Source organism: Burkholderia sp. BCC0506, assembly GCF_902833145.1.
GTDB lineage: Bacteria > Pseudomonadota > Gammaproteobacteria > Burkholderiales > Burkholderiaceae > Burkholderia.
The window spans coordinates 171,052-401,737 of sequence record NZ_CADFEN010000002.1; the positions used below are offsets into that span (position 1 = coordinate 171,052).

General features: G+C 64.3%; 195 protein-coding genes, 4 pseudogenes and 2 riboswitches (2 of these 201 running past the window's edge). Of the genes and pseudogenes, 122 read left to right on the forward strand and 77 right to left on the reverse strand.

What is annotated here, in order from left to right:
- From arsN2 to HWX62_RS04815, 4 genes and pseudogenes are all read left to right on the forward strand, one after another.
- Window positions 1-333 carry the 3' portion of an arsenic resistance N-acetyltransferase ArsN2 gene (gene arsN2, locus HWX62_RS04800; protein ID WP_175930300.1) on the forward strand. Its footprint begins 120 nt before the window's first position, so 333 of the gene's 453 nt are visible here — the last part of the coding sequence; its start codon lies off the left edge, out of view; its stop codon occupies window positions 331-333.
- Window positions 334-483: 150 nt separating this feature from the next.
- Window positions 484-1,155, forward strand: coding sequence for a MarC family protein (locus HWX62_RS04805; RefSeq protein WP_175930299.1), 672 nt, complete (start codon window positions 484-486; stop codon window positions 1,153-1,155).
- 107 nt (window positions 1,156-1,262) lie between these two features.
- Window positions 1,263-1,469: a type II toxin-antitoxin system VapB family antitoxin gene (locus tag HWX62_RS04810; protein WP_175930298.1), complete on the forward strand. Its 207-nt coding sequence runs from the start codon at window positions 1,263-1,265 to the stop codon at window positions 1,467-1,469.
- Window positions 1,466-1,842 (forward strand): annotated as a pseudogene (locus tag HWX62_RS04815) (PIN domain-containing protein). Before HWX62_RS04810 ends, HWX62_RS04815 begins: the two are co-directional and overlap by 4 nt.
- 58 nt (window positions 1,843-1,900) lie before the next feature.
- Here the strand turns inward: HWX62_RS04815 and HWX62_RS04820 are convergent.
- Entirely contained in the window at window positions 1,901-2,737 is an 837-nt protein-coding gene (locus tag HWX62_RS04820; RefSeq protein WP_175930297.1) for an ion transporter, read from the reverse strand.
- A 1,116-nt stretch (window positions 2,738-3,853) separates the two neighbouring features.
- On the opposite strand from HWX62_RS04820, the gene HWX62_RS04825 reads away from it, so the two are divergent.
- From HWX62_RS04825 to HWX62_RS33185, 5 genes are all read left to right on the forward strand, one after another.
- Window positions 3,854-4,114: a hypothetical protein gene (locus tag HWX62_RS04825; RefSeq protein WP_175930296.1), complete on the forward strand. Its 261-nt coding sequence runs from the start codon at window positions 3,854-3,856 to the stop codon at window positions 4,112-4,114.
- Window positions 4,115-4,391: 277 nt separating this feature from the next.
- Entirely contained in the window at window positions 4,392-5,651 is a 1,260-nt protein-coding gene (locus HWX62_RS04830) for an HlyD family efflux transporter periplasmic adaptor subunit (protein ID WP_175930295.1), read from the forward strand.
- 16 nt (window positions 5,652-5,667) lie between these two features.
- Window positions 5,668-7,890, forward strand: coding sequence for a peptidase domain-containing ABC transporter (locus tag HWX62_RS04835; RefSeq protein ID WP_175930294.1), 2,223 nt, complete (start codon window positions 5,668-5,670; stop codon window positions 7,888-7,890).
- Window positions 7,887-9,311, forward strand: coding sequence for a TolC family protein (locus HWX62_RS04840; RefSeq protein ID WP_175930293.1), 1,425 nt, complete (start codon window positions 7,887-7,889; stop codon window positions 9,309-9,311). Before HWX62_RS04835 ends, HWX62_RS04840 begins: the two co-directional genes overlap by 4 nt.
- Window positions 9,312-9,381: 70 nt before the next feature.
- Window positions 9,382-9,513, forward strand: coding sequence for a hypothetical protein (locus tag HWX62_RS33185; protein ID WP_279610457.1), 132 nt, complete (start codon window positions 9,382-9,384; stop codon window positions 9,511-9,513).
- A gap of 34 nt (window positions 9,514-9,547) precedes the next feature.
- Here the strand turns inward: HWX62_RS33185 and HWX62_RS04845 are convergent, their stop codons facing one another.
- Window positions 9,548-10,357 carry a TlpA disulfide reductase family protein gene (locus HWX62_RS04845; protein WP_175930292.1) on the reverse strand — a complete coding sequence of 270 codons (810 nt, stop codon included), beginning with the start codon at window positions 10,355-10,357 and terminating at the stop codon, window positions 9,548-9,550.
- A gap of 538 nt (window positions 10,358-10,895) precedes the next feature.
- A complete protein-coding gene (locus tag HWX62_RS04850; RefSeq protein ID WP_175930291.1) occupies window positions 10,896-11,897 on the reverse strand; it encodes a hypothetical protein in 1,002 nt (333 codons plus the stop codon).
- A gap of 193 nt (window positions 11,898-12,090) precedes the next feature.
- On the opposite strand from HWX62_RS04850, the pseudogene HWX62_RS04855 reads away from it, so the two are divergent.
- A pseudogene (locus HWX62_RS04855) lies at window positions 12,091-12,405 on the forward strand (methyltransferase domain-containing protein); the annotation flags it as partial.
- Window positions 12,406-12,445: 40 nt separating this feature from the next.
- Here HWX62_RS04855 and HWX62_RS04860 read toward each other — a convergent pair.
- Window positions 12,446-13,789 carry a type II toxin-antitoxin system HipA family toxin gene (locus HWX62_RS04860; RefSeq protein ID WP_175930290.1) on the reverse strand — a complete coding sequence of 448 codons (1,344 nt, stop codon included), beginning with the start codon at window positions 13,787-13,789 and terminating at the stop codon, window positions 12,446-12,448.
- A 2-nt stretch (window positions 13,790-13,791) separates the two neighbouring features.
- On the reverse strand, window positions 13,792-14,055 hold the full coding sequence (locus tag HWX62_RS04865; RefSeq protein WP_175930289.1) for a helix-turn-helix transcriptional regulator: 264 nt from the start codon (window positions 14,053-14,055) through the stop codon (window positions 13,792-13,794).
- A 221-nt stretch (window positions 14,056-14,276) separates the two neighbouring features.
- On the opposite strand from HWX62_RS04865, the gene HWX62_RS04870 reads away from it, so the two are divergent.
- On the forward strand, window positions 14,277-15,941 hold the full coding sequence (locus HWX62_RS04870; RefSeq protein WP_175930288.1) for an ABC transporter ATP-binding protein: 1,665 nt from the start codon (window positions 14,277-14,279) through the stop codon (window positions 15,939-15,941).
- Window positions 15,942-15,959: 18 nt separating this feature from the next.
- Here the strand turns inward: HWX62_RS04870 and HWX62_RS04875 are convergent, their stop codons facing one another.
- Entirely contained in the window at window positions 15,960-16,997 is a 1,038-nt protein-coding gene (locus tag HWX62_RS04875) for an aldo/keto reductase (protein ID WP_175930287.1), read from the reverse strand.
- Between the two features lie 127 nt (window positions 16,998-17,124).
- Here HWX62_RS04875 and HWX62_RS04880 point away from each other — a divergent pair, with 127 nt between their 5' ends.
- The 5 genes from HWX62_RS04880 to HWX62_RS04900 all read left to right on the forward strand — a co-directional run bounded on the left by HWX62_RS04880 (window position 17,125) and on the right by HWX62_RS04900 (window position 21,450).
- Complete coding sequence (locus HWX62_RS04880; RefSeq protein ID WP_175930286.1) at window positions 17,125-18,006, forward strand: LysR family transcriptional regulator; 882 nt, start codon at window positions 17,125-17,127, stop codon at window positions 18,004-18,006.
- A gap of 176 nt (window positions 18,007-18,182) precedes the next feature.
- Window positions 18,183-18,482 carry a helix-turn-helix domain-containing protein gene (locus tag HWX62_RS04885; RefSeq protein ID WP_175930285.1) on the forward strand — a complete coding sequence of 100 codons (300 nt, stop codon included), beginning with the start codon at window positions 18,183-18,185 and terminating at the stop codon, window positions 18,480-18,482.
- A 21-nt stretch (window positions 18,483-18,503) separates the two neighbouring features.
- Window positions 18,504-19,856, forward strand: coding sequence for a pyridoxal-dependent decarboxylase (locus tag HWX62_RS04890; RefSeq protein ID WP_175930284.1), 1,353 nt, complete (start codon window positions 18,504-18,506; stop codon window positions 19,854-19,856).
- A 181-nt stretch (window positions 19,857-20,037) separates the two neighbouring features.
- Window positions 20,038-20,505: a cupin domain-containing protein gene (locus tag HWX62_RS04895; RefSeq protein ID WP_175930283.1), complete on the forward strand. Its 468-nt coding sequence runs from the start codon at window positions 20,038-20,040 to the stop codon at window positions 20,503-20,505.
- Window positions 20,506-20,628: 123 nt separating this feature from the next.
- Window positions 20,629-21,450 (forward strand): SDR family oxidoreductase, encoded by an 822-nt coding sequence (locus HWX62_RS04900; protein ID WP_175930282.1) that lies wholly within the window; start codon window positions 20,629-20,631, stop codon window positions 21,448-21,450.
- A gap of 69 nt (window positions 21,451-21,519) precedes the next feature.
- On the opposite strand, the gene surE is transcribed toward HWX62_RS04900, so the two are convergent.
- From surE to HWX62_RS04915, 3 genes are all read right to left on the reverse strand, one after another.
- Window positions 21,520-22,299, reverse strand: coding sequence for a 5'/3'-nucleotidase SurE (gene surE, locus HWX62_RS04905; protein ID WP_175930281.1), 780 nt, complete (start codon window positions 22,297-22,299; stop codon window positions 21,520-21,522).
- 191 nt (window positions 22,300-22,490) lie between these two features.
- Complete coding sequence (locus HWX62_RS04910) at window positions 22,491-22,799, reverse strand: AzlD family protein (protein ID WP_175930280.1); 309 nt, start codon at window positions 22,797-22,799, stop codon at window positions 22,491-22,493.
- Entirely contained in the window at window positions 22,792-23,526 is a 735-nt protein-coding gene (locus HWX62_RS04915; RefSeq protein WP_175930279.1) for an AzlC family ABC transporter permease, read from the reverse strand. The genes HWX62_RS04910 and HWX62_RS04915 overlap by 8 nt, the downstream gene beginning before the upstream one ends.
- A 125-nt stretch (window positions 23,527-23,651) precedes the next feature.
- On the opposite strand from HWX62_RS04915, the gene HWX62_RS04920 reads away from it, so the two are divergent.
- Both HWX62_RS04920 and HWX62_RS04925 read left to right on the forward strand, forming a co-directional pair.
- A complete protein-coding gene (locus HWX62_RS04920) occupies window positions 23,652-24,110 on the forward strand; it encodes an Lrp/AsnC family transcriptional regulator (RefSeq protein WP_039322714.1) in 459 nt (152 codons plus the stop codon).
- A 225-nt stretch (window positions 24,111-24,335) separates the two neighbouring features.
- Window positions 24,336-24,905 carry a hypothetical protein gene (locus HWX62_RS04925; RefSeq protein WP_175930278.1) on the forward strand — a complete coding sequence of 190 codons (570 nt, stop codon included), beginning with the start codon at window positions 24,336-24,338 and terminating at the stop codon, window positions 24,903-24,905.
- A gap of 195 nt (window positions 24,906-25,100) precedes the next feature.
- Here the strand turns inward: HWX62_RS04925 and HWX62_RS04930 are convergent, their stop codons facing one another.
- From HWX62_RS04930 to HWX62_RS04945, 4 genes are all read right to left on the reverse strand, one after another.
- On the reverse strand, window positions 25,101-25,733 hold the full coding sequence (locus tag HWX62_RS04930) for a LysE family translocator (protein WP_175930277.1): 633 nt from the start codon (window positions 25,731-25,733) through the stop codon (window positions 25,101-25,103).
- Between the two features lie 122 nt (window positions 25,734-25,855).
- On the reverse strand, window positions 25,856-26,725 hold the full coding sequence (locus tag HWX62_RS04935) for a PASTA domain-containing protein (RefSeq protein WP_175930276.1): 870 nt from the start codon (window positions 26,723-26,725) through the stop codon (window positions 25,856-25,858).
- 108 nt (window positions 26,726-26,833) lie between these two features.
- On the reverse strand, window positions 26,834-27,166 hold the full coding sequence (locus HWX62_RS04940) for a DUF2322 family protein (RefSeq protein WP_175930275.1): 333 nt from the start codon (window positions 27,164-27,166) through the stop codon (window positions 26,834-26,836).
- 263 nt (window positions 27,167-27,429) lie between these two features.
- On the reverse strand, window positions 27,430-28,131 hold the full coding sequence (locus HWX62_RS04945) for a flavin reductase family protein (RefSeq protein WP_175930274.1): 702 nt from the start codon (window positions 28,129-28,131) through the stop codon (window positions 27,430-27,432).
- Between the two features lie 231 nt (window positions 28,132-28,362).
- On the opposite strand from HWX62_RS04945, the gene HWX62_RS04950 reads away from it, so the two are divergent.
- Both HWX62_RS04950 and HWX62_RS04955 read left to right on the forward strand, forming a co-directional pair.
- A complete protein-coding gene (locus tag HWX62_RS04950; RefSeq protein WP_175930273.1) occupies window positions 28,363-28,689 on the forward strand; it encodes a thioredoxin family protein in 327 nt (108 codons plus the stop codon).
- A gap of 10 nt (window positions 28,690-28,699) precedes the next feature.
- Entirely contained in the window at window positions 28,700-29,119 is a 420-nt protein-coding gene (locus HWX62_RS04955) for a secondary thiamine-phosphate synthase enzyme YjbQ (RefSeq protein WP_175930272.1), read from the forward strand.
- Window positions 29,120-29,170: 51 nt separating this feature from the next.
- Here the strand turns inward: HWX62_RS04955 and atsR are convergent, their stop codons facing one another.
- The 3 genes from atsR to HWX62_RS04970 are packed head-to-tail and all read right to left on the reverse strand — an operon-like array spanning window position 29,171 to window position 32,415.
- Window positions 29,171-30,991, reverse strand: coding sequence for a hybrid sensor histidine kinase/response regulator AtsR (gene atsR / locus HWX62_RS04960; RefSeq protein ID WP_175930271.1), 1,821 nt, complete (start codon window positions 30,989-30,991; stop codon window positions 29,171-29,173).
- A gap of 1 nt (window position 30,992) precedes the next feature.
- Entirely contained in the window at window positions 30,993-31,496 is a 504-nt protein-coding gene (locus HWX62_RS04965; RefSeq protein ID WP_175930270.1) for a molybdopterin-dependent oxidoreductase, read from the reverse strand.
- 46 nt (window positions 31,497-31,542) lie between these two features.
- A complete protein-coding gene (locus tag HWX62_RS04970) occupies window positions 31,543-32,415 on the reverse strand; it encodes a helix-turn-helix domain-containing protein (protein WP_175930269.1) in 873 nt (290 codons plus the stop codon).
- Between the two features lie 363 nt (window positions 32,416-32,778).
- On the opposite strand from HWX62_RS04970, the gene HWX62_RS04975 reads away from it, so the two are divergent.
- From HWX62_RS04975 to HWX62_RS04990, 4 genes are all read left to right on the forward strand, one after another.
- A complete protein-coding gene (locus HWX62_RS04975) occupies window positions 32,779-33,366 on the forward strand; it encodes an SEL1-like repeat protein (RefSeq protein WP_175930268.1) in 588 nt (195 codons plus the stop codon).
- 121 nt (window positions 33,367-33,487) lie between these two features.
- Window positions 33,488-34,315, forward strand: coding sequence for a hypothetical protein (locus HWX62_RS04980; protein WP_175930267.1), 828 nt, complete (start codon window positions 33,488-33,490; stop codon window positions 34,313-34,315).
- Between the two features lie 664 nt (window positions 34,316-34,979).
- Window positions 34,980-36,611, forward strand: coding sequence for a sulfatase (locus HWX62_RS04985; RefSeq protein WP_175930266.1), 1,632 nt, complete (start codon window positions 34,980-34,982; stop codon window positions 36,609-36,611).
- 50 nt (window positions 36,612-36,661) lie between these two features.
- Window positions 36,662-37,684, forward strand: a complete 1,023-nt coding sequence (locus tag HWX62_RS04990) for a formylglycine-generating enzyme family protein (protein WP_279610458.1) — start codon at window positions 36,662-36,664, stop codon at window positions 37,682-37,684.
- Between the two features lie 67 nt (window positions 37,685-37,751).
- Here HWX62_RS04990 and HWX62_RS04995 read toward each other — a convergent pair whose 3' ends face one another.
- Window positions 37,752-38,366: a TetR family transcriptional regulator gene (locus tag HWX62_RS04995; RefSeq protein WP_175930264.1), complete on the reverse strand. Its 615-nt coding sequence runs from the start codon at window positions 38,364-38,366 to the stop codon at window positions 37,752-37,754.
- A gap of 349 nt (window positions 38,367-38,715) precedes the next feature.
- Between HWX62_RS04995 and HWX62_RS05000 the strand changes: the two genes are divergently transcribed.
- The 8 genes from HWX62_RS05000 (at window position 38,716) to HWX62_RS05035 (ending at window position 50,191) form a co-directional block, all read left to right on the forward strand.
- A complete protein-coding gene (locus HWX62_RS05000; RefSeq protein ID WP_175930435.1) occupies window positions 38,716-40,854 on the forward strand; it encodes a glycoside hydrolase family 3 protein in 2,139 nt (712 codons plus the stop codon).
- 160 nt (window positions 40,855-41,014) lie between these two features.
- Window positions 41,015-42,262: an MFS transporter gene (locus HWX62_RS05005; RefSeq protein WP_175930263.1), complete on the forward strand. Its 1,248-nt coding sequence runs from the start codon at window positions 41,015-41,017 to the stop codon at window positions 42,260-42,262.
- 30 nt (window positions 42,263-42,292) lie between these two features.
- On the forward strand, window positions 42,293-43,777 hold the full coding sequence (locus HWX62_RS05010; protein WP_175930262.1) for a sulfatase-like hydrolase/transferase: 1,485 nt from the start codon (window positions 42,293-42,295) through the stop codon (window positions 43,775-43,777).
- Between the two features lie 114 nt (window positions 43,778-43,891).
- Window positions 43,892-44,950 (forward strand): porin, encoded by a 1,059-nt coding sequence (locus HWX62_RS05015; RefSeq protein ID WP_175930261.1) that lies wholly within the window; start codon window positions 43,892-43,894, stop codon window positions 44,948-44,950.
- A gap of 28 nt (window positions 44,951-44,978) precedes the next feature.
- Window positions 44,979-45,401 carry a BON domain-containing protein gene (locus HWX62_RS05020; protein ID WP_244135968.1) on the forward strand — a complete coding sequence of 141 codons (423 nt, stop codon included), beginning with the start codon at window positions 44,979-44,981 and terminating at the stop codon, window positions 45,399-45,401.
- A gap of 280 nt (window positions 45,402-45,681) precedes the next feature.
- Window positions 45,682-48,834 carry an ATP-binding protein gene (locus tag HWX62_RS05025; RefSeq protein WP_175930260.1) on the forward strand — a complete coding sequence of 1,051 codons (3,153 nt, stop codon included), beginning with the start codon at window positions 45,682-45,684 and terminating at the stop codon, window positions 48,832-48,834.
- Between the two features lie 25 nt (window positions 48,835-48,859).
- Window positions 48,860-49,048: a hypothetical protein gene (locus HWX62_RS05030; RefSeq protein ID WP_175930259.1), complete on the forward strand. Its 189-nt coding sequence runs from the start codon at window positions 48,860-48,862 to the stop codon at window positions 49,046-49,048.
- 483 nt (window positions 49,049-49,531) lie between these two features.
- Window positions 49,532-50,191, forward strand: a complete 660-nt coding sequence (locus HWX62_RS05035; protein ID WP_175930433.1) for a response regulator — start codon at window positions 49,532-49,534, stop codon at window positions 50,189-50,191.
- Window positions 50,192-50,382: 191 nt separating this feature from the next.
- Here the strand turns inward: HWX62_RS05035 and HWX62_RS05040 are convergent, their stop codons facing one another.
- Window positions 50,383-50,718, reverse strand: a complete 336-nt coding sequence (locus tag HWX62_RS05040; RefSeq protein ID WP_175930258.1) for a hypothetical protein — start codon at window positions 50,716-50,718, stop codon at window positions 50,383-50,385.
- Window positions 50,719-50,882: 164 nt separating this feature from the next.
- On the opposite strand from HWX62_RS05040, the gene HWX62_RS05045 reads away from it, so the two are divergent.
- A complete protein-coding gene (locus tag HWX62_RS05045) occupies window positions 50,883-53,903 on the forward strand; it encodes a hybrid sensor histidine kinase/response regulator (protein WP_175930257.1) in 3,021 nt (1,006 codons plus the stop codon).
- Between the two features lie 62 nt (window positions 53,904-53,965).
- Here HWX62_RS05045 and HWX62_RS05050 read toward each other — a convergent pair whose 3' ends face one another.
- The 4 genes from HWX62_RS05050 to HWX62_RS05065 form a co-directional block, all read right to left on the reverse strand.
- Window positions 53,966-56,899 (reverse strand): GLUG motif-containing protein, encoded by a 2,934-nt coding sequence (locus HWX62_RS05050; RefSeq protein ID WP_175930256.1) that lies wholly within the window; start codon window positions 56,897-56,899, stop codon window positions 53,966-53,968.
- 153 nt (window positions 56,900-57,052) lie between these two features.
- On the reverse strand, window positions 57,053-60,499 hold the full coding sequence (locus HWX62_RS05055) for a GLUG motif-containing protein (RefSeq protein ID WP_175985097.1): 3,447 nt from the start codon (window positions 60,497-60,499) through the stop codon (window positions 57,053-57,055).
- 171 nt (window positions 60,500-60,670) lie between these two features.
- Window positions 60,671-64,126 carry a GLUG motif-containing protein gene (locus tag HWX62_RS05060; protein ID WP_175930254.1) on the reverse strand — a complete coding sequence of 1,152 codons (3,456 nt, stop codon included), beginning with the start codon at window positions 64,124-64,126 and terminating at the stop codon, window positions 60,671-60,673.
- A 176-nt stretch (window positions 64,127-64,302) separates the two neighbouring features.
- The gene (locus tag HWX62_RS05065; RefSeq protein WP_175930253.1) at window positions 64,303-65,964 is read right to left on the reverse strand and encodes a ShlB/FhaC/HecB family hemolysin secretion/activation protein; all 1,662 of its coding nucleotides are present in this window, start codon (window positions 65,962-65,964) and stop codon (window positions 64,303-64,305) included.
- Between the two features lie 1,049 nt (window positions 65,965-67,013).
- Here HWX62_RS05065 and HWX62_RS05070 point away from each other — a divergent pair.
- The 11 genes from HWX62_RS05070 (at window position 67,014) to HWX62_RS05120 (ending at window position 79,895) form a co-directional block, all read left to right on the forward strand.
- Window positions 67,014-68,342: an undecaprenyl-phosphate glucose phosphotransferase gene (locus HWX62_RS05070; RefSeq protein WP_244135969.1), complete on the forward strand. Its 1,329-nt coding sequence runs from the start codon at window positions 67,014-67,016 to the stop codon at window positions 68,340-68,342.
- Window positions 68,343-68,437: 95 nt separating this feature from the next.
- Window positions 68,438-69,610 carry a polysaccharide biosynthesis/export family protein gene (locus HWX62_RS05075; protein WP_175930432.1) on the forward strand — a complete coding sequence of 391 codons (1,173 nt, stop codon included), beginning with the start codon at window positions 68,438-68,440 and terminating at the stop codon, window positions 69,608-69,610.
- A complete protein-coding gene (locus HWX62_RS05080; RefSeq protein WP_175930251.1) occupies window positions 69,607-70,098 on the forward strand; it encodes a low molecular weight protein-tyrosine-phosphatase in 492 nt (163 codons plus the stop codon). Before HWX62_RS05075 ends, HWX62_RS05080 begins: the two co-directional genes overlap by 4 nt.
- A 7-nt stretch (window positions 70,099-70,105) precedes the next feature.
- Window positions 70,106-72,358, forward strand: a complete 2,253-nt coding sequence (locus HWX62_RS05085) for a polysaccharide biosynthesis tyrosine autokinase (RefSeq protein ID WP_175930250.1) — start codon at window positions 70,106-70,108, stop codon at window positions 72,356-72,358.
- A 19-nt stretch (window positions 72,359-72,377) separates the two neighbouring features.
- The gene (gene wecB, locus HWX62_RS05090) at window positions 72,378-73,556 is read left to right on the forward strand and encodes a UDP-N-acetylglucosamine 2-epimerase (non-hydrolyzing) (RefSeq protein ID WP_175930249.1); all 1,179 of its coding nucleotides are present in this window, start codon (window positions 72,378-72,380) and stop codon (window positions 73,554-73,556) included.
- A gap of 28 nt (window positions 73,557-73,584) precedes the next feature.
- Window positions 73,585-74,829, forward strand: a complete 1,245-nt coding sequence (wecC, locus tag HWX62_RS05095) for a UDP-N-acetyl-D-mannosamine dehydrogenase (protein ID WP_175930248.1) — start codon at window positions 73,585-73,587, stop codon at window positions 74,827-74,829.
- A gap of 19 nt (window positions 74,830-74,848) precedes the next feature.
- A complete protein-coding gene (locus HWX62_RS05100) occupies window positions 74,849-76,117 on the forward strand; it encodes a hypothetical protein (protein ID WP_175930247.1) in 1,269 nt (422 codons plus the stop codon).
- Between the two features lie 23 nt (window positions 76,118-76,140).
- Entirely contained in the window at window positions 76,141-77,361 is a 1,221-nt protein-coding gene (locus HWX62_RS05105) for a hypothetical protein (RefSeq protein WP_175930246.1), read from the forward strand.
- On the forward strand, window positions 77,358-78,374 hold the full coding sequence (locus HWX62_RS05110; protein WP_175985099.1) for a glycosyltransferase family 4 protein: 1,017 nt from the start codon (window positions 77,358-77,360) through the stop codon (window positions 78,372-78,374). Before HWX62_RS05105 ends, HWX62_RS05110 begins: the two co-directional genes overlap by 4 nt.
- A complete protein-coding gene (locus HWX62_RS05115; protein ID WP_175930244.1) occupies window positions 78,371-79,135 on the forward strand; it encodes a WecB/TagA/CpsF family glycosyltransferase in 765 nt (254 codons plus the stop codon). The genes HWX62_RS05110 and HWX62_RS05115 overlap by 4 nt, the downstream gene beginning before the upstream one ends.
- On the forward strand, window positions 79,125-79,895 hold the full coding sequence (locus HWX62_RS05120; RefSeq protein ID WP_175985100.1) for a heparin lyase I family protein: 771 nt from the start codon (window positions 79,125-79,127) through the stop codon (window positions 79,893-79,895). Before HWX62_RS05115 ends, HWX62_RS05120 begins: the two co-directional genes overlap by 11 nt.
- Window positions 79,896-79,939: 44 nt before the next feature.
- Here HWX62_RS05120 and HWX62_RS05125 read toward each other — a convergent pair whose 3' ends face one another.
- Window positions 79,940-80,956, reverse strand: a complete 1,017-nt coding sequence (locus tag HWX62_RS05125) for a 1-aminocyclopropane-1-carboxylate deaminase (protein WP_175930242.1) — start codon at window positions 80,954-80,956, stop codon at window positions 79,940-79,942.
- Between the two features lie 196 nt (window positions 80,957-81,152).
- On the opposite strand from HWX62_RS05125, the gene HWX62_RS05130 reads away from it, so the two are divergent.
- Together HWX62_RS05130 and poxB are read left to right on the forward strand one after the other, a co-directional pair.
- Complete coding sequence (locus HWX62_RS05130) at window positions 81,153-81,653, forward strand: Lrp/AsnC ligand binding domain-containing protein (protein ID WP_175930241.1); 501 nt, start codon at window positions 81,153-81,155, stop codon at window positions 81,651-81,653.
- Window positions 81,654-81,885: 232 nt separating this feature from the next.
- Complete coding sequence (gene poxB, locus HWX62_RS05135) at window positions 81,886-83,607, forward strand: ubiquinone-dependent pyruvate dehydrogenase (RefSeq protein WP_175930240.1); 1,722 nt, start codon at window positions 81,886-81,888, stop codon at window positions 83,605-83,607.
- A 39-nt stretch (window positions 83,608-83,646) separates the two neighbouring features.
- On the opposite strand, the gene HWX62_RS05140 is transcribed toward poxB, so the two are convergent.
- On the reverse strand, window positions 83,647-83,931 hold the full coding sequence (locus HWX62_RS05140; protein WP_175930239.1) for a hypothetical protein: 285 nt from the start codon (window positions 83,929-83,931) through the stop codon (window positions 83,647-83,649).
- A 173-nt stretch (window positions 83,932-84,104) separates the two neighbouring features.
- Between HWX62_RS05140 and HWX62_RS05145 the strand changes: the two genes are divergently transcribed.
- Window positions 84,105-84,695: a methyltransferase domain-containing protein gene (locus HWX62_RS05145; protein WP_175930238.1), complete on the forward strand. Its 591-nt coding sequence runs from the start codon at window positions 84,105-84,107 to the stop codon at window positions 84,693-84,695.
- 58 nt (window positions 84,696-84,753) lie between these two features.
- Here HWX62_RS05145 and HWX62_RS33000 read toward each other — a convergent pair.
- Window positions 84,754-85,004 (reverse strand): annotated as a pseudogene (locus HWX62_RS33000) (acyltransferase); the annotation flags it as partial.
- Window positions 85,005-85,363: 359 nt separating this feature from the next.
- Between HWX62_RS33000 and HWX62_RS05150 the strand changes: the two are divergent.
- Both HWX62_RS05150 and HWX62_RS05155 read left to right on the forward strand, forming a co-directional pair.
- Window positions 85,364-85,714 (forward strand): hypothetical protein, encoded by a 351-nt coding sequence (locus tag HWX62_RS05150; protein WP_175930237.1) that lies wholly within the window; start codon window positions 85,364-85,366, stop codon window positions 85,712-85,714.
- A 128-nt stretch (window positions 85,715-85,842) separates the two neighbouring features.
- Window positions 85,843-86,409, forward strand: coding sequence for a hypothetical protein (locus tag HWX62_RS05155; protein ID WP_175930236.1), 567 nt, complete (start codon window positions 85,843-85,845; stop codon window positions 86,407-86,409).
- A 23-nt stretch (window positions 86,410-86,432) separates the two neighbouring features.
- Here the strand turns inward: HWX62_RS05155 and HWX62_RS05160 are convergent, their stop codons facing one another.
- Window positions 86,433-87,308 (reverse strand): LysR family transcriptional regulator, encoded by an 876-nt coding sequence (locus HWX62_RS05160; RefSeq protein ID WP_006479882.1) that lies wholly within the window; start codon window positions 87,306-87,308, stop codon window positions 86,433-86,435.
- A gap of 161 nt (window positions 87,309-87,469) precedes the next feature.
- Here HWX62_RS05160 and HWX62_RS05165 point away from each other — a divergent pair, with 161 nt between their 5' ends.
- The 3 genes from HWX62_RS05165 (at window position 87,470) to HWX62_RS05175 (ending at window position 89,567) form a co-directional block, all read left to right on the forward strand.
- Entirely contained in the window at window positions 87,470-88,789 is a 1,320-nt protein-coding gene (locus tag HWX62_RS05165; RefSeq protein ID WP_175930235.1) for a DUF3422 domain-containing protein, read from the forward strand.
- A gap of 34 nt (window positions 88,790-88,823) precedes the next feature.
- Window positions 88,824-89,024, forward strand: coding sequence for a hypothetical protein (locus tag HWX62_RS05170; protein WP_175930431.1), 201 nt, complete (start codon window positions 88,824-88,826; stop codon window positions 89,022-89,024).
- Window positions 89,025-89,132: 108 nt separating this feature from the next.
- The gene (locus tag HWX62_RS05175) at window positions 89,133-89,567 is read left to right on the forward strand and encodes a GNAT family N-acetyltransferase (RefSeq protein WP_175930234.1); all 435 of its coding nucleotides are present in this window, start codon (window positions 89,133-89,135) and stop codon (window positions 89,565-89,567) included.
- Between the two features lie 61 nt (window positions 89,568-89,628).
- Here HWX62_RS05175 and HWX62_RS05180 read toward each other — a convergent pair whose 3' ends face one another.
- Complete coding sequence (locus HWX62_RS05180) at window positions 89,629-90,525, reverse strand: LysR family transcriptional regulator (protein ID WP_175930233.1); 897 nt, start codon at window positions 90,523-90,525, stop codon at window positions 89,629-89,631.
- Window positions 90,526-90,662: 137 nt separating this feature from the next.
- On the opposite strand from HWX62_RS05180, the gene tam reads away from it, so the two are divergent.
- Complete coding sequence (gene tam, locus HWX62_RS05185; RefSeq protein ID WP_175930232.1) at window positions 90,663-91,448, forward strand: trans-aconitate 2-methyltransferase; 786 nt, start codon at window positions 90,663-90,665, stop codon at window positions 91,446-91,448.
- A 41-nt stretch (window positions 91,449-91,489) separates the two neighbouring features.
- Here tam and HWX62_RS05190 read toward each other — a convergent pair whose 3' ends face one another.
- The 6 genes from HWX62_RS05190 to HWX62_RS05215 form a co-directional block, all read right to left on the reverse strand.
- The gene (locus HWX62_RS05190; RefSeq protein ID WP_175930231.1) at window positions 91,490-92,080 is read right to left on the reverse strand and encodes a GNAT family N-acetyltransferase; all 591 of its coding nucleotides are present in this window, start codon (window positions 92,078-92,080) and stop codon (window positions 91,490-91,492) included.
- Window positions 92,081-92,114: 34 nt separating this feature from the next.
- Window positions 92,115-92,981: a helix-turn-helix transcriptional regulator gene (locus HWX62_RS05195; RefSeq protein ID WP_175930230.1), complete on the reverse strand. Its 867-nt coding sequence runs from the start codon at window positions 92,979-92,981 to the stop codon at window positions 92,115-92,117.
- Window positions 92,982-93,223: 242 nt separating this feature from the next.
- The gene (locus HWX62_RS05200) at window positions 93,224-94,615 is read right to left on the reverse strand and encodes an MFS transporter (RefSeq protein ID WP_175930229.1); all 1,392 of its coding nucleotides are present in this window, start codon (window positions 94,613-94,615) and stop codon (window positions 93,224-93,226) included.
- Between the two features lie 183 nt (window positions 94,616-94,798).
- A complete protein-coding gene (locus HWX62_RS05205) occupies window positions 94,799-95,662 on the reverse strand; it encodes an SH3 domain-containing protein (RefSeq protein ID WP_175930228.1) in 864 nt (287 codons plus the stop codon).
- Between the two features lie 40 nt (window positions 95,663-95,702).
- Window positions 95,703-96,071: a hypothetical protein gene (locus tag HWX62_RS05210; RefSeq protein WP_175930227.1), complete on the reverse strand. Its 369-nt coding sequence runs from the start codon at window positions 96,069-96,071 to the stop codon at window positions 95,703-95,705.
- Window positions 96,072-96,093: 22 nt separating this feature from the next.
- The gene (locus tag HWX62_RS05215) at window positions 96,094-96,474 is read right to left on the reverse strand and encodes a helix-turn-helix domain-containing protein (RefSeq protein WP_175930226.1); all 381 of its coding nucleotides are present in this window, start codon (window positions 96,472-96,474) and stop codon (window positions 96,094-96,096) included.
- Window positions 96,475-96,610: 136 nt separating this feature from the next.
- Here HWX62_RS05215 and gstA point away from each other — a divergent pair, with 136 nt between their 5' ends.
- The gene (gstA, locus tag HWX62_RS05220; protein ID WP_175930225.1) at window positions 96,611-97,249 is read left to right on the forward strand and encodes a glutathione transferase GstA; all 639 of its coding nucleotides are present in this window, start codon (window positions 96,611-96,613) and stop codon (window positions 97,247-97,249) included.
- Between the two features lie 5 nt (window positions 97,250-97,254).
- Here gstA and HWX62_RS05225 read toward each other — a convergent pair whose 3' ends face one another.
- The gene (locus HWX62_RS05225) at window positions 97,255-98,265 is read right to left on the reverse strand and encodes a sodium:calcium antiporter (protein ID WP_175930224.1); all 1,011 of its coding nucleotides are present in this window, start codon (window positions 98,263-98,265) and stop codon (window positions 97,255-97,257) included.
- Between the two features lie 69 nt (window positions 98,266-98,334).
- Window positions 98,335-98,503: riboswitch (yybP-ykoY riboswitch) on the reverse strand.
- Window positions 98,504-98,617: 114 nt separating this feature from the next.
- Here HWX62_RS05225 and HWX62_RS05230 point away from each other — a divergent pair.
- The 8 genes and pseudogenes from HWX62_RS05230 to HWX62_RS05265 all read left to right on the forward strand — a co-directional run bounded on the left by HWX62_RS05230 (window position 98,618) and on the right by HWX62_RS05265 (window position 106,646).
- Window positions 98,618-98,893, forward strand: a complete 276-nt coding sequence (locus tag HWX62_RS05230) for a metal/formaldehyde-sensitive transcriptional repressor (RefSeq protein WP_175930223.1) — start codon at window positions 98,618-98,620, stop codon at window positions 98,891-98,893.
- Between the two features lie 12 nt (window positions 98,894-98,905).
- Window positions 98,906-99,928 (forward strand): CDF family Co(II)/Ni(II) efflux transporter DmeF, encoded by a 1,023-nt coding sequence (dmeF, locus tag HWX62_RS05235; protein WP_175930222.1) that lies wholly within the window; start codon window positions 98,906-98,908, stop codon window positions 99,926-99,928.
- A gap of 2 nt (window positions 99,929-99,930) precedes the next feature.
- Window positions 99,931-100,116, forward strand: coding sequence for a DUF1289 domain-containing protein (locus HWX62_RS05240; protein ID WP_175930221.1), 186 nt, complete (start codon window positions 99,931-99,933; stop codon window positions 100,114-100,116).
- Window positions 100,117-100,208: 92 nt separating this feature from the next.
- Window positions 100,209-101,417, forward strand: coding sequence for an MFS transporter (locus HWX62_RS05245; protein ID WP_175930220.1), 1,209 nt, complete (start codon window positions 100,209-100,211; stop codon window positions 101,415-101,417).
- Between the two features lie 112 nt (window positions 101,418-101,529).
- A pseudogene (locus tag HWX62_RS05250) lies at window positions 101,530-101,637 on the forward strand (copper resistance protein CopD); the annotation flags it as partial.
- Window positions 101,638-101,807: 170 nt separating this feature from the next.
- The gene (locus HWX62_RS05255; protein ID WP_175930219.1) at window positions 101,808-103,622 is read left to right on the forward strand and encodes an ExeM/NucH family extracellular endonuclease; all 1,815 of its coding nucleotides are present in this window, start codon (window positions 101,808-101,810) and stop codon (window positions 103,620-103,622) included.
- 701 nt (window positions 103,623-104,323) lie between these two features.
- Window positions 104,324-106,171 carry a peptidase S10 gene (locus HWX62_RS05260; RefSeq protein ID WP_175930218.1) on the forward strand — a complete coding sequence of 616 codons (1,848 nt, stop codon included), beginning with the start codon at window positions 104,324-104,326 and terminating at the stop codon, window positions 106,169-106,171.
- 82 nt (window positions 106,172-106,253) lie between these two features.
- Complete coding sequence (locus HWX62_RS05265; RefSeq protein WP_244135970.1) at window positions 106,254-106,646, forward strand: 2-oxoglutarate dehydrogenase; 393 nt, start codon at window positions 106,254-106,256, stop codon at window positions 106,644-106,646.
- 178 nt (window positions 106,647-106,824) lie between these two features.
- Here HWX62_RS05265 and HWX62_RS05270 read toward each other — a convergent pair whose 3' ends face one another.
- Window positions 106,825-107,904 (reverse strand): zinc-binding alcohol dehydrogenase family protein, encoded by a 1,080-nt coding sequence (locus HWX62_RS05270; RefSeq protein ID WP_175930216.1) that lies wholly within the window; start codon window positions 107,902-107,904, stop codon window positions 106,825-106,827.
- Between the two features lie 110 nt (window positions 107,905-108,014).
- Here HWX62_RS05270 and HWX62_RS05275 point away from each other — a divergent pair, with 110 nt between their 5' ends.
- Complete coding sequence (locus tag HWX62_RS05275; protein ID WP_175930215.1) at window positions 108,015-108,806, forward strand: helix-turn-helix transcriptional regulator; 792 nt, start codon at window positions 108,015-108,017, stop codon at window positions 108,804-108,806.
- A 93-nt stretch (window positions 108,807-108,899) separates the two neighbouring features.
- On the opposite strand, the gene HWX62_RS05280 is transcribed toward HWX62_RS05275, so the two are convergent.
- The 6 genes from HWX62_RS05280 to HWX62_RS05305 all read right to left on the reverse strand — a co-directional run bounded on the left by HWX62_RS05280 (window position 108,900) and on the right by HWX62_RS05305 (window position 117,781).
- A complete protein-coding gene (locus HWX62_RS05280; protein WP_175930214.1) occupies window positions 108,900-110,378 on the reverse strand; it encodes an aminotransferase class V-fold PLP-dependent enzyme in 1,479 nt (492 codons plus the stop codon).
- 167 nt (window positions 110,379-110,545) lie between these two features.
- Window positions 110,546-110,860, reverse strand: coding sequence for a TrfB-related DNA-binding protein (locus HWX62_RS05285; RefSeq protein WP_244135971.1), 315 nt, complete (start codon window positions 110,858-110,860; stop codon window positions 110,546-110,548).
- An 18-nt stretch (window positions 110,861-110,878) separates the two neighbouring features.
- Window positions 110,879-111,136: a PAAR domain-containing protein gene (locus tag HWX62_RS05290; RefSeq protein WP_175930212.1), complete on the reverse strand. Its 258-nt coding sequence runs from the start codon at window positions 111,134-111,136 to the stop codon at window positions 110,879-110,881.
- Window positions 111,137-111,208: 72 nt separating this feature from the next.
- Complete coding sequence (locus HWX62_RS05295; RefSeq protein ID WP_244135972.1) at window positions 111,209-112,690, reverse strand: virulence factor; 1,482 nt, start codon at window positions 112,688-112,690, stop codon at window positions 111,209-111,211.
- The gene (locus tag HWX62_RS05300; protein WP_175930211.1) at window positions 112,687-114,999 is read right to left on the reverse strand and encodes a DUF3274 domain-containing protein; all 2,313 of its coding nucleotides are present in this window, start codon (window positions 114,997-114,999) and stop codon (window positions 112,687-112,689) included. Before HWX62_RS05300 ends, HWX62_RS05295 begins: the two co-directional genes overlap by 4 nt.
- A 19-nt stretch (window positions 115,000-115,018) precedes the next feature.
- Window positions 115,019-117,781, reverse strand: a complete 2,763-nt coding sequence (locus HWX62_RS05305; RefSeq protein ID WP_175930210.1) for a type VI secretion system Vgr family protein — start codon at window positions 117,779-117,781, stop codon at window positions 115,019-115,021.
- A 698-nt stretch (window positions 117,782-118,479) separates the two neighbouring features.
- Here HWX62_RS05305 and HWX62_RS05310 point away from each other — a divergent pair.
- The 6 genes from HWX62_RS05310 to HWX62_RS05335 all read left to right on the forward strand — a co-directional run bounded on the left by HWX62_RS05310 (window position 118,480) and on the right by HWX62_RS05335 (window position 123,695).
- The gene (locus HWX62_RS05310) at window positions 118,480-119,232 is read left to right on the forward strand and encodes a hypothetical protein (RefSeq protein WP_347879934.1); all 753 of its coding nucleotides are present in this window, start codon (window positions 118,480-118,482) and stop codon (window positions 119,230-119,232) included.
- Between the two features lie 388 nt (window positions 119,233-119,620).
- The gene (locus tag HWX62_RS05315; RefSeq protein ID WP_244135973.1) at window positions 119,621-120,274 is read left to right on the forward strand and encodes a MipA/OmpV family protein; all 654 of its coding nucleotides are present in this window, start codon (window positions 119,621-119,623) and stop codon (window positions 120,272-120,274) included.
- A gap of 8 nt (window positions 120,275-120,282) precedes the next feature.
- Complete coding sequence (locus tag HWX62_RS05320; protein ID WP_175930207.1) at window positions 120,283-120,957, forward strand: response regulator transcription factor; 675 nt, start codon at window positions 120,283-120,285, stop codon at window positions 120,955-120,957.
- A 50-nt stretch (window positions 120,958-121,007) separates the two neighbouring features.
- Window positions 121,008-122,360, forward strand: coding sequence for an ATP-binding protein (locus HWX62_RS05325; RefSeq protein WP_175930206.1), 1,353 nt, complete (start codon window positions 121,008-121,010; stop codon window positions 122,358-122,360).
- Window positions 122,361-122,516: 156 nt separating this feature from the next.
- Window positions 122,517-122,620, forward strand: a riboswitch (SAM-I-IV-variant riboswitch).
- A 42-nt stretch (window positions 122,621-122,662) separates the two neighbouring features.
- Window positions 122,663-123,016, forward strand: a complete 354-nt coding sequence (locus HWX62_RS05330; protein WP_175930205.1) for a hypothetical protein — start codon at window positions 122,663-122,665, stop codon at window positions 123,014-123,016.
- Window positions 123,017-123,203: 187 nt separating this feature from the next.
- Window positions 123,204-123,695, forward strand: a complete 492-nt coding sequence (locus HWX62_RS05335) for a GNAT family N-acetyltransferase (protein WP_175930204.1) — start codon at window positions 123,204-123,206, stop codon at window positions 123,693-123,695.
- 653 nt (window positions 123,696-124,348) lie between these two features.
- Here the strand turns inward: HWX62_RS05335 and HWX62_RS05340 are convergent.
- The 3 genes from HWX62_RS05340 to HWX62_RS05350 all read right to left on the reverse strand — a co-directional run bounded on the left by HWX62_RS05340 (window position 124,349) and on the right by HWX62_RS05350 (window position 127,393).
- Window positions 124,349-125,347 (reverse strand): hypothetical protein, encoded by a 999-nt coding sequence (locus HWX62_RS05340; RefSeq protein WP_175930203.1) that lies wholly within the window; start codon window positions 125,345-125,347, stop codon window positions 124,349-124,351.
- Window positions 125,348-125,459: 112 nt separating this feature from the next.
- Entirely contained in the window at window positions 125,460-126,287 is an 828-nt protein-coding gene (locus tag HWX62_RS05345; protein ID WP_244135974.1) for a Sir2 family NAD-dependent protein deacetylase, read from the reverse strand.
- 41 nt (window positions 126,288-126,328) lie between these two features.
- Window positions 126,329-127,393, reverse strand: coding sequence for a WYL domain-containing protein (locus HWX62_RS05350; RefSeq protein ID WP_175930202.1), 1,065 nt, complete (start codon window positions 127,391-127,393; stop codon window positions 126,329-126,331).
- A gap of 124 nt (window positions 127,394-127,517) precedes the next feature.
- Here HWX62_RS05350 and HWX62_RS05355 point away from each other — a divergent pair, with 124 nt between their 5' ends.
- From HWX62_RS05355 to HWX62_RS05385, 7 genes are all read left to right on the forward strand, one after another.
- Window positions 127,518-128,426 (forward strand): 5'-nucleotidase, encoded by a 909-nt coding sequence (locus tag HWX62_RS05355; protein ID WP_175930201.1) that lies wholly within the window; start codon window positions 127,518-127,520, stop codon window positions 128,424-128,426.
- Window positions 128,427-128,439: 13 nt separating this feature from the next.
- Window positions 128,440-128,826 carry a hypothetical protein gene (locus HWX62_RS05360; RefSeq protein WP_175930200.1) on the forward strand — a complete coding sequence of 129 codons (387 nt, stop codon included), beginning with the start codon at window positions 128,440-128,442 and terminating at the stop codon, window positions 128,824-128,826.
- A gap of 45 nt (window positions 128,827-128,871) precedes the next feature.
- On the forward strand, window positions 128,872-129,279 hold the full coding sequence (locus tag HWX62_RS33005; RefSeq protein ID WP_226211346.1) for a hypothetical protein: 408 nt from the start codon (window positions 128,872-128,874) through the stop codon (window positions 129,277-129,279).
- A 752-nt stretch (window positions 129,280-130,031) separates the two neighbouring features.
- Window positions 130,032-130,778 carry a Sir2 family NAD-dependent protein deacetylase gene (locus tag HWX62_RS05370; RefSeq protein WP_175930199.1) on the forward strand — a complete coding sequence of 249 codons (747 nt, stop codon included), beginning with the start codon at window positions 130,032-130,034 and terminating at the stop codon, window positions 130,776-130,778.
- A 40-nt stretch (window positions 130,779-130,818) separates the two neighbouring features.
- On the forward strand, window positions 130,819-133,437 hold the full coding sequence (locus tag HWX62_RS05375) for a PD-(D/E)XK nuclease family protein (protein ID WP_175930198.1): 2,619 nt from the start codon (window positions 130,819-130,821) through the stop codon (window positions 133,435-133,437).
- Window positions 133,434-136,610: a UvrD-helicase domain-containing protein gene (locus HWX62_RS05380; RefSeq protein ID WP_175930197.1), complete on the forward strand. Its 3,177-nt coding sequence runs from the start codon at window positions 133,434-133,436 to the stop codon at window positions 136,608-136,610. Before HWX62_RS05375 ends, HWX62_RS05380 begins: the two co-directional genes overlap by 4 nt.
- A 247-nt stretch (window positions 136,611-136,857) precedes the next feature.
- Window positions 136,858-138,945 carry a DUF262 domain-containing protein gene (locus HWX62_RS05385; protein WP_175930196.1) on the forward strand — a complete coding sequence of 696 codons (2,088 nt, stop codon included), beginning with the start codon at window positions 136,858-136,860 and terminating at the stop codon, window positions 138,943-138,945.
- Between the two features lie 295 nt (window positions 138,946-139,240).
- On the opposite strand, the gene HWX62_RS05390 is transcribed toward HWX62_RS05385, so the two are convergent.
- The 7 genes from HWX62_RS05390 to HWX62_RS05420 form a co-directional block, all read right to left on the reverse strand.
- A complete protein-coding gene (locus HWX62_RS05390) occupies window positions 139,241-140,770 on the reverse strand; it encodes a hypothetical protein (RefSeq protein ID WP_175930195.1) in 1,530 nt (509 codons plus the stop codon).
- A complete protein-coding gene (locus HWX62_RS05395) occupies window positions 140,767-141,687 on the reverse strand; it encodes a hypothetical protein (protein WP_175930194.1) in 921 nt (306 codons plus the stop codon). The genes HWX62_RS05390 and HWX62_RS05395 overlap by 4 nt, the downstream gene beginning before the upstream one ends.
- A complete protein-coding gene (locus tag HWX62_RS05400; protein ID WP_175930193.1) occupies window positions 141,684-142,646 on the reverse strand; it encodes a hypothetical protein in 963 nt (320 codons plus the stop codon). The genes HWX62_RS05395 and HWX62_RS05400 overlap by 4 nt, the downstream gene beginning before the upstream one ends.
- 334 nt (window positions 142,647-142,980) lie before the next feature.
- Window positions 142,981-144,855, reverse strand: coding sequence for a peptidoglycan-binding domain-containing protein (locus tag HWX62_RS05405; protein ID WP_175930192.1), 1,875 nt, complete (start codon window positions 144,853-144,855; stop codon window positions 142,981-142,983).
- 28 nt (window positions 144,856-144,883) lie between these two features.
- Window positions 144,884-145,192 (reverse strand): hypothetical protein, encoded by a 309-nt coding sequence (locus HWX62_RS05410; RefSeq protein ID WP_175930191.1) that lies wholly within the window; start codon window positions 145,190-145,192, stop codon window positions 144,884-144,886.
- 505 nt (window positions 145,193-145,697) lie between these two features.
- Entirely contained in the window at window positions 145,698-145,898 is a 201-nt protein-coding gene (locus HWX62_RS05415; protein WP_175930190.1) for a BPSL0761 family protein, read from the reverse strand.
- Window positions 145,882-146,217 carry a hypothetical protein gene (locus HWX62_RS05420; RefSeq protein ID WP_175930189.1) on the reverse strand — a complete coding sequence of 112 codons (336 nt, stop codon included), beginning with the start codon at window positions 146,215-146,217 and terminating at the stop codon, window positions 145,882-145,884. Before HWX62_RS05420 ends, HWX62_RS05415 begins: the two co-directional genes overlap by 17 nt.
- A gap of 1,835 nt (window positions 146,218-148,052) precedes the next feature.
- Here HWX62_RS05420 and HWX62_RS05425 point away from each other — a divergent pair.
- The 6 genes from HWX62_RS05425 (at window position 148,053) to HWX62_RS05450 (ending at window position 156,398) form a co-directional block, all read left to right on the forward strand.
- Entirely contained in the window at window positions 148,053-149,384 is a 1,332-nt protein-coding gene (locus tag HWX62_RS05425) for a hypothetical protein (protein ID WP_175930188.1), read from the forward strand.
- A gap of 370 nt (window positions 149,385-149,754) precedes the next feature.
- The gene (locus HWX62_RS05430; RefSeq protein WP_175930187.1) at window positions 149,755-150,819 is read left to right on the forward strand and encodes a TnsD family Tn7-like transposition protein; all 1,065 of its coding nucleotides are present in this window, start codon (window positions 149,755-149,757) and stop codon (window positions 150,817-150,819) included.
- Between the two features lie 556 nt (window positions 150,820-151,375).
- Entirely contained in the window at window positions 151,376-152,350 is a 975-nt protein-coding gene (locus HWX62_RS33010) for a hypothetical protein (protein WP_244135975.1), read from the forward strand.
- Window positions 152,347-153,282, forward strand: a complete 936-nt coding sequence (locus tag HWX62_RS05440) for a hypothetical protein (RefSeq protein WP_175930185.1) — start codon at window positions 152,347-152,349, stop codon at window positions 153,280-153,282. Before HWX62_RS33010 ends, HWX62_RS05440 begins: the two co-directional genes overlap by 4 nt.
- 128 nt (window positions 153,283-153,410) lie before the next feature.
- Window positions 153,411-155,759, forward strand: a complete 2,349-nt coding sequence (locus tag HWX62_RS05445) for a hypothetical protein (RefSeq protein WP_175930184.1) — start codon at window positions 153,411-153,413, stop codon at window positions 155,757-155,759.
- Between the two features lie 102 nt (window positions 155,760-155,861).
- Window positions 155,862-156,398 (forward strand): hypothetical protein, encoded by a 537-nt coding sequence (locus tag HWX62_RS05450; protein ID WP_175930183.1) that lies wholly within the window; start codon window positions 155,862-155,864, stop codon window positions 156,396-156,398.
- A 225-nt stretch (window positions 156,399-156,623) separates the two neighbouring features.
- Here HWX62_RS05450 and HWX62_RS05455 read toward each other — a convergent pair whose 3' ends face one another.
- The 3 genes from HWX62_RS05455 to HWX62_RS05465 all read right to left on the reverse strand — a co-directional run bounded on the left by HWX62_RS05455 (window position 156,624) and on the right by HWX62_RS05465 (window position 161,024).
- Window positions 156,624-158,360 (reverse strand): hypothetical protein, encoded by a 1,737-nt coding sequence (locus HWX62_RS05455; RefSeq protein WP_175930182.1) that lies wholly within the window; start codon window positions 158,358-158,360, stop codon window positions 156,624-156,626.
- On the reverse strand, window positions 158,357-159,493 hold the full coding sequence (locus HWX62_RS05460) for a dsDNA nuclease domain-containing protein (RefSeq protein ID WP_208458644.1): 1,137 nt from the start codon (window positions 159,491-159,493) through the stop codon (window positions 158,357-158,359). Before HWX62_RS05460 ends, HWX62_RS05455 begins: the two co-directional genes overlap by 4 nt.
- Before the next feature lie 250 nt (window positions 159,494-159,743).
- Window positions 159,744-161,024 carry an RES family NAD+ phosphorylase gene (locus HWX62_RS05465; RefSeq protein ID WP_175930180.1) on the reverse strand — a complete coding sequence of 427 codons (1,281 nt, stop codon included), beginning with the start codon at window positions 161,022-161,024 and terminating at the stop codon, window positions 159,744-159,746.
- A 128-nt stretch (window positions 161,025-161,152) separates the two neighbouring features.
- On the opposite strand from HWX62_RS05465, the gene HWX62_RS05470 reads away from it, so the two are divergent.
- The gene (locus HWX62_RS05470) at window positions 161,153-162,592 is read left to right on the forward strand and encodes a hypothetical protein (RefSeq protein ID WP_175930179.1); all 1,440 of its coding nucleotides are present in this window, start codon (window positions 161,153-161,155) and stop codon (window positions 162,590-162,592) included.
- 285 nt (window positions 162,593-162,877) lie between these two features.
- Here the strand turns inward: HWX62_RS05470 and glmS are convergent, their stop codons facing one another.
- Window positions 162,878-164,707 carry a glutamine--fructose-6-phosphate transaminase (isomerizing) gene (gene glmS / locus HWX62_RS05475; RefSeq protein ID WP_175985102.1) on the reverse strand — a complete coding sequence of 610 codons (1,830 nt, stop codon included), beginning with the start codon at window positions 164,705-164,707 and terminating at the stop codon, window positions 162,878-162,880.
- A 156-nt stretch (window positions 164,708-164,863) separates the two neighbouring features.
- Between glmS and HWX62_RS05480 the strand changes: the two genes are divergently transcribed.
- Window positions 164,864-165,355 (forward strand): Lrp/AsnC family transcriptional regulator, encoded by a 492-nt coding sequence (locus HWX62_RS05480; protein WP_175932936.1) that lies wholly within the window; start codon window positions 164,864-164,866, stop codon window positions 165,353-165,355.
- A gap of 161 nt (window positions 165,356-165,516) precedes the next feature.
- Here HWX62_RS05480 and HWX62_RS05485 read toward each other — a convergent pair whose 3' ends face one another.
- Together HWX62_RS05485 and HWX62_RS05490 are read right to left on the reverse strand one after the other, a co-directional pair.
- Window positions 165,517-166,053, reverse strand: a complete 537-nt coding sequence (locus HWX62_RS05485) for a methylated-DNA--[protein]-cysteine S-methyltransferase (protein ID WP_175932935.1) — start codon at window positions 166,051-166,053, stop codon at window positions 165,517-165,519.
- Window positions 166,050-167,519, reverse strand: coding sequence for an AlkA N-terminal domain-containing protein (locus HWX62_RS05490; RefSeq protein WP_175932934.1), 1,470 nt, complete (start codon window positions 167,517-167,519; stop codon window positions 166,050-166,052). Before HWX62_RS05490 ends, HWX62_RS05485 begins: the two co-directional genes overlap by 4 nt.
- Window positions 167,520-167,842: 323 nt before the next feature.
- Between HWX62_RS05490 and HWX62_RS05495 the strand changes: the two genes are divergently transcribed.
- On the forward strand, window positions 167,843-169,135 hold the full coding sequence (locus HWX62_RS05495) for an MFS transporter (protein WP_175932933.1): 1,293 nt from the start codon (window positions 167,843-167,845) through the stop codon (window positions 169,133-169,135).
- Window positions 169,136-169,209: 74 nt separating this feature from the next.
- Here HWX62_RS05495 and HWX62_RS05500 read toward each other — a convergent pair whose 3' ends face one another.
- Window positions 169,210-170,313: a LacI family DNA-binding transcriptional regulator gene (locus HWX62_RS05500; RefSeq protein ID WP_175932932.1), complete on the reverse strand. Its 1,104-nt coding sequence runs from the start codon at window positions 170,311-170,313 to the stop codon at window positions 169,210-169,212.
- Between the two features lie 71 nt (window positions 170,314-170,384).
- On the opposite strand from HWX62_RS05500, the gene HWX62_RS05505 reads away from it, so the two are divergent.
- Window positions 170,385-171,221, forward strand: coding sequence for an NAD(P)-dependent oxidoreductase (locus HWX62_RS05505; RefSeq protein WP_175932931.1), 837 nt, complete (start codon window positions 170,385-170,387; stop codon window positions 171,219-171,221).
- Window positions 171,222-171,249: 28 nt separating this feature from the next.
- On the opposite strand, the gene HWX62_RS05510 is transcribed toward HWX62_RS05505, so the two are convergent.
- Together HWX62_RS05510 and HWX62_RS05515 are read right to left on the reverse strand one after the other, a co-directional pair.
- Complete coding sequence (locus HWX62_RS05510) at window positions 171,250-171,570, reverse strand: DUF1330 domain-containing protein (protein WP_175932930.1); 321 nt, start codon at window positions 171,568-171,570, stop codon at window positions 171,250-171,252.
- Window positions 171,571-171,759: 189 nt separating this feature from the next.
- A complete protein-coding gene (locus HWX62_RS05515; protein WP_175932929.1) occupies window positions 171,760-172,218 on the reverse strand; it encodes a MerR family transcriptional regulator in 459 nt (152 codons plus the stop codon).
- A 78-nt stretch (window positions 172,219-172,296) separates the two neighbouring features.
- Here HWX62_RS05515 and HWX62_RS05520 point away from each other — a divergent pair, with 78 nt between their 5' ends.
- Window positions 172,297-173,541, forward strand: a complete 1,245-nt coding sequence (locus HWX62_RS05520; protein ID WP_175932928.1) for an NADH:flavin oxidoreductase/NADH oxidase family protein — start codon at window positions 172,297-172,299, stop codon at window positions 173,539-173,541.
- A gap of 68 nt (window positions 173,542-173,609) precedes the next feature.
- Here the strand turns inward: HWX62_RS05520 and HWX62_RS05525 are convergent, their stop codons facing one another.
- From HWX62_RS05525 to HWX62_RS05540, 4 genes are all read right to left on the reverse strand, one after another.
- The gene (locus HWX62_RS05525; protein WP_175932927.1) at window positions 173,610-175,733 is read right to left on the reverse strand and encodes a TonB-dependent receptor; all 2,124 of its coding nucleotides are present in this window, start codon (window positions 175,731-175,733) and stop codon (window positions 173,610-173,612) included.
- A gap of 38 nt (window positions 175,734-175,771) precedes the next feature.
- Complete coding sequence (locus HWX62_RS05530; protein WP_175932926.1) at window positions 175,772-177,241, reverse strand: PepSY domain-containing protein; 1,470 nt, start codon at window positions 177,239-177,241, stop codon at window positions 175,772-175,774.
- Between the two features lie 243 nt (window positions 177,242-177,484).
- The gene (locus HWX62_RS05535) at window positions 177,485-177,970 is read right to left on the reverse strand and encodes a hypothetical protein (protein ID WP_175932925.1); all 486 of its coding nucleotides are present in this window, start codon (window positions 177,968-177,970) and stop codon (window positions 177,485-177,487) included.
- 77 nt (window positions 177,971-178,047) lie between these two features.
- Window positions 178,048-178,371 carry a DNA-binding protein gene (locus HWX62_RS05540; RefSeq protein ID WP_175932924.1) on the reverse strand — a complete coding sequence of 108 codons (324 nt, stop codon included), beginning with the start codon at window positions 178,369-178,371 and terminating at the stop codon, window positions 178,048-178,050.
- A gap of 146 nt (window positions 178,372-178,517) precedes the next feature.
- Between HWX62_RS05540 and HWX62_RS05545 the strand changes: the two genes are divergently transcribed.
- Together HWX62_RS05545 and HWX62_RS05550 are read left to right on the forward strand one after the other, a co-directional pair.
- Window positions 178,518-178,667: a hypothetical protein gene (locus HWX62_RS05545; protein WP_175932923.1), complete on the forward strand. Its 150-nt coding sequence runs from the start codon at window positions 178,518-178,520 to the stop codon at window positions 178,665-178,667.
- Between the two features lie 296 nt (window positions 178,668-178,963).
- The gene (locus HWX62_RS05550) at window positions 178,964-179,596 is read left to right on the forward strand and encodes a LysE family translocator (protein WP_175932922.1); all 633 of its coding nucleotides are present in this window, start codon (window positions 178,964-178,966) and stop codon (window positions 179,594-179,596) included.
- 73 nt (window positions 179,597-179,669) lie between these two features.
- Here the strand turns inward: HWX62_RS05550 and HWX62_RS05555 are convergent, their stop codons facing one another.
- Entirely contained in the window at window positions 179,670-181,298 is a 1,629-nt protein-coding gene (locus HWX62_RS05555; RefSeq protein ID WP_175932921.1) for an NADP-dependent glyceraldehyde-3-phosphate dehydrogenase, read from the reverse strand.
- Between the two features lie 248 nt (window positions 181,299-181,546).
- Here HWX62_RS05555 and HWX62_RS05560 point away from each other — a divergent pair, with 248 nt between their 5' ends.
- Window positions 181,547-181,894 carry a hypothetical protein gene (locus HWX62_RS05560; RefSeq protein ID WP_175932920.1) on the forward strand — a complete coding sequence of 116 codons (348 nt, stop codon included), beginning with the start codon at window positions 181,547-181,549 and terminating at the stop codon, window positions 181,892-181,894.
- Window positions 181,895-182,106: 212 nt separating this feature from the next.
- The gene (locus HWX62_RS05565) at window positions 182,107-184,236 is read left to right on the forward strand and encodes a TonB-dependent siderophore receptor (RefSeq protein ID WP_175932919.1); all 2,130 of its coding nucleotides are present in this window, start codon (window positions 182,107-182,109) and stop codon (window positions 184,234-184,236) included.
- Window positions 184,237-184,333: 97 nt separating this feature from the next.
- Here HWX62_RS05565 and HWX62_RS05570 read toward each other — a convergent pair whose 3' ends face one another.
- On the reverse strand, window positions 184,334-185,281 hold the full coding sequence (locus HWX62_RS05570) for a LysR family transcriptional regulator (RefSeq protein ID WP_175932918.1): 948 nt from the start codon (window positions 185,279-185,281) through the stop codon (window positions 184,334-184,336).
- A 225-nt stretch (window positions 185,282-185,506) separates the two neighbouring features.
- Between HWX62_RS05570 and HWX62_RS05575 the strand changes: the two genes are divergently transcribed.
- Window positions 185,507-186,535 (forward strand): DUF1338 domain-containing protein, encoded by a 1,029-nt coding sequence (locus HWX62_RS05575; RefSeq protein WP_175932917.1) that lies wholly within the window; start codon window positions 185,507-185,509, stop codon window positions 186,533-186,535.
- Between the two features lie 239 nt (window positions 186,536-186,774).
- Here HWX62_RS05575 and HWX62_RS05580 read toward each other — a convergent pair whose 3' ends face one another.
- The 3 genes from HWX62_RS05580 to HWX62_RS05590 form a co-directional block, all read right to left on the reverse strand.
- A complete protein-coding gene (locus HWX62_RS05580; RefSeq protein ID WP_175932916.1) occupies window positions 186,775-186,972 on the reverse strand; it encodes a CsbD family protein in 198 nt (65 codons plus the stop codon).
- Window positions 186,973-187,025: 53 nt separating this feature from the next.
- Window positions 187,026-187,376 carry a BON domain-containing protein gene (locus HWX62_RS05585; protein ID WP_074804383.1) on the reverse strand — a complete coding sequence of 117 codons (351 nt, stop codon included), beginning with the start codon at window positions 187,374-187,376 and terminating at the stop codon, window positions 187,026-187,028.
- A gap of 89 nt (window positions 187,377-187,465) precedes the next feature.
- Entirely contained in the window at window positions 187,466-187,630 is a 165-nt protein-coding gene (locus HWX62_RS05590) for a hypothetical protein (protein ID WP_006484627.1), read from the reverse strand.
- A 400-nt stretch (window positions 187,631-188,030) separates the two neighbouring features.
- On the opposite strand from HWX62_RS05590, the gene HWX62_RS05595 reads away from it, so the two are divergent.
- The 4 genes from HWX62_RS05595 to HWX62_RS05610 all read left to right on the forward strand — a co-directional run bounded on the left by HWX62_RS05595 (window position 188,031) and on the right by HWX62_RS05610 (window position 192,804).
- Window positions 188,031-189,563, forward strand: a complete 1,533-nt coding sequence (locus tag HWX62_RS05595) for a helix-turn-helix transcriptional regulator (protein WP_175932915.1) — start codon at window positions 188,031-188,033, stop codon at window positions 189,561-189,563.
- A gap of 140 nt (window positions 189,564-189,703) precedes the next feature.
- Window positions 189,704-189,895 carry a CsbD family protein gene (locus tag HWX62_RS05600; protein WP_175932914.1) on the forward strand — a complete coding sequence of 64 codons (192 nt, stop codon included), beginning with the start codon at window positions 189,704-189,706 and terminating at the stop codon, window positions 189,893-189,895.
- Window positions 189,896-190,318: 423 nt separating this feature from the next.
- Window positions 190,319-191,470: a branched-chain amino acid ABC transporter substrate-binding protein gene (locus tag HWX62_RS05605; RefSeq protein ID WP_175932913.1), complete on the forward strand. Its 1,152-nt coding sequence runs from the start codon at window positions 190,319-190,321 to the stop codon at window positions 191,468-191,470.
- A 161-nt stretch (window positions 191,471-191,631) separates the two neighbouring features.
- Window positions 191,632-192,804: an FAD-binding oxidoreductase gene (locus HWX62_RS05610; protein WP_175932912.1), complete on the forward strand. Its 1,173-nt coding sequence runs from the start codon at window positions 191,632-191,634 to the stop codon at window positions 192,802-192,804.
- A gap of 94 nt (window positions 192,805-192,898) precedes the next feature.
- Here the strand turns inward: HWX62_RS05610 and HWX62_RS05615 are convergent, their stop codons facing one another.
- Window positions 192,899-194,080 (reverse strand): serine hydrolase domain-containing protein, encoded by a 1,182-nt coding sequence (locus HWX62_RS05615; RefSeq protein WP_175932911.1) that lies wholly within the window; start codon window positions 194,078-194,080, stop codon window positions 192,899-192,901.
- A 277-nt stretch (window positions 194,081-194,357) separates the two neighbouring features.
- Here HWX62_RS05615 and HWX62_RS05620 point away from each other — a divergent pair, with 277 nt between their 5' ends.
- Together HWX62_RS05620 and HWX62_RS05625 are read left to right on the forward strand one after the other, a co-directional pair.
- Window positions 194,358-195,485 (forward strand): aminotransferase class V-fold PLP-dependent enzyme, encoded by a 1,128-nt coding sequence (locus HWX62_RS05620; protein WP_175932910.1) that lies wholly within the window; start codon window positions 194,358-194,360, stop codon window positions 195,483-195,485.
- 91 nt (window positions 195,486-195,576) lie between these two features.
- Complete coding sequence (locus HWX62_RS05625) at window positions 195,577-196,146, forward strand: YdeI/OmpD-associated family protein (RefSeq protein WP_175932909.1); 570 nt, start codon at window positions 195,577-195,579, stop codon at window positions 196,144-196,146.
- A 92-nt stretch (window positions 196,147-196,238) separates the two neighbouring features.
- Here the strand turns inward: HWX62_RS05625 and HWX62_RS05630 are convergent, their stop codons facing one another.
- On the reverse strand, window positions 196,239-196,814 hold the full coding sequence (locus HWX62_RS05630) for a TetR/AcrR family transcriptional regulator (protein ID WP_175932908.1): 576 nt from the start codon (window positions 196,812-196,814) through the stop codon (window positions 196,239-196,241).
- Between the two features lie 145 nt (window positions 196,815-196,959).
- Between HWX62_RS05630 and HWX62_RS05635 the strand changes: the two genes are divergently transcribed.
- Window positions 196,960-197,652, forward strand: a complete 693-nt coding sequence (locus HWX62_RS05635) for a glutathione S-transferase (protein WP_175932907.1) — start codon at window positions 196,960-196,962, stop codon at window positions 197,650-197,652.
- A 58-nt stretch (window positions 197,653-197,710) separates the two neighbouring features.
- Here HWX62_RS05635 and HWX62_RS05640 read toward each other — a convergent pair whose 3' ends face one another.
- Window positions 197,711-198,169 carry a GNAT family N-acetyltransferase gene (locus tag HWX62_RS05640; protein ID WP_175932906.1) on the reverse strand — a complete coding sequence of 153 codons (459 nt, stop codon included), beginning with the start codon at window positions 198,167-198,169 and terminating at the stop codon, window positions 197,711-197,713.
- A gap of 250 nt (window positions 198,170-198,419) precedes the next feature.
- Complete coding sequence (locus tag HWX62_RS05645) at window positions 198,420-198,995, reverse strand: hypothetical protein (protein WP_244135976.1); 576 nt, start codon at window positions 198,993-198,995, stop codon at window positions 198,420-198,422.
- A gap of 252 nt (window positions 198,996-199,247) precedes the next feature.
- On the opposite strand from HWX62_RS05645, the gene HWX62_RS05650 reads away from it, so the two are divergent.
- From HWX62_RS05650 to HWX62_RS05660, 3 genes are all read left to right on the forward strand, one after another.
- Window positions 199,248-199,787, forward strand: a complete 540-nt coding sequence (locus tag HWX62_RS05650; protein WP_244135977.1) for a hypothetical protein — start codon at window positions 199,248-199,250, stop codon at window positions 199,785-199,787.
- A gap of 152 nt (window positions 199,788-199,939) precedes the next feature.
- Window positions 199,940-200,314 (forward strand): VOC family protein, encoded by a 375-nt coding sequence (locus HWX62_RS05655; RefSeq protein ID WP_175932904.1) that lies wholly within the window; start codon window positions 199,940-199,942, stop codon window positions 200,312-200,314.
- A complete protein-coding gene (locus HWX62_RS05660) occupies window positions 200,314-200,991 on the forward strand; it encodes a hypothetical protein (RefSeq protein WP_175932903.1) in 678 nt (225 codons plus the stop codon). The genes HWX62_RS05655 and HWX62_RS05660 overlap by 1 nt, the downstream gene beginning before the upstream one ends.
- Window positions 200,992-200,995: 4 nt before the next feature.
- On the opposite strand, the gene HWX62_RS05665 is transcribed toward HWX62_RS05660, so the two are convergent.
- Window positions 200,996-201,967, reverse strand: a complete 972-nt coding sequence (locus tag HWX62_RS05665) for a LysR substrate-binding domain-containing protein (protein WP_175932902.1) — start codon at window positions 201,965-201,967, stop codon at window positions 200,996-200,998.
- A gap of 135 nt (window positions 201,968-202,102) precedes the next feature.
- Here HWX62_RS05665 and HWX62_RS05670 point away from each other — a divergent pair, with 135 nt between their 5' ends.
- The 3 genes from HWX62_RS05670 (at window position 202,103) to HWX62_RS05680 (ending at window position 206,060) form a co-directional block, all read left to right on the forward strand.
- Complete coding sequence (locus HWX62_RS05670) at window positions 202,103-204,403, forward strand: NADP-dependent malic enzyme (RefSeq protein ID WP_175932901.1); 2,301 nt, start codon at window positions 202,103-202,105, stop codon at window positions 204,401-204,403.
- 617 nt (window positions 204,404-205,020) lie between these two features.
- A complete protein-coding gene (locus tag HWX62_RS05675) occupies window positions 205,021-205,494 on the forward strand; it encodes a GNAT family N-acetyltransferase (RefSeq protein ID WP_175932900.1) in 474 nt (157 codons plus the stop codon).
- 62 nt (window positions 205,495-205,556) lie between these two features.
- Entirely contained in the window at window positions 205,557-206,060 is a 504-nt protein-coding gene (locus HWX62_RS05680) for an SRPBCC domain-containing protein (protein WP_175932899.1), read from the forward strand.
- Window positions 206,061-206,165: 105 nt separating this feature from the next.
- Here the strand turns inward: HWX62_RS05680 and HWX62_RS05685 are convergent, their stop codons facing one another.
- Window positions 206,166-206,576, reverse strand: coding sequence for a GNAT family N-acetyltransferase (locus HWX62_RS05685; RefSeq protein ID WP_175932898.1), 411 nt, complete (start codon window positions 206,574-206,576; stop codon window positions 206,166-206,168).
- Between the two features lie 68 nt (window positions 206,577-206,644).
- Window positions 206,645-206,899: a hypothetical protein gene (locus HWX62_RS05690; RefSeq protein WP_208458645.1), complete on the reverse strand. Its 255-nt coding sequence runs from the start codon at window positions 206,897-206,899 to the stop codon at window positions 206,645-206,647.
- A gap of 70 nt (window positions 206,900-206,969) precedes the next feature.
- On the opposite strand from HWX62_RS05690, the gene HWX62_RS05695 reads away from it, so the two are divergent.
- The 4 genes from HWX62_RS05695 to HWX62_RS05710 all read left to right on the forward strand — a co-directional run bounded on the left by HWX62_RS05695 (window position 206,970) and on the right by HWX62_RS05710 (window position 209,603).
- A complete protein-coding gene (locus tag HWX62_RS05695; protein ID WP_175932896.1) occupies window positions 206,970-207,293 on the forward strand; it encodes a hypothetical protein in 324 nt (107 codons plus the stop codon).
- Between the two features lie 222 nt (window positions 207,294-207,515).
- Window positions 207,516-208,715: a PLP-dependent aminotransferase family protein gene (locus tag HWX62_RS05700; RefSeq protein WP_175932895.1), complete on the forward strand. Its 1,200-nt coding sequence runs from the start codon at window positions 207,516-207,518 to the stop codon at window positions 208,713-208,715.
- 12 nt (window positions 208,716-208,727) lie between these two features.
- Entirely contained in the window at window positions 208,728-208,919 is a 192-nt protein-coding gene (locus tag HWX62_RS05705) for a hypothetical protein (RefSeq protein WP_175932894.1), read from the forward strand.
- A 96-nt stretch (window positions 208,920-209,015) separates the two neighbouring features.
- Window positions 209,016-209,603 (forward strand): pyridoxamine 5'-phosphate oxidase family protein, encoded by a 588-nt coding sequence (locus HWX62_RS05710; protein ID WP_175932893.1) that lies wholly within the window; start codon window positions 209,016-209,018, stop codon window positions 209,601-209,603.
- A 25-nt stretch (window positions 209,604-209,628) separates the two neighbouring features.
- Here the strand turns inward: HWX62_RS05710 and gcvA are convergent, their stop codons facing one another.
- Complete coding sequence (gene gcvA, locus HWX62_RS05715) at window positions 209,629-210,519, reverse strand: transcriptional regulator GcvA (protein ID WP_175932892.1); 891 nt, start codon at window positions 210,517-210,519, stop codon at window positions 209,629-209,631.
- A gap of 134 nt (window positions 210,520-210,653) precedes the next feature.
- Here gcvA and HWX62_RS05720 point away from each other — a divergent pair, with 134 nt between their 5' ends.
- The 13 genes from HWX62_RS05720 to HWX62_RS05785 all read left to right on the forward strand — a co-directional run.
- Complete coding sequence (locus HWX62_RS05720) at window positions 210,654-211,358, forward strand: SDR family oxidoreductase (protein WP_043205077.1); 705 nt, start codon at window positions 210,654-210,656, stop codon at window positions 211,356-211,358.
- A gap of 203 nt (window positions 211,359-211,561) precedes the next feature.
- A complete protein-coding gene (locus HWX62_RS05725) occupies window positions 211,562-212,839 on the forward strand; it encodes an epoxide hydrolase (RefSeq protein ID WP_175985104.1) in 1,278 nt (425 codons plus the stop codon).
- 390 nt (window positions 212,840-213,229) lie between these two features.
- Window positions 213,230-214,273: an alpha/beta hydrolase gene (locus HWX62_RS05730; protein ID WP_175932890.1), complete on the forward strand. Its 1,044-nt coding sequence runs from the start codon at window positions 213,230-213,232 to the stop codon at window positions 214,271-214,273.
- Window positions 214,273-214,815, forward strand: coding sequence for a cytochrome P460 family protein (locus HWX62_RS05735; protein ID WP_175932889.1), 543 nt, complete (start codon window positions 214,273-214,275; stop codon window positions 214,813-214,815). Before HWX62_RS05730 ends, HWX62_RS05735 begins: the two co-directional genes overlap by 1 nt.
- Window positions 214,816-215,133: 318 nt before the next feature.
- Window positions 215,134-215,481 carry a DUF4148 domain-containing protein gene (locus HWX62_RS05740; RefSeq protein WP_175932888.1) on the forward strand — a complete coding sequence of 116 codons (348 nt, stop codon included), beginning with the start codon at window positions 215,134-215,136 and terminating at the stop codon, window positions 215,479-215,481.
- Between the two features lie 84 nt (window positions 215,482-215,565).
- Window positions 215,566-216,357, forward strand: coding sequence for an alpha/beta hydrolase (locus tag HWX62_RS05745; protein ID WP_175932887.1), 792 nt, complete (start codon window positions 215,566-215,568; stop codon window positions 216,355-216,357).
- A 76-nt stretch (window positions 216,358-216,433) separates the two neighbouring features.
- The gene (locus HWX62_RS05750) at window positions 216,434-217,834 is read left to right on the forward strand and encodes an amidase family protein (RefSeq protein WP_175932886.1); all 1,401 of its coding nucleotides are present in this window, start codon (window positions 216,434-216,436) and stop codon (window positions 217,832-217,834) included.
- Window positions 217,835-218,392: 558 nt separating this feature from the next.
- Window positions 218,393-227,776: a hemagglutinin repeat-containing protein gene (locus tag HWX62_RS05755; protein ID WP_244135978.1), complete on the forward strand. Its 9,384-nt coding sequence runs from the start codon at window positions 218,393-218,395 to the stop codon at window positions 227,774-227,776.
- Entirely contained in the window at window positions 227,773-228,174 is a 402-nt protein-coding gene (locus tag HWX62_RS05760) for a hypothetical protein (RefSeq protein WP_175932829.1), read from the forward strand. The genes HWX62_RS05755 and HWX62_RS05760 overlap by 4 nt, the downstream gene beginning before the upstream one ends.
- A gap of 664 nt (window positions 228,175-228,838) precedes the next feature.
- Window positions 228,839-229,168 carry a toxin-immunity protein system imunity protein CdiI gene (gene cdiI / locus HWX62_RS05770; protein WP_175932885.1) on the forward strand — a complete coding sequence of 110 codons (330 nt, stop codon included), beginning with the start codon at window positions 228,839-228,841 and terminating at the stop codon, window positions 229,166-229,168.
- Window positions 229,169-229,226: 58 nt separating this feature from the next.
- Window positions 229,227-229,589, forward strand: a complete 363-nt coding sequence (locus HWX62_RS05775; RefSeq protein ID WP_175932830.1) for an immunity 8 family protein — start codon at window positions 229,227-229,229, stop codon at window positions 229,587-229,589.
- 105 nt (window positions 229,590-229,694) lie between these two features.
- Window positions 229,695-230,150: a hypothetical protein gene (locus HWX62_RS05780; protein WP_175932831.1), complete on the forward strand. Its 456-nt coding sequence runs from the start codon at window positions 229,695-229,697 to the stop codon at window positions 230,148-230,150.
- Window positions 230,147-230,686: the 5' end (the start) of a ShlB/FhaC/HecB family hemolysin secretion/activation protein gene (locus tag HWX62_RS05785; protein WP_175932832.1), read on the forward strand. 1,218 nt of this gene lie beyond the right edge of the window; only the first 540 of its 1,758 coding nucleotides appear in the window; it begins with the start codon at window positions 230,147-230,149; its stop codon lies off the right edge, out of view. Before HWX62_RS05780 ends, HWX62_RS05785 begins: the two co-directional genes overlap by 4 nt.

The following is a 230,686-nucleotide window of genomic DNA, read 5'->3' on the forward strand; positions in this document are numbered from 1 at the left end:
GCGGCATCTGGCATCGTCGGATGTGGCGGAATCGAGTTCCACGGATGTCATGCGCTCATTCGTTCGATCGCTGTCGTCGAACACGCGCGTCGTGCCGGCGTCGGGCGGATGCTGGTGGCCCGTTTGCTCGCGGCATGCCGCGAGCGTGCCGTCCGGTCGGTCGGGTTGCTGACCACGACGGCGGAAGATTACTTCGCCGGGCAGGGTTTCGTCCGTATTGCCCGCGAAGATGTACCGGCACCGTTGTTGGCGTCCAGCCAGTTTCAGGGCGTCTGTCCGGGGTCGGCCGTCGCGATGCTGATGACGTGCGACGGCAAAATCAGACTCGACTGATTCCCTTCCCGATTCACATTCCCGACAATTCAGTTTCTGCGGCCCGGCATACCCCTGTGTGCCGGATCATGGAGATATCTCCTCTTCGCGGCCGGTCGTCTCGACTGGCCGCTTTTTTATTCCCGTTCGTTACCGGAGAGCACGATCGCGATGCAGCTCGACCGCCTGATCCCTGAAATCCTGTTCGGCTTCACGGGCCTGATCGGCATCATCAACCCGTTCGGCATGGCGTTCGTGTTTCTCGAACGCACGCAGTCGCTGAGCGAAGCCGAGCGCGCGATCCTGTCGAAGCAGCTCGCGACGAACGTGTTCTTCACGCTGCTCGTGATCTTCTTCGTCGGCGCGCCGGTGCTGAACTTCTTCGGGATCTCGATGGAGGCGCTGCGGATCGGCGGCGGCTTCGCGGTCGCGGTGGCCGGCTGGTCGATGCTGAATGCGCCGGACGTCCCGGCCGGCGGCGACGTGGCCGCGCACGGCGACGACTTGCAGAAGCTGATGTCGCGCGCGTTCTTTCCGCTGACGGTGCCGCTGACGATCGGCCCAGGCTCGATCGCGGCCGGCATCGCGCTGCATGCCAATCGCGCGCATACCGCGAGCGATTACCTGCTGTCGGGCGTCGTGTCGGTGGCGGTCGCGGCGCTCGTCGCGTTCGCGATCTGGCAGATCTACAGCCGCGCGACGACGCTCGCGCGTTATCTCGGCAGCGAAGGGACGAAGGTCGCGATGCGCGTGTCCGCATTCCTGCTGCTGTGCGTGGGCGTGCAGATCATGCTGACCGGGTTGGCCGCGTTCGTGCAGATGCTGGGCGGGCAGGCGGGGTGACGGATGGCATAGGCGCCGACCGTTCGTGCATGAAGTGTTTGCTCGTCTACAACTGAGTAAGGTGATAAAAGTGGTGCGTTATTGCATCAATTTTGATGGGGGAGACAATGCGAACCACGGTCACTATCGACGACGATCTCTACACGAAGGCCCTCCAAATGGCCGAGCCCGGAATGGATAAGGCGGACTTGTTCAGGGAGACAATCAAGACGTTCGTACGTGTCCAGGCCGCCAAACGCCTGGCAGCACTGGGCGGATCCATGCCCGGCATGGCAGATATTCCGCGACGTCGCCAGGAACCGGAATCGCAATGAATGTGTTGATTGACACGTCAGTCTGGGTTGATCACTTTCGAAACAGAAATCGGACACTTTTCGAGTTGCTTGCGCTGGATGCCGTGCTGATGCATCCGATGGTGCTGGGTGAACTCGCTTGCGGGACGGCGCCGGCGCCACGACTGCGAACGCTGAACGACCTCGGATTGCTTCAGGAATGCAATCAGGCCAGCGTGCCTGAGGTAATGGCATTCGTGGAGCGCGAGAAGCTCTACGGGATGGGGGGCTCGCCGATCTGACCTTGTTGGCGTCCATGTTGATCACGCCGGGGGCGCGCTTCTGGACCCTGGATCGTCGTCTTGCAGCGTTGGCGGATCGTTTCTCGGTCGAATTCCGTTCGACTTCAAAGTGAGCTAAGGACGGCATGCGCCGGCGTCGGCCGCAGGAAAGGAATCGGAATAGAACAGGGCCTACTCCGGTCGTCGTGGCGCAGCAGCGTCAATTGGCTCGGGCGGCGGAACCGCCGCGCCGCAGTTCGGGCAGCAGCGTGTATCCGTATCAGCATTCGGGCGCTTGCGCTCCATCGCCGATGCAACCAGCTCAGCGCCCATGATCCCGGTCGGAAACGCGATGATCCCGTAGCCGAGCAGGATCGCGCACGACGTGATCAGCCGGCCGAGCGGCGTGACGGGCGTCAGGTCGCCATAGCCGGTCGTGCTCATCGTCACGGCCGCCCAGTAGACGCCCACCGGAATGCTCGTGATCCCGTGCTCCGGCCCTTCGACGAGAAAGATCACGGTGCCGAGAATCACGACGAGCACGAACATCCCGCCGATGAACACGAAGATCTTGCGTCGCGCGCGCGTGAGCGCCCGGATCAGCATCTGCCCTTCCTCGAGATAGATCGACAGCCCGAGGATGCGGAACACGCGCAGCAGCCGCAGCAGCCGCACGTCGATCAGCGCGTGCAGGCCGGGGAAGAAGAACGCGAGATAGGTCGGCAGCACCGACACGAGATCGACGATGCCGAAGAAGCTGCGCGCATACGCGGCCGGTTTCTTCGCGGTGCAGAGGCGCAGCAGGTACTCGGCGGAAAACAGCAGCGTGAACGCCCATTCGGCCGCGTAGAGCGCGTGACCGTATTGCGCGTGCAGTTCCTGCACGCTGTCGGCCATCACGACGAGCACGCTCGCGACGATGAGCGCGAGCACCGCGATGTCGAGCTTGCGCAGGAACGACGGGCGGCGCGCGACATGCGTGACGGCATCGCGCGCCGCATCGAGGGAGGACTGGATCGGCGAAATCATGGGCCCGAGTGTACGGACGGCGTCTGGCCGAGCCAATCGGACCTGTCCGATATGAGGTTTTTCGGGCGTCTACGACGAACCTGCCTGCGATGAGCGTTGGTTCCCTGGCGAGCGTGACGAGCGCGTTGGCTTCGCGGATTTCCACGGAAAGTCGTTACCGCTTTGCCGTTGCTCCCTGCGTTTTCTCACTTCAACTGCTCTCGCAAATTCGCGAGTCAAAGCCGTAATACACCGGACGTGGATCCATTAAGCCAGATTATGAAAAAAGCGTGTACCTGAGAATTCCACGCTTTCCCTTTCATGAGAATTGTGGCGATCGTATTAAATACAAAATCTACGTCTCGCATACGGTTTTTTCAACGAATACGAAAGATTGTTGAGTTTTGCGAAGAATTGGTTGGAGGGGATGGCAAACGTTTGCGACTCGGGCCTATATTTGATTCAAGATCGTTGAGAGAGGCGGTCGGATCGAACGGCGGAAGTTGATGGGCAATAACGGGCAATCGCCGACTGGTTATTTTACTGGAATGAATTATGCGTTCGTTTACATGACCCAAGGCGCAGCCACAAGCGGGAATCCGTATATACGGCAGTTTGAAATGCATGGGCAGGCACACGACGGGAAACAGTCGACAGGGAGGATTCCGGAATCGTCTGAAACACATCAACTTCTCGGTGGAAAATTTACCGGGTAGTGGGGGAGGGGGTAAAAGTAAAATATGCCGATTCAATAATCGTTGTCGATTGATTCTTGTTTGTTTTTAATTCGATCGCTCTCTTCCGACGGGTGACGGGGGCGGTGCATTTTAAAAAATTCACCGAATCGTATTCCAGTATTTGCCCTCGGCATTTTGAATGCGTCGAGGAATGGCTGACCTCGGATTGTCCAGTGGTGTTTAGATCGGCGGCAGCATCGGCGCCCCCATGCTGTACGGCAATCCGTGTGGAAGTTCCGAGGGTATGAGATCGGTCGAGATATCGAGTGCGTAACGAATTTTTAATCTCCGTGTTTCGGCGATATACGAGATTGGCGCGCGACCGTCATGATGGTCCGGGCCGATAACCCTGCCAGATGGGGCATCTGGTGTGCATGTAACAATGACAGGAAGGTCGATCATGCAAGAGCTCAACATGCAGGAAGTGAATGCCGTGTCCGGTGCGGGCCTCGAAGGCGCGCTCCTCGGCTTGGTCAATGGTGCCGCGTACGGCTCGACGACCACCGCTGCAGAAGGTGGCTGGGTGACCGGCATGTACGGTAGCGCCGGTCTCGGCGCACCCGCGGCGTCGCTGGCCGGTGCCGTTCTCGGCTACCTTGCCGGTGGCGTCGTAGGAGGCGTTGCCGGCGCCGTCAACGGCTTCTTCGCACCTGGGGTGTAATTGCGGCGGTAAAAATGCCGCAGTAACGGGTCGCCCGGACAGCGCGCGCGTTGTCCGGTTCCACGCCTGCTCCGGCACATACGTTCCGGCCCGCGTCGTCCGTCAACTTCCTTCGAATTTCGTCGTGGGGATGAATTTGCGATGTCGTCGTCGGTTCGTTGGCCGCCCGCGAATTTTTCCTGCCACGGCGGGAGACGCTGGATATGTCGGCCGATAACTGGCGCGGAATGCTTTACTTGTCTGTTATCGAAAGACATTTACCGGAAAGCGGGATCTTATGGCGAGGGATGATCTTTTTCGCCCGGAAGCCCGGGATGCGCAACGCACGTCGACGCTGGGCGAGATCGTGCTGGTGCGCCCGGTGTCGTTCACGTTCCTCACGGCCGCGGCCGTTTGCATGGCGCTTGGCGTGGCATTGTTGTTCGGCTTCGGCAGCTATACGCGCCGCACGACGGTCGACGGCGTGATCGTGCCGGACACGGGGCTTGTCAAGGTGTACCCGCAGCAGCCCGGCATCGTGTTGCGCAAGACGGTGATCGAGGGGCAGCACGTGACGCGCGGGATGGTGCTCTACAGCGTGTCCTCCGATCTGCAGAGCGCCACCGAAGGCCGCACGCAGGCCGCGCTGATCGAGCAGGCGCGCCAGCGCAAGTCGTCGCTGCTGCAGGAGATCGGCAAGACGCGGCAGTTGCAGCAGGACGAGCGCGGCACGCTGCAGGCCAAGCTCGCCAGCCAGCGCGCCGAACTCGCGCGCCTCGACGATCAGCTCGCCAGCCAGCGAGCGCGCACGTCGATTGCCGCCAATGGCGTCGCGCGCTACCAGCGCCTGCTCAAGCAGGACTACATCTCGACCGACCAGTTCCAGCAGCGCGAGGCCGATCTGCTCGACCAGCAATCGAAGCTGATGGGCCTGCAGCGCGAGCGTGCGAATGCGGCGCAGGCGGTGACCGAGACCGCGAACGCACTCGAGAGCCTGGCGCTCAAGCAACAGAACCAGATTTCGCAGATTGAACGCAACGTGATCGACGTCGACCGGGCTCTGGTCGAGAGCGAGGCGAAGCGCGAACTCGTCGTCACGGCGCCGGAGACCGGCGTGGCGACGGCCGTGATCGCCGAGCCGGGACAGATGATCGACGCGACCCACCCGGTCGTGAGCATCGTGCCGGACGGCACGCACTGGCAGGCGCACCTGTTCGTGCCGAGCGCGGCGGTCGGCTTCGTGCATGCCGGCGACGCGGTGCTCGTGCGGTATCTGGCTTATCCGTACCAGAAGTTCGGCCAATACCGCGCCCGCGTGACGTCGATCGCGCGCACCGCGCTGTCGGCCGCTGAATTGTCGACGAGCGGCGTGCCCGCGGCGCGCGACGGCGCGTTTTACCGGATCACCGTCGCGCTCGACGCCCAGCACGTGACGGCCTACGGCAAGCCGCAGCCGCTGCAGGCCGGAATGGCGCTGCAAGCCAGCATCCTGCAGGAGCGCCGGCACCTGTTCGAATGGGTGCTCGAGCCGCTTTACAGCCTCACCGGCAAACTCTGAACGCACCGCACCGATCATGCCCCTTCTCGACCGTCTCTCGTTCGGGCTCGGCAACAAGCTGCCGATGCTCCTGCAGACCGAAGCGACCGAATGCGGGCTCGCGTGCCTCGCGATGATCGCCGGCTACCACGGCCACCACGTGGACGTCGCGACGCTGCGCGGCCGTTTCCCGGTGTCCCTCAAGGGCGCCGGCCTGGCGCGCGTGATCGAAATCGCGCAGCGGCTCGATCTCGGCACCCGCGCGCTGAAGCTTGATCTCGATCAGCTCGGCCAGTTGCGGATGCCGTGCATCCTGCACTGGAATTTCAACCACTTCGTCGTATTGAAGGAAGTGAGCGGCAAGAGCGCGGTGATCCACGATCCCGCGCAGGGCATCCGCAAGGTGCCGCTCGACGTGCTGTCGCGCTCGTTTACCGGCGTCGCATTGGAGTTGTGGCCAACCAGCGGCTTCGAGCCGCGCGAAGCGGCGCCCGCGGTCAAGCTGCGCGCGCTGCTCGGCCCGGTGTCCGGGCTGTCGCGTTCGCTTGTCCAGGTGCTGGTGCTCGCGATCGCACTCGAGGTGTTCACGCTGGTGCAGCCGTTTTTTCTGCAGTGGGTGATCGACGAGGTGATCGTCAGCGCCGACCGCGACCTGCTCACCGTGCTCGCGCTCGGCTTCGGCCTGCTGGTGCTGATGCAGCAGGCGACGAGCGCGATCCGCGGGTGGACGCTGATGTATTTCGGCACGATGCTCAATGTGCAGTGGCGGGCAAACGTGTTTTCGCATCTGCTCGGTCTGCCCGTGCGTTATTTCGAGCAGCGTCATCTCGGCGACGTCGTGTCGCGCTTCGGTTCGATCGACGCGATCCAGCAGACGTTGACCACGTCGTTCCTCAGTGCGGTGATCGACGGCCTGATGACGATCGTCACGCTCGCGATGATGTTCGTCTACAGCCGTGTGCTCGGCTGCGTCGCGCTCGTCGCGATAGGGTTGTACGCGCTGCTGCGCTGGCTCTGGTACCGGCCGCTGCGCCGCGCCACCGAAGAGCAGATCGTGCGGGCCGCGAAGCAGCAGAGCCATTTTCTCGAGACCGTGCGCGGCGTCAAGACGATCAAGCTGTTCAACCGGCAGGACGAGCGCCGCGCGAGCTGGCTGTCCCTGCTGGTCGAGCAGGTCAATGCCGGGTTGCACGTGCAGAAGCTGCAATTGCTCTACCAGCAGCTCAACGGGCTGCTGTTCGGCCTCGAGGGCGTCCTCGTCATCTGGCTCGGCGCGCGGATGGTGATGGACGGCCAGTTCACGGTAGGCGTGCTGATGGCGTTCAACGCGTACAGAGGGCAGTTCGACAGCCGCGTCGGCAGCCTGATCGACAAGTATTTCGAGGTCAAGATGCTGCAACTGCAGGGCGAACGGCTCGCGGACATCGTGTTCGAACGGCCGGAACCCGACGTGGCGCTGCGCCACGTGCCGGGCGAGGCGGACGATCTGTCTGCGAGCATCGAGGTCGACGCGATCGGTTTTCGTTATGCGGACGGCGAGCCGACGGTGCTCGACGGCGTGTCGTTCGCGATCAAGCCCGGCGAATCGGTTGCGCTCGTCGGGCCGTCCGGTTGCGGCAAGACCACGCTCGTCAACGTGCTGCTCGGCGTGCTGGCGCCGACGGCGGGCAAGGTGCGGATCGGCGGGGTCGACCTCGACAGGCTCGGGCTCGACCGGATGCGCTCGCTCGTCGGCACCGTACTGCAGGACGACGTGCTGTTTGCCGGGTCCATCGGCGAGAACATCAGCTTTTTCGATCCGGATGCCGACCCGACATGGATCGCAGAGTGTGCGCAGCTCGCCGCGGTGCATGCGGACATCGCGGCGATGCCGATGGGCTACAACACGCTGGTCGGCGACATGGGAACCGTGCTGTCCGGCGGGCAGAAACAACGTGTGCTGCTTGCTCGCGCGCTCTACAAGCGACCGAAGATTCTCGTGCTCGACGAGGCGACGAGCCACCTCGACCTGCAGCGGGAACAGCAGGTCAACGCCGCCGTGAGTGCGCTGCGGATGACGCGCGTGATCGTCGCGCACCGGCCGGAGACGATCGCGTCTGCCGATCGCGTCGTGATGCTGAACGGCGGTCGAATCGTGCTCGACCGGCCGACGGCTACGCTTGCTCAGGCTGCGACTGCGACTTCGACTCCGACTCCGACTTCAGTCAACGCCCGGACCTCGACCCCATCGCCGACCGTCGCAGGGCAGGTTGGCCGATGAAGCGCATTTTCCTGCTCGCCGCGCTTTTGTGGGTAACCGCCGCCGACGCGGAGACGTTGGACGTGTTTCGCACCGGCGACGACGTGCCGGCCAGTCCATCCGCGCCGATGGTGCGCGACGCATCATGCCGGCCGACGCCGGACGATCGCCCGCTCGAACTCGACGACGCGATCCTGGAAGCGATCTGCGCTCACCCGAGTGCGCGTCGGGCATGGGCGGACGCGCGCGCGCAAGCCGCGGCCGTCGGCATCGCGGAGGCCGCCTACTTGCCGACGCTGAATGCGACAGCCGGCATTCAGCGCAATACGCTGTCGACGACTTACGACTACAGTGCGATCGGTCTCGGCTCGCAAAGTCAGTCGCAGAATTCGAGCAGCAAGTACGGCATGCTCAACCTGAGCTGGGTGCTGTTCGATTTCGGCAAGCGCAGTGCGGGCTTGCGTCAGGCGCGCGCGCTGCTCGCGGCGGCCAACGCGGAGCATGGCGGCGCGCTGCAGACGGTGTTCTTCGACGCCGCGCAGGCGTACTACGCGATGCATAGCGCCCAGGCTTCCGTCGATGCGGCGAAGCAGGCGGAACGCATCGCGCGCGATAGTCTTGCCGCGGCAAGCGCGAAGCATGCCGCAGGCGCCGGTACGCTGAGCGATCAGTTGCAGGCGCAAACGCTGTATAGCCGTGCCGTGCTGGATCGCGTCGGCGCCGAAGGCGACCTGCGCGCGGCAACCGGCGTGCTCGCGGTTGCGATGGGGCGGGAGGCGAACATGCCGGTGCGGATCGCCGCGGAAAAACCTGTCCCGAACGATGCGGCCATCACGCAAGGCGTCGATCAACTGATCACGGAAGCGGCAGCCCGCAATCCGAGGCTTTTGGCGGCACGGGCGAAACTCGACGCGGCGCGCGCGAATGTCGATGCGGCACGCGCACAGCGCCGGCCGACGGTTTCTCTGCTCGGCAGCTATACGCGCAACAATCCGTCGTACCAGCAGCAGCCTGAATCGTTTCCGATCACGCACAGCCATGGCAGCACGATCGGCGTCCAGGTGACCATTCCGTTGTTCGAGGGTTTCGCGTCCGGCTACCGGGTCGAACAGGCGCAGGCGCAAGCCGACGCGCAGGAGGCGGCGCTGCGCGACACCGAGCTTCAGGTGTCGCTCGACGTGTGGAAGTGCTATCAATCGCTGCTGGCCGACACGTCGAATCTGCAGACTTCCAGTGCACTGCTGAGCGACGCGCAGCGCTCGCTCGAGATCGCACGCGGGCGTTACAAGGAAGGCGTTGGCAGCTTCACGGAGTTGCTGAATGCGCAAACCGCGTTCGTCGATGCGCAAAAACAGCGCGTGCTTGCCGTTTCGAAATGGCACACCGAGCGACTCAAGCTTGCGGCCAGTCTCGGAAAGCTGGGGATATGGGCCGAGCAATAGCGTGACTGGATCGTTTTCGCTCATGCCACGACGCCTTCCTTTCACCGGTCGCGCCGCATACGCATACGGCGTGACGGCTTCCGTCTCCTGGCCGATGCGCACGCCGTCGCGCGAGTCGAACACGATCGCGCTGACGCCTTCGACGAGGCCTGTCGGGGAAGTGTTCGTGTACAGGCCGGTCGCGCTCGACGCGCCGATGTAACCCGGCGTCGCCGCTTCCCGTCGGCCGCCGGCCGTTACTGGCCGAAGCGCTGTGTCACGGCGTCCTTCAGCCGCGCGGCGCTCAGCTCGCCCATGTGCGATTCGACGAGTTCGCCTTTCGCGTTGAAGAACAACGTGGTCGGCAGCCCGCGCGAACCATACGCGTGCATCGCGTGCAGCGACGGATCGAGCAGCACGTGATCGAAGCGCAGGCCCTGCTGTTCGAGGAACGCGCGCACGGCTTGCGCATTCTCGCCCTGGTTGAGCATCAGCACCGTGATGCCCGGATGGTCGCGCTGCGCCTGCTCGAGGATCGGCATCTCGCGGCGGCACGGCGCGCACCACGTCGCCCACAGGTTCACGATGACGGGCTTGCCGACGAAGCCCGCCGGCAACACGGGCGTCGCATCGAGCGCCTGGAGCGGCATCGCGGCAAGCGGCGGCGCGCCACGCTGCAACGTCGCCAACGTGCCTTGCGCGATACCCCACGCACCGAGGCCCGCGACGATACCGGCCAGCACCGGCCGACGCAGCGCGGGCAAACGGCGCAAGCGCCAGCCGGCGAACGCCAGCGCGGCCGCGATACCGATGCGCGCATCGAAGCCGCCATCGCCGAGCGCGACGATCGCGCGCGGCGACGCCGCATAGTCGGGCCACCATTGCGCGACATAGCCGACCCGTGCGGCAATCAATCCGAACAGCAGCACGTCGAGGATCAGGCTCGACGCGCTCTTGTGATGCCCGTCCGGCGGACGGCGCTGGATGAAGCGCGCGACGAGCCACGCCAGCAGCGCGGCGACGGCTACCGCGACGACGCGGATCGAGAAGGGACCGATGCTCAGCATGAGATTGGCGGAATGGATTGTGATCGAGCGGGGCAGGAGAGTGAATGGTCCGCCGCGGCGATCGGGCCGTCGACGGTCGTGCGGCGTTTCGACCGGTTGCCGCGTATGGGGGTTCCCGCCGGGAACGTAACGGCGTGTTGCGGATCGCGACAGGCGCACGGGCAACCCAGGCGCGCGTGATGTTCGCGCCAGCGGGCAGCGAATCAGACCGGTCTGATGGTCAGCGGCATCCCGTTCATCAACAATATGCAGGCCGGTCTGGTGTGGTGTCCGCCGGTATCCCGTCCAGGGATCTCTCCTTGACGGCCGCTCCGCTCGCGAGCGGCCGCTTTTTATCGTCATGCGTGCGCGCGTGAATGCCTTGTGGCGGTCGGTGGGCGCGGCCGCGCTCCGATGCATATCGGCCGGTTTAACGGAATAGGAACGCTGCCAGATGCGAGCACAGGGCATTCACTCGCGTGCAACATGAATGACGCGGTAGACGGCGCTGTCGCGTCGTGCGCTCGCCGTTCGTTTGATTCGCTCGCGAGGTGCTTCGTTACCGCACGTTGTCCGCCCCCGCTTCGCCGAGCCGATAGGCGGTAAAGAACTCGTACCACGGCGAGCCTTGCGCGACCGGCACGCCGAGCGCAGCCGTGCGCCGTTTCAGCGCGCCGAATACATCGTTGATGAGCGCGTTCAGCGTTGGGTCGCGGAATGGAACCGGTTGCGTCCGCCCGGCGGCGAATGCGCCGTACGCGATGGCCAGCAGACGTGCGCGGTCATCGGTGTCCGCGATGGCCTTGACGATCGTTTCGACGAAGCGCGGCCGGTCTTCCTCGCGCGCGGCGGACAGGCACAGGAACACGATGGCCGACAGTTCATGCCGGTCTTTCGTTCGCAGCAGCGCAGGCAGCCGTGCAACGATGCGTTCCGCCGGTTCCTCGCGCAGCGCGTCGCCGAAGTCGAGCACGGCGGTCATCGGGTTCGTGTCGGTATTCAGCCGGTCGAGCGCTGGCTGTGAGGAGGACGCGCCATCGGGTATCGAAGGCGGCGCGGCTCGCAACGCATCGGCCACCTGCTGCGCCCATTCCGGAAAGATCATCCGCACGTTGCCGAACTGCTCGCCGCCTTCCGCGGCCGGATTCCATCGATAGACGATCGTGCCGCCGCGAATGAACGGCGAATACAGGTGCTCGGGCGTTTGAGGCAACGGCCGCCGGTTGATCGGCACCCACGTGAGCGTGAGCCAGTCGTAGCGGCCCGTTGCGGGCACGGTGGGGCTCGAGCTCGCGACGACTTGCCACGTACCGCGATTCGCATAGCGGCGGCGCGCGTCGGGTACCGGGACGGTCCGGCCTTTCGCGGTGTCGAAATACGTATCGCCCGTGACGCTCTTGCCGCTGTCGGCGGCCGGCGTGAGGGTCGAGATGACCCACGACGCGCCGTCGGCCGAGCGGTAGTCGGACAGCTTCAGCGTCGCCACGTCGTGCACCATGCGCGTTTCCGCCGCGACGGGGCTGGGCTGGGCATCGGCGAGCGCGGCGAAGATACCTGGCATGAGCTTTCCTCGGATTCGGGTGCGCATCGCCGAACGAGGCGATGCGCAGTGGCACGGGTGGCTGTGTCGTAACTGTAGAACGTCGCGACCGGAAACGGAAACTGGCCAAACGGGGTAGTCGGTACACGCCGCTCGCCGCTTCGGCTTACCATGCGCATCCTGAGCCAACGACGCATACCGGGCGGGAGTACGCATGACCGACACGAAAGCCATGACCGACCACTGGACGCGGGTGGCCGACCAATGGATCGGCTGGGCCGGCAAGCCGGGCCACGATGCGTTCTGGAAATATCGCGCGGGGCTCGCGGCCTGCATCGGTCGCGGCACCGGCGTCGCGCTGGAGATCGGCTGCGGCGAGGGCCGCGTGAGCCGCGAGCTGAAGGCGCTCGGCTACGACGTGACCGCGAGCGACGCGGTGCCCGCGATGCTCCACGCCGCGCGTCACGCGGATTCCGCGCATCGCTATCGGCTGGCCGATGCAGCCGCGCTGCCGTTCGACGCGGCCAGCTGAGTGCGGCCGGGGCTTGGCGGATTGAATTGAGCGGACGTCAGTGTTTCTTGTCGTGGTTTGCCAGCAATTCCGAGCGGCCAATGATCGCTTTCTTGTTATCGGCCTGATCGGCGTCTGAAAAACCGGCGGCCTCAATGACTGGCGTGAGCGCTTTGAGTGCGACCTGCGGTTTGGCGCTGCGGAGCGATCCCATTCCTGCGTTCCATGCGTGCAGCATCTGCTTGGCGATCCAATGCCATCGCGTCTCGTTTTTTGCTGCTTCGACGATATCTTTTCCCGTCGATACGGCGGAGTCGCACAGTGCTTCGACCATCTCACGGTATTGCTTCGGCGGGATGCCCAGACGCGTGTTGAAAAAACGTTCCAGCGTCTTCCCGGGAGCCCACGTTTTTCGGCCGTCGATGCTCAGCCCCGGCGGATTGTTTGCAAAGCGCGGATAAGCCTCCGTGGTGACAATGTCATAGGCGGGCGTGTAGACGACGTCGCCGATGTTCGAGTAGACGAGCGCGATGTTCTTCGCGTGACAGTCCGCGTTGCGCACGACATAGTTGGTGATGAGTTGCCAACCGAGTTGCTCGGCCTCTCGCCGCCAATTGGCAGGACCGATGTAGGGCTTGGTTGCGTTGAGAACCTGTTCGGTCGACGGACGGTACTTCTCATGCGGCGGCAAGCCAAGCAGGCTGCAAGCGTCTTCCAGGCCAAACGCCGGTTTGCCTTGGTCGTCGATGTCGAACCGATCAACGACGAGGACACGGCCGTCGTCCGACATCGTGGTCTTTGCAACTCGCGCGATGCCGAGCCTTGCCAGCACCTGCATCGAGTAATGCTCGTTGAAACCGAGATAGGGTGTTTGCTCGTCGGACCCCTTGATGATGTGTCGGCTCGTGCGTAGTGTTTGCTTGCCCGGCGTTGCCTGAACTGACGGGGACTCCGGCGCGAGGAATTTGGGGACGGCGCCAGAAATTGCCGCGCGCGCGTAGTACCGAACAAGGTCCGCGAAGCGGGCGGTCGTTATGTCTTCGTGCAGCAAGCTTTTCAGGTCGAGCGGATCGAGTTCGCCGCCTGGCGTACCGCCTTCGGGTGTGACGGTGACACGGCCGATTCCGGAGCCGCCGATGATGGCCAGGAGCGAAAGATCGGTTCCGTCGAGATAAGGCCCGAACTCCTCGCGGATCACTTGAAAGAGAAATCCTTCCGGCAGGTTCTGCCGGAAGAAGGGATGCAGGTCGCGAGGCCAAATCCAGGCATCATCGCGAACGGGCATGGTCAAACTGGCAAAATCGGCGTCGAGGGCGTCTGCGGTGTAGCGCAATGCATAGTCGTCCGCCTGGCGATAGAGATGAGCAACGAGTTTGCCCTTGACGTACACGTGAAGCCGCATGATCACGCGTCTCCCATCGTGCGCTGTTCGGCCAGCACGTCGTCCAGCGTGCGACTGTGTCCGCGCTTTACGACGCGCAGGTCGTAGCCGGCAGCTTCGAGAAGACGAACGAGCGCTGATACGCTCATGTCGCCTCGCGCGAGCGTCTCCATGCGTGCAAGCGTCGTACGTGCGACACCGGCGTGCTCGGCTAGTTCTTTCTGTGAAAGTCCCGCGGAATGGCGAACCTCTCTCAGCATTTCTCCTACATCTGCCAATGTCGTCATTTGTAGCCCCTGGGCATCATAAATTGCCAAATTGACTAATATTGTAGCCCTCGTGCCACAAATTCGCATGTTGAAAATTGTGTCCTATGGGCTACAAACCAGGGCCGACAGGCCGCTTTTGTGCCCTTTGGGCTACTGTGCGATGCCTCAACCAGCACCCTTTCACTCTGCTAGACTTTTCGGCCGTCTGTCGCCATCCGGCCGCGCCGGTTTTTCGCGCCATGAACGAACACCACGCACCGAATCCGATCACCGAGGTGCTGCGCGCCTACTGGAAGGCCGATCGCTGGATGTTGCTGACGGTCGCGGCCGTCGTCGTCCTGTCGAGCGCCACCGCCGTTGCCGCGCCCTACCTGTTCTCGCGTCTGATCGACGCGCTGTCGCATCGCGGCGCGCTGCCCGCGCTCATGGCGGGTTTCGTGCTCTACGCGGTGTTGCTGGGCCTGTCCAGCGCGCTGCAACGCGTCGTGCAGTACCTGGCTTTCATGACTTCCGGGAATTTGGGATTCATCACCAGCACGCGCTTTTTCGAGCGCATCCTGAAGAAGACCACGGCGTTCTTCGTCGAGCACAATCCGGCGGAAATCCAGAGCGCGAATACGCGCGGCAGCCGCGCGCTGTCGGTGCTGGTGCAGCTTGCGCTGATGGATTTGATCCCCGGCACGCTGCAGATCGTCTTCACGCTCGTCACGCTCGGCGCACTGATCAACCTCGAAGTGGCGGCCATCACCGCGGCCTATGGCGCGATCGCGGTGACGATCGCGATCGTTTCGGCCCGGCGCTCGCGGGTGTACCTCGATCGCGCGATTGAGGCCGGGCAGGAGAATGCGCGGTTCGTCGGCGGCGCGATCAACGCGATGGAAACGCTCCGGCATTTCGGCAGCCACCGCTGGATGAGCGAGCGTTTCGCGGACAAGGCGCGCGCCGAGCGCGACAACTGGCGCGCCTACGTGATGCAGCATGTAGGCTTCCTTGCGCTGCTGGGGCTCGGCCTCGCGATTCAGTTCTCGGTGACGTTCTGGCTGCTGCTGCCGCGTCATGCTGCCGGCGCGCTGTCGCTCGGCGACCTCGTGCTGTTCAACACGCTGCTGCTGCAACTGAACCTGCCGTTCGACATGCTCGCGCGCTCGATCGACGAGAGTGTGCGCTCGCGCGCGGCGCTCGTGCCGTTCACTGCGCTGTGGACGGCGCCCGAGGAGCGGCAGGTGTCGCACGCGTCGGCGTTCGTGCCGCGCGAAGGGCGCATCGTGTTCGAGCGCGTCGGCTATGCGTACGGCAACGGACGCGGCGTGCGCGACATCGACTTCGTGGCCGAGCGCGGCGGCATCACGTTCATCGTCGGCGAAACCGGCGCGGGGAAGTCGACCGTCTTCAAGCTCGTGCTGAAATCGATCGAGCCGGCCGACGGACGCATTCTGGTCGACGGCATCGATCTCGCGACGATCGACCGCGCCGACTGGTACGGCGCGGTGGCCGTCGTGCCGCAGGACGTCGTGCTGCTGAACGAAAGCCTGGAGGACAACATCCTGCTCGGCCGCCCGCGCGATGCGCAGCGCCTGCGCGACGCGGCCGCGAAGGCCACGATCCTGCCGTTCATCGACGGCTTGCCGGACGGGTTCCGCACGACGGTCGGCGAGCGCGGACTCAAACTGTCTGGCGGCGAGCGTCAGCGTATCGCGATCGCCCGCGCGCTGTACGGCAATCCGACCGTGCTGTTTCTCGACGAGGCGAGTTCCGCGCTCGACGAAGCCACCGAGCGCGACATCATGGAGCACGTGCGGCTGCTGGCCCGCGACGTCACGGTGATCGCGATCACGCACCGGCGCTCGGTCATCGTGCCGACCGACAAGGTCGTGCGGCTCGGCCAGGCACGCCTGCCGGCCTGATGCCGGTACCTGGGCGGCTTACCCGCGCATCGGCGGGTTGAGCCGCGCGAACGCCGCCTGCCGGCGATACGGGAAGTACGGATACGGCGCTTCCACCGCGCTCGCGGCGTCGAGCTTCGCGACCTGCGCATCCGTCAGCGCCCAGCCGACCGCACCGAGGTTCTGCCGCAACTGTTCCTCGTTGCGCGCGCCGACGATCACCGACGACACGGTCGGCCGCTGCAGCAGCCAGTTCAGCGCGATCTGCGGCACCGTCTTGCCGGTTTCCTCCGCGATCGCGTCGAGCGCATCGACCACGTCGTACAGGCGTTCGTCGTCGACCGGCGGTCCGTAGCTGGCCGTTTCATGCAGGCGGCTGCCTTCGGGCAGCGGCGCATTGCGCCGGATCTTGCCGGTGAGCCGGCCCCAGCCGAGCGGGCTCCACACGAGCGCGCCGAGGCCCTGGTCGGCGCCGAGCGGCATCAGATCCCATTCATAGTCGCGGCCGACGAGCGAGTAGTACACCTGGTTCGCCACGTAGCGCGACCAGCCGTGCCGGTCGGCCGCCGCGAGCGACTTCATGATTTGCCAGCCGGCGAAGTTCGACACGCCGATGTAGCGCAGCTTGCCCGCGCGCACGAGATCGTCGAGCGTCGACATCACTTCCTCGACCGGCGTGCCCGCATCGAACGCGTGCAGTTGCAGCAGGTCGATGTAGTCGGTGTCGAGGCGGCGCAGCGCGTCGTCGACGGCGCGCACCAGCCGTGCGCGCGACGTGCCCGCGTCGTTCGGGCCGTCGCCGGTCGGCAGGCCCGTCTTGGTGGAGATCAGCACCTGGTCGCGGCGCCCCTTGAGCGCGGCGCCGAGCACGCGTTCGGACGCGCCGTCGGAATACACGTCGGCCGTGTCGAACAGGTTGACGCCGGCTTCGACGCAGATGTCGATCAGGCGGCGCGCTTCGTCGACGCCGGTATGGCCCCATGCGCCGAACAGCGGCCCGGTGCCGCCGAAGGTGCCGGCGCCGAAGCTCAGGACGGGGACCTTGAGGCCGGAGCGGCCGAGCGTACGGTATTCCATGTGCATTTCCTTTCGTCGTATGGGCGCGGCGCGGCCGCGCGTCGATCGTCAGGCGACCACTGTATCGTTTGCGCCTTGCCCGGATAATCCCGAAGATGACGAAAATATCCTTCGGAAGGAGCGAATAATGCTGCTCGACAACCTTGCGCTGTTCCTGCGCATCGTGGAGAAAGGCGGGCTGGCCGCGGCGGGCCGCGAGGTCGGCCTGTCGCCGGCCACGGTGTCCGAGCGGCTGACGGCGCTCGAGCGTCACTACGGCGCGGCGCTGCTCACGCGCACGACGCGCGCGATCAGCCTGACCGACGAGGGGCGCACGCTCGTCGACGGCGCACGCCGCCTGCTGGCCGAGGCCGACGAACTCGAAAGCCGCGTGCGGCTGGGCGTGCAGACGCTGTCGGGGCCGGTGCGGCTGAGCGCGCCGGCCGATCTCGGGCGCGAGCGCGTCGTGCCCGTCGTCGACGCGTTCCTCGCCGATCATCCGGGCGTGACGGTCGACCTGCATCTCGGCGACGGGTATGTCGACCTCGTCGGGCAGGGGCTCGATTTCGCGATCCGCCGCGGCACGCTGGCCGACAGTTCGCTGCGCAGCCGTTCGCTCGGCCGTGCGCGGCGCGTGGTGTGCGCGTCGCCCGCGTATCTCGCTGCGCATGGCACGCCCGCGCATCCGGACGAGTTGGCTTCGCACGACTGCATCGTGATGCGCTTCGGCCAGGAGCTGTACGCCGAATGGCCGTTCAGCATCGATGGCGCATTGAAGCGCGTGGTGGTGCGCGGCCGGCGCGTCGCCAACGACGGCGCGCTCGTGCGCGCGTGGTGCGTCGCGGGGCACGGCATCGCGCTGAAGTCGCTCGTCGACGTCGAGCGGGATCTGGCGTCGGGCGCGCTCGTCGAGGTGCTCGGCGCGTTCTCGCCGGGCGACGTGGATCTGCAGATCGTTTATCCGGGCAGTGTCGCGCAGCCGCGGCGTGTGCGGGCGTTGATCGACCGGCTGGCGCAGGCGCTGGCGTAAAGGCACGTTGTTTGCGCGGGCTGCGAGCGGTTGAAGCGGCGATCTCGCCGCGATCGCGTCGAATGCCGGCAGCGCATACCGGCGAACGTCATCGCGCATGAAAATCGCTGTTCAAACCGTTTGCCCACATTTCGTCATTTAGCTAATATTCAAAACGTCAAACGAATCCGAACCCCATGGACGACGTCACCCGCCTCAGCGCGCTGGCCAACGAAAGCCGTCTCGCCGTGATGCGCTGGCTCAGGCAGCCGCGCAAGCATTTCCCGCCGCAGCCGCACGGCGATGTCGACGCGCTCGGCGTGTGCTGCACGTACATCACCGAGAAGCTCGGCATCGCGCCGGCCACGACCACGCGCCACATGCGCATCCTCGCGGATGCCGGGCTCGTGCAGGCGACCCGCGTCGGCAAGTTCACGTACTACAAGCGGATCGACGGCGCGCTGCAGCAGCTCGGCCGCGATCTCTCGCAACTCTGACTCTGACCCGAGGCAACCGACATGGACGAACTGGCACTGCTGGCCGACGCCGACCGGCGCGCGCACGCGTATCTGGCTGCAACGAACGAGCGGCGCGCGTTTCCCGATGCGGCGGCGCTCGCCGGCCTCGCGGCGTTCGACGAACCGCTGCCCGATACGGGCCGCCCGGCCGACGACGTGCTGCGCCTGCTCGATGAACACGGCACGCCCGCGACGGTCGCGTCGAACGGCCCGAACTACTTCGGCTTCGTGATCGGCGCGACGCTGCCGGCCGCGGCGGCGGCCGAGCGGCTGATGCTCGCGTGGGACCAGTGCGCGTCGTCGTATGCGAATTCGCCGGTGGCCGCGACGCTCGAGCGCCAGGCCGCACGCTGGGTCGTCGATGCGCTCGGGCTGCCCGAAGGCAGCGCGGTCGGCTTCGGCACGAGCGCGACGGCCTGCACGCTCGTCGCGCTGGTGGCCGCGCGGCGCGCGCTGCTCGCGCGCAAGGGCTGGGATATCGACGAGGATGGGCTGATCGGCGCACCCGAGGTGAAGGTCGTGATCTCCGCGCTCGCGCACATCACGGTGAAGAAGGCGCTGCGCGTGCTCGGCTTCGGGATGAAGCGCATCGTCGTCGCGCCGGTCGACACGTACGGCCGGATCGACCCGGCGCAGTTGCCGCCGCTCGACGACATGACGATCTTCTGCGTGCAGGCCGGCGAAGTGAATACCGGCGAATTCGATCCGTTTGCCGCACTGATTCCGCCCGCGAAGGCGGCGGGCGCGTGGGTGCACGTGGACGGCGCGTTCGGCCTGTGGGCGCGGGCGTCGTCGAAGCGCGCGCTGACGGACGGCATCGACGGCGCGGACAGCTGGACGACCGACGGCCACAAATGGCTCAACACGCCATACGACGGCGCGATGGTGATCTGCCGCGACGCGGCCGCGCTCGCCACCGCGATGAACAGCGACGCCGTCTACCTGAGCGGCGCGCAGGATGCGCAGAAGAACCTGAACCTCGAATTCTCGCGACGCGCACGCGGCATTCCCGTATGGGCCGCGCTGCGTTCGCTCGGCCGCGCCGGCGTGGCCACGATGGTCGAGCGGCATTGCGCGCAGGCGGCGCGCGTCGCCGATGGCCTGCGTGCGGCCGGCTACGACGTGCTGAACCGCGTCGTGCTGAACCAGGTGCTCGTGCGCGCCGGCACCGACGAGGAAACGGCGGCGATCCTCGAAGCGGCGCAAGCGTCGGGCGACGTGTGGTTCGGTGCGACCGTATGGCAGGGGCGGCCGGCGTTCCGGATCAGCGTGTCGTCGTGGCGCACCGAGGATGCGCACATCGATCGACTCGTCGCGTTGCTGACGAAGCTGCGCGGCGTACACGTGGGTTGAGCGTCGCGCGTTGCCCGTGGCCGTAACGGTTGCGCGCGCAACTTTCTGGCGTTCCATGAAGTGAGACGCGGCCTGCGGGGCATGCGGCACGCCTGCACGCGTGAAAATGTCGGACAATAGTCGTCGCGCGGGCCGCACCGGCGTCGCGTCCAACAGCAACATTCACGCTTGCGAGATCCCCATGTCGACTCCCTTTCCCCGGGAACTGCTGAAGGCCGCCGATATCGCGAAGATGGAACCGACGCGCGAGGTGCATTCGCTCAATCCCAATGCCGTTCGTCTGAAGCGGCAGCTCAGCGACCTGACCGGCCTGACGCAATTCGGCGTTCATCGGCTCACGCTGATGCCCGGTCACGAATCGGCCGAGTATCACCGCCATCTTTACGAAGAGGAATTCGTGTACGTGCTGTCCGGCACCGGCACGGTGACGATCGGCGAACGCGCCAGCGAAATCGGTCCCGGCGATTTTCTGGGCTTTCCGCGCGGCGGCGAAGCGCATACGGTGCAGAACACCGGCGATGCGCCGCTGGAGCTGCTCGTCGGCGGGCAGCGGCTCGAACACGACGTGTGCGAATACCCGCGCATCGGCAAGCGGCTTTATATCGCGGGCGAGCTCGAGGGATATGTCGAGCTGCCGAAACAACCGTGACGGCCGATTGCGCGTCATCTCCGGAGAATGCCTGCAGCCAGCGGCTGCCTACATCGATTGCATTTCGATCCTGTACCCCGTCGCGCTTATGATGCGGGAACGCCACCGACAAGGTTCCACGCCATGGACGCGCCGCTTCCGCCGATGTCTGCCCCGATTGCCGAAACGACACCTGAAACCGAAGCCGCCGGCGAGCCGCGCGCGTCGCGCCTGCACCGGCCGGTCGCGCTCGTCACCGGCTCGACGTCGGGGATCGGCGCGGCCGTCGCGCGCCGCCTCGCGGCCGACGGCTACGCGGTGATCCTGCATTCGCGCCGCTCGGCCGACACCGGGCGCGCGATGGCGCGCGAACTCGGTGGCGCCTACGTGCAGGCCGATCTGGCCGACGATGCCGAGCGCGTGCGGCTGATCCGCGACGCACTCGCCGTGCACGGGCGGCTCGACGTGCTCGTCAACAACGCGGGCGTCAGCCGCGTGATTCCGCATGACGACCTCGCGGCGGCCACGCCCGACGTGTGGCGCGAGATGCACGAAATCAACGTGATCGCGCCGTTCCGGCTGGTGGCCGAAGCGGAGGCCGCGCTGCGCGAGGCGGCATCGCACGGGCGGGCCGGATGCGTCGTGAACGTCAGCTCGCATGCGGGCGTGCGGCCGAAGGGTGCGTCGATTCCATATGCGGCGGCGAAGGCCGCGCTCAATCACACGACGCGGCTGCTCGCGCGCACGCTCGCGCCGGCGATTCGCGTCAATGCGGTCGCGCCGGGGCTCGTCGATACGCCGCTGACCGCCGACTGGACCGAAGCGCAGCAGCTCTGGCGCGAGCGCGCGCCGATGCGTCGCGCGGCGACGCCGGACGACATCGCGCAGACGGTCGCGATGCTCGTCGCGTCCGATTACGTGACGGGCGAGATCGTGATGCTCGACGGCGGGTTGAATCTGACGTGATGCGGTGACGCGGCGGCGCGCGGGCATTGCGTATTGCGCATCCGCCGGCGCCGTTCGAAGCGCTTGCGATCAGCCGAGGTTCGATCGCAGCCGCGCGAGCGCCTGATCGTGCGTGCGTTCGAACTTCAGCGGCGTGACCGAGATATACCCTTCGCCCAGTGCGACCGTTTCCGAATCCGCATCGTCGTCGCGCGGTGCGCGCGCGAGCTTCAGCCAGTGATAGTCGATCTCGCGCGGATCGCGTCCCGACACGATTTCGACGCCCTGCAGCGTGCCGGCGCCCTGGTTCGTCACCTTCAGGCCGCGCACGTCGTCGGCCGGCCGCGGCGGGAAATTCACGTTGAGGCACGCGTCGCTGTCCCAGCCGGCGGCGACGAGCCGGCGGATGACGTCCGGCGCATGCGCGAGCGCGGTGCCCCACGGCACCGCGTTGCGATCGGTGAAGGCCTGACTCAGCGCGATGGCCGGCACGCCGACCAGCAGGCTCGTCATCGCGGCGCCGACCGTGCCGGAAAACACCGTTTCGGTGCCGAGGTTCGCGCCGCGATTCACGCCGGACAGCACGACGTCGGGACGCGCGCCCGTCATCAAATGGCTGACCGCGATCGCGACGCAATCGCCGGGCGTGCCGCGCACCGCGAAGCGGCGCTCGCCCTTGCGATGCACGCGCAGCGGCTCGTGCAGGCTCAGCGAATGCGACGTGCCGCTCTGGTCTTCGGCCGGCGCGACGATCCACACTTCGCGGGCGAGTTGCGTGGCGACCTGCTCGAGTATGTCGAGGCCGGGAGCGTCGAATCCGTCGTCGTTGGTGAGCAGGACGCGGTCGAACAGCGGGGTGGTGGCTTGCATCGGAACGATCCTCGCGAAGGGCAATGACAGGGGAGTGCGGTGTGGCGCAAGCCACAAGGCTAGCACTCCGGCACGACGATCGTCGTGTCGCGCCAGCAGAGCCGGTCGGCGCGAACGTGAAAACGGGCGCATCGCGCGCCCGTTCATCGTGTCGTGGCAGGTGCCTGCCGGGTGCGGCGGCCCGGAACCGTTCAGCCGAGCAGGTAGCGCAGCAGGCCGGCCGACGCGACGCCGACGATGACCGTCGGCAGGATCGACAGGCGCGTCGCCGCGGCGAGCGTGATCGCGAGCGCGAGCAGGTCGGCCGGGCGCGTCGACACGAACGCCGGCGCGATCACCGAGATCAGCACGCAGCCCGGCACGTTCTCCATCACCGACGCCATTCGCGGGCTCAGCGTGCGGTTGCGCAGCAGCACGTAGCCGAGGATGCGCGACAGGTAGGTGGTCGACGCCATCAGCACGATCGTCGCGACCGTGCCGAAATCGGGAAGCTCAGGCATCGCGCGGCTCCCACAGCAACGCGGCGATCAGCCCCGCGCACGCGCCGGCCGCGACGTACCACGCGCCGGGCAGCGCGAGATGGGTGGCCGCCGCGACGACGAGGCTCACGAACCACGGGCGGCTCGCGCGCACGCCTTTCCACATCCCGCGCAGCAGCACCAGAAACACGGCCGTGAACGCCATGTCGAAACCGTACCGTTCGACGTTGCCGATCGTCGGGCCGACTGCCGCGCCGAGCGTCGTCATCGAGATCCACGTGAGGTAGAGCCCCATGCAGATGCCCGCGTAATAGGGCACGCTGATGTGCTTGGCCGAGCGCTCGCGCGCGTCGGCGAGCGACATCGCCCAGCTCTCGTCGCACATGAAGAACAGCGCGACGAACGCGCGGCGGCGCGGCAAGCGTCGGATATACGGCTCGAACGCGGCACCCATCAGGATGTGGCGCGAATTCACGAGGAACGACATCGCGACGATCAGCGCGATGTGCGGCGGCGACGTCCACAGATGGATCGCCGCGAATTCGGAGCCGCCGCCGAAGTTCAGGCCCGTCATCATCGGCACCTCGAACAGGCTCAGCCCTTTTTGCGCGGCCTGCGCGCCCAGCACCAGCGCGAACGGCACGAAACCCAGCATGACGGGCAGCGCCGCGCGCAAACCGCGACCCATCTCGGCGACATGGGCGGGCTTGTCGCGAAGCCCGGACGACGTTGAAACGCTACTGCTCATTACTCCTCCTTCGGGGGAGGAATTGTCTGCTTTTTTGACTCGAATCGGGTTGCGTTGTCGCCAGATTTTTCTCAGAATTTGGCATCAAGCGCATGATGCGCGAATTTTTTGGAATCGGATGCCAAATGAAACTTGACGCGATCGACCGCCGGATCCTGAGCGCGCTGCAGCGCGACGGCCGCATGCAGAACGTGGAACTCGCGCAGGAGGTGGGGCTGTCGCCGTCGCCGTGCCTGCGGCGCGTGCGGCTGCTGGAGGAAGCCGGCGTGATCGAGAAATACGTGGCCGTGCTGAACCCGGCGAAGGTCGGCAAGGGACTGACGATCTTCACGCGCGTGTGGCTGAAGGGGCAGGATGCGGAATCGGTGAACCGTTTCGCGGAGGCCGTCCAGCAGATGCCGGAAGTCGTCGAATGCCACCTGATGGCCGGCGACTGCGATTTCCTGCTGCGCGTCGTCGCGGCCGACATCGACGATTACCGGCGCTTCCAGATGGAATACCTGACACGCATCCCGGGCGTGCTCAGCGTGAAGACCGACATTCCGATGCAGAAGGTCAAGCTCACGTCGGCGCTGCCGACCTGACGCAGCGCGGGCCGTGCGGCGATGCGCCGACGAGCGTCATGGCGCGGTGACAATCGCCCGATAAACTGATGGGGTGAGTCGCATCGCATGCTTTGCCTGCGCAGTCATGCGGTGTTCGATGCGCAAGCAACTAACGGTCAATGCCGACGCGCTCGGCCGAGCGGCGCTGCATAGCGCGCCGGGTCACGCGTCAGCGCGGATGCGTTTCTTTCTGTCGAGCCCTACATGCAGCCATTCAATACGCCGTGGAATTCGCTGGAAATCGTCAAGCTCGTGCTCGGCGTGCTGACGCCGTTGTCGGTCGCGTGTCTCGGCTGGCTCGTCGCGCGCCGGCTGAAGCGGCTCGAACTCGTGCAGTGGACCAACCAGCGGCTGATCGAGAAGCGGCTCGCGCTGTACGACACGGTCGCGCCGCAGCTCAACGCGCTGCTGTGCTTCTACACGTGGATCGGCTACTGGAAGGACATTTCGCCGGAGGACGTGATTCGTGCGAAGCGCGACCTCGACCGCACGTTCCACATCTACCGCTACCTGTTCGACGACGACGTGTACGACGCGTATCACACGTTCATCCATGCGCTGTTCGAAATGCATACGGGCCCCGGCCGTGACGCGCGGATCCGCTCGCTGATCCAGGCGCCCGACGGCGACCGCAGCGTGCATGGTTCGTATGAGTGGAAGCCGGTGTGGTCCGAGCGTTTCGCGACCGCGAACGTCGTGTCGAAGGACGACGTGCTGCGGCATTACACGCGGTTGATGGAACGGTTGCGCGTGGCGCTGGGGGCGACGCGCTGAAGGGGGCTGCGTTCGGGCGCCTCGGAAGCGGACACAGGGCAGTTGGTCGGACGTAAGGGGAGTTCGCGACCGTATTGCTTCGGTCGGCGATATCGGTGAGGAAGTGCGGCCCTGAATGTCCTCGGGAAACTCAGGTCCGGAAAGCCGCGTGATTCGGTATCAGCGTACGCCGGGCACGATGGAAGCGCGACGGGGTTAGTTCCGCCCCGCCACCGCGAGCCGCGCCGCCAGCCCCACGAATACCGACCCGAGCAGATACTGCGGCACTTTCGACGGCCGGCGGCGCGCGCCGATCCGCTGGCTGAGCCGGCTCGCGGAGAGGATCACCGCACCGTTCACGACGATCCCGATCAGGTTGAGCACCGTCGCGAGCACGAGGATCTGCACGGCGATCGAGCCATGTTCGGGCCGCACGAACTGCGGGAACAGCGCCAGCACGAACAACGCCATCTTCGGGTTCAGCAGATTCGTCGTCAGCCCTTGGCGGAAGATCGTCGCGGTCGAGCGGCGACGTTGCGACGCGACGGGCGACAGCGCGGTCGCGTCCGAACGGAAGGTCTTCCACGCGAGATACAGCAGATACGCGGCGCCCGCGAAGCGCACCGCGTCGTACGCGAGCGGCACCGCGACGAAGAGCTGCGACAGCCCGAGCGCGGCCGCGAGCGCGTGGCAGTAGGTGCCCGCCTGAATGCCGGCGAGCGTCGCGAAGCCGGCGCGCCGGCCCTGGCTCACGCTGCGGGACGCGATCAGCAACATGTCGGGGCCGGGCGTGGCCGTCAGCGCGAGACACGCGCCGGAGAACAGCGCGAGCGTGGAGAAGTCGATCATGGCAATCCCTTTTGCGGGCGCGGCGTAAAACGGAAGTCAGTTCAGGAGGGGGCGCGAGGCCGGTCAATCGAGCAAACGGACGATGGCCGGACGGCACGGATCGCGTGACGCCTGCACGCCGATCACTGCTTGCGACAGGCAACCTGATAGTCGATCACGGTGTTCTCGGAAGGCCTGTCCGGCTCGCCGCCCACCGTCGTCACGCCGAGCACGCCGGCCGCGTTCCGGTAGCGCAGCGCGCAATACCCGATGCCGGTGCCCGAGCACGCTTCGGCTTCGACGATGCCGTGCTTCGCGAGCGTCGCCGCGCCGTCCATCGCATCCGGCTTCTCGCGCGGACGCAGCGGCTGCCAGCCATGCGCGATCAGGATTTTGCGGGCCGCGTCGAGCGGCTTGCCGTACACGTTCGGTACGACCGCGCGGCCGTCGCAGAACGTGCGCTCGGCGGCAACGCGAGTCAGGCGCAGGCCGCCGTCTGCTTCGTGCAATTCGCCGACGGGCGCGCCGGGGCCGTTGCCGCCCCAGACGAGCAGCGCGCCGTTTTCCATACGATCGACCGAGCCGAGCTGCCAGCCCGCCTTGCGCGCCGTATAGCCGAGCGCGACGAGCGCCGTGCCGTCGAATACGCCGATGTTGCCGTTGCGCGCGAAACACATCGCGCTCGTACCGGCGTTGAATCCGCTCGCGAAGCTCACGACCGTGTAGCGCCCGAGCGGTGCTTCGGACGTCACGATCCACGCACGCTTCGCGACTTCGCGGCCGGCCGCCGTGGTCGTCTTCGCGCGATATTGGGTGCAGAAGGGATCGAGCGAACCGCTTTCGGGCGAGTGCGGCAGCGTGTCGAGCGGCACGAGCGACGCACCGGCGATATCGGAGCCCGTGCGCAGCGGCTCGGCCGATGCCGTGCCGGCGAACGGGGTGCCGGCCAATGCCGCGATCGAAACGATCGAAGCAAGATGGCGGGTGAGCGCTGAGGGAGCGGAAGGAAACACGCAGGCAATCTCCAGGGAAAGCGCGACGGGCGCGGCAATCGCTTTATTCCGCCCGTCTGTCAGGGTCGCGCGCATCGCCCGGCGGCACGCGCGCGTGTCGCCACCGACTCAGCCCTTCGCGACCACGTCGATGCGCAGCGCATCGCCGCCCGCGACGATCGCCAGCAGACGATCGACGTTCGGGTGCGCGCCCGGACGGTTGCGCGCATCGGCCGTATGTTCGGCGAATACCGCGAGGCCGTGCTCGGCCGCTTTCGCGTCGAGCGTGCCGAACGTCTGCTTCAGATAGTGGTACACAGCGAGCGAGCCCTGCTTGCCCGGCTGGTTCTCGATGGTCGCGACCACGTCGCCGTTCGCGCCGACGAGATCGATGCGCGCGATGCCGTCGATGGCCGGCTGTTGCGCGAGGTTGTCCTTGAATACTGAGGTCGGTTGAATCACTGAAAACACTCCGTCGGTTCGGTCATGGGCCAGGGTGCGGCCGGCCGTATCTTATCCGATCGGCTTCGGCGGACCGGCCTGCGTGCCGGTGCCGGTGGCGCGCCACGCGAGTACTGCGCCCGCGAGCTGCGGCGCGCTGCCCCGTCAGGATCGCGACGCGCAGCGCGGTCGCACCGCCGCCGCACGCATCGTCCAGCGCACCCGGCATCGCGACGCCGAATACCGCGCCGATCATCCGCGCCGTGCCGCGGCGTGCGGCGTCATCACCGTCCGGTACCGGTCAACGTGCCCACTTCACGCGAACGCTCGATGTCGGGGCTGCGATACGCGCGCTCCGGAATCTCCGCGAGCCGCGACGCATGCACCTGCCGCGGCGCCAGCCCGTAGAACTTCTGAAAGCTCATGATCAGCGGCGACCACTTGTCCGGATCGATGCGGTCCGGATGACCGTCCATCAGGAGGTCGGGATGCACGTGCACGCGCTGGATGCGCACCTCGAACACGCGGATGCGGCCGCGCAGGTCCGGCATGTCGTCGCCGATTCCGTAGGTGGCCGCGACGACTGCCTCCATATGCACCGGGCATTCGAGTGCGCGCGGCGGCGCGATCGTTTGCGACGCGGCTTCGGTGAGCCCGGCCGTGCCGAACTTGTCCGGTTCGAATACGTAGCCCTTCGCGCGCTTGCCGTCGGGCACCGGATACGTGCCGGTCGTGCGCGCGATCCGGTCGACCGCGTCCGCCTGCGCCGACGACGGCAGGTTCAGCACGCATTCGCCGGTGCGCAGCAGGTTGCGGGTGGTCTGCGAGCTGGCGGCGATGCCGATCACGCCGCGCCAGCCGAGCCAGAACGCGGACGAGATCGGCGCGAGATTGGCCGTGCCGTTTTCGTTCAGCGTGCTGACCAGCACGACGGGCGTGCCGAAGTACAGGATGTTCGGTTCGGTGACGCAATGCGGCGCATTCATGGTCGAGTCCTTCGTTGACGGGAACGGTTCCCATGCTGATCCCGTCGCGGCGGCATGGCGCTCCGAATCTTGTCGTGTCATTCCGAACGGTGCGCACAGGCGTCTCCGGCGCCGCGCCGGACCGAGCCGGCACCGCACGGGCTTTTCCGCTACAGTAAGAAATCGAAGACTGCACCCGCCTGCATCGCGCAGGCGACGCAGCCATGTTCCGCCAACGCACACGAGGGCCCGATGGATACCGAGCAACGCTACACCGCCAACGCGCCGACCCGCGCGGAAGTCGACGCACTGGGCGGCGCAACCGTCATCGAATTCGGCGCGAACTGGTGCGGAATCTGCGCAGGCGCGCAGCCCGCGATCGCGGCGTCGTTCTCCGCGCATCCTGCCGTGCGGCACCTGAAGATCGAGGACGGCCCCGGCCGCCCGCTCGGCCGCTCGTTCGGCGTGAAGTTGTGGCCGACGCTGGTGTTCCTGCGCGACGGGGTCGAAGTCGCACGCGTCGTGCGTCCCGTCGATGCGAAACAGATCGAAGCCGACGGCTTCGCGGCATTGGCCTGAGATCATGGCGATGCAACAGGCCATCACGCACGTCGGCGTCGACACGCGCGGCAGCGGCCTCGTCGAAATCACGCCGCAGGTGCGCGCGTTCGTCGACCAGCAGGCGATCCGCACCGGCCTGCTCACCGTGTTCTGCCGCCATACGTCGGCGTCGCTGCTGATCCAGGAGAACGCGGATCCGTCGGTGCAGCGCGATATCGAACGCTATTTCGCGACGCTCGCGCCGGAAGACGATACGCGCTACGAGCACGACACCGAAGGCGCCGACGACATGCCCGCGCATCTGCGCACGGCGCTCACGCAGGTGCAACTGTCCATTCCGGTCGAGCACGGGCGCATGGTGCTCGGCACGTGGCAGGGGATCTACGTGTTCGAGCATCGCCGCGCGGCGCACCGGCGCGACATCGTGCTGCATCTGATCGGCGAGTAGGCGAGTAGGCGAGTCGCCCGGCAAGCGGGAACGCGCGATGCGGCGCGCGGCTCAGGCGAGCAGCTTGTCGACGAGCGCGCCGAGATCGCGCAGGTGGACGGGCTTCGGCAGGAATGCGTCGAACACCCGCTGGTTCTCGCGCAACGCAGCCGATTCATACGCGCTGACGCCGAGGATCGCCGGATGCCGGCCGTCGTCGTCGGGTTGCGCGACCGCGCGAATGCGCCGCGCGACGTCGAATCCGCTCACGTCCGGCAGTTCGAGATCCAGCACGACGAGATCGTAGCGGCTCGTACCGAAGCGGGCGACGCCCTCCTGCCCGGTGCCGCTCAGATCGGCCTCGATGCCGAGCGCCGCCAGCATCGCGCCGAGCGTTTCGCGCGCGTTGTCGTTGTCGTCGACCACCAGCGCGCGTCGGCCCTGGTGCGCCGGCACGGGCGGCAGCGCGGGCATGTCGCCCGCCGCGGTGCCGGCCGTGTCGACGCCGGGCGCTTCGACCGGCAGCGTCACGACGAACTCGCTGCCTTCGCCGACCACGCTGCGCACGTCCACGTGGCCGCGCAGCGTCGTCACGATTTCGCGCACGACCGCGAGCCCCATCCCGATCCCGTCCACGTGCAGCCCGACCGCGTCGTTCGCGCGATAGAACGGCTCGAAGATCTTCGACAGATGCTGCTTCGCGATGCCGGCGCCGGTATCGCGCACGGCGATCTTCACCTGCTGGCCGGCCGGCGCGTCGGCGAGCGTGATCGCCACGTTGATCGAGCCGCCCAGCGTGTACTTGACCGAGTTCTCGATCAGGTTCGACAGCACCTGCCGCAGTAGCTTGCGATCGGAGCGGATCGCGAGGCCGGGCGGCTCGACGCGCTGCGTGACCGTGATCCGCTTCGCCGCGATCTTCTCGCGCAGCGGTTCGAGCACTTCGGCAAGCAGCGGCGTGACGCCGATGGTATCCAGTTCGGCGACGCGTTTCGTCGAGCGCAGCTTGATGTAGTCGGTAAGGTCCTTGACGAGCGCCTCCAGCGACAGCGCGGAATTCTGCAGCCGCCGGATCGTCTTCAGGTTCGCGTCGGACTGCGCTCGCGCGAGCAGGATCTCGATCGATCCGCAGATCGCCTGCAGCGGCGTACGCAGTTCGTGGCTCACCATCCCGAGGAACGCGTTCTTCGCCTCGATCATCTCGAACGCGCGATCGGATGCCTTGCGTTCCGCCTCGAGCGCCGCGTTTTGCCGCTCCAGCAGGTCGTCGCGCGTGCGCATCGTATAGAACAGCAGCAGGAACAGCGCGCACAGGATCACGCCGAGCACGATGCCGAGGATCAGGATCGCGCGCTGCTTGTCCTTCAATTGGTGGAACGTGAAATCGCGCTGCGCCATTTCGATCGCGCGGAAGTAATTCGCGAGGCCGTTGACCTTCGGCCAGTACGCGTTGACTTCGTCGATCACCTGCCGGGCCTGCTGCGGCGAATCGCGCAGCAGCGGCACCTCGCGCTTCAGGCGCATCATGAATTCGCCCAACGCGTCGATCTCGTTGCGCGCGCGGGGGATGCGCAGCCAGTATTGGGACACTTCGGATGGCCGCTGCAGGAACCCGAACGACACCGACAGGCTGTCGAGCTGCATCTGCACGTGATCGAAGTCGTCGTCCTCGTGCGTCGCGTAGAGAATCAGCTGCCGGTCGAAGCGGGTGTAGACGTTGCGGTATTGGGCGGCGGTCCAGAACACGCCTTCGCGCGGCCCCTCGAGCACGCCCTCGTTGACCGAGGTGGCGAGGAGGTCCCACAGCAGGAACGCCCAGGCGGCGCACCCCATGATCCACAGCGAGCCGAGGATCAGGATGATTTTTCTATTTTTCCATCGCCGCCGCGTCATGTCACTTCACGGTCAGGCCGATGATCTGCCACGCGAACTTGGCTTCGCCGAGCGGCGTTTTCAGCTCGTCGGGATACTGGTCGCGCGGATACATGATCCACAGCGGGCCGTAGTTGTCGTTGCCGAGCACCTTGCCGTTCATCGTCCGCGCGAGGATCACGCCGTACCTGGCGGCATCGGACACGGGAATCGTGAACGTGTATTCGTCGATGCAGCGGAATTCGATTTGCGTGCCGTGCGCGCCCACCGTCTTCAGCACGTCGGACAGACGCGGGCCGGTGAAGGTCGCCTTCGGCGTCCAGCTCGTCGACGTGACGATCGTATGCTGCGGCAGCGCCATCAGCGCCTGCTCGGAAAAGACGTAGGTCATCTTCCCCTGCTGGTTGCTCTTGCTGATCTTGCCGTCGACGGTGAACGTGAACGACGACGCGGCCCATGCCGCGGCGGCCATCCCGAGCAGGCAGGCCATCAGCAGGCTTTTGGTCCAGATGGTTGAAACGCGCATGTTTCCCTCGGTCCGTTGATTCGTGTGGTGGTGTGTCGCTCAGGTCTCAGTTCGCGGCGGCCGCCGCCGGCAGCGCGAGTTTCAGTTCGCGGGCGACTTCCGCGAACAGGATCGGCAGGCGCACCGGCTTTTCTTCGCAGCGCGCGTTGTAGTGCGACACGATGTGCGCGATCTCGTCCTCGCTCGCTTCGCCGGTCGAGATCTTGCCGGTCAGCAGGAAGATCGGCGCGCCGCTGTTCTCGCTCGAGCGGATGCCGCGCACGAGTTCGGCGGCCGTCTGGTCGCCGAGCATCCAGTCGAGGATGTAGCCGTCGAAATCCTCGACTTCGAGCGCCTTGCGGAAACTCGCGCCGTCGAAGTACGGGATCGCGTTTACGCCTTTCTCGATGAAATATTCGCAGACCGTTTCGGCGACGTCCTGCGAATCGTCGACCACGGCGATCCGCGCCGCATACACGTTCGGCTGCGCCGAGCGCAGCTCGATCACGTCGACCGGATACGTGCGGCCTTCGCGTGCGTGCTCGCGCTCGGTGACGATCCACTCGCCCTGCCACTGCAGCGCGACGAAATCCGTCTCGATCTGGCTGGTGGCCTTCGTCGAGATCGCCGCGCGGCAGCGCAAACGCTTCGATTCGATCACGAACGTCGCATCGATCATCTCGGCCGCGGCCGGCTGCGTGCCCTTGTCGTCGAGCAGGATCGCGGGCGGCACGCCGAAGTGCGTCGCGATGTCCTGCAACTGCGACAGGTTCCACGGGATCAGACCTTTCATCTTGCGCGTGACGACCGAGAAGCTCAGGCCGAGCACGTTCGCGATCGTCGTGTTGTGACTTCGCGGCGGAATGCCGTTCCGGTTCAGGAGATCGCGCACCCTGTTGGCGGTGATGAGATCGACGTTGGCCTGCTCGGTGGTGGACATCTCGATGGGGTCTCCAGGGTTTTGGGCGAGGAAGAGCATATCAAAACTGACGCGTCATGCAAACTTTGAGGCGGCGAATGACCTTGACATGCCATTTTTCTTCGTTATTATTGCTCACCACGTCACTATTGTTTGCTGTGTCATGTTTGGAGGTCGATGCCGGCCCGGTCGGGCAGCGAAAAACGGCAGCAATGAAATAGTGACGGAACGATTCGAAGAGAGAACCTGAGAGAGCCCAGGACTGCGTGTCGGCGTTGGCGGAGGGAATTGTATCCGCTGCGCCGCGCGCAAACCGGGTACGAACTCACGGGGTGGGATAGCTCGAAGCATTGCGGCGCCGATAAAAACTTGAGGAAAGTACCCATGTATCGCCGTTTACTCGCACCGGGGCTGCTGTTGCTGCTGGCCGCGTGCGCGCAGGATCCGTCGGTGACCGCCGGCACGGTACGGATCTGCGACGACACAGGATGTTCCGATCGACCTAAAGATCAGGTCTCCTATCAAAAAAGGGACGACGCGGAAGACCGCGAGGATCCGCGCATCGCCGCGCTCAAGCAAACCGCGAAGACCCAGCCGAAGGCCGCCTACGACCTCGGCCTGCGCTATTTCCGCGGCGACGGCGTGCGTCAGGACAGCTACCAGGCGCTCAAGTGGATGCGCGAGGCCGCCGAGCGCGGCGACCTGAACGCGCAGAAGGCGCTCGGCAGTTTCTACCTGTTCGGCCTCGAGGAAATGGGCTCGGATGCGCGCGAAGCGGAGAAGTGGCTGTCGATCGCGGCCGGCCGCGGCGACAAGGAATCGAAGAAGCTGCTCGATTTCGCGCGCAAGGCGAAGAAGGAAGACGAAGAAGACTGGAAATGGCGCACGCAGTGGCGTGACGTCTATTACGGCTACTGGTACTCGGGCTATCCGTACTACGGCGTCTGGCAGCAGACGTACTGGTACTACTGACCGGGCATCGGGCAACGGGGGCAGCCGCGGGGAGACCACCATCGCGCGCCACGCCGGGGGGCTTATCGAAGTTCGCACGGACACATAAGCCGAACAACGACTCTAATCGATCGACAACGACATGAAGACCATCCTTTCCCAACGTCTCACTCAAGGTGCGCTGGTTGCAGCGCTTGGCGCGTCCGTCGCGGGTTGCGGCGGCATGGTGACGCCCGGCGGGCAGAACGCCGGCGTGACGGGCGCGGCGGCCGGCGGCGCGAGCGCCGGCGCCGATTCGCAACTGCAGCGCTGCGCGTCGCCGCTCGGCACGATCGCGGTCGACGACGGCCGCAACGCCGACTGGTGGGGCCCGTTCGGCAGCGCGACCAAGGTGACGAGCATCGATCCGCTGCTGCGGCTGGCCGTGCAGCAGTCGAACTGCTTCGTGATCACGTCGATCGGCAACCAGAAGAGCGACGCGCGCCTGTCGCGCATCACGCAGTTGCAGCGCAACTCGGGCGAATACCGCACGGGCTCGAAGCAGCAGAAGGGCCAGCGCGTGGCGGCCGACTACTACATGGAACCGCAGATCGTGATCAACGATTCGCCGATCGGCGGAATCGGCAGCATGATCGGCGGGCTGATCGGCAACAGCGCGGTGGCGGCGGTGGCGGGCCACCTGCAGACGAAGGCGTCGGTGGTGACGCTGACGCTGTTCGACGTGCGCTCGGCGGTGCAGATCGCGGCGGCGGAAGGCAGCTCGACGGCGACGAACTACGGCGCGGCGCTGGGCGGTCTCGGCGGCGGCGTGGGCGGCGGGCTCGCCGGTTTCTCGACGACGCCGGAAGGCAAGGCGACGGTCGTCGCGTTCATCGACGCCTGGAACAAGATGGTCGTCGCGCTGCGCAGCTACAAGGCGCAGGACGTGAAGGGCGGCCTGGGCCGCGGCGGCCAGTTGCAGGTCAACTGACGTCGCGGGGCCGGCGGGATGCCGCCGGCCATTTTTCCCGGGCGTTTCACGCGCTCGGTGCTGCTGTCGCGGCAGTCGCCCCACTTCGTCCTAAGTGGGCAAGCAGCACGGGCTTCTCGTGCAACGCATGCAATCCGGCCGTGGACAGGACGTTCGCATGTCTCGTGCGAGCGCTTCCGATGCGCCCGACATCGTCGCGCGCACCGTTTGCTGCCGGTTTGCTGGCAGCGATTCTCATCCAGCCACCTCTCCCCGACATCGAATCGAACTCGGCCGCGTGCCGGCGCGACGGCATGCGGCCCGCATGACGTCCGCCCATGCACCGCCAAATGATCGCCGTTCATCGTCCCGATCGGCTGATGCGCGTTCGAGCCGACCTGTCAGCCGCTACCGACTGCATCGCCCCCACGTCTGGAGCTAGCGCTCTACATCCGTAGTCGCTCGGCAGCATGCGCTTGCGCCCGAGCAAAGCGAAAATTCGACTTGACGGGGGCCGTGCCATCATTAAAAATTATCCTATCGGATAATAAATGCTGCGGGCCAGCAAATCCGGTTACGGTTCGGATCGAAGCGCGTCGAGCGCGCTCGATCACGCGGGGCGCTCGCGATTTTCCGTGTGGCAGTGGAGACGATTCATCAATCATACAAATAGGACCACGAATTAATGAAAGCGATCATGGTGATGTACGACAGTCTCAACCGCCGGATGCTGCCTGCGTACGGCTGCGACTGGATCGTCGCACCGAACTTTCAGCGGCTGGCGGCGCGGAGCGCGACGTTCGACAACTGCTATGTGGGCAGCATGGCGTGCATTCCGGCGCGTCGAGAGCTGCATACCGGGCGCCACAACTTCCTTCATCGGAGCTGGGGGCCGCTCGAACCATTCGACGACTCGATGCCTCAAATGCTCGGCGCGCGCGGTGTCTATACGCATCTCGTGAGCGATCATCCGCATTACTGGGAGGATGGCGGCGCCACCTATCACACGCGCTACCGTAGCTGGGAGTTCTTCCGCGGCCAGGAGGGCGACCCCTGGAAAGGCGAGGTGCGCGAGCCGCACAGCCCGTTTCCGCTGAAGGGCGCATTGAAGGAAAGCGGTGCCCGCCAGGACTGGGTGAATCGGCAATATATGCAGACCGAGGACCGTCATCCGCAGACATTGACGTTCGATGCAGGCGAGGAGTTCATCCGCAAGAATCACGATGCCGATGCGTGGTTCCTGCAAATCGAGACGTTCGATCCGCACGAGCCGTTCTTCAGTTATCCGCGCTACAAGGCGTTGTATCCACACGAGTATCGCGGGCCGCATTTCGACTGGCCGCCATACGGGCCGCGTTGCGAGGACGATACCGACGACGAAGTGGACCATGTTCGCGCCGAATATGCCGCACTCGTATCGATGTGCGACCGCTCGCTCGGCAGGGTGCTCGACTTGATGGACGAGTTCGATCTGTGGAAGGACACGATGCTGATCGTGTGCACCGATCATGGTTTCATGCTGGGTGAACATGGCTGGTGGGCAAAGACGGTTCAGCCGTGGTTCAACGAACTGGCGCATACGCCGCTGTTCGTCTGGGATCCCCGAAGTGCGAGACAGGGCGTGCGGCGCCAGTCGCTCGTGCAGACCATCGACCTGGCGCCCACGATCCTCGACTTCTTCGGCGTGGCGCCGACGCCGGACATGCAGGGCGTCCCGCTTCGCGACACGATCCGGGACGACACGCCGGTTCGCCAGGCCGCGCTGTTCGGCGTGCATGGAGAGCATGTGAACGTCACCGACGGAAGATACGTCTACATGCGCACGGGGCCCGACCCGGGCAGAAACGTGCCGTTGCACGAATACACGCTGATGCCCACGCACATGCGGGCGATGTTCGGCGTCGACGAGCTGCAGGAGATCGAACTGGCCGCGCCTTTTTCGTTTACGAAGGGAGTGCGGACCATGAAGATCGCGGCCAGGCCGCTGGGATATTCGTATCGCTCCGGCACGCTGCTGTTCGATCTCGCGTCGGATCCGCGGCAGGAGCGCCCGATCGCGGATGCCGACGTGGAGCGGCGCATGGCGACGCTGTTGCGCGACCTCATGGTAGCGAACGATGCGCCGCCGGAGCAGTACGAGCGCCTGGGGCTGCCTGCCGAAGGTGAAATCGACCGAAACCATCTGCTCGCGAGTGCGCATTCGGGATACGCGGACACATTGCGGGCGACGTTGGCGAAGCAGGCGCAGGCCATGCGGGCGTCGGTGGCGACGGCTCGGCTCGCGCAGCATGCGGCCCGATCGACCGTGGCGGGCTGACGATCGTCGATCATGCGCGAGACGAGGGCGCGGACCGCGGCTTCCGGCGGATGCCGCGCGCTTTTGGGGAGAGGAAGTTGAGCGAACACGAGGAAGCGACTGTGCGCCGATCGTGCTGCGTGCCGCTGCGCGACGACACGTGCGCGCGTCCCGTCGATCCGGTCGGCCGGCCTGAACGTTGCGTACCGGAAGGTCCGCGCGCGCGCGTCGACGACGTCGCGTGGTTCGACGGCGGCGTGAGCTGGATGGGGACGGACGCACCGGTGATCAAGGCGGACGGCGAGGGGCCGCGCCGCAAGACGCATCTCAAGCCGTTCGGTATCGACCGGTTTGCCGTGACGAACCGGCGGTTCGCCGATTTTGTCGCGGCGACGGGTTATCGGACCGATGCCGAGCGGTTCGGCTGGAGCTACGTGTTCGCCGCATTCGTTACCGCCGACGCGCGCGACGCGGCATCGGACGGCGATAGCTGGTGGCGTGCCGTTGACGGCGCGTACTGGGCGGCGCCGGAAGGGCCGGCTTCATCGCTTGCCGAGCGCGACATGCATCCTGTTTGCCACATTTCCTGGCGCGACGCGATGGCCTTTGCAAAATGGTGCGGCGGCCGGTTGCCGACCGAGGCGGAATGGGAGCACGCGGCCCGCGGCGGCACGACCGAGCGCCGCTATCCGTGGGGCGACGACGAGCCGGCGGAAAGCGCCGTTCTATGCAACATCTGGCAAGGCCGCTTTCCCGACCTGTACGTCGGCGCAAGCAGGCGTTTCGGAACCGTGCGCGTGGACGCATTTGCGCCGAACCCGGCCGGGCTCCACAATTGCAGCGGCAACGTATGGGAATGGTGTGCCGATCCATTCCGGGTCCGCTCGTTGTCGAGCGAGGGCAAGGCCCGCGATCGTCAGGCGGTTCGGGACCGCGAGTACACGTTGAAAGGCGGCTCCTACCTGTGTCATCGCACATCGTGCTTTCGTTACCGGATCGCCGCCCGGACGGGGCGGCCCACCGACACGTCAGCCGGCCACACGGGGTTTCGCGTCGCATACGACCGCGACACGCTCGCCGTGCCGCGCGAGTGATCATGCCCGTCCGTGCGCGGCGCGCGATCGGCAGCCCCGGCTCGCCTGCGTTCCGTCGACGACCGTTTCAACGGAAGATGAACGCGACGACGGCATCGCAGTGCGCGTCGATCGAGCGTTCGCTGAGTGCGTCGATACCGTGTGCGTAGCGCATTTCCGCCGTCAGCAGATAGGGAACCTGTGCGATCGACGTGATCATGTAGAGCAGCATGACCGGGTCGATGCCGGACAGGCCCTTCATTTTCTCGCTGAGGTAGCGGACCAGCGGCACCGTGCGCGCGTGGCGGCTGCGTACGAAAGTTTCCGCCATCCACTTCAGTCGTTCGGAGTCGCGATTCGCTTCCTGCATCATCAGGCGCGCATGTTCCGGATGGGCCGCGCAGTAGCGGACGTAATTCCGGACATACCGCTTCGCCTCGTCGATCGAAAATCCGCTTGATGCGGGGTCCGGTGTTTCGATGCCCTCCATGAAGCGCTCGAAGAGCTGCGTCACGCTCGCCCGCCACAGGTTTTCCTTGTTCCCGAAGTAGTAGCGAATCATCGCGTGATTGACGCCGGCCGCGTCAGCGATGTCTCGCAGGCTGACCGCATCGAAGCCGCGCGTCGAAAACTGCTCGAGCGCGATAGCCAGGATCTCGGCTCGCGTGAGTTCGCTGCGTTCCTGCTGCGCTTGTCGGACCATCTATGTCGTTTCCATCCTGGCTCAATTGGGAGAATTCTGCCGTGCTTGCCGGTTAGCCGCAACGACGCAGTGCGCGGCGCCGGATGTCGCCCCTAGGGAAAACACCGCCGGTATTTCGCGGTCGTCCATGTTGACACGGCGATGTCCAAAATTATAATTATCCAATCGGATAATTTCAATCGTGCGGATGGCGTTTCTGGTCGGCCGTGTCGGCCATCCGGTCGCACGATGGCGACGTTATCCGTCGGAACGAACGTCGCTGACGAAACGGTATTCGAATAATTCGGACTGCGATATAAAAGAAGACGATAGAGGTATCGAGAAATTGAACACGAACACTGAACCGGCAATGAGCGGAACCGACACGCAGGACGTGTCGGAACGACACGCATCGGACGCGGACGCGCGGGCCCGTGCAACCGAGGCACGGATGACCGACGACGAGCGCTACGGTCTGCTCTACAGCCTGATGGTTCGCGTATTCGGCAGGGGCGAGCGCGAATCGCGGGTGCCGCACGATCTGCCGGTCATCGCAGGCTACGTGCAAGGCGTGCCGCGGCTCGGCGTACCTGCGCTGAAGCTGGCCGATGCGAGCCTGGGCATACGGGACACGGAAACCGGCGATGCGGAGGCGACGGCATTTCCGGCAGGGCTCGCGTTGGGCTCGACGTTCGATCCCGAACTGGCCCGCCGGGTCGGTCACGCGATCGGCCGCGAGGCGCGCTCGCGCGAGTTCAATGTGGCGCTGGGCGGTGGCATCAACCTGATACGCGACGTTCGCAACGGCCGCAATTTCGAATACGTGTCTGAAGATCCGCTGCTGTCCGGCATGGTCGGCGGCGCCGTGGTCGCTGGCATGCAGGCGGAGGGCGTCGTCGCCGTCCTCAAGCATCTTTCGCTGAATGCGACCGAAACGAACAAGTTTTTCCTGAATGCGATCATCGATCCGGACGCGCACCGCGAGAGCGATCTGCTGGCGTTTCAGATCGCGATCGAGCAAGGCCGGCCGGGCGCGTTGATGGGCGCCTACAACCTCGTCAACGGCGCGTACGCGTGCGGCAACGGTCACTTGCTGAACGACGTCGTCAAGGGTGCGATGGGATTCCGCGGCTGGATCATGTCCGACTGGCGGGCGGTCCACGGCTGGGAGTACGCGTTGCACGGGCTCGACCAGCACTCCGGCGCGCAACTCGACGAGCAGGAATGGTTCAATGAGCCGCTCCGGCGCGCGGTTGAAGCGAACCAGGTGCCGAAGGAGCGGATTCGCGACATGGTCGTGCGGATCCTGCGGTCATGCTACGAGGCGGGCATCGACCGGCAAGACACCCCGCCGGAGGTCGACCACGCCGCACATCATGCGCTCGCGCTGCAGGTCGCGCGGCAAGGCGCCGTGCTGCTCAGGAATCGCGACGGCCTGCTGCCGCTGGCGCCCACTGTGCGGCGCATCGTGTTGATCGGCGGATACGGCCAGGCCGGCGTATTGTCCGGTTCGGGATCGAGCCAGGTGAAGCCGCGCGGCGGCTATGGCGCGGTGATTCCGCAGCGCACCCATGCGCTGCTGGGGCCGACCGCGATGCACTTGTACGGCGAGTCGCTGGTGTCGGCGCTGCGCACGCAGTTCCCGGGCGCGACGATCGAATACGACAGCGGTGCTTTCGTTGCCGAGGCCGCAAGACGCGCGGGGGCGGCGGACATCGCGATCGTCAATGCGATACGCCACGAAGGCGAGCGGTTCGACTGCCCGGACATGTCGCTACCCTATGGACAGGATGCGCTGATCGATGCCGTCGCCGCCGCCAATCGAAATACGGTCGTCGTGCTTCAGACCGGCAATCCGGTGGCGATGCCGTGGCGGGACCGCGTCGCCGCGATCCTGCAGGCGTGGTATCCGGGCCAGGCAGGCGCCCAGGCGATCGCGGAGATTCTGGCGGGTACGGTCAATCCGTCGGGGCGTTTGCCCGTCACCTTTCCGGTCGATGTCGAGCAGACACCGCATCCGGTGCTGCCGTGTGCGGACGTCGAACTCGGAACCTTCGTGGACGTGCACTATCGCGAAGGCGCGGAAGTCGGTTACCGGTGGTTCGCGAAACGCGGGACGACGCCGCTGTTCGGTTTCGGATTCGGGCTCGGCTACAGCACGTTTTCGTACGGCGGCCTGGTCGTCGATGCCGGCGAGTCGATTTCGGCGCGGTTCACGGTCACGAACACCGGCGAGCGGGACGGGGACGACATCCCGCAGCTGTACTTGACCGGAGTGGACGACGGCGTGCGAATGCGTTTGCTCGGGTTCCGACGCGTCGCACTCGCGGCAGGCGAATCGACGGATGTGACGATCGAGATCGATCCTCGCTTGCTCGCGCACTTCGACGGCGCGGCCGGCAACTGGCACCTTCGGCGCGGACGCTATCGCCTCGTTCTCGCAAGGGCAGCGACGCTACCCGTGATCGAGGTCGACGTCGAGCTTGCCGAGCGCAGGTTCGGCGCGTGACGGCGGATGGCGAAAGGCACACGCATATCAGTTTTCGAGAGATTCATATCGTTAATTGCGGCTTGACGCTTCCTCCGCTTATCCATAAATTCACCAGTCGGATAAATATCCGCTGCAACTGGCAGGACGACGCCGGGCGACCGGAGATCAGGGAACAACCATGGACGAACTTTCGCTCGCCGTCGCAAGCCGGCGCCCGCACAGATACCTGGGTGTCACGCTCGGCGTGGCATTCATCGGCGTATGGCTCGCGATACTGCCGTATCCGATGGTCATCCTGCCGATGCTGGCCGAGCATATCGCGCCCGCCGAAAAGGCGACCGTGCTCGCCCGAGTGATCGGGATCGGCGCGACGATCGGCCTGTTCGCGCAACCGATATACGGCGTACTGAGCGATCACACGCGTTCGCGGTGGGGGATGCGCAAGCCGTGGATTCTAGGCGGCGCGATCGGCGGCGTAGTGGGGATGGCGGTGCTCGTCGACGCGCAATCGCCGATGCAGCTCGCGCTCGGCTGGGCGATGATGGCGCTCGCGTTCAATGCCACGCTGAGCGGGCTCAATGCGGTGTTGCCGGATCAGGTGCCGGAAAAGCGTCTCGGCTTCTATTCGTCGATCGTCGGCTTCACGCCGCCGATCGGCATCTTGCTGGGAACGTGGATCGTGAAGCGGCTCGCACCGGATCTCGTCTCCGTGGCCGTGGTTCAGGGGGCGGTCACGCTGGCGGCGATCGCGTGCTTCGTCACGTTCGCGGCGGATCGGCAACTCGACGCGGCGCGCGTCCGGCCGCTCGACTGGCGCAAGCTGGCCGGTAGCTTCTGGACCAACCCCGTCAAGCATCCGGACTTCGCGATCGCATGGCTGTCGCGGGCGCTGGTGCTGTTCGGCGTGAGCGCGCTGCAGCACTACCTGTTGTTCTATCTGCGCGACCGAATCGGTTTGTCGCGGCAGGAGACGCCGCACGCGATGTTCGTCTGCATGCTGACCGCGACGGTGGTGATGACCGCGAGTGCGCTGCTGTTCGGGCGAATCTCCGATCGCGTGCAGCGCAGAAAGATCTTCGTCATCGTCGCGGGGCTCGGGCTCGCGAGCGGATTTCCGGTACTGCTCGCGTGCACGACCTTGCCCCAGGTGCTGTACGTCGTCGTGTGGATCGCGTTCGCGCAGGGCGCCTATCTGGCGGTCGACCTCGCATTGCTGACCGAGGTGCTGCCCGATCGCAATGCAGCCGCGAAGGACATGGGCGTCTTTCATCTTGCAAACGTACTGCCGCAGGTGGTGCTTTCGCTGTGTGCAACCTGGCTGGTGTCGCCCGACGGCGCGATTCGCTACGAAAGCCTGTTCGTCGCGGCCGCGTGCACGACCGCGCTCGGCGGCCTCGTCATCACGCTGATCCGGTCGGTACGCTGATTGACGGCCGTCTTTTTCAACGGATATTTCATGACCACGCAACCCAACTTCATCATCATCGTCGCCGATCAGTTGCGCGCCGACTGTGTTCACGCGTTCAACCCGTCGACCCCGGTCCGCACGCCGAACCTCGACCGTCTCGCCCGCAACGGTGTCGCGTTCACGCAGGCGTTCGGGCAGCACAGCGTATGCTCGCCGTCGCGCGTGTCGTTCCTGTCCGGCTGGTATCCGCATGTGGCCGGCCACCGCACGCTCGATTACCTGCTCGGCCCGGAAGAACCCAATTTCCTGCGGACCTTCAAGGAAAACGGCTATCACGTCGCGATGGCGGGCGGCCGCGGCGACTCGTTCGCGGCCGGCGCGACCGAGCGTTCGATGCATGAACATGGCTTCCTGCCGGAGGAGACCCGGCGCAGCGCCGCCGAATTCCTCAGAAGCAAGGCGCAGGGCGACCCCGCCGATCCGATGATTCGCGCGTTCTATCGCGGGCAACGTTCGGCGGAACAGGCGCAGCTCGAGTACGACGAGGTGGTGATCCGGACCGCGGAACACTGGCTGGCCAATCCGCCGGACAAGCCGTGGGTGCTGTATGTGCCGTTGTTCGCGCCGCACCCGCCGTTCGAGGCGGAGGAGCCGTGGTTCTCGATGTACGACCGGGCCGCCGTGGCGGACCGCGTGACCGGGCATGAAGGGCAGCCGGCGTATGTCGACGCGCTGGCGAAAGCGCACGGCTGGGATCGCCTGACCGATGCGCAGTGGCGTGAATTGCGTGCGGTGTATTACGGCATGGTGTCGCGGCTCGACCATCACGTCGGCCGCGTGATGGACGCCGCCGCGCGCGTGACGGATCCCGCGCGGCTCGTGACGACCTTCTTCTCCGACCACGGCGAATACCTGGGCGACTTCGGTCTGGCCGAAAAATGGCCGTCGGGCGTTCACGATTGCCTGCTCAGGAATCCGCTGATCGTATCGGGCGCGTCGACGTCCGCCGTCGCCGGAACCGTGTCCGATGCGATGGTGGAACTGATCGACGTGTTTCCCACGCTGCTCGACATTGCCGGCATCGAACCGTCGCACAACCACTACGGGCGCAGTTTCGCGCCGTGCCTGACGGATGCCGGTGCAACGCATCGGACCTACGCGTTCAGCGAAGGCGGGTTCCTCGTCGGGGAAACGGCGCATTTCGAAAAATCCGGGTTTCCCTACGACATCAAGGCCACGATGCAGGCCGAGCAGCCGGAGTCGGTCGGCAAGGCGGCCGTCGTCCGCACGCACGAATGGACCTATGTGTGGCGCCTGTACGAAAGGCCCGAACTGTACCGACGGACGACCGATCCGAGCGAGACGACCAATCTCGCGGGGCGTGCCGAATACGCTGTAATCGAAGCGCAACTGCGCGACGTCCTGCTGCGGTGGCAGATCGAAACCGCGGACGTGCTGCCGTCGAAGAAGGGAACCCGATTCCCGGCCGTCGATCTGCCGCGCCCCGGCGAGTATCGCGAAAGCGAGGGCTGACCCGAAAGCCGCCGCGAGCGGGCGATTCCATCCGCTCGCGGCGACCGACGTGCGCCGCGAGCGCATCATGTTGACCTTGATAATCAATAGAACTAAGGATATGGAGGGGTGGCAATGAGGAGTTTGATCGCTGCTTCATGCTTCGCGGCATTGGCAACGGGTGTGCATGCACAGTCGAACGTGACGTTGTTCGGCACGCTCGGCGAAGGCGTACGATGGACCGACGGCGTGAAAGGCGGACATCAAATCGGGTTCGACAACAATGCAATCGCGGGCAATACGATCGGCCTGAAAGGCACGGAGGATCTGGGTTCGGGTTTGAAGGCGGTATTCCTGCTCCAGAGCGGGTTTTCACTGGGAACCGGTGCGCTGAAAACGTCGAGCGTGCTGTTCTCGCAGCGCGCATACGTCGGGCTGGAAGGGGGATTCGGTCGCTTGACGCTCGGGCGTCAGTTGAATGCATTCGAGGATGTCGGCACGCAGCTCGATCCCAACGAGGCGAACGGCCCGTCGCTCGCGACCGTGCCCGGCATCGTCTGGGGCGGCAATTTCTTTACGCTGGACGCGCGGTTCAACAACACGATCAAGTACGTCGGGCGCGCGGGCGGGTTCACGCTGCGGGCGAGCTATTCGCCGGGCGGTGTTGCCGGGAATACGCGCGCCGGCACCAATTTCGCGGCGGCGGCCAGCTATCAGTTCAGCACGTTGCTGCTGGCCGGCGCATACCAGAAGACCTACAACGCGGCCGCCACGCAGTGGGCGCAGAGCACGCTCGGCGGGCTGACCTGGCAGTTGGGGCCGACGCGGCTCTATCTCGGCTATAGCGGGCTCGAGGTATCCGCGCCGAACGCGAAGAGCGTGGCACGCCGCGACCATATTCCGTCGACGGGGCTCGTGTACCGGATCACGCCGACGTTGCAGCTCACGGGCGCCGCCTATTACGACATCGCCAGCAATCTGAAGAACGTCGCCGGCGCGGACGGACGGAAGATGACCACCTACGCGATGCTCGAATACTTCCTGTCGAAGCGAACGGAGCTCTATGTCGAATTCGACCGGAACGGCTTCTCGGGCGCCTACAAGAAGGATCCCGCCAACGTGTCCGCATTGAATCTGCGGCCGGACGGTCGCTCGGTGACGGGGGTGTCCGTCGGCGTCATCACGCAGTTCTAGTGCGGGAGCCGCGCGCAGGTCGGCGATCGTGGACGGATGCGCCGACGACGCGGACGAGCGAAATCAACGGAGAACATACATGAAAGGATCGAAGAAGATCGGGGCGAGCATCGCGGCAGCCGCGCTGCTGGCGACGGGGGCTGCCGTACATGCGCAGGAACAGCCGGCCGCGGCGTCCCGGGTGCAAACCGATGCGGCATCGGTACCCGCGCCGGCGGCATCGCAGAGGGCGGCCGACCGGCAATTGCGCAAGCGCGTGGCGCGCGCCCTTGGGCGGGCGAAGGAACTGGATGCGAGCCGGATGATGGTCTTCGCGCGCAATGGCATCGTGACGTTGTCCGGCGACATGACCGACGCGAACCAGATCTCGATGGCCGTTGCCGTGGCTCAATCGGTATCGGGCGTGTCGGCGGTGCGAAACCAGCTCCGCATCGGCATGCGCGAGCGATGACGAAGCGGGGCGCCGGCGACATTGCATGGAGAGGCGTGGGGTGTCCAATGTGGATGGAGAGCGAACCGCCGGCAGGCTGAAACCGCCCCAAACATTCGGTCAAGTTCAAAATCTGGAAAAATACAAATCAGACGTGTACTAAAAAGGTAATTCAAGACTGATTTTTGCGGAGTCGTTTGGCATAGTCGGGACATCTCCATCCGTTCTGACCGATACGCGACGCGCGATCGGGCCGCGATCCAGCCGCTTTTTCGTGCCCGCAGCGCTGTCGCGTCATGCCATGCCGTACAGCACGCTTCAGTCCATTCGCCGTTACCAGAGCATTTCCGTGTTCGGTGGCGGCATCGTCGTGACGATCCTGATCCTGATTGCTTGCGCACTCGGGATCACGTCGATCGTCTACGGCTTTCTGGACGGCGAGCGGCGTAATTTCCTGAACGGCGTCGAGGAGACCGTCGACGAAGTGCAGATCAGCGAGGCGTCGTTCCGCAACGGCGTCACCAACACGCAACTGATCTGGCGCGAACTCGGCGCGGCGCCCGCGGATGTCGTAGCGGAATTCTTCGACAACGGCCAGCAACTCGCGATCAAGCCGTATCCGTCGCTCGTGGTCGGCGTGCCGGGGCAAACCACGCAGCGCGACGAGGTCTCGCGTTATATCGCGCTGTCGTTCATGCTGTCGCGCATTTGCGCGGCGAGCTCGATCAATCGCGGCCGCGCGCTGGAGGGGTACCACTACAGCACGCGCACGGGCCTGTTCGGCATCGTGCCGCACCTGTCGCGCGACAATCCCGCGCTGGCGACGGCCGACGCGCGGGCCCACGTGCTTGCCACGCTCCATATCGATTTCGCCGATGCGTCTCCTGCCGCCGATGGCCGGCCGAACGTGCGCTGGCTCCCGCCCTACGCGAATCCGATCACCGGGCAGATGCGCATCCGGATCGCCGCCGAAGCGCGCGCCGACGGCCAGCCGTTCGCGGTGCTGGTCACCGAATACGCGCCCGAATACCTGCTGTCGTGGCTGCCGGATCGCAGCGTGCCCGGCACCTTCTTCATCACGACCGCCGACAACCAGCTCATCACGATCGACCCCCACGTCGAGCGCAAGGCCGAGTTCGTCCAGCGCTTGAAGACGCTCAACGTGGCGGGCGGCAGTGACGCGACGGGCGCGCCGGAGTTTCGGGATGGCGCGATCGTGTTTCGCGGCCCGTTGGCCCGCACCGGCTGGACCGTCGCATACGTGCTGTCGTGGGGCGACGTGGCAGCCGGCGTCGGCGTGCAGGCGGGTGCGCTCGCGGCGACGACGCTGTTCGCGATTGCGGTGATGTGGCTGCTGCTCGTTCGGTTCCACCGGCGCGTGCTGGTACCGGTCTATGCGCGCTCGGCGCGCGTGTTCGACAGCGAGAACCTGTGTCGCAGCGTGATCGAAATGGCGCCGGTCGGCATCGGCCTGCTGTCGTTGCCCGACGGGCGCCTGATGCTGGCGAGCGATTCGCTCACGCAAATGATCGCGCTGCATGGCGGCGACGAGCGCGCGCTGTTCGCACAGGCGATCGCGAAGTACGACGCGTTCGTCGCGACCGGCGGGGGCGGCATGACGCTGGTCGGCGAGCTCGTTCCCGATGCCGCGAGCACGGCGCCCGTGCATCTGGAGATGGTCGCGCGCAGTGCGCGCTATCAGGGCGAGAACGTGCTGATCGTGGCGATCGTCGACGTGACGGCGAAGCGCCGTCTCGTGCGACAGCTCGAGGAAGCGGTCCAGGCGGCCGATTCGGCCAGCGCGGCGAAGTCGTCGTTTCTCGCCGCGACCAGCCACGAGATCCGCACGCCGCTCAATGTGATCCTCGGCAACCTGGAATTGCTCGAGCGTACCGCGCTCGATACGTCGCAGCAGAGCCGTGTGCGCACCTTGCGCACGTCGGCGCAGGATTTGCTCGCGATCGTCAGCGATATTCTCGATTTCTCGAAGATCGAGGCGGGCGCGATGTCGGTCGAGTCGATCGAATTCGACGTGCTCGACGTGCTCGCGCGCGAACTCGCCGCATTCGCGTCGGTTGCACGAGCCAAGGGCGTGCCGCTGTTCGAGGAGATCGATGCGAGCAGTACGCAGCGGATGCGCGGCGATCCGACGCGGTTCGCGCAGATCGTCGGCAATCTCCTCAGCAACGCAATCAAGTTTACGAGCGAAGGGCGTATCGTCGCGCGCGTGTCGGTTCATGCCGATGCGGCCGGTGTGCCCGAACTCGCGATCGGCATCGAGGATACCGGCATCGGCATCGATGCCGAGCATCGGGCCAGGCTGTTCAAGCCGTTCTCGCAGGTCGATGCGTCGATCACGCGGCGGTACGGCGGGACGGGGCTCGGGTTGGCGCTGTGCGACCGACTGGCCCGCGCGATGGGCGGCACGATCTCGGTCGACAGTACGCCGGGCGTGGGCAGTTGCTTTACGGTCCGGCTGCCGCTCGGCATGCCGATCGCGATCGAGCGTGCATGCAGGCAGTTCGACGGCAGGACGCTGGTGGTCGTGTCGCCCGAGGACGCGTGGCGCACCTTCGCGTATCCGCATCTGCGCGCATGGGGTTTCGATGTCGCGATGCATGCGAGTCCGATCGGAATCGCCGCCAGCTGTCTCGCGCGTGCGCATGCCGTCGTGCTGTTCGGCGAGTCCGATCAGTGGCGACGCGAGGAACTCGACAGCCTGTCCGGACGTCGGCCCGTCGTGCTGGCTACGCCGGACGGCCCGCCGGAACCAGAGGTCGCAGGGCGCACCGTTCGCGTGTCGAGTTATTCGATCAGCGGCTTGCGTGCGGCGCTCGTGCAGGCGGGCTCGGTCGCCGTCGACCCGGACGAGCCGCGTCACGGCGAAGGCGTGCCGATGCCGGCGATGGCGCGGGCTGGCGCCGTGCGCGCGCTCCGTGTACTGGTGGCCGACGATGCGGCCGTCAACGGGTCGATTTTCCGCGAGCAACTGGAGGCACTGGGGTGTGAGGTCGGCAGCACGATGTCCGGCGCCGCGGCGCTCGACATGCTTTCGGTCGACGTGTGGGACGTGCTGCTGCTGGGCGCGGATCTGCGCGACATGCGCGCGGTCGACCTGGCCGCCGCCGTTTGCGAGCGTGCGCTGACATGCGACATGATCGTCGTGGCATCGCATCTGGTGCCGGACGATGCGCGCCGCTATGCGTCCGCGAACGTCGAGTGCGTGTTGACCAAGCCGGTCACCCTGGCCGACCTGCGCGGTGCGCTGGAGCGCCTGTCGCGGCGGGGCGGGGTGCGGTGGCCGGCCGGTGCGCGGGGAGCGCGGGACGGGGTTCGGGCAATGGGCCGCCTGAAGCCTGAAAGTGGAATGGCGCGGGGAGGAGGAAGCCACGCGTGTGTACGACGAGGAAGGCAGATGGTCGGCATCGCTCCGACGCCGAACGATATCGAATGAAAACAAGGAGATGGCCGTGCGCCACATGAAAAAGGTGTTCGGGTTGCTGGTCGGATTCGCGACGCTGCCGGAGAAGTCCAGACGGGACTTTCTGACGAAGCTGAACGACTTCATCATGATGTCGCCGTCGCAAAAGCGCCGGGCCGTCACCGAGTGGCAGCAAACGTTGGACGATGCGTTGAGCGAACTGGAAGAGCGCGCGAGCAAACGTTAGCGGCCGAGTCCGGTCGTACGGCTAGGGATGGGTGGCGACGCGCGCGGCGTCGATCGGAGACGCGTGGGCGCTCGATCACCCGACTGTCGCGACAGGCAGCGATGCGGTGGGGGCGGTCCGCGGCTTCGATGGTGCACGTCGCGCGCGCGTGTCGTCACGACGGGATGCCGGCGCGATGCGGGCTCCGGCGACCGTCTCGGCACGACGTGTGATCCCGTGCGGGGTGCGTACGCCGTCATGTGCCCGCAGCACGATCACGTTGATCGACGAACGTGTCGCCTGGCGTGCAGCGCGTGTCGTCATGCACGAGCCAGGCGGCATGACGCACCGCCGGTGGTACACCGGCGCACCGCGAAACAGCCATTTATCTTAAAATTGGATGCGCGTTGCCCTGTCGCTGACTCGACGATGGACTCGGACCATGAGGTTTCGCGGTGCGTCGCAGCATACGGTACGTCAGGCCATATGGATCGGGGAGAAAAGATGGATGAATTTTTTGTGCGAGTGATGGTGGCGGACGATCATCCGTCGTCCGCACTCGGGATGGCGCAGGCGCTCGAGGGCAGCAGCACGATCCGGCTGGTTGGATCGGTTTCGAATTCGACCGATCTGGTCGCCATGCTGGACGAACGGCCGAGCGACGTGCTGGTGGTCGACTACGTGATGCCGGGCGGGAAATACGGCGACGGGTTGGCGCTGCTGTCGTTCCTGCAGCGTCGCTACCCTGCGCTGCGCCTCGTCACGATCACGATGATCGACAATCCGAGTGTGTTGCACGCGATCCAGAAGCAGGGCGTGGCCTGCATCCTGAGCAAGTCGGATGCCATTTCGCATCTGGTGGGCGCGGTTCACGCGGCCTATGTCGGGGCCAACTATCTGTCGCCGTTCATCAAGCAACTGCTCGAGGGCAGCGAATCGTCACCGAATCAGCGGCCGTTGACCGTTCGCGAGATCGAGGTCGTGCGGCTCTATGGCGCCGGCTACACGGTAGGCGAGATCGCGACGCAACTGCATCGCAGCAAACAAACCATCAGTTCGCAGAAGTCGAGTGCGATGAAGAAGCTTGGCATCATCCGCGATGCCGATCTGATCCGCTATGCGAGCGAGGGGGCCCTTCCCGAAGAATCGGGAAGTACCGAATAGCAGGCGAGAAAGGCGTGTCATATCGATGACCGGTCAATACCGAGCCGACACGATCGGACGGGGTGAAATCCGGCAGCGAAATAGAGGCGAGTGTGGCACCCATCGGCCCGTTGTATTTTGTCCTGTCGGCGATGTTTTACATTTGATCCCGCTAGCGTGGGCCGGATTGTGCCGATCCTCGGGCATGCGCGCTATCCGGCGTCATTTTGATTCTCGTCGCTTCGTATTTCGTTTTCCTGCAGTCCGTTTTCCGGCGTGAGCGGTGCGGGGCCGTCGATGCACCGCCGCATCTTGAGCAGGGAGTGGCGACCGAACGCAAGATTTTTGCCGCTTCGACGCCGCAAGGGAATGGGACATGCACGAATCTTCGTTTTAAAAATCTCGTACACGACATATCGGCGGCCCGTCTTCAACGCGTCCCGACGACGGTCGAGCCGCGCGCGTGGCGCCGGGTCGAGATGGGGGGCAGGAAATCGAACTGATTTAGAATGGCCCCGTTTGTCGCGGCATGGGGTACTGGTCGGCACGACCTGGCTCCGCACGCGACGTGTCCTGACCGATCTGATGGCTTCGACGGAAGCGACGTGACGGAAGCGTTCCGGGGCGGGGTGGTGAAATCGCCGCGGGATGCGGTCGGATCACCCCACGGGCTGAGTTGTCGTCGTCTCCTTCGGGCTCGAATACCGCGCGTATGCCAACCCAACTCAAAGCGCTGTTCGCGCACGATGCGACGCCCGGTCGCAAGCCTTACGATCCGCGCCGGGCTCGGCGTCATCAACAGTTCCTGCTCTACGGCGGCGGGCTGGCGATCACCCTGTTCATCCTGATCTGCGCGACGCTCGCCGTGCGGCTCGAGGTACTCGACTACCTCACGCAGACGCGCAGCACGTTTCTGCGGCACAGTGCGCGGCTGAACGCGGAGCTCTTGCTCCGCAAGGACGTGCTGATTCAGAACGCCAACCGCGCGCAAGGCCAGTGGCGGCTCGGCGAGCAGGCGTCCGATCGCGAACTGGCGGAGTTCGCCGCCGGTCACGGCAGGATCGTGCGAAAGCGTTTCGGCGAACTGGCGTTCGTCGGGCTGGGCGACGTCGACGCGGAACATCCGGCCAGCACCTATTCGCGCTACCTTGCGTCGATTCTCCGGCAGTTCGAACTCATGTCGACGCAGCCGACCGACTACGGCGGGCGTTCCGGCTACCTGATCGGCGTGGATCAGGCGTTCCTCGGCGTGTATTCGCCGGCGCTGGGTGCCCGGGCGCTGGCGTTGCCGCCCGGCACCGCGGTGCACGCGCTGATCCGGCAGTTGATGCCGTCGACGCGATTCGATGCGCCGGGCACGAATGCCGTCGAGATCGAGCGGCGCTTCGATCCGCTGCTCGGGCACGCGGTATTGCGATTTGCCAAGCTTTTGCGCGATGGCGATGGTCGGCCGTTCGCGTGGCTCGTCGTGAACAGCCCCGTGGAGATCGACCGCATTGCCGCGCTGCGGCCCGGAGAGCCGGCGCTCGGGCTGATCGACCGCGATGCGAATCTGCTCGCGGGCGCGCGGCCTGACAGTGCGATGGTCGCGCGCGCGCTCGGCGATCTGGGCGCCGATCCGGATCACGAAATCGCGCATCGCGTCGGTTCGCGCTTCATCGTCAGCGATCGTTTGCCGGACTTCGATCTGATCCTGGTGATGACCTTTTCGTGGCGCAGCGTCGTCGCCGCCATCGCGACGCCGGCGGGCTTCACGATCGGCATTGCGCTGCTGGCCATCGCGTCGATGTGGCTCGCGATCGTCATGTTCGATCGACGCGCGTTGCAGCCGGCCAACCGGCGAGCCGTCCGGCTGATCGAAAGCGACGCGCTGAACCGCACGCTGATCCGCACCGCACCCGCCGGACTCGTGCTGCTGTCGGCCGCCGACGGCGACGCGCTGGTCCGCAACGACGCGATGCTCGCCTACGAGCGGGCGGCATCGAGCCCGCCGCTCGGCAAGCGCATCTGGGAAACGTGGCGCGGCTGCGTGCGCGATGCCGGCGCGCGGCGCGCGGTGACGCAGTTCGAGCTGAGCCTCGACGCCGAATCGGAAGAGCCGAATTACGTGGCCGTGAGCGTCGTGCGCAGCAAATATCGCGGTGTCGACGCGCTGCTTTGCACGTTGATCGACATCACGCAGCGCAAGCAGACGGAACAGAAGCTAAGGGAAGCCCGTCAGGCGGCCGACGATGCGAACAAGGCGAAGTCGACGTTCCTCGCGACGATGAGCCATGAAATCCGCACGCCGCTGAACGCGATCATCGGCAACCTCGAGCTGATGGAGCGCGCGCCGCTGCCGCCTACCGAGGAGCGGCGCCTCGGGACGATCATGTCGGCGTCGGATTCGCTGCTGCGTGTCATCAACGACGTGCTCGATCTATCGAAGGCCGAGTCCAACCAGATCGTGCTCGAGCACGTTCCATTCGATTTGCGGGGCCTGTTGCGCGACGTCGCCGAGATCTTCGGTCCCGTCGCGAAGGCGAAGGGGCTCGCGATCGAATGCTGGATCGAGCCGGAACTGGCGGACGGCTATGTCGGCGATCCGGTTCGCATGCGTCAACTGGTGTGGAACCTGGTCAGCAATGCGCTCAAGTTTACGGAACACGGGCACGTGACGATCCAAGCGCGGCCCGGTCATGGCGACGAGCCGACGCGGGGCGTCGAGATCGGCGTGTGCGACACCGGCATGGGCATTCCGGAGGACAGCCTGCCGACGCTGTTCGACATCTATATCCAGGCGGATGCGTCGATTTACCGGCGCTTCGGCGGCACCGGGCTCGGGCTGCCGCTGTGCCGCCGCATCGTCGAATTGATGCACGGAACGTTGTCCGTCGAGAGCCGGCTCGGAGCAGGCTCCACGTTCACGGCCGCGCTGCCGTTGCGCGAGGCCCCGGCGCAGTGGCAGGCGGCGGACGCCGTGGCGCACGTCGCGCCGAGCCTCCCGCCGGTCGCGGCGCCAGCGGCCGACGACGCGCCGTTGCGCGTGCTCGTGGCCGAGGATCATCCGGCGAGCCGGGCGTTGTTGCGGGATCAGCTCGACGCGCTCGGTCACGACGCGACGATCGTGACGAACGGCAAGGAAGCGATGCGCACGTACTTCTCGCAGCCGTTCGACATCGTGTTGACCGATCTCGGCATGCCGGAGCTGGACGGGTTCGCCCTCGCGAATTTCCTGCGCGAGCAGCGGTCGGTCGTGCCGGTCGTGGCGATGACCGCGCATGCCACCGAGGACGACTACCGGCGCTGCGACAGCGTCGGCGTGGTGGAAGTCGTGTTGAAGCCGCTATCGATCGACATGCTCGACGCGGTGCTGCGGCGGCATGGCGGGCGGGTATCGAAGGCGTCGGACGCACCCGCGCATCACGAGCGTGCCGGTGCGCTGGCAGGTGTGACGGACGAGATTCGCGAGACGCTGCGGGTCGCGACACTCGAGTCGCTGGCGGCGCTCGATGCTGCATTGATGCATCGCGATCTCGACCGGATCAAGGTCGAACTTCATTCGATGCGAGGGGGGTTTGCGCTCGCGGGAGAGGCGGCGGGACGGGATACGTGTGCGCAGGCCGAGCGGATGCTGGCCGACGGCGGTGTCGATGGCCTGGCAGTCGGCTGGCAGGCCCTGCGCGCATCGATCGAAGCCGCGCTCGAACGCGTGTGCGGTGGCGCGCCAGATGGATCGCGCGACCGCGCCTGACGGGCCGCGGTCGCGCGATCGTTCGAAACCGGCCGGCAGCGCGCCGGCCGGCTACGCCGACGTTACCTCACGGGGCCGTAGACGAACTTGCCGTCGACCTTCCCGAGGTTCAGGCCGATCGTGTTGACATCGCGCGCGGGGCCGAAGGTCGAACTCGAGTCGATGCTGCCATAGTTGAGCGCGACCAGGCCGCCCTGGAACGCGGTGCTCTGCCACTGCGGCAGGTTCAGCTTCGAGCCTGAACGGGATGAACGAATCGTGCCCGAGTTCTGCGCGACGAGGCCGCCGAGATCCGATCCCTCACCGCCGATCGTACCGGTCGACGTCGAATCGGCGATCAGTGCGCCAGCATCGTTGACGCCGACGAGGCCACCCACCTGCGAACGCTGCGCGGTGACGTTACCCGTTGCCGACGCGTGACGAACGATGGCGTTGCCGCCGCGATTCGTGCCGATCAGGCCGCCGGCCAGACTGTTGGCGCCGGCGAGCACGTTGACGCTTGCCTTCGCGGTGTCGATCGTGCCGGTGTTCACGCCGACGAGGCCGCCCGCCTGGCTCTTGCTGCCGGCATTCACCGCACCGGTTGCGCTTGCGTTGCCGATGAAGCCGCCATTGACGCCCGCGAGACCGCCGATCTGGTTGCTCGTCGTATCGGTCACGATGCTCTTCGATGCGACGTCGTTCAGCTTGCCGTCGGTGTTGCCGGCGAAGCCGCCGATCGATGCCGCGCCGCTTGCGTTCACCTTGCCCGATGCACTGGCGTGCTCGATCGACGCGCCGTTATGGTTCCAGCCGACGAATCCGCCGACGTGGCTGCTCTTGCCGGCCGTCACGTCGACCGTTGCCACCGCGCGGCGGATCGTGCCGCCGTCGTTGTGGCCGACGAGGCCGCCGACGTTCGCGTGGTTGCCTGCCGTGACGCGGCCGCCGGCCGAAACGTCGGAGAGCGTGCCCGTATTGGTGCCGACGAGGCCGCCCACGCTCTGCACGTTCGCGTACAGGCCCGGATAGCTCGACCCTGCGACCATGACGTCGGCGCTAGCGTGGCTGTCCGCGATCGAACCGGACATGTTGTAGCCGACCAGCCCGCCCACCGAGAACGTGTTGGCGCTGCCCGCGATCTTGCCGGCGAACCGCGCGCGGTCGATCTGGCCGGCGACATTCCGGCCGACGAGCCCCCCGATCATCGTCCATCCCGTCTTGCCGGTATAAGCGACCGCCGTGTTCGTCGCAGAGACGTTCGACAGGCGGCCGCCGAAGTTGTCGCCGACGAGACCGCCGATGGCCGCGTTGCCGTTCGAGTTGTCACCGGTGACGGCAACGGAGTCGAGCGCCAGGTTCGCGATGCGACCGCTGTTCTTCGCGAACAGGCCGACTGCGTATTGGCCCGGATTGGCAACGTTCAGGCGGCTGACGGTGTTGCCGAGGCCGTCGAAATCGCCGGTGAACGCACTGTTGGCACCGATGCTGCGGAAGTTCGCGCCGCGGCCGTCGATCGCGTTGCCGACCACGTAGCGGCCGTTCAGGTCGTTGTCCACGCGACGCAGATCGTCGACGGTGTGCAGGACCTTATAGTCGTGGCCATTCGAGCGGAACGATGCGTTGTCGCCCGACAGCGTGACGGCCTTGCCGGACGCGAGCGTATGGCCGTTCCTCGCGTTCAGCCCGAGGTGTGCCGCGCGACCGGTGAGGCTGACCGCATCGTTGACGTGGATCGTATCGGCGGCATCGACACGCAGGCTCGCGTGTTCGCCGGTGGCGGACACGGTGCGTTGCAGGTCGACATTGCCTTGCTGCGAAGCCAGCGTCAGTGCGTTGTCGCTGTTCCACGCGAGCGGGCCGTCGACGCTCAGGTCGCCTTGCGTATTGGTCAGTGCGACGTTGGTGGTGCCGAGGTTGCGCGACAGCGTGTCCGCCGCGATCGAGCGATCACCGCCGTTCGTGCCGTTCACGCCCGCGTTGGCCGCTTCGATCGACCACGTGCCGGCGGTGTTGCCTGCACGCGTGTCGACGTTCGTATCGGCGGCGACGTTCACGCGCTGGCCGCGCGTGACGACCGAACCGGTCTGCGCGCCACTGGCGTCGAGCGTGCCACCGACGTTGACGGTGTCGCCGTCGAGCGAGATCTTGCCGCCGCGGCTCGCAAGCCCCTTCGCCTCGATCGTGCCGCTGTTGTTGACCACGGCGTTGAGCAGGTTGCCCGCCGCGCGTGCGGTCATCAGCACTTCGCCGCCGTCGGCCTTGAGCATCCCGCCGTTGGTCGCTTGCGCATCGACCGCACCGCCTTCGACCTGAAGACTGAGCAAATCGTTGCCGTCGAAGTTGACCTTGAACGCATTGCCTGCGCCGAGCGCGACGCGGCCCATCTTCGCCTGAATCACGCCGTTGTTCGACACGCGCGCGCCGAGCAGCGCGACGCTGCCGCCGTCGGCCGCGGTGATCTTGCCGTCGTTGACGATCGATGCGGCGGAGTGACCGGCGAAGCGATAGTTGCCGGCGAGGAAGTCGGCGTCGGAAATGGCTTGAGTCGACGCGACGAGACCACCGACGTTGACCTGCGCGCCGGAGCCGAACACCATGCCGTTCGGGTTGACGAGGAAGACCTTGCCGTTGGCGTCGATGCTGCCGTGGATCTGGCTGCCGTTGTTGCCGATGACGCGGTTCAGCGCGATGGACTGGCTGCCGGGTTGATGGAACGACACGCGTTCGCCGCCTGCGACGTCGAACGACTGCCAGTTGGTGACGAGTTTGTCGGTGTGCTGGTTGACGGACATCGACTTGCCGTCGACGTCGCGCAGGATATCGGCCTTGCCGGCGGTGATGGCTTCGCCGGTGGGCAGTGCGAAGGCGGGCAGCGCGGCGAGGCCGAGCAGGGAGACGGCAGCGGCGGCGAGGCGCTTGCCGCCGGCGGACTTGCCGTGCCGGCGCGCGGTTTCCCCGACAGCGCTCCAGCAACCCTGGGCCTGGTTCCATACGAGTGCGTAGGTCTTGTTCATATCTTCCTTCTCGCTGAAGAAGTAGCAGCCGGCAGAGCGGATTGACCGGTCGACCGGCGATGGGGCCAGCGGCCGGACGGCCGCCGGCCGGGATTCGCCACGGCCTCCGACCATGCCGGTGCGGACATGGCCGGAGGCACGAGCGCTGGAGCGTTAGTTCATCGCCAAGCCGTAGTTGACGCCGATGAGCGGACCGGAGGTCTGCCCATAGCCAGCCACGGTTTCGACGCGGCTCGTGGTCGACGAACCGGCGATGGAGATCCAGCCGAAGTTGCCGCCGATCAGCCCGCCGAGGACGGCGTAGCGTCCGCCGGAAACCGTGCCGCTCGAGGACGACGCCAAGATGTTGCCGCCGTTGAAGCCGACGAGGCCACCGACGAAGCTGCCATTGCCGCCCTTGACGGACCCGGTGGCCCGGGACTGTTTGACCGAGCCGATCAGTTCGCCGACGAGGCCGCCGACCCGGCTGTCCGCGCCGGCCTCGACATTGCCCGATGCGATCGACGCGTCGATCGTGCCGCTCTTCTTTCCTCCGACCAGGCCACCTACTCCGACCAGGCCACCCGCGACGGAATTGTTGCCGGCCTTGACTGCACCGCTTGCCTGCGCGCCGACAATCTGTCCGGTATTTTGGCCGACCAGGCCGCCGATCGAACCCTTGACACCGGCCAGCACGTTGCCGCTGGCAGTTGCCTGTCGGAGGGCGCCGCTGTTGGTTCCGACAAAACCGCCCGCCTTGCTGGTGGAGCCGACCGTCACGTTGCCCGATGCCTCGGACGCGTTGATATCGCCGGTATTCACGCCCGCGAAACCGCCGGCCGAACTCCCGTTGCCGGTATTCACGTCCCCGAAGGCGTTCGATGCTTCGATGCGGCTGCTGTTCGTTCCCGCGAAGCCGCCAGCCACGCTGTCGATGCCGGCCATCACGCTGCCTTCGGCCCGCGACGTTTCGATGAACCCGTCGTTGAGACCCGCAAAGCCGCCGACCGTCGATTTGCCCGCAACCTTGACGTTGCCGTGCGCGACCGAGGCATGAATGGCGCTATCTTTGGCGGCACGGCCAACAAAACCGCCTGTCCAGCTGTTCGCGCCGCCGAACACGTTGCCTGTCGCAGTCGACCCGTCGATGCCGCCGGCGTTGAAGCCGATGAAGCCGCCGGCGCTGCCGTCGTTGCCGATCGTTACGTTGCCGTGTGCCTGCGATGCGCTGATGTGGCCGTAGCTCGAGGAGGCGAAACCGCCCACCGTGCCGCCCCGTCCACCCACGACGTCGCCGTCGGCCGTCGATGCGTCGATCGTGCCGCTGTTGCCGCTGACCAGTCCACCGGCCAAGCTGTAATCGCCCACGGTGACTTTTCCGCTCGCGCGCGACGCCGAGAGGGTGCCTGCATTGTGGCCTGCCAGGCCGCCCGCCACCGCTTTCAGGCCAGCCGTGACGGTCGTCGTCGACGCGGAGGAGTCGATGGCGCCATAGTTCACGCCGACGAAACCACCGAGCAATCCTCCTGTATTCGTCGTGGCGATGCTACCGGCGCTCGACGACGTTTCGATGCGGCCATCGTTATGGCCAGCGAAGCCGCCCGCCTGGACGAAGGAGCCAGTCGTGACCTGAACATTGGCGTGACTGTTGCGGATCGTTGCTGCCGTCACCGAGCCCGGCTTCGCGAGGTTGGCCCCGACAAGGCCGCCGATCACATACGAATCGCGGTCGCCCTGGACACGCCCGGTCACGGTCGCGCGATCGATCGTGCCGTAGTTGTAGCCGACCAGACCGCCGGCGTTGGCGGGTCCTTTGATCGTGACGGCGACATCCTTGGCCGCCACGTTGGAGAGCGTGCCGAAGTTGTCGCCGGCAAGCGCGCCGGCCGCGGTCGACGTGCTGTTGGGCAGACCGGTGGCGTTCACCGTGATGTTTCGCAGGCCGAGGTTCGAGATCCGCCCGGTATTGGTGGCGAACAGGCCGACGGCGCGCTGGCCCGTGTTGGAAACGTTCAGGCGGCTGACGGTGTTGCCGAGGCCATCGAATACGCCGGAGAACGCTGCGTCGCCGCCGATGCTACGGAAGCCCGCGTTCGCGCCGTCGATGGCGTTACCGACCACGTAGCGGCCGTTCAGGTTGGCGTCGACGTTGCGCAGGTCCGCAACCGTGTGCAGCACCTTGTAGCCTTCGCCGTTCGAACTGAACGATGCGTTGGTGCCGGACAGCGTGACGACGGCGTTGTCATTCGTGAAGTCGTGGCCATTCTTCGCATTCAGTTCGAGGTGCGCGTTTTGGCCGGTCAGCTTCACCGCGTCGTTCACGTGAATCTTGTTCGCAGCGTTGACCGCCACGCTGGCGTTCGTACCCGTTGCCGACAGTTCGCGTTGCAGATCGACGTGGCCCTTCTGCGAGGTCAGCGTCAGCGCGTTGTCGCTCGTCCACGACACCGGGCCGCCAACCGTGAGATCGCCTTGCGTGTTCGTCAGTGCGACGTTGGTGGCGCCGAGGTTGCGCGACAGCGTGTCTGCATCGATCGAGCGAGCGCCACCGGTCGTGTCGTTCACGCCTGCGTTCGCCGCTTCGATCGTCCACGTGCCTGCCGTGTTGCCGGCGCGCGTATCGACCTGTGCGTCGTTTGCGACATCGACGTGATCACCACGCGTCGTGACCGAACCCACCTGCGCGTTGGCTTCGGCAGCCGACGTGTCGAGGTTGCCCGCGACGTTAACCGCGCCGCCGTCGAGCGTGATCTTGCCGCCGCGACTGGCGAGCCCTTTCGCTTCGATCGTGCCGGTGTTGTTGACCACGGCATTGAGCAGATTGCCCGCCGCGCGTGCGGTCATCAGCACTTCGCCGCCGTCGGCCTTCAACAAACCGCCGTTGGTGGCCTGCGCGTCAACCGCGCCGCCTTCGACCTGCAGGCTGAGCAGGTCGCTGCCGTCGAAGTTGACCTTGAAGGCATTGCCTGCGCCGAGCGCGACGCGGCCCATCTTGGCCTGGATCACGCCGTTGTTCGACACGCGTGCGCCGAGCAGCGCGACGCTGCCGCCGTCGGCCGCGGTGATCTTGCCGTCGTTGACGATCGATGCGGCGGATGTACCGGCAAAGCGATAGTTGCCGGCGAGGAAGTCGGCGTCGGAAATCGCTTGAGTCGACGCGACGAGACCACCGACGTTGACCTGCGCGCCGGAGCCGAACACCATGCCGTTCGGGTTGACGAGGAACACCTTGCCGTTGGCGTCGATGCTGCCGTGGATCTGGCTGCCGTTGTTGCCGATCACGCGGTTCAGCGCGATGGACTGGCTGCCGGGCTGGAGGAAGGCGACACGTTCGCCGCCGGCAACGTCGAAGGACTGCCAGTTGGTGACGAGCTTGTCGGAATGCTGATTGACGGACATCGACTTGCCGTCGGCGTCGCGCACGATGTCGGCCTTGCCGGCGGTGATGGCTTCGCCGGTGGGCAATGCGAAAGCGGGCAGGGCGGCGAGGCCGAGCAGGGAGACGGCAGCGGCGGCGAGGCGCTTGCCGCCGGCGGACTTGCCGTGCCGGCGCGCGGTTTCCCCGACGGCGCTCCAGCAACCCTGGGCCTGGTTCCACACGAGTGCGTAAGTCTTGTTCATTGTTATGCGATCCTCATGGAAGGTTCAAGGACCGGTCGACCGTATCGTCGATCGGCCGGTGACACGGAACCGGCGGCCCGTCGGCCGCCGGCCGGGCGTGGTCAGGCGCCCGCGATGCGAACCCGGCTAACCGTCACGAAGGTTGACGCCGGCGATCGCATCGAATCACGCTCACGGGCGTACGGCGCCAATATTGAGACCGACGAGCGAACCGCGGGTCTGGCTGTACCCGTTCTTGGGGTCAACGCGGCTGGTGGTAGACGAGCCGTAGACGGTGCCGAAATTGGCGCCGACGAGGCCGCCCAGGAACGCATATCGCCCGCCGGAAACCGTGCCGCTCGACGAGGAATTCCGGATGACGCCGCCACCGTAGCCGACGAGACCGCCGACGAAGCTGTCGTCGCCGCCCTTGACGGAGCCCGTCGCGCTCGACTTCTCGATCGTGCCCGCGAGTCGGCCGACCAGCCCGCCGACGTTGGCATTCGCACCCGCCTCGACGTTGCCCGAAGCCGTCGATTGAGACACGCTGCCGCCTTCGCTATGGCCGATCAGACCGCCGGCACTCGCGTTATCGAGCGCCTTGACCGACCCGCTGGCGTGGCCGTCGGAGACGGTTCCTTGAAAATTCCGGCCGACCAGGCCGCCAACGTCGGCGGAATAGCCTGCGGACGCGTTGCCGCCTGCTTTCACCGACTTCAGCGTGCCGATGTTCAGGCCGGTGAAGCCGCCCACGGTGCCCGCGTAACGGCCGGTGACATTACCGGCCGCGCTCGACGTGTCGATGGTGGCGACGTTGAAGCCCGCGAAGCCGCCGGTGTTGCCGTTGTCGCTCGCGATCACGTCGCCGGTTGCATCGGAAGTACTGATGCGGCCGGACGCATTGGCGCCGACGAAGCCGCCCGTGTTGCCGCTTGCGCCGCCCAGAACCGTGCCGCTTGCCTTCGAGGTATCGACGATCCCGTTGTTCTGGCCCGCGAAGCCGCCGACCGTCGACTGGAATCCGCCCTTCACCTGGCCGAGCGCGTTCGACGCATGGATACGCCCCGCTTTATCGTTACGGCCGACCAGACCACCCGCCGTGCCGACGTTGCCGACGGCGACATTGCCGCTGGCGACCGACTCGTCGATATCGCCCGAGTTGGTACCGGCGAGTCCGCCGACCGCCCAGCTTCCGTTGCCCGCCGTCACGTTGCCGGTGGCTTTCGACGCGCCGAGGTGGCCGTGGTTCGCGCCGACGAGACCGCCGACGGTGCCGCTGCCGTTGATCGTCACGTCGCCGTTGGCCGTGGACGATCCGATGTTGCCGAAGTTGATGCCGGCGAGGCCGCCCGCGGTGCTGCTGCTACTGACCGCGACCTTGCCGTTGGCGTGCGAGGCCGAGATGGCGCCGAAGTTCATGCCGGCGATGCCGCCTGCGACAGCGTTCTGGCCCGCCGCCACGGTTGCCGTTGCGGACGACGACGCGTTCTTGATCACGCCTTCCTCAAAGTTCATCCCGACGAGGCCACCGATCATTGCCGAGTCGCCCGTTGCCGTCACGGCGCCCGTGCTCGACGATCCGTCGATCGTGCCCGTGTTGCGGCCGACCAGCCCGCCGGTGGTAGCCGCGCCTGCGACCTTGACATTCACATCGGCGTGGCTGTCGCGGATCGTTGCGGTGATCCAGTCGGTCAACTTACCGTTCACCACGTCCTTTCTGGAAAAATTCTCCCCGACGAGGCCGCCGACGGCGAGCGCGTCGCGTTCGCCTTCGACACGACCGGAAACCGATGCATGTTCGATCGTGCCGCCATAGTTGCCGCCGACGAGGCCGCCGACGATCGTGCCGGCCTTGCCGGTGACCGCGACGTCCTTGGCCGTGACGTTGGAGATCGTGCCGAAGTTGTAGCCGGCCAGCGCCCCGACCGAAACCGGAGAGCCGTACGGGCGGATTGCCGCGGTCGCCGTGACGTTCGACAGGTTGAGGTTCGAGATGGAACCGTGGTTGGCCGTGAACAGGCCGACTGCGTATTGGCCCGGATTGGAGACGTTCAGGCGGCTGATCGTATTGCCCAGGCCGTCGAACTTGCCGAAGAACGGCATGTCGCCGCCGATGCCGCGGAAGCTCGCGTTCGCGCCGTCGATGGCGTTGCCGACGACGTAGCGGCCGTTCAGGTTGGCGTCGACGTTACGCAGGTCGGCGACCGTATGCAGCACCTTGTAGCCTTCACCGTTCGAACTGAACGACGCGTTGCTGCCGGACAGCGTGACGACGGCCTTGTCGTTGGTCAGGTCGTGGCCATTCTTCGCGTTCAGTTCGAGGTGTGCGTTCCGGCCGGTCAGCTTGATTGCGTCGTTGATGCGGATCTTGTCGGCTGCGTTGGCTGCCACGCTGGCGTTCGTGCCCGTTGCCGACAGCGCCTGCCGCAGATCGACGCTGCCTTTCTGCGCGGTCAGCGTCAGTGCGTTGTCGCTGTTCCACGTGAGCGGGCCGTCGACGCTCAGGTCGCCTTGCGTATTGGTCAGTGCGACGTTGGTGGTGCCGAGGTTGCGCGACAGCGTGTCCGCCGCGATCGAGCGATCACCGCCGTTCGTGCCGTTCACGCCCGCGTTGGCCGCTTCGATCGACCACGTGCCGGCGGTGTTGCCTGCACGCGTGTCGACGTTCGTATCGGCGGCGACGTTCACGCGCTGGCCGCGCGTGACAACCGAACCGGTCTGCGCGCCACTGGCGTCGAGCGTGCCACCGACGTTGACGGTGTCGCCGTCGAGCGTGATCTTGCCGCCGCGGCTCGCAAGCCCCTTCGCCTCGATCGTGCCGCTGTTGTTGACCACGGCGTTGAGCAGGTTGCCTGCCGCGCGTGCGGTCATCAGCACTTCGCCGCCGTCGGCCTTGAGCAGGCCGCCGTTGGTGGCCTGCGCATCGACCGCGCCGCCCTCGACCTGCAGGCTGAGCAGGTCGTTGCCGTCGAAGTTGACCTTGAACGCATTGCCGGCGCCGAGCGCGACGCGGCCCATCTTCGCCTGAATCACGCCATTGTTCGACACGCGTGCGCCGAGCAGCGCGACGCTGCCGCCGTCGGCCGCGGTGATCTTGCCGTCGTTGACGATGGACGCGGCGGAGTTACCGGCAAAGCGATAGTTGCCGGCGAGGAAGTCGGCGTCGGAAATCGCTTGAGTCGACGCGACGAGACCACCGACGTTGACCTGCGCGCCGGAGCCGAACACCATGCCGTTCGGGTTGACGAGGAAGACCTTGCCGTTGGCGTCGATGCTGCCGTGGATCTGGCTGCCGTTGTTGCCGATCACGCGGTTCAGCGCGATGGACTGGCTGCCGGGCTGGCGGAAGGCGACACGCTCGCCGCCGGCGACGTCGAAGGACTGCCAGTTGGTGACGAGCTTGTCGGAATGCTGGTTGATGGACATCGACTTGCCGTCGGCGTCGCGCACGATGTCGGCCTTGCCGGCGGTGATGGCTTCGCCGGTGGGCAATGCGAAAGCGGGCAGGGCGGCGAGGCCGAGCAGGGAGACGGCAGCGGCGGCGAGGCGCTTGCCGCCGGCGGACTTGCCGTGCCGGCGCGCGGTTTCCCCGACGGCGTTCCAGCAACCCTGGGCCTGGTTCCACACGAGTGCGTAGGTCTTGTTCATGAAATTGTTATCCCTCTAGATAAGGACAAGACAATCGCTTCATATTAGTACGTATACCTAATGAAGCGAAGAAGGCGGAAGCGCGGTACGTCGACGCTTCCCGTGACGCGGACGGCGAGGCCGCCTGCGATACATGCGGCCCGACTCGATCGGCCGGGCCGTCAATCGTGCACCGCTCAGAAATACTGGGCGGCCTGCAGCCAGACGCTCGGCGAACGCGTGGCGGATGCAACCGGATCGGCGCGGCCGAGCGGCAGCGCGGCGGCCACGGTGACCTGGCGGCCCGAGCCGAACCAGCTCGCGCCGACCCCGATCGCGGACAACTGCACGGTGTTGCGCTCGCGCGACCACGGCTGCTTGCTGAGTTGAACGCGGCCGGTGTCGACGAACGTACTGACCTGCCAGCCCGGGCTGGCGAGGTAGCGCAACTCCGCGCTCGCTTGCCAGCCCTGGTCGCCGTTGCCTGCGCCGAGCGCGTATGCCCGCACGCCATACGGGCCGCCGAGATTGAATTTTTCGGAAGAGTCGAGATTGCGCGACGCCAGTTGCGCGTTGAATTGCGTATAGAGCTGCAGCCGCGAGCCGAGCGCCTGCAGTCGCAACGCGCTGACGTTGAGCTTGGTGAAGCGGCCTTGCGCATGCGTCAGATCGTTCATGTCGAGCGCATCGTTGCCGCGCAAGCGGCCGGTGCCGACCGCGATCGAGAAGCCGTTTCGGCCGCCGCCGCCGAAGGTGTCGTCGCTGTTGCCGCTCAGGCCAAGGGTCAGCAGGTCGACGGCCTTGTCGTTGGTGATGTCGAAGATGCCGTACGTGTCGCGCAGGTGCTTGTTCTCGTACGTGACCTGCGCATTGAGCGTGGCACGACGACTGCGCACCAGCGGCTGCGTGACGAATACCGAACGGACGTCGGCGCTGCCGTGATAGCCGAGATCTTTCAGGCGGCCGCCGATCCGGTAGTTCATGTCGGAGTAGGCCACGCCGACGCGGGTCGATGCGGGGCCGACCGGCAGTTGATAGGCGGCGCGGTAGTAGCGTTGATGCGCATCGCTGGTGAGGCCGCGCAACGAAAAGCGATCGCCGACACGCAGCGGCGCGTTGACGTCGACGCTGCCGGTCGCACGATAGCGGCCGGTCAAGGCGTCGCCGTAGTTGTCGAGTTCGACGGAACCGGTGGCGAACGGGCCACGTTCGGCGTCGATCACGAGATCGGTCGTGCCGGGCTCGGCGCCCGGGCGCAGCGTGCCCTTCGCCGTGACACCGGGCATCTCGTCGAGCAGCATGAGCGTGCGCTCGAGCGACCCGCCATGCGCGACCATGCCCGGCTGCAGCGCGCCGATCTGTTGACGCAGCACGCCATCCAGCACGCGCGAGTGGTTCTGCACGTCGATCTTTCCGTATCGACCTTCGACGACCGCGATGCGAACGATGCCGTCGTCGATGTCCTGGCGGGGCAGATAGGCGCGCGCGAGGACGTAACCGTGGTCGCGATAGTACTGCGTGATGCGGCTCGTGGCCTGTTGGAGTTCCGCGAAGCTCAGATCGCGACCGGTGAACTCGGCGAGCAATGCGTCGAGTTCACCGGTCGGCACCGTCGTGTTGCCTTCGACGACGAACGCGCGTACGGCCACGCGCGGGCCCGCGTCTTCGCTCGGCGCGGACTGCGGCTCGGTGGGCGCCATGTCGATGTCGGGATGCGTCGCGGCCGGCAGCGACGGCCGGACGGCCTCGATGTCGCGGATCGATTGCCCGGCGCTCGGTACGGGAACTTGTGCGTGTGCGACACCGGCTGCCAGCAGCGTGGCCGCGACGCACCCGGCCCGTCGTGTAGCTGCATCCATCGTTCGCCGCGCGGACGGTGCATCGTACGGGCCCGGCAACGGTCTCGCGGAAAGCGTGGTCGATATATGGGCGACCCGATGTGCGCGAATGAGACGGTTGATTCGAATAGTCCACCCCGGATAAATAATATGGACTCTTTTAGGCTCGCTTGCCGGTCCATTCAGAAGTCGAGGATGTTACGGAAAGGTTCCGTGCGTAGATATTGAATGAGTACGAGGGGGCGATTTCACTCGATAATTTTTGTCTGATTTTTATGTGCGTGTGCGTCAGTGCATATTTCTCCCATGCAGGCGTGCCGTGGCGATCGCCCGACTTCGCATGCCAGGAGGCCGTCGCGGCGCGTGGCGCCCGCGACGATCACCGGATCGACAATGAATCGATTGCCGATCGGATCGGTTCGATACCGTACTCGTCGTGATCGTGCGCGTTGTTTGGGATCATGCAAAGATGTCGGCGACACAGGCGACGATTTGCCTGGTTGCATCAATCCTGCGTCGTCGTGGCAAGCGAACTTTAAAGAGATATATGAAAGCATCGCTAATCATTGTCACGACGTGGATTGGACAGGATGTGATCGGTAAGTAGATTGACCTGTGTTGCGTATTGGGTGCCAAATGTAATGAATCGTCAAATAGTACGAATTCTATTTGAATGGCAATTTGTTTCGGACGCGTCCTATTTAAATGGTTGTTTTGAGGTGGCAGTATCCACATCTGCATCGCGTCAATTTCAGATGAATCCGCGATGAACGGGGCGCGACGGTCTTTGGAAGGTCATCGGATCGCGTCATTTAAACCCGATATTTAACAGTTCACGACGCTGATCGAAGATCAGGTTAATTCCGTCATGTTCTGTATTGCTAAATAATAGGATAAGGCCGGAGTCGATTCGGACCGGTGTGAGCGGGTGGCGTGAACGCACGCTGCCGGTTCGCCGCGATTCGCTTGCGACGAACGGCCGACCACGTGTCATGCGATTTTTCGACCATGCAAGTTACGCGCCCGTCGGTCGCCGGAGGGTTTCCTGGTTTCGGCTGGCGGACGCTGGCGTGCTTGTCGTGACCGCGTGGGCGGCCAGGAACGGGTTCGGCGATTCGTCGTCCATCCGCTCCGATTCCGTACTGATCGCCATCGCGATCACGTGTGCACTGGTGCTGCTTCCGTTGATCGGCCTGTATGGCGATCCCGAGCGCCGCCTGTCGTGGCGCCGGCTCTGGCTCGCGCCGGCGGGCGTGGCCGTTGCCCTGTGCGTGGGCGCGATTTCCGTCACGGCGCTCGACTGGCAATCCGGCACGGAGCTTGGTTGGGTGTTCGGTTGGTTCGTGTTGTCGGCGGCTGCGCTGAATGCGTCGCAGGCCGTGCGGCACTGGTTCGGCGTGCGCGCCGCGGCGTGGAGCACGCGACGCAAGCCGATCGCGCTCGTCGGGCATCGCGAGCATTGTCTGACGCTCGCGGGCCGCGACGCTCGCGAGGCGGCGGCCCCGTTTCCAGTGGCGGCGATCTTCGATCTGTCCGACACACCGGCAGCCGCGGTGAACGATGTGGAGGTGCATCGCGATCTCGGTGCGTTCGTCGACTGCGTGCGCCGCGCGTACGTCGGGGAAATCTGGATCGTGCTGCCGCTGTCGGAGGCCGATCGCATCGGCGCGATCGTTCGTGCGTTCGACATGGATCTCGTGGATATCCGGTTCATGCCGGATCTCGCGGATCTCACGCCGCTCCATCCGCGCCGCGCGATTCGCGGCCGCGCGCTCGATCTCGTGGCAGCGCCGCTGTCCGCGCGGGCGCTCGTGGGCAAGGCCGTGTTCGACCGCGTGTTCGCGGGGCTGGCGCTGATCGCGCTCGCGCCGCTGATGGGCGCGATCGCGATCGCGGTGAAGTGTTCGTCGCCGGGGCCGGTGCTGTTCCGGCAGCAGCGCAGGGGCGCATACGGGCGGATTTTCACGATCTACAAGTTCAGGACGATGCGGCAGCACGACACCGACGTGCCGGGCGAAGTGCGTCAGGCGACGCGCGGCGATCCGCGCATCACGCGCGTCGGCGCGCTGCTGCGGCGAACGAGCCTCGACGAGTTGCCGCAGTTCCTGAACGTACTGAAAGGCGACATGTCGGTGGTCGGGCCGCGCCCGCACGCGGTGGAGCACGACCGCTTCTACCAGCATCGGGTCGACGGCTATATCCAGCGCTACCGGATCAAGCCGGGCATTACCGGGTGGGCGCAGGTCAACGGGCATCGCGGCGAGACGGATCGCATCGAGAAGATGCAGCAGCGGGTCGAACACGACCTCTATTACCTGAACAACTGGTCGTTTGCGCTGGATATGCGGATCGTGGCCGCGACCGTGATGTGTGGATTCACGCATCGCAACGCTTATTGAACGACGCGTCGACGCACGCGGCTTGGAAAACACGAATGGAAACTGGAAAACGGTCCCGCTCCTGGGCGCAACGCTCGCGGACGGCGCTGACGGTCTTGCCCGTCGTGCTGTTGTCCGCTTGCGCGGTCGAGCCGGGCATGCACATGAACTTCGCGAACGAGTCGCCGCATGGCGGCGGCATCCCGACGCAGACGCTCGACGACGGCCTGACGGTATCGATGCACCGTATCGATGCGGCGTCGTTCGATCGAGCGCAGCAAGCCCCCGCTACACGTGACGCGGCATCGGTGCCGATCGGTCCGATCGACGCTGCGACGATCGCGGCGCAGCGCCGCGATGCCCGCGCACGGGAAGAGCGCACGCGTGCCGCGCTGTTTGCCGTGCCGGCGCCGTACGCGATCGACGCCGGCGACGTGTTGCAGATCACCGTGTGGGATCACCCCGAACTGGCCGCCGCGCAGGGCAATCCGGGCAGCCAGACGGTCCGTCCCGCCGATCCGCCGACGGGCTTCGTCGTCGATCAGGCCGGCAACCTTGCGTTTCCCTATGCGGGCGAACTGCATGTCGCGGGCATGAGCACGAGCGAGATCCGGGACGCGCTGCGCGCGCGGCTGTCGAAATGGTTCGTCGCGCCGCAACTGACGGTACGCGTCGCGTCGTATCGTGCCAATCGCGTCTATATCGATGGAGAAGTCCATGCGCCGGGCGCGCAACCGCTCAACGACACGCCGATGACGCTGCTCGAAGCCGTCACGCGTGCGGGCGGCTTCACGGCCGAGGCCGATCAGAGCCGCATGACGCTCGTGCGTGGCGGTATCGCCTATCCGGTCGATCTGCCCGGGTTGATTCGCGAGCGTTTCGATCCGTCGCGCATCGTGCTGCGCAGCGGCGACCTGCTGCAGGTCGGTGCGCGCGACCAGTTCGGCGTGTACGTGATGGGCGAGGTCAACCGGCCGACGACCGCGCTGCCGCAGCGCAACGGTCGGCTCACGCTGGCCGATGCGCTGTCGCAAGCCGGCAGCGTCAACCCGGGTACGTCCGATCCGAGGCAAACCTACGTGATTCGCGCCGGCGAGGGCCGGCAGGCGCAGGTATTTCATCTGGACGGGCGATCGCCGGTATCGATGGTGCTGGCCAACGAATTCGAGCTGCAGCCGCGCGACGTCGTGTACGTCGACAGCACGAAGCTCGCGCGCTTCGGCCGCGTGCTCGCGCAACTGCTGCCGGCCATCAACGCGGGCCTGACCGCCGCGATCGTCACGAAATGATGAACCGGATCCTGGTGGTGTGTACCGGCAACGTCTGCCGTAGCCCGGCCGCGCAGGCGCTGTTCTCGCGCGCGTTGCCCGGCCGCACGGTCGAGTCGGCCGGCATCGCGGCGATCGGCGGAATGCCGATCGATCCGCTGATGAACGAATTGCTGATCGCGCGCGGCCTTGCGCCGTCGCCGCACCGGGCCCGCCGGCTCGACGACCGCGTCTGCCGGTGGGCCGACCTGATTCTCGTGATGGAGGCCGCGCAGCGCCATCTGATCGAGCGGACCTACCCGATCACGCGCGGCCGCGTGTATCGCCTCACCGAGCGTTGCCGGACCGACGTTCCCGATCCGTACCGCCGAAGCCGCCATGTGTACGACTACGCGATGACGCTGATCGAGCATGGCGTCGTCGATTGGGCCGAGCGGATCGCCTGCCTCGAATCGAACCGGCCGCGACGTCGGGATGCCGGCGCAGACGCGCCGGAATACTTGAAGTGAGCCTCAGATGAACGCAACCAACCCAGGCCGATCCCTTGCACGCGATGCCGACGAGCTCGACGTGCGAGGCATCCTCGACGTGCTGATCGCGCACGCTGGCCGTATCTTCGCGGTCACGGCGGCATGTACCGCGCTCGGCGCCACGTATGCGCTGGTCGCGAAGCCGGTTTTCAAGGCCGACATCGCCGTGCAGGTGGAAAGCGGCGGCTCCGACCTGCGCAGCATGGCGGAAGGCGGGCTCGTCGGCGGCCTCGGCGCGCTGTTCGACGTGAAGTCGACCGACGACGGCGAAATGGAAATCCTGCGCTCGCGGCTCGTGACCGAACCGGTCGTCGACGCCCAGCGCCTGTACATCGACGCGCGGCCGCGCCGCGTGCCGGTGATCGGAGCCGCGATCGCGCGCTTCAATCGCGGGTTGTCGACGCCCGGCCTGTTCGGGATCGGCGGCTTCGTCTGGGGCAAGGAGCGCATCGACATCACCGCGTTCGACGTGCCGCCCGCCTTCCACGAACACCTGTTCATCGTCACGTCGCTGGGCGACGGGCGCTATCGGCTGTCCGGCAACGATCTCGATCGCGATGTGGAAGGCGGGATCGGGGAGCCGCTGCACGTGAAGACGGCCGCCGGCGACGTGACGCTGCAGGTCGCCGGCATCGAAGCCGTGGCCGGTGCGCAGTTCGTCGTGACGGCCGAGTCGAAGCAGGTCGTGCTCGTCGATCTGCAGAAGAAGCTGGTCATCGCGAACCGCGGCAAGGACCAGTCCGGCGTGATCGGCGTGTCGTACGAAAGCCGCGATCCGGTGCGCGCGGCGGCCGTGCTGAACGCGATTGCCGACAACTACGTGCGGCAGAACGCGAACCGCAAGGCGGCGACGGCCGAGAAGTCGCTGGCGTTCCTCAGCGATCAGGTGCCGACGGTGGAGCGTCAGCTGCGTACGGCGGAAGACCGTCTCAACGCATACCAGGCCCGCCATGAAATCGTCGATCTGACCGAACAGGCGAAGGCGATGCTGACGCAATCGACGACCGTGCACGCGTCGTTGTTCGAACTCGAGCAGAAGCGGCTTGCGCTGGCCTCGACGTTGACGCCGGCGCATCCGGAACTCATCGCGGTCGACCGGCAGATCGCCGCGGCCCGCGCGCAGATCGGAACGGTCAACGACGCGATCCGGCGCCTGCCCGACGCGCAGCGCAACATCGTGCGGCTGCGCCGCGACGTGACCGTGCAGACCGAAATCTACGTCGGCCTGCTGAACAGCATCCAGCAGCTTCGCGTCGCGACCGCGAGCAAGATCGGCAACGTGCGCGTGATCGATCGTGCGATCGTACCGGACGAGCCCGTGCGGCCGAAGCCGGTACTGGTCACGGCGATCGCCGCACTGGTGGGGCTCGTGCTCGGCACGTGCGGCGTCATCGGCCGCGCGGTGCTGTTCGGCGGCATCACCGATCCGGCCGAGATCGAACGCGACACGGGCCTGAACGTGATGGCGACGATTCCGTACAGCGCCGCCCAACGCCGGCTCGCGCAGCGCGCTGTCGCGGCGCAGGGCGCGGCGCCTCTCCTGTCGCTCGCGCGGCCGAACGAACCCGCGGTGGAGGCGCTGCACAGCCTGTGCACGGCACTGCGGTTTCAGTTGCTCGACTGGCCCGAAGGCAACCGCGTGCTGATCACCGGGCCGTCCGCGGGCGTCGGGAAATCCTTCGTGTCGGCCAACGTTGCCGCACTGCTCGGACAGTCGGGCCAGCGTGTGTTGCTGATCGACGGCGACTTGCGACGCGGGGAGCTGGCCAAGCGCTTCGGCGTGCGGCCGGATACCGGCCTGTCGACCGTCCTGCGCGGTGGCGCAAGCTTCGAGGACACCGTCGTGCGCGATATCGCACCGAACGTCGACCTGCTGCCTGCCGGCCCGCGTACCGACAGACCGGTCGAGCTGCTGTCGTCGGATCGACTGGCGGCATTGCTGACGCACGTCGGCCGCGACTACGGCCTCGTGCTGCTCGACGCACCGCCGCTGCTGCCCGTGACGGACGCCACGGTGCTGGCCGCGCATGCGGACACGATCCTGCTCGCCGCGCGCTCCGGCGTGACGACCGCGGGCGAGCTGCTCGAATCGGCGAAGCGCATCGAGCGCGTCGGCGCGCGTACGACGGCCGTCGTGTTCAACGGCTTCCGGCCGGGGCTGCGCTCCGCGCAGTACGGCAACTACGGCGCATACGCGTATGACGGCGCCGATTCGCACACGGCCGCGGATCGCGCGTGATCCGCCGACGGAGAATCCGATGACTCACCGCTACGAAAACATTCTCGTTACTTTCGGCACTCGTCCGGAGGCCATCAAGATGGCGCCGCTCGTCCATGCGTTGCGGGCTCGCGAAGGCGTACGCTGCGGCGTCTGCGTGACGGCCCAGCATCGCCAGATGCTGGACCAGGTGCTCGACCTGTTCGGCGTCGTGCCGGATTTCGATCTCGACCTGATGCGCGCCGGACAGACGCTCGGCAGCCTGACCGGGCACATCCTCAATGCGCTCGATCCGGTACTGGAGGCGTTCCGGCCCGATCTCGTGCTCGTGCACGGCGATACCACCACCACGCTCGGCGCGACGCTCGCGGCTTACTACCGGCGCATTCCGGTCGGGCACGTGGAAGCCGGGCTGCGTACCGGCGACCTGTATTCGCCGTGGCCGGAGGAGGCGAACCGCCGGGTGACGGGCGCACTCGCGCTGCATCACTTCGCGCCGACCGAAACGTCGCGCGCGAACCTGCTGGCCGAAGGCGTCGCGGCCAGCCGGGTCCATGTGACCGGCAACACGGTGATCGACGCGCTACTGACGATCACCCAACGCCTGACGCGCGACCGGGCACTCGTGCAGCAGATGCACGAGCGGTTCCCGTTCATCGACGATGCCCGACGCATGATTCTCGTCACCGGCCACCGTCGCGAGAACTTCGGTCGCGGCTTCGAACAGATCTGCGAGGCGATCGCGACGATCGCGAAGCGCTACCCCGAGTGCCGGATCGTCTATCCGATGCATCTGAATCCGAACGTGCGGGAACCGGTCACGCGACTGCTCGGCGACATCGACAACGTCATGCTGATCGAGCCGCAGGAGTATTTGCCGTTCGTCTATCTGATGAGCCGCGCGTGGCTCATCCTGACCGATTCCGGCGGGATCCAGGAAGAGGCGCCGTCGCTCGGCAAGCCGGTGCTCGTGATGCGCGACACCACCGAGCGGCCGGAAGCCGTCGCGGCGGGCACGGTACGGCTGGTCGGTACCGAGGTCGAGCGGCTGGTCGGCGCGGTGGTCGAGCTGTGGGAAGACGGCCGGGCCTATCGCGCGATGAGCCGCGCGCACAACCCATACGGCGACGGTCGCGCGAGCGGGCGGATCGCCGACCTGCTCGTGTCGCCGCCGACATTGACGCAGGGGCCGGCATACGCGGCCGGCTCGCTCTGTTGAATCCCCTGACGTCCGGAGAGCCTCATTCATGTCATTCGAAACCATTTCCGTCATCGGGCTGGGCTACATCGGCCTGCCTACCGCAGCGGCCTTTGCCGCACGTCGCAAAAGCGTGATCGGCGTCGACGTGTCGCAACACGCGGTCGACACGATCAATCGCGGCCAGATTCACATCGTCGAACCTGAACTCGACATGCTCGTGCATGCGGCCGTGACGCAGGGCCACCTGCGCGCGACGACGACGCCCGAGCCGGCCGATGCGTTCCTGATCGCGGTGCCGACGCCGTTTACCGACGGCAACAAGCCCGACTTGAGCTACATCGAGGCCGCTTGCCGGTCGATCGCGCCGGTGTTGAAGAAGGGCGACCTGGTCGTGCTCGAGTCGACTTCTCCGGTCGGCGCGACCGAACGGATGGCGGTGTGGCTCGCGGCGCAACGCCCGGACCTGACGTTCCCGCAGCAGGCCGGAGAGCGCTCGGACATCCGGATCGCGCATTGCCCGGAGCGCGTGCTGCCGGGCCATGTGGTGCGCGAGCTGGTGGAGAACGATCGTGTGATCGGCGGAATGACGCGCAAGTGCGGCACGCGTGCGCAGGAACTGTATGCGGTGTTCGTGCGCGGCGAGTGCATCCTGACCGATGCGCGCACGGCCGAAATGTGCAAGCTCACCGAGAATTCGTTCCGCGACGTGAACATCGCGTTCGCGAACGAACTCTCGGTGATCTGCGACCAGCTCGACATCAACGTGTGGGAACTGATCCGGCTGGCGAACCGCCACCCGCGCGTGAACGTGCTCCAGCCGGGGCCGGGTGTCGGCGGACATTGTATCGCGGTCGATCCGTGGTTCATCGTCGATTCGGCGCCGGAGCATGCGCGGCTGATCCGTACCGCGCGGCATGTGAACGACGACAAGCCGCATTTCGTGTACGAGCGCGTGCGGCATGCGGCGAGCCGGTTCCGCGAGCCGGTGATCGCGTGTCTCGGCCTCGCGTTCAAGGCCGATATCGACGATCTGCGAGAGAGCCCGGCGATGGAGATCGTCGAGGCGCTGGCCGAGCATGCCGACGCGACGCTGCTGGTCGTCGAACCGAACGTCGGCGCGTTGCCCGCGTCGCTCGAAGCGAAGGCGCGGCTGTGCGAACTCCATACCGCGCTGGCAGAAGCCGACGTGATCGTCATCCTCGTCGATCACGCGCCATTCCGTCGCATGGACCCGGTGCGGCTGCAGACCAAGGTCGTGATCGACACGCGTGGCGTGCTGGCGCAGGCGTGACGTACGGGATGCGCACGCCATGATACGGAACGCCGATATCGGAAAGCTGCTGGGCCGTCTCGAGGCGCTCGTCTGTACGGGCGCGCCCGGCCTGTATCGCGTGCTGACGTTCTGGGTCATCCAGCGGCTCTATTCGCTGGACGAACTCGGACATGCGGCGTCCAGCATGTCGGTCGCGCAGATGATCGGCTTCTTCACGGCCATCGGCTGGGCGACGCTGATTCTCGTGCGCGTGCCGGCCAGCGACGGGCGGCAGGCGGCGCGCGACACGTTCTACTCGCTGGTGTCGATGGCGGGATGGACGACAGCGGCCGCCACGCTCGCGTGCGTGCTGGTGTCCGCGAGCGGCGTCGTCGCGTTCGATGTCGGGGGCGTGGTTGCGTTGATGTGGGGCTGGACCGTGTATCAGCTCGCGCGTCATTTCTTCGTGTCGACCCGTCGCTACCGGATCACGATTGCGTTCGACTGCCTGCTGATCGCGGGTTCGTGCGCGATGCTCCAGGTCGGCGCGCGTCATGGCTATTCCGCGTCGCTGTGTCTGGCGCTCTCGCTGATCGTGGCGGCTGTCGCGATGTTCGTCGCGATCGGTGTGCCGACGCGTGGCGTGTTCTCGACGCGTCTCGACATGAAGGGGCTGCAGTTCGGGCTGACCAATTTCCTGTCCGGCGGTATCGCGCTGGTGACGGTGCCGGCGGCCAAGGCCATGTGCGGCGCGTCGTTCGCGGGGATGCTGTCGCTGTTCGTGTCGGCGACCGCGATCGGCAATCTGCTGCCGCGCGCCATCTCGATCGCGCAACTGCCCGATCTCGTGAAGCGGAAGAAGGACAAGGTGCCGCTCGATACGACGCTGGGCGCGATGCGGCGCGACATCGGTCTGTCGAATCTGGTCGTGCTGGTCGTGAATCTCGCGATGGTGGCGGGGTTGACTTATCGGGTGGGGATGGACGGTGCGGACCGGTACATCACGCTCGCGGGCGGCGTGTTGCTCGCGATTCAGTGCGCGGCCGGGGTGCTCGGTGTCGTCGGCAGCAACGTGATGATGGCGTTCGAGAAGAGTGCCGTCACCGCGCGGATCAACATCGGTACGTCGGCGCTGTTCATCGCGTTGCTCGGCGGCAGCGTCGCGATCGGCGGCGAAGCCGGCTTCTTCTGCATGCTCACGTCGGCCGTGGTTGTCACGCTGGTTCGGAACGGGATCGTGGTCTTGCATGCGCGGCGGGTGTGTTCGGCGTATGCGGAGTCAGTGCGGGCAGTCGACGTTCCGGTCGCATCGGGAGTGCGCCCATGAGCGTCGCGATTCGAGTGCCGGCAATGGCGGGTCGTCGCTCGCGGGTCGCCGACGCAGGCGCCGGACTGCTGGCGCTCGCGTATTTCGTCTTCTGCGTCAGCGATACGTTGCTCACGCTCGACGACGATCGCTCGCAGATCGTCAAGATGGGTGCGTTCGTCCTGGTGTTCGCGGCAATCCTGCTGCGTCCGCGCTTTCACCGGCTGGCCGTCGTGGCGCTTCCCGTCGCGGTGTCGCTCTGCATCGGGATGCTGCTGTCGTTCAACGTGGCGGCGGGAGTCGAGGAACTCGTCCGCTTCCTCTTTCCCGTTGCGATCACGGTGGCGATCTTCCCGTACCGTGACCGGCTCGACGTGCTGGTCAAGACGTTCATCGGCGTGGTCGTGAGCAACGATCTGTTCCAGTTGTACTTCTACGCTTCGTACGCGATCGGGCTGCCGCTGTTCATGCCGGTCCGGATCGATTCCGGGCTGTTCCTGCGCGCACAGGGATGGATGGGATTTTTCTCGGAATTCAGTTTCATCAATTTCTGCGCATTCCTGCTGTGCCGCTGGTACTGGACCGGCCGCCGTGCGGCGATGGCATCGTGGGGCTTCCTGCTCTTCGGGCTGCTCGGTTTCTCGTTCAAACTGTTTGCGGCGCTCGCGTTCTACCCGTTCGTGAGGAACGTCAGGGACGTGCGCGCGTGGCTGGCCGCGGCAGGTATGGCGGGCGCGATGCTCGTGCTGATGGCGATGGGCGTGCTCGATTCGCTGCTGAAGGTCGGCATGGCGAAGATCCTGTTCTATGTCGTCGCGGGCAATTCGGCGCGCGCCGAATCCTATCGCGTGATGTTCGAGTCGATCCGCGACGGCAATCTGCTCGGCGAGGGGTTGGGCAGCTTCGGCGGCCCGGCGTCGGTGAAATTTTCGTCGCCGCTCTACCCGCTTTATCACTTCGACTGGTACGGGCTTGGCGGGCTGCTGAAGACCACCGATACGTTCTATCCGCACCTGTTCGTCGAGATGGGCGTGTTCGGCGCGATCGCGTGGCTCGTGTTCGTGTTGGCTTACGGACAGGCGCGGCGCAAGCCGACCGTCTGGTTCTACATCGTCGGCGCGTTCTGTTTCGACAACATCTTCTCGATGGCGTTTGTGTCGCCGTCTTACGTATTTTCCGCACTGCTGGCCATGTACGCGTTCTCGTGGGGGCGGCCGGGAGCCGGCCGCGCATCTCGCCATGGCGCGGTGGAGGTTCGCTCATGAAAATTCTCGTCGTCACGAACATGTATCTCGGCAGTAACCATGCGAGCCCGTGGCAAGGCGTGTTCGTGACCGAGCAGGTCGAGGCGCTGCGGCGTTCGGATACCTGCACGGTCGACGTGCTCGTCATCGAAGGATATCGCGACAAGCGCGAATATCTGCGATCGATCGGGCGCGTCTGGAAGGCGGCGCGCGCGGGCCGATACGACATCGTGCACTACCACTTCGGCCTGAGCGCGTGCTCCGCGCCGCTGGTTCGCCTGCTTACGCGAGCGCGCGTCGTCATCACGTTCCATGGCACCGACATCCTCGGCCCGCTGTGGATGCGGGCCGTGTCGAAAACGATGGCCTGTTTCGCGCACGCGTGCATTGGCGTGAGCGCGCAGATTTCATCGCGTTTGACGCGGATGTGCCGGCGCTGCGAGACGATTCCGTGCGCGGTCGACGAGACGGTATTCGTCGAGCAGCGCGACGATGCGGGCGCTGATTCCGCGTTGCCGATCGTCGTGTTCCCGTCCTCCCCGCAGCGTCCGGAAAAGAACTATCCGCTGTTTGCGCAAGTGTTGCGGCAGTTGTCGCAGCAGCATGGCATCCGCGTGCAGGAACGGCATATCGACGGTCTGGATCGCAGCGAGGTGCGCGAGCTGCTGGCGCGTGCCGCGTGCCTGCTGATGACGTCGACTCGCGAAGGGTCGCCGCAATCGGTCAAGGAGGCGATGGCGGTCAATTTGCCGGTGGTATCGGTCGATGTCGGCAACGTGCGGCAACTGCTCGACGGCGTGTCGCCCGGCATGGTCGTGTTCGACCACGACGCGGGCTGGCTGACGAACGAGCTTGCGGATGTGTTGAAGGCCGGCACGCGATCCAACGGTCGCGAGCGGCTTGCGGCGCTCGGGTACTTCTCCGCCGATGTGTCCACGAAGTTGCAGGCGCTGTATGCATCGCTTTGCCGGCCGCCGCGATTCGCCCGCGTGGCACCGGCTACCGAAAAACAGGACAACGAGGCCATGCAATGAACCAGGCCGAATTCTTTTCATGCCCGATCCACCTGATGTCGATGAACGAGACGGTCGACTGGATCGACGCGCGGGTCGAGAAGCGGGAATTCACGCAGCACGTAGTCGTCAACGTCGCGAAGCTCGTTCACCTGCAGCGCGACGCAGCGCTCGCCGCGTCGGTTCGCGCATGCGACATCGTCAACGTCGACGGCATGGGCGTGGTCTGGGGGGCGCGGCTGCTCGGCATCCCGGTGCCGGAGCGTGTCGCGGGCGTGGATCTGTTCCATCGGCTGCTGGCACTGGCCGATGCGAAAGGGCTGCCGGTCTATCTGCTCGGCGCGACGCAGGAAGTCGTCGAACAGGTCGTCGCGGTGGCGACGGCGCGCTATCCGCGGCTGCCGATCGCGGGATATCACCACGGCTATTTCTGGGACGACGAACAGGCGGTCGTGGACGACATCCGTCGCTCGGGTGCACGAATGCTGTTCGTCGCGATCACGTCGCCGCGCAAGGAGAATTTCATCAATCGATGGAAAGCGCAGTTGGGCGTCGATTTCGTGATGGGCGTGGGCGGGACGTTCGACGTGGTGGCGGGGAAGGTGAAGCGTGCGCCGCTATGGATGCAGCGCAGCGGCCTCGAATGGGCGTTCCGCGTGATCCAGGAGCCGGGGCGGATGTGGAGGCGCTATCTGTCGACCAACAGCCGCTTCGTGGCGATGCTCGCGGGTGCGTACGTGTCTCGATTGTTTCGGCGCAAGGGAAGGGGCGATGCGCAGTAGATTCGTCGTCGCCGCATGCATGCTGGTCGTATCGGTTTGCCACGCGAGCCCGTCGGGCGGCGCGCATGAGCAAACGCGTTTCTATCGGTCGGACTGGGCGCGCGGTATCGATCCGCGGCTTCGTCTGCAGGAACCGGCGCCGTACAACGTCACGACCGGCGAATTGCCGGGGATTCGCGGCACGCTGCTGAAGGTATCGATGAACCGCTCGCAGGATTTCAGCGAGGTGGCGAGCGGAACGCCGCGTTCGGAGGTCAGTTTTTTCCCGGTGTTTCGCTTCGTGAACGGCCTCTACTACGAAGTGCGCTGGTCGACCGTGATTCCCGCCGACTACCGGTTCGATTCCAGACAGCCGGAACTCGTTGCCCAGTTGCATCAGGGCGGCAACGACGGGTCGCCGCCGTTCGCGTTGCTGCTGAACAACGGGAAATATGAAGTCGACGTACGCGGCGCGCCGGGCACGCCGGGCCAGTCGTTCGCGTTCGGCGACCCGTCGGCGGACCGCGGACGACCGGTCTCGTGGGTGCTGCGGTATCGGCCCGACGATCGCGGCGTCGATGCGCTGACCGATGTTTTCCGGAACGGGGAGCGCGTCGTGCATGTGACGGGCGTACCGAACGCGTTCCCGAACGACCAACGGGCCTACTTCAAGCTTGGCCTCTACAAATGGTGGTGGAAGACCCGGCCGTCCGATGTGACCGAGCGGACAATGTATTACGGCGACATCGAAATGAAGGTATTGCCCCAGTCGGCCGAGTGAGGCGCGTGGCGCCGGGCGCATGTCGCGCATGCACCCGCGCCACCTCACCCCTCCCCAAGAATCCCGTGGTACGCGCTCAACGCCGGCACCCCGCCCAAGTGCGCATACAACACCTTCGACCCCGGCTCGAATTCTCCGCGCCGCACCTTGTCGATCATCCCGTGCATCGATTTCCCTTCATAGACGGGATCGGTCAGCATGCCCTCCAGCCGCGCGCACAGCCGAATCGCCTCGAGCGTGCCTTCGCTCGGCAAGCCGTACTCGGGGCCGCCGTAGCGCGTATCGAGGATCACGTCCTGTTCGGTGATCGCGCGCCCGAGATCCACCAGCTCGGCCGTATGGCGCGCGATCCGCGTGATCTGCGCATGCGTCTTTTCCGGCGTCGCCGATGCGTCGATGCCGATCACGCGGTCCGCGCGCCCGTCGGCCGCGAAGCCGACGACCATCCCCGCCTGCGTGCTGCCCGTCACGGAGCAGACCACGACGTAGTCGAACTTGAAGCCGAGTTGCGCTTCCTGCGCGCGCACTTCTTCCGCGAAGCCGACGAACCCGAGCCCGCCGAGCGGATGCTCGGAGCAGCCGGCCGGAATCGGATACGGCTTGCCGCCCGCCTCCCGCACGCTCTCCATCGCTTCTTGCCAACTGCGGCGAATGCCGATGTCGAAGCCGTCGGCGACGAGCCGCACGTCGGCGCCCATCATCCGCGACAGCTGGATGTTGCCGACGCGGTCGTACACCGGATCTTCATAGTTGACCCAGTGCTCCTGCACGAGCACGCACTTCATCCCGAGATGCGCGGCGACGGCCGCGACCTGGCGCGTCTGGTTCGACTGCACGCCGCCGATCGACACGAGCGTATCCGCGCCCTGCGCGAGCGCGTCGGGCACGAGGTATTCGAGCTTGCGCGTCTTGTTGCCGCCGAACGCGAGGCCGCTGTTGCAGTCCTCGCGCTTCGCATACAGCTCGACCTTGCCGCCGAGGTGTTCGCTCAAGCGCTTGAGCGGCTGGATCGGCGTCGGGCCGAACGTGAGCGGATAACGGGGGAAGCGTTGCAGATTCATCGGCGGGGGCTCCGGAGGGGGTGAACAAAAAAGGGGAAATCGATCGCTTGGGCGCGGCAAGCCGTGCGCCGCTGAGAAAAAATGATAGGCAGAAGCGCGGGAAATGAGCTTGCGAAATGAATGGCGGTGGCCTACGTTATCGACGATATGAACGAGAATTAAACAATTTCGATTCGTCGACGAGGAGGTTAGCGCAATGAAATTAGATCGCGGCAGCGTATCGCAGGCCGACGCCGCACCGGCGCTCGACCGCATCGACCGCGCGATCCTGCGGCAACTGCAGCAGGACGCGTCGATCTCGAACGTGAGCCTCGCGGCGAAAGTGAAGCTGAGCGCGCCGGCGTGCCTGCGGCGCGTCGAGCGGCTGAAGGAAATGGGGCTGATCCGCGGGATCGTCGCGCTGCTCGACCCGAAGCCGCTCGGCGCCGGCATGCTGGTCGTGATCGGCTTCGTGCTCGATCGCTCGACGCCGGAAACGTTCGCCGCGTTCGAGAAGGCCGCGCAGAAGGTGTCGGGGTGCGTCGAATGCCATGTCGTGACCGGCGAGTTCGACTATTTCATGCTGGTGCGCACGCGCGACAACGACAGTTTCAATCGGTTGCACGCCGAACAGCTGCTGTATCTGCCGGGTGTGCGGCAGGTGCGGTCGTTCATGGTGCTCAAGGAGATTCTTTCGACGCACGCGCTGCCGCTGTAAGCGAGCCTGTCCGGCGAACGCGCGCCGGGCAAGTGCATTGCCCGTCCGTTTGCCGACGAAACCGTGACAGTCTCCCGACGCCGCCGAAAGGAACCGAACGAAACGCGCGCACGCGCGTCGCACGTTCACGACGCGGTATGAACCGATCGCGTATGCTCGTTCCGTCGGCGGCGCGAGCCTGCCGCCGGAGCCGGTTCATGCATGTGACGACCCATCAACGAGCGAGGACATCATGGCAAGACAGACGATGGCGGAATACCTGGCGAAGACGCTGGCGGCAGCGGGCGTCGAGCGCATCTGGGGCGTGACGGGCGACAGCCTGAACGGCCTGTCGTTCAGCCTGAGCCAGATCGGCTCGATCCGCTGGATGCACACGCGGCACGAGGAAAGCGCGGCGTTCGCGGCCGGCGCCGATGCGGCGTCGACCGGGCGGCTCGCGGTGTGCGCGGGCAGTTGCGGCCCCGGCAACCTGCACCTGATCAACGGGCTGTACGACTGCCATCGCAATCACCAGCCGGTGCTCGCGATCGCCGCGCATATTCCGTCGACCGAGATCGGCCTCGGCTACTTCCAGGAAACCCATCCGCAGGAGCTGTTCCGCGAGTGCAGCCACTTCGCCGAGCTCGTGACGAACGCATCGCAATTTCCGCGCGTGCTGGCGCGCGCGATGCGCACCGCGATCGAGGCGCGCGGCGTGGCGGTGATCGTGCTGCCCGGCGACATCGCACTCGGCGACGGCCCCGACGAGGCGCCGGCGTGGAGCGAATCGTCGCCGCCGTCGATCCTGCCGGCCGACGCCGATCTCGACCGGCTCGCGGCGCTGCTCAACGGGTCGGACGCGGTCACGCTGCTGTGCGGCAGCGGCACGCAGGGCGCGCACGACGAAGTGGTCGCGCTGGCCGACACGCTCGGCGCGCCGGTCGTGCATGCGCTGCGCGGCAAGCAGTTCGTCGAATGGGACAACCCGTTCGACGTCGGGATGACGGGGCTGATCGGCTTCAGCTCCGGCTATCACGCGATGGAATCGTGCGACACGCTGCTGATGCTCGGCACGGATTTCCCGTACCGGCCGTTCTATCCGACGAACGCGAAGATCGCGCAGATCGACTGGAAGGGCTCGCAGCTCGGCCATCGCGCGCCGCTCGCGCTGGGGCTGGTGGGCACCGTGAAGGAAACGATCGCGGCGTTGCTGCCGCGCTTGACGCGCAAGACGCAGCGCCGCTTCCTCGAGAATGCGCTGAAGCACTACGCGGCCGCGCGCAAGGGGCTCGACGATCTCGCGGTGGCCGAGCCGCCGGGCCGCGCGATCCATCCGCAGTACCTGACGAAGATCGTCGACGAAGTCGCGGCGGAGGATGCGATCTTCACGGCCGACGTCGGCACGCCGACGCTGTGGGCCGCGCGCTACCTGACGATGAACGGCAAGCGGCAATTGCACGGCTCGTTCAATCACGGCTCGATGGCGAACGCGATGCCGCAGGCGCTCGGCGCGCAGGGCGCGCATCCGGGACGGCAGGTCGTGTCGCTGTCGGGCGACGGCGGGCTGTCGATGCTGCTCGGCGATCTGCTGAGCGCCCGCCAGCTCAAGCTGCCGATCAAGGTCGTCGTGTACAACAACAGCCTGCTCGGCTTCGTGTCGATGGAGCTGAAGGCGGCCGGCTATCTCGACACGAACGTCGACCTGAGCCCGACCGACTTCGCGGCGATCGCGAAGGGCGCCGGGATCTTCAGCGTGCGCGTCGAGCATTCGGAGAACGTCGAGCACGCGTTGCGCACGGCGTTCGAGCATGACGGGCCGGCGGTGGTGGACGTCGTCACGTCGAAGTACGAGCTCGCGATGCCGCCGAAGATCGAGCTCGCGCATGCGAAGGGTTTCAGCCTGTTCATGCTGCGCGCGATTCTCAGCGGGCGTGGCGACGAGATCGTCGAACTCGCGAGAACCAACTTGCGCTGAGGGCATGTCGTGCGCCGTGCAGCGAACATGGCGCACGGTTCACGGCTCCGGCAACGTCGCTGTGTCGCGCACGGGTTCGACGAACCACCTCGACGCGGCCGACGAACGACGGTTCGCGGGCGAGAGACGCGGCGTGTCGAAGTCCCGCCCCCCATTTCGGCCGCCGTGGCGCTGGGCCGGCGAGCCCGCCGCGATCGGGATGGCGCGCTGCAGCAAATCCGGCGTGCCGGCGAGCGCTGTCCCGCGCACGTGCTGCGGTGCGTCGATCGCTGACCGAAACTCGGCGGCCGATCGGGCACGAATTGTCAGCGGAATCAGGGTCAATCTTCACGTCGCCTTAAGTTTGCGTTTCCTAGAATCGATTGACCGCCGCGCGCCCTGCGGCGGACCGATTCGCCCAGGAGGATGCGCATGAACGTTGCCCGTGTCGCCGTAGCCCTGTCCCGTGCGGTCGTCGGCGCGCCGCCGCCGGCCGCGCAAGCGCCGGAGGCCCGCCCATGACGTGGCCGAACGCGTGGCGTGTCTCGGCACTGTTCGTGCGCGAGTGGGTCGGCCGGCCGGCCGCGGTGGGCGCGTTGTGCCCGAGTTCGCGGCATCTGGCGCGCGAGATGGCCGACGCGGTGCCGGACGGCGACGGGCTCGTCGTCGAGCTCGGCGGCGGCACCGGCGCGATCACCGCGGCGCTGCTCGAACGCGGTGTCGCGCCGCGGCGCCTCGTCGTGGTCGAACGCTCGCCGGCGTTCGTGCAGCATCTGCGGCGACGCTTTCCCGGTATCTCGATCGTCGCGGGCGACGCGCGGCGGCTCGAGCGGCTGCTGCCGCCGGACGCCACGGTCGACGCGATCGTGTCGTGCCTGCCGTTGCGCACGCTGCCGCGCGAGGACGTGACGGCGATCGTCGGTCAATGTCATCGCGTGCTGTCGGCCGACGGCGTGATGATCCAGTTCACGTATGACCTGCGCCCACCCGGGCGTCATCCGCTCGGCGATTCGGCATTCATTGCCAGCGGCAGTCGGATCGTCTGGGCCAATCTTCCGCCGGCGCGTATCGTGACCGTGCGCTGCTGCGCCGCGGAATACGCCGGCTGAGCTCGGTCGTGCGGGGCCTCCGGCCGCGGGGCGCCGTCGCATTTTGTCAGCAGAGAAGCTAGACGCGCGCGCTATCCATCGCGTGCGCCGCAGGCCGCGATGCAATCCGCTTGATGAAGCGATCGAGCGGCGTCGCATAGCCGCGCGCGATGATCGCCTTGCGCCTGCCGACAGCGCCAGATCCGCGACGAGCAGCGCCAGCCTGGTGTCGCCTTGCGTGGCGGGCGGCGGCCAGAACGTGCGCGACGTGCCGAGCACGATCAGATGGAACAGGTACAGTTCGTAGCTGAGCCGGCCGCTCCAGCGCAGCGAGTGGAAAGCGCCCGGCATATCGCCGCGGACCGTGCGGGCCGAGTCCGCCGAACGGCTGATCTGGCGTCGAAGTGATTGTCCGTCTTGCCCCGCCTTACGCCCCGTTGAATGTGGGCAGTGCTACGCGACCACGGCGCGGTCGTGGATGGTCGACGGCGGATGTGCGTGTCGCTCGAGGCACTCGTCTCACGCGGTACCCGCGACGCAGGCGATACCGCAAGCGCGACGTCCGGGGCGCGATCCCGACGCGCGCATGCCTTTTTTTGCACGGCCGCGCCGTTTTTTTGCACGGCGTTTATACCGCCTCTTCTAAGCTGAGGGCGTGTCGAACAGCCCAGACGGTTTCCGTCCGCGCCATGACCTTCATTCATCCCTTTCCCGCGTTCGATGTCGGCGCACGCCGGTTGTGCGCCGCCACATCGGGCAGCGTCGTGCCGTTCCCGCCGCACCCGCGCCCGCGCCTGCAACTGCCCGTCACGCTGACGGCCGACTCCGCCGCCGCGCACGCGCGGCTCGCCGCGTTGCTGCATTCCCCGCTCGGCGTGTATGTCGTCCGCGCCCGCACCGTGCGCAACGTGATCCACGTGCACTTCGACATCGCCCCGGAAGACCTGGATTTCACGCTGCACACGCTGATCGCGCAGCAAGTCGACGCTGTGATCGGGCCGATCGCGCGCCAATTGCAGCGCCGGGCGGGCGGGCGCTGAGTCGGGAACGCCGATTGCTTGGCTCATCCGCCGCCGATTCGCCGGGCGCCGTGCTGTCCGCCGGCCGGTGAGGGCGGTCGTTTGTGCGCTGCGTCGAACGCGGCGCTACCCCTGAACAGGGAGGGCCCATGTACCTTACGGAAGAAGTACGTATCGCGCGCCCGGCTGCCCGTCGCGCGCATGCCGGGGCGTTGCCGTCGGGCAGGCAGCTTGCCCGGCAGTTGATGGTGACGGTTCGCGCGGCGGACGTGCTGCTGCGCCAGGCGATCCGCGTGCCCGATCGCCACCAGTGGTCGGTCGACGCCGAACGCGTCGATGCGGCCGGCGGGCCGCTTACCGCGTGGGATTCCCACGTGACGTTCCGCGTCGTCAAGGCGTTCGCACCGGCGCTCGATGCGGATGCGCGTGCGGCCGACCCCGATCAAGCGGCGGTCGAGATTCGATTGTTTCTTCCCGAACAGGCTTACGTGGCCGAGCGGCGCATCGGCATCTTCGGCCGGCGGCACGGCCAGCGCTTCAGCGCGACGCTGTCGGTCACGGCCGGCTCGCAGTGGGGCGGCCGGCGCAGCGAGCACGTGCCGCCGGCAGGGCGCCACGTGCACGGCGACACGCTGGAAGCGCTCGTCGATACGGTGGCCGGCATCGTCAACGCGGCGTTGCGCGTGTCCGGGCATGGCGCGACCGGCCACGGCTGACGCGGCGGCGCGCGACCGCGGGCTCACACGTCGCCGGTCTGCCCGGTCTGCCGTTGCAGGTCTTCCATCAATTGTTCCGCGAGGAAGTCGCACGGCGGCCGTTTCGACTTGGTGCTGCGCGCGAGGATCAGCTCGAGCGGCGGCAGGTCGGGCAGCCCGTGCGAGCGGCCGAGCATCGACAGTTGCGCGGGAATCGCGCAGCGGGCGAGCGGCGCGACCGCGAGGCCGGCCTCGACCATGCTGAGCAGCCCGAGCAGGCTCGGGCTTTCATACGACGTGCGGTACGGTACTTTCGCGCGTTCGAGGCTGCGGATCGCGTTCTCGCGCGCGACGCTGCCCGGCATGAACACCGCGATCGGCAGCGGCCGTTCTTCCCAGACGCGCGGCCCATTCGTCATCGCGGCCCACGCCATCGGCTCGTGGCGGATGAAGTCGCCCGACAGCCCCTTGATACGCGTGCCGCACACGAGATCGACGGTGCCCTCCTTGATCAGCGGCGCGAGCGCGCTGCTCGGCAGCCCCATCACCTGGATCTCGACCTTCGGGTAGGTCGCGGAGAATTTTTTCAGGACCGACGGCAGCAGCGACGACGCATAGTCGTCCGGCACGCCGATCACGACCTTGCCGGTCACTTCCGGCCGCACCACGGCCGCCCATGCCTCGTCGCGCAGCGCCAGCATTCGTCTGGCGAATCCCAGCAGCACCTCGCCCTCGCGCGTCAGCACGATGCTGCGCGGCTTGCGCACGAACAGCGGCCGGCCGATCGCGTCCTCCAGGCTCTTGATCTGCATGCTCACGGCCGACTGCGAGCGGTTCACGGCCTCGGCCGCGCGGGTCATGTTGCCGGTTTCCGCGACGGCGACGACGGTGGCCAGCACGTCGTGATCGAGCATCTTCATCGGTATCAGGAAAACTGAACGTAACGATCAGTATTATGCGTTTTTATTGTTGCTGTGTGTCTGCCATAGTGCGATCACGCTGGCGTTTCGCCCGAGGGTGGCGCGGCGTTCACGCCGTTGACCCGGCATGCAGCACCGAACAAGGAAAGCGTGGTGTATCGATGATCGACCATCCGTTGCGCGCCGCACTGGCCGCGGAATTGCATGCCCGGCCGTTCCTGCGGCTCGCCGAAGCCGTGTCGCTCACGCATTACGCGATCTATGCGGACGGCCAGCCCGACATCCACGAAACGCTGCTGCACGCGCTGTGCCGCGAGACGGGCATCGACGCCCCGCACGACGGCGCGACGCACTACGCGGTGCAGTCGCCGTGCGGCTGGCACCTGAAGTGGGAGCGTCACACCGAATTCTCGACCTTCACGTTCGTCGCGCCGCGTCGCGACACCGGCTATTTCGACGATCTCGCGATCGCCGGCATTCCGGCCGCGTGGTTCGCGCGGCTGGCCGGCATCCGCTTCGTCGCGGTGCGGATGGAGCTGCTGTCGGGCGACGCGGCGCGGCGCGTGTGCGGCGACCTGCGGCGCTGGATCGACGGGCCCGCGCTCGTCGGCAGCCACGTGCTCGGCGGCGGCAAGGTGTTCTGCGACTGGCACGTGCGCGACGACGGCTTCATGCGTTTTCTCGTCGTCGACGAGGATTTCCGCGAGGAGCAGGGCGGCCGCCTGTTGCAGCGCCTGTATGAAATCGAGACGTACCGGATGATGGCGCTGCTCGCGCTGCCGGTCGCGCGCCGGATGAGCCGCGAACTCGACGAGATCCATGCGGCGCTGCACGCGTTGATGCAGCGGATGGATGCGGGCGGCGCCGACGGCGATGACGCAGCGTTGCTCGTCAAGCTCACGCATCTCGCGGTGCGGGTCGAATCGTTGTCGGGATCGGGGGCGCGCTTCAGCGCGTCGCGCGCATACGAAAAGCTCGTGCTGGCGCGCATCCAGGAGTTGCGCGAGGAGCGTATCGAAGGGATGCCGACGATCGCCGAATTCATGGAGCGGCGTTTCGCGCCGGCGATGGAAACGTGCCGCAGCGTGTGGGCGCGCCACGAACAGATCGCCGCGCGCATCGCACGGGCGGTCGACCTGCTGCGCACGCGCGTGAACCTCGCGCAGGAAAAGGACGTGACGCGCCTGCTGGCCGGCATGGAGCGTACGGCGCGCAACCAGCTGCATTTGCAGCACGCGGTCGAAGGGCTGTCGGTGGCCGCGATTTCGTACTACGTGCTGTCGCTCGCGACGGCGGCGTTCAAGGCGCTGCACGTGATGAACCTGCCGGTCGATCCCGAACTGGCGGAAGGGCTGCTGATCGCGCCGGTCGTGTTCGCGGTGATCCACATCACGCGGCGCACGCGCGCGCAGCTTGCGCGGACCGAAGCGGCGCATGACGGCGCCCCCGTGCATGCGGCGCCGTTGAAGCAGGCCGGCTAGCACATCGACGACATATCCAGGCAAAGGAGTGGAGATGACTTTCATGCAAACGCAATCTGAATCCTTCGGTGGCCTCGACGCCTTCGACGAACCGGCGCGGGAAGAAACCGGCGCGCCGGAACCGGTGCGCGCGACCTCGTATCATGCCGTGCTGCTGGAGCCGACGACGTCGCTCGTCGGCGGCACGATCGATCGGCCCGAGGTCGCTGCCGTGGCGATCCTCGGGTACAACTGACGCGCGTTCCGTTCGCTGTGATCGTTGCGAGCTGACGCGCTATAGTCGTGCGATATCCGCCGCGTGTAGTGCGCAGCCGGCGGCCGATCCACGTACGCGTTCACCTCGATGACAGCCCTTCCCGACGTTACCCTTCAACTGACCGACACCGAGCAGCCCGCCGCTCGAGACTTCATCAGCCGCAAGCTCGGCGAATTCAACCATGCGATGACGGGGCGCGCCGATGCGGCCGCGCTCGACGTCTACGTGACCGATCCCGCGACCGGCGAGGTGTTGGGCGGCCTCACCGGCCGCACGTCGCTCGGGCTGTTCTTCATCGACCTGTTCTATCTGCCCGAATCGCTGCGCGGCGGCGGCTTCGGCAGCCGGCTGCTGCGCGAGGCCGAAGCGGAAGCGAAGCGGCGCGGTTGCGCGCGTGCGGTGCTGTACACGATCTCGTTCCAGGCGCCCGACTTCTATCGGAAGCACGGGTACGAGACGTTCGGCGAAGTGCCGTGCGAGCCGGAAGGCGCGGCGCGCGTGTTCATGGTGAAGGTGCTTTGAGCGGCAACGGCCCGTTTCCTGACATCTCGTGACACGCCGATGGCGGCGTATCGCTCGCGGCTCACCGCCCGGGCGCCGCACGCTCGACGATCATGTCGTACAGCGCCCGCGCCGCGGGCGACAGTTGCGCGTGCCTGCGCGTGACGAGCACGAGCGTGCGCGACACCGACGGCTCGACGAGTTCGATCGTGCGGATCATCGGATACGCGTTCTTCTGGATCGCGAGCTTCGGCACGACCGCCGCGCCGAGCCCTTCCGCGACGAGCCCGAGCGCCGTCGAACTGCGCTGCACCTCGTAGAACGAATGCAGCGACACGCCGCTCGTCTTCAGCGCGCCTTCGAGCAGCCCGCGATTGCCGCTCACTTCGCCGGCGAAGATCAGCGGATGCGGCTGCAGCGCCGCCCAGCGGATGCGCCGCCGCTTCGCGAGCGGATGATCGTCGCGGCACACGAGCACGTAAGGGTCATGGGCGAGCGGCATGCTGACGAGTTCCGGGTGCTGATCGCCGGCGATGCCGATGCCGAATTCGGCTTCGCGCCGCAGCACGGCCTGCAACACCGACGCCGACGCGTGATCGAGAATCTTCACGCGATCGTGCGGCCGATGGTCGGAGAAGGCGCGCAGGATGCGCGGCAGGTACTGCACGCCGACCGTCGGCACGCACGCGATCGTGACGTCGCCGCGCTGGCTCAGGCCCGTCTCGCGGATTTCGGTCAGCGCGTCGGACAGTTCGTTCAGCAGCCGGCGCGCCTGCGGCAGGAAACGCCGGCCGATCTCGGTCAGCGTGGTGCGGCGCGTCGTGCGCTCGACCAGCGCGACGCCGAGATACGCTTCGAGCTTGCGCAGCCGCTGCGTGATCGCCGTTTGCGTGACGTGCAGCGTATCGGCTGCTTGCCTGAAGCTGCCGCCGTCGGCGATCGCGACGAAAGCCTGGACACCGAGCGTATCGATCTTCATTAGAATTTTGAATCAATCACGATATTAAATTCATTTTACTGAAGGTCGGGTGCAGTCGCAGAATGCGCTGCATCGGCGGCCCGCTGCCTCCCTGCCGGGATGCCCGGAAGCTGCCCACGCCGACAAGGAGATCTATCGTGACGACCCCGCTCGATCAATATGCGACCCAGTACGTGCAGTTCGAGGACGAACGGACCAGGCCGGTGCGCGACCTGCTGGCCGCCGTGCCGAAGACGCCGATCCATACCGCGATCGATATCGGCTGCGGGCCGGGCAATTCGACGGAAGCGCTGATCGCGCGCGCGCCGGACGCGACGATCCACGGGATCGATGCGTCGGCGGACATGATCGCGGCCGCGCGCAAGCGCCTGCCGGCGCTGCGTTTCTACCTGGCCGACGTGTCCACCTGGGACGATCCGGGCGGCTACGACCTGATCCTGTCGAATGCGGTGCTGCAATGGGTGCCGGCACACGACACGCTGTTCCCGAAGCTGGTCGGCCGCCTCGCGCCGGGCGGCCATCTCGCGGTGCAGATGCCCGACAACCTCGACGAACCCGCGCACCGGCTGATGCGCGAAGTCGCCGCGGCCGGGCCGTGGGCCGACAAGCTGAAAGGCGCGGCGCGCACCGAGCGATTCGATGCGCGCTATTACCACGCGCTGCTGGCGCCGCTCTGTTCGCGCGTGGACGTGTGGCGCACGACCTATTACCACCCACTGCGCGGCGGCACGGATGCGGTCGTCGAATGGTTCAAGGGCAGCGCGCTGCGGCCGTTCCTCACGGCGCTCGACGCGGCCGAACAGCGCGCGTTCCTCGCGCGCTATCGCGACGCGCTGGCCGGGCCGAGTGGCTATCCGGTGCAGGACGACGGGACGGTGCTGTTGCCGTTCCCGCGCCTGTTCGTCGTGGCGACGCGCAAGTAACGCGGCAACGGCACCGCATTGACGCGACGGATGGCGGCGCGTCAGCGCGCCGGCTGTACCGATGCCGGGTCGACCGTGCGGCTTCGCGCGGTCTGGCCGTCGCGCAGGTTCTTGTACCAGAACAGCGCGACTTCCCCGGCGTTCTCGCCGTCGGCGTACAGGAGGCGGTCGTGGCCGCCGAGCGCGAAGCCCGCGCGTGCGTACGTCGAGCAGGCCGCGACGTTGTTCGTCTGTGTTTCGAGCCGCATGAAACCGAACCCGTGGCTGCGTGCCCACGCTTGCGCGGCCGCCAGCAAGAGCTGCCCGATACCCTGGCGCCGGCAGACGCGGTCGACGGCCAGCTCCGCGATCTCGGCCATGCCGTTCCAGCTTTCCTCGATCGCGACGAATCCGGCCAGCCGCTCGCCGGCCGTCGCGCGAAAGAGCGCCGTCCGGCCCGACGCTGCGCTCGCCCGGCCGGCCGGATCGAAGCCGTAGTCCTTGCGCCGCGCCGGCAGCGCGCGCAGATCGAGCAAGTCCTGATACGGCGCGTTCAATTCCCACGCGATGTCGAACGAGAAATCGCATCCGTCCAGTTCGTCGGCGGCAAGCGCGATCGCCGGTTCGATGCTGATGTGTTCGGCTCGGTCCATAGGTCGGTGTCCTGTCTTCGGGGGGATGGCGCGGTCAACCGGGCGTCGTCGAACGGTCCGTTTGCGGCAGGGCGGCAGCCGCCGAACCCCACGCGGCAAGCTCGCGCTTCGTGCGCACGCCGAGCTTCGCAAATGCGCGCTTCACGTACGACTCGGCCGACGTGACCCGCACACCGAGAATCCCGGCGGTTTCCGGCACGGTCTTGCCCAACAGCAGGTGCTTGCAGGTTTCGTATTCGCGCTTCGACAGCTTCATGCCGTCGGCCGCGAGCCGCGCGTCGAATTGCCGGAGCGGATGGACGTCGGGTGTCGGATGGGCGACGCGCCGCGCGGCAGTGGTCGACGCATGCAGTTCGAGCAGCGGAAACAGCATGTCGCTGATGCTGCGGAAGCGGTTCATCTCGGCGAGCGTGAACGGCGGCCGGTCGCGGCCGCGCTCCAGCGCGATCGAATGCTGCGAATGGCGCGTGCCGCGTGCGAGCACGCATTCATGTCCGATATGCACGTCGTCGAACAGCCGCTGGCGGAATTCGCCGGGCGGGATCGCCGCGATGTCGCGCACGACGAGCATCGTGCCCGCCTTGCCGCGCAGCCCCGCGAACAGCGGGTCGCTGTCGAGAAAGCGCTCGTAGTAGAGCGTCATCACGTCGGCGATTTCGGCGGTTTCGGTACCGATGCCGCTGCTGCCGATCCATTCGCAGCGGAAGCCGGTCGGCATCGTCGCGTCGGCGCGCGAGCGCTCGACGTGCGCGACGTCGAGCGGCACGACATCGTTCAGCAGTTGCGTGAGGCGCGGCACGAAGTGCGGCGTGCCGACCGTCTCGATCAGCTCGCCCAATGCCTTGAACGACACGTTGAAGCGGTCGGCGTCGGGGTGAAAGGGGTTCACGTCGAGCGGCATGCGGGTCCCCGGTGAAAAGCGGCGCGATTGTAGCGATCGACGCACGCAACGTCATTAGGGGGAAACACCGTCGATCGTCATGCCGACCCGTTTGCCCCGCAAAACAGCGCTTGCCCCCTGAAGCGGAGCATACCGGGGTAGTGTAAACGCGTCACTTCGTCCGCGCTTTTGTCGATCGGCAGACGAGCGATTCCGATGGCTGCACTGCGACGTTCGGCTTCGACGTGCCGTCCATGTGAAACTCAGGCGTCGATGCGCTCGACCTTGCCGACGAGCAGCCCGTACGACAGGCTGCCCGCGAGCGCCATCGCGGCGATGTAGGTGATCGCGTGCGAGAAGTCCGCGCCGTCGACCAGCAGCCCGATCACGATCGGCGTCGCGATCGCGGCGAGGTTGCCCACCAGGTTGAACACGCCGCCCGTGAGGCCGATGAGTCGCGCCGGTGCGAGCCCCGACACGAGCGACCACGTGATCGATGCAAAGCCGTTGCCGAAGAACGCGATCGTCATGAACGCGATCACCCAGCCCGTGGACGTCACGTAGTTCGCGCCGATGATGCAGGTCGAGATCAGCAGCCCCGAGATGATCGGCAGCTTGCGCGCGAAGCCCTGCGATGCGCCGCGCCGCATCAGCCAGTCCGACAGCACGCCCGAGCACAGCACGCCGACGAACGCGGCAAGGAACGGCAGCGACGCGAGGAAGCCCGACTTGATGAAGTCCATCCCGCGATATTTGACGAGGTAGGTCGGGAACCACGTGAGGAAGAACCACAGCGTCGAGTTCAGCGCGAACTGGCCGAGGTAGATACCCCACAGCTTGCGCCGCCCGAGCACGACGCCGAGATCGCGCCACGTCGACGGCGCGCGCTCGCTGCGCGCCGCGAGGCGGTCCTCGAGATCGACGAGCCCGCCGCCGTCGCGGATCAGCGCGATTTCGGCCGCATTGACGCCGCGCAACGCGCGCGGCTCGCGATACACCGCATACCAGATCGCGGCCCACGCGATGCCGGCGAGACCGGTCGCGACGAATACCATGTGCCAGCCGAGATGCACCTGCAGCCACGCGAGCACCGGCGTGAGGAACGCGAGGCCGACGAACTGGCCCGACGTGTAGCCGCCGATCGCGCTTGCGCGTTCGCGGGTCGGGAACCACGTCGTCACCACGCGGTTGTTGATCGGGTAGGCCGGCGCTTCGAGCGCGCCGACCGCCAGGCGCAGCACGATCAGCCCGACGAACGAGCCGGCGAAACCGAGCAGCAGCGTCGCGGCCGACCACAGCGCGAGCGCACCCGCATACAGCACGCGCGGCGACACCTTGTCGACGAGCCAGCCGCCCGGAATCTGCATCAGCGCATAGGTCCAGCCGAACGCGGAGAACACGAGGCCCGCGCGGACCGGATCGATGTTCAGTTCCTTGAACAGCTCCGGCGCCGCGATCGACAGGTTGCTGCGGTCGAGATAGTTGATCACGACGGTCACGAACAGCAGCGCGAGGATCAGCAGCCGCTTGCGGCTCGGCGGCGTGGTGGCGGTCGCTGTCGCGCGGGCGGCGGATCGGGATTCGGGTAAGGCGCCGGGGTGCGCGGATGGCCGCTCCGGCGGGTTGGCATGGGTGCGTGACGCGGATTGGGCCACGGTCGTCTCCTGTGTTCTATGTTCCGGCCGGCGCTCGCGAACGAGGCGGCCGAATCGAATGGCGTTGGGGCGAACGTTAGAGCCGTGGCGCGGCGTGCGTCAACATTTGGGCAGGCATCCCTATTAATGGGACGTCTTGCGTTCAGTATGTGGGACAGGGCGACGAAGGCAGCGCATCCTGCATCAGTCGGCCATCGCCTCCTTCGTGCTGACCCAGCCCTGCACGGCGCCGGCGCGCGGGTTGCGATATCGCACCTTCAACCACTGAAAATCGTCGCTCGCATCGATCAGCTCCACCTTGTCGCCCGCGACGACGTAGCGGCGCGTGGGCGCAGCACGCATCGCATCGTGCAGCGGCAGGCGCGCCGGGCGTACCTTGAACGCGACCGTGCCGCCGTCATGACCCTGCGGGCGGCGCGACACGCGCTTGCCGTGCTCGTCATAGGTGAGCAGCATCGACGACGGGCCCGATTCGCCGTCGAGCAGATCGCGCAGGTCGTCGGGGACCGCTTCGCTGGTTTGATACAGATACATCCTGCCGGTGCCGTCGAAACGGTACGCATCGGTGTACCAGATCGGGCCACCGCGACACGAGCTGTACAGCGTGCGCGCTTTCGGCTTCGCTTCGACGTTGATCAGCGCGTCGCAATTGCCGTGGGGCCCGTCGCCCGCCGGCATCTTCAGCGGCTCGAACCGCTGGCGCGCGGCGTCGTACAGGTAGATGCCGTATTGCTCGTTGACCATGCCGAGCATCGCGCGCATCGCGAGATCGCGACGACCGTCGAAGTTGTAGTCGTCGGTCGCGAGGTGATAGCGGCCTTCCTCGTCGGCGGCCGTGACGTCGAGCGTCTGCGTTTTTCCGCTCGGCAGGAAACGGACCGTGACGTGCGCGCCGTTCGCGCGCTCGACGCGGGCCGTGACGGTGTCGTCGACCTTGAACTCGAGCAGCGGCTTGGCCGCGTGCGCGGCGGGTGCGATCGACGCACACGTGGCGAACAGCAGCGCGGCGACACGGGGAAGCGGGCGGAATCGCGGGGAGCGCGTCATGAGCGGGCGTCGTGGCGAAGGAAAACGGGTGGGCGACCGGTCAGCGCGGCGTGCTGTCGTCGCGATAGCCGCTCTTGCCGACGAAGATCTCCTTCAGCGCGGCGCGCAGCGTGACCGGATCGTACTGGCCGGGCGCGAGATGGATCACGTAGCGCGTCTGGCCGTCGAGACGCGCGGCGATGCCCGGTTCGATCTCGACGTCGATCGTGTCGTCAGTCAGCCGCACCGACAGATCCTTGACGCGCAGGTTGATCTGGTCGCGCACCATCACTTCGATCAGCGTGTCGTCCGGAAAGCGCGACAACGCGAAGCAATAGTCCTGCTCCGCATCGTGACAGTAGATGTTGGCGAAGCTTTCGTCGTCGTCGATGTCGGACGTGGCCGCGCCGACGGTAGCGTGAAGTTCCATGAATGTCGTTCCTGCTGAAGGGTTAGGGGCGGGCGTGCATCGTGGTTTCGCTCGCAGCCGCGGTGTCGGGCGTCGCGTCGGCCCGCGCGTCGCGCGCCTTCAGCCACAGCCCGAATTCGCGCATCACGTCGACCACCGGCCGCAGCCGGTCGCCGTCCGCGGTCAGATCGTACTCGACGCGCACCGGCACTTCCGGATAGACGGTGCGCCGCACGAGCCCGGCGTCTTCCAGTGCGCGCAGGTCGAGCGTCAGCATGCGTTGCGAGATGCCCGGCATGTCGCGCCGCAGGTCGCTGAAGCGGCGCGGGCCGTCGAGCAGATACGACACCAGCAGCAGCCGCCAGCGGCCGCCGAGCAGGCGCATCGCTTCTTCAACGGAACATCCTGTCGCACTCGTTTTCATCGTGCCGAATCCTGGTCGGTAAATTTTTTGTGACTACGGCACAAACGACTGCCGTCTTCTCAGCGCCGCGCCGATGCGAGATATTAGCGCCCGCGTCGCGGCGAATCGATACATGGACAACCCACGAAGGAAACGCATGAAGCTCTATCACGCTCCCGGCAGCTGTTCGCAGGCGATCTGCATCGTATTGCGCGAAAGCGATATCGACGCCGAGATCGTCAAGGTCGACGCGCGCAGGCATGTCGTCGAGGATGGCCGCGATTACTACGACGTGACCGAACTCGGCTACGTGCCGCTGCTCGAACTCGACGATGGCACGATGCTGCGCGAAGGGCCGGTGATCGCGCAGTATCTCGCGGACCAGCGTCCGGAAGCCGCGCTCGCGCCCGCTTATGGCACGCTCGCGCGCTACCGGCTGATGGAATGGCTGAACTTTCTCGGCACCGAGATCCACAAGGGCTTCATTCCGCTGTTGTATGCGGTGCAGGCGGGGAAGTACGTCGAACCCGTGCGGCGGAAGCTCGACGGCCGCTTCGCGTGGATTGACCGCCAGCTCGACGGCAACACTTTCCTGACGGGCGACACGTTCACCGTCGCCGATGCGTACCTGTTCGCGCTGACCGGCTGGGGAAAGGCCGACTGGATGCGCTCGGTGTACAACGCGGATATCGACCTGAGCCGGCATGCGCATCTGCGTGCGTGGTACGAGCGGGTGCGGGAGCGGCCGGCCGTGCGGCAGGTGTTGCAGGCCGATGCGCGGCCGAACGCGGCCTGACCCATTCAGCGCGCCAGCGTCAGCGCCAGATACCCCGCATAACCCGCGCCGTTCGCGAGCAACGCCCAGGTCGCGAGCCCGCGCGTGCGCGCATGGATGCGCAGCCAGGCCGCCGCCGCGAGCGTGATGACCACGCCGGTCAGCACCTCGGGGCGCGGCTCCCACGGCGTCAGCATGATGCCGATCGCCGGCAGCAGCGTGCCCTGGAACACCATCGCGCCGGTGATGTTGCCGAACGCGAGCGTGTCCTTCCCGCGGCGGATCCACAGCACGCTGTTGACCTTTTCCGGCAGTTCCGTCGCGATCGGCACGATGATCAGCGACAGCAGCAGCGCCGACACGCCGAGCGCGTGCGATACGCCTTCCACGCCGTGAATGAAGCCTTTCGCCCCGCCGACCAGCAGCGCGACGCCGATCAGCAGTTGCAGCACGATCGTCGCCAGGGTGGTGGGCAGGCCGACGCGCGACAGGAACATCGCGTGCGGCGCCTCGGTGCCGTGTCCGGCATCGACGAGCCCGGTCGACGCGCGGAACGTCATCACGACGTACATCACGTAGAGACCGACCAGCATCGCGGCGAGCAGCGCACGCACGGCCCAGTTGTGATGCGGGACGAACATCGCGACGGTCGCCAGCGAGAACGCGGCGAGGAACGTGTTCATGTCGCGCACGAAGCCCGTGCGTTCGGGCGTGATCGTGCCGCGCAGCCCGCGCGAGCGGATCACGGCGAGCGTCATCAGGAACGTGGTGAGCGTCGCGAGCATCAGCGGCGCGCCGAGAATCGCGCCGACGCCGATCTCCTCGTTGACGGCCCGATTCGACGTGCCGCCGGCCAGCGCGAGCAGCGGCACCATCGTTTCGGGCAGCGCGGTGCCGACGGCCGCGAACAGCGAGCCGGTCACGCCTTCGGAAATCTTCAGGCGTTCGCCGAGATGCTCGAGCGCATTGGTGAAGACTTCGGCCGCGACGAGGATGACGACCAGCATGAACGCGAGTTCGACAAACATGAAGGTCATGCGGCACCTCCGCGGGCAGCGGCGGCGTGGGACAGGCGAGCGGGGACGAACATGGGGGCTCCGTGGTCGGACGCTGACGAACCATGACACATCCGCCGCCGTCCGACCAGGAACGACGCGACGTGCCGATGGTCTCGCCAAGCCGTTCAGGCCGAACGCGCCACGGCCGCAGGCCGAGTGTGTTGACGCGTTCGCTTTCCGGGGGACGGAAAGCAGGCTACTCCCCAAAGACGGAAAGCAGTCTAGCCGAGCGGTTTTCCTTCGACAAGCCTTCGTCTCGACAATATACCCCTCCTCCCTATAGGGTCGGCCTGTTGGAGATATACTCCCCTACCCTATACAGGAGCCATCGATGAGCCATACCGTTCGCGAAAAACAGAAGCTGCTGAACCGCGTGCGCCGTATCAAGGGACAGGTCGAAGCGATCGAGCGCGCGCTGGAAGAAGAGCGCGGCTGCAACGACGTGCTGCAACTGATCACGAGCTGCCGCGGCGCGACGAACGGGCTGCTGGCCGTCGTGCTGGAAGACCACATCCGGTCGCATCTCGTCGATGCCGACACGCCCGACGCCCACGAGGGCAGCGCGACCGAGCAGCTCATCGAGGTCGTCCACAGCTATTTCAAGTAAGCGGATCGAAACATGAACGAATTCAACGGCACGGCGCCCGGCGGCGTGCACAGTCACGCGTTTCTGGGCGCCGCACACGCGCGCAACGAGCGCAAGACGTGGATGGTCATCGGCCTGTGCACGGCGATGATGATCGCCGAGATCGTCGGCGGCACGCTGTTCGGGTCGCTCGCGCTCGTCGCCGACGGGCTGCACATGTCGACGCACGCGGGCGCGATGCTGATCGCCGCGCTGGCCTATACATATGCGCGGCGGCACGCCGACGATCCGCGCTTCGTGTTCGGCACCGGCAAGCTCGGCGACCTCGCCGGCTTCACGAGCGCGATCGTGCTGGCGATGATTGCGTTGCTGATCGGCTATGAGGCGGTCGCGCGCCTGTTGGCGCCGGTGCCGATTCGCTTCGACGAAGCGATTCCGATCGCCGTGCTGGGGCTCGCCGTGAATCTCGCCAGCGTGTGGCTGCTGAGCGGCGATCACCATCATGGGCATGGGCACGGACACGGGCATCATCACGCGCATGGGCACGACCGCCACCATCATGAGCACGACCACGACGACGCGCACCACGCGCATCATGATCACGGTTCGCACTCGGCCGCGCATCGCGACCACAACATCCGCTCGGCCTACGTTCACGTGATCGCCGACGCGGCCGTGTCGGTGCTGGCGATCGTCGGCCTGCTGCTCGCGCGCGCGTTCGGATGGCTCTGGATGGACCCGCTCGCGGGTATCGTCGGCGCGCTGGTGATCGCCAACTGGGCGTACGGGCTGATGCGCGACACGGGCGGGATCCTGCTCGACCTCAACGTCGATCGCAAGCTGACGGACAACGTGCGCCGCGCGATCGAGGCGCTCGGCGACCACGTCAACGACCTCCATGTGTGGCGCGTGGGCCCCGGCCACATGAGTGCGATCGTGTCGGTCGTATCGGCCGACACCGCGCGCGATGCGCGTTTCTACCATGCGCTGCTCGCGGGCTTCGACGGCATGTCGCACGTGACCGTCGAAGTGCTGGCACCCGCGAAGGCGGCCTGATCGTGGCCGTGAAATCGCCGTGTATCGACCTGTGCGCGTTCGACGGCCGCACGGGCTTTTGTGTCGGCTGCCTGCGTACGCGCGACGAGGCGCGCGACTGGAAGAAGCTGACCGACCATCGCCGGCACCAGATACTCAACGATCGCCCGCGCCGGCAGGCGAAGCTCCGGCGCGACACGCCGGAATAGCGAGCGCGCTTCCCGCAGCCTGTGATCAGGGTCACGGCGTGCGGTAGCATCACAGGCATTCAGCGTCAGGATTCCTGAACCCGGAGCGCCCCATGCAGACCGACTCGTCGACCCGCATTCTTCGCCAGATTCCGCGCAGCGTGTGGGTGCTCGGCTGTGTCAGCCTGCTGATGGACGTGTCGTCCGAAATCATCCATAGCCTGTTGCCGATGTTCCTGATGGCGGGGCTCGGTGCGAGCGCGACGACGATCGGCCTGATCGAGGGGATCGCCGAGGCGACGTCGCCGGTCGTCAAGGTGTTCTCCGGCACGCTGAGCGACCACCTGCGCAATCGCAAATGGCTCGCGGTGGCCGGCTACGCGCTCGGCGCGCTCAGCAAGCCGTTGTTCGCGATCGCGCCGACGATCGGCGTCGTGGTGACCGCGCGAATCGTCGACCGCGTCGGCAAGGGGATTCGCGGCGCGCCGCGCGATGCGCTCGTCGCCGACGTCACGCCCGTTCACCTGCGTGGCGCCGCGTACGGGTTGCGCCAGTCGCTCGACACGGTGGGCGCGTTCCTCGGGCCGCTGCTGGCCGTCGCCATCATGCTCGCGTGGCGCGACGATTTCCGCCTGGCATTCTGGTTGGCCGTGATCCCCGGCGTGCTGGCCGTCGCGCTGCTCGCGTTCGGCATCGACGAACCGGCGCGTGCGCCGGGCGAGAAGCGCGTGAACCCGATCCGCCGCGAGGTCGTCGCGCAACTCGGCGCCCGCTACTGGTGGGTCGTGGCCGTGGGCGGCGTGTTCGCGCTGGCGCGTTTCAGCGAGGCGTTCCTGGTGCTGCGCGCGATGGGCAGCGGCGTGCCCGTCGCGCTCGTGCCGCTCGTGATGGTCGCGATGAACGTCGTGTACGCGCTATCGGCTTACCCGTTCGGCAAGCTCGCCGATACGACGAGCCACACGAAGCTGATGGTGGTCGGGCTCGGCCTGCTGATCGCGGCCGACATCGTGCTCGCGCACGGCGCGCGCTGGCCGACCGTGCTCGTCGGCGTCGCGCTGTGGGGTCTCCATATGGGGATGACGCAAGGGCTGCTCGCGACGATGGTCGCACATGCCGCGCCGGCCGAACTGAGAGGAACGGCGTTCGGCGTGTTCAACCTGATCAGCGGCATCGTGACGCTCGTGTCGAGCGTCGTCGCGGGTGCCCTGTGGGATCGGGCGGGCGCCGCGGCCACGTTCTACGCGGGGGCCGCATTCAGCGCGGCGACCATCGCGCTGCTCGTGTGCGTTCGCACGTCGTTCGGCACCCTGCAGGATCGCTAGCGCCGAACGCGGCGGCGCATGCGTGGCCGTTCGTGCCGCGCGGAAAGTGGAGCGCGGACGTCGTGCGCCCGTCGCGGCTCGCAACCTCCACCTTGCCGCGATATCGGCAGGCGCGTCGAAGCGGTTCGGCACGGTGCTGCGGATCGACGCGGTCGTGCTCGGCGGCGTGCTGATGGTGGCGGCCGTGCTCGTGTCGCGCGCGCTGCCGCGGACCGTGTAGCGCGGCGGATTTTCGTCGAACGATTCTCTCGGCGATTTCAAAGTCGAACCGTGCGACGCATGGCGATCACGGCGCGATGACCGCAATTACATCGGCCTGTCTGCCGATTACCAAAAACTGTCATCGAGCGCCGCTAAGCTTTCGCCACCCTCACAACCGGGATTCCCGTCATGCGCTCGACAATCCGCCTGTTTGCCCCGCTATTGCTGCTCCCGACGCTCGCAGCGCCGGTATTCGCCGCCACCGCCGCACCCGTGAGCGCCAACTGCGGCGGCAGCACGACGCCGATCGCGGATATCCAGGGGGCGGGCGCGCCGTCGCCGCTCGCGGGCCAGAACGCGTCGATCGAAGCCGTCGTCACCGCCGATTTCGGCGGCGCGGACGGCTTCGGCGGCTTCTTCGTCCAGCAGGCCGACGCGCAGCGCCGCAATCAGCCGGGCGTATCCGAAGGCCTGTTCGTCTATGCGCCGAAAGCACGCGCGAAGGCCGGCGATCTCGTGCACGTGACGGGCAAGGTCGAGGAGAAATACGGGCAGACGCAGCTCACGCTATCGGGCGCGATTGCGGTGTGCGCGAACGGCCAGACGGTCACGCCCGCGACGCTCACGCTGCCGGTCGACAGCCCGAACGCGTTCGCCGCGTACGAAGGGATGCTCGTGCGCCTGCCGCAGACGCTGAGCGTCACCGACAACTACGAACTCGGCCGCTACGGCAGCGTGATGCTGAGCAACGGCCGCCTGCGTACGCCGACGAGCGTCGTGCCGCCGGCGCAAGCGCAGACGCAGATCGACGCGAACGCGCGCAACCGCCTGATCCTCGACGACGGCTCGAACAAGCAGAACCCGGTAACCGTGCCGTATCCGGCGCCCGGTCTGTCGGCCGCGAACACGCTGCGTGCGGGCTATACCGTGCGCGACGTCGAAGGCGTGCTCGAAGTGCGTTACGGCGCATGGCGCGTGCAGCCGTTGCCCGGCGCGGCCGCGCCGGCGTTCGACGCGCGTCCGAACCCGCGTACGAACGCACCGGCGCGCGATCCGAAGTCGAACCTGCGCGTCGCGTCGTTCAACGTGCTGAACTACTTCAACGGCAACGGGCTCGGCGGCGGCTTCGACGATCCGAACAACCGCGGCGCGAAGACCTTCCAGGAATTCCAGCGCCAGGAAGCGAAGATCGTGAGCGCGCTGAAGGCGATCGACGCCGATGTGATCGGCCTGATGGAAATCCAGAACAACGGCTACGGCGAACTGAGCGCGGTGCGCCAGCTCGCGGCGAAGCTCGGCAGTCAGTGGCGCGTGGTCGATCCGGGCACGTCGCGGCTCGGCGGCGACGCGATCGCGGTCGCGATGATCTACGACAGCCGCAAGGTCGAGCCGGTCGGGCGCGCGGCGACGCTCGCGATCGACGACAAGAACCGCCAGCCGCTCGCGCAGTCGTTCCGGCTGGTCGGCGGCAACAAGCAGGCGCTGACGGTGGCCGTGAACCACCTGAAGTCGAAGAACTGCCCGGACGCCGCGAACGACGATCTCGACCAAGGCGATGGCCAGGGCTGCTGGAACCCGACGCGCACGCGCGCGGCGGCGAAGGTGGCCGACTGGCTCGCGGGCAATCCGACGGGCATCAAGAGCCAGGGCGTGCTGCTGATCGGCGATTTCAACAGCTACACGTACGAAGACCCGATCCGCACGCTCGAATCGCGCGGCTACCGCAACCTCGTCGCGCGCTGGATCGGTGCGAACGCGTACAGCTACGTGTACAACGGCGAAGCCGGCTATCTCGACCACGCACTGGCGACGCTGCCGCTCGCATCGCACGTGAAGGCCGTGCACGAATGGCACATCAACGCGGACGAGCCGGTCGCGCTGCAGTACACGCTCGCCTACAAGTCGGCCGAGCAGCAGAAGACGTTCTACGCGCCGGATGCGTATCGTTCGTCGGATCACGATCCGGTGCTGATCGATATCGCGCTGCCGGGCGGCGGGAAGTAATCGTGGCGTGAGTCTGTGCGACGGGCGCGATGGGCGGCAATGCCGTGCGTCGCCGCCCGTTCCGGAAAGCCGTTCGAATATCGGGTAAATAATTCCGTTAATAATTAATCGAATCGGTATTTTATGGATGATGCAGTGCACATCACTACTTCGATTGAAGTGCAATTGAAGTGAAACGAATCATCGAAGGGCGTGCGCATGCTGTCGCATCGCCCTAATCGATGGACGATAATAAAATTGAAAGAGTAGACCTGTCGATCCGACGGCCGGATCAGCTCTATGCCAATGCAGGAGAGGCTTCCGTGTTATGCGAAAAAATTAAAATATTCGATGCGGCATTGCCGATAGATATCGCCTTTCACGAATAATCCCGCTTTCTTTCAAAATCCAGACACTGTCCGCCCTTCGCATCATTGCGGGATTTTTAATATCCGAATGATCTTTGACAACGCGGCGCAGCACCGCCTATTTTTGTCATGTCGTAAATTTCGGTAATACAAAAAGTTGGCCAAACTGCAGGGGGCGCGTCCGAGCACCATTCTCGCCAGCAGTTTGCTGTGTTCTGTATCAAGTTCAGTCTCCGAGTAGTCCCATCCCCAACCGCCGATAGCCGACCGTGCAACGCGAGTGGCGGGTCGGCCTGCGCGTGCCGCAGGCGTTGGCGGCCTTTGTGACGCGGTATCCGAAGCCAAAGGAAAGAGATGAAACCAGACAGGAGCAGTACCGGCAGCCGCCGTGTTCGTCGCGGCCGGCTGGCCGGGCTAGGCGCATTGACCACCATGACACTGGTACTCGCGGCGTGCGGCGGCGACGATTCGTCGTCCGTCGGCGCGTCGAGCCTCGCTCAGGCCACGGCGAGCCAGCAGGCCAGCGCGCAGGCGGCCGGCACCCAGACGCCGGCGGCCAACCAGCCGTACGTCGACCCGGTCGCATACTCGATGAACGCGACCGACGGCCTCGCGCCGTCGCAGGTGTCCGAGAAGGCGGCCGTCATGCACTACCAGTGGAAAGGCGGTGACAAGACGATCGACTACACGACGACCACCGGTCACCTGACCGCGCAGGACGCGAACGGCAATCCGGAGGCGTCGATGTCGTATGTCGCGTACACCGCGCCCAGCACGAACGGCAAGCCGCGCCCGGTCACGTTCGTCTATAACGGCGGGCCCGGCTCGTCGTCGATCTGGCTGCGGCTCGGCTCGTTCGCGCCGACCCGCGTGGCCACGCCCGATCCGCTGTTCGGCAACAACTGGCCGAACTATCCGCTCGTCGACAACGCGGACAGCCTGATCGACACCACCGACCTCGTGTTCATCGACCCGCCCGGCACCGGGTTGTCGGAAGCCGTGTTGCCGAACACCAACCAGAAGTACTGGGGTTCCGACGCGGACGTGAACATCATGCGCGACTTCATCCAGCGCTACCTGAACGTCAACGGCCGCGGCGCGTCCCCGATCTACCTGTACGGCGAATCGTACGGCACGCCGCGTACCGACATGCTCGCGCTCGCGCTCGAATCGGCCGGCGTGCACCTGACGGGCATCGTGCTGCAGTCGTCGATCCTGAACTACTTCGCGGATGCGGTCGAAGCGGTGGCGATCACGCAGTCGACCGAAGGGCTGCTGCTCGACACCGATACGGTGGCCGGCTATCTGCCCGGCTACGCGGCGGTCGCCGCATACTTCAACCAGGTGTCGCCGGCGCCGGTGAACCAGGATCTGTACGCACTGCAGACGGAACTGTTCACGACGCTGATCTACAACCAGCTGCAGAAGTACTCGCAGTCGTGGGTGTTGAGCCAGCTCGGCATTCCGGACGCGCTCGGCACGCCGGTGTTCCCGAGCGATGCGACGCTCAGGCTGTGGTCGATTCCGTCGAGCCTCACGCAGCAGGCGCTGCGCGGCTACTTCAACGCGAATCCGTTCGGCACGAGCCTGCTGCCCGGCACGACGATCGGCCGGTACGACGGGCGCGTGTCGTTGCCGAACTCGGACCCGCGGCTGCAGAACGACGGCGATCCGTCCGACATCCTGATCTCGCAGCCGTTCACGAACGCGCTCGCGACGCAGATGCCGGACTACCTCGGCTATACGGCGCCGAACGCGACGTACCTGCCGCTGAACGACAACATCATCGGCGTCTGGGATTTCTCGCACGACGGCCAGCCGATGCCGGACACGATCCCCGATCTGCTCGGCGCGCTGCAGCTCAACCCGAAGCTTCGCGTGCTCGCGGAGAACGGCTACCACGATCTCGCGACGCCGTTCTTCAACACGGAGAAGCAGCTCGCGCGGCTGCAGACGGTGAAGGGCCTGAATCCGAAGCTGCAGGTGAACTTCTTCCAGGGCGGACACATGACTTACCTGGACGACGTCGCCCGTCCGCTGATGAAGCGGGATCTGCAGACGTTCTACAAGGGCGCGCGGATTCCGACGGCGCTGACGCTGCGCATGTTGCCGCCGCCGTGGCCGGATGAAAACCCGCCCGGCGTGCCGACCGGCAGCGTCCCCGGGGCGACGGCCGCGACGACGCTGGCGGCAGCGCCTTGAGCGACGGGCGCCCCGTCAGAGGAACCCTCTCTTCATCCATTGAATGCGAGCGATCATGTCCCTAATCCAATTGATGCGGCGTATGTCTCCGTTGATCGTGCTCGGTGCCGTGATGAGCAGTGCCTACGCGTTGCCGCCGCAGGCGGTGGCGCCGGTGAAGCTGCCGCACGGCGGGCGCGGTGTCGACGGTCCGTTCTTTCCGGCCACGCGGGCGGCGCCGGTGTTGCCGTCGACCGGCGCGACGTTGCAGCAGCAGGCGCAACAGCGCGTCGACGCGCGGCTCGGCGGCAATACCGTGCTGAGCAACGGCGCGGCCGTGACGAAGGCGCAGGCGCAGAGCAGCGGGCTCGGCTTCGTGTCGAAGCACTTCGACGAGATCGACACGAAGCACACCGGCCGCGTGACGCTGAGCGATGTACGGCAGTTCATCCGGCAGCGGCAGGTGCAGGCGCAGCAGGAACAGCAGGACGAGTGACGTAGCAGGGCAGGGCGGCGGCCGGTGCGGCTTTCCATCGCACCGGCCGCCCGTCGCGTTGATTTCAGCCACGCCGCGAGCCGAGGATCGGGACAGGACGCCTCGCGACTCGGTAGGCTCGGCGGCCCATTCCATCCCGTCCCAATCGCGGATCGACGCCTGAGCGCGCGGTGTTCGGCTACGGCGCGATCACCGTCATCCTGAACGGCCCGCCGTTCTCCGCCGCATGCGCGACCGCGTCGTTCGCGTCGTCGAGCGCGAAGACCGTCACGTCGAATTGCCCGAGATCGAGCAGCCCGCCGCGCACGAGCCCGGCCAGCAGCGTCACGGCTTCCGTCGGATACATCCATTTGCCGCGCAGCGTGATGTCGTTGCGCATGATCCACGGATACGGCAGATCGAGCCCGGCGCCGCCGAGCATGCCGACGCCGCCCATCAGCACCACGCGGCCGTACGGACGCACGGCCATCACGGCCGCACGCACTATCGTGGCCGGTACCGACGGCGGCATCAGGTCGATCACGCAGTCGATCGTCCCCGGCGCCGCCTGCTGCATGCGGGTGCGGTCCGCGGTTTCGTCGCCGGTCAGCTCGACCGTGCGCACGCGGTTCCCGAAGCGGCGTTCGAGATCCGCGAGCACGCGCGCATTGCGGCCGGGCGCGACCACGCATTGCGCGCCCATCGCCAGCGCCACCGCGATGCACGCGCTGCCGAAATTGCCGGTCGCGCCGCTGACGAGCAGGATTTCGCCGGCGCGCAGGTCGGACGCAAGCAGGCCGCCGTACGGCACGAGCAGCGTATTGAGTGCACACCAGCGCGCGGCGTCGCCCGGCGCGATCGCGCCGATGCGCACCGCGTTCTCGGTCGGCACGCGTAGCCGCTCGGCGAACGGGCCGTCGTGAAAGTAGCGCTGCAACTGCTTGCCGCCTTCGCCGCGCGCGCTCCAGCCCTGCAGCACGATGTCGGGCATCCGCGCATCGTCGCGCGAGCGCACGGTCGGGTCGCAGAACACCCAGTCGCCCGGCTGCAACCGCGTCGCGTCGGGGCCGGTTTGCCGGACCCGGCCGATCGCGCCGCAACCGGGCACCATCGGCAGCTCGATCGGATAGCGGCGCTCGCCGTTGAACACTTCCCGTGCATAGGACAGAACCGGCGTCGCGACGACATCCACGATGACTTCGCCGGTGCCGAGCACCGGGTCCGGCATTGTTTCGATCGCGAGCGGCCTGCCGAGCGACTTCAGAATCGCAGCTTTCATGACGCTTCCTGAGAGGGAGGGACGCGTCGATTCTGGCAGGCTTAGAATCGCCAACAAGGCCTGGCGCGAGCCCAGGATTGGCCGATACCACCCTGCCCGGAGCGAACCCGATGACCGTCACCACGCGAACCCCGTTCGGCGATTTCCTGCGTTCGCGGCGCAAGAAACTGCGCCCGGATGCCGTCGGCCTGCACGACGGCCCGCGCCGGCGCACGCCGGGCCTGCGGCGCGAGGAGGTGGCGGAACTGGCGGGCATCGGCGTCGACTGGTACGTGCGGCTCGAACAGGGGCGCGACGTAAGCCCGTCGGATGCGACGCTCGATGCGCTGGCGCGCGCGTTGCGGCTCGACAAGGTCGAAGCCGCGCATCTGCGCATGCTCGCGCGGCGCGATGCATTACGTGCGTTCGTGCCGGAGCGCGTGCCGCCGACCATCGCGCGGCTCGTCGCGCATCTTCAGCAGCCAGCGTACGTGACGGGCCGGCGTTGGGACATCCTCGCGTGGAATGCGGCCGCGGCCGAGCTGCTCGGCTTCGACCGGCTGGCGCCGGCCGATCGCAACATCCTCGTCTACATGTTCGTCGAGCCGCATGCGCGCGCGCTGTTCGCCGCGAGCTGGGCCGACGAGGCGCGCCGGATGATCGCGCTGTTTCGCACGAACCACGATCTCTACGCGAGCGATCCGGCGTTCGTCGAACTGGTCGCGCGCTTGCGCGCCGGCAGCGCCGAGTTCGCGCAATGGTGGGATGCGCACGACGTGCGCAGCGGCGTGTCGGGCGAGAAGGTGCTCGTGCATGCGCAACGCGGCACGCAGCGCTACGAGTACGCGACGTTTCAGGCGAACGACGATCCCGCGCTGAAGCTCGCGATCTATACGCCGGTGAACGGCGATGAAGGGGCGTGATGCGGTTGTGATCGCCGCCGCCCGGCGGACACGCAGCGAAGCATCGGCTTCATGCGTGAACGCAGCGGGCAGGCGTCGTGGCGGAGGGGCGCCTCAGGCCGTCCGTCGTTCGGACAGCCGATTCCACAGCATGCCGGAGCGGCTGCCGCTGCGGCAATACGCGAGCACCGGCTTCGGCAGCGCGTCGACCAGTGCGCCGAACGCGTCGACTTCCGCGTCGCCGATGCGGTCGCGCTCGACCGGCAGGTAGCGCGCGTCCATGCCGAGTTCGCGCGCGGCAGCGGCGATCTCCTCGAACGTCGGCTGGTCGTCGCCTTCGCCATCCGGCCGGTTGCAGATCACCGCGCGGAAGCCCGCGTTGCGGATCGCCTTCAGGTCGGCCGGCGTGATCTGCCGCGACGCGGTGAAGCCGGTCGCCACCGCGGCCCGGCATTGCTCGATCGCCCGCGCGAAACAGGCGATCGCGAAGTCGACGTCCTGTTCGGTCGTGAAACGTCCGAAACTGATGCGCACGGTGCGGCCGGCTGCTTCCGCATCGAGGCCGATCGCGGTCAGCACGTGGGACGGTGCGCCGCTCATCGAATTGCATGCGGACGTCGATGACACGGCGAGCGCTTCGCCGAGCATGGACGGGAAGAAGCCCGGCGCATGCACCGTCAGGCTCAGCGTGTGCGGGATGCGGCGGGCGGCGGGCGCGTTCTGCGTGATGTCGCCGAGCGCGAACAGCGCGTCGGTCAGCCGCGCACCGAGCGCCGCGATCCGCGCGGCTTCGCTGTCGAGTTTTTCCGCGGCGAGTTCGCATGCGACGCCCATGCCGACGATCTGATGCGTGGCGAGCGTGCCCGAGCGCAACCCGCGCTCGTGGCCGCCGCCGTGAATCTGCGGCGCGATCCGGCTGGCGATCTCGCGGCGGACGAACAGTGCGCCGATACCCTTCGGGCCGTACACCTTGTGGGCGGACATCGACATCAGGTCGATGCCGAGCGCGCGCACGTCGATCGGCGTCTTGCCGAGCGCCTGCGCGGCGTCGACGTGCAGCAGCGCGCCGGCGGCATGCACGATGCGGGCGATCGCGCCGATGTCGGTCAGCGTGCCGATTTCGTTGTTCACGAGCATCAGCGACACGAGGCCGGTGTCGGGGCCGATCGCGGCCGCCACTGCGTCGGCGGTGATTTCGCCGTGGGCGTCGGGCGTCAGGAAGGTGACCTGCATGCCGTGCTTCGACAGGTTCGCCATCGTGTCGAGAATGGCCTTGTGTTCGAGGCGGCTCGTGATCAGGTGGCGCTTGCCGGTCGCGTTTTCCGCATAGCCCTTCAGCGCGAGGTTGTTCGATTCGGTGGCGCCGGACGTCCAGACGATCTCGTCGGCGTGCGCGCCGATCAGTGCGGCGACCTGCGCACGGGCATGCTCGACCTTGTCTTTCGCGAGCCGGCCGGCCGCGTGCGAACTGGATGCGGGGTTGCCGAAGATGCCGTCGAAGCCGAGGCAGGCCGTCATCGCTTCGATCACGCGGGGATCGGCCGGGGTGGTGGCTGCGTAGTCGAGGTAGTGCAGCGCGGTGGTATCGCTCATGTCCGTCTCTTGCTGATTGCGTAGTGACGGAAATGATACGGGGGACAGAAGGGAAAAAGGATCCAAAATTGGTTGGCGATTCGGACCGAAGTGGAATTTCGTTTTCCCTTGGTATTGGATGGTGGAATTATCTTCTACATGGATTCGCCCGGCCAGAATCGTCGCGATCACGTCGTCGGATCAGGGCCGGACTGGGTCGATAACCGGTGTGCATCCCGCACCCATGCCAGCAGCGCTTGCTCGTACTTCGACGGAATCGTGACCGTGAGCGTCGTGAAGCGAGCGGCGTTGCACGGCAGTTCCAGATAGCGTCGCCAGGCTTTTCGTACAAGTTGCGACATCGCGGAGTGCGTCATGCCGAGTTCGGCGGCCAGCGCCCGTTGTGATCTGCCCTTCACGAAAATCTCATGCAAGGCCCACTGGTTCAGCGGCTTGATCCGCGTATCCTGCATCCGCAACAGCCGGAACTGTTCGGCGGTCATGCGTCGGGTCGTCGGCATTCAGACTCGCCCCGAATGTTGAAGTGACGAGATCAATTCCGCGCCGCACGAAGTCTTGTGGCCGTCGAACGCGGCGGACTGGCCTTCGATGTCGAAGGCGGGGTCGCCTTCGGCAATCGTGCCAGCACCATGAATCGGACACGAGCACGCGTCGCCGATACGAGCGACCGCGCGCCCCATCACCGTGCTTTTCCGGGCGCCGGATTCGACCCGGCCGCCGTGGGTATGCGTATCGTCTACCCGAATAATTCCCCGCATGGGATTCCGTCCTCCAAAAGGGTTGACGCGGCGATCACGCTCGGATGAAGCAATCTGCCGCGCCGGTGTGCATCACCATGAATAGCCTTGCATGCCGTAATTCGTGTCGTGTCGGCGGCCCCACCACGGCAGGTAGGCGTTGTTGCCGCCGCGCGCGCGGAACCAGTCCTTGTCGGGATCGATCGGCGTGAGCTTCGACGGCGGCAGGACGACGACCGCGACAGGGTGATCCGGATCGGTCGTGCCGGCGACGAGTGCATTGCCGCCGAAGTGATTGATCCGGCCGATGGCGAGCGCGACGTCGGTCAATGCGCTGCCGGTTCCCATGTCGCCGAGTAGGGCGGCCGTGTTGAATGTCTGCTTGCGGTGGTCGTATTCGGGGAGGGTTTCGGTCAAGGTCTGTGCGAGCACGGCAAGACGTGACGAGGATGCGTCGCTGCCCTTACCTGCGTCGTGGACGATGTAGTTGAGGTCAGGGACCGCGATGCCTGCATTGCGTGCCGCTTGGTCGATGGTCGCCTTCCACGCCTGCACGGAGCGGGTCGTGCCGACCTTCTGCGGAAAATCATGCGTGTTGCCGGTTGCGGCCTTGCCGATCCAGGCAAGCGGTTCGCGCTCAGTGTTGAACGTTGGGCCAGCGAGGAACAGCACGACAAGGTTCTCGTTGATCTGCGCGTCCGTGGGCGGGAAGTTGGGTGCGTCCCAGTTCACTACCCAGACGCTCTTGTCAGGGTTCGCCTGTAAGTAGTCCAAGGCTTTGTTCAGCGATGTGAATCCGGCGTTGGCACTGCCTTGCGTGATTTGCACATCGGGAAGTGCGTTGTTGCTCCACATCGTCGCGAAATGTGGATTGCCGATCGAGAACGTCTTTCGAATCGAGTCCTGCAAATAGCTTTGCGATTCGGCTGCGTCAAGTCGTTCCGGAATTGCAAGTTCGACACGGATTCCAGCCAACTCGCGCCAGTTGTTTTTATTGTCTGGATTAACAGTATAGAAATACCTAGGATTGGACGCATAGCGCGATCGAAGCAGTAAAGGGAACTCAAACATGTACTTGCGATAGAACCCTCTAAACGTTTCTGCGCCTTCGTTGCCGTATGCGATACCAGCTACCGACTGGAGCGTCGTAAAGGACTTCGGATCGGTCCGCACCATGTCGTCGTTCTTGTTCGGAGACGCGAGTCCTTGCGTCCACAGCAGTTGCCATTCGGTCGGGTAGTCCATGCGTTGCAACGGATTCAACCAAATCAGGCCAACAACCTGAGCAATAAATGGCTTCACCGGCTCTTCTGAGGTTTGTGTCGCACGTGCTACTGGCTCAGGGGTGGGTGCGGAATGTGCCGAACGCATCATGGCGGTGGTGAACACAAACACCACAAGAGCCACTAGGCTGGGTACGACGACAAATCGTTTCATCCAATCTCCCATTTCCAATTGTGTCGGGTCCGGTTGTTCTACGTGCGCCATCAGCGAGGCCATGAGTACGGCCGCGATCAACCAAGAGGCCACTGAAACGGCAACACGTCGCGGCCATTTAGCGATCAGCGCCTTCATATCGCTCCCCCGATCTTCAAATAGAGCTGATCTTCACGCTCATCTACGATCAAGGCCGGCATCCTACCTTCGCTTTTCTCGTCATGTACCCACTCATCCATAGGTAGATCGTCAAGTTCGCCGCGTGCGAAATAGTCGTAGTACTTTCTATTAGGATAATATTCAGGGATGCCTTTTCCCATCCGCCAATCGGCTTCAATCCGTAGCGCTTTCATTTGCTCGGGCGTCAGATAGCAAACCCCGATCGCCACATCGTACGCAAGCGCCTTTTTGGCATGCTCCGGATTGGTCATCGTCGTGGAGTGATTCGTCGGGCTGTTGGTCGAGCCACGATCGAGCCAATCCACAATCTGTCTATCGCGCCATTCCTTGTAGCCCTCCGGCATTTCGCTCTTGCCGTCCTCGCCGATCACGTGGCCATCACCATCGAGCCATTCCGTATTCAGCGTTCGCCGCGCCTCCATACGCATCAACGCACGATCCTCATAACGCTGTCCGGCTTCGCTCTCCGCTGTCCCTTGCGCGACACTGTCCGCGTTCTTCGCCTCGTACTGATCGTAAGGATCGTCCGCGCGCTTGTCTGCCTCGCTCTTGCTTGCGTCTCGCCACGCGGCCGGCGGATCGTTGCCTTCGTTGAAGTCGCTTTTCGCATTGCCGTCCTTCGTTTCGATGGGCTTGCCGAACCGCAACGCTTGCGGCGCGAACGGTTCGTCGAGTGCCGGCGCGTCCGCCACCACGGTCCAGCCCTCCGGCGGAAGGGCGTTCACGCGGAACATATTCAATGCCGAGCTGATCTGGGTCACGAAAAACATGATCGGCGCGGATGCAAGCGTGGCCGCCACGCCGAATACGGACTCATTTCCCTTGAGTGCACCGATGAGATTGAACTTGGCCGGCGGCGAAGGCGGATACCAGAATCCCGGCGTCTTTCCCTTTTGCCGATGCCGCCAGTCATCTTCCCAATACCGATAGCGCTCCTGCACGCCAACCTGGAAGCCGGAGGCAAAGACGCGCTGCGTCAGCACGCCGGGGACGCCGATATCGTTCAACTCGTTCTTGTCGATGCCGCGCCAGCCGATGCCTTGAACCGTGACCGCCGAAATCACCTGATCGTGCGGACAGCAATACGCGGTGACGCGACCATATGTCGATTCGTTCAGGCCGTGGCGAGCCCGATCCTCTTGTGCCGCATAAGACCGCCCGCTGGTCGGTGATACCCGCTCGTTGGCCATGTCTTCATCAATCTTGCCGGCGGGCAATTCGTAGGCCTTGCGTGTGCCGATGATCGACAGAAACTTGCCGAACGTTTTCGTGCGGGCGGCGTAGGTCTGCCGTCCGCGACGACCGCTGCCGTCCCTGGTCGCGCGTTGCGACCAAGCATCCATGAACGTATCGGACGGATTCGGGCCGTCTGCGCGCGCAAGGCTGTACGGCGCATTCGCCAGTACGTAGGCATCCGCCACGCAATGCCCGCTACGTCCCCACGGATCTTCGACATCGGGCAGTGCATCGCCGAAGAACGCGGCCGTCAGGCCCACGATGTTGCCCTGGCTATGGCATACGACGGTAATCGGCACGTCGGCCTGCATGCGGCGAATCGATTCGATCAACCTCGCAAGTCGCAACGCCGCGAGCACGCCATACGCACGGGGCGGCGCGCGATACAGCGGCCGGTTGGTCGGGTTGATCCCCTGGACGGTCAACCACCCGGCGGCGCGGTCGTCGAGGCCGCCATGCCAGAGGTCGGGCAGGCTCGCGCAGCCGTTCGTGAACGGACCGCCGCCCCAATAGTCCTTCTCGTTCAGGAAAATCTTGTCGCCATACTCTTTCAACTCTGCGGCGGTTGCCCGATAGCCCCATCGGAAATGAATGACGGGAGAGAAGGACGGGTCGGATCTGATGTAGTTGCCGGACCAAAGCTTCGGATTCAGAAATCCGTCCGGCGTCACGCTTTCCGTGTACTTCGCGGGCACCAGTTGACCTGCGTCGATGCCGCGATACTTCAGCTGATCATCAAGCCGGCCGAGCCGGCGATTCAGGCCATCGCACAATCCCTGCTCGGCGGCTTCGAACCATTCACCCTCGGAGTTCACGCCATGCACGAAGATGACGACACCAGGCAACGGCATTTGCTTGATGCAGATCAGCCGGGTGTCTTTCGTCCACATCGAGACCCCGTCGCTCCGGCCGACGACGATCCGAGGTGGCTCCGGGCGCGGCGCAGCCGCGTCGGGCACGTCGGCCTTCGCGGCGTGCTCGTTGGTGCGTGCGTCCTCTTCCGGCCGAGGATCGAGAGATGAATCAATCATCCGGACTCCTGCGCTTGCTTTAAACATTTTTCTTGATGAACTGCACCGCCAGCCTCTCGAACCGGTCGGTATCGACCGCCGGCAGTTCCCCGGCCGAGTCGGTCGTCAAACTCGACAGCGTTCCCGATGCCTTTTCAATCTGTCCTTCGAACCCCGGCGCCGCGTTACCGTCCGTTGGCCGAATCAGCTTCGGGACGCGGCCTAGCGTACGTCGATCGAAGGTCGGCAGATCGACGCTCATGCTGGCGGGGCCATCCCACGCATGACCATCGGATTTCACGGTGAACTTGCCGGGGCATCCCAGTTCGATATCGGTCCCGTGCAGCTTCAGATACGCGCCGCCGGACGTGACGAATACGACTTCATCGCTTGCCGTGCCGGCAAGCCTGCCGTCGGCCGCGGTCAACTGGATGTTTTTGCCGGACTCGATTTGCGTGTCGTCGTTCTGCGATTGCAGGGCCACTTTCCCCTGATGCGCGATCGCCGATACACCGTCGCCGTGCGCGAACATCGCGACGCCATGCCCGGCATGCAGATTGATTCGCTCGCCGCTCGTGATTTGCATGTGTTGCTGCGCGATCTGATCGATGTTCTCGCCCGCATACGTGACGTGCGTTTTCGGCGTGACGTTCAGCGACCCGGCTTGCGCGCCGAACGCCATGAACGCGGATGCGTCGCCGGTGGCGCCGGATGCCGATCCGCCGGGTTTCCAGTGACGGAATGCGTTGGCGATGTTGTCCTGGCCGGCCGTGTCGGCGAATTGCCCGCCGTGCTGGCCGGCGCGATCGCCGAGCGACTTGAACAGCGCCATGCATTGATCGAGCAAGCGGATCAATTCGTCGCGATCGAGCTGGCCGCCGGTTGCGCGCGTACGCGCATAGGTCGTCAACAGCATGCCTTGGGCGGCGCGCAACGCCGCAGCGGCATCGGTGCGCAGCTCCGCGCCTTCGCCCCGATCGTTCCCGTGCCCGTCCACGCGCGGCTGCGTCAGGTAGCCGAGATTCAACTGGCTATGCGCATGTTCGCTTGCCAACTGCGCGGAGATCTGCGACGGCGTATCGTCCAGGCGAAGCTGGTTGTGCCGGCGGCCCCTGACTTCCCGCGTCTTGATCCCGGACACGTAGCGATTGCCCGGAAGCGCGCCGGTATTGCTGAAAGTCGCGGGCGGGTTCGCGCCGTTGCTCAACACGCCGATGATCACCAGACGGTCCGGATCGCCCGACAGGTTCCCCAGCAAGACCTCCATGCCGACACGCGGCAGGAACAGCGCACCGAAGCATTCGCCCGCGAGACTAGCCACGACGCGAAGCGGTGCGCTGTCGCCGGCCAGGCCGTTCGTTCCGGCGCCTTGCGCGTGAGCATGGTCGGCCGGATCCAGCCCGTGAATCAGCACACGCACGCGGCCGGCCTTGTCGCAAAACACCTCTTCGCCCTGCGTGCCGACGATCGTCCCGGTCAGCAGGTGAACCGGCGGCACGTCGATCGCCGGATCGTAGGCAGGCTTGAGCGGCACGCCGCGTTGCACGCACGTGAAACTGTTCTCGTAGCGCGTGTCCGTTGATTCCGATGCATCGGGCGGCGGGGTGGTTGGCGAGAGGTTGCGACTTGCCGCGAACAGCCCGCTCGCGCGGCCCGACAGGTCTGTCGGCAGGTTGTTCCAGATGACGTGTCGAATCGACGTGACGACGAACCGACGGCGATCGATCGACTTCATGTCCAGTTCGGGGTCGCCCGCCAGCGTGAACCCGTGTCCCACCAGCATGTCGCGCACGGTGCCGATGCCTTCGAAGCGCGCGGCTTCGAATTGATGGGCCAGCATCCGGTCGTGCGCGATGCGCGCGTGATCGTTCCACGAGTCGCCGACGTGCGGGATGTCGATCGCGACGTCGGTCAGCAGGCGCGCAAGATCGTTCCCCGACTCGCCCTGATCGATGCCGGTGACGCCCTCGAAGTCGTCCATGCGAGCGGTCTTGTAATCCCACGACGGGCGGCGGACCTTGCCGGGCGACAGGCGCTGGTCGTACGCAAAGAGGGTGACGGTGTCACGTTGCTCGACGCCGGCGTCGCGCGGGTGAAGGCGGACGATACCGGCCGGCGCGTCCGGCAGACGATGCGGATCATCGCAGAACACGAGCGTGTGAATCGGCCGCTCATCGGCCGCGCCGCGTCTTCCGTCGACCGGGGCGGCCTTCGCAAAGACCGTGATGCCTTCCCGGCGCAGCAGCCGCCGGATGAAGCGTGCGTCGGATTCGTTGACCTGCCGTGTCAGCTCGCGTGCCGGATACCGATCGGCCTGCAACGTCGACAGGTCGAAATCGAACGCGCGTGCGAATGCGGGGCTACGCTGTTTCCACTCGTTCATCAGCGTCGCCAGAATGTCCGGCACGCTGCGCGAGCGGAACAGGCGGGCATTCGTGCGACGGTCCATCAGTGAAAGGGCGTCGCACACATGCAGCTGATAGACAGTCAATTCGCCGTCGGATTGACCGGTTCGCACTTCGTGCACGATCGCATTGATGGCCCGGATGTCGCCCCGATCGGTCGTCAGCCGGACCGATACGGGCAAGCCGAGAAACAGCGCAGGCGACAGATGATCGTAGGTCGACACGCAGGTCAGTTGCCCTTCGATGCCCGACATCAGCCCCTCGTGGATATCGGCGTGATGGAGCGCCAACAGATGGCCGACCGCGCGTTGCGCTTGCCCGAAATGAAGGGAGACTGGACGCTTGTTCAGGTCGACCAGACCCGACGCAAAGTTTCGCAAAGTTGCTGCTATCGACATAACGACAATCTCGTTATTTTTTGTTCCGGATTCGGATGGATTCGAATCCGCCTCTCAGGGCGGTAATGCGACGGCGCTTGGAATTTCGGTGCGAAGAATAGCAAGCTATTTCTAGCTTTGATCGATATTTTTATTTTGAGATTTTGAAAAAATCATTTTGAAACAATGGTTAATGATTGTTTGCTTCGAGTTGATTTTTGTTTCGATAAGGATATGTCGAGTCGAATATTCTGAATTGGTATTTGTCATGACTCGTTTTCCCATATCGTTGACGTAGGGATTTTTTTGGTTCGGACATGATTGAACTGGAAGTGGAAAATTCAGAATTGTCCCGACTCAAAATGAGCAGCGGTACGTCACGCCATTGAAACCGGTGCGAGCGGGCTTGCGCACTGGCGCGCGATGTGCACCCCCGCGGAGTAAATTCGATGGGTGCCGCTGCTCGCTTTCCATCGGTTGTTGTCGCCGAGGCAACACGGTAGTGTTGTGTTGGCCATTGACGTGCCGCCGGGCCGACAAGGCCCCTATGACGAGGCGTGCCGGCATCGGCGGATTTCAAGCGGCGGGTGCGTTGCCGATCATTCCACCCTATAGTGCTCGTCGTTGATCGATCCGAAAGCAATCGGGGGTTCGTCTTGTTTCACCGGAAATTCAAACTGGGTTGTTCGCGCTTCGCGTGCATCGTCGCCTTGACGACGATGCTGGCGCCCGTCGCGGCGCATGCGGAGGGGGAAGCCGTCGACGGCACGACGCCCGTCGCGTCGGCTGTCGATCACGACACGTCCCCGGCGCGACCGATTGCTGGCGACGATCCGGTTGCCATCCGCGACGCGCTGCAGAAGGTGCACGTCGGCACGCTGTCACCTTCGTTGCGCGATCGCGTTCGCGGTGCGGTCTCCGGTGCCGTCGGCCGGCACGGCCCGACGAATCCCGACCTTGCGGCCGTCGGTCTGGACCGTGACGTGACGTTCGTGGTGCCGGTGCGCTATGGGCTGAGATACCGGTCGCGGCGGCAGCTGCTGACGCTGGATGTCGACCTGTTCGATGCGGAGCGCGACGACCGGGCTGGCATCCTGCTCCACAAGGTGACGACGGGGCCGCGAGGGCGCGGGCTCGTGATTGCACCGGAAGCGAAGGCAAAAGGGTACGTCCAGCGCGTCGACATCATCGAACTCGAGGCCGGACAAGGCAAAAAGACCACGGTTCGGAGCCGCATGCGGCTTTCGCCCGCCGAGTACGCGCAAACGCATGGCGACTTCGCACTCGTTTTTTCCGGGCGCCTGGTTCGGCCTTACCTGACCGAACAAACCGAACATGCCGACCCGAGTATCGAGGAGCCGACGGATATTTCGACGAGGATCTCCACGTTGCACATCGATCTTCGCGACATCTGGCTGGTGAGTCCGTCGAGCGGCGTCGTGGTGTCGAAGAAGTTGCGGTTGTCGAAGTAGCGGGTTTCGGCGGGCGGGTCGTGCAGGCGCGCGGAGCGGAAAGGGCTGGATCAGCGAAGCCATCCGCCCGACGAACCGCTTTCCGGGGCGGCTCGTTCGCCATCGGTGGCGATGCGATCACCAAAGTCGGTCCTGTCCTTGGACGATATTTTTCCTGGTAAGTGAGCGGTAAGTCGACTGGTCCTACAGTAGCCCCCGTTTCGACCCTCGACTCCAGGAAACGATTGTGAAAATTGCCGCTCGCCGCGCACGCCGCTTATGGCTGATTGCCGCTTCATTTGCACTTTCCTCTGCGTCCGCGTGGGCGGACGAGGGCATGAATCCGCCCGACCTCGACAATACGGGCCTGACCATCCTCAACCACGCGACCAACGTCACGCATTGGGGCTTGGGCGCCGGCGTCGGCTTCGAGCCGTCGGCCTACCGGGGCGACGGCACCCGCGTATTGCCTTTTCCGCTGATCTACTTCGACAACAAATGGGTGCAGGCCATCGGCACCACGGTCGATCTGAAAATCGGCAGCTGGAGCGGTATCAATGTCGCGCTTCGTGGCCAGTTCTCGCTCTTCGACGGATACAAGGGCTCCGACGCGCCGATCCTGAACGGCATGGAAAACCGCAAGGGCGCGTTGTGGTACGGCCCGGCACTGTCATGGAACACCGGCTTCGGCACGTTGTCGGGCAGTTTCCTGCTCGGCGGAAACAAGGGCGAGCGCGCGAAGATCGGCTTCGAGAAGGCGTTCGCCCTCGGCGCATTCTCGGTCACGCCACACGTCGGCGCGGAATGGCTGAGCAACAAATACGTCGACTACTATTACGGCGTGCGACCATCGGAAGCGCGTGCCTGGCGCGCCGCCTACAACGCGGGTTCGGCCGTGAACGTGTCGGCCGGCACCCGTTTCGACTACCGGCTGACGAAGCAGCAGACGATGTTCGTGGACGTGGGCGTGTCGCGTCTCGGCGACGGCATCACCGACAGTCCGCTCGTCGGAAGACGGATCGTTCCCGAGGCCCGGATCGGCTACATGTATCGGTTCAAGTGAGTGCGAGCATGCCAAGAGTGGCGATTGTCGAGGATCACGAGCGCCTGGCCGGCCTGTTGTCCCAGGCGTTGGCCGCGGCGGGAATCGAATCCGATCGGTTCGGCAATGCCCGGGAAGCCGCCTACGGCATCGACCGGGCCGATTACGCGCTGCTGATCGTCGACCGCGGATTGCCCGACGGAGACGGTCTGGCATTCTTGCGGTCGCTGCGCGCGGCAGGCCGCATGATGCCTTGCCTGATGCTGACGGCACGCGATGCGCTGCATGACCGCATCGAAGGACTCGAAAGCGGCGCCGACGACTATGTGACCAAGCCGTTCGAAATGAGCGAACTCGTCGCGCGCGTCCGCACGTTGATGCGGCGTCCGGTGCTCCTCACGACGCTCGTCGCATCGTTCGCGGACGTGACCGTGGACCCGCCCCAGCGCACGATGCGCTGTGGCGACCGGACGGTGCTGCTGGCGCCGGCCGAGCTGCAGGTCATGCTCTGCCTGATCGAGGCGGCGGGCCGGACCGTCCGGCATGCGGTACTCGAGCATGCCGCATGGGGGCTCGCGGAGGCGGTCACGCCGAACGCGCTCGAGGTGACCGTGCACCGCTTGCGCAAGAAACTGACGGCGATCGGCGCGACGATGCGGCTCACCAATATCCGCGGCGCCGGCTTTGCGCTGCGGGACGTGTGACGATGATTCGCCGCGTTTCGCCCGTTGCCGCTTCCCGGTAAAAAGACGTCATGTTCCGTCATTGGATCCTGCGCCTGTCGACACGTCTGTGGGTGACCAACGTCGTCGCGTTCGCCGTCAGCCTGGCGTTGTTGTCCGCGCTTTCCGTGTATTTTCTGGATCGATATCCCGACTTCCTGGGACGGCGCCAGCAGATGGAGAGCATCCGTCATATCGTGGCCGGGATGCATTTCGATGCGGCCGGGCGCCCGGCATCCGTGCGACTGGGCGAGCACCCGGCGGCGATGTTCCGGCTCTTGCCGGCCGACGTGAAGTATCGCGTGCTCGATGCGACGGGGAAGGTGTTGCTGGCGTCGGTGCCTTCGGGCGAGGACCGACCGTGGCTGACGGAGGACCTCGCGACGGTGGCAGGCAAGGTGCTGCCCGCGACGATCGACGGCAAGGCGTATGCGGTCGCGACGCAGCGCGCGTCGAACGGTAGCGTCGTCTATTACGTGCAGGAGGCGCAAAGCAGGCAACTCGTCGATGCGCTCGTCAGGACGCGGATCGATCCGATACCGAAGACCATCGCTTACGTGCTCGTCATTGCGACCGTCATTTTCGGACTGACGTTGCCATTGACGATCAGCCATGTGCTGAAGCCGTTGCGGGAAGTATCGCGTGCCGCGCGGGAAATCGAGCCACGCAACCTGAAAACGCGGCTGTCGCCGGCCGGGATTCCCACCGAGATCAAGCCGCTGATCGATGCGTTCAACGACGCGCTGACCCGGCTCGAGAACGGCTTCGCGGTTCAGCAGCAGTTTCTGGCCGACGCCGCGCACGAGTTGCAGACACCGCTCACGCTGGTCAGAGGGCAGATCGAGTTGCAACCGGACATCAGCCAGAAGGCGCTTTTGCTTCGCGAGATCGATCTGATGGCCCGGCAGGTCAAGCAACTGCTGCATCTGGCCGAAGTCAGCGAAGCGCAGAACTTCAGCTTCGGCGACGTGAGCGGCGCCGAGGTCACGCGAGACGTCGTGAGCTTGCTGGCCGGCAAGGCCGATGCGAAGCAGGTGACGCTGCATATCGAAGCGCGCGACGCCGCGGCGCCCATACGGGCGGACAGCGGGGCGCTCTTCATCCTGCTCAAGAACCTTCTCGAGAATGCGATCAACGCGTCGCCGCCGGGCGGTGTCGTCGTGCTGACCGTGCTCGATGCGGCGATTCATGTTGAAGACGAAGGGCCCGGTATTCGGCGGGAACATCTGCCGCTGCTGTTCGACCGATACTGGCGGGCGCCGGATTCGCGGTATGACGGTGCGGGCCTCGGGCTGGCCATCTGCAGGGAGATTGCCGACGCCCATCAATGGAACCTGACGGTCGATGTGCTGATGACGGGAACGCGGTTCAGTGTGTGGTTTTAGTCGGTGCGGCTGGTTGTTGTGACGTGGCCGGGATCTCCGCCGTACAAGGGCCGGATCGAAGGCTGCGTCCGGTCGAATCGTGGCTTTTCGGGGTGACTTGTTCGGCTTGAGGTTTTCGGTATAATGAATCCACGTTCGGAATGTCGAACGTAAGAATTCAAGCATCCAGAGTCGGGTTTCCCGACGCCAACCTGCCCTCCCGGGCAAGGTGGACGCCCTCGAGGCGATGCGGCCGATTGACGGCAACGAAACGGGAGCAGCATGGCGCGCACCGGTTCGATCACCATTCATCCGGAGCAACCATGAGCCAAGTTTCCTCCGCTTCCTGCCCGACCGTCTGTGAAGACTGGTCGCATTTTCTTCCCGGTTTTACGTTGACGCATACGGTTCATCTCGTTTCGAGACGGAATCCGGGCATCGTGTCGACCGCGGCTGCCGTGCTCGAAGGTGAAACGGCGACGGTCGACCGGTGGGCCATCACCCGCTGTGGCGACGTTCTCGAACAAAAGATCGTGCTCGGTGAAATGACGGAAGGGCAAGCTGTTCGGCTGCGTGAGCGGCTTGCCGCGCTGGACGGGGTGCTGCGAACCAGGGTGGAGCATCATTTCGTTCGGCGCGGTTCGGCGGCCGGACATGCGTCGGAGGGGAGCCATTAGACGATGCGTGCGCGTCGTCGGTGTACCGGGTGATACGTATGAAGCTGGACTCGGCCAAACCGACGGAATCAGTTCGTCTGCTTCGGTCCGGCCATGAGCGGTCAGTCAGCGAGGTAGTAGGAATTGGCGAAAGTTTTGATCCGAAGTATCGTTGTAGCGCGCTTCTCCATCATCCTGACCTCCGCCTATGTCACCATCTGTCGATGAACTTCTCGCACTTGATGTACTGACGTTACGTGAGCACACCGAGCGAGCCGGCGACGCCTTCGACGCAGACGAGCACCGGGCGAAATTGTGCAAATCCCTGGAGATCGGTGAGGTGTGCTACGTGCGCCGGGACGGCGAACTCGTGGCTTATGCAATGCTTCGGCAGGAAGCGGGAGCGTGCTGGTTCGTTGGTGCATTTGGCATGCATCCCTTGCATCGGACGTACACCGTGGTAAATGAACTGTTGGCGAAGATTGCCGCACTGGCGAGCGAACGACGGATTGGTGAGCTGCGAAGCCATGTCTATAAGACCAACCGGTTGTCTATCGCTTTCCATCGCAAGCTTGGGTTTCTGGTGACGCGTGAGAACGAAAAGGCCGTCGAATTCTCCACCACGGTGGATGAACTGGCCACGAAATCGGCGGTACGGCGTGCTGCCGCCCGGGCTGTATTCCGTTCGCAGTCGCAATGACAAGCGAGTGCCCCCGAGTACCCGAACAACTGCCGCTAAGCTTCGAGTATCAGGAGCGGACGTTGCTACTTTCATGAGGGGGCATTCGGACCATGCGACTGTCTTGCGTGGGGCAGCAGCGGTTATCGACACCACCTTCTTTCCGAGTCAGCGTCGGGTCGATCTCGGGCTTGATGAACTGACGGCCAAGCAAACTCAGACTGGATCGGTCGCTGACGGAGAGATCAGATCTTGCCTTACGCAGGTGTGCCGAGGTACATTAATTCTGGTTACGCGTCACCGCTGGTTTTGGTTACGTCCGAACTCTCTCGGCAAATCAATGGCTTGCGTGGCCGACCCGACGATGTCAAATCGTACGTATGTTTGCGTGACCGCCGTCAACATCCGAACACTCGCTTTTCTAACAGTTTCGGTTACGTACGTTGCCTGTAGGACCCGCACTGGCGCTTCCCTTATGGCCCATGTCCAATGAGCGCGCGAGCGTTATAGGTGCAGCCCGAAGTGACCGGGACGCGAGAGAATCGCGCCGACCGCAAGTACTGCCATCGTGACCGGCTAATCGTGTCGGTGCACTTGCGGCAGGCGACGAGCAACCACGTCGAGAGGCCTCATCGTGAAACGGAGGCTTCTCCTGCGGAACGCCAGACCAACTGTTAGGCAGCTTCGCTGGTACCTCTTCTTGCCCTGCGGAGCTGGTCGGTTCCTCTGCCGCTACGCGAATCACGAACCCGATAGAAATCATACCCAAGCATGAAAAGCGACGCCTCCAGCCTACGAAGCCCATCAGGTCCTGCGCACCATTCCGCACCGGCTTTATCACGTGCGTCAGAAAGAATCCAGTTGGCCCAGACGTTCACTCGGGCCCAGGATTTGGAACCGTAGCATCCGCCATACAGCTTGCTAAACTGGTGTCCGCCAGTGGACGGGTCGCGCAGCGTGCGGCCTCCATCACCGTTGGCCCACAGGAACTGGAGCTTCTCCGGAACGCCTGCAAAGTGGGACAGGGAGGCCAGGTATCGTTGCACGAGGAACCCAAGGGCGGCCCCAACGCGACCATCGTAAATAATGTGATTGGGAAGTGCCAGCGCGTAGTACTTCGTCCAGCCGGCATTCATTCGCGGCGAGTGGGTGTGGCGGCTCTCACTGCCGCCGAAAGCCTCAATGTTCGGATTGTCTCCGCTCAATGCTTCTCGCCCCATGCGCAGGACATGGGGGAGGGCTTGTTCCTGTTGCTTTGCCCAACTCATATTTGCGGCGTACGCGCGACGTTTTTCCCCAAAGCCCCACTTCATCACTTCGTGACATGCCGCTTCGGCGAGCTTGTGCGCACGCGAGCTATTCTCGCCCTCAATGGCTTCCTTGATTTTCTGGCTGACTGCGCTGAGCGCAAGCATGTTGCCCTCAAAATCCTTTCGGTTCCACCAATACATATCAAAAAGGCTTTCAAGACTTTCGGCGCGCACCACGTAGACCGAACCACCACCATTCCGGTAGTCGTGGTAGCCACCCGGGAACTTGTCTTCAAAGCCATCATAAAGTTGATTTCTGGAAAATCCGATGGAAAGCCCGAGGGACTTGCCCTGGATGACGCCGGCCAGGAAGGCGACGAAATCCTGAACGTCTTTATCTTCGAGGTAGTCAGTACGGTTCACGACAGTTCAGCTCTTGGTAGAAGTCGGTTCGAGCCAGCAATGGGGGCTCGCATTTTGCACAAAGGCCCATTCTCGTTAACGGAAAAGTCGACGGTTACTGAAGGGAAAATGCTCATGCTTGTCGGCGGAGTTCATTGTCGATTTGTTGCAGTGCGTCTCGCGCCGCGCATGCCACTCCTACTCCGACTGCAATCGGTATCGCTGATTCCCGTGGGTTGATGCGGATGACACGAGGGCCATGCCTTTCACTAAATCGCCTCACGGTCGGTATTGCTCGGCCAGCGCCCACCTCGACCACTATCCGGCGCTGGCCGCGTTTGAACCAGGATGCGAACTGGTTTTCCTGCCTTTCCGCGTGCTTCTCCACCCATTGCGAGTCTCCGAACATAAGAATGTTCGGCCTCGCGAGACCTCCGCAATGTGGACACCTCGGCATTTCGTTCTCGAGCAGACATGTCGTTTCGTTGACGACCGGCATGAAGTCGTTAGCAGACCACGTCTCATCGATGCAAGCCTCGACGCATTGAAGCCGGTGGATGGTGCCGTGGCATTCCACAATGTGCTGTTCATCGAATCCTGCCTTCTGGAACTGGCCGTCGACGTTGCTGGTGAACACGAAAGCGCCGTGCTTCATCGCCGACGCCCACCTGAGCAGAATGCCAAAGCCGGCATGAGGAACGGTCGCGCGATAAAGCGCGAGGCGGTGACCATAGAATCCCCAGCTCAGGCGCGGATTGCTCGCAAAGCCCGCGGGGTTGGCGATGTCCTCAAACGAAAATCCATAGTGGCGCAGCGCCGGGTATGCACGCCAGAAGCCTTCCGTTCCCCGGAAGTCGGGTAGCCCGGAATCCACCCCCATGCCAGCGCCTGCGGTGATGAGCAGGCCGTCCGCATCGCGAATCCACGCCGCCGCCCGTCTGATTGCAATTTCGTGTTCCACTCACTACCCCGATTACGCTGTTTAGTTTGCCGATGTGCCGCTCACGTAGTGGTGACGTAACGCTTCGCCAGTGCAGCCGCCTCGCGAGCGAATTCGTCGCGGAGTACGGCCGGTGCCAGAATCTCCACTGCAGCGCCGAGGGAACGAAGCCACCATCGTAGCTTGACGCTCGGGACCACCGTTCCTGTCACCTTTATCCGGCCATCGGGCAGCGGCGTATGTCGCTGGTCCTCCGACATGCGCCGCTCCCCAAGTCGCTTCGCCTCGGGCGGCTCTAGCGCGAGCTCCAGTACGACAGGCGGCTCCGGAAGAAAGTCGAACACCTGCTCCTTTTCAATCGTCGCCTTCAGGTTGAAATCCCGTGGGTACGCAAACGCTGTTCCGGAATCGACCGCAGAAATACAACGGTCCAGTCGATACATAATTCGAAGCCAGTTTGGCTTGCCTTCCTCGGGGCGTGGCGGGTGGTCCGGACTCTGGGCGACCATGTACATGAGGCCGGCTGATTCGACAAGTGCGAGCGGCCAGAGCCGTTTCGGCTTGATGTCTTCATCGCTTATCTCCTTGTAGGCCGGCCGATACCGAACAATGAGTTCGCGCTCGAAGAACGTCGCAGTCACAACCGTCTGGAAGACTTCTGGGTCGATGGGCGGCCGCCCCAGCAGATAGGTCGGCTCCACTGAACCAATCTTGTATACCCACGCCCGATACAGCCGGCTGTCTTCCCCGTCTTGCGAAAGACGGGTATCGGCGGCCTTGAACAGTGGCTCGATGTCCATGGTGACCGCTGCGGGCAGCTTGTCCGCCACGAAGCGCCGGAGCGCGTGGAATGCTACCGCCTCCGAGGCGCTCATCAGGTTGGCCATCTGGTTGGCACCCTGCAACCACGATTGGCGCTGCCATAGAAGCTGCTGCCCGTCCATCGTGCACAACACAAGCCTTTCGCGCTCAAGCCGAGCAAGGCGGCGTCGAACCTGCCGCGGATAGTCGACCTGGTGGCCCCGGTCGGTCAGTAGTTGGATAACCCGTGAAGTGGGCATCCACGAGTCCGATTCCCTGTCCGTAGGCAGGATTCGAAGAATCGCTTCATCAAGGCTGGAGGTCATCGGTCTGTGCGTCGTTCAACGGTGCGTGAGTCAGCTTTCTGGCTTGTCATGATTCTACGAGAGGACTGGGACACTTTTTGTCCCTTGTGCCCCTCATCATTGTCTCCAGCCACAGGAGAGACCTATGACTTCGACTACAAAAATCACCATCGCCGTTTCGGCCCGGGCGCTGTTCGACTTTGAGGCAGAAAATCAGCTGTTTCAGGAAGACGACCCATCGGCGTATTGTGCGCTTCAGGCCACGCGCCTGGACGTCCCGGCGAGCCCGGGCGTGGCCTTCCCACTGGTGCGAAAGCTCCTCGCCTTCAATAGCGGCGGGAACAACGACGTCGAGGTTGCCATCCTGTCGCGTAACGACCCGGTTACGGGGCTGCGGGTGTTCACATCGGCCCGCCATCATGGGCTGGCAATCAGCCGAGCCATTTTTACTAGCGGTGCAAAGCCCCACCGCTACCTTGCGCCGCTTGAGGCAAACCTGTTCCTTTCTGCTCATGCGCCGGACGTCAGAGAAGCGATGTCGGCAGGATTTCCCGCAGCCCGGGTCTACCCGGTTTCAGGTTTGGTTACCGCCCAGAATGACGGGGAACTGCGCATCGCGTTCGACGGAGACTCAGTCCTTTTCAGTGACGAGGCCGAGCGTGTTTTCAAAGAGCGGCAGTTGCTGGAGTTCAATGCGCACGAGGTGCGTCACGCGCGTTCGCCATTACCTGCCGGTCCGCTGAAGCCATTCCTTGCCGCCCTGTGCGCACTTCGAAGCCAGCGCCGGTCGGTCGTACAGGTGCGCGTGGCGCTGGTCACAGCCCGCAGTGCGCCGGCGCATGAGCGGGCGATTCGCACGCTGATGGCGTGGGGCGTCGCGGTCGACGAGGCTATGTTTCTCGGCGGCAAGGATAAGACGGCCTTTCTCGCGGAATTTAGGCCTGACATCTTCTTCGACGACCACGTGCGCAACTGCGAAGCAGCTTCGCAACTCGTAGCGACCGGGCACGTGCCGTATGGCATCAACAATGAATGCCGGCCGGTTCTTCATTGAGCGAGTGCCTGCGATGAACCGGGAATTCGAAGACGCTCTGATGGCGAGCTATCCGGCAATCTACCGCTCCCTGAAGCCGCGCTTTTCCGGCTGTTGCCTGTTCGAGTGCGACGATGGCTGGTATCGCATCATCGACGAGTTGTCGCGCAAGCTCGAAGTGGAATCGTGGAGGTCGCATCTGGTCGCGATTGAAGTGCGGGAGAAGCTGGGCAGTCTGCGTTTTCGTCTGCGCGGCGACATAACAGACGCCGTGAATAACTGGCTTACCGAAGCTGCAAGGTTGAGCCAGAGCACTTGCGAGCGGTGTGGTCAGCCAGGGACGCTGCGCGGGCATGAGGACGGCCAGGTAAGGACGCTCTGCCCAACCTGTGCCGCGGCGATGGGCTACGTCGTCGAATGACGTCGCCGCGACAAAACTTTCTCCCAACGACACGGATGAAATGCCATGCCGCAACTCATCGAACACATTGATGCAATCGCCCGAAAACTTCAGCGGGACGTGCTCTATCTCGAATTCATGAAAGCGCAACGTCCTCGCCGCGCGGACTACCGGGGTCTGGATAGCCGCTTGCGCATCGTGCAATGGCTCGATAGCGAAGGTATCCGGTGGCGCGAGTGCGGGCAGGTTGCCTCCGGGACAGTCGTGCGTTCGTATGCCGGGGAGATTTTCATCGACGTGCCGTTCGACGAAACAGACAGTCAGTACCGAACGGTTCAGGCATTTCTCGAGTATCCAGACGGCGCGATGCGCTTCGACGACGTCCGGTTCTATGTCGTCACGCTGCAGGACGCCATGAAGAACGTGCATCACGATGAGCCCGGATTCTGGGACCGCTGGGCCGACAACTTCTAATCAGCAAGACAACAGAGGGGGGCGTTGTGAGCACAATCTATATTCGTGACGGTTCGTCGAGGATTATTGGCCGTATCCAGACCGGCAGCCAGGGGAAACAGTTCGCCTACGTGGGCGGCAGAATGGTTGGAATCTACAATCCACAACTGGACAAGACATTCGATTCCAGGCTGCACGTGTTCGGAAACGGAAATCAGTTGATGGCTTTGGTCCGTTGCGATGAAAACGATTAACGTCGTTGAGCCAACGCGCTCTTGTGCGCTAAAGTCACAATTGGACCACCGTACTGCCATGCGAATACCTACCCGAGAAAGCTGGGCGCGAGAACGCCCCGATACATTGGCGTTTTGCAAAGGGTACCTGCCAATAACACCGCGGAGGTTCTACAAATACACTTGGCAGATATGGACACCCGACTGCGAGCTTGAGAGCCGCGAGTTCTTGCATTATGCGCCGCGCATGTCGACCGCTGAATTTATTGCTCGCTACGAGGAGATGTCGAACGCCGGGCTGCCAGGATGGATATATCGTCACGACCGCCCGCTAGAAGGTCCCGGGACGCCTTTCGATAGAAACCACCCGAAATGGAAAGCCGTGGAATTCGCTCCGTCATGGGATGACGACCCGGCCCCCATCTGGAACGGACACAAGTGAAATCGGGGCGTAGACGCCGGGGCTCGGCAACGGGCACCGATACTTGGCCTCAGTACGTTCGAAAAAGAATCGATGCATTCCCCGTCGGAGGATGAACGGTGTCATCTGCACAGCACTTCACTGGTCCGCGCCTGTATGTGTTTTCAGGAGCAGGGCTGTCCGCCGAGAGCGGCATTCCAACATTCCGTACCGGCGGCGGTATCTGGAGTCGGGAGAGCATCGACGAGGTTTGCAACTTTCTAACCTGGCGCCGTAACCGGGAAGCGGTATTCCGCTTTTACAACCAGAGAATCGCCGAGAAACGGGACGCGCGACCGAACGATGCACATCGGATTCTCGCTGCCTGGCAGAGCCTGTGGGGACCTGAGCGGGTTCGACTTATCACACAGAACATCGACGATTTGCTCGAGCAGGCAGGCGCGCAGCAGGTCACCCACCTTCACGGTGACATGCATTCAATGCTTTGCACGTCGTGCGACCTCCGCTTCCCTAAGAGCGGTGAAGAGTATCGCCTCGATACCGCCTGCCCTCGATGCGGGACAGCAGAAACGGTCAAACCAGGTGTGGTGTTCTTCCAGGAAGCGGCACCGGAATACGTGAAGCTGCATCGCATGCAACTTGAGATGACTGGCAATGATGTATTCATCGCGATTGGGACCGCGTTTCAGGTCGTTTCGCCGGAAGCGATGCTGCCACGCGAGCGATGGCGCCGGCACGAGAGGAGCTTTTTGGTGGACCCAGAACCGCATCGAGCGGAGTTTTTCGGATGCGTGGAACAAGAATCTGCGACGGTGGGTTTGCGCAACCTCGAAAGTCGAGTTCATGCGTTGATGACCACGCGATGATACGCATTGCCTTCAAGACCTGCCTTACTCGAGACTACTCATGCATGTCACTCTTGGACTGAAACTCGACAGCCGACTGGGGCCTTGCAATCATGACACCCTGGACCAGCCTGTCGTCGGCCCCCTGGGCCTGCTCGGGCTTCTTGAAACCTGGCTTGGGCTGAGCCGCCCGGAGGTAAGCACGGCGCAGCGCGTCACGAGCTATCTCGGCAATTTGCGCAAGCAAGCGGTGCCGAGCCGGTTCTACAGTCATTCGCTTCAGGCGGATAGCGTCGGCACCAGCGCCAAACTTCTTTCCTGGCGCGACGATTGGCGCCTCGGAGGTTGGGACGGCACAGCACCCGCAGGCAGTCCGCGAAGGTTGGTGGAGATGGCGGAGGTCGAGCAGATTGCTAATGGCAACATTCCACCCGGACAAGCGGAGCGCCTCGCTGCGGTCCTTGTAGCGCTCGAAACCGGGCGGACGCCAATCGAATCCGTGCGGCTTGTCGACCCGCTGGACAGCTTCCCGCGCGCCTGGCGCGGAGTTCTCGCCCGCCTGCCTGAAGTCAGGGCTTGGGAGCCGGAGCCTCAAGGTGAAGGATTGCTTCGTGAACTTCAGAAAAGTGCACTCGAGGCAGTTACGAGGGGGGAGCTTCGTCCCCTCGTCAACCCGATTGCCGACGGCAGTATCGTGTTTGTTCAGTCATCGACCCGAGAGGCTGCTGAGCATTGGCTCAGTGCATATTGCCGCCAAACGCCAGCAGACCGGCTTCTGGTGTGCGAGTCAGACGGTGATTCGGTCGACGCAACGATGATGGCGACGGGTGGCGCCAGCAGTGGCTTTCGCCGCGTCAGCAGCCTGCGTCCTGCCTTACAGGCCCTTGGCCTGGCACTTGAAATGTGCTGGGCCCCGGTTGATGTCGGACGCCTCGTCGAGTTTCTTTCTCATCCCATTGGCCCTTTCCCGCGGAAGGCACGCGTTCGGCTCGCGAAGGCTGTCGCGGAGCAACCGGGTATCGGAGGCGGTGCATGGGAATCAGCGAAGCAGGAAATCCACGGCACCGAAAACGGCGAAGCCATACTTGAGGACATCGCTTTCTGGCTTGAGGGCGAGCGCTGGAATCGCGATGCCGGCGCACCCGTCGATGCGCTTCTGGCGCGGGTCGAGAAGCTGGCCGATGCCCTGCGCAAAAGGCTCGCGGACGATGGTCTGTTGAACTCGACGCTCGGCGCGGCGATAGAGCAGTGCTCGGCAGTTCGGGACGGTCTGCTTGAATTGAAAAGCCAGGGCGCGCCCGCCATCGCACCGCGCATGGTTGAACAGCTTCTTGAGCACGCAACGCCAATGAGTGCCGGAAACCCTTTTGCGCCGGCGCAGGTAGGCTGCCTTCGGGCCGAGTCGGACGCCGCGGCCTGCATCGATTCTGCCGACGAGGTCATCTGGTGGATGCCATCGACGCCGCAGTTGCCGCTACCGCTTGAATGGACGAAGTCGGAAGTCGCGATACTCCGGGACCTCGGCGTGGAGGTGCGCGACCCGCAGAGCGAACTGGAGCTATTGTCCCGGCAGTGGCTGCGCCCACTGCTCGTCGCGAGGCGCCGGTTTATTATGGTTTTGCCGCCGCCTGGCGCGGAGGAGCATCCTGTTCGGCAACTGCTGCTGAAACTTTGGCCAGACCTGAAGGAGCACCGCGTCAACCTTGATGCGCAGGTTTCGAACGGGTTTGTTGGGACGCTCGCGGAGAACGTCACGCGCACGGCGTTGCCTCCAGCGCCTCAGTCGCTCGAACTCTGTGAGCCGATTACAGTACCGACGACGGACCAGTCATACACGTCCATGTCGGAGCTATTCAACGCGCCCGCACTCTACGCGTTCAAGCGCATCGCACGCATGCGCCCGGCCTCGATACTTGAGGCACGGGATGGCAACAATCTCCTGGGCACGCTCGCGCATCGTGTTTTCGAGAAGCTATTTCAGCAGGCGGACAGCCTGAGCTGGAGCGACGAGCAGGCGGTTGCATGGTTCCGGGACAACGTTGATTCCCTCCTTCGGACTGAGGGTGCCATCTTGCTGATGCACGGTGCCGGGGTCAGTCTGCAACGATTCAGGAGCGTATGCGAGCATGCAATCCGTTCGATGATGCGCCATCTGCGCGCCGCGAAGGCTACCCGTGTCCATACCGAGCTGCCTGTCACGGGTAAGCTCGGCGACGTGTCGCTTATCGGCAAAATCGACCTCGTCGTCGAACTGGCTGGTGGCCCAGCTGTAGCACTGGATATGAAATGGCGCGGCGACAAGCATTACGCGGACGCACTGCACGACGGGCAGCATCTCCAGCTAGCACTCTATTCGTCGCTGTACCAGCAGCAAGCCGGCGTCGCGCCGGCGGCGCTGGGTTATTTCATTCTGGAGACTGGCGCGATGTACGTCAGTGCCCCCGACGTCATCCCGACTGCACAGGTTCGGACACCACCTCCGACTGCAACCGCAGGTCTCATTGAGCAGGCCAGGGCAAGTTGGTCCTGGCGCGCCAATCAATGGGCTGAAGGCCACATCGATGTCGTTCCAGTTGGCGGCGGGGAAGATTTCAACGGACCTGAGGGCACACTGCCGGTGAACGGGCCGAATGCGTGGGATAAGGACTATATGGTACTGCTCGGGGGATGGGAGCAATGAACAACATCGAATTCATCAGCGCAGGTGCGGGCAGTGGTAAAACCTACAAGCTCACGGAGACGCTCGCCGAGGCACTCGAGTCAGGCGAAGCACGGCCGCACGCCGTCCTCGCGACAACCTTCACGGTCAAAGCTGCAACGGAGCTGCGCGAGCGCGCGCGCGCATGGCTCTTGAACAAAGGCGCAATCGGGCTCGCTACTGCTATCGGCCAGGCAAGGCTCGGAACAGTCAATAGCGTATGCGGCCAGTTGCTGAAGCGCTTCTGCTTCGAGATAGGTCTATCCCCGGACCAGACCGTCTTGAGTGAAGGTCAGGCCAAGCGCCTGCTGGCGACGTCACTAGCAGAGACGCTCGACGACGCCGGGCGGGAAAAGCTGGTAATGCTCACCACCAGGTTTGGCATCGACCATGCGGAATGGTCAGCGCAGATTGAGGATGTAGTGAACGCCGCTCGGAATAACGATATTTCGGCGGACGAGTTGCGAAAAATGGGCCATCGGAATGCCGACCTGATGCTGGCGAATTGGCCCACTCCCTCCGTAAGCAGCGACCCAACGGGAGAACTCGTTGTCGCCTTGACGAAGGCACTGACGGACGTATCGTTGCATATTGCAACGGCTGAGGCCGCGGGCGGGAATGTCGCGCAGAACCTTCGGAATGGTCACAAGGAGCTGGAGCGCCTCGAGCGGTGCTTTCGGGAGGGGCGTTGGAGCTGGCCAGACTGGATTGCGGCTTGCACGCTGAACGCCGGTGCCGTAGTGCGCGCGGCTATCACCCCTGTTTCGGAAGCCGCACAGGCGCACGAATCGCATCCTGGATTCCATGCGGATGTGCGCTCCTATCTAGAACTGGTGTTCGAACTGGCCGCCATGACGCTCGACACCTATGCCGAAGCCAAGCGTGCGATGGGTGCGGCTGACTTTGGCGACCAGGAAGTTCTGCTGCTTGAGGTTATCCGCAAGAACGAGGATGTTCGCCAAGCGTTGGCCGATGAGCTCGACCTTGTGATGGTCGACGAATTCCAGGACACCAGCCCGCTACAGCTCGCGCTTTTCGTGGAACTCGCCAAACTGGCCAAGCGCTCTGTCTGGGTTGGAGACCCGAAGCAGGCCATTTACGGATTCCGGGGCACCGATGCCCGGCTCATTGCAGGCATTCTCGCGGCTGTTGAGGGTTGGGGCGGGAAGCTGGGCGCTCCGCTGACTACCTCCCGACGCTCAACGCCGTCGCTGGTCTCTCTCACAAATGCGGTATTTGGCTCTGCGTTCCTTCCGGAACTGCAGCCGGAACAGGTGCACCTGCAACCATCGAGGAATGACATTGCAGGGCAACCGGCGTTATTCCACTGGAACTTCGAAAGCAAAAACAACGAGTCCGACTACCTCGCGTTGGGGCAGGCAGTCAGCGAACTGCTTCAATCGGAGTTGAAGGTCGTTGACCGGCACACCCAGCAGGAACGCCCTGTTCGACCGGGTGATATAGCGGTCCTTTGCCGCAAGAACGACCAGGTTGAACTTGCGGTAACTTCACTGACGCAATGGGGCGTACCGTCCGCGAGTCCGAGAGCCGGACTTCTTGGTACGCCCGAAGCTATTTTTGTTCTTGCGTGTCTTCGACGCTTGCTCGACGCAGGGGACACGGTCGCGTCCGCGCTTATTTTGTCCCTCGCTGATGGCATTCCTGCGCAGGAGTGGCTCGGGGACCGGCTCGAGTACCTCTCCCGGGAAGATGCAAGCCCTTCGCGGTGGAAAGCTGAGGGGGACGATGCGCATCCGCTACTTGCCCGTCTGGAGAAGTTGCGAGCAAGCCTCGCTGCTCTTACCCCGCGGGAGGCGCTGCGACTCGCCAAAGCCGAGTCACACGTTGCCCATGTTGCAAGCCAATGGTCGAGTTCTCCCCAACAAGCGAGGACTCGAATCGCCAACGTGGAAGCCTTGATGGACCTCGGCACCGCTTATGAGGACGAGTGCATCGCCGCCAGACGTCCGGCAACCGTTAGCGGGCTGCTGCTTTGGCTTGGCACACTTGCTGACGACCTGGCCGACGACCGTGCCGCGACCGCCGACGATGCCGTCAGCGTGATGACACACCATGGAGCAAAGGGGCTTGAGTGGCCGGTCGTCATTCTGACGTCCCTCGGAACGGCAGCGAGAAGTGCGCTGTGGGGCGTTCGTGCGCGTACCGACGGCGAGTTCAATCCCGAGCGCCCACTTGAAAATCGCTTCGTGCACTTCTGGCCGAGGTCATGGGGCAAGCGGACTCAGTCGCAGTCAGCCACCAATGCTGAGCAAAGCGCTATCGGCCAGAGGATGGCGGTGGATGCGCTTGCCGAGAACAAGCGGTTGCTCTATGTCAGCATGACACGTGCACGCGACGTAAGCGTTGTTGTGACTTGCCAGCGGAGTCGGAGCATCAACAGAGACTGGGTGGATGAGGTCGAGGCAGGTGACCTGCTGTTCGGCGATACAGGTCCAGTCGTGCTGCCAGATGCGCGGACTCTTCTCCGAAAAGCTGGAGTCTGGAAAGTCACCGAAATGGGCGCGCCACCAGCACCGCACGAATCGACATGTAGCTGGTACGTGGCGGCGCGCGTTAGCGATGCTCCGCCTCTCTGGTATCGACCGAGCGATGCCGAAGGTGGTCTATACCAAGTCGTGACATCAGAGCCGGTCGGCGTACGCATCGCAATCACCGCCAGCGTCGAAATGGACGTACTCGGAAACGCGATGCACCTCTGTATCGCACGCGCTGGTGTAACAGGAAGTGTGCAAGACGCTGATGTCGAGCGAATCCTCAGTATCTGGGGAGTGGCGCACGCAGTCGACAAGACCGCTGTCATCGCCCAGCTACAAGCGTTCTTCGAGTGGCAGCAACAGCACTGGCCGGGGAGCACGATTCGCGTCGAGGTGCCTGTCGAGGCCAATCGCCCGGATGGAACGCGACTGCGAGGTCGTATCGATATGCTGCTGGATACGCCTGACGGATGGGTCCTCATAGACCACAAGTCGAATCCCGGTGGCACTAGGCATGATGACGCACTCGCGCGGGAGCACGGCCCACAGCTATCCGCGTATGCTCATGCCATCGAGCAATGCACGGGGAGAGCCGTCAAGGAGCGATGGCTTTACTTGCCGGTTTCCGGTCGTGCTTTGCAGTTACAATCGGCTGCGTAGTGCTGCCACGTCGTTCTCGGTTGAGCTCCATGAATATCTTGTGGCGAGCTATCCTACGGCTTAGGCGAACAGTAAAACTTCAATCAGGGATGGCGCCGGCGCGGCAACCCGTTGCGCTGGCACACATCATTTAGACATCGTTTGGCACCTAACCGTTCGGTCTAGGTGCAAGCTATGATTGAAAAGGTTGCAGCTTTCATAATAACCGGCACTAGAGAACGGACACGTCACGACTTCGGGGTAACAATTGGCATTTTCGTCTGCGGAACTACAAAGACTCGGTGACCTGCTAGCGGGTTATCACTTCCACATCCCGGACTACCAGCGCGGTTTCGCTTGGGGCGAAGCGCAGCTGGAAGCCTTGTGGAACGACCTTCACGTCACCGTGTCCTCCCAAGCCAAAGAACACTTCACCGGCGTTGTACTGCTGCGCCAGCTGAATGAAGACAACGCGACGCTGCAGTCGGTGGAGCTAATTGACGGCCAGCAGCGAGTCATTAGCGCTATGACGCTTGCCAGTGCGCTCGCCCGACGCGCAAGCGCATCGGAGGGCGAGAGCCAACGCGCTGCGAGGCATGATTTCAAAGTAAGCTTTCTTGACAACGCCGAATTGCAGACCTACTTCAATTTCTGGACGTTGAATGACGAAAATGCGGCCGCCCGTGTCGGCCCCGACTGCTCCAGTTACGCCGCCAACCTCAAGAATGCCGCGCAATATTTCAGAAAGCGCGCCGCTGAACTACCGGATGCCTTTCACGCGCGCCAGTATCTGGATGTCCTGCTCGACCGATTCCGGTTGTTCGTGCTCGATGCGCACCCGGATTTCGACATTCACGTTGCATTTGAGACGCTGAATAACCGCGGCAAGAAGCTTTCAACGCTCGAATTACTAAAAAACCGGCTGATTTACCTGACCAACGTGTTGCCCTCCCGGGACGCCGAGGTCGACGTCAGCACCGACGAGCCACATCTGAACGGCAGAGCGCTACGCGAACAGGTTCATCTCGCCTGGAAAGGCATCTATACGTCCCTTGGCCGCAGTCCGGCCACACAGAACCACGACGACGAATTTCTCCGCGCGCACGCAGTTGCCTATTTCGGCGAAGTCAAGGACGCAGACTGGCTCGATAATGTCTTGCTGAATGAGACCTTTACGGCGAAGAACAAGTCGTTGGCGCTCGAAGACGTGTCCGCATATATCCGCAATCTCGAACAAGCAGCGGTTTGGTGGTCTCACGTGCACGAGACCAAACTGATGCCCACAACGCATCAGTTACACCTGGAGCGTATTGCACGCATTGGCCACGCCTATTTCAAGCCGCTCCTCCTGGCCGCCTACATGCGGGCCACTGCGCTCAACTCTGAGGCGCTTGGGGAGCCTCGCGCATACGAAGCGGACATTAAGCCTGTCGCAGGGCTTCTCGAGCAGGTCGAGCGCTTTATCGTACTGGTGCTCAACTTGTCGGGGCGAGCGAGTCACCTCGGTCGGTCGCATATGAACCGGATGGCGCACTCACTCCTGCGCCCAGACTCGTTCGACTGCCCTTGGAAGGATAAGGGCTTGCCTACGATGCCTGCAGACGACGCCATCGCGTTTGCGAAGAGCTATGTGAAGGCCTATATCGATAACGAGGAGGTTGGCGACTCCTGGTCTGACCCGCGCTTTGAGTGGGTGGGCGCGTATTCCGCTGCTGATGTACAGCGGCAGGTAGCGGCCCGACTCAGGGAGGGCACCGGTTACTACAGGTGGCCATTTGCCCGGCTCCTCCTGCTCGAATACGAAGAGGCCCGGCGTGAGGCGGGCAACAAACCCATTGCGCTTGAATGGCCGTGGGACGAATTCAGTTTCGATAAGACGGTAGAGCACATCTTCCCGCAGACGCCTGACGAGGACGGTTACTGGGATAGAGCCATCCCCATCGATGGCCGCGCCAAAGCCCTGAGAAAGGCCGTGGTCCACTCACTCGGTAACCTGATGCTTCTGTCGAACAAGGTGAATTCGAGCGTCTCAAACCTGCCATTCCGGGCAAAAGGCGGTACTAACAGCAAGCTTATGTCCTACGAGGTCGGCAGCCACTCGGAAACCCAGGTGGCACAAGTTTTTCGCGGGCGTGACTGGACTGTTGCGTGTATTGCTGCCCGCGGCATCGCCATGCTCAAGTTTGCGGAGGAGCGCTGGTCATTCAGATTGACCGAGGCGCCAGACAACTACAGCACATATCTCCCGTACCTGTTTGGGGACAAAGCTGACGCAGTTTACGCAGGGGAGGCAAGCAATGGCCGGCAGGTTGACGGTCGTGCCCTCAACGCGCTGGTGGACGCTTTGCTTGGGTAAACGGCTTGCGCGGACTCAGCTTGAACCAGCATAGGCGGGCCAACCAATAATTTTGTGACAAGGTTCGCTCGCCATAGACCTATCGGTGAAGCCGGCTTGGCAGCTTCATTGCACACCGGCATTACAGTTTGGGCCCTCCTCCACCAGCCGTCCTTCCCCAGTGGGTTCGGAATAGGCGGCGAAACTCGGCTACCTCTGGCGTCTGTTCGAACTCGTCGGTAGTACTCGCGGCCGGATAAGCCGGCTTCGCCAACCAAAAGCCTCGTCCGGCGCCGGGCTTTTTTGTGCGCGCCTCTCAGAACTCAAGCACGCGCCCGCTTCTGAGATGTGCGCGCACTTCGGCGCCGCTCTCAAAGGCGAGTTGCTTTCCGAACGCTTGCGCGATGCCCTCTAGTCCTTCACGGATACTCTCGCCACGTAAGGTAGCTTCCGCGATGCTGTCGAAGGCGGTCTTGAGCTGTGTGCGTTTCTCGAGAAAGAACTGGTCGAATACAGCGTTCATTTGAAGGCAATACTCGTTGTGCTGCGCGATGATGCGTGCACAATACTCTTGAGTTCGCTTGCGCTGCTCGTTCGAGAGCTCGAGGTCCCGCACGGACTTCTGCAGCGCTGAATGCATGCTGCCGCTCAGCATCGAAGTGACCATGCCACCTACGAAGCCACCCACGACTGTGCCGATACCGGGGGCAATGAACGTGCCGACGACGGCTCCGAAGTTTGACCCGGTGAGCGACACTGCGAGCGTTGTCCCCTCGCGGCTAATCTGACTCACGAGTTGCTCAGGCGTGATTTTCCCGGTGATTACGTCAAGTATGGATTTGCCGAGTACGGTGGACGCCTGGACAATCATCGCAGGCGTGCTCCCCTTGCCAAGATTGCGCAGGACCTGTCCGTTGGCTGCTTGTAGTGCTCCTCCGAGAGTCGCCGTCATCGCCCCGGTGGCATACGCCATTACCGCGGCGCGGCCCGTGTCTGTGAGGATGTCGATAGAAGCATCGCCAACGGACTTCTCTCCATTGAAAACGTCGTAGCCGTTCCTCAAAAGGCTGATGCCGCCGCCAATGGCTGCGGCCGTTTGACCTGCCTCGACACCGGCTTTGTGTGCAATGCGCAACGCATCCTTACCGACGCTCAGGGTAGGGGACTTGCGCGCCTCCATGGCGTCTGTCGTTGACACCTCGCCCTTTACGGCTCGTTGGCGAGCGTCCTTGATGCGATTGATTTCAGCCTGCTTCTCGGCGGCAAGATTCGATTTGCCCTGCTTGGTCAGTGCGTTGACCTGCTCCTCGAGGTTCGCTTGCTGCTTGTCCCAGTCTCGCATGATGGCTTCGAACTGGTCTGGCGGCAGGACGAGTTTTGCCGTCTTGTATTTGTCGTAGTTCTTCCCGAAGTGGTCCTGATACTTCTCGATTTTCTTGTGGACCTTCATCTGGGCACCGCCGACGAATTGCCCGTCAGGGCCAAGAACGGCCGCGCCAGTATCGACGTCGACTTCCACGTAGTCGTAGACCTGGTGATTAACCTGATTCAAGTCATCCGTACGGGCAATTCGCGTCTTGTTGCCGGCAATAATGTTCTCGGCGTTGGCTCGCGCGACCTGCTTCACCTCTGCTGAAAAGCCGGCTTGCTGGTGATAGTTGGTATCCGGGTCCGTAATCTTGAAGTTCGAAATCCGGAGCAGGTCCTCGAGAGAAGCGAAATGCTGGGCGCTCGCCATCGCGAACCGTTGTATCTGGAGCGTAGCGGCGAAGCTAACCTCGCGTTCGAAGTTTACAGCAGCCTCGTCGCGGGTTCTTTTGCTATCTGTGGGCATTGAGTCCATCATGCGGCCATCCTGCGCTGCAGTTCGCCGACTTCCGCATTTTGGCCGTGCAGTTTTTCGATGACGCCGGCCATGAGCGCTCCTTCGCCGTCGAGCAGTGGCGTATCCAGAACGGCTAGCAGCAACGTGCAGGCGTTGCTTCCGTCCTCGAGCACGGGGTCGAGTGTCGCGGTTTCTGTGGTGGAAAGTACGTCGCTTAGCCTTTCGATTTCAGTTCGCATCATGGCTACGCCAGACCCGACCTTCTCGAGGTCGCGAAGACGAATTTCCGAAGCCAGTCCGTTACGTGCGATAAGCTTCCCTGCTTCTCGCGCAGCATCCCGTTGACGCGATGCGTGCTTGACGCCAATCGGCATCGCGAGTGCGAGTCCCGCGAGCATACATAGGGCAACCAATGCGACTGGAATGGTATGGGCCGCAAGCACCCCTGCGGCCAGCAGCCCGTACCCAATCGCACCGCCTACAGCCCCACCGAGAAGGAAGCCGCCCACAATCTTCAATGCGCCAGACGGCATCGCGGGAAAGCTAGGTTGCGGTTCATCGCGAGTCACCTTCTCGCAGTCGGAGGGCTCGACGTAGGCGCTGCGCTCACACTTGTCGATAAGCGAGTAGGCCCCAGTGAAATTCTTTACCTTCTGGCGAAAGAGGGTTGCCTTGTGCGCCTCAAATTCAGTCAGTGCGCTGGCGGCTATCTGCTTGGCCGCCGACAGTTTCTCATTCGCCTGAGTGGACGCAGCAAGGCAATGCCTTCTGATGCGCTTCGTGGCCTTGCGGTCTAGCGCACCCGCTCCGAGCAGGTTCAGGAATTTCCCGCCAAAACTACGTGGCGCTACTTCGTCGCCGGGGATGGCGGTAAGTTGCTCGTACGCGTTACGCGCCTTGAGCATGGCTTGCATCGCTGAAGAGTGATTCTCCATCATGCCGTGACCTCCTGCTGACCAGTCAGGCCGTTGGTCTGGCTCCTTTCTATGAAGTGATAGAACTCGTTGTTCATCATCCCGGTATTACCCAGGACGGGCAGTTCCAGCGCGTCCTGAAGTTCCAGTGCCTGCTGTGCGCATATTTTCAATGCGTTGCGCATTTTCTCTGTTTGAAGTCGCAAAACGGCAGCCAGGCCGTCGATGGTGTTCAGCATTAGCTCTGCGCCTTCACGAATTTTCTCTGTTTGAGCGACAACGGTGTTGATTTGCGCCTCCAGCGCGTCGACTTCATCCCGGAAATCGCGTGCTGCATCGAGCTTTTGCTTGGCCTGGTTCTGGCCGAAATACATCAGACCAAGGGCGGCGGGGATGGCAACAAATCCTCCCAGAAGGGCGATACCGCCCGTAGTGCCAAGACCGCCCGCGGAAAGCGCTCCGCCGCCGAGCCATGCGAGTGTCGCATTCGAGGCGGCCGCTCCCGAGAGGGAGCCGATGGCGGTACCTGTGGATGCCGTGCCGATGAGCCCAGCAAGCCCATAAGCGCCAGCGGCCAGGGTCGCTCCTCCCAATGTGCCGCCCGCGCCGCCAAGCATCATCTGTCCAATCTGGCTGGTGGCGGCCCTTAGCTCGCCGACCTGGGTAAGCATCTGGGTGATTTTGAGGTTTTCGCGGCCGAGCGCGCGTTCACGCTGTCGAGCGCGGCCCATCAACTCGAGCAACTGGATGAACTCGGGCACGGTCGTCTGGAGAATCTCCGCCTTCCTCGCGCCGAGTCGCTCAAGGGAGGCACCAGTATCGCTTCTCGCTTTCTCCAACCGGGCTTCGGCCTCTGCTTTCTGTTCCTCGGCCCAGCGGACGATGTTGTTGCTCTTTTTCCGGTCCAGGTGCCCGCCAGAAACAAAATTGGTGACCTTCTCGGTGTAGTCTTGGACCTTCCATTTAAAATCAAGCCAACCCATTTTCGCTCCTTGTTCTTCTTCCTGCTCAGGTTCGTGCGGCCTCTGTGGCGCGTGACACCGACCGCGCTTAGACCATTTGCGCTCACTTGATTACGGCTGAAATCTTTAAGGCTTTAGGGAATTTTTTCAAAAATTTAGCGGTAGTTGAGCGTCGCGAGTTAGCTTCAAGAAAATGGCATACGGATGGGGGCTAGTCGTCATCGACGCCCGTCTTGCCCTTTTCCGGGAGCCTGACGAACGGAACGTAAGTCCGACATCTTGAATCTTCGGGTTACACCCGAGTTGAAGGAGTTGATTCGATTGGCCGCCGAGAGAGAGCACAGGGCGATTCCCGCTAATGCTGCTCCATGTACATCATGAGGTCCTGCATCGAAGTTGCCGGGCTCAGGTGTTCGTGGCGCTCGTAGCGCGCTATCGCCGCAACCGTGCGAGGTCCAATGTTTCCATCCGCTTGCCCACGTAGGTATCCACGGGTAATCAATTGTCGTTGGACCGCGCGACGGACATCGGTTTCGCTTAACGTTGCAGTCGCCACTCCAGCCGGGGCCGATGTCGCGAACTTTGCGAGAAGAACGTGCGCTCGTGAATCCGTAGTGGTATGCGTCATCGCATATGAAATCGCTGGAGCCGCTGCTTCGTGCACCGTTGGCACCCAGTGCATAGCGCCGGCAGCGCCGTACAGCGCGCCACCAAAGGCCGCAATAGCCGAGAACAGGCACGCTCCTTTCAATGGCGCCCAGTTGCGCCCGCGCTGGCGGTACTCCATTGGCACCTTGCGCCGCAGAAGAGAGCTTGTCGCGGCGCTGAGCATCCAGCCCAACGGCGACACCAGTATCATGGTCAGCACTGAAATGCTGACAGCGAATGTCAGAGGTAGCAGAGCGCTCCACGGATTCGCTATCGAAAAGTTTGTGAAGTTGTTGGCCGTAACGACGAAACCAGCGACCGCCGGGAACGCAGCAACAAGAGCCCAAGCCGCCGGCGAATTTGGCGGCGAAATCTTGTCAAGTACGTGGAGGAACGCTCCACCAATCGACTCCGCTGCCTCCTTCGTGATGAAACCCTCTGCCGCGCGAGTGACCGCATGCTCGGGATTCGCTCGGGCCTGCTTGTCGAGCTTCGCCAGTGCGCGCATCGAGCGGTCCAGGACCGGCAATTCACATAGTGACGAGAAGAGCTTCTTGGCTTGCCGCCGGACCTTCGAGCGTCCCCGCTTACTATTGCTCAATGACGCAATCCGCTCTAACTCGGCACGCAGCAGCTGGTCAAACACCGGAGGCGTCACGATAGGGACGAGGTTGCTGCCGACAGCGGCTACTTTGTACGGCTTCTGCACAACGGTGAGGCTGAGTTCGACAACGTCGGCGGTGCCTTCATAGCACGCGACGCAGTTGTCATTGTCGTTGTACTCCGTACCGGTCAGTTCGAGCGGGACCAATCTCCGGGCACCGGTTGGTCCTCCTCGTTCAAGGGCTCGCACAAGCGCATCGGCGGCCAGTCCGCGGTGGGGCGGCACGTGCCATGACGGACGTGCCAACGCTTGAACACGAGCAACGTCGGTGAAGAATCCATGTCCCGCGCATGCACCGCATGTCTGCTTACCTGAGCCGCCGCAACGCGCGCAAACAACACGTCCACTGCCAATACAGAAGCCGCAGGTCTCGCGAACTGTTTGCGTGTAAGTCTCATTACGGTTGCCGTTCCATCGGGTATGCGTGACCGTTCTATTCTTCGAGCCGATACCGCCGCAGCTGGAACAGCTGTTCCGTCCTCTGCCCGAGCAGCCTCCACACGGCACTCTGCCGCTACCGCTGCAACTCCCGCATTGTCGAAACACGGAGTAAGAGCCGAAATCGTGAACAGGATGGACTGCTGCCGATAACTCGAGTCCGTTCGCGCCGGCGACATCGATGCGCTGCATGAACGGAACGCGAATGTCGCGGTTGCGTACGGCCTTCTCGCACAACATCCGCAGGTGATTCTGGAAGTCGGCGGAGTTATAACCGAAGTGTGCGCCGGATATTGCGGCATTACCTTTCGACGTAGTCGTCGTGACGTCGTGCTCGAATCGCCAAACAACGAACGCAGTCGCGAGATAGCGCGCAGTCGACTCGTCCGTGGGTACTACGTCTTCTTCTCGAGCATGATTGCCGACAAAGAGATGCCGGAGATTTTTCAGTAGGCCGCGCCCTTGATGACTCAGTTCCACGTCGTTTGTTCCTGGTCCGCTATTGCTGCTACCCAACTCGGCAGCATTCCATTCTGGCGTATCGGCAAATCCGACAGCAACTTGAGCGGCTGACGTACGTCTTGTCGGCCCGCTGAATCCACAGCGTGACCGGCTGCGCGATGAGCGATTTCAGTTCGAGCGAATCCCGCAGCGAAACCACGTCGATTGCATACTCGAAATTGCGCCCCAGGCCCGCCGTGCCCACCACGATTTGCGGTAGCAGCACATCCGGCCCGGCAGGGGTATCCAGTTTCACAATCCGTTCGGACTGGCGTAACCCCGAATTGAATAACGCGAGAAGGTCTTGGGCTCCCATTTTGATTTTCCTTGTCCCGGCTTCCCTCAAAGCCGAGCAAAATCATACGGGGGAAACCCTATGTAGACAATAAAAAATGATAGGCAAGGAACCGCCGTCACAGACCGGATTTCGCTACGATGAGCAGATAATCGGCGACTCGGAGGAAATTTAGGCCCGCCGCCCCAAAAGCCGGCCGGGCGGGCTTTGGGGTGAGTACAGCAAGAATTTTTCTTTCTTGGCAGCCGATTTTCACGGGACATGAATATGCCGCTCGCGACCAAGCGATTGTCCCCATCACCGGGATGTGCACACGCCTGACCGAACTGGTGGAGGATGTCACCGCTGACATCGAGAAGGTGTTGCCGAAGTACGGCTCGCTGGAGGTCGGCTCACCGATGCCCGGAAGGGCGACTACTCCCATGCGTTCGAAGTCGAGTATGGCCGCAGTCCATTATGGCAGCGGAATCCTTCCGATAAATCGCCCGCTTTGACGAGGCAATACCGCTACGGTCCCGATACGTCTTCAGCGTTCGGGAATGGCCCAGACACCCGGCAATGCAGCGGCCGAAACTTCGAGGTCGATGTCGAGCGGATAGTGCCTGAGCAGGTGCATCGCCATCGTTTGAACGAGACCTCGGACGGTTACCTCGTCGGCAGAAGCGAGCATCAGCAAGAACTCTCGCGTGTCGACAACGGCTTTCGTGCGCTCACGTGGTGTCGTCATCGTCAGCACCGTCAAGCAGACGTTTGGTGACGTCGGTGTATGACGTAACCTCGTTCAGTTCGCACCATCTCTTCCAGACGTACTCAGCATTCAAAGACGAACCGTTCTTGCCGACCAACTCATAGATGCGTCCGCTCCGGGTTGTACCCTGCATTGTTACTGGGTCGAACCGCACTATCGCGGAACTGACACGCCCGGACGAATCCAACATGTCCACGCCGACAAAATGCCGGCTCCCCTCCAGCGTCTCGAATATGGCCCATCGAGACAGCGGAATCCTCGGCAGTTCGGTGGAGGAGCGTAGTTTCCAGACGGGCATTGCGGCCTCCTGCCTAGAGAAGAGATTCATACCGTTCCGGACATGCCATGTCGAATTACGAACAACGTGCATGAAGCCGAGCGCGCTCCCACGAGCGCGCATATATCCCCGGTTGGAACGACGTAGCATCCCTGCGTGGCTGCAATCCACGCGCGATGTCGCTCGTACTAGTCAGGCGGTATGAAGCAAAAAACCCGTACGCGCAGAGGCAGGTCTCGGTGCTAAACGCTAGATGCCGCGGCCGTCACGTGACGTGCCAAGATTGCGTGGTTCTCGGGAGCCAGCGAGTCGTGCGGATACCAAGATTGCGCTCAACGAATCGGAACAAATGTATCGATGCATTCAGTCTAGTGCACCGATTGAAGAACGCAAGGACTCAGCTACTCGCGCTTTTGCGGGCGGCCGCCCATATCAACTGCGGCAGCGAGGTCTGCGAAGTCGATGTAGCTGTGTAGGCTGCAACTTCCCAGCACGACCGCGCACTGGAGAAAGAGCGAGAGTGGAATCGTCCCTGTCGAGAACTGGGACGCGAGCAGCTGCTTTGTCGTGGCAACTCCGATATCCCCGAGAAGGGCGACGAGCCGGTCCGGCGTAACCCATGGCCGTTGCCCCAATTCCGCCATAATCACTGCCTGTGCTCGCTCCTCCCACGTCCCGCGGAGCGCCAACGGTCCGAGCCAAAGGCGTGGAGCAAGGGCTTCCGTTACATGAATGATTTGTAGCAGAAGAGTGAGCTTTGCCGTACCGCGAGCGAGGCGCGAGATAAGTGCACGTTCTGTTTCGCGGACCCCTATGGCGGTTAGCTCTTCGGCCAATCCGGCATAGGTCAGTCCTTTTCGCTCAAGCGCGACCCGGATGACGCGGGAGGCTAGTCCTCCCCACACCGCATCTTCCTCGCTTACAAGAGTCCTTGTCATCTTTGTAGAATCGACTATCTTTGTAGATACAAATGTATCGGCATTGAACTCCGTCCACTCTTGGAACAGTGTTTCCGATAACACGGCGCGCCAGGAAGGCGCGCGCTGCGCGCACCCGTCGACTTAGATTATCTAGATGGGAAGCGACAGCGTCTACAGTCCGCGCACGAGCTGCGATAGCTCAAATGCCGCGCTGCCCGCGAAATTCTCGCGTCGTTGGGCTCGGATGAATGCGGCATCGACACTTTGCCGGCAAGAAAAAGAAGGGAGATGCGGGCCGCCAGGGAATCCGGTACGGCGCGGAGGACCAATGTCGCTGAGCGCGACAGACTTGCGGAAGATAGAGTGCTTCGGCTACTATCGCACCCTGTCATAATCTCGAGCTATCGGAAATCTGCCCCGGATAGTTAATAGTATATCGAGAAATGCAGAGTCCTGCAACTCAAACCAATGTCAGGCAATTTTGAGCGCATTGACGCCTTAATAGGAACCCGGTAGCGGAATACAGACCCCAAAAATAAAACGGCGTCCAAGGTTGGCCCCTTGAACGCCGTCTCACACGTGGTGCACCCCGAAAGGCACATCTACGCTCACTCACGCGCGTCAGATTGCCAGACGGAGCGCGCCTTGTCAAGTCACGCCCGTAACCGGGCGTTGAGAGGCAATTATGACGACACCCCGTTTGTCGCCGCGTATGCTTGCGCGCGACTTTTCCATCCGCTGCAACAGCAGCGGCACCGCAGCCCCGCGAACTGAAGCGTTGGGGCCGCAATCTACGTGCACTGTCCGCCGCAAGCCGGCGCAGCGACTTTCCCTCCGGTTGCGTGTGTCCTTCGGGCGGGTCGCGGTTCGTTCTTGCGAGTGCCAGCGAATGCCTGGCGCCGCCGCACGGTTCTCGCCAGCCGGTCAGGTGCCGTCATGCAACTGACCATCGATGACACGGGCGTCCTGAATAGCGCTCGACTCGCGGACATCCCAGACCAGTCCAATCCTTGCGCGCGGTTTGCCAGGGACGTGACCACGCTTGACGACGGTTACGACGCAATGGAATGCATCCCCTCGGAGCGGCTGGGGGAGCCCGGTATCGGCGTAACCGATTTTCAGATTCCTACGTTCGAGCATGCCCGATTCGCAGTCGAACTTTTTGCCTCGGCTACCGAAAGCGCGACAGAGCGCAACTTGAACTCTGAAGAATTCAGACGCAAGACGGTCTCCGCGGCCATGTACATAAACCATTCGGCCGACCGGCATGGTCATGCATTGGAGGGTGCGCCAATTACCATCGCCAACGCTGGGCCGCGCGGCCATGTTGTCGTTATTCCAGCCGGGATGAGCCAGCAGGCGTTTCGAAAAGCCATCCAACGCATGTTTGGTACGGAATACGAAAAAATTGATATTGCGGTCCCGCAGGGTGGGACGATTCGATACACGCGGCTGCCATCTCTGACCGTGCCGTTCCCGGAAAACGGTGCGCCGCGCTCGTTTGGAAAGCTCTTCCTCCGCTACTTCGACGACGCTATGAAGATGACTCATTCAGCGCGTCTTCGCGGCCCATTTCATCGCGGGGAAGAGGAGGTCGGGCCAGCCTTGCAGGCCTATGCGATTGCAGCAAACATCGGCGTACTGATTGTGGAGCAAATCAATACGCGCAACGCAAGCACGAAGCTGGCCAAAAGCTTGTGGGCAATCTTGGCGCGTTTCACCGCAGACACCGGTATTCCGATTGTTTGCCTTGTAACGCCCGGGGCGGCTGCGGCACTCTCCGAGCAGAGCACCGCTGCTGCGCTCCTCGCCGGGAACACTTGGTACAACATTGCGTCCGCAGAACCGCACTCCGCCCAGTGGTCCCTGACGTGCGAGTATCTCTACACGACGTATCTGACGGGCTGTATGGGCTTTGGCGAACCGGAATGGTTCGCTGAAACGATGTGGTGGTTGACTTGTGGACTCAGCGAGCTTGCGGTCAAGGCGTGCGTTCATATCGTCAGTGTTAGCCGGAAAGAGGATTTCAGTCGACCTGGCAAGGACGAATTTGTGAAGTTGGCAAAGAATGCCCTTGCCCTTGAATGGCCACATCTGCGTGCAATCAGGAAACTGCGCGAAGGAGGCTCATTCACTTCAGCCAGCATTCGTCGTCACGGTGACTGGCTTCCTGTCGAACCGATGATGCAGTCGGTGCCGGGACTGGACGAGACGAATCCAGCATTCCGAATCACCGAGGTGTCGATGCCGGGGGCCAACCATGCTTAGCACCTATGTCTCCGCTACCGCCGGTGAAACAGCAACGAGTCTACTTGAGGCCGCTGCTTTTGCTACTGGCTCTGCAGCGGCTCGCCATCTTTCTGCGCGTCGCTATCGTCGTTGCGCACCACTAGTCGGGACCCTGCCGTCGCGGGCGAAGGCGTTCTGTGACGCAACGGAACAAGCATACGGCACACCCGAAGAAGTCGTGTCAAAGTTTTCGCTCGCACCCTTGTATTCCCGGGGCATGAATCCGCTAATGCAACGGAAGCTAGTCGCCCAGTTGGTGGATGGCTCGCATTCCCGGACTTGCTGTCCTCGGCTGCGGCCCTTCATCCAATGCGGAAATCGCCACGGCCTACAGTGTCCCGAATGCGCGATGCTTGCCACCAAGACGCATGGACGCCGGATTTCGTATTGCATGCACTGCATTGATTTCGTTAGTCGCTGTCCGATTCATGACTGCAAGCTGGTCAGTGACGACGATTGCAGCTCCCTCGAAGAGATGCTCGCGTCCAACGCCGGCGTCAATGCGACGCGCAATGCAACTCGCTACGCGCAGTTGGCTCATGCCATGGCGCAGGGTTGTTCATCGGAGTACACCAGGGAAAGTGTACGTCGGCGACTACGCGAGAAACAGTACCTCTCCGAATCCGGACGGTGCCGACTGGATTCGCTTCGAAGCGCATTCGCCGGGGTGTTTTCGGACGGCTTCGAAGACATTCGTCTTAACGAACTGTTGGCGAATACAGATGTTGCGGCGACCAGCGTATATCTGTTGAACCGCGAGGCGAGAGCCATCCATCCGGTGTTCTTGATACTCCTTGAGTGGCTGTCCGTGGAGTTGGACACACTGCCTATCAGGTCACATGCAATAAGCCCGGATATAAGCAATGCAGAACCTGCTATGGATGTACGTGACGCAAAACGAACTGCGTGGTTGCGACATCAAATGCAGTGCGCAGGCATAGGGCGCAATGAGATTCGGCGTCGGAAGCCAGCTCTTTGGGTCTGGTTATATCGATATGACCGTAATTGGCTCGCCGCCCATCAGGTCGCCCCTCGGCACCCCCACGGTCGGAAGACCCGCGCAATGCCGTCGGCGCCGTTCGCACGCGCAATCGTTTCAGCTGAGCGTCCCGTTCACCGTAGCGCGATTGGCCGCGAGCCGCTTCCGTCGGCATACCAGATGCGTCTCGCCTATGGAATGAATCAATACCTGTTCGACCGCGCAACAGAAGCGTTCGATGGCGCGGGAAAAGCTGCGCAGTTGCCCGCACGTCGTGAGGTCTTCATCGCTCGCCGACTAGAACGAGCCATTTCGGTGCTTGCGGCGAAGGGAATGGCCACTGATGCGGCGTCGGTCGCTCGCGAAGCCAGATTGCGGATTTCGACCGTCGTGCGCTATCAACGCGAGGAGTCCGCTAGATATGCAAGCGAATGAATCCCTCGCGTCCATGGTGATGACCTCCATTGCCGACGGCGAGCACTTTCCCCTCTACTTCGCGCGACTTCGCAGCTTCGCTTGCGTTGACTTGACACCAAGTGGGCTGTTGTTCCCAAGCGGTATGCGCAAGCTTATCGACCAGTTTGGAGACCTGGTTGGACCACTCGATAAGGTTCTCGGTGGCAACATGCTTTTGCCGTTATTCAATCGCGCATTGCCCCCCGACGACCAAGACATTCTCAAAGCCCACTGTCTTGACACGCCGAAACTGGGCTTGCCGGCCGTAGTCGGGCTCAATGGGCCGCGCTCTGGCTGGGCGCGCGCGGCCATTGCTTGCTGTCCGATGTGTATCAAGGATGATATCGCGCCGTGCGGCAATCCTTATTGGAGACGGGACCACCTGGTGCCTGGCGTTCTCTTCTGTGGTCGCCATCACCTGCCGTTGCACGTCCGGTGTGAGACGTGTAGCGACTTCAGGACCTATCCGAATTGGACAACTCACCCGGGCAGGAATTGTGGCTGTGGGCTCAGGCCTCAGCGCCGAGCGACCACGTTGACCGACGCCCAAACAGCATCGGAAATTGAGGTGGCGAAGGCCGCGTCGAGACTGCTGCAACCTGACTACATGCCGCAACTCAACCACGTGGGTTTTGCAACCCTCGTTGGAGAATCCGCCCGTCGGCTTGGACTGACGCGGGACCGTGGCGTTAACTGGCGTCGCACCGAAGAATATTTTAAAGAGACCCCGCACGCGCACCTAATCTCTCGGACATCGCTTCTGGTCGGACGCGGCTACGTCGGGACCATTCTGCGTGGGAAGGGCGTATACCGGAACCCGATGCATAACGTCGCATTGCTGATTGCGCTCTACGGAACGTGGGATGCAGTTGAAGGTGCCTGCTCGGCTATGAAATCTGAGGAGCATCAGGCTGCACCATCAACGAAAACTACGAACGTGAGTGCTCGAAGCAATTACTCGAGATTCAGGACATACCGCTCCCGATGGATGGACAAACACCACGACCGGTGGTTCGAGCACTATGCCGGGATGTATCGGGACGTTCGAACGAAGCATCCCGACGATACCTTTTCGCAATTGATGCGTCGTCTGCCTGCTACCGCAGCTCAGTTTCTCACTCGCACAAAGCTGATTGCAGCTGGCGAAGACGTACCTCCGTCGCGCGCCGGCGCCTACGACTCTGCGTTGGACCGGTCATACGCAGAGCACATACGTTCGACGGCAAAGCGACTCTTTGAACAGGGTTTCCCTAGGCGAGTAACACGGCATGCCCTGATACGCGGACATCGCATGGACATCGCGTGGTATCAAATCCGCGACCGACTGCCGCTCGCAAAACTGGCACTCGCGGAGAATGAGGAGTGCGTACCAGCGTATAGACGCCGCCGCCTGCTGATGCTCTCCAATTCCGCGACCGTCTTGACGATGCCGCGACTGACCAAAGAGCAAATCGACGAAATGGATGACATGACCGTCCGAAAATTCCTCCGACAAGGAGCCGCACGATGAATGTCTCCACACCAGGCGCAGACAATGTTTCCACGCACAGCTCGGTATATGGCTGTCTCCCTAGCACAACCCTGGGGTTGTTGCGTGCCTGGCCGCCGGTAGCTCCGCGACGTCATTCCATGAGAGAAGGGAGGGCTCTAGACGAGTTCAAGCTGGCGAATCTCACGCGCCCGTTCGTCACGCCGAGGGACATCCACTTACCGCCCACCGACAAGTACGGCTGGCCGCACGGAGTTGCGTACGAAGCATTGCTCAAGGCCCGCCGGCCATCGTTGAGTACACGTTCGACATTTCGCGGGATGAAATTCCGCCGACGCTACGAGGCGCTATCGGGAAACGAACAGCGCATCCTGTTCTCTCTTGCATTCCATCCTTACGTCATTGATGTGCGAGACCAGTATGGAATCTACGACGTTGAGGCCCTACACCGCGTGCAACGCAAGGGCGAACTCCTGCTGCGCACAGACATGATGACCATCGACGTCATCGTCACCTACGTGATGCCAGGGAGTCCAGATTTGCATTACCACGGAATCTCCATTAAGCCAGAGAACTACATGCCGGACCAGAATGACCTCGACCGCGAGCATCGCGAGCAGAACGCACTTGCGCCTCGTGGCTGGACGTGGGAGTTGATGCGCGGAGACGCCGTCAGCCAGCGCGAGTTCGTGAATAACTTCGGTATGTATCGAACCGTGCGCGACCAGAATGTGGCATTGAACTACGACAACGCAGAATGGTTTGCAAAGAAGCTACTTCGGAGCAGCAGGAGGGGCACGATGGGCTCCGTGCTCGGTCGCATCTCAAGACGCCTCGGCATTAGCGACGATGCCGCGCATCAGCTGTTTGCCGTCGCCGTTTCGTATGGCTTCTTGACCGTCGACCATTCAAAGGACCTGCGGGTGGACTTACCACTGCACCTGCTCTGTTAGACCCGGTCAGTCACGTAACCCCACAAGTCGCCGAGGCCACCGTTTACCTGGCCGTGGCCTCGCTCGTCCTCCGATTCTAGAAACACGTTAATGGCGTCGTTTTGCATACCTATTTGATAGAGGCAACAATGCAACCCGATTTTTCCGATTTCATCAAGCCGCCTGTACCGAGCCCTGAGCTGCTTGCGCAACTGCTCGAATTTCAGTCTGCTACCTGGCCCCACCAGCTCGGTCGGTTTACCCCTTTCAAGCGGAAGCGCGATGGCGATAACGTAATTTACCGGTCCGTTGCCTGGAACCCATACGACAAATCGCTCCACGTACTGCGGGCCGCTTCTGGGACGCCCAAGGATGTCGGCTACTGGGAAACGTGGCATGAGAACGCGAAAGACAAGCCGCTCGACGACATCTATCTGGTCGACGACACTATCATGCCCGTCGAGATGAAAGTGACGCGCGACAAACTGAGACCGAGCGCCGTGAAGGGGATGGATAAGCGCATGCGGATTGTGCAGGCGTTCGCGTATCTGGACCCGGTGGGAAAAGGGAGTCCTTCGGATTTCATTTTCAACGACCTGGTGGTGGTGAGCGACGGTACTCGCTCAGCGGCGCTGAAACGCGTAGTCGCTGCACTTGCTCAGCCGCATGGATTCCAGACCGCTGTCAGAAAGTTGTTCCACAAGTTTGTGCACAACGGCGGCCATCCGAACGCGCTCGCGAAACATACGTTCCGGCAGGGGCATCCCAAAATGTCGCGCGTGGGAATAAACACGAAAAAGCCGGGGCCGAAGTCCGCGAGTGAAGCCCGCATTGCATCAAGGAACAAGGCGCTTGGTACAGACAGTCACGCACGGCGTCATCCCGTCAGGCCGAGCGACGAAATCAAATTTATTCGGACGTTGGAACAACGTTGGGTGCAGTTACGTTGCACCATACGTGAGGCTTATGACGGCATGGTTCTCGTGGACTATCCGAAATGGCCGAAGCGCCTCATTCCTAGCCTTCGGTCGTTCCGTTATCACGCGACGAAGCGGCTCATCCCCGACCTTGACCTCAAGCGCCTTCGCGACGGAAAGCGGCTATCAGCGCAGTACAACGACGCCCGCGCCGGTCAGGCCAGCCACCTCACACAAGGGCTCATCGAGATTCTCGATGTCGACGGCTTCGTGGCTAAGATTGGCGTAGCTGCTCGAGTTGGCGGCCGGATTGAAAGTATTCACATGACCGTGATGTTCGCCGTCTCGCGCCCGTCCGGCGCAATCCTCGGTTACGAGCTTGCCATCAGGGGGGAGAATGCGGAGGCTTTTCGCCGGTGCATCGCATCCGTCTTTCTGCCTAAGGCCGAGCGTGCGCTGGAACTCGGGCTAACGTCGACCAAAGGGCTACTTCACGGCAACGTCGATGCGATTTTCGTAGATAACGGAGCTGGCGCTTCAGAACAAGTCATCGTAGCTGCTTGCGACGAAATGGGTCTCATGAGGATGCTGCCACCGCCCGGTCGCGGGGACCTCAAGGGCGTTGGAGAAGGCGTCAACAGTTTGATGGTTCTGATGATGCTCGGCGAAGACAGCGCATACACCCGAGCGACCGACCACCTATCCAAAGAGATACGGCGACAGAGGGCAAAGAATGCGCCTATCCCCTTGGAGCAATTTGAACGCCTGCTGCTCAAGGCAATCCAGCACTACAACCTGTTCACGAACAAAAAGCGCTTGAGGTCGTACGAGATGCGAAAGGCCCGCATTGGCGTGACCCCGGCGGCCATCTTCAAATACACCCAGGAGCAACGCCGCGGCGACGCCCGTCGCCAGCTCACACCCCGGGAGGTGTTCGAGCGGTTTGTCCCGTGGCAGACCCGGATATGTCGGCGAGGTCTGGTGAACTTCATGTCGATGCGGTACAGCTCCGATGAACTCGTTGAGCATTTCAATGAGCATGTGCGGCAGCTTGGAAAGCGCGAACCTTTACCCGTGCGAGTGAAACGCTTGGACGGACATCCACTCATCCTACTCTGGCAAAAGTCTGATGGTGCGACGTCTGTGCTGAACCTCGTCGAAGAGGATGCCCGCAGCATTGGCTCGGTAACCTGGAAAGGACTGGAGTTTCTCAACGCTGACGATTCATGGTGCGAGGAAAAGCTCAAGCCTGGCCGCCGAGCGAGTCGCAACCGGGTTACGGCCAGGGTTCACGCGAGTGCCGTCAGAGCGGAGGGCGTTCGCGCCGGAAACGAAATGGGTGGGCTCGAAGGCGTCACCGGGAGAAGCGCAAGGGCGAACGCCGAAGCGAAGCAAAACGCCCGCCGGGGCGCTGCCCAGGCAACGGCTTACGGCATCGCGGATGCTGGGGTTGAAGTTCATAGGACGGAGCGCGTGCAGCTTACAGCGCCCTCTTCGGTCGCCGAGTCGTCCTACTTACGTCGGCTTGCGCAGCGTCTTTCCGCGCGGAAGTCGAATCCGGATGCGCCTGAGCAGCGCTGAAGCGAGTTGGTCAATTTCGGTCGGGCGGCTCAGCTCCGACTCGAACTTCGTAAACTTGGAGCCCTGCATTGGTTCGATACGGCTCCGCACCCAGAGAATCAAATGGACGAAGTTAAAGAGGTCTTCTTTGCGCCATCAATCGAGTGGTTCAAAGCGATGGCAAAACAGTTGCGTCTGCATCTCAGATGGGATGTCAAACAGTATTACGCGTCACTGAATCTGCTTGCACGGATTTACGGCTTCACTAGCTGGCTCGACTATCTTGAATATTACGGCGGCGACCATGCATACGAGACCTTCTGGGACTCTGAGCTTGACGAAAGGGCTTATGATGAGCGGCGGTACATGCAGACGACTGTCTTGATGAGCACATTGCAAATTGTGGAAATGGATGCGGTCAAAATCTTGGCCGAAGTCCAAGTGTCTAGCCAGACCACGGCTGCGCCAAACCTGACTGAGCGCGATGGAATTCGGGAATTTCGTCTTCCGCCGCGGTTGTTGCTAAATGAAGTTCCCCAGACCGAACACATTCTGGATGCGTCACCCGCGAAACCCGTTGTAACCTACAAGAAGGGCCGTCGGAGGATGTGCGGTCGAAGCTTCATTAGCGAATCGCTTCCTGTGACCGACGTCTCGTGACAGAGGAGAAAGTCCATCCGCGCTCGCACAAAGTGACGGCAGCAGGTCGTTCAAAACCATGACAAGAGAGCGCATGAAGGAAGTCGGCGAGGCGCGGATGGACCATGCTTGCAGAGACGCGAACAGCATCGTCGTATTAGCCGCAAATCCCCGCCTCCGACTCTATCGGTCATTGGGCGGCCTGTGCCGAGTCCCCAATCTATACATCTGGGCAAGCGACGGTACTCAAGAATCGCGTTTTGCTGACACCTGTTGCTGGATGCGCTCTCGGACATCGTCCAACATGGGGCGAATCATTAGCGCCACTGTGTTGAACTCGTCGCTGCGCAGAAGGCCTTGCTGCGTTTCAAACATCTGCACGTCAAACCTATCGACAGTCGCTTCGGCCGGCAACCGCTCCATCGCGATGAACAACTGCTGCCTTTCACCGATATGGTCTGCGGCGATATTGAACATCCGTCCGAGGTTCGGGTCGTCTTGGCCCGACTGCTGCAATGTGTCGATGATGACGGGGAGCAGCGGTAGGTCGCCTTTCTCGAAGTTGCACGCTATCAGCGCGAGATGAACCGCGAGAATGGCGCGGCGCCCCGAGCTACCACCTGCCTTCGGACGCTTCCCAATCCCGGTGTCTTCGATGCGTTCGGATGTGGGAATGTTGAGCAAGTCAGACAAGCGTCGCAGCTCGGCGCTGTAGAACTTGCTCACATCAGCTTTGCGATGCTTGTCGTCATAGCGCTTCACCGCATCTTCAGCTGCTGCTTGCTCTTTCCTCAGCGCGGCGACTTCGATACCGAGGGTCGACTCCACTTTCGAGAATGCCTCGTCGAGCGTGCGCTTGCTATGAGCGCTCAGCACCTCATCAAGCCGGGTGCGCGAGCGGCCCGCAGACAGTGCCTGCTCGTACTTCTCGACGTGGCGTTCGATATTACGAAGCGTCTGACGTAACTCCGACTCCTTCAATCTGCACGCATCGAGGTTGTCGCTCAATTGTGCGACGAGTTCGTTCATTTCTTCGAGGTCCTGCCCGAGGGACAGCCGTGCATGGAACGACGTGGTGTGCAGAACGCCGCAGGTCGGGCACTCAATCTGGGTGTCGTCGGGTACTGCACTGAGGTACTCGAAGTCCCCGCCGAGGTCACGCTGCGCGGCAGTTGCCAGCTTCAGCTTGGACTCGAGGCTCTGGCGCTCGCCCGTGACCGCGATGAGGCGCTCGCGTGCCTTCATCTGTTCGGCCTGCGCCGCCTGGGCCGCTTTTGCCAGCTCGACAAGCTCCGCCCGAAACGCACTTATATCGAGCGAGGGAGTCGTCTTGGGAAGCGATTCGCGAACGCGCAGGAATGCCTCCTTCTGCGCGGTGAGGTCAGCTTCCTTCGTGCGGAAGCGTCGGTCAATCTCATCCTTTTTCTGCTTCGCAATCAGATAGGCACTCGGACGCAACCCGGTTACCGTTGCAAACACAGGCTCTTTCCAGCGAGAAAACTGGCCAAGGTTGTCGTAGGTCGTCCAGTCAGCGCCCCAGCTACCATCCTGGTCAACGTAGAACGGCAACGACATATAGTCCAGCCCGGCCTGGCCGTACGCCGCGCCACCTGGCCGCGGCAGCCTCAGATGGAAGCCGAAAAGCTTCGCCGTTCGTTCGACCCATTCGCTGTTTCTGTCGGTCGCGAACAGCAGGCGCTTCTGCGACGAGAACAGTCCCATCGCACGTCCCTTGCGTAGGGCGAAGTAGGTTTCATCCGCGAAGGAGAACTCGAGCAAGCCGACTGTAGCCGGGTCCCAGTTGCCGGATACCAACGACTGCGGCTCGCATCCGAGGCTCCAATAAAGGCTCTTGCAGATGCGTGACTTGCCGGTGTGGTTAGGTCCTAGCAGCAGAGTCCTTTTCCCGAAGCTCAGTTCGCGCCCGCGCTTGTCTCTCTCGGATGCTAGCCAGAGCTTCTTGAAGGTCACGAGCCGGGTCACTTTTTAACCTCTTGTTGCGCACCAGGCGCAGCAGTGAATATAAGGATGTCGGTTGCATTTTTGATAATCAGAAGAGCGAGGCAATGGAGGTATCCTAAGGTATAGCTACCGCATAGTTCCGGGCTGGCTTTTTCCGCATCGTAGACTATCGCCTCCATCTGGTCGCCGAGCAGCCGGAAGCGTTTTTGCGCCTGCTTGAACGAGTCGCGCGCTTTTGCCAACGCAATGCATATAGCACGGAGTTCGATGTTCGTCCGGTCCGTCAGGTCGGCGCAAACGCGAACCAGCTCGGACTTTACATCTTCCAGAATTTCGTAGTCGTGTACTTCAGCGTCGAGTCGCGCGAAGCAATTTTTCAGGACGTCATGGCTGCTGTCCTGCTTGAAGTTCTCCACCTGCACGAGGATGTCTGCGACCTGGCTGCGCGAAACACCGCGCTTCTTGAGCTGGGTGAACGTCTTTGCGTAGCTGTTCTTGCTTCCGACCTGGGCAAACTCGTTGGCTACCATCCTGGCGCCGAGCACCGGTCGTTTCATCTGGAACGGGAGCTTCTTCTTTTCAGCGAGCTCATCCAGCGTTCCGGCGACGAAACGATGAGGTTCGTCGAGCGGCAGCCCAGTCCGTATCAGTCGGAAGTCGTCGAGCACGATGGAATCCTCATCGACGTCGAGTTCCTTCGCGAGCGCTGCCCGAAGAGTTGCCAACTCGCTGTCGCACAGGTCCAAGAGATTGGCATCATGCGTCATGCGAGGCGTTTCATCCTCCTCAAGAGGGAGTTTGAAACCTACGTTCGACGCGAACCACAGGGCGGTTGGATGCGGATGAAAACAGTGTCGACGCATGACTAGCTTGGCCATGGTAGACATCGTCTTTGCCCCGGATTTCGTCGTGCCGGTAGCGAGCAGGTCGCGCAAAGTCCAGATGCCGTGCTGCTCGTTCTTTTTGACCTGATGGAATTCGGCTCGTGAGGGCTGCTCGGGAGAATCGACGATGGCTACGTCTTCCTTGAACTCAAGGATGATAAGGTAGTCGTCCATCACACCGAAGCGCTCGATGGCCAAGAGCGCCGCGTACCAGTGTTGGTACGTGAAGCCCAAACTGGCGTTCACGCCCGTTTTCTCGTCGCTTGCCAAGTCTCTCATGAGGGAAACGAGGTCTGGTTGCGAACCTAAGCGCCCAGAACTTGCACCTGTTTGCCTCAACGCTCGGCCATGCCCCGACGCGCGAGTTTGCCGTCTCACACGTATATCCCCTTGCTAATACTTGATTATGAGTCTTCTTGAGGGCTGCTCCCCCGTTCGCTGGAGACTAGCACACGGTGATTAACTTGTCCCATGTTCAGCACAATTTTGTGACGCAGGTGGTGAAGCCTCTGGGCCGTCGTCAAAAATCACCGTTCCAGAATCCATCGAGTTCAATGTCGGGCTGGAAGTCGAGCGCCCGGAGCGGAATAACTTCGTCCGATTCGGGGGAGCGATAGAAATTCTGTCGCTCATGAGTGTAGGAAACCGATTGGGTTTTGTAAACGTTCACTTCCCCGTCCGTGAGGGAAACTGGAAGGGCTTGAGGTTCACCGAAATCATCGACCATGGCATTCAGGAACAAGACGATATTGGTCCCGCCGCGCCGTTGTGTCGACTGGAACATGATGCCATCGAACGCCGGCTTCGCAAGGTGGGAGAGGAACTCGGCCATCGTTTGGGTGATGAGATAGTCCGACTCGCGTCCGGGGGTGACCGGTTGAGCAATCTGCTGATGTAATATGCGTAGAAACTGACGTCGAGCGCGCTGTTTGCTGAAGTCTGGCTGGAAAAAACTGAGATTCTGGCTGGAACGAGCATTCTCAAGCCGGGCAAAATCGAGGATTCGAAGCTTCCTGTTTGTCGCCACTTCAATCAGCACAATGTCGTTTCCGATAGCAGGGCGCATTTCCGACAGGCAGGTATCCCGCTCTAGTGAGCCGTAAAATACAGATACCCCTTCGGCATTCATTCTCCCCGCGCGTGCGGCTGCCGGCGGAGGTGGGCCAACATGCTTTAAGGGGTCGTTAAGCATCTCCTTGAGCAACGCAGTGCTCGTCACGACGCGGGCCCGAAAGAGACGTTTGTTTGCAGCCAATCGACGCACGACCGGCACACGACGCCTACCTGGGACGTACATCTTCTCGACGCCTTCGAACAGCTCGGTGAAAAATTGCCGGGCCTTTTCGCTGAAGAACCTCCTGCGGTGCTTCACGTCCACAAGCGTCTCCTGCCATCTTTCGTGATACTCGATGGGCAGATGCTGGACACGCTCATAACTCTGCATGTCGTCCCAGAATGGTTCTCCTCCGTCCCTCGGGTCGTAGTCGTCCGTCTCAACGACGGCGTCCACAATTTCATCTTCAAACTCGAAATATTGTCCCAGAAACTCCTGGACCCAACCGGCCATAGAGTCCCCGAGCTGTCGGTAGTAGATTTTGTCGTTATCGTCGATTTCGGGAACCGACTGGCCCAATTGAAGATTTTCGCGCATGATGGGCGCAAGGATTTCACCCAATCGTGCAACGCTGATGCCCTCGCGCTCTTCTTCGCAGACTCTACACTCGTTTAAGACTCCCTCACGATGGACCATCTCGCGAAGGTAAGTATCTTTGAAGCATGCGTAACAGATGTGGTCAGGCAAGGTAGTTCCTCAGCGATTCGCAGTGATACAACGGAATGTGGTCACACGCAGCATGATACGGGCAGCCAGAGAACAATGCCTGAAACAAGGCGCTCGCTGACCGTTCTCCGTCGAGTTAGAGTGTGCAGATGACTTACGCAGAAGCAATTCGTCCTGTTCGCAACCAGCTGAGGAAATATTCTTACCCCAGTGTTCTAGGCGAACTTTCCCATTTCATCAGAACCGAGTCCACAGCAAGGGATGGGAAGATGCATGCGCCGTGGCTCGCCGAGCGGCTTGCCGTTTGGGTGCTGCGCGACGATGCACGAATGTATGGTCGCACGGCAATCTCAAAGCAAGAATTGCGACGTTGCATCGACAGTTCCTGGGACGTAATGAACCATGCGTTCTCTGGATTGGGCCCTGCGCGTTCACTCCATCTGACGCTTCGGTCTTTGCTAATGCCGCAGATTCCGCACCAGCGTGAGCAGGAACTTGGCCCCTTCGCTCGGCAAATTGACCTTGTCAACCAGCTTCAACCGACCTCGCATCTTTATCGCCTGTTTGAGGACACCTTGGGTATGCGGCCGACGGACTTTCTCGGGATGGCCACCCTGTTTCGCCAGCACTCTCTCGCGAACATATCGAGAGTCGTCGCTGCGGACTATCGCATGGGCTTATGGAAGATATTTGGCAAGGAGCCGGTCGAGCGGTTCTATCAAACTATGCTTGTTCCGCGAGAACTAACCGCGCAGCAGATGTGTGAAGTCAGTCCGGACGAATGGTATCAACCGAACCTTCTCTATCGTTCGCCTTTCACAGTGTTCAATAAGATGTGGTTTTTCTGGGGGCGATGCGGCCTCGACCGAAACTTGGGGTACGCGTTAAGTGACATCGTTGGTCGAAGCGAAAGCAACGGAGTTCGCCAGACCTTCGAGAAGTTGTTCGAGGCGTACGTCGGTCGCACCCTGGTCCTGACGAGTGTGGAGGTCTTGGGTGAAAACGAGGTTCGCGCACGTTTTGCTGTCGAAGGTCAGTGTTGCGACTTCGCCGTTTTGGATGGCGCCGATGTTGTGTTGCTGGAGGTCAAGAATAAGGCGCTGACCCATACGCTTCCGGCTAATGGAACTGCTCGCGACTATGCTTCGAAGCTCAGTGCGACCGTCAGAAAGGCCGATGGCCAACTCCGAAACGTCGAGGCCTTCGTGCGAAAGGCTCGCCCCGGAGCAACTGTGCATAAAGTTGTCATCACCTATGGTGACCTCTTTGCGGCCGAGACGGACCAGTTGTTTACGACGAACGCGGACCAATTCGCATCGGATAATCCCGTGTACATCCTCAGCGTCGACCACCTTGACCGTCTCATTGAAGCAGTGCGTCGGGGGCAGTGCCGATTTGCATCCTTCTTCGAAGACTACTCGCGGCGGCGACGCGAGCCCAAAAGACGCCTTTTGTTGCTTTCGGAACTCTTGAACGAGAAGCCGTATCTGGGCCCCGAACTGCCAGCGCGTCTCTTTGAAATCTACGAGCCGTTTTACGAGAAATTGGCGGAGCGGGCCCAGCTGGGGCAAAAGGTCGTCGCCCTCTGACAGGTCGGTGACGGGCGTTGGGGCTGAAAGGCCGGAGGGAGCAGCTCGAGCTGACAACGAGGCCGAGAACGGGGGCGTTGCTCCTGGGCGATTCGTGAAATCTACAAGGCAATCGCAAAAAAGTGGCGCCACAAAAAGCTCCGGCGTCACTTTGACAACAGTTTCAGTTACGCCTTGTTAGGCAAGGCTTGGCAGCACAAAAGACGCTCGTAACCAAACCTGAATCGGGTGTCTGTAACTGGAATTAATGCACCTCAGCAGGTGATAAGGGAGAAATGATCTCCCTCACTCCACCGTCACCGATTTCGCCAGATTCCTCGGCTTATCGATATCCGTCCCTCGCGCCAACGCCGCGTGATAGGCGAGCAGTTGCATCGGCACCGTATGCAAGATCGGCGACAACGGCCCGTAATACTCGTTTAGCCGAATCACCTCGATCCCCTCACTCGGTACCAACCCACAGTCCACATCCGCGAACACGAACAGCCGCCCGTTCCGCGCACTGACCTCATGCATGTTCGATCGGAGCTTTTCAAGCAGCATGTCATTCGGCGCAACCGCGATCACCGGCATTTCATTGCTGACGAGCGCCAGCGGCCCGTGCTTCAACTCGCCTGCCGGATACGCTTCCGCATGAATATACGAAATCTCCTTCATCTTCAGCGCGCCTTCGAGCGCGATCGGATAGTGCATTCCGCGCCCGAGAAACAGCATGTTGTCACGTCGCGCGAGCAACTCCGACCACGCCATGATCTGCGGTTCCAACGCGAGCACTTTCGACATTGCATCCGGCAGATGCCGCAGCGCGCGCAGATGTTCCTTCTCTTCATCGTCACTCAACCGCCCGCGCACTTGCGCCAGTGACAACGTCAGCAGGAACAGGGTAACGAGCTGTGTCGTAAACGCCTTTGTCGAAGCTACGCCGATTTCAATGCCAGCACGCGTCACGAACTGAAGCGCACATTCGCGCATCAACGCGCTCGTCGCCACGTTGCAGATCGCGAGCGTATGCATCATCCCGCTGCGTTTCGCGACATGCACGGCCCCGAGCACATCGGCGGTTTCACCGCTCTGCGACACCGCAACCACCAGCGTGCGCGGATTCGGCACGCTGTCGCGATAACGAAACTCGCTGGCAATCTCGACGCTCGCCGGCAGCTTCGCGATGCTCTCGATCCAGTACTTCGCGGTCAGCGCCGCATGATAGCTGCCGCCGCACGCGAGCAGCAGCACCGAATCGACGTCATTGAACACGCGCCACGCGCCGTCGCCGAACAGCTCGGGCATGATCGACGACACGTCGAGCAGCGTATCGGCCACGGCCTGTGGCTGCTCGAAGATCTCCTTCTGCATGTAGTAACGATAGGACCCGAGATCGGCCGCGCCGCTATGCGCGGCGACGCGTTGCACCGCGCGCTCGACGCGCTGGCCGTTTGCGTCGACGATCCAGTAGCGATGCAGCTGAATGTCGGCGACGTCGCCGTTCTCGAGGTAGGCGATGCGATCGGTGATACCCGACAGCGCAATCGCATCCGACGCCAGAAAATTCTCGCCGTCGCCGACCCCGACGACGAGCGGCATCCCGTCGCGTGCGCCGACGATCCGGTGCGGCTCGTCGCGGCACATCACCGCGATCGCATAGCTGCCGCGCAGTCGCGCGACCGCACGCCGTACCGCGTCGAACAGGTCGCCGTCGTACAAGTGGTCGATCAGGTGCGCGATCGCCTCGCTGTCGGTCTGGCTCGCGAACACATAGCCGTGCGCCTGCAGTTCCGCGCGCAGTTGGTCGCAGTTCTCGATGATTCCGTTGTGCGACAGCGCGATGCGCGCATTGGCGTCGCTTGGCGAGAAGTGCGGATGCGCGTTGAGCGTGACGGGGGCGCCATGCGTGGCCCAGCGCGTATGCGCGATGCCCGTGTAACCGGACAACGCCAGCTCGGCGATCTCGCGCTGCAGGTTCGCGACACGATCGACGCTGCGGGCGCGCGCCAGCACGCGGTCGCGGTAGACCACGACGCCGCACGAATCGTAGCCGCGGTATTCGAGCCGCTTCAGGCCGTCGACCAGGTTCGGCAGGATGTCCCGCTGGGCCACCGCCCCGACAATTCCACACATATCGCGCTCCGTAAATGTCCTGTCTGGATCAGTGAGAGCGATGGTAGAGCCGGTGAAATGGAATTAAATTTCAAAAAATCAATAAATATGAAACAGACGGATGATCGTCTATCATGTTGAAATTAAATTTCAATCGCTGACCGGAAGGAGTGACCGATGGCCGGCATCACCCTCGACGAGCTCGACCTGCGCATTCTCGCGATCCTGCAGGACGACGCGTCGGTGTCCAACCTGCAACTCGCCGAGCGCGCGCTGTCGTCGCCGCCCACCTGCATGCGTCGCGTGCGCCGGCTGACGGAGGCCGGCGTGATCCGCCGGCAGGTCGCGGTGCTCGACCCGGTCGCGATCGGCACGGCCGTCACCGCGCTGATCGAGATCAGCCTCGACCGGCAGACGGCCGAAGACTACGACGCGTTCGAAGCGTACGTGTGCGCGGAGCCGGCCGTCACGCAGTGCTACCGCGTGTCGCCGGGGCCTGATTTCGTCGTGATCGCCGATCTGGCCGATGTCGCCGAATACGATGAATTCGCGCGGCGGCTCTTCACCGGCGCGTCGAACGTCCGCAACGTGCGGACGTTTTTCTCGACGCATCGCGCGAAATTCGAAGCGAACGCGCGGGTCGCGCATGCGCTGCGCAAGCGCACATGATGTGAGCTAACCGCCGCGGTCGTTCGCCGTCACGCGGCCGGCACGGCCTCCGCCCGATCGTCAGCGTTCTGAGCCATGCGGCGGGTGAACGCTTCGGCGGTGAGTTCGATGCCGGTGCCGAACGCGCCGGCCGGTATCGAGCGCGTGCCCCGCTCTGCTGATCAGAATGCGAGCTGCGCCTGCTGCATCGGTTGACGCGCGCCGCGCGAAAACCCCGCACCTTCGAGCGACAGCAGCGCGCGCTTCCGATCGATGCCGCCGGCATAACCCGTCAGGCTGCCCGACGCACCGACCACGCGATGGCACGGCACGATGATCGATACCGGATTGCGTCCCACCGCGCCGCCCACGGCGCGCGCGCCGCTCATCGGCAGCCCGACGCGTTCGGTGATGTCGCCGTACGACACGCGTTCGCCGAACGGAATCGCGAGCAGTTCCTTCCATACGCGTCGCTGAAACGCGGTGCCGCGCAGGTGGATCGGCACCGAGAACGTGTCGCGCGCGCCGGTGAAGTACTCGGCGATTTCTTCCGCGACCCGGCGTGCGACCGGCGACATGGCGAGCGCGTCCGCATCGCGCACGATCGCAAGCGACGGAAAGTATTTCTGGCCGACGAAGTACAGGCCGGTCAGCGCATCGTCCTCGATGCGCACGGCGATGTCGCCCAGCGGGCTCGGAATCAGATGAGCGGGAGTCATCGCGATGCATCTCCATGAAGGCGCCACACATGCAGTGCGGCATACGCGCGCCAAGGCGCCCAGCGCACGGCATGCGGTGTCGAGGATGGCAGGCGTGCGGGTTCGGTACGGGCCGGCAGCCACGCGTCGTCGGCGGGGAACGCGTTCGGCCACGCCATCGCGCGCATCGCGACGTACTGCACCGCGCGTTCGTCGAAGCCGGGCAGCGCGCGCAACGCGGCGAGCGTCGCGTCGAGCGGCGCCATCGGTTCGAGCGCGAGCGTGCCGTCGTCGACGGCGCGAGCGAGCGACACGATCGCGCGTGCCGTGTCGTGCTTGATGCCGATCGTTTCGAGGGCCGAAGGCGGCAGCGCGGCCAGCGTCGCGGCGCGGGGCAGTGCGTGCGCGAGGCCCGGCGGCGCGCCGTCGACCGACGTCCCGAAGCGTTCGGCGATGCGCGCGAGCACCGGCGTATCCGCCTGCGCCGCTGCAAGCCGCTCGCCCGCGATCGCACGGATCGCGATCTCCAGACCGTCGAACGCGCCGGGCACGCGCAGGCCCGGCGAGCCGCGCGCGAGATCGCCGAGATGCGCGTCGATCACGTCGGGGCGGCTGTCGAGATCGAACAGCCGGCGCACGCGTGCGAGCACGGCCGGCACGACCGGCGTCAGCACGGGCGACACGGTGACGGCCAACGCGAAGCGCTGCGGCACGTGCGCGACGGAGAGCCAGCCGGTCACGCGGCCGCCGTCGTTCCGGTTCGGCAGGTCGACGACGCGCGCATAACCGTGCGCGTCGATCCGCTCGACGCCGTCGATTTGCCGCTGCGCGAGAAAGCGCATCAGGTCGGCCCACGCGAATGGCGGTCGGTACGGCAGCGGGAAGGTCATGTCGCCGTCGGCCGCTGCGCCGGCCCCTTTGCGCAGCCGCAGCGGATTGAGGCCGTAGCGCTGGCGAAACAGGTCGTTGAAGCGGCGCACGCTGCCGAACCCGGCCGTCGACGCGACGATGGCCACCGGCAGCGCGGTGTCGGTCAGCAGCCGCTTGGCCATCAGCAGTCGCTGCGTCTGCGCGAACTCGACCGGCGACACGCCGAACTGCACACCGAAGATGCGGCGCAGATGGCGTTCGGTCACGCCGACGCGCCGCGCGAGCGCAGCGACGGAATGCGCATTCAGGAAACCGTCGTCGATCAGCGTCGCGGCTGCGTCGGCGAGATTGCCGGACAGGTCCAGCAGCCCGTGGCCGGGCGCGAGCTCGGGGCGGCAGCGCATGCAGGGCCGGAACCCGGCTTTCTCGGCCGCGGCGGCGCTCGGGTAGTAGCTGCAGTTGTGCGCCTTCGGCGGCTTCACCGGGCAGACGGGGCGGCAGTACACGCCGGTCGTCGCCACGCCGACGAAGAACCAGCCGTCGAAGCGGCGGTTCCGCGAAAGCAGGGCGTCGTAGCAGGTGTCGGGATCGAGGCGCATGCGACGACTGTAAACCATCCTCGCGGTCTATTCTGGCTGGAATCGGACATGTGTCTGGGCCGCCCCCGCGCCCGCCGGCCCGCAGCGGGAAAATCAGGGGAAAAACGGTTAATGCCATTCTTCGAAACAGTCGTCTCTTTTGCCGCGGCTAATTTGAGATGACTCATCGAAATCCCCGACTGACACGGTGCTCGCAGACGCCCTATTCTTTGAAAAACGTTTTCCAGTCAGGTTGGTGAAAGGGCCGGTGCGTGAGCGCGCGGGCCGTTCGCCCCGGCGCCGGTCGCCGGTCAACGAATACCGTGCGGCGCGACGGGCGCGACCGCGCATCGGAGACATTCATGCCCTCTGCCGTCGTCGGCGCCGTGCGCGCGGCCGCCAGCCGCTACCGCTGGACCGTCTGTGCGCTGCTGTTTTTCGCGACCGTCATCAACTACATGGATCGGCAGATCCTCGGCCTGCTCGCGCCGATGCTCCAGCACGACATCGGCTGGAGCCAAGTGCAGTACGGCCGTATCGTGATGGCGTTTTCGGCGTTCTATGCGCTCGGCCTGCTCGGCTTCGGGCGCATCGTCGACTGGCTCGGCACGCGCGTGTCGTACGCGGTGGCGATGCTGGTGTGGAGCGTCGCCGCGATGCTGCACGCGGCGGTCGGCTCGGTGACGGGCTTCGCGTTCGTGCGCGCACTGCTCGGGATCGGCGAGGGCGGCAACTTCCCGGCCGCGATCAAGACGACGGCCGAATGGTTCCCGCGCCGCGAACGCGCGCTCGCCACCGGCATCTTCAACTCGGGCGCGAACATCGGCGCGGTGTTCGCCCCGGCGATCATCCCGGCGATCGCGGTGGCCTACGGCTGGCGTGCGGCGTTCGTGATCATCGGCGCGATCGGCATCGTGTGGCTCGCGGTGTGGCTCGTGTTCTATCGACAGGCCGACACGCGCGCGCTCGCCGCGGAATACGACGAGCCGCGCGACGAAACCGAAGCGCTCGACGCGGCGAACGCGAACGCCGGTGCGCCGCGCTGGCGCGAACTGATCCGCAAGCGCGAGACGTGGGCGTTCCTCGTCGGCAAGTTCCTGACCGATCCGGTGTGGTGGTTCTACCTGTTCTGGCTGCCGAAGTGGCTCAACGAGTCGCGCGGGATGGACATGCAGCACATCGGCTTGCCGCTCGTCTGCATCTATGCGCTGACGACGGTCGGCAGCATCGGCGGCGGCTGGCTGTCGTCGATGCTGCTGCGCGCGGGCTGGAGCGTGAACCGTGCGCGCAAGACGGCGATGCTGATCTGCGCATGCTGCGTGTTGCCGATCGCGTTCGTGTCGCAGGTGCAGAGCCTGTGGATCGCGGTGCTGATCGTCGGCCTTGCGGCGGCCGCGCACCAGGGCTGGTCGGCGAACCTGTTCACGACGGCGTCCGATCTGTTCCCGCGCCGCGCCGTTGCGTCGGTGGTCGGCATCGGCGGGATGGCCGGCTCGATCGGCGGCGTGCTGTTCTCGGAAGTGATCGGCCAGGTGCTGCAGCGCACGGGCCACTACTGGGTGCTGTTCGCGATCGGCGCGTCGGCCTACCTGATCGCGCTGGCCGTGATGCACGTGCTCACACCGAAGATGAGGCCCGCGAAACTCGATGCGTGATCGCGTATCGGCAAGCGAAAACGCCGCCCTCGGGCGGCGTTTCTCGTTCGGCGGCGTGGCGCGTCGCGATCGCGTCAGCCGGCCGACGCCGTCGACGCGCGCATGATCAGCCGCGGCTCGAACGTCGAATAGCTCGCATCGGTACGGCCGGCGAGCGCATCGATCAGCTTCTGCATCGCGAGCTCGCCCATGTTCTCGCTCTGGATGTCGACGGTCGTCAGCGCGGGCGCCGCGTATTCGCCGTACGGCACGTTGTCGATGCCGGCGACGGACACGTCCTGCGGCAGCCGGAAGCCGAGCGACGCGGCTTCCTTCATGAAGCCGAGCGCGATCAGGTCGTTGTAGCAGATCACGGCCTGCGGGCGCTGCGGCCCGAGCATCACGCGCGAGCATGCGCGCTCGCCGGCCTCGGCGGTCGGCGCGTGCGCGTCGTGCACGTCGAGCGTGAGCCCCGCTTCGGCGAGGCAGTCGCGCGCGCCCTGGATCCGTTCGTCGTTCACGCGCGCGGTGCCGAAGCCGAGATACGCGATGCGCGTGTGGCCGAGATTGAGCAGATGACGCGCGAGCATGTAGGTCGACAGCCGGTTGTCGATGCCGACGCTCGGAATCGGCAGGCCGGGGCTGCGACGCAGCAGCACGAGCGGCTTGTTGAGGTCGAGCATCCAGCCGGCTTCGTCGTCGGGCATCCGCGTGCTGACGATCAACCCGTCGACGCGCTGCGCGAGCGCTTCGATCAGCGAACGTTCGCGCGCCTGGTTCTCCTCGGTATCGACGAGCAGCAGCGTGTAGTCGTGCTGCAGCGCGACGCGGTTCGCGCCTTTCACCACGTTCGTGAAGTGCGGGTTGCTGATGTCGAGGATCACGAGGCCGATGGTGCGCGTGCGGCCGGTGATCATCGAGCGCGCGAGCGGATTCGAGCGGTAGCCGAGCCGCTCGATGGCCTCCTTCAGTCGTGCCTCGACGGTCGGCGAGAAGCGCTGCGTGCCGTTCACGTACTTCGATACCGTCGCGACCGATACGCCGGCTTCCGCGGCCACGTCGCGGATCGTCGGGGAAACTTTTTTCATGCGAAGGGTAACGTTTTCGTCCGATAACGCCGGATTGTGGCAGAAAAAGCCGGCGTGCGGCCAGCCGTCGATATCGGGAAAGTGCGGATAGCTGCGGACAGGTTCGGCCATTGACGTTCGGCGCCGCGTCCGCGTATAGTTGGAAAACGTTTTCCGATTCAGATCAGATCCAAGGAGATTCGATGAACGCCTCATCCACCGCCGCGCGCAAACCGTTCGGCCGCCTGCTGCTGACGGGCGCGGCCGGCAACCTCGGCCGCCAGTTGCGCGGCGCGCTCGCCGACTGGGCCGACGTCGTGCGCGTCAGCGACATCGCGGCGCTCGGCGACGCGGCCGCGCATGAAGAACTCCGCGTGGTCGACCTGGCCGACCGGCCGGCCGTGATGCAGCTCGTCGAAGGCGTCGACGCGATCGTCCACCTCGGCGGCATTTCGGTCGACGCGCCGTTCGACGATCTGGTCGGTGCGAACATCACCGGCACGTACAACCTGTACGAAGCCGCGCGCAAGCACGGCGTGAAGCGCGTGGTGTTCGCGAGCTCGAACCATGCGATCGGTTTTCATCCGGTCACCGAAGTGCTCGACGCCGATTCGCCGCTGCGCCCCGACAGCCTGTACGGCGTGACGAAATGCTTCGGCGAATCGCTGTCGCGCTACTACTTCGACCGCTTCGGGATCGAGACGGTGTGCCTGCGGATCGGCTCGTCGTTCGAGGTGCCGAAGAATCCGCGCATGCTCGTCACGTTCCTCAGCTATCGCGACTTCATCGAGCTCGTGCGCTGCTCGCTGCTGACGAACCGCGTCGGGCACGCGATCGTCTACGGCGCGTCGGACAACCCGGTGAAGTGGTGGGACAACACGAAGGTCGGCTTCCTCGGCTTCCGTCCGCGCGACAGCTCCGAGCAGTTCGCCGGGCTGTTCCCGGTGACGGCGCCGACCGCCGAGTACGACGATCCCGCGCAGCGGTTCCAGGGCGGCGGCTTCGTCGTCGGCGAGCCGATGGAGCGCAACGCGTCGTAAGCATTGGCGGCGTCGCCTGCGTCGAGCCTCAACGCAGGATGTCGGTCGCCTTGTGCCGCGCGTCGACGCCGTCGATCAGGATCAGCGGGCCGCTCGCGTGCCGGGCGCGCAGCGGCTGGATCTGCCGGTACGCAGGCGAGTCGTACCATGCGCGCGCCGTGTCGAGATCGGGAAACGCGATCGCGATCAGGTCGCCGTGCCACACGCCTTCGCGTACTTCCGGCCGTGCACCGTGAATCACGAAATGGCCGTCGTACGGCGCGAGCGTGCCGTCGATGCGTTCGAGGTATTCGACGATGTCGTCGCACATCTCGACGTCGTGCAGGTGGGCGATGGCGTAGGCGGTCATGGCGGGCTCCTTGGCGTGATGCAGGGCGTGATGCAGGGCGTGAGTCGATGGCGCCATGATCGCGGCGCGGGCGGCGCGCGTCGATTACCTGCCACGTAAGCAAATCGGGACAACCGTGCCGCGTCGTGCTTCAGGCCGCGGCACGACCGGATCGATGGACGGCGCAGCGCAACCCCGCAGCGCACCCCATCACGCCCGCTTGCGCGCCGGCCGCACGACGCGCGCGGGCTCCAGCGGCTCGCTGGCTTGTTCGCCCAGCCGGTCGAGCATTCGTTGCGCGGCGCCCGCGCAATCCTCGCCGGCCGGCTTGTTCTCGATCTCGCCGATCAGCGTTTCCAGATGCTGCCGGTTCTGCGCGAGACGCCGTTCGAGCAGCGCGATTTCGTCGACCTTGTGTCGCAGTGCGGCCAGCAGTTCGTCGTGCGGCCACGCGCCGAGGTCGGGCGGCAGCACCGCGCGGATTTCGTCGAGCGAGAAGCCCGCGCTCTGCGCGCGGTCGATGATCGCGAGCCGTGTCAACGCTTCCGGCCCGTATTCCCGATAGCCGTTCGCCTGCCGGCGGGCCGGTTCGAGCAGGCCGCTCGCTTCGTAGAAGCGGATGCGCGACGCCGCGAGGCCGCTCGCCTTCGCCAGTTCGCCGATTTTCATGCTGTGCTCCAAAAGGGGCTTGACCTTAAAGTTGACTTTAAAGTTATCGTTGGGCATCGTCAATCGAGGATGCCCCCCATGAATCTGTTTGCGCCGCTGACACTGCCCAACGGGGCGGTGATCCCGAACCGTCTGGCCAAGGCCGCGATGGAAGAAAACATGGCCGATGCGGACCATGCGCCGTCCGATGCGTTGCTGCGCCTGTACCAGGCGTGGGCCGACGGTCAGGTCGGCCTGATCCTGACCGGCAACGTGATGGTGGACGGCCGCGCGATGACCGGGCCGAACGGCGTCGTGCTGGAAAGCGACGCGCATCTCGACCGGTTCCGCCGCTGGGCGCAGGTCGCGCGCTCGGGCGGCGCGCACGTGTGGATGCAGATCAATCATCCGGGGCGCCAGATGCAGGCGGCGCTCGGCCAGACGACGCTCGCGCCGTCGGCCGTGCCGCTCGCGCTCGGCGCGCTGTCGAAGCAGTTCCCGGTGCCGAAGGAGATGACGGCCGCCGATATCGCCGACGTGCAGCAGCGCTTCGTGCGTGCCGCGCAGCTCGCGGAGCAAAGCGGCTTCACCGGCGTGCAGGTGCACGCGGCGCACGGCTATCTGCTGAGCCAGTTCCTGTCGCCGCTGACGAACCGCCGGCAGGATCAGTGGGGCGGCAGCATCGAGAATCGCGCGCGCCTGCTGCTCGATATCGTGACGGCGGTGCGTGCGGCGGTGTCGCCGGCCTTCGTCGTCGCGGTGAAGCTGAACTCGGCCGATTTCCAGCGCGGCGGCTTCAGCGCGGACGACGCGAAGCGGGTGGTCGAACTGCTGAATCCGCTCGGCGTCGATCTCGTCGAACTGTCGGGCGGCAGCTATGAAGTGCCGGCGATGCAGGGCGAGGCGCGCGACGGGCGCACGCTCGCGCGCGAAGCGTATTTCCTCGAATTCGCGCGCGACATCACCGCCGTCGCACGGATGCCGCTGATGGTCACGGGCGGTATCCGCCGCCGCGCGGTGGCCGAGCAGGTGGTGAACAGCGGCGTCGCGATGGTCGGCATCGCGACCGCGCTGTCGATCGACCCGAACCTGCCGCGCGACTGGCGCGCCGGCAAGGACAGCGCGCCGGTGCTGCAGCCGATCCGCTGGAAGAACAAGGCGCTCGGCGCGCTGGCGAACATGGCCGTCGTCAAGTTCCAGCTCACGCGGTTGAGCGAAGGGCGTCGCACGCACCCGCAGGTGTCGCCGGTGCGCGCGCTGGTGCGGCAGCAACTGGCCGCGCAGTGTCAGACGCGGCGCTACCGGAAGTGGATGGCAGGGCGCGCGACGGGCACGCGCGTGTGATGCATCGAGGCTGACCGGCACGCCGCCGCGCACGTGCCGCGTTGCACGTGGCGCGGCGGCGTGCGCGCTCAGAACCGGTAGCTCGCCAGCACTTCGAACCGCCGATCGTTGCCGAGCAGATACTGCGTTTCGTCGTAGTACGCGGACTGCACGTAGCGGCGATTGAACACGTTGTACGCACGGGCGGTGATCGTCGTGTCCTTGCGCGGCTTCCACGCGAGGCCGAGGTCGACGGTCGTGTACGACGGCATCACGAGCTGGTTCGCGGTATCGGCGAAGCGCTTGCCGACGTACTTGACGCCCGCGATGCCCGTCCAGTCCGGTGCGAAGCGCCAGCTCACCCACAGGTTCGCGAGCCGCTGCGGCACCGACACCGGCACGTTGCCCGCGCGCGACACGGTCGTGCCGCCGGACGACTGCTGGAAATCGTCGTATTTCGCGCGCAGGATCGACACGTTCGCATCGACGCGCCAGTCCTTCGCGATCTCCGCGCCGACCGTCGCCTCCAGCCCGCGCGACGACTGCTGGCCGACCTGGATCGACCGGTTCGGATTCACCGGGTCGGCGGTCAGGAGGTTGTTCTTCACGATCCGGTACGCGGCGAGCGTCCATTCGGCCTTGCCGTCGAGGAACGACTGCTTCACGCCGATCTCGATCTGCCGGCCGGTCGCGAGCGTGAAGTTCGCCTTCGATGCATTCAGCGACAGCAGCGAGCTGACCGGATCGGCCGCGACCGAATACTGGCCGTACACGGCGAGGCCGGGCCGCACGTCGTACACGGTGCCGATGCGCCAGCCGGTGTTCGCGAACACCTTCGTGAACGCGCCGCCGTTCGCGAGATCGTCGCGATTCACGCTCGCATGGTCGTAGCGCAGCCCGCCGATCACCGACCAGCGCGGCGTGATCTCGAGCCGGTTCTCCGCGAACAGCGCGTACTGGTTCGACTGGCTGCGGTACTTCGGAAACGTGCCGGCCGTATTGATGAAACTGCCCGGATCGAAGTCGAACGGATCGACCGTCGACGTGCCCGCATACGGCGCGTTGTTGTCGTGCTGGAACGTCGTGTGGTTGAACTCGACGCCCGCCGAAAACGTATTGCGCATCCCGAGCAGCGCGCCGCCGACGGTGGCCGTCGTCACATTGCCGTATTGTTCCTGGTCGTGAAAGATCTCGGTATAGCTGCTGCGCCGGATTTGCCCGCTCGACGGCAGGTACGTGTAGTACTCGGCGTCCTTCCAGTGACGGTTGCTCTTCATTCGGTACAGCGTGCTCGTCACGTTCAGCGCGTCGCTCGGCTGCCAGTTCGCCGATACGGTGGCCCAGCTGTCGCGGAACGCGATGTCGGCGTCGCCGACGTTGTAGTTCTTCTTGTCGAACGCGCGATCGCGTGCGCCGTTGACGAGCGGCACGCCGAAATACTGCATCGGATGCATGAAACCCTGCGCGTACGACGCCGTCACGTACAGGTCGGGCGTCACGTCGTAGCGCAGCGCACCGGAGACCGACAGGTTGCGCGAGTCGCCGCGATCGACCCAGTTCGACGAACGGTTGCCGCTGATGTCGAAGCGGTACGACAGCTTGTCGTTGATCGCGCCGCCGCTGCCGAACGCGGCGCGCGCCGTGCCTTCGGTGCCGCCGCCGATTTGCAGCTCGTTGCGGATCGGCGTGCGCGTCGGTTTCTTCGGGACGATGTTGACCACGCCGCCGATCGCGCCTTCGCCGTAGATCACCGAAGCGGGGCCGCGCAGCACGTCGATGTGGTCGACCGACCACGTGTCGAACGGGAACGTGACGCCGATCGCGCCGTACGGGCGCACGCCGTCGTAGAGCTGCGTGACCGACGACGCGCCGACGAAGCCGCGCGCGGCGAGCTCCGAGTTGCCGTTGCCGGGATGCGGCGACGCGCTGATGCCGGCGGCGCGGCTCACTGCGTCGATGATCGAACTGTCGCCGCGCGTGTCGAGTGTCGCGCGGCCGATCTGCTCGACGCTCGCGGGCGTGTCGAGCGGCGACAGCCCGAGATGGCTGCCGGTGTCGAGCGGTTGCGTCAGGGCGGATGCCTTCTGCGCGTCGACGCGAATCGGTGCGAGCGTGGCGCCGGTGCTGTCGGCACCGCTTTCCTGGGCTTGTGCCTGCCCGGCCGGCGAGAGCGCTGCGAGCACGGCGGCGGGCAGCATCAATCTGAACTTCATTGTTTCGTTTCCTTCGAATGGGGAGGCGCTGGCGTCGATCACGCCGCGATGCGCGCGGCGCGGCCGAACAGCAGCCGGTCGAGCAACCAGACCGCGACGATCGTCAGCCCCATCAACGGGAACACGATGCCGAGCAGCACGAGCCCGGCGATCCAGCCGCGCATTGGCGGCGTGCCGCGTTCGCGAGACGGTGCGCCCAGCGTCCCGGCCGGCCGGCGCTTCCACCACATCACGGTGCCCGTGACGGCCATCGCGGCCAGCCCGAGCGACAGCACCGCGCAAACGATCTGGTTCGCGAGCCCGAAATAACGGCCCATGTGCAGCGACGTACCGTACGACACGGCGCGCGATACCGCGCCGTAGTCGCCGTAACGGATGTCCTTCAGTACCGCGCCGCTGTACTGGTCGACGTAGATCGTGCGTTCGGCCTTCGGATCGGCCGGAAAGTACGACGCGGTGAACACGCCGTCCGCGCCGGACGGCAGCGCGAGCGTGTAGCCGCTCGTCACGCCGAGCCCCGCGACGATCGCGATCGCGCGGGCCAGCGGCAACGGCGCGGGCGTCGGCGCGGCGGGCGAATGCGGCACGGGCACGTTGCCGACTGCCCACGGCGTTTGCGGCAACGGCAGATCGTCCATCACCATCCCCGGCATCGGTTCGCCGGAATCGTGGTGATGGCCGGACGGTGCAGCCGCCTGCCCGGGCGCACGCTCGGACGTCGCCGCGATGCCCGGGCGCGTCGAGCGGATCGACGCGCCGCCCCACGCGCCTTCCGGCGCACCGAGGTTCACGGTCGCGGCGAGCGCCTTGAAGTTCTTGCCCCACGAGCCCGACCACGGCAGCCCGGTCAGGATGAACGCGACCGTGCCGGCCGCGAGCCAGATGCCGGCCGTCGCGTGAATGCTCTTCCACAGCGGCCGGCCGCGCAGCGACAGGTCGGGCCGCAGCGCGCGCCCGACGCGTGCCGCGCCGCGCGGCCACCACAGCGCGATGCCGGTGCCGATCATCACGAAGGTCCAGCAGGCGGAGAGCTCCATCAGCAACTCGCCGGTCTTGCCGAGCAGCAGCTTGCGATGCAGCATCCGGTCGACCTGCATGAAGCGGTTCTCGACGCTCAGCGTGCCGAGCACGCTGCCGTCGTACGGGTTCACGTACACGCTCTCGCGGCTGCCGTCGCGCAGCCGGAATACGTATTCGGCGCTGCGATCCGGCGCGGTGGCGACTTGCACGGACACCGGCGTCGCGCCGGCCGGCATCGCGGTGCGTGCGCGGGCGAGCAGCGTGTCGGCATCGAGCCGCGGCGTCGCGCGCGGCTCGACGACCAGCCGGTGCGGATACAGCAGCGGCTCGATCTGCGGCTGGAAGCAGTAGAGCGTGCCCGTGATCGCGAGGATCACGAGGAACGGCATCACGAACAGGCCGGCATAGAAGTGCCAGCGCCAGAGCGTCCGGTAACCGGCGCTGGCGGAACGGGCGGGCGAGAGGGCCCGATCGACGGTGGTCGACATGGTGTGAACTCCTCGGGTTCGTCGAGCGGCGGCGCCGGCGCGGGCCGGCGGCCGTCAACGTGCGTTACATCCGCATGCGCGCATCGCCGCAAGCAGGCGGCGCGGCGCGCTGCGCAAACGGTGCGCAGGGCGGCGTCGCCCGCACGGGGCGGGCAGGCGGGTGAACGCGTGAATCAGGTCGGGTGAAACGAACGGCGTGAACGCGCGGGCACATCGGCGTGCACGCGCCACGGGGCGCAACGTTCAGCAGAACAGAGGCGGTGCGCGGGAGGGCGGGCGATCGTCGAATAGCGATCGCACGAAAGGAAGGCTGTCGAAGTAAACGCGCAAGCGCCGCGGCGGCGCCGTGGGAAACAGCAGTACCAGCAGCACGAACGAGGCGAGCGCGGTAAACAGCGCGGCGCCGAATGCGCACAGGCCGTCGCTGTTGCCGGAGTCGGCCGCCTTGTCGGCATGCGCGTCATGCTTCAGTGCATCGACGAGCGCGAGCGCGTCGTTGGCCGGCGTGATCGGCGCGCTCGCGTCGAAGCGGGCGGCCAGCGCGGCGCCCGTGACGATCAGCGGGCCGCGGCCCGAACACAGCACCACCGAGCCCGCATCCGGACCGTCCGGATCGAGCATCACGGCGCCCGACATCAGCGCGCGGGACAGCAGCGTCACGAGGAGGAATCCCCACAGCCACTGTCGCGCGACGCCCGGTCGGAGCAGGAGGCGGCGAAGTGCGTTCATGGCGCGCGATTGTACCTCCGTTTGCGCGGAGGGGCAGGCGTGCCGTGCGTGTGCGACGCTCGATCCGTTAGGCCGGCTCACACCGGATATGCATCGTCGACCTTCAGGTTCGCGAGCCGGAACAGCGTGCGCAGCGTCTGCGGATGAATGTCGCGGTGCGCGGCGAGCGACGTCAGCATGAAGTCGAGCACCTTCGCGTAGCGCAGCAGCACGAGGCAACGCGCGAGATCGGGCGTGCGGCCGCGCATGTCCTCGGCGAGCGCGACCATTTGCGTCGACAGCGTGCGCGCCATCTCGAGTTCCATCTGCTGTTTTTCGGTCCAGTCGGGCAGCGGCTGTTCGAGCACCTTCGCGAGGAAGAGCTGGAACGACGAATCGGACGAGTTGGGCTGCGCATCCATGAAGAGCCTCGTTGCGTGTGCAGGGCGTTCGGGCGTGTCCGTGGGGGGCGCCCGAGGGTGATTTCATGTCCGCGCGGTACGGCGCGCGGCTTCTGCCTGAACGGAATGCAGATTCCGTACCAGCGTCGCCGGACGATTGTTGAGCAATGTTGAGCCGTGATCCGGCATCGGTCGGCGAGTCCCGCCGGGACTGGATCGCGCAGGCGATCGAGGCGGGCGTCTACGGGCGGGAACGGGACGATGTCGAGTGCCCGACGCGGCGCGCCGAGGCGAAATGCTTCACGGATGTAACGTAACGCGGGCATCCGGCGCGTCGCACGTTTCGGGCGGCGCACGGCCGGATCGACGCGTGCCGTGCGGTTCGGCCACGCCTGCCGTGCGTCCGCCGGCGGGAACCGGCCACGGGAAACGCGCGCCGCCGCATTGCGCGAACCGGGGCGGATGCGCCGGTTGTTTCAAAACAGAGACGGTCCGCCGCGCGGCGACTGGTTGCGTGGCCACCCAACTGGCCCTGCGATCGGCCGCGTAATTGTCCATGGGCAGACGGCACCGGTTTGCCAACAATCTCCGAATGATTCCCGCGAGGTTCACTATGAACATCCACGCCTTCTTCTCCGCCAACCTGCTGCTCGCCTACACGGCCTATTTCATCGGCACTGCCAGCCCCGGGCCGAGCAATCTCGCGATCATGTCGGTCGCCGCGAACCAGGGGCGCAGGGCGGCGCTCGCGTTCGCCCTCGGCGTGATTTCGGGGTCGATGTTCTGGGCGACGGTGGCGGCGCTCGGCGTATCGGCCGCGCTGCTCGCGTGGTCGAAGCTGCTGGTCGCGATCAAGGTGTTCGGCGGGCTGTACCTGCTGTGGCTCGCGTTCAAGTCGGGGCGCATGGCGCTGTCGGGCCCGCCGGCGGCCGCGGCGAACGCCGCGCGCGAGCAGCGGCTGTCGCGCTTTTACGTGCGCGGCGCGATGCTGCACCTGACCAATCCGAAGGCGATCCTCGTGTGGGTGTCGATCGTCGCGCTGTCGTCGAACGGCGCGGGCGGCGCGCACGGCGCCGTCGTGCCGGGCTGCCTCGCGATCGGCTGCGTGGTGTTCGGCGGCTATGCGCTGGTGTTCTCGATGGACGGTGCGCGCCGGCTGTACGTGCGCGGGCGGCGTGCGATGGAAGCGTGTCTGGCCGTCGTGTTCGGCGTGGCGGGGGTTCGGCTGCTGGTGACGAACGTCTAGCCGCCCGGTGCGTGCCGGAAACACGCCGCCGCACTTGCGTGCGACGGAGGTTCCGGCATCGATCGGGCCGGCTTCAGAAAATGAAGCCCGTATTGATGAACTTCGAGTGGTGATCCGACACGATCGTGTCGAGCAACTGCTTGCTGCTGTCGGTCTGCTTCGCCGCGACCATCGAGCGGATCGAGAACGCGCGCAGCGCGTCGCTCACCGACAGCGTGCCTTCCGCCGAATCCTTGCGGCCCGCGAACGGGAACACGTCGGGCCCGCGCTGGCACTGGCAGTTGATGTTCACGCGGCACACCTGGTTCACGAGCGGATCGACGAGCGCGCCGATCTGCGCCGGATCGGAACCGAAGATGCTGACCTGCTGGCCGTGGTCCGACGTCGTCACGTAGTCGAGCGCGGTGTCCACGTCGTCGAACGGCGCGACCGGAATGATCGGCCCGAACTGTTCCTCGCGGTACAGCTTCATCCCTTCCGACACCGGATACACGACGGCCGGGTAGAACAGCGTCTTGCTGAATTCGCCGCCTTGATGGTTGACGACCTGCGCGCCCTTCGCCTTCGCGTCGTCGATCGCATCGGTCATGTAGGCCGTGCGATGCATGCCCGGCAGCGGCGTGATGCTGACGCCCTTTTCCCACGGCATGCCGATCTTCAGCTGTTCGAGCGCGGCGGTGAAGCGCTTCAGGAATTCGTCGACGATCGAGCGGTGCACGAGCAGCATCTTCAGCGCGGTACAGCGCTGCCCGTTGAACGACAGCGCGCCAAGCAGGCACTCCTTCACGGTGAGGTCGAGATCGGCGTCGGGCAGCACGATCGCGGCGTTCTTCGCGTCGAGGCCGAGGATCGCACGCAGCCGGTGCGACTTCGGGTGCTGCTTCTTCAGGTGATCGGCGACCTTGCTCGAACCGATCAGCGCGAGCACGTTGATCTTGCCCGATGCGAGCATGTGCGGCACGACCACCGCGCCCGGCGCGTAGATCGTGTTGATCACGCCCTTCGGGAACGCGTCGCGGAACGCCTCCAGCAGCGGCTCGAACAGCAGCGTGCCGTACTGCGGCGGCTTGAACACCACGGTGTTGCCCATCAGCAGCGCGGGGATCAGCGTCGCGAACGTCTCGTTCAGCGGATAGTTGTACGGGCCCATGCACAGCACGACGCCGAGCGGCGTGCGGCGGATCTGGCCGATCGTGCCTTCCGCGATCACGAAGCGCGAGTTCGCGTTGTCGAGCTCCTTCAGCGCGTCGATCGTCTGCGTCATGTAGGTGACGGTGCGGTCGAATTCCTTCTGCGAATCGGCGAGGCTCTTGCCGATCTCCCACATGATCAGGTTCACGACGAGTTCGCGCTGCGCGACCATCCGTTTGATGAAGTCCTGCATGCACGCGATGCGCTGCTCGACCTTCATCGTCGGCCATTCGCCGCGGCCGGCGTCGTACGCGCGCACCGCGGCGTCGAGCGCCGCGTCGCTTTCCGTTTCGCCCATCACCGGGTAGCTGCCGATCTCGACCTGCTCGACGCTGCCGTCCGCCTGCCGCACGCACACGGGCGACAGCACGGTCTTGGTTGCGCCGTCCCAGGGGCGCAGTTCGCCGTCGACGAGCGACACGCGCTGGTGAATCGGCGAAGCCAGCCGGAATTCGGCGGGGATGTCCTGTAAGGCGGGAAACAGGTGCTGCAGGGAGGCGGAATCGGGCATGACGGTCTCGTTTGACGGGGTGTCCGGAAAGGACGGGCGATGCGAATCCTGAGCTGAATGATCCTCGAACCCGAATCGGCATCATGACGCGCATGCGACTGCTCGTCACGCGCGAATGTGGCCGATTCGGCGAATGGAACCAGTTCCATTTAAAAGGAACGCCGTCGCGAATGCAAGAATGACCGAATCGCGGCCGTGGCGTCGTAAGCATTTGGAAAGACTGTTTCCAAATCGCCGATATAACGGCCTTGATGCAGTCGCAAACGTTTTACTTCGACGGAATTGAGCGGATAATGGCGCAGCGCGGCGAGGAAAAAATACGCAGTGAACCTGAGAGCAGACGTGGTGAAGAACAACAGAAAGTCCGCCGCGCCGCCGATACGAGGTCGGCTGCCCGGAGCGCCGGGTCGGGGTTGCCCGGTCCGGCGCGCACCGGACCATTGAATCCGCTTCGCCTGCTGCCGCCGATCCTTCGCGATCCTGTCCGGCTTCCCCGTTTCCCTATCTCCCGTCCCGCCTTTTATCGATCGGTGTCGCTCGATGCGACCGGTTCAATTCTTTCTTTAAGCTTTCGCTTGTGTCGCCCAATGGCCTGAAATAGAAAGGCATTCGTCAGGAATGCAGAGCGCAATACGCATCCACGTTGCTGCCAGGCGACACGCACAAAATTAATTAAAAACACGAATCATTCTCGTTTATTATTTCGCCGCATTACGAGCCGTGACGGGACGTCACGGCTTTTTTCGTGCCCGGTGCGCCGGCTGGCGTGCTTCTGTTCGCCGTTTTCTCCACCCCTTCCACGTTCACGATGAAACTCAACAAGAGCGCGTGCCATGCGCTTCTGATCGCCACGTCGCTGGCCGGCGTGCGTACTTCGTTTGCGCAGGCGAGCGACGCCGCGCCGACCCTGCCCGCGATTTCCGTCAATGCGGCCGCCGAGCATGCGTCGTACGACGGCGGCCATTCGCGCGCGGCGACCAAGACCGACATGTCGCTGATGGACGTGCCGCAGACCGTGAACGTCGTGCCGCACGCGGTGATCGAGGATCAGAACGCGACGTCGCTGCAGGACGCGTTGCGCAACGTGCCGGGCGTCGGCTTCTCGGTCGGCGACGGCCAGCGCGACCAGATCACGATCCGCGGCTTCAACAGCATCACCGACCAGTACGTCGACGGCATTCGCGACGATGCGCTGTACTACCGCGACCTGTCGAACGTCGATCGCGTCGAAGTGCTGAAGGGGCCGGCAGCCGTGCTGTACGGGCGCGGCTCGGCGGGCGGCATCGTGAACCGCGTGCTGAAGCGGCCGCAGGCGAACCCGGTGAACGACGTGGGCGTGACGCTCGGCACGCGCGGCGAGCGGCGCGGCGAATTCGACCTGGGCTGGAACGCGAACGACGCGGCGCGCTTTCGGATGACCGGCGCGGCCGAAAATTCGAACAGCTTCCGCGACCAGTTCCAGCTCAACCGGCAGGCGATCGCGCCGTCCGCGCAGTTCAAGCTCGACCGCGACACCGTGCTGAACGTGGAATTCGACTACCTGCACGATCGCCGCACGTCCGACCAGGGGCTGCCCGCGTATCGCGGCCGGCCGGTCGACGTGCCGATCAACACGTACTACGGGTCGGCCGACGGGGTGAACAGTTCGTACAACGACGTCTCGGCGAAAAGCGCGACGGTGTCGCTCGATCACCGCTTCGACGATTCGCTGTCGTTCCACGGCGCGATCCGCGCGTACGACTTCTCGCTCGAGCGGAAGAACTACGTGACGTACGAGCCGATCAAGACCGCCGCGCACCCGGTCGTCACGCTCGACCAGTCGACGCGCCAGCGCACCGATCACGGCATCGACGGGCTGTTCGAGCTCACGCAGAAGACGTCGCTGTTCGGCATGCGCCACGAGCTGCTGTACGGGCTCGAGCTGTCGCAGCAGCAGAAGTTCGACACCGTCTACAGCGTGTCGAAGGTCGCGACCTACGATCTCTTCAATCCGCAGCCGGTCGTCCTGCCCGGCGTGCCGGCCGGCACGCGTGCGAAGACGAACGCGTCGACCGTCGTCGGGCTCGCGGGCGTGTACGCGCAGGACCTGATCTCGCTGACCGAACACTGGAAGGTGCTCGCCGGCCTGCGCTTCGACTACCTGAACCAGATCCGCCACGACTACACGTCGTCGAACGTCAACCTCGACCGCACCGATCATGCGTGGAGCCCGCGCGTCGGCCTGATCTACGAACCGCTCGACTGGCTCACGCTGTACGGATCGTTCAGCCAGTCGTTCTCGCCGCTGGCCGACACGCTGATCAGCTCCGGCGCGTTCGCGAACGGCGCCGCGCTCGCGCCGCAGAAGACCACCGCGTATGAAGTGGGCTCGCGCTTCGATCTCGGCGGCAAGGCGACGGCCAGCGTCGCGCTGTTCGACATGCGCCAGACCAACCAGCAGATCGGCGACCCGGCGAATCCCGGCTATGCGCTGCCGATCGGCACGCAGCACGTGCGCGGGATGGAGCTCGGCTTCACGGGCGAGATCGCGCCGAAGTGGTCGGTGTATGCAGGTTACGCGTACCTGAACGGCACGGTCGACGGTTCCGCGCAATCGACGGCGGCCGGCCTCTCGGTGTCGAGCAACACGCCGGGGCTGATGCCGCGCCACAGCGCGAGCCTGTGGCTCAAGCGCGAGCTGCCGTACGGCTTCTATGCGGCGGCCGGCATGCAGTTCCAGTCGGCGCGCTATACGTCGGCGAGCGATCTCGTCACGCTGCCGTCGTTTACGGTGTTCAACCTGGGCGCCGGTTATCGCAGCAAGAAGGTCGACGTGACGCTCACGCTCGACAACCTGTTCAATCGCCGGTACTTCATCGCCGCGCACGGCAACGCGGACCTGTACAACATGCCCGGCGATCCGCGCACGCTGACCGCCACGGTGAAGTGGCACATGTAACGCACGCGGTGCGCGGACGTGCGATTCGAAGAGGACGACGTGCCGGCGCGGCACGCATGCGGCGCCACCGCGCGCTGATGCCGGCGCGACGGCGCCGTTACTCGACGTCCTCGTCATCCTCCTCGTCGGCGTCGTGCGCGTCGCGCTGCGGCGCCGCATACGCGCTCGCCTGTTCGAGCAGCCAGCTGCGGAACGATTCCAGCGGTTTGCTGTGGCTGAACTCGGTCGGATACACGAGGTAGTACGCCGAATCGCCGACGGTTGCCGCATCGCACGGCACGACGAGGCCGAGCTGCTGCAACTGTTCCTCGACGAAGAACTTCGGCACGAGCGCGACGCCGAGCCCGGCCGCGGCTGCGCTGATCAGCATCGTATGCAGCTCGTAGCGCACGCCCTGCATCGTGCGGATGTCCTCGACGCCGTGCGTCTCGAACCACTGCGCCCACGCGCCGGGGCGCGTCGTCGAGTGCAGCAGCGGATACGCGAGCAGATCCTCGACGCGCTCGACCGGTCCGTTCAGCAGCGCGGGCGAGCAGATCGGCACGACTTCCTCGCCGAACAGGTAGTCGGACGACGTGCCGGGCCAGGTCGGCTTGCCGTAGTGGATCGCGGCTTCGAAGTGCGTGTCCTCGAACGAGAACAGGTCGGTGCGGCTGCCCATGTTCACGCGCACGTCGGGCGTGCGGTCGTAGAAACTCTTGATGCGCGGGATCAGCCAGTGCGACGCGAAGGTCGGCAGCACCGCGAGTTCCAGGTAACCGCCGCCGCTGCCGTGCGCGATGATCGACAGCGTGTCGCGGTCGAGCGCCTCCAGCGCGCGCCGCACCTGCGTGCCGTACAGCTTGCCGGCGCGCGTCAGCACGACGCGCTGCTTCACGCGCGCGAACAGCCTCACGCCGAGGCTCGCCTCGAGCGTCGCGATCTGCCGCGACACGGCACTTTCGGTCAGGAACAATTCCTTGGCCGCGTGCGTGAAGCTCTCGTGGCGGGCGGCGGCTTCGAAAGCCACGAGCGCGCCCATGTTGGGGATCTTGAATTTGCGCATGATGCTCGACTTGTCTGACGAAAGGGCCCGCGCGGCGCCGGGGCGAAGCGCCGGCGAAGGACGGCTAGTAGTTCCAAAAACTCATCACATATCAATTTAATCTCGCTTTACGCCCCGCTGCAACCCTTTGAATAATGCTTGCCATGCAAGGTCGGGCGCCCGCCGGGCGGCCGGCCGACGAGTGGCCGGCACGCTTGCCGGCAGGTCCCCGACACGAGAATCCTGATGCGCAATCCGAATATCGACAGCCTGCTGACGAAGCTGCTGGGACAGGCGAAGACCGACGCCCTGTTCTCGACCCTGAACATGCCGGCCATCCTCGAAGAATGGGAAGACGGCGTCGTGACGCGTGCGGAAATCGCGCAGGCGATGAACATGGCGTTGTTCGAAGGGCTGCTCGAGCGTTCGGCGAACGGTCGCGCGTACACGACCGAGGCGATCGAACGCGGCGGCTCGGTCTATTTCGACCACGGCGCGCTGCGCACGGTGCGCTGGCCGCACACGGGCGCGTTGCCGCCGGGCGAGGCCGCATTCACGCGCATCCTGCGTCCGCTCGGCTTCCGCCTGAACGGCCGTTACCCGCTCGACAAGCTCGGCATGACCGGCCGCGCGTATGCGCATGAAGACGCGCCGGACGAAATCGCGCAGTTCTTCGTCAGCGAACTGCATCCGGAACGCTTCTCGAAGGAATTCCAGCAGGCCGTGACGAACGTCGTCAGCTCGTCGCGCGACCCGCTGTCGCCGGCGGCCGTCGCGCTGCTGTGGGAAGTCGAGCGCGAAGGCTGGCTGCCGCTGGAAACCGCGCATGCGCTGCTGCCGGAAATCGTCGGCGCGTTCGCGCGTCAGCACGACGTGCCGAACGAACTCGACTACGAGACGCTGCTGATGGAATCGGCGGAAATGGCGTGGATCGCGACCGAGGGCAACGCGTTCAACCACGCGACCGACCGCGTCGCCGACGTGTTCAAGCTGTCCGACGACGAGAAGGCGAAGGGCCGGCCGATGAAGCCGGAAGTCGAACGCTCGCGCTCGGGCCGCGTGTTTCAGACGGCCTACCGCGCGGATACCGTCGAGCGCGAGTTCCGCACCCGCGACGGCGGCACGGTGAAGCGCAACGTGCCCGGTTCGTTCTACGAGTTCATCACGCGCAAGCGCACGTTCGACCAGGCGTCGCGTCGCTGGGTGACCGACCTGCGCTTCGATGCGGGCAACGCGCAGGGCATCTTCAAGATGACGGCGAACGCGGCGAAGTAAGCGCGGCGCGTCACACGCTGTCTACAAAAGGAAACGGGCCGGCGGCTGATTTCAGCCGTCGGCCCGTTTGCGTCGACGGGGCGTCGCGTGCGTCAGAAGAGGTGCGTGACCAGAAAAAACAGCACCAGCAGCCCGATCGGCACGCCGAGCAACCATGCGATCAGATATTTGCCCATGTCGTTGTCCTCCTCGTGGCCGCGACGCGGCGCGCGTCGCGGCGGGGTGAGACGACTGGCGCGTTACAGCTCGCGGTCGAATTCGTTCAACTGCTTCTCGGCTTCGTCGCGGGCGATGCCGTAACGCTCCTGGATCTTGCCGGCGAGGTAATCGCGATTGCCTTCCGCCACCGCGAGATCGTCGTCGGTCAGCTTGCCCCACTTGGCCTTCAGCTTGCCGGTGAGCTGCTTCCACTGGCCCTTGATCTTGTCTTCGTTCATGGTGTGCTCCTTTCGTAGGGGGAGAAAAGTGCGGCGCTCGGCCGCGGGGTAGCTCAGGCCTTCGCCTTCAGGCCGGATGCGTCGACGTGCTTCACGCCCTTGATCGCGCGTGTCACGGCAATGGCCTTCTTCACGGCGGTCTTCGTCGGCAGCACGCCCGTGAGCGTGACGACGCCGTCGACCGTCTTCACGCTGATGTCGGTGCTCTTCACGCCGTCCGTGGTCGCGAGCTCACCCTTCACCTTGGTCGTGATCCACGTGTCGGTGACCGGCTGGTTCGATTCGGACGCCATGCCGCTGTCGGTCGACGAAGCCTGGGCGTGCGCGTTCGTGAGCGGCGCGGCGGACAGCAGAAAGGCCGCGCTGACGGCGAGCAGTGTCGAAAGGTGCGAGGTCTTGTTCATTGATGTTCTCCTTCGATTGGCGGGTTGAATGAGTCAGTCGAGGCGCACGGAGCGTGCCTGCGCCGGCGAGCAGGGCGCGTGCCGGCGCGTTACCGGGCGATCGGCGTGTCGTAGCCCGGCTCGCGCGGCGGCATGTCCGGGCGCGGCACGTCCGGCGGCAGCGGCACCGGCGGGTCGGTGCCGGGCGCCGGTTCGGGCGGATTGTCCGGGGCCGGTTCGGGCCGCGTCGGATCGGGTGTCTGGTGCAATTTCATCCGTGTGTCCTCCCTCTGCGGTATGAAAGGGCGGCGCATGAGCGCCGATGCAGTACCAGCGTACCGACGCGAACGCGAGCGGACATCGCGCAAATTCACCGGGCCGGCTAGTGCGTTTGCACTGGGGGACGGAACAGGCGGGCGAGAACGGTACATGCATCACGACCCGGGCAATGCGTGGCGACGGGCGCGCAGGCCGCGCCGCACCGTTCGGCGGGGCACCGCACGATCGCGGGCGGCGTGCGAATGTACTATTCGAGATAGTGCATCTGCGCGTGTCGCGCGGTCGCGCGGCACGCGATCATCGCCGCACGCGCCGGCTCGCGCGTGCCGTTGCAGCGCGTGCCCGGCCGGCGCGCGCGTGTCGACCGCTCACGTAGACGACAGGAACCACGATTCGATGAACGAACCAGTAGACGAACAGGTGCTCAAGTCGCATACCGACCGGCGCCAACTGCATCAGATCATCGCGGGGCTCACCGAGGGGGTGATCCTGATCGAACCCGACCAGCGCATCGTCTGGGCGAACGAGGCCGCGCTCGCGATGCACGGCGTGACCGAGCTGAAGGCGCTCGGTGCCGACGTCACCGAATACCGCGAGCGATTCCGGCTGCGCTACCGGAACAACCATCCGGTGCGCGACGGTCACTATCCGATGGATCGCGTGATTGCCGGCGAAGAGTTCAGCGACGTGACGGTCGAAGTCGAATCGGCCGCCGACGAATCGGTGAGCTGGGTGCACCGTATCCGCAGCCTCGTGCTGACGAACGCGGCCGGCGAGCCCGATTGCCTCGCGCTCGTGCTGCACGACGCGACCGAATGGGCGAGCGCCGAGGAGCGCTTCGAGCGCACCTTCAACGCGAATCCGGCCCCGGCCGTGATCTGCCGGCTCGACGACTTGCGTTACGTGAAGGTCAACCAGGGCTTTCTCGACATGACGGGGCACGCGCGCGACGACGTGCTCGGCCGCTCGGTGTACGAGATCGACGTGCTCGAACAGGCCGAGCGGCGCGAGCTCGCGATCGAGCGGCTCGGCGAAGGCGCGACGATTCCGCAGATGGAGGCCGTGCTCAAACATGCCGACGGCAGCACCAAGGCGGTGGTCGTCGCCGGGCAGCCGATCGACATGAACGGCGAGGCCTGCATGCTGTTCACGTTCATGGATCTCGAGCCGCGCAAGCAGGCCGAGCGCGCGCTGAAGCAAAGCGAGGAACGTTTCGCGACGGCCTTCCGGATGGCGCCGGTCGCGATGGCGATCGTCACGGCCGACCGTTTCGAGCTGCTCGACGTGAACGATGGGTTTGCCGCGATGACGGGCCACGCGCAGGCCGACCTGCTCGGCAAATCCGCGGACGAGATCGGGCTGTGGGCCGAACGCGGCGCGTGGTCGCGCATCGAAGGCCGGCTCGCGGGCGACGGCCACGTGCGCAACGTGGACGTGCAGATCCGCACGCGCGACGGCGACGTACGCGATTGCGTCGTGTCGGCCGACCCGGTCGCGATTCACGGGCGCGACTGCCTGCTCGTCGCGCTGCTCGACATCAGCGACCGCAAGCGCACGGAGATGGAGCTCGTCTATGCGATCGAGACCGCGATGCAGGATGCGTCGTGGTTCAGCCGTACGCTGATCGAGAAGCTCGCGAACGTGCGGCGCGCGAATGCGCCGGATGCGGGCGCGCAACTGTCCGATCTGACCGCGCGCGAACGCGACGTATTCGACCTGCTGTGCCACGGACTTGCCGACAAGGAGATCGCGGGCCGCCTCGGGCTCGCGCCGAACACCGTGCGCAATCACGTCGCGACGATCTACGCGAAGCTCGACGTGCACAGCCGTGGCGAGGCGATCGTCTGGGCGCGCGAACGCGGGATCGTCGGCGCGGCCGAGGGGAACGGCGCGCGCGGCGACAAGGGCGCCGCGAAGGGCAAGGACTGACGGCGTCGGTACGAATGCACCAGGCGCACTGGTGCATCCGCATCTGCCGCGCGCGGCGCCCGCTTGCGATCCTGTCCGCTCGGCGATGCCGCGCAGGCCGCTGCACTGCCGGCTTTCCTCAACCATCGCAGGAGAAGACCATGGACAGGAATCGCATCGAAGGCAGGCTCAAGCAGGTCAGGGGTTCGGTCAAGGAAGCACTCGGCAAGGTGACGGGCGACCGCGAGACCGAAGCGGAAGGCCTCGCCGAACAGCAGGCCGGCAAGCGCCAGGAAAAGGCCGGCGAGGCCGCCGACGCGGTGCGCGACCATACGGACACCGATCGGCATTGATCGATGACGCGGCGCCCGCCGCAGGCGCCGCGCAGGCCGGCCGCGCCGGCGTCGCGACGATGATGCGTTGCCGGCATGACCACGGCCGGCCTTTACCCGACGGCGTGGCCGTCGTTCCCGCCGGAAGGCCTCCCTTCGCGGCCCACCGTCGCACGCGCCGCGGTCGACCCGCAGCACGGAACTTGATGACAAATCCTCACAACATAGTTCCGATATTTCGTTTGCTGCACGGGTATTGGCTACCCACAATCCATTCACCTCTTTCGCGATGAAAGGTTCTTCGGAGACGGAACCGCGGTGATCGTCCGGCCGGATCGGTGCGTCGCACGCACCCCGGCACGGCAACGCATCGCCGGCGCGCGGGAGGTGGCCGGCGCGCGGCCATCGCGCGTTGCATCCCGATCCCCCACAAGAAGGACTGTCATGACGTTCCGCATTCGTTCGCTTTCCGGCGTTGCATTGACTGCTGCGCTTCTCGCGTTCCAGACGGGCGCGGCCCATGCGCAGGAGACGATCGTGAAGGTCGGCGTGGCCGGCCCGCTGACGGGCGGCGGCGCCGCATACGGCAAGGACATCGAGAACGGCGTGCGCATGGCGGTCGATGAAGCGAATGCCGCGCGTACGACCGTCGGCGGCAAGCCGGTGAAATTCGTCGTCGCGTCGCAGGACGACCAGAGCGATCCGCGCACCGGCGTGCAGGCCGCGCAGCAGCTGGCCGACGCACAGGTCGCCGTCGTGATCGGCCACTTCAATTCGGGCACGACGCTGCCCGCGTCGAAGATCTACGCGAAGGCCGGCATTCCGATGATCACGCCGTCGGCTACCAATCCCGAGATCACGCGCGCGGGGCTCGACACCGTGTATCGCGTGATCGCGACCGACACGCAGAACGCGGGCAACGCCGGTGCGTACGCGGCGAGCGTGACGAAGGCGAAGCGCATCGCGATCATCGACGATCGCACCGCATTCGGCCAGGGCGAAGCCGACGAATTCGAGAAGGCCGTGAAGGCGAACGGCGGCACGATCGTCGCGCGCGAATTCACGAACGACAAGGCCGTCGACTTCAGCGCGCAGCTCACGAAGATCAAGAGCGCCAACGCCGACCTCGTGTTCTTCGGCGGTCTCGACGCGCAGGCCGCGATGCTCGTGAAGCGCATGCGCCAGCTCGGTATCCGCGCGCAGTTCCTCGCGGGCGGCGGCGTGATGAACGCGAACTTCATCAAGCTGGCCGGTAATGCCGCCGAAGGCGCATCGGTGTGGGAATACGGGCAGCCGCTCGCGCGTCTCGCGAAGGGCAAGCTGTTCGAAACGAAATTCAGGCAGAAGTACGGTGTCGACATGCTCGCCTACGCGCCGTTCGCATACGACGCGACGTGGATCGCGATCAACGCGATGCAGAAGGCGAACTCGACGAAGCCGGCCGATTTCAACGGCGCGCTGAAGGGCACGCGCTACGACGGCATCACGGGCACGATCGCATTCACGAACACGGGCGACCTGAAGAACCCGAGCTCGACGCTGTATGAAGTGAAGAACGCCGCGTGGCAGCCCGTCACGACGAAATCGGCGGACTGAACGCAACACAACGCAACATGCGCGCGGGCTTTCGCGGCGATGCCGGACGTGCTGAAATAGCCGAAGCGATCGCCGAGGAAATCCGCCCGCGCGCCGCCGCGCGAGCCGCGGCGCGAATCACCCGCAGGCCCTGAGCCTTTTACGTGCAACCGGAGTCAGTCGTGAGTTCTCAAGTCGTCATCGTCGGCGGTGGTGTGATCGGCAGCTCGATCGCCTATTTTCTGCGCGCCACCGATCCCACGGTCGCCGTGACCGTCATCGAACGCGATCCCACGTATGCGAAATCGTCGTCGGCATTGTCGGCCGCGTCGATTCGCCAGCAGTTCTCGACGCCGCTGTCGATCGAGATGTCGCTGTTCGGCATCGAGTTCCTGCGCACGATCGGCGAGCGGCTCGAAGTCGACGGCAACCGGCCGTCGATCGATCTGCACGAGGGCGGCTACCTGTTCCTCGCGACGCCGGCGGGCGACGCGACGCTGCGCGAGAACCATGCGCTGCAGACGCGCCTCGGCGCCGATATCCGGCTGATGGACGGCGACGCGCTGCGCGCGAAGTTTCCGTGGCTGAACGTCGACGATCTCGTGTCGGGCGCATATGGCGTGAGCGGCGAAGGCTGGTTCGACGGCTACGGGCTCGTGCAGGCGCTGCGCAAGAAGGCGCAGGCGCTCGGCGCGCGCTACGTGCCGGCCGACGTGAAGGACGTGGTGCGCGACGGCCGCAGGATCACGCATGTCGTGACGGGCGACGGCGAGCGCCATGCGTGCGACACGCTCGTCAACGCGGCCGGCGCGTGGACGCGCACGCTGTCGTCGATGATGGGCATCGACATTCCTGTGTATGCGCGGCGGCGCAGCATCTTCAACGTATCGTCGCCGGCGAAGCTCGCCGATTGCCCGCTGCTGATCGATCCGACCGGCGTGTATTTCCGGCCGGAAGGGCGCACGTATATCTGCGGTACGTCGCCGAGCCCGGATCGCGACCCGGACGACTTGCCGCTCGACGAAGTCGACCACGACCTGTTCGACGACGTGATCTGGCCGACGCTCGCGCACCGCGTGCCGGAATTCGAGGCGCTGCGCGTCGAGAATTGCTGGTCCGGGTACTACGAGTACAACGTGTTCGATCACAACGCGATCATCGGCTACCACCCCGACCTCGACAACGTCGTGTTCGCGAACGGCTACAGCGGCCACGGGCTGCAGCAAGGGCCCGCGACGGGGCGGGGCGTCAGTGAACTCATTCTGGGCGGGCGTTACGACACGCTCGACCTGTCGTCGCTCGGCTGGGCGCGCGTGCTCGAAAACCGGCCGATCGTCGAAAAGAACGTCGTGTAGCGCGGCGTGACCGCCCGGTATGGGGTGGGCGGGATTCTCCTTGTGTCTCAAACCCGTTGGCCCGACGCAGTCGGGCCTTTTTTCGTTGCGGGCGTTATCCGGCGCCGTAGACGGCGTCGCGCAGATCGAGCGTGTACTGCCCGTTCATCCCTTCGTAAAGCGTGTTCGACAGCGACACGACGGTGAGCCCGCGTGCGCGGTCGACGAACCACGAATGACCGTAGACGCCGCCCCAGCGCCACGTGCCGACCGATTCCGGCGACGCGGCCGCCTGCGGGTCGCGCAGCACCGAGAAGCCGATCCCGAAGCCCGCGCCGGGCAGGTCCGGCAATTCGAGGTCGCCGGTCTGCACGCGGCCCATCTCGTCGACCAGCCCGGCCGGCAGGATCGCGCCACCGCCCGCGCGCAGCGTGTCGAGCACCGTCAGCACGTCGCCGGCCGTGCCGACCATCCCGGCGCCGCCCGACGGAAACGCTTGCGCATTCAGCGCGCGCGACGGCGAATAGGTGACGCCGACGAACCCTTCTTCGATGGGCACCGTCTCGTTCTCGGCGAGCCGGTGCGGCTGCGGCGTGTCGTTCACGTAGGGCGTGGCGAGCCGGGCGGGATCGCGTGCGACGAAGCCCGTGTCGCGCGCACCGAGCGGGCGCAGCACGAGCGCATCGATCGCGTCGGCGAGCGGCACGCCGCAGACAGCCTCGATCAGCGCGCCGACGACGTCGATCGACAGCGAGTAATTCCAGCGTGTGCCGGGCGCGAACAGCAGCGGTACGCTCGCGATCCGACGCAGGTTCTCGGCGAGCGTGATCGATGCGCCGTCGAGCCCGTCGGAGACGCCCGCACGCGCATAGGGGCCGTTCGCGTCGGTTTCGTTGAAGCGATAGTCGAGGCCGGCCGTATGCACGAGCAACTGGCGCACCGTGATCGTCGGCACGCGGCCGTCGGGCAGCGCCGGACGGAACGCGGGGAGCCAGCGCGCGATGTCTTCGTCGAGCGACAGCTTGCGTTGCGCGACGAGCGCCATCGCGGCCGCCGAGACGATCGGCTTCGTGACCGACGCGAGCCGGAACAGCGTGTCCTCGCGCATCGGCGTGCGCGCTTCGCGGTCCGCGAGCCCGGCCGCGCGGCGATACACGAGTTCGCCGTCGCGGGCGACGAGGACGACCGCGCCGACGAGGCGCTGCGTGTCGAGCTGGCGGGACAGGACCGCGTCGATGCGCTCGGCGAGCGCCGGATCGGTTGACGACTGCAGTGACGATGCGGGAGAAGAGGTCATCGAAAATTCCGTCGTGAAGGATCTCGTCGACATGTTAGGCGGCTGCTGCCGTACGCGTCGTTAACCCTTACACGGAACAGGGCAATGTGCGCGGTGCGGGCCGGCGCCGGCGAATACCGGACCCGGCGGCCGACAAAATATGCGCCAATCGGCCGTCGGCGTTCGCTAGAATCTGCTTTCGTCGAGGAAATGACGCATTTGCATTGGTGCAGGGCAGTATCGAATCGAAGACATTGCTTGTCCCGATTCCATCGTTCATCTTTCACCGGAGGCGAGCATGCCAGGTTTACTTCCCGATGTTGACCGCGAGGGGCTCCTCGAATATTCGGTGGTGTACACCGATCGCTCGGTCAACCATATGTCGCAGCGCTTCCAGGGCGTCATGCGCGACATTTCCGCCACGCTGAAAAAAGTCTACAACGCGAAGTCGGTCGCGATCGTGCCGGGCAGCGGGACGTTCGGCATGGAAGCCGTGGCGCGACAGTTCGCGACGAACAAGAACTGCCTCGTGATCCGCAATGGCTGGTTCAGCTTCCGCTGGTCGCAGATTTTCGACATGGGCGGCATTCCGTCCGAAACGACCGTGCTGAAGGCGCGCCCGGTCGAAGCGGGCAGGCAAGCCGCGTATGCGCCGGCGCCGATCGACGAAGTGGTTGCCGCGATCCGGGAAAACAAACCCGATCTCGTATTTGCGCCGCACGTCGAAACCGCGTCCGGGATGATGCTGCCCGATGCGTACCTGCGCGCGGTGGCCGATGCCGTGCATGCGGTCGGCGGCATGTTCGTGCTGGATTGCATCGCGTCGGGCACCGTGTGGGTCGACATGCAGGCGAGCGGCGTCGATATCCTGATCAGCGCGCCGCAAAAGGGCTGGAGCGCGTCGCCGTGTTGCGCGATGGTCATGTTGAGCCCGCTGGCGCGCGAACGCATCGATTCGACGACGAGCACCAGCTTCGCGTGCGATCTGCGCAAGTGGCTGCAGATCATGGAAGCGTACGAGGGCGGCGGGTTCGCGTATCACGCGACGATGCCTACCGATAGCCTCACGACGCTGCGCGACGTGATGAAGGAAACCGAGGCATATGGCTTCGACAAGGTGAAGGCGGAACAGCTCGAACTCGGCGAGCGCATTCGTGCGCTGCTGACGGAGAAGGGGTTCAGGAGCGTGGCCGCGAAAGGGTTCGAGGCGCCGGGTGTCGTGGTGAGTTACACGGACGATGACGATATTCGCACCGGGAAGAAATTTGCCGATGTCGGTTTGCAGATCGCGGCGGGCGTGCCGTTGCAATGCGACGAGCCAGCGGATTTCAAGACTTTCCGGCTCGGGTTGTTCGGTCTCGACAAGCTGCACGATATCGATGGCGCGGTGAAGCGGTTTGCCGATGCGTTGAACCGGATTGTTTGACGCGTTTGTGCGGAATGGGTTGCGCCGGTGGTCGCCGTTCGTTGAGCGGCGGCTTTGAGTCGTTGAAAACTCAACCATTCAGGGTCGTGACATGGCCGAATGCGCTCTAAGCTTCAACAGTCAGCTCGAATGGGAAAACTGGTTGGGGCAACACGGCAGCACGTCGACCGGAGTATGGCTGCGGCTCGCCAAAAAAGGTACCGGGCAGCAAACGGTCACCTACGAGCAGGCGTTGGAAAGTGCCCTTTGCCATGGCTGGATCGATGGTAAAAAGAAGGCCGAGAGCGAGCAATACTGGTTACAACGCTTCACCCCGCGCACCGCGAAAAGCATCTGGTCCAAACTCAACAAGGACAGGGCAGAAGCACTGATCGCCGCCGGCAGAATGTGCCCGGCCGGTATGCGAGAAATCGAGAAGGCCAAGAAGGATGGCCGCTGGGAGGCTGCCTATACGTCGGCCAGCAACTCGATCGTGCCGGACGACTTGCAGGCAGCGCTGGACGCCAATCCGAAAGCCGCGAAGTTTTTTGCAACGCTGAACAGCCGTAATCGCTATGCGATCCTGTTCCGGATACAGAACGCCAAGAAGCCGGAAACACGGGCGCGCAAAATCGCGGAATTCATCGACATGCTCAAGCGGGGCGAGACGTTCCATCCGTAGAGAGCGGGCTTCCGACGGCATGGGGCGCACGATTGATCGTCGCCCGTTCGCGAACGTTCGACGTCGCCTGAAGCCGCGTCGCCGCTGCGGGGCTACGCCGGCAAAAGGCCTGCCTTACGATAATTGTCGATCAGCGCGTCGTAGAGCGAGAGATCGGCACGGCTGCGCGCGACGAGCTGAGCGCCGGCGATGGCGGCGAAGATGGCGCGCGCCCGAGGCTTGCTCTCCCGAGCGCCGACCACTGCCGCCGCGGCCAGCACCTTGCTCAACCACGCCACGTTCACGTCGGCGAAGGCCAGCACTTCCTTCATCACGACGTCCGGCAGATCGTCGGTTTCGGCGGCCATGAAGCTGCACAGGCACAGACGGTTGCCGGTCTCGAGCGCCTTGCGGAAGGTATCCGGATAGCGACGCAGGCATTCCAGCGGATCGCGCGATCGGGCCAGCATGTCGTCCAGCGCCGCCGCTGAATCTTCCCAATAACGCCTCGCTACCGCCGCGCCGAGATCGGCCTTGCTTTCAAAATGGTGGTAAATGCTCGCGGCCTTGATTCCCACCTCGTTGGCGAGATCCCGATAGTTCAAGCCGCCGTAACCGTGCGTCTGCGCGAGCCTCGTGGCGGCTGCCAGAATTCTTTCTCTCGAGTTCGAGCTCGCGTCGTTCGTCACTGCGTCAGTCTCCGCGCACAGGAAATGGTGTTGACACCCCGGATTATACCTTATATGGTTAACCTAACAAACGTTAGGTAGATTCATGGGCGACATGTGTTCGTGTCGTCCGATCCGGTGCAAACGACCATGGAGCGCGCCTGCAATGACTTCCCGTACCGCCAGTTTCGACGTAGCCCGACTGCCCCTGATGAAGGTCTACGACTTTCCGACAGGGCCCTATCCGACACGCGTGCGCATCGCGCTGGCCGAAAAGGAGCTGCAATCGCGCGTCCAGTTCGTGATGGTCGATCTTTACAAGGGCGAGCATAAAAAGCCCGCGTTCATCGCCGGCAAGAATTATTCGGGTACGTTGCCGGTGCTGGAGCTCGATGATGGCACCTGTCTCGCCGAGTGCACGGCCATTACCGAGTACCTCGACGCGCTCGATGGCGTACCCACGCTCACCGGCAGCACGCCGCGCGAAAAGGGCATCATCCACATGATGAGCAAGCGCGCCGAGCTGGAGCTGCTCGACGCGATCAGCGTTTATTTCCATCACGGCACGCCGGGCTTGGGGCCCGACGTGGAGACGTATCAAAACCCGGAGTGGGGGTTCCGTCAACGCGACAAGGCGCTGAGGGGCATGCGCTACTTCGATGCCGTTCTGCAACGACAACCGTACGTCGCGGGCGAGACGTTCTCGATGGCCGACATCACCGTCATCGGCGGTCTGATCTTTGCGGCGCTCGTGAAGCTGCCGGTGCCTGAGGAATGCGAAGCGCTTCGTGCCTGGTACGCGAGAATGCTCGAGCGTGAGAGCGTCAGGAACCAGCCGGTGTTTGGGATGCTGGGCTGAGCGGGCCCCTGCGTCGGTCGATAACGGGCGGATGACGCGAGCGAAACGGGTGGCTGCGCTATCGTGTCAAGCGGTACAGAACATCGGGGCAACCCTCTTCGTTTCTGCTACCGTCGCTGTACGCAATGGCAACGAACCCGTGCTGCTCGTAAAACGCAGCAGCATCGCGGTTCATCTGAAACGTATGGAGCTGGAGCGTGCCGTCCGTTTGCGACTTCACTGATTCCAGCAGGGCAGTGCCGATCCCTCGCCGTTTGAATTCGGGGTGCACGTACAGTTGCTCGAGCCATGTCACGCCGTCGGCGACAGCGTGCGCGGCCATGCCGACGATGTCGCCATCGTGCACGGCAACGGTAACGTTGCCCGACGGAACAAGCATGTTGGCAACCCAATCGCGGACGGCCGCTTCCGCGTGCGCGAGCGGCGCATAGGATGCCAGCGTGTCGCGCGACCGAAGATAGACGCCGGCCACCGCCGCGGCATCGGCCATCGTCGCGTGACGCAAGATCAGCGGCATTTGTCGGCCACTCCGAAGTCGTCAAGGAATACTCGACGATAGCAGCATGGCATCGAACTTCCAAGGTCGCGCGGAATGCTGCTGAAGGGAGGGGGGCTGAAACCGGCAAGTCCGCGCGATACATCGAGTTTTCAGCACGGGCAATTGGCGCAGTGTCTAGTGTATTGCATCGACCGGTTGAATCCGCCGCCAGGAAGAGACATTCGTCCCCGTAGCGAGAATCATTGACGATCGCGAGGGAGGGATCGGCTTACTCTGCAGCACTCCATTCGCGGAATCGATTGAACAATCGGAACCCAACATAGTCGTCTTCTCGCTTGTATAGCCAACGGTAGTAGCAATCCCAGTAGCTAATCATTCGATCGAACGTTCTTCGGAAAAATAGCGAATTTTCTCGGAAGAACACTCCGTAGGTAAGTTGATCCATGGAAGACAAGTGTGCTTCGACGGCATCGAGAATCTCAATGACATATTCGCCGCAGAGTTGCATAACGAACGGTGCAACCCAAGGTTCAGAAGACGCTGCTATCCGTTCAATCTGACGCTGGCGCACATGCCCATCATGGTGCCTTGTTAACAAGCACGCATATATGATGGCCTGAGTTTCATTCAGGCATGTGAACAGGGTTTCATCGGGAGTGTCGTAAATCCGATATGGAATATTGACCGATTCACCTCGAACAACGACCTGCAATTTATAATCGGTTGCGTTGCCACCTCCGATCAGATCTGCGACGACACTCACATCGGAGCACAGCGCCTTCGGAAAAGCCGCTATGAACGAACTGAATAGGGCAGTGTTCGTGGCTGGTTGAGTGAGAGTCATATGTCGTCGCGGGTGGCATCAGATGTCGCCATTGTGACATGGGAGCAGCGCGGACCTTAAACGCGCTTCCAAGTGTTCGATTCGGTAAAGCACGACCGTCCTCTTCGGGACGACCTGCGTCGGTTGCGCGTTGCAGGGCGGCGGCCGGCGAATTCGGCACCAATTTGACATATTGGACGAGAAGCCGTAGATCGCTGACAATTGCCCTGAATCGGCCACCACCTGGGCAAGGAACAAGAAGCAAAAATGCGGATGAAATTAGACACGCAATATGGGTCAATCGCAATTGTGGATGAGCCGACATACGCGTTCAAGCCGCACGACAATGTGCATTCTTATTCGCTTGAACTGCGTCTTTCGAACGAATCACTGACGTCTATTCATGGTGTTGAGCTAAATGGCCGCGGCATTCTTGTGGTTGGCGCCGCTGGAGGATGCTCTGCGGTGCATGGCCATTCGGCGGTGGCACTTGACGACAGGCTTTACTTGGCTGTCGGTAACAGCATAGCGTGCCTGTCGTTGGAATCGCCTTTTCGTCTAATCTGGTCAACGCGCGTCGATGCCGCGACGTGTTTTGGTATCTACTGGGACAAGCATCGGGCCGCGCTTATTTCTCACGGAGAGTTGGAGATTGCGCGTCTGTCGCCACATGGCGAACTGATCTGGCAAGCTTCCGGTGCCGACATATTTTCAGAAGGCTTTCGCTTGCTGCCTGACTATATCGAAGCGGTAGATTTCAATCGAACCATTTATCAGTTCGACTATGCGAGCGGCGAGATGATTGTTCACTAGCGCTCAGTGGCAAAGCGACCGCTTTCGGGAAGATCAAGAGTCAGCAACGGATCGTTCCGAGCCGGTAACAAACCCCCACCGCATGTGGCAACATTGCGGTCACCGCTACATCACATCAGCATGCTGACTGACCCATCCATCGAGGAGAACTCATGTTCGACCACGTCAAATTCGGCGTCAGCGACTACGCCGTCAGCAAGGCATTTTTCCTGAAGGCACTCGAACCGCTGGGGGCCGAAATTGTCGGGGAACGCGAGCCGTCGCGCGGGATCGAGATCGGACTGCCCAGCAAGTCTTCGCTGTGTCTGTTTCCGACCGACGAGAAGCCGGCGCATCTTCACATCGCATTCGTGGCCGACACGCGGCAGCAAGTCGATGCGTTCCATCGCGCGGCGCTGGAGGCGGGCGCGAAAGACAATGGCCCGCCCGGGCTGCGGCCGCATTATCACGCGAACTACTACGCGGCGTTCGTCATCGGGCCGGATGGACACAATATCGAGGTGGTGTGTCATCGGGCGGAGGGGTGATGCGCTGGATCGGTAAAGCGCTCGCGGTGATCTCGAGCATGGCGATCGTCGGCATCGCTCACGTTCAAGCAGCGCCCAGCGAAACGGCATTCCCGCGCTTCACACAGACGGAAGGCAAGCTCGACAGCGACGGGCTTCCGCTGTCCGGCGTGAAGCTCTGCGTGCTGCCCGACCGTGCGCCGTGCTTCGAGATGCCGCCGGCGCCGCTTCCTCATTCTTCGAAGGCGCTGTACCAGTTCGGCCTGAATCCGCGGTCCGAGCGGCTGCCGATCGCATCGGGTGGCTCGTGGGTGTTCTTCTCGGGAATGTTCTCAGGCGGCGGCAGCGGAATGCTGGAGCGCGTGGCCGTGCTGCGTGTCGGTGCGAACGGCAAGATCGAGAACCTGATGCCGACAGTCACCGAAACGGAGATGGCCGATCGTGCGATGTGGAACGTGCCGCAAGTGTCGCCGTATCCGCTGTTTGTCCGGGCCGACTATGCGTGGGGCAACGGCGAGGATCATTTCGGCCAGCACTTCTTCGATGTCGATGCATGGGCATTCGATCCCGCCGCCAATCAATACGCGAAGCGCTTTTCCTACCGTACGAGCAAACGCTACGACAGAGGCGAGGGCGGGGACCACGTGCTGAGCGCCGAACGTGCGGAAATCCTGCGTCGCCTCGCCGCCACCAAGTAACGCGCTATCGCTGCGCGTCCCCGTAAGTCTCCTTGCACACCGCGCGTAGCGCGTCGACGAGCCGATCGCGTGCGGGCGAGCGCGAATCGGCGGCGCGCGTGAACAGCGCGATGGGCGGCAGCGTCCACACCAGCGAATACGGCACGATCGCCACGCCGGCGATCCGCACCAGCTCCTCCGCGATATCGGCCGGCACGATCGACACGGCTTCGTCGCTCGACGCGATCATTTCGCCGATCAGCTTCGACGAATAGCTTTCGACGATCGGCACGGGCGGCGCGATGCCGGCCGACAGGAACAGGTCGGTCACCTGCTCGCGCATCGGCGTATGCGGCGCGCCGAGAATCCAGTCGAGCGCGTGCAGCTTGTGCCAGTCGAGCGGCGTGCGCGCGAGCTTGGCCGCCAGACGCCGGCTCGCGATCATGCGCGGCTGCTGCTGGTACAGCACTTCGAACGAGACCTGCCCGAGATCGATCGCCGACGACGCACGCCCGATCACGATGTCGACGCTGTGATCCCGGAGTTGCAGCAGCAACTGATCGCTGGTGCCTTCGTGAATCGTCACGGTCAGGCGCCGCTCCATGCTCGCTTGCAGCCGCTTCAGCGCGGCCGACAGCATGTGGCCGGAGATGAACGGAATCACGCCGATGTGCAGATGGGCCGCATGACCGGCGGCGACGGCCTCCATCTCCCGGGCGAGGTGGTCGAGATCCTGGATCATCGCCTTCGCCCGCTCGAGCACCACCGCGCCGAGCGCCGTGGGCCGCATGCCGCGCGACGAGCGCTCGAACAGCGGCGTGCCGAACATGCTCTCCAGTTCGGACAGCGCGTTCGTCACGGCCGGCTGGCTGCTGGCCATGTGCTCGGCGACGCGCGTCAGCGAGCCGTGCTGCTGGATCTGCAGCAACAGCACCAGATGCCGAATCTTCAGACGCGCGCCGAGCCGCCTGACCACGTCGTTCGCGTCAAAATTCATTGACTGGTCATGTATACATCAGAAAAAAGTGATGGGCCGATATTAAAACAGAATCATCACGTTATGGCGGATCCCTAGAATCCCCTTCATGGATCGCGCCGGGACTGGCCCGGCGCCCACGCCGAGACCCAAAACATGAAACAGACAGAGACACAGCAGCAGGCCGCGTTCGACTATCACGAGTTTCCGACCCCGGGGAAAATCTCGGTCGTCGCGAGCAAGCCGCTGGTGACCCAGCGCGATCTGGCGCTGGCTTATACGCCCGGTGTGGCGAGCGTGTGCGAGTCGATCGCCGCCGATCCGCTGCAGGCGCACCGCTTCACGAGCCGCGGCAACCTGGTCGGCGTGATCACGAACGGCACCGCCGTGCTCGGCCTGGGCAACATCGGCCCGCTCGCGTCGAAGCCGGTGATGGAAGGCAAGGCCGTCCTGTTCAAGAAGTTCGCCGGGATCGACGTGTTCGACATCGAGATCAACGAGACCGACCCGGACAAGCTGGTCGACATCATCGCGGGCCTCGAACCCACGTTCGGCGGCATCAACCTCGAGGACATCAAGGCGCCGGAATGCTTCACGGTCGAGCAGAAGCTGCGCGAGCGCATGAAGATTCCCGTCTTCCACGACGATCAGCACGGCACGGCCATTACCGTTTCCGCCGCGTTCATCAACGGGCTGAAGGTGGTCGGGAAGTCCATCAAGGAGGTGAAGGTCGTGACGTCGGGCGCCGGGGCGGCCGCGCTCGCGTGCCTGGACCTGCTGGTCGACCTCGGGCTGCCGGTCGAAAACATCTGGGTGACCGACATCGAGGGCGTCGTCTATCGCGGCCGTACCGTGCTGATGGACCCGGCCAAGTCGCGCTTCGCGCAGGAAACCGACGCGCGCAAGCTCGCCGACGTGATCGGCGGCGCGGACGTGTTCCTGGGGCTGTCGGTGGGCGGCATTCTCACCGCGGAGATGCTCAAGCAGATGGCGGCGCGCCCGCTGATTCTCGCGCTGGCCAACCCGACGCCGGAGATTTTCCCGGAACTGGCGCATGAGACGCGCGACGACGTCGTCATCGCGACGGGCCGCTCGGACTACCCGAACCAGGTCAACAACGTGCTGTGCTTCCCGTACATTTTCCGCGGCGCGCTGGACGTGGGCGCGACGACGATCACGCGCGAGATGGAAATCGCCGCGGTGCATGCGATCGCGGGGCTGGCCGAGGAAGAACAGAACGAAGTCGTCGCGGCGGCCTACGGTGCATACGACGTGTCGTTCGGCGCGCAATACCTGATCCCGAAGCCGTTCGACCCGCGCCTGATTGTGCGGATCGCGCCGGCGGTGGCGAAGGCGGCGATGGAAGGCGGCGTGGCGACGCGTCCGCTCGCGAATCTCGATGCGTACGTCGAGCAGTTGCAGCAGTTCGTCTACCACTCGGGTGCGTTCATGAAGCCGCTGTTCGCGACTGCGCGTCAGCTCGTGCGCGACGGCGGCAAGGCGCGAATCGTGTTCACCGAGGGCGAGGACGAGCGCGTGCTGCGTGCGGTGCAGGTGATCGTCGACGAGAAGCTCGCGCGGCCGATTCTGGTCGGGCGCCCGGAGGTGTTGCTGGCGCGCATCGAGCGGTTCGGCCTGCGCCTGCGGCTTGGTCAGGACGTCGAAGTGACCAATCCGGAATACGACGAACGCTTCCCGCAGTACTGGACGAAGTATTGGGAAATGCGCTGCCGCGACGGCATTTCGAAGGAAATGGCGCGTGTGGAAATGCGCCGCCGCCTGACGCTGATCGGCGCGATGATGGTGCAGCTCGGCGATGCGGACGGGATGATCTGCGGGACGGTGGGCGAGTATCACAATCACCTGCGGTTCGTGGACGAAGTGATCGGCAAGAAGCCGGGCGCGTCGACCTACGCGGCGATGAACATCCTGCTGCTCGATCAGCGGACGGTGGCGCTGGTCGATACGCACGTGAACGACAACCCCGACGCGGAGCAGATCGCGGAATTTACGATCGCGGCGGCGCGGCAGATGGAATGGCTGAACCTCACGCCGAAGGTGGCGTTGCTGTCGCGGTCGAATTTCGGGTCGGGGAGTGCGGCTTCGGGTGTGAAGATGCGCCGGGCGCTGGAAATCATGCGCGAGCGGGCGCCGGATATCGAGGCCGATGGCGAGATGCATGGCGACTGTGCGCTGGATGAAGGGCTGCGCGCGAAGCTGCTGCCGATGTCACCGTTGAAGGGGGCCGCGAATTTGCTGGTTTGTCCGAATGTGGATGCGGGGAATATTGCGTACAACCTGCTCAAGACTGAAGCCGGGAGCAATGTGGCGGTGGGGCCGTTCTTGTTGGGCGTCAACGCTCCGGTGAACATCCTGACTTCGAGCGCGACCGTGCGGCGGATCGTGAATATGGCCGCGCTGACGGTGATCGAGGCGAATCGGGGTGTGGGTGGTTGATCGATGGGCGAAGGGGCGGCTACTGCCGCCCCTTGGTTGTCGGCAATCGGCCGGAATGCGCCCCCGGTCGACTGCTTCTCGTTGTCCGGTCGTCCGTCGGAGACGGACAATAGCCGCATCGAGATTCTCAGGTATCGGGATGACTGACTGGATAGCTGAACTCGCGTGCTATCCAATCGCACCAAGATCGGCAAAACTGATTGTTCTCGCACGGCAGCCTTCCGTGAATTCGGGATCGTGACTCGAAAAGAACACCACCCGGTCTGGCGCATTCGGGGTTCGAGGCACTCGCCTGGACGACTTGAATCGCTCGATCTCCGGACGGCCATTGACGGCCACTTCGTGGCACGGCAATATGGTTCGCATGAACTTCAACGCGCTCAAATCCATGATGTGCACCATGACCGCCTATGGCGAGTCGTGGGAGACGTGACGTTCATCCATCGCACACACATGTCCGCTACGGCCCCGCCATCATGACGGGGCCGTGTCTTTTCAGGCGCTCCGGATTGCATTGGCTAAAACAGGAGTGATTGCATGCATGACAGAGTAAGTGTTTCCGTCCCGCGAGCCTTTGCCGGCGTATCGACGCGATCGCTCGAACCGGGGAGCGTGACATGCTGACGATACGAAAGGCGGGGCGCGATGACGCCGTCGACGCATGGGATATACGCAAAGCCTCAGTGCATGCTGCATGCGCCGGTTATTATTCGGAGGCCGCCCTTTCGGGGTGGGTCGATGGGATGCCCACCAATAAATGGGCGAGCGTCGTCGAACGTGACTTCTACGTTGCCATCGATGCAGGACGGATTGTTGGCACCGGCATGCTGACAGTCGAGAGCGGGCAGGTCGACGCAATCTTCGTCCGTCCATCGCACATGGGACGTGGCATTGGCCGCAAGGTGCTGTGCTTTCTCGAAGCGTTGGCCGCCGAACATGGCCTGGTCGAAATGCGCCTCGATGCCACGCTCAACGCCGCGCCGTTCTATCGTAGGTGCGGTTGGACGGGCGATTCGATTTCGGCCTATCGGACTTCACGTGGATTGGAATTGGCGTGCGTACCGATGAGCAAGTACATCGCCCTCGCGTAGGTAACATTTCATGCGGCTTGCGCTTGCGGGCAGGAGCAGGTGACCGTTCCTGAGCGCTGTCGATGGCCATGGACCTGTCGAATACGAAGCGTTTCCGATGCATTATGAGCGCGACATCCGATCATCCGTGTCATGAGCCCGTTGAACGTGCGATCTTCGTCGCCGCGCCCATCGAGATCCTGGCGGCCAGCCTTGCCGATCCCGCGCGGATGGCCCAGTGGATGGGCGACGAAGCCATGCCCGTCTCTGTCGAGCATGAGGGGCGCGCCGGCGGCTCGATCGTTGTACGCGGGCGACAGCACGTACCGTTCGAGAACCGTGGACGCATTTTGCGCTGGGATCCGCCGCGGCGCTTCAGCTGGACGCACCTGAGCACACTGTCGAACCTGCCGGACGAGCCAGCCAGCTACACGACGCTGGATTTCGCGCTGGAGCCCACTCGCGGCGGAACGATGCTCTCGTTCACGATGCACGGCTTTCCGACGCTGGTCATCCGCAAGCATCTGGTGCTCTACTGGCGCGTGACGCTGGATGTCATCCGGTGCCAGGCGGAGGCCGACGTTTGATCTCACGCGGCCTTCACTATCCTGTCCGTCTTTGTAACGACTTGAGTGCGACAGCAGAAGCGCAGCACGTATCCATGGGCATTGCATTGCTACGAGCGTCATGCGTCATTGAATGCGAAGAAACATTCCCGCTTTCTCCGGAAGCACCGACGGCTGGAAGCCATAGCGCTCATAGAACTTCGGCGTCCCGTGATCCGCCATCAGACTGACATACGCGGTTGGCGGCGCATTCTCGTGAATGTATCCCATGAGCGCGCGCATGATCAGATCGCCCACGCCCTTCTTCTGATGGGGCGGCAATACGGCAATATCCACGACCTCGAAGAAACAACCGCCGTCGCCGATTACCCTGCCGATTCCGATCGGAACGCTGCCCCAGTACGCCACTACGCTGAAAAGGCCATTCTTCAATCCGATCGTTGCGGCCTGCTCGGATTTTCGGCTCAACCCCGCAGCAACGCGAATCTCGATATAGGTGGATACGGACGGTATTTCCTGGCGGATGATGTATTCCATATGAACCCTTCAAGGTGAACGTGCAGGGAAATGGCGATGCTCGATGGGCATCGCTGGCTCAGACCCACTCAGATGATGAACGTCAGCCGCTCTGCACCGCGCCAGATCCGGCTGTCGATGATTTCATCGACCATCTCGAGCACCGTCCGCTTCCCTTCGAGCACCGCTTGCGAATGCGAGCGCGCCGTATTTTCACAGAGCGCCCATGTGACATAGGCGCCCCGGATCGGGCTCCACGAAATCGAATCTTTCCACAACGCGTTGCCGGCGACCGCGCAACAGGGCGTCACGGTGTCCGCGATTCCCCGTCGAGCGAGTTCCATCGACAGATGCATCGCGTCGAGTTCGAACAGGATGTCGGGTTCGAAATGGCGACGGACCATCGCGTGCTCGATGGTCGAGCGGATAACGGTGACGCAGGCTGCGGTCGACGACTATCTCGACGCGATACAGGCGCATCTTCCGGGCCTCGGCATCGAAAGCGTCCGCGTCGCGGATCCGCAGGATTTCGCACGCGGGCGGCATTTGTACGAAGGCGCGCTCTACGGCATTGCGCCGGGCACGACGCCCGACAAGTTGTTCCCGCATCGCGCAGGGCTGCGCGGCCTCTATCTCGGCGGACAAACGACCTTCCCGGGGTATGGCGTAGCCACGGCCATGCTTTCCGGGATCCAGGCGGCGGAAGCGGCCGTGCACGATATGCGACGCAATGCGTAACCTCGGCGGCACGCCCGAACATGCATCGCATCGGCGGTTCGTGCCGCGCCTCCCCCCATTTAATGACCAAACCGCAAGACCTAGTGCATAGATATCGTTTGCCGCGCCCTTAATGACTATCGACAATCGTGGCTCGAATTCACCGCCGCGGCGTCAGAAGCGCCTTGGCGGCCGGCACGCGACGGCTATCCCGGCCGCCCGCGCCTTCCAGCTCACGACGACATGTACGCGTTCACGCCCTCATTCCAAAACCCTGCCGGCTCGCCGATCCGCGAGTTGTTCAAGTACCTGTCCGAACCGGGCATGATTTCGTTCGCCGGCGGCTATCCGGCCAGCGACCTGTTCGACGTCGATGGCCTGAACGCCGCCGCCGAACGCGCATACGCGCAGCCCGTGCGCTGCCTGCAATACGGTCCGACCGACGGCCTCGCCGAACTGAAGCAGCAATTGATCGCGCTGATGGCGCGTCGCGGCGTCGCGTGCACGCCGGCCGAACTGCTTGTCACGACCGGCTCGCAGCAGGGCCTCGACCTGCTGCTGCGCGTGATGGTGTCGCCCGGCGATGTCGTGCTGACCGAACAGCCGGCGTACCCGGCCACGCTGCAGGCGATGCGGCTGCAACAGGCGCGCATCGTGACGATTCCCGTCGACGGCGAAGGTCTCGACGTCGATCGTCTCGGCGAACAGCTTGCGTCCGGTGCGATCGTGCAGCCGAAGCTGCTCTACACGGTCCCGACCTTCGCGAACCCGACGGGCGCGACGCTCACGCGCGAACGCCGGCTGAAGCTGCTGCGTCTCGCGGTGCGATACCGTTTCCTGATCGTCGAGGACGATCCGTACGGCGACCTGCGTTTCGCGGGCGAAGCCGTGCCGTCGATGCTCGCGCTGGCCGGCGAAGTGGACGGCGCACGTGACTGGCTCGTGCATTTCGCGAGCCTGTCGAAGATCGTCGCGCCGGGGCTGCGGGTGGGCTGGACGATCGCGCCGGACGAGATCGCGCGGCGCTGCGTGGTCGCGAAGCAGACGGTCGATCTGTGCAGCACGTCGTGGACGCAGGCCACCGCCGCCGAATACCTGGCGGACGGCGCACTCGAACGCCATCTGCCGCGCATCACGGCCGCATACCGGCGCAAATGCGATGCGATGTGCGACGCGCTGCGCGACGGGTTCGGCGACGCGATCGAATTCCATCGTCCCGAGGGCGGAATGTTCGTATGGGCGAGGCTCGGTGCGGTATCGTCGGACGCGCTGCTGCCGCAGGCGATCGCCAACAAGATCGTGTTCGTGCCCGGCAAGGCGTTCTTCGCGGACAACGTCGACGCAGCGTCGCTGCGCCTGTCGTTCGCCGCGCCGGACGTCGATGCGATCCGGGAAGGTGTCGCACGCCTCGTGCGCGCGTATGGTGCGGCGCTGGCCGCGTGAGGAGACATCGACATGACCATCACCGTCAACGAAACGGCATCGAAGGGCGCAGCGGCGAGCGCCGGCGACAAGCGGCCAGCGACGCATCGCTCGTCGCAGATCAGCGCCGGGCCGCAGTACGTGGCCGACGTGCTCGGCCGCTTCGGCGCGGAGCCGCCGACCGATGCCGGCGATGCGGCGCCGGTCGTGCTCGGCTACAACTGACCGGCACGACGGCGGCGGTTCGCGTCACATGCGAGCCGCCGCCGACACAAACGGTTAAGCTTGCGCGATCGAAACACCGACGATCGCCGCCGTCTCATGTCCGACTCGACCTCAGAAACGCTCGCGCAAACCTACGACCGCCTGTGGACGTGCCTCGAATCCGGCGTCGGCCCGCAGCGCTCGCCGTTCACGATGCTGCAGGCGGCCACGCTCGGCCTGGACGGTGCGCCGAAGGTTCGGACGATCGTATTGCGTCAGGTGAGCCGCGCCGACCGTGTGCTGTCGTTTCATACCGACGTGCGTTCGGAGAAGGTCGCGGAGTTGCGTCGCGATCCGCGTATCTCGATCGTGACCAACGATCTCGACGCGCTCGTGCAGATTCGCGCGGAAGGCGTGGCGACGATCTGCGACGACGAAGCGCAACGGCGCGCGATCTGGCAATCGAGCCGTCCGCATACGCTGCTGCTGTATCGCGCGCCGTTGCCGCCCGGTACGCCGGTCGCGTCGCCTGAGGCCGCGCATGTCGACAGCGCTGCCCCCTCCGGCGACGGCTACGAAAACTTCTGCCTGATCCACATGACGGTCACGCGCATCGACTGGCTCGAACTCGCGCGCACCGGCCATCGGCGAGCGGTATTCGACCTGAGCGAAAGCGGCTACGCAGCCCGCTGGATCGCCCCCTGACGCGGGCCTGGCGCGCGCGCGCCACTCACGGCCGCCCGTCCGACGCGGCCTCGATCATCCACTCGCGCATCACCGCGATCGCATCGTCGTCGCGGCGCTCGGCCGGATACACGAGATAGAACCCCATCGACAGCGGAAGCGCGAAGTCGAACGGCTTGCACAGCCGTCCGGCCGCGATGTCGCGCTCGACGAGCGGCTCCGTCGCGAGCGCGATGCCCTGGCCGGCGACGGCCGCGTCGATCGCGAGCGACGTCTGGTTGAAGCGCAGCCCCTTGTGCGGATCGACGTCGACCGGTTCGGGCATCGCCGCGATGAACTCGGGCCACAGGTCGTGCGCGTCGTGCAGCAGCACCTGACCGGCGAGCGCGCGCGGCGAAGCCGGCGCGCTCAGCACCGACGGGCTGCATACCGCGCACACGTCGAGCGGAAACAGCGCATGGGTGGCGAGATGCTTGCCGAACGGCGGCTTGCCGTAGCGGATCGCGAGATCGACGCCGTCGTGGCGGAACGTCGCGATCTGCGGGTCGGCGATCACGCGCACGTCGTAGTCGGGGTGCGCTTCGGTGAACTGCGCGAGCCGCGGGATCAGCCACTTCGACGCGAACGACGGCGTCGTGCTGATCGTGAGCGCCGCGCGTCGCTTGACGAGCTTGTCGGTCGCATCGGCGATCGCATGCAGCGCGCGCTGCACGTCGGAGAAATACGCGGCGCCGTCGTGCGTGAGCGCGAGGCCGCGCGGCAGGCGCTCGAACAGCTTCAGGCCGAGCACGTCCTCGAGGTGGCGCACCTGCTGCGCGACGGCGCCCTGCGTGACGCCGATCTCGTCGGCGGCGGCGCGGAAATTGAGGTGCCGCGCGGACACTTCGAACGCGCGAAGCGCATTCAGCGGCGGCAGGCGGGAAGGGCGTGGCGGCATCGTCTGGCTGTAGAAAAACTATCGGCTGTCGGCAGAAATACTGGTTCGACAGTCGGAATCGATGCGCCTACATTACCACCATGGCGCGCCGAATGGCGGCTGCGCGGCGGCACAATCGAAACGAGGAGCGGATCGTGACTGTAGAAAAAGTGGCGTTGATCACGGCGGCGGGCAAGGGCATGGGCGCGGCGATCGCGCGCGAACTGGCGGCGACGGGCTACCGTGTCGCACTGATGTCGCCGTCGGGCAGCGCGGCGGCGCTCGGCGAGGAGCTGGGCGGTTTCGGCATCCAGGGCTCGGTGACGGAAGAGGCCGATATCGACCGGCTCGTGCAGGAAACGGTCGCGCGCTACGGGCGGATCGACGCGGTCGTGAACAACACCGGCCACCCGCCGAAGGGCGAGTTGCTGGCGATCACCGACGACAACTGGCACGCGGGGCTCGACCTGATCCTGCTGAACGTGGTGCGCGTGATGCGCCGCGTGACGCCGATCTTCCAGAAGCAGGGCGGCGGCGCGGTGGTGAACATCTCGAGCTTCGCGGCGGACGCGCCCGAGCAGCCGATGCCCGTGTCGTCGGCGTTGCGCGCGGCGTTGAGCGCGTGGACGCGCCTGTATGCGGAACGCTATGCGGCCGAGAACATCCGGATGAACGCGGTGCTGCCGGGCTTCATCGACAGCTGGCCGGAAACGCCGGAGATCGTCGCGCGCATTCCGGCCGGCCGTTTCGGCAAGACCGGCGAGATCGCGAAGACGGTCGCATTCCTGCTGTCCGACGGCGCGGGCTACATCACCGGGCAGAACATTCGCGTCGACGGCGCGATCGTCAAGGCGCTCTGAGCGCCGCACGGGCGAGCGGCCGTACAGGCGCGGCCGTTCGCCGCACAGCCGCTACAAACGCGTACAAATCAGACAAATCCGGGATACATCACACCTTTCAAATGGGCGACGCCGCGTGACGAGGGCGCGCCGGATTGAAAGCCTGGGCGCGCTCCCGCGCACGGCATGTCCACTTTCCACTTCACGAAAGGAGATGCCGAACGATGTCTTCCACACCGTTTTCCCCGATGCGTCGCCACCTGCTGGCCACTTCCGTGGCCGCCGGGGTGTCGGCGATGCTGCCCACCGCGCTGCATGCGGCCACCGGCGCGAGCGACATACGCCCGTTCACCGCGCACATTCCCGATGAAGCCGTGGCCGACTTGCGCCGTCGTATCGCGGCGACGCGCTGGCCGGGCCGCGAGACCGTCGCCGACGAATCGCAGGGCGTGCGGCTCGCGCGCATGCAGGCGCTGCTGCGCTACTGGGGCACCGACTACGACTGGCGCAAGGGCGAGGCGCGCCTGAACGGGTTCCCGATGTTCATCACGGAAATCGACGGGCTCGACATTCATTTCATTCACGTGCGGTCGCGGCACGAGAACGCGATGCCGATGATCATGACGCACGGCTGGCCCGGCTCGATCTTCGAGTTGCTCAAGGCGATCGGTCCGCTGACCGACCCGACCGCGCACGGCGCGAGCGCGGACGATGCGTTCCACGTCGTCGTGCCGTCGCTGCCGGGCTTCGGCTTCTCGGGCCGGCCGACGCAGACCGGCTGGGGTTCCGACCACATCGCGCGTGCGTGGGGCGAGCTGATGGCACGGCTCGGCTATACGCGCTTCGTGTCGCAGGGCGGCGACTGCGGCTCGGTGATCTCGCACCGGATGGCGATGCAGCGCGTGCAGGGTCTGGCCGGGATTCACGTGAACATGCCGGCGACGGTGCCGCCGGATATCGCGACGCTGCTCGCGACCGATGCGCCCGCACCGGCTTCGCTGTCGCCGAAGGAGAAGGCCGCGTACGAGAAGCTCGCGACGTTCTATCGCGACAACTGCGGCTATTCGGCGATGATGGTCACGCGGCCGCAGACGGTCGGCTATGCGCTGGCGGATTCGCCGTCAGGGCAGGCTGCGTGGATGTACGACAAGATCTCGCAGTGGACGTACAGCGGCGGCGTGCCCGAACGCTCGATTCCGCGCGACGAGATCCTCGACGACATTTCGTTGTACTGGCTGACGAACACCGCGACGTCGGCCGCGCAGATCTACTGGGAGGACCACTCCAACAACTTCAATGCCGTGGATATCTCGCTGCCGGCCGCGATCACGGTGTTTCCGGGTGAAATCTACCAGGCGCCGCGCAGCTGGGCCGAGCGCAGCTATCACAACCTGATCTACTTCAACGAAGTCGACAAGGGGGGGCACTTCGCGGCATGGGAGGAGCCGGAATTGTTCGCGCGTGAAGTGCGTGCCGGGTTCCGGCCGTTGCGGCGCGTGTAAGCGGGGTTGCAGGGCGAACACGGGCCGGCCTGTTGCGCGGCCCGTGTTCGTTTCTACGCAACCGCTTGCATCGCTTCGCATGGGGCTATTACGTCGCGGTGCTCAGCGTGCCCGCGATCGCCGGGCTGTTCTGACGCACCGGCGCACGGGGCCGCGAGCGCCGCGCGGTTGCTCCGAAGCGTCGTTTTTCTCGCGATTTTTGAATCGCTGTGTGTCGTATTCGCACACAGATACGTTGAGATACAAAGCCGCCGGATGGTTCGGATATAAAACCGGTGAAGCGATTCACGCGACGGCGCGGTGCCACGCGCTGCCGCTGCGAACGGCGACACCCGATTGCCCGCACGTGCCGCGGGCCCTTCCTTAGCGATCGACACTGGAGAACGAATCATGCCTGATACCGTGAACACCCGCCGCCGCCTGATCCTGGGCTCGACGCTGGCGAGCCTGAGCCTGGCCGACCTTGGCTTCAGCGCGCTCGCGCAGGCGCAGTCGGCGCCCGATGCCTCTGCGACGAAGCGCCCGGCCGGCGTCGCGTCGCTGGGCACGATCCACCAGATCGACGCGGGCGTGCTCAACGTCGGGTACGCGGATCTCGGCCCGAAGAACGGCCCGGCCGTGTTCCTGCTGCACGGCTGGCCGTACGACATCTACAGCTATGCGGAAGTCGCGCCGCTGCTCGTCGCGGCCGGCTATCGCGTGATCGTGCCGTACCTGCGCGGCTACGGCTCGACGACGTTCCGCTCGGCCGACACGGTGCGCAACGGCCAGCAGGCGGTGACGGCCGTCGACATCGTCGCGCTGATGGATGCGTTGAAGATCGACCGCGCGGTGTTCGGCGGCTACGACTGGGGTGCTCGCACGGCCGACGTCATCGCGGCGCTGTGGCCGCAGCGCGTGAAGGCGCTGGTGTCGGTGAGCGGCTACCTGATCGGCAGCCAGGCGGCGAATGCCAAGCCGCTGCCGCCGCAGGCCGAACTCCAGTGGTGGTATCAGTTCTACTTCACGACCGAGCGCGGCGAACTCGGCTACGCGCAGAACCGCGATGCGTTCAACAAGCTGATCTGGCAACTTGCGTCGCCGAAGTGGCAGTTCTCCGACGAGACGTATGCGCGCTCGGCCGCGTCGTTCCGGAATCCCGACCACGTGGCTGTCGTGATCCACAACTATCGCTGGCGTCTCGGGCTCGCGAAGGGCGAAGCGCAATACGACGACATCGAGCGGCGTCTCGCGGCCGGGCCCGCGATCGCCGTCCCGACGATCACGATGGAAGGCGACGCGAACGGCGCGCCGCATCCGGAGCCGGCCGCCTACGCGAAGAAGTTCACCGGCAAGTACCAGCACCGCACGATCACCGGCGGCATCGGCCACAACCTGCCGCAGGAAGCGCCGCAGGCATTCGCCGATGCGATCCTGCAAGTGGAGCATCTGTGATGCGGGCCCGCGTGGGGGTGTGGCGGCGCGGTGCACGCCGTGTGCTCGTCGCGGGCGCGCTGCTGGCCGGTGCGTGGTCGGCGAGCGGCCCGGCCGCGTTCGCGGAGCAGCCGAAGCCGGCCGCGGCCGCGTCGCCGATCTACGGCGTGACGATCCCGCCGGGCTACCGGAAGTGGGAAATGGTTGCGCCGGCCGAAGAGGCCGCGCCGCTCAACGAACTGCGCGTGGTGCTCGGCAACCCGGTCGCGATCCGCGCGCTCGAGCGAGCGACGCTGCCGTTCCCGGACGGCACGATCCTCGTGAAGCTCGCGTACAAGCGCAAGCAGTCCGACGAGTTCGCGCCCGCGACGGTGCCCGGGCAGGCGACGACCGTGCAGGTGATGGTGAAGGATTCGCGTCGTTACGCATCGACGGGCGGCTGGGGGTTCGGGCGCTTCATCAACGGCGTGCCGGCCGACATCGGACAGCATCAGACGTGCTTTGCGTGCCATCAGGCGCGGGTCAAGAACCACGATTACGTGTTTACGCGGCTCGCGCCGTGATGTGACACGGCGGCGTGAAGTGGATCGAAAGGCGTGCCTTGCGAGGCACGCCTTTTTTCGTGGTGCGCGGGGTTAGACGAACCGAATCGAACCGAATCGAACCGAATCGAACCGAATCGAACCGAATCGGCAAGCGAGTTTGTATCGCACTGTATCCGCGGCCGTTCCTGAAAAACTGGCATGCAGAAAGCCCGGTTTCGGAAACATGCCGGATACGTGCGCGGGTTCTACTGTCGACATGCAGAAAACGTTCGGTGCCAGACGTTCACACCGGATGACAAGTGATCGACACCCCAACTTCCTTCAAGGAGAAATCTCATGAAAGCCGCTCGAATCCTCGCCGTTGCCGTCCTCGCCGTCGCGCCTGCCCTGTCGTTCGCCGATACCGGCCACGGCCTCACGCGCGCCGAAGTGCGCGCCGATCTCATCCGTCTCGAGAAGGCCGGCTACAACCCGGCCGGCAGCGAAGCGCATTACCCGGACGACATCGCTGCCGCGGAGAACGCCGTCGCGGCCGCCGAGCAGGTCGCGCGTTCCGACCAGAACGGCCCGTCGAAGTCGCAAGGCGACAGCGTCGCCGATGCGTCGACGTCGGCCGGCCATCGCGATGCCGCGCAATCGCGTGCCGCACGCAATGCAGCCGACGACCTGTACGCCCATTCGTGATCCGGTGCCGCGCCTGCCGCATGCAGGCGCAGCCGCTCACGCAGCATTTCACTTCGACGACACGACAAGAATAGGAGCATGACGATGGCCGGTTTGATGAAACGCGTTCTCGTATCCGCCGCGGTAATCGGCGGACTGTTCGGTGCGGTGGCGGCGCAGGCCGCGCCGAAGGAAGACCTGAAGGGGACCAACGTCGTGCTCGTGCACGGCGCGTTCGCCGACGGGTCGAGCTGGAACCGCGTGATTCCGCTGCTCGAGGCGCGCGGGCTGCACGTGGTGTCGGTGCAGAACCCGCTGAGCTCGCTCGCCGACGATACCGCTGCGGCAAAGCGCACGATCGATGAGCAGAAGGGGCCGGTCGTGCTGGTCGGCCATTCGTGGGCCGGCGTCGTGATCAGCGACGCGGGCAACGACGACAAGGTGAAGTCGCTCGTGTACGTCGCGGCGTTCGCGCCCGACAACGGCCAGTCGATCGCCGACGTCACGCAGGGCCTGCCGGCACCGTCATGGGCCGGCGAACTGCGCAAGGATGCGGGCGGGTTCGCCCGGCTGTCGGACAAGGCGATCGCGCAGGATTTCGCGCCGGATTTGCCGCCCGCGCAGCAGCGCATCGTTGCGGCCACTCAGGGGCCGTGGTATAGCGGGTGCATCTCGGAGAAGGTCGCGCAGGCCGCGTGGCATGCGAAGCCGTCGACGTTCGTCGTCGCGACGCAGGACCGGATGATCGATCCGGCGCTGCAGGAAGCGATGGCGAAGCGGATCGGCGCGACGGTCGCGCGCGTGAACGCCAGCCATGTCGCGATGCTGAGCCAGCCGAAGGCCGTGGCCGACGCGATCATCGCGGCTGCCGAGCGCGCGAAGCAGGATACGCAGTGAGCGGATGCGGCGCCGCGCGTTCGTGAGGACGCGCGGCGCCGTAAGCGATTGTGATGTCTTTTCATCAGGAGAAGCCATGACCGAACTCTGGCAACTGTCGGCAACCGAACTTGCGAAACGTGTGCGGCAGCGTGACGTGTCCGCGCGCGAAGTGGCGCAATCCGTGCTCGATCGGCTCGACGCCGTGAATCCGGCGATCAACGCGGTGGTCGAGCATCGCCCCGACGACGTGCGGCGGCAGGCCGACGAAGTCGATCGTGCAATCGCGCGCGGCGACGATCCGGGGCCGCTCGCGGGCGTGCCCGTCACCGTGAAGATCAACGTCGATCAGGCCGGCTTTGCGACGACCAACGGCACGCGCCTGCAGGACAACCTGATCGCGCAAGCCGACAGCCCGGTGGTCGCGAACATCCGCAAGGCGGGCGGGGTGCTGCTCGGCCGCACCAATTCCCCGACGTTCGCGTTGCGCTGGTTCACGTCGAATCGCGTGCACGGCCACACGCGCAATCCGCGCAATGCGTCGCTGACGCCGGGTGGATCGAGCGGCGGCGCGGCGGCGGCCGTAGCTGCCGGGATCGGCCCGCTCGCGGTCGGCACCGATATCGGCGGCTCGGTGCGCTACCCGGCCTATGCGTGCGGCGTACACGGGATCCGGCCGTCGCTGGGGCGCGTGCCGGCGTTCAACGCGTCGTCGCCCGAGCGCGCGATCGGCGCGCAACTGATGTCGACGGCCGGGCCGATCGCGCGCACGGTCGACGATCTGTCGCTCGCGTTGCGCGCGTTCTCCGCGCCGGACCCGCGCGATCCGTGGCACGTCGCGGTGCCGTTCGACGGGCGCGAGGTGCCGAAGCGCGCGGCGCTGTGCGTGAGGCCGCGCGGCCTGGAAGTCGTGCCCGAAGTGGAGGCCGCGTTGCGCGATGCCGCGCGCCGGCTCGTCGATGCCGGCTGGACCGTCGACGAGATCGACGATACGCCGCCGATGCGCGAGGCGGCGCTGCTGCAGGAGCAGCTGTGGCTCGGCGACGGATTCGACGCGCTGGCGAATGCGGTGGAGAGAGACGGCGATCCGGGGGCGGCCGCAGTGATCGCCGCCGTGCGCGGCAAAGTGCGGGATCTGCCGGCCGACGTGATCAGCCGCGCGCTGGTTCGACGCACGACGTTGACGCGAGAGTGGCGGCTGTTTCTCGATGAGTATGCGGTATTGCTGCTGCCTGTTTCAGCGGAGCTGCCGTTCCCCGACGATCTCGACCGGCAAGGGCCGGACGGGTTCGAGCGCGTGTGGGAGGCGCAGCTCACGTTGCGCGCGCTGCCCGCGATGGGGCTGCCGGGGCTGGCTGTTACGACGTCGATCGTGAGTGGCGTGCCGGTGGGCGTGCAGGTGGTCGCGACGCATCATCGCGAGGATCTGTGCCTGCTTGCGGGGCGCGATATCGAGGCGCGTGGGGTGCCGGTTGTGCCGGTCGATCCGGTGGTGTGAGGTACTGGCAGCGCGTGCATCGGCGATGCCTCGGGGCATCGTGCCGATGCGTTGCGATGGTTGATCCTGCTCGTACTGTCCACTTTGGAATTCACCACTGACCATGCATCGGCCACGCGGATCAGCGTGGCCGTGTGGAGCGAGGGATTCCAGTGATCTCCGACGGAAGCGAGGCGGCGCGGAAATTCAACCGCGCAGTGGTTGTCCCTGGCCGCCATCGAGGCAGCATAAGTTTAAAAGTATCTCGCATATGCAGCGCATATTGGGCCTCGTCATTCCGCGACGATATTTTGAGATATTGAGTGAGCGTTGATGAAAATACTGTTGTAACCCATGCCATTCCTCTTTGCGACTGACAGAATAGAGCGACTGGTCTTCGAATCGCGATTGTCGGTCGACATACTGAGTGCTGGTACGGATACGAAAGAGATTCCATGAGCACTGGTACTCGTCACATATTGACTGCGGTTAACAATTGTTGACCCTGCTCGATCAGGTTTCGTGCGATGTTCGTGATCCGTGAGAGCGGATCAGACGAATCGCGAGTAGACCAGGATCATGAATAAAAACCAATATCGGCTGGTATTCAGCCGCGTGCGGGGTATGTTGGTTGCGGTGGAAGAAACCGCAAGTGCATCAGGTAACGCAGGACGTGGCGAAGTTGGTGTTGCCATTCGCTTGCCGTACGCATTCGCAAGGTTCGCGCTTCGTCATGTGGCACTCGCGGTACTGGTTGTGGCCGGCGTGATGCCGATATGGGCCAATGCCCAGGTTGTTGCGGGCGGCGCACACGCCCCGTCTGTGATCAATGCCCCAAACGGCATCCAACAGGTGAACATCAACCGCCCCGGCTCGTCGGGCGTGTCGATGAATACCTATAACCAGTTCGACGTACCCAAGTCCGGCGTTATCCTCAACAACTCCCCGATTAACGTCCAGACCCAACTGGGCGGCATTATCGGCGGCAACCCGAATTTCCAGGCCGGCGACGCGGCGCGTCTGATCGTCAACCAGGTCAACAGCAACAACCCGAGCTTTATTCGCGGCAAAGTCGAGATTGGAGGCGCAGCCGCACAGCTCGTGATCGCGAATCAGTCTGGCTTGGTCGTGGACGGCGGCGGCTTCCTGAATACGAGCAGAGCCACGCTGACAACCGGCAATCCGAACTTCGGGCCTGACGGCTCGCTCACGGGTTTCAACGTCAACCAGGGCTTGATTTCAGTTGTCGGCGCGGGGCTCGACACGGCTAATGTCGATCAGGTCGACTTGTTGGCTCGCGCCGTGCAGATCAACGCGAAGGCTTATGCGAAGACCGCGCTAAACGTCGTCGCTGGATCGAACCAGGTCGACTATCCCACCCTGAACGCTACGCCGATCGCGGGCAACGGCCCCGCGCCCACCATCGCGATCGATGTCAGCCAGCTCGGTGGTATGTATGCGAACAGAGTCTTTCTCGTGTCCTCCGAGAATGGGGTTGGTGTTGCGAACGCGGGCGACATCGCGGCTCAGGCGGGCGATCTGACGCTGCAAGCGAACGGTCGTCTCGTGCTGTCAGGACAGACCAATGCGGCCGGCAACATGTCGCTGTCGGCCGCGGGCGGCATCCAGAACAGCGGCGTCACGTATGGCAAACAGTCGGTCACGATCAACACGGGCGCGGACCTGACCAACAGCGGCGCGTTGACCGCGCAGCAGAATTTGACCGCCAACGTCGGTAGCCTCAACTCGATGGGCACCCTTGGCGCGGGCATTAACGCCGACAGCACGGTCGGCACGAGTGGCGATCTGAGCGTCACGAGCAGCGGCCAGTTGACCGCGACGGGAACCAACAGCGCGGCCGGCAACGCGACGTTGACCGGCAGCGGCGTCGATCTGTCGAACAGCGCGACAGCCGCCAACGGCAACCTCGCGTTGACGGCGACGGCGGGCGATGTGAACCTGACCGGCTCGACCGCCAGCGCCAAGAGCTCCGTGAACGCGCAGGCGAGCGGCACGGTCATCAACGACCGGGGTAATCTGTCCAGCGGCGCGGGCATGACGCTCGGCGGCGGCAACCTGTCGAACCAGGGTGGCCGTGCCAATTCGCAAGGCCCGCTGTCGGTGCAGATGGCCGGCACCGTGTCGAACCAGAACGGCATGCTGAGTTCCCAAAGCACAGCCGACGTTCACGGGAGTGCGATCCAGAACAATGCCGGGCTGATTCAGAGCGCGGGTAAGCAAACGATTGCTGGCGCATCGATCGATAATAGTGCCGGCCGGCTGATTTCCCTGAATGCGGACGGCCTGTCGGTGACGGCAACCGGTGCACTCACCAACGCGGCCGGCGCGAACGTGAGCGGCGATCCGGGCGGCGTCATCGGCGGCAAGGGTGATGTGACCGTACAGGGCAACACGGTCACGAACAGCGGCTCGATATCGGCCGACGCGAACCTGCACGTGATCGGCCAGAGCGTCGACAACGGTAACGGTATCCTGCACGCCGGGCAGACCGCGACGGTCGACGCCGGCAATCATTTTGCGAACGTCAACGGCCGGGTTGAGGGCCAAAGCACCGTGTTGAACGGCGCGACGCTCGACAACAGCCTCGGTAGCGTCAATGCCACCCAGGTTTCGCTGACTGGTTCGACTTTGCTGAACCACGGCGGGACGGTCACGCAGACCGGCACTGGCCCGATGACGGTTGCGATTACCGACACGCTCGACAACTCGAACAACGGCCTGATCCAGACGCGCAGCACGGATCTGTCGCTCACGCCCGCTGCCCTGATCAACGACAACGGCGGCACGATCACGCACGTCGGCACGGGCACGCTGACGGTTGGCAACGCTTCGGGTACGCTCAGCAACAAAGCGGGCTCCGTCGCCAGCAACGGCCGAACCGTCCTGCAAGGCACGACGATCGATAACTCGGCCGGTTCGGTGTCCGGCCAGACGGGCCTGAGCGTCGATGCGGCCGACTCGATCACGAATATGAGCGGCAAGCTCACGTCGAACGCCAATGTCGACGTGACCGCAGGCGGTGCGCTGGTCAACGACGGTGGTGAACTCGGTTCGAAAACGGCCACGACGACGATTCGTAGCGGCTCGCTGTCGAACCTCGGCGGCAAGGTCGTCTCTCCGAGCCTGACGGCCAACGTTGCCGGCCTGATCGATAACAGCCAGGCCGGCGACATCGAAGGCAATCAGCTTTCGCTGACGGCCGCGAACCTGAAAAACCAGGGTGGCCGCATTTCGCAATGGCAGAGCGGGCCGACCACGCTCGCCATTTCCGGCACGCTCGACAATTCGAACGGCGGCGTCATCCAGACCAACAGCACGGACCTGACGCTCGCGCCGGCCAGCCTGGACAACTCCAAGGGCACCATCACGCACGGCGGAACCGGCACACTGACGCTTACGCCCGGCAATGGCACGGGGGCTTTGCAAAATATCGGCGGCACGATCGGTACCAACGGGCAGGCCATCGTGAAGGCCGGCAGTCTGGACAACGGTAGCGGCGTCATCGCGGCGAAACTGGGTCTGGCGGCCACGATCGCCGGCGCGATGAACAACGCTCAGGGCCTGATGCGCTCGAACGCGGCGCTGTCGATCATCAGTAACGGGGCGCTGTCGAACCAGCAAGGGCACATCGAGGCGGGCACGGCGGGCGACACGAGCACGCTGTCGATTCAGGCCGCGTCGATCGACAACACCGATGGCGCGGTGCACGACTTCGGCAACGGCGCGATGAACGTGCAAGGCGGCAGCCAGATCGTGAACAGCCATGCGGGCGGCGTCACCGGCATGGGCCAGATGACGGGGCAAGGCGATGTGACGATCGGCGCGCGTTCGATCTCGAACACGCAGGGCGCCCAGTTGATGGGCGGGTCGCTCCACGTCAAAGGCGATACGGTCGACAATTCCGGCGGGCAATTGGGCAACGTCGCGAACTCGACCGGCGACGTGGATGTCACGACGACGGGCGCGATCTCGAACGCCAGTGGTTCGATCAGCTCGACACGCGACCTGAAGGTGGCGGCCTCGACGTTGCTTGGCGGCGGCGCATACAGTGCGGCGCACGACGCGACGATCAACCTGCAAGGCGACTTCACGACCACGCCGCAAACGCAGTTCAACATCGGTCACGACCTGACCTTCACGTTGCCGGGCACGTTCACGAACAGCGCGAACCTGCAATCGGTCAACAACCTGACGGTCAACGCCGGCAACATCGTCAACACGGGGGCGATCACGGCCGGTAGCCTGCTGAGTACGCATTCGGGCGACCTGACGAACTATGGCGCGATGGTCGGCGGCAGCGTCGCGATTCAGGCCGGCGGCACGGTGTCGAACCTCGGCCCGGTCGCGCTGATCGGCGCATCGGATACGTCGGGTCTGCTGGAAATTCTCGCGCGCGACATCGAGAACCGCGACGACACGACGTTGGGCGATTCGATGCCGACCACGACGATCTTCGGGCTCGGCAAAGTGGCTTTGGCGGGCGGCAAGGATGCGAACGGCAACTACACGAACGCGGCGTTGATCAACAATTCGTCGGCAGCGATCCAATCGGGCGCTTCGATGGCGTTGCATGCCGACAAGGTCACGAATACCCGGCGCGTGATGCAGACCTCGGGCAACACGAGTCAGGTCGATCCGGCACTACTGCAACAACTCGGCATCAGCATGTCGGGGTGCGCCGCTTATTTCATGGCAGCCTGTAGCGGTCAAGACGTTCACTGGGTCAACATCTTTCACGACCCGAACGATCCCAGCTACGATCCCGCGCCGATCATCGCCGCGCTCAAGGCGCAGCCGGGCGGCGTCTTCACGGTACCGCCGAACGGCGGCCAGTGGAACAGCGGCTATCAGTACACGACCTACGAGGGCAAAGCGGTTGCCAACACGGTGACGAAGCTGAGCCCGGGCGCGCAGATCGCGTCGGGCGGCGATCTCGACGCATCGGCGGTCAAGACGTTCCAGAACTACTGGAGCAGCGTGACGGCGGCCGGCAACATCAAGCAGCCCGGGAGCCTCGACATGGACGGCTGGGGCGCGACGGGCCAGCAAGCACCGGGCGTGACGGTCGCGTATTCCGGCTATTACCACTACAACAACTACGACAACACGGAGCACAACTGGACCTTGCCGTTCGGCGACAAGCCGTTCGTCGGCGGGCCGGGCGGATATACGCAGGCAGCGCCGGCCGACGTGCGGCAATACAGCTTGCCCGACTATCGCTCGACGTGGGGCGCGAACGGCACGATCTCGGGCAACGGCGTGAGCGTGAACAACACGGCGGCCAACGCGACCATTCCGTCGCTCGGCCTGCTGCCCGGTCAAGCCGTGCCGGGGCTGACGATCGGGACGGTCAGCGGCAACGCGAGCGGCACGCAATCGGGAGCCGCCGCGATCAAGGGCGGTACGCCCACCTGGGTCGATCCGGTCATCGCGAGCGCGACCGCCGTGAACGTGCTGAACAACCTGACGATTCCGCAAGGCGGGCTGTACCGGCCGAACCCGGCTCCGAACCCGACGTACCTGATCGAGACGAACCCCGCGTTCACGCGGATGAACAATTTCCTGTCGAGCGACTATTACCTGAACCAGATCGGCGTGAATCCGCTGACGACCGAAAAGCGCCTTGGTGACGGGTTCTACGAGCAGCAGCTCGTGCGCAACCAGGTCACGCAACTGACGGGCAAGGCGGTATTGGGGCCGTATACGGACCTTCAGGGCATGTATCAGTCGCTGATGCTCGCGGGCGCTGAGTTGTCGAAGTCGCTGAACTTGCCGCTCGGCATGAGCCTGTCGGCGCAGCAGGTGGCCGCGCTCACGACGAACGTGATCATCATGCAGACCGAGACGGTCGGCGGCCAGCAGGTATTGGTACCGGTCGTGTATCTGGCGAAGGCGGACCAGCAAAACGCGAACGGTCCGCTGATTACGGCCGGCAATATCGATTTGAAGAACACGCAGGTCTTCACGAACAGCGGCACCGTGAAGGCGGATACGACGCTCGCGCTTCAGGGCAAGCAGATCGACAACGCGTTCGGTGCGCTGCAAAGCGGCGGGCTGATGTCGCTCGACACGACGGGCAACGTGGATCTCACCTCGGCCAACGTGAAGGCCGGCAGCCTCGACCTGAATGCAGGCAACAAGCTGATTCTGGATACCGCGACGCAGACGACGCACCTGGTCAGCCGCGACGGCGCGACGAGCGACAAGACGACGCTCGGGCCGGCGGCCAACCTGAACGTGGCCGGCGACGCGTCGATCAAGACCGGCGGCGACTTCCAGCAGAACGCGGGCAACCTGAACGTCGGCGGGAACCTGAACGCCAATATCGGCGGGAACTGGAATCTCGGCACGCAGCAGACCGGCGAACACAAGGTCGTGCAGCGCGCGAACGGGGTGTCGGATACGGACCTCAACAGCGCGACCGGCAGCACCGTGAACGTCGGCGGCAAGTCGGCCATCGGTGTGGGCGGCGACCTGACGGCGCAGGGTGCGCAACTCAACTTCGGTCAAGGCGGCACGGTTGCGGCCAAGGGCAACGTGACCTTCGGGGCGGCGAGCACCACGTCGACCATCAACGCCAATAGCTCGGGCGATCAAGGGAATCGCAGCTATGCGGAAACCCGGCATGGGTCGGACCAGGCGCTGACGGGCACGACCGTCAAGGGTGGCGATACGCTCAATGTGGTGTCGGGCAAGGACATCAATGTCATCGGCAGCACGATCGACCTGAAGAAAGGCGATGCGAACCTGCTGGCGGCCGGCGACGTGAACGTCGGGGCCGCGACCGAAACGCATGTGTACAACTCACGCGAGACGCATAGCCGCAGCGGCGTCGTGAGCGGTACGAAGATCGCCAGCAGCCAGGACGCGACCAGCACCGTCGCGAACGGCAGCCTGATTTCGGCGGACGGCGTGTCGATCGGCAGCGGCAAGGACATCAACGTCCAGGGTAGTACGGTCGTCGGGACGCACGATGTCACGCTCAATGCGGCGCACGACGTGAACATCACGACGTCGCAGGACACCAGCCAGTCGTCGACCACCTATCAGGAACAGCACTCGGGCCTGATGTCGGGCGGCGGCCTGTCGTTCTCGGTCGGCAACAGCAAGCTCGCGCAGCAGAATCAATCGTCCAGCGTGACGAACAACGCCAGCACGGTCGGGTCGGTGGACGGCAATCTGTCGGTCAACGCGGGCAATACGTTGCACGTGAAAGGCAGCGATCTGGTCGCAGGCAAGGACGTGACCGGCACGGCCGCGAACATCGTGATCGATTCGGCCACCGATACTTCGCATCAGGCGCAACAGCAGCAGACGAGCAAGAGCGGGCTGACGGTCGGCCTGTCGGGCTCGGTGGGCGATGCGATCAACAATGCGATCAGCGAGACGCAGGCCGCGCGCGAATCCGCGAAGGACAGCAACGGTCGCGCGTCGGCGCTGCATAGCATCGCGGCGGCCGGCGACGTGGCATTCGGCGGTATGGGGGCCAAGGCCCTGCTGGACGGCGCGAAGGGGCCGCAGGCTCCGAGCATCGGCGTGCAGGTCAGCGTCGGTTCGAGCCATAGTTCGATGCAGTCGTCCGAAGACCAGACGATTCAGCGCGGTTCCAGCATCAATGCGGGCGGCAATGCGAAGCTGATCGCGACGGGCAACGGTACGCCGAAGGACGGCAACATCACGATCGCGGGCTCGAACGTGAACGCGGCCAACGTGGCGTTGGTCGCGAACAACCAGGTCAATCTCGTCAACACGACCGATACGGACAAGACGCAGAGTTCGAACTCGTCGTCGGGGTCGAGCGTCGGCGTATCGATCGGTACGAACGGCATCGGCGTGTCCGCGTCGATGCAGCGTGCGCACGGCGACGGCAATTCGGATGCGGCGATCCAGAACAACACGCACATCAACGCCAGCCAGACCGCGACCATCGTGAGCGGCGGCGACACGAACGTGATCGGCGCGAACGTGAACGCGAACAAGGTTGTGGCTGATGTGGGCGGCAACCTGAACGTGGCGAGCGTTCAGGATACGACCGTGAGCGCCGCGCATCAGTCGAGCGTGGGCGGCGGCTTCTCGATCAGCCAGACCGGCGGCGGAGCGAGCTTCAGTGCGCAGAACGGCCATGCGGACGGCAACTATGCGGGCGTGAACGAACAGGCGGGCATCCAGGCCGGCTCGGGCGGGTTCGATGTGACCGTGAAGGGCAACACCGACCTGAAGGGTGCGTACATCGGCAGCACGGCCGATGCGTCGAAGAACAGCCTGACGACTGGCACGTTGACGACGAGCGACATCGAGAACCACTCGCACTACAGCGCGAACAGCGCGGGCTTCAGCGCAGGCGCGTCGGTCGGGGTGAGCACCAAGGCGGTCGGTCCGTCGTCGGTGTCGGGCGCGGGCGGCGTCACGCCGATGGTGTTCCAGAACGACAGCGGCGATCAGAGCGCGACGACGAAGAGCGCGGTAAGCGCCGGCACGATCAACATCACGAAGCCGGGCGAGCAGACGCAGGACGTCGCGAGCCTGAACCGCGACACGACGAATCTGAACGGGACCGTTTCGAAGACGCCCGACGTTCAGAAAACGCTGTCGCAGCAGGCCGATACGATGAATGCGGCGCAGGCGGCCGGGCAGACGGTGTCGCAGGCCATTGGCCTGTATGCGGACAACAAGCGAGATGCGGCGCTGAAAACGGCCCAAGCGGCGTATGACAGCGGAGACCTCGCCGGCGCGCAGGCCGCGTTGAACGAGGCCAAGGGCTGGATGGAAGGCGGGGCGTCGCGGGCCGAATTGCAGGGCGTGGGCGGTGCACTGATTGGCGGGCTCGGTGGGGGCAGTGCACTCACGGCGTTCGGCGGCGCAGCGGGTGCCGGCGCGTCGTCGCTCTTGGCCGGACAGGCCGAGAAGATCAGCAAGTCGATGGGCGATACGACCGGCTCGTCGCTGGTCGGCAACATCGCTGCGAACGTGGCGGCAACCGTTGGCGGCGCGCTGGTTGGCGGTAGCGCGGGCGCGTCGATGGCGTCGAATGTGCAGCTTTACAATGCGGGTAACGACTCGGGCAACCAACAGTCAAACGACGTTTTCTCATCGTTATCGAAGAAGGTCGCCCAAGCCATCGTCATGACGGCAGATGCCAAGGCCGGTGTCTGGAACGGGATGGTCAACATCGCTGGCGCGATCGTTAATCTTCCGAACGGCGGGCCATTCGCGTCGTCTGGCGATCCGGGATACGTTTCGCTCGATGGGTTGAAGAAGCCGTATAAGTCTGGAACATCGGCCGGGCCTGACGCGGAGTTGCTGACGCCTATCTTGGCGACGCTGGGTCTTGGCGGAAAAGCGGCAGTCGGAACTGATGCGGCAACAACATCGGCGGATGTTGCCGCGGTTGGAAACGGTGCGCTCAAAACTGCAAGTGGCGACTTGAACGCGGCCGGCAATGCGGCAAGAACGCAACCGTATGGCAATGGCGCAAGCGCGTCGCCCTCGCCGGGAACGGCCACGGCGGGGAGTTCTGGGGGGAATGTACATTATCCAGTTTCTAATAGCGCATCTGGTGCTATAAACGCGCCGTCTGCGATCCAACAGACCACAAACCTTTTCTCGTCGAATGTACCCGGAACACTGAACATTGGGGGCACGACGTTTACCGAGTTGCCAAACACGGGTAACGCGGCAATGTTCACCGGTGCCACTGACGCGCAAGTTCAACAGTTTTTCATGGAGCTTACTGGGACAACGAAGCTGCCTGTTGCCAGAACGATTCCAGGAAAAGGAACCGTGTACGTCGTGAATACTCCCAACGGAAATTTTGCTTTAAGAGATTTTTCAACTTCATCGGGACAAACCGGCGCTGCCTGGACCATTGATGTACCTAAAGCTGCAGTAGGAACTACGTATAATCCTGAGATAAAATTCGTTAAAGGTGGAGGTTCGCATTGAAATCGGTAGAGCACGTTGATGAGATCGTCAGGGACTCGTTCGGGCTGTGGGTTTCTGGACTGTTCAGTGCGATCGGCTCTTGGAATCCAACATTCTCATTTGATGAGCATAAAAATGCTTTTTTCTGGGTGATTGATAGATTGCTCCGAGATGGGAAAATTAAGTTTGTCGCTCCAGGGGCGGATTGTTATGCGTCGCCTGAAAATCCCAATCCGCGATATACGATTTACGATAAGGAGGCACATTGGTCCGATGTGCCGGAGGTAATTGTTGAGAGTCTCCGCTCCCAGTGGCCGGAGGGCGCACACGATGAAAATGATCTGGATTTGATGACTTATTTCTACAGCATCCCTGGGATAATCTGGGTTGGAGATGATGGGTCACTCGTCGCATCATAGGACGGTTTTCGAATCTGTCGCCCTCGTCAGCGAAACCGAACATTTCGTATTCCACAACCAGCATGCAGGACGACTTTGAATCGAAGCTCACGCCGGGTGGCATGTCTATCGGTAATGGACATCTGAATATCACATCATGAAAGCCGAAATCAAGTCGCTGCATTCCCTGCAGCTGGAAGAACGCCGATTAACTGCCTGCCGGATGATGTATCGAACTTCGATACTTGGATTCGAGCCTATATTGGTCCGCAAGGCAAGGTGGGTTCGGAGGCATTCGACATCGAGGTCTGCGCACCAGAGTGGCTTAAATCGCGATGTGCTATCGAGGGGCAATATGGGAGAGGCACATTCTGATTGTCGAAGCCTACGATTGCGAGGTCATCAAAGCGGTCATTGAACGCTACGTCGCAACTTGCCATAGCGAAGATTGGGCTGTGATCGTGGCCAAGTTGAATCGAATGGGTGCATGGGAGTTTGAAGATTATCAGGACCGATAGCACTCCCCGAGCAAGCGATGGTTGTTTGTTGAAACAGCAGCAGAATTTCGAACGTCATGGCTAATATGCGACCGCTCCGAAGCTTGCCGACGATCTTGTTGCGAGCACGTCGAAGCCAATGGTGATGGATGCGAAGCTCGGTGGACTGATGGATGATCTCTATCGCGATGAATATTGATCTCCAACGACGCTACGATTCGTCGGATGATTTTTTCTTACTCGGTGGAAGCGTTGTGATGAAGCTATCTGCCGATGCAGCAATTGCAGTTTGTGAACGGGCGGGGCAGCACGGTTTGATTGTTGCTCGGATCGAGGGAGGTATTTGGCATTTTCCTGGATTCGAAGCGAGGCTCGATTGCATTTGGGATGGAGTCGATCCGCCCGTTGACGCTGGTGTTGCGGAACAAAACAATCTAGCCGCAGCTGAGTTCGTTCGTTCAGAGAGTCAAGAGCACGATGTTTTTGTTGTGACTGCCACACAGATAACAGGCTGGTGAGTTGGGCGAAGAGCATCCTGACCAACGTCGGCGCCATTGATTTGTTGCCACCAACACCATGAAAGCTGAAATCAAATCGCTGTATTCCTTGCAGCTGGAAGACACGCTGATTAACTACCTGCCGGATGATGTATCGAACTTCGGTACTTGGATTCGTGCCTATATTGGTCCGCAAGGCGAGGAGGGTTCGGAGGCGTTCGACATCGAGGTCTGCACACCAGAGTGGCTTAAATCGCGATGTACTATCGAGGGGGCAATGTGGGGGAGGCACATGCTGATTGTCGGAGCCTACGATTACGAGGCAATCAAAGCGTTCATTGAACGCTACGTCGCAACTTGCCATGGCGATGATTGGGCTGCGATCGCGACCAAGTTGAGTCGAATGGGCGCATGGGAGTTTGAAGATTATCGGAACCGATAGTACTCCTCGAGCAAGCGATGGTGGTTGCTGAAACAGCAGCGGAATTTCGAACATCTTGTCTAATATGCGACCGCTCCGAAGCTTGCCGACGATCTTGCCGCGAGCATGTCGAAGCCAATGGTGGTGGATGGGTCACGGAAGGCGCAAAGGCTACTGCGCGCCGCTAAGCTCAATATCGTTGTGGCAAAAGCTATGAATGCATGGAAAGATTTTGTTGCCGATTTAACGAAAATCGAATCTCTTCGGCTGGCTAGAGATGAAGCTATCGAGGATTGGGGGGTAGACATTCCGACTACGCTCCTCTTCGGAAAGTTAGGAAAGAGTGTCGCAGCAAGATTCGATGAATATTCACCCGAAGACCGGACATATATCTTCGAGACTATCGAGCGCGGCATGACGGCAGAGAACGTCGATCTGAAGACCTTTTTTGCAACGGGTCTATTGGAGTCTCTATACACGCAAGCACACCGAGATGGCGCACTTCTGACGCGTCTGGAAATGCAACTTGGGGATATGTCTAGAGCGTACTTAAAAGATTGGGGAATGTGGCATCAATCATGACTATTAAGCGGTTGTTGATCTTGCAATTGTCCGCGTTGGTTACGCTCTCTGCGCAGGCACAACAGGCCCCCACTCCGAACGACCAGGCCGCCGCCGCCCGCGCGAATGCCGAGCAGAATCAGCAGGTGCAACAGCGCCGTGACGCGCAGCAGCGCGACGCCACCGTGCAAGCGCCGGGCATGCGTTCAGACGTGCCGCGCCCGGAAGCCTATCCGGTACTGCCGACCGAAACACCGTGCTTTCGAATCGACCATTTCGCGCTCGACGTGCCCGACTCGTTACCGCCCGCTTCAAAGGCGCAAGGCGCATCCGCCTTACCGATGGATCGCTTCGCCTTTGCCCGCGACTGGCTCGCTCACTACGCCGGCCAGTGCGTCGGTAAGCAAGCTGTCGACCTGATCGTCAAGGGGCTGTCGCAGGCCATCCTCGCACGCGGCTACATCACGACCCGCGTACTCGTGCCCGAGCAGGATTTGTCCACCGGCACATTGAAGCTTGCCCTGATTCCGGGTGTCATCCGGCACGTGCGTTTCGAG

Bases quoted from the DNA above. Each gene is read 5' to 3' on its own strand.
- HWX62_RS04805 (WP_175930299.1), top strand. From the start codon at position 484: ATGCAGCTCGACCGCCTGATCCCTGAAATCCTGTTCGGCTTCACGGGC.
- HWX62_RS04810 (WP_175930298.1), top strand. From the start codon at position 1,263: ATGCGAACCACGGTCACTATCGACGACGATCTCTACACGAAGGCCCTC.
- HWX62_RS04820 (WP_175930297.1), bottom strand. From the start codon at position 2,737: ATGATTTCGCCGATCCAGTCCTCCCTCGATGCGGCGCGCGATGCCGTC.
- HWX62_RS04825 (WP_175930296.1), top strand. From the start codon at position 3,854: ATGCAAGAGCTCAACATGCAGGAAGTGAATGCCGTGTCCGGTGCGGGC.
- HWX62_RS04830 (WP_175930295.1), top strand. From the start codon at position 4,392: ATGGCGAGGGATGATCTTTTTCGCCCGGAAGCCCGGGATGCGCAACGC.
- HWX62_RS04835 (WP_175930294.1), top strand. From the start codon at position 5,668: ATGCCCCTTCTCGACCGTCTCTCGTTCGGGCTCGGCAACAAGCTGCCG.
- HWX62_RS04840 (WP_175930293.1), top strand. From the start codon at position 7,887: ATGAAGCGCATTTTCCTGCTCGCCGCGCTTTTGTGGGTAACCGCCGCC.
- HWX62_RS04845 (WP_175930292.1), bottom strand. From the start codon at position 10,357: ATGCTGAGCATCGGTCCCTTCTCGATCCGCGTCGTCGCGGTAGCCGTC.
- HWX62_RS04850 (WP_175930291.1), bottom strand. From the start codon at position 11,897: ATGCCAGGTATCTTCGCCGCGCTCGCCGATGCCCAGCCCAGCCCCGTC.
- HWX62_RS04860 (WP_175930290.1), bottom strand. From the start codon at position 13,789: ATGCGGCTTCACGTGTACGTCAAGGGCAAACTCGTTGCTCATCTCTAT.
- HWX62_RS04865 (WP_175930289.1), bottom strand. From the start codon at position 14,055: ATGACGACATTGGCAGATGTAGGAGAAATGCTGAGAGAGGTTCGCCAT.
- HWX62_RS04870 (WP_175930288.1), top strand. From the start codon at position 14,277: ATGAACGAACACCACGCACCGAATCCGATCACCGAGGTGCTGCGCGCC.
- HWX62_RS04875 (WP_175930287.1), bottom strand. From the start codon at position 16,997: ATGGAATACCGTACGCTCGGCCGCTCCGGCCTCAAGGTCCCCGTCCTG.
- HWX62_RS04880 (WP_175930286.1), top strand. From the start codon at position 17,125: ATGCTGCTCGACAACCTTGCGCTGTTCCTGCGCATCGTGGAGAAAGGC.
- HWX62_RS04885 (WP_175930285.1), top strand. From the start codon at position 18,183: ATGGACGACGTCACCCGCCTCAGCGCGCTGGCCAACGAAAGCCGTCTC.
- HWX62_RS04890 (WP_175930284.1), top strand. From the start codon at position 18,504: ATGGACGAACTGGCACTGCTGGCCGACGCCGACCGGCGCGCGCACGCG.
- HWX62_RS04895 (WP_175930283.1), top strand. From the start codon at position 20,038: ATGTCGACTCCCTTTCCCCGGGAACTGCTGAAGGCCGCCGATATCGCG.
- HWX62_RS04900 (WP_175930282.1), top strand. From the start codon at position 20,629: ATGGACGCGCCGCTTCCGCCGATGTCTGCCCCGATTGCCGAAACGACA.
- surE (WP_175930281.1), bottom strand. From the start codon at position 22,299: ATGCAAGCCACCACCCCGCTGTTCGACCGCGTCCTGCTCACCAACGAC.
- HWX62_RS04910 (WP_175930280.1), bottom strand. From the start codon at position 22,799: ATGCCTGAGCTTCCCGATTTCGGCACGGTCGCGACGATCGTGCTGATG.
- HWX62_RS04915 (WP_175930279.1), bottom strand. From the start codon at position 23,526: ATGAGCAGTAGCGTTTCAACGTCGTCCGGGCTTCGCGACAAGCCCGCC.
- HWX62_RS04920 (WP_039322714.1), top strand. From the start codon at position 23,652: ATGAAACTTGACGCGATCGACCGCCGGATCCTGAGCGCGCTGCAGCGC.
- HWX62_RS04925 (WP_175930278.1), top strand. From the start codon at position 24,336: ATGCAGCCATTCAATACGCCGTGGAATTCGCTGGAAATCGTCAAGCTC.
- HWX62_RS04930 (WP_175930277.1), bottom strand. From the start codon at position 25,733: ATGATCGACTTCTCCACGCTCGCGCTGTTCTCCGGCGCGTGTCTCGCG.
- HWX62_RS04945 (WP_175930274.1), bottom strand. From the start codon at position 28,131: ATGAATGCGCCGCATTGCGTCACCGAACCGAACATCCTGTACTTCGGC.
- HWX62_RS04950 (WP_175930273.1), top strand. From the start codon at position 28,363: ATGGATACCGAGCAACGCTACACCGCCAACGCGCCGACCCGCGCGGAA.
- HWX62_RS04955 (WP_175930272.1), top strand. From the start codon at position 28,700: ATGCAACAGGCCATCACGCACGTCGGCGTCGACACGCGCGGCAGCGGC.
- atsR (WP_175930271.1), bottom strand. From the start codon at position 30,991: ATGACGCGGCGGCGATGGAAAAATAGAAAAATCATCCTGATCCTCGGC.
- HWX62_RS04965 (WP_175930270.1), bottom strand. From the start codon at position 31,496: ATGCGCGTTTCAACCATCTGGACCAAAAGCCTGCTGATGGCCTGCCTG.
- HWX62_RS04970 (WP_175930269.1), bottom strand. From the start codon at position 32,415: ATGTCCACCACCGAGCAGGCCAACGTCGATCTCATCACCGCCAACAGG.
- HWX62_RS04975 (WP_175930268.1), top strand. From the start codon at position 32,779: ATGTATCGCCGTTTACTCGCACCGGGGCTGCTGTTGCTGCTGGCCGCG.
- HWX62_RS04980 (WP_175930267.1), top strand. From the start codon at position 33,488: ATGAAGACCATCCTTTCCCAACGTCTCACTCAAGGTGCGCTGGTTGCA.
- HWX62_RS04985 (WP_175930266.1), top strand. From the start codon at position 34,980: ATGAAAGCGATCATGGTGATGTACGACAGTCTCAACCGCCGGATGCTG.
- HWX62_RS04990 (WP_279610458.1), top strand. From the start codon at position 36,662: ATGCCGCGCGCTTTTGGGGAGAGGAAGTTGAGCGAACACGAGGAAGCG.
- HWX62_RS04995 (WP_175930264.1), bottom strand. From the start codon at position 38,366: ATGGTCCGACAAGCGCAGCAGGAACGCAGCGAACTCACGCGAGCCGAG.
- HWX62_RS05000 (WP_175930435.1), top strand. From the start codon at position 38,716: ATGAGCGGAACCGACACGCAGGACGTGTCGGAACGACACGCATCGGAC.
- HWX62_RS05005 (WP_175930263.1), top strand. From the start codon at position 41,015: ATGGACGAACTTTCGCTCGCCGTCGCAAGCCGGCGCCCGCACAGATAC.
- HWX62_RS05010 (WP_175930262.1), top strand. From the start codon at position 42,293: ATGACCACGCAACCCAACTTCATCATCATCGTCGCCGATCAGTTGCGC.
- HWX62_RS05015 (WP_175930261.1), top strand. From the start codon at position 43,892: ATGAGGAGTTTGATCGCTGCTTCATGCTTCGCGGCATTGGCAACGGGT.
- HWX62_RS05025 (WP_175930260.1), top strand. From the start codon at position 45,682: ATGCCGTACAGCACGCTTCAGTCCATTCGCCGTTACCAGAGCATTTCC.
- HWX62_RS05030 (WP_175930259.1), top strand. From the start codon at position 48,860: ATGAAAAAGGTGTTCGGGTTGCTGGTCGGATTCGCGACGCTGCCGGAG.
- HWX62_RS05035 (WP_175930433.1), top strand. From the start codon at position 49,532: ATGGATGAATTTTTTGTGCGAGTGATGGTGGCGGACGATCATCCGTCG.
- HWX62_RS05045 (WP_175930257.1), top strand. From the start codon at position 50,883: ATGCCAACCCAACTCAAAGCGCTGTTCGCGCACGATGCGACGCCCGGT.
- HWX62_RS05050 (WP_175930256.1), bottom strand. From the start codon at position 56,899: ATGAACAAGACCTACGCACTCGTATGGAACCAGGCCCAGGGTTGCTGG.
- HWX62_RS05055 (WP_175985097.1), bottom strand. From the start codon at position 60,499: ATGAACAAGACTTACGCACTCGTGTGGAACCAGGCCCAGGGTTGCTGG.
- HWX62_RS05060 (WP_175930254.1), bottom strand. From the start codon at position 64,126: ATGAACAAGACCTACGCACTCGTGTGGAACCAGGCCCAGGGTTGCTGG.
- HWX62_RS05065 (WP_175930253.1), bottom strand. From the start codon at position 65,964: ATGGATGCAGCTACACGACGGGCCGGGTGCGTCGCGGCCACGCTGCTG.
- HWX62_RS05080 (WP_175930251.1), top strand. From the start codon at position 69,607: ATGATGAACCGGATCCTGGTGGTGTGTACCGGCAACGTCTGCCGTAGC.
- HWX62_RS05085 (WP_175930250.1), top strand. From the start codon at position 70,106: ATGAACGCAACCAACCCAGGCCGATCCCTTGCACGCGATGCCGACGAG.
- wecB (WP_175930249.1), top strand. From the start codon at position 72,378: ATGACTCACCGCTACGAAAACATTCTCGTTACTTTCGGCACTCGTCCG.
- wecC (WP_175930248.1), top strand. From the start codon at position 73,585: ATGTCATTCGAAACCATTTCCGTCATCGGGCTGGGCTACATCGGCCTG.
- HWX62_RS05100 (WP_175930247.1), top strand. From the start codon at position 74,849: ATGATACGGAACGCCGATATCGGAAAGCTGCTGGGCCGTCTCGAGGCG.
- HWX62_RS05105 (WP_175930246.1), top strand. From the start codon at position 76,141: ATGGCGGGTCGTCGCTCGCGGGTCGCCGACGCAGGCGCCGGACTGCTG.
- HWX62_RS05110 (WP_175985099.1), top strand. From the start codon at position 77,358: ATGAAAATTCTCGTCGTCACGAACATGTATCTCGGCAGTAACCATGCG.
- HWX62_RS05115 (WP_175930244.1), top strand. From the start codon at position 78,371: ATGAACCAGGCCGAATTCTTTTCATGCCCGATCCACCTGATGTCGATG.
- HWX62_RS05120 (WP_175985100.1), top strand. From the start codon at position 79,125: ATGCGCAGTAGATTCGTCGTCGCCGCATGCATGCTGGTCGTATCGGTT.
- HWX62_RS05125 (WP_175930242.1), bottom strand. From the start codon at position 80,956: ATGAATCTGCAACGCTTCCCCCGTTATCCGCTCACGTTCGGCCCGACG.
- HWX62_RS05130 (WP_175930241.1), top strand. From the start codon at position 81,153: ATGAAATTAGATCGCGGCAGCGTATCGCAGGCCGACGCCGCACCGGCG.
- poxB (WP_175930240.1), top strand. From the start codon at position 81,886: ATGGCAAGACAGACGATGGCGGAATACCTGGCGAAGACGCTGGCGGCA.
- HWX62_RS05145 (WP_175930238.1), top strand. From the start codon at position 84,105: ATGACGTGGCCGAACGCGTGGCGTGTCTCGGCACTGTTCGTGCGCGAG.
- HWX62_RS05150 (WP_175930237.1), top strand. From the start codon at position 85,364: ATGACCTTCATTCATCCCTTTCCCGCGTTCGATGTCGGCGCACGCCGG.
- HWX62_RS05155 (WP_175930236.1), top strand. From the start codon at position 85,843: ATGTACCTTACGGAAGAAGTACGTATCGCGCGCCCGGCTGCCCGTCGC.
- HWX62_RS05160 (WP_006479882.1), bottom strand. From the start codon at position 87,308: ATGAAGATGCTCGATCACGACGTGCTGGCCACCGTCGTCGCCGTCGCG.
- HWX62_RS05165 (WP_175930235.1), top strand. From the start codon at position 87,470: ATGATCGACCATCCGTTGCGCGCCGCACTGGCCGCGGAATTGCATGCC.
- HWX62_RS05170 (WP_175930431.1), top strand. From the start codon at position 88,824: ATGACTTTCATGCAAACGCAATCTGAATCCTTCGGTGGCCTCGACGCC.
- HWX62_RS05175 (WP_175930234.1), top strand. From the start codon at position 89,133: ATGACAGCCCTTCCCGACGTTACCCTTCAACTGACCGACACCGAGCAG.
- HWX62_RS05180 (WP_175930233.1), bottom strand. From the start codon at position 90,525: ATGAAGATCGATACGCTCGGTGTCCAGGCTTTCGTCGCGATCGCCGAC.
- HWX62_RS05190 (WP_175930231.1), bottom strand. From the start codon at position 92,080: ATGGACCGAGCCGAACACATCAGCATCGAACCGGCGATCGCGCTTGCC.
- HWX62_RS05195 (WP_175930230.1), bottom strand. From the start codon at position 92,981: ATGCCGCTCGACGTGAACCCCTTTCACCCCGACGCCGACCGCTTCAAC.
- HWX62_RS05205 (WP_175930228.1), bottom strand. From the start codon at position 95,662: ATGACGCGCTCCCCGCGATTCCGCCCGCTTCCCCGTGTCGCCGCGCTG.
- HWX62_RS05210 (WP_175930227.1), bottom strand. From the start codon at position 96,071: ATGGAACTTCACGCTACCGTCGGCGCGGCCACGTCCGACATCGACGAC.
- HWX62_RS05215 (WP_175930226.1), bottom strand. From the start codon at position 96,474: ATGAAAACGAGTGCGACAGGATGTTCCGTTGAAGAAGCGATGCGCCTG.
- gstA (WP_175930225.1), top strand. From the start codon at position 96,611: ATGAAGCTCTATCACGCTCCCGGCAGCTGTTCGCAGGCGATCTGCATC.
- HWX62_RS05225 (WP_175930224.1), bottom strand. From the start codon at position 98,265: ATGACCTTCATGTTTGTCGAACTCGCGTTCATGCTGGTCGTCATCCTC.
- HWX62_RS05230 (WP_175930223.1), top strand. From the start codon at position 98,618: ATGAGCCATACCGTTCGCGAAAAACAGAAGCTGCTGAACCGCGTGCGC.
- dmeF (WP_175930222.1), top strand. From the start codon at position 98,906: ATGAACGAATTCAACGGCACGGCGCCCGGCGGCGTGCACAGTCACGCG.
- HWX62_RS05245 (WP_175930220.1), top strand. From the start codon at position 100,209: ATGCAGACCGACTCGTCGACCCGCATTCTTCGCCAGATTCCGCGCAGC.
- HWX62_RS05255 (WP_175930219.1), top strand. From the start codon at position 101,808: ATGCGCTCGACAATCCGCCTGTTTGCCCCGCTATTGCTGCTCCCGACG.
- HWX62_RS05260 (WP_175930218.1), top strand. From the start codon at position 104,324: ATGAAACCAGACAGGAGCAGTACCGGCAGCCGCCGTGTTCGTCGCGGC.
- HWX62_RS05265 (WP_244135970.1), top strand. From the start codon at position 106,254: ATGTCTCCGTTGATCGTGCTCGGTGCCGTGATGAGCAGTGCCTACGCG.
- HWX62_RS05270 (WP_175930216.1), bottom strand. From the start codon at position 107,904: ATGAAAGCTGCGATTCTGAAGTCGCTCGGCAGGCCGCTCGCGATCGAA.
- HWX62_RS05275 (WP_175930215.1), top strand. From the start codon at position 108,015: ATGACCGTCACCACGCGAACCCCGTTCGGCGATTTCCTGCGTTCGCGG.
- HWX62_RS05280 (WP_175930214.1), bottom strand. From the start codon at position 110,378: ATGAGCGATACCACCGCGCTGCACTACCTCGACTACGCAGCCACCACC.
- HWX62_RS05285 (WP_244135971.1), bottom strand. From the start codon at position 110,860: ATGACCGCCGAACAGTTCCGGCTGTTGCGGATGCAGGATACGCGGATC.
- HWX62_RS05290 (WP_175930212.1), bottom strand. From the start codon at position 111,136: ATGCGGGGAATTATTCGGGTAGACGATACGCATACCCACGGCGGCCGG.
- HWX62_RS05295 (WP_244135972.1), bottom strand. From the start codon at position 112,690: ATGAAGGCGCTGATCGCTAAATGGCCGCGACGTGTTGCCGTTTCAGTG.
- HWX62_RS05300 (WP_175930211.1), bottom strand. From the start codon at position 114,999: ATGATTGATTCATCTCTCGATCCTCGGCCGGAAGAGGACGCACGCACC.
- HWX62_RS05305 (WP_175930210.1), bottom strand. From the start codon at position 117,781: ATGTCGATAGCAGCAACTTTGCGAAACTTTGCGTCGGGTCTGGTCGAC.
- HWX62_RS05310 (WP_347879934.1), top strand. From the start codon at position 118,480: ATGCTGGCGCCCGTCGCGGCGCATGCGGAGGGGGAAGCCGTCGACGGC.
- HWX62_RS05320 (WP_175930207.1), top strand. From the start codon at position 120,283: ATGCCAAGAGTGGCGATTGTCGAGGATCACGAGCGCCTGGCCGGCCTG.
- HWX62_RS05325 (WP_175930206.1), top strand. From the start codon at position 121,008: ATGTTCCGTCATTGGATCCTGCGCCTGTCGACACGTCTGTGGGTGACC.
- HWX62_RS05330 (WP_175930205.1), top strand. From the start codon at position 122,663: ATGAGCCAAGTTTCCTCCGCTTCCTGCCCGACCGTCTGTGAAGACTGG.
- HWX62_RS05335 (WP_175930204.1), top strand. From the start codon at position 123,204: ATGTCACCATCTGTCGATGAACTTCTCGCACTTGATGTACTGACGTTA.
- HWX62_RS05350 (WP_175930202.1), bottom strand. From the start codon at position 127,393: ATGACCTCCAGCCTTGATGAAGCGATTCTTCGAATCCTGCCTACGGAC.
- HWX62_RS05355 (WP_175930201.1), top strand. From the start codon at position 127,518: ATGACTTCGACTACAAAAATCACCATCGCCGTTTCGGCCCGGGCGCTG.
- HWX62_RS05360 (WP_175930200.1), top strand. From the start codon at position 128,440: ATGAACCGGGAATTCGAAGACGCTCTGATGGCGAGCTATCCGGCAATC.
- HWX62_RS33005 (WP_226211346.1), top strand. From the start codon at position 128,872: ATGCCGCAACTCATCGAACACATTGATGCAATCGCCCGAAAACTTCAG.
- HWX62_RS05375 (WP_175930198.1), top strand. From the start codon at position 130,819: ATGCATGTCACTCTTGGACTGAAACTCGACAGCCGACTGGGGCCTTGC.
- HWX62_RS05380 (WP_175930197.1), top strand. From the start codon at position 133,434: ATGAACAACATCGAATTCATCAGCGCAGGTGCGGGCAGTGGTAAAACC.
- HWX62_RS05390 (WP_175930195.1), bottom strand. From the start codon at position 140,770: ATGATGGACTCAATGCCCACAGATAGCAAAAGAACCCGCGACGAGGCT.
- HWX62_RS05395 (WP_175930194.1), bottom strand. From the start codon at position 141,687: ATGATGGAGAATCACTCTTCAGCGATGCAAGCCATGCTCAAGGCGCGT.
- HWX62_RS05400 (WP_175930193.1), bottom strand. From the start codon at position 142,646: ATGGGTTGGCTTGATTTTAAATGGAAGGTCCAAGACTACACCGAGAAG.
- HWX62_RS05410 (WP_175930191.1), bottom strand. From the start codon at position 145,192: ATGGGAGCCCAAGACCTTCTCGCGTTATTCAATTCGGGGTTACGCCAG.
- HWX62_RS05415 (WP_175930190.1), bottom strand. From the start codon at position 145,898: ATGACGACACCACGTGAGCGCACGAAAGCCGTTGTCGACACGCGAGAG.
- HWX62_RS05420 (WP_175930189.1), bottom strand. From the start codon at position 146,217: ATGCCCGTCTGGAAACTACGCTCCTCCACCGAACTGCCGAGGATTCCG.
- HWX62_RS05425 (WP_175930188.1), top strand. From the start codon at position 148,053: ATGCAACTGACCATCGATGACACGGGCGTCCTGAATAGCGCTCGACTC.
- HWX62_RS05430 (WP_175930187.1), top strand. From the start codon at position 149,755: ATGCTTGCCACCAAGACGCATGGACGCCGGATTTCGTATTGCATGCAC.
- HWX62_RS05440 (WP_175930185.1), top strand. From the start codon at position 152,347: ATGAATGTCTCCACACCAGGCGCAGACAATGTTTCCACGCACAGCTCG.
- HWX62_RS05445 (WP_175930184.1), top strand. From the start codon at position 153,411: ATGCAACCCGATTTTTCCGATTTCATCAAGCCGCCTGTACCGAGCCCT.
- HWX62_RS05450 (WP_175930183.1), top strand. From the start codon at position 155,862: ATGGACGAAGTTAAAGAGGTCTTCTTTGCGCCATCAATCGAGTGGTTC.
- HWX62_RS05470 (WP_175930179.1), top strand. From the start codon at position 161,153: ATGACTTACGCAGAAGCAATTCGTCCTGTTCGCAACCAGCTGAGGAAA.
- glmS (WP_175985102.1), bottom strand. From the start codon at position 164,707: ATGTGTGGAATTGTCGGGGCGGTGGCCCAGCGGGACATCCTGCCGAAC.
- HWX62_RS05480 (WP_175932936.1), top strand. From the start codon at position 164,864: ATGGCCGGCATCACCCTCGACGAGCTCGACCTGCGCATTCTCGCGATC.
- HWX62_RS05485 (WP_175932935.1), bottom strand. From the start codon at position 166,053: ATGACTCCCGCTCATCTGATTCCGAGCCCGCTGGGCGACATCGCCGTG.
- HWX62_RS05490 (WP_175932934.1), bottom strand. From the start codon at position 167,519: ATGGTTTACAGTCGTCGCATGCGCCTCGATCCCGACACCTGCTACGAC.
- HWX62_RS05495 (WP_175932933.1), top strand. From the start codon at position 167,843: ATGCCCTCTGCCGTCGTCGGCGCCGTGCGCGCGGCCGCCAGCCGCTAC.
- HWX62_RS05500 (WP_175932932.1), bottom strand. From the start codon at position 170,313: ATGGCCGAACCTGTCCGCAGCTATCCGCACTTTCCCGATATCGACGGC.
- HWX62_RS05505 (WP_175932931.1), top strand. From the start codon at position 170,385: ATGAACGCCTCATCCACCGCCGCGCGCAAACCGTTCGGCCGCCTGCTG.
- HWX62_RS05510 (WP_175932930.1), bottom strand. From the start codon at position 171,570: ATGACCGCCTACGCCATCGCCCACCTGCACGACGTCGAGATGTGCGAC.
- HWX62_RS05515 (WP_175932929.1), bottom strand. From the start codon at position 172,218: ATGAAAATCGGCGAACTGGCGAAGGCGAGCGGCCTCGCGGCGTCGCGC.
- HWX62_RS05520 (WP_175932928.1), top strand. From the start codon at position 172,297: ATGAATCTGTTTGCGCCGCTGACACTGCCCAACGGGGCGGTGATCCCG.
- HWX62_RS05525 (WP_175932927.1), bottom strand. From the start codon at position 175,733: ATGAAGTTCAGATTGATGCTGCCCGCCGCCGTGCTCGCAGCGCTCTCG.
- HWX62_RS05530 (WP_175932926.1), bottom strand. From the start codon at position 177,241: ATGTCGACCACCGTCGATCGGGCCCTCTCGCCCGCCCGTTCCGCCAGC.
- HWX62_RS05535 (WP_175932925.1), bottom strand. From the start codon at position 177,970: ATGAACGCACTTCGCCGCCTCCTGCTCCGACCGGGCGTCGCGCGACAG.
- HWX62_RS05540 (WP_175932924.1), bottom strand. From the start codon at position 178,371: ATGGATGCGCAGCCCAACTCGTCCGATTCGTCGTTCCAGCTCTTCCTC.
- HWX62_RS05545 (WP_175932923.1), top strand. From the start codon at position 178,518: ATGTTGAGCCGTGATCCGGCATCGGTCGGCGAGTCCCGCCGGGACTGG.
- HWX62_RS05550 (WP_175932922.1), top strand. From the start codon at position 178,964: ATGAACATCCACGCCTTCTTCTCCGCCAACCTGCTGCTCGCCTACACG.
- HWX62_RS05555 (WP_175932921.1), bottom strand. From the start codon at position 181,298: ATGCCCGATTCCGCCTCCCTGCAGCACCTGTTTCCCGCCTTACAGGAC.
- HWX62_RS05565 (WP_175932919.1), top strand. From the start codon at position 182,107: ATGAAACTCAACAAGAGCGCGTGCCATGCGCTTCTGATCGCCACGTCG.
- HWX62_RS05570 (WP_175932918.1), bottom strand. From the start codon at position 185,281: ATGCGCAAATTCAAGATCCCCAACATGGGCGCGCTCGTGGCTTTCGAA.
- HWX62_RS05575 (WP_175932917.1), top strand. From the start codon at position 185,507: ATGCGCAATCCGAATATCGACAGCCTGCTGACGAAGCTGCTGGGACAG.
- HWX62_RS05580 (WP_175932916.1), bottom strand. From the start codon at position 186,972: ATGAACGAAGACAAGATCAAGGGCCAGTGGAAGCAGCTCACCGGCAAG.
- HWX62_RS05585 (WP_074804383.1), bottom strand. From the start codon at position 187,376: ATGAACAAGACCTCGCACCTTTCGACACTGCTCGCCGTCAGCGCGGCC.
- HWX62_RS05590 (WP_006484627.1), bottom strand. From the start codon at position 187,630: ATGAAATTGCACCAGACACCCGATCCGACGCGGCCCGAACCGGCCCCG.
- HWX62_RS05595 (WP_175932915.1), top strand. From the start codon at position 188,031: ATGAACGAACCAGTAGACGAACAGGTGCTCAAGTCGCATACCGACCGG.
- HWX62_RS05600 (WP_175932914.1), top strand. From the start codon at position 189,704: ATGGACAGGAATCGCATCGAAGGCAGGCTCAAGCAGGTCAGGGGTTCG.
- HWX62_RS05605 (WP_175932913.1), top strand. From the start codon at position 190,319: ATGACGTTCCGCATTCGTTCGCTTTCCGGCGTTGCATTGACTGCTGCG.
- HWX62_RS05615 (WP_175932911.1), bottom strand. From the start codon at position 194,080: ATGACCTCTTCTCCCGCATCGTCACTGCAGTCGTCAACCGATCCGGCG.
- HWX62_RS05620 (WP_175932910.1), top strand. From the start codon at position 194,358: ATGCCAGGTTTACTTCCCGATGTTGACCGCGAGGGGCTCCTCGAATAT.
- HWX62_RS05625 (WP_175932909.1), top strand. From the start codon at position 195,577: ATGGCCGAATGCGCTCTAAGCTTCAACAGTCAGCTCGAATGGGAAAAC.
- HWX62_RS05635 (WP_175932907.1), top strand. From the start codon at position 196,960: ATGACTTCCCGTACCGCCAGTTTCGACGTAGCCCGACTGCCCCTGATG.
- HWX62_RS05640 (WP_175932906.1), bottom strand. From the start codon at position 198,169: ATGCCGCTGATCTTGCGTCACGCGACGATGGCCGATGCCGCGGCGGTG.
- HWX62_RS05645 (WP_244135976.1), bottom strand. From the start codon at position 198,995: ATGACTCTCACTCAACCAGCCACGAACACTGCCCTATTCAGTTCGTTC.
- HWX62_RS05650 (WP_244135977.1), top strand. From the start codon at position 199,248: ATGAAATTAGACACGCAATATGGGTCAATCGCAATTGTGGATGAGCCG.
- HWX62_RS05655 (WP_175932904.1), top strand. From the start codon at position 199,940: ATGTTCGACCACGTCAAATTCGGCGTCAGCGACTACGCCGTCAGCAAG.
- HWX62_RS05660 (WP_175932903.1), top strand. From the start codon at position 200,314: ATGCGCTGGATCGGTAAAGCGCTCGCGGTGATCTCGAGCATGGCGATC.
- HWX62_RS05665 (WP_175932902.1), bottom strand. From the start codon at position 201,967: ATGAATTTTGACGCGAACGACGTGGTCAGGCGGCTCGGCGCGCGTCTG.
- HWX62_RS05670 (WP_175932901.1), top strand. From the start codon at position 202,103: ATGAAACAGACAGAGACACAGCAGCAGGCCGCGTTCGACTATCACGAG.
- HWX62_RS05675 (WP_175932900.1), top strand. From the start codon at position 205,021: ATGCTGACGATACGAAAGGCGGGGCGCGATGACGCCGTCGACGCATGG.
- HWX62_RS05680 (WP_175932899.1), top strand. From the start codon at position 205,557: ATGGCCATGGACCTGTCGAATACGAAGCGTTTCCGATGCATTATGAGC.
- HWX62_RS05685 (WP_175932898.1), bottom strand. From the start codon at position 206,576: ATGGAATACATCATCCGCCAGGAAATACCGTCCGTATCCACCTATATC.
- HWX62_RS05690 (WP_208458645.1), bottom strand. From the start codon at position 206,899: ATGGAACTCGCTCGACGGGGAATCGCGGACACCGTGACGCCCTGTTGC.
- HWX62_RS05695 (WP_175932896.1), top strand. From the start codon at position 206,970: ATGGTCGAGCGGATAACGGTGACGCAGGCTGCGGTCGACGACTATCTC.
- HWX62_RS05700 (WP_175932895.1), top strand. From the start codon at position 207,516: ATGTACGCGTTCACGCCCTCATTCCAAAACCCTGCCGGCTCGCCGATC.
- HWX62_RS05705 (WP_175932894.1), top strand. From the start codon at position 208,728: ATGACCATCACCGTCAACGAAACGGCATCGAAGGGCGCAGCGGCGAGC.
- HWX62_RS05710 (WP_175932893.1), top strand. From the start codon at position 209,016: ATGTCCGACTCGACCTCAGAAACGCTCGCGCAAACCTACGACCGCCTG.
- gcvA (WP_175932892.1), bottom strand. From the start codon at position 210,519: ATGCCGCCACGCCCTTCCCGCCTGCCGCCGCTGAATGCGCTTCGCGCG.
- HWX62_RS05725 (WP_175985104.1), top strand. From the start codon at position 211,562: ATGTCTTCCACACCGTTTTCCCCGATGCGTCGCCACCTGCTGGCCACT.
- HWX62_RS05730 (WP_175932890.1), top strand. From the start codon at position 213,230: ATGCCTGATACCGTGAACACCCGCCGCCGCCTGATCCTGGGCTCGACG.
- HWX62_RS05735 (WP_175932889.1), top strand. From the start codon at position 214,273: ATGCGGGCCCGCGTGGGGGTGTGGCGGCGCGGTGCACGCCGTGTGCTC.
- HWX62_RS05740 (WP_175932888.1), top strand. From the start codon at position 215,134: ATGAAAGCCGCTCGAATCCTCGCCGTTGCCGTCCTCGCCGTCGCGCCT.
- HWX62_RS05745 (WP_175932887.1), top strand. From the start codon at position 215,566: ATGGCCGGTTTGATGAAACGCGTTCTCGTATCCGCCGCGGTAATCGGC.
- HWX62_RS05750 (WP_175932886.1), top strand. From the start codon at position 216,434: ATGACCGAACTCTGGCAACTGTCGGCAACCGAACTTGCGAAACGTGTG.
- HWX62_RS05755 (WP_244135978.1), top strand. From the start codon at position 218,393: ATGAATAAAAACCAATATCGGCTGGTATTCAGCCGCGTGCGGGGTATG.
- cdiI (WP_175932885.1), top strand. From the start codon at position 228,839: ATGAATATTGATCTCCAACGACGCTACGATTCGTCGGATGATTTTTTC.
- HWX62_RS05775 (WP_175932830.1), top strand. From the start codon at position 229,227: ATGAAAGCTGAAATCAAATCGCTGTATTCCTTGCAGCTGGAAGACACG.
- HWX62_RS05780 (WP_175932831.1), top strand. From the start codon at position 229,695: ATGTCGAAGCCAATGGTGGTGGATGGGTCACGGAAGGCGCAAAGGCTA.